Here is a 230,686-nt window from a genome sequence, read left to right as displayed (position 1 = left end):
GCTTCCGCCGCTGCGGTCTTTTTTATCTCAGCAACAGCGACGAGGAACTCTCCGGCTGGGCCCGCTGGGGCGAATTCGCCCGGTCGGTCGGCGTCACGACCCATATGCTGAGCAGCGCGGAGGCAACCGACCGCGGGCGCGCGACCGGTGCCGTGTGGAAAGGCGGGGTGTTTTCACCGACGGACGGCACCGCCGATCCGGCAAGTGCCGCGCCGGCCGTCGCGCGCGCGATCCTGAAGCTCGGCGGCACGGTGCATCAGTCCTGTGCGGCCCGCGGCATCGACATCGAAGGCGGCAGGCTTGCGGGCGTCGTCACCGAGCATGGCACGATCCGGACCAAAATCGCGATCCTGGCCGGCGGCGCCTGGGCCTCATCCTTCTGCCGCCAGCTCGGCATTCGATTTCCGCAAGCCTCGATCCGCTCGTCGATCCTTTCGGTTTCACCGGGCGCGAGCGGCCTGCCGGATGCACTGCATACCTCCGCGGTTTCCGTGACGCGTCGCGGCGATGGCGGTTACACGCTGGCGATCAGCGGCCGCGGCCGGGTCGATCCGACTGCACAGCAGCTCCGTTTCGCGCCGCAGTTCCTGCCGATGTTCGCCCGGCGCTGGCGCAGCCTCGCGCCCGGCGGATTGGAGGGAATTCGTTCCGGCCATGAATCCCTGGCACGCTGGCGCCTCGACAGCCAGACGCCGATGGAGCGCATGCGCATCCTCGACCCGGCGGTCGACGCGGCCACCATTGCCCTTACGCATGCGCGGGCGCTTAAACTTCTGCCTGCGTTGAAGGACACCGGCATCTGCGCAGCCTGGGCGGGCTATATCGACAGCACGCCGGACGGCGTGCCCGGGATCGGTGAGATCGCCACCCTCCCCGGCTTCATCCTCGCTGCCGGCTTCAGCGGTCATGGCTTCGGCATCGGACCCGGCGCCGGTCATCTAATTGCCGACATCGTCACCGGCGATGAGCCGATCGTCGATCCGCGGCCCTACCATCCCAGCCGCTTTGCGGCGTCCGCCTGGGGCAAAGTCGCCGATTTCTAAACAGGCGCGCGCCCCAAGCGAAAGACATAAACGCCGCTCAGGAGGCCACGGCCATCCGATGGCTCTGGACAGCCGAAGCCCTGCGGCTGTCGGCGGTCTGGAAGCGGGAGATGCGTTCGTTCAGCAATTCCACCTGCTGCCGCAGCCTGTGAATCTCGGCGGTGTTTTCCTCGACCATGGCGGCGTTGTGCTGGGTGATATGTTCGATATCGCGAACGGCGTTATTGACCTCGTCGATCCCCTTGTACTGGGTGCTCGTCGCCGTCGAGATGACCTGCACCAGCCCGTTGATCGAGGTGAAATGTTCCATGATCGCCGATAGCGCCTGGCCGGTCTCCTCGACGAGCTTGACGCCGGTGCCGACCTGCGTTGCGCTGTTGGAGATAAGATCCTTGATCTCGCGGGCCGCCTTGGCGCAGCGCTGTGCAAGCTCGCGCACCTCCTGAGCGACGACGGCAAAGCCCCTGCCCGCCTCTCCTGCCCGCGCCGCCTCGACGCCGGCATTAAGGGCGAGAAGATTGGTCTGGAAGGCGATCTCGTCGATCACGCCGATAATGCTGGTGACCTTGTCCGACGATCGGTTGATGGCGTCCATGGCGTCGACCGCCTTGGCGACGACGGCCGCGGAATGCTCCGCCTGCCGGTGCGCCTCTGCGACGGAAACCGATGTCTGGCGCGCATTTTCCGCCGTCGTGCGGACGCTGGCGGTCAGCTCGCCGAGCACGCGTGAACTGTCTTCGAGGGCAGCCGCCTGCTGTTCGGTTCGCCGTGCCAGATCGTCGGCCGCGCCCGAAAGATTGGTGCTGCCCTCGGCGATTTCGTAGGTTGTGTTGCGGACCTCGGCGAGGGTCCGGCGGAGCGCATCGATCGCCTGGTTATAAGTTCTGGCCATCGCGACATAATCGGCGGCCAGTTCCTCGCTCATCACGGCAGCAAGATTGCCGTCGGCGAGTTTGCCGAGCATGTCGGACAGCGCGTCCAGGGCCTCGCTCTGCTCGGCTTCGATGCGTGCCTGCTCGGCTGCGCGGCGGGCCTGTTCCTGTTCGTCCCGCGCTCTGTTCGTTTCAGCGACCTCTTCGAGCCTCGTCTTTTCGAGCGCCTGGTCGCGGAAGACCGTCACGGAGCGGATCATATCGCCGATTTCATCGCCGCGCTTGCCATCGCCGATCGGAACATTGAGATCGCCGGCAGCGAGTCTCGTCATCGTCTGGGTGATCCGCTTCAGCGGTCCGCGCAGCGTTTCGATCAGCATCAGCCCGCCGATGATGGCGAGCACCGTGCCCGCGATCATGGCCGAGAGCGACATCGTGGCCGAGCGCTGGCTGATTTCCTTGCCGCTCTCCTGCGCCGTGCTGACGAACTGCTCGAGCGTGTGGCTTGCGGTCGCCACCAGCTCGGTCGCTGTCTGCTTGTTGCCTTGCCACCGATCCGCGATCGATATCAGGTCCGAGGTACCCTTTTCGATCAAAGCAAGGGAAGGCTCGATCTTCTTGGCAAGATCCTTCAAAGCGGCGTTCTTGCCGCTCAAGGGCTCGAGCTTTGCAGCGCTTTCGCGCAGGGCCTTCAGATCCACCAGAACCGCATCCCGCGACTCGGCATCGACCCGCCTGTTCAGTTCGCTGAGGTGCAGTCGCAGATCGTCGATCGATTTGAAAGCGGCATTGACGATCACGACCATCGAGCGAAGCGTCGCTATGCTCGCATCCATTCCGGCGAAACGCTCGATTGATGTATCCGCATTGCCGGAAGCGAGTTTTGCAAACTGCTCCTCGAAACGCTGCAGATCCTGGTCGACGGGAGCATAGCCATCGAGCGACAGATTGGCGCTGCCCTTCGCCATCGCGGCAAGCTTGTCCAGAACCGGCTTCAGAGGAGCGATCTGGCTTTTCGCCTTATCGGAGCCGAGCGCCTCGCTCTCGCCGACTTCCTTGACAAGCGGCGGCAGAAGGCTGCCGATGGCCTGAGCAAGCTTCTGAGGGTCGGCCGCGGCTGCCGTCGCCTTGCGCAATTTCGCAACGCGTCCCGCGAGATTTTTGTAGGCCGAGGCGTCGAGAAGAAGTGCCCGGACGAAGGCTTCCTTGCCATCGGCCTGGTCCTGAAGAACGTCGAGTTGCTTGCGCGCGGTCTGGCTCTCCTTAAAAAGTTGCGCTACCGCCCCGTCGATCGCCAGTTCGGTATTGGCACGCTCCTGCGCCACCGCCCAGAGCGCGTCGACGCCGCCCTGCATCTTGCCGCCGAGTTCGCGCACGACGGAGATCTGCTGTTTCTGGGCGGGATTGCTCAACATGGCATCGAGCGTCGCCGCACCCTTCTGCTGATCGGCGATGCTGGCGACCAACCGATCGCGCGTGGCCGGTGTCGGAAGGTCGGTAAAGGCGGTCAGCGAGGATCGCAGCTGCTGAAAACTGGAAAGCGTATCGATCGTCTGCCGGGTCAGGGTCATCTGGCCATTGAGCGTCCCAGCCGTGAAATAGCCGAACAGGCCGATGCCCGCGATGAGGATGACGAGAGGCACCACGAAGAAGAGGACCTTCGTCACGATCCGCATACGCTGCAACAGACGATCAATCAACGACATGAAATGGTGGCCCCCGCCCAGGAAATTCGGCTCTTAACTCCGGCGCCCCACCATGCGACAGCACGCCTGCGCGCAATTGACCATTGCCCTCAATTGGCGGTGGCCGCGCCAGAGACCATCACGATAGGCAGAACTCTTAAAAAAATAGTCAATGGTGTCGAGTTTGTTCGCGAGGATGACTGAAGGCATATCTTTTCTGCCTCTTCCCTCCGATTTGCTGGCAACCTCGCCCTTTCCTCGACGTCATCCTCGGCCTTGTGCCGAGGATCTGCTGCCCTATCGGCGGAAGCAGATGCTCGGGACAAGCCCGAGCATGACGAGAGAGGGCTCTGTCAGCGGCCTTGAGGGCGCACTTTGACGCCCTCGCGCCGGGTTTGCTCAACCGATCGCCATCAGGCTGGCATTGCCGCCGGCAGCGGCGGTATTGATCGAGGTCGAGACCTCTTCCAGCAGCCAGTTCAGGCAATAGGCCTCGGGATCGCCGGCAAGTTCGTCGCTCGTGGCAGCCTGCACCAGGAGAAGCGGACCGGGCAGGGCCGCGATCCTTTTGTTGACCGCGTGGACCCTGTCGCGATCGCCCTCGACGAGCGCGCCCGAGAAAGGTCCATCCTTTTCCCAGTCCGAGGTCCAGGAAACGCGGCTGGCGACCGCAGCCGGAAGATCGGCGAGCACCGATTTCGAGAGGGAACCGGCGTCCACCGCGACGTGATTGCCCGTTGCAAGGGCTGCGGCGATCTGGCGATAGAGCCCACTCTCCGTCTGCGGCACGAGCAGAATGCGGCCGCGCGGATGCAGCGCGTAAAGATTGCGCTCGCCGACCGGGCCGGTGAGCTCGCGTTCGAGCCCGAGTGCCGAGCGGCCGGCATAACCACGCGCCGCCTCCCCTTCACCCGACAGGCCCTTCTTGTCGAGCCAGACGATGTAGTCGCGAAGGGCAAGGTCCGTATGAACCGAATCCTGCTGCGGCGGCACCGGGGCGCGCTGCACCAGGCGGCCGATATAGAGCGGACCGCCTGCCTTGGGACCGGTTCCCGACAAGCCGCGGCCACCGAAAGGCTGGACGCCGACGACGGCGCCGATGATGTTGCGGTTGACGTAGAGGTTGCCGGCCTTAATGCGGCTCGTCACATGCGCGATGGTTTCGTCAAGCCGCGTATGAAGCCCGAAGGTGAGACCGTAGCCCGAGGCATTGATATCTTCGATCAGGCGGTCGAGCCCGTTTCTCTTGAAGCGGTAAACGTGCAGGACCGGTCCGAAGACCTCCTTGGTCAGATCCTTCAGCGCTTTGATCTCGATGATCGTCGGCGGAACGAAGGTACCTGCGGCAGCACTTGCGGGCAGCGGCAACTGTTCAACCTTGCGGCCGGCGCCACGCATCTGCTCGATATGCTGGTCGATCTCTGCCTTGGCGCCGTCGTTGATGACGGGGCCGACATCGATGCTGAGCCGGTCGGTACGACCGATCGTCAACTCGCGGAAGGCACCCTTCAGCATGTTGAGCGTCCGGTCAGCCACATCGTCCTGCAGGCAGAGGACCCGGAGCGCCGAGCAGCGCTGGCCGGCGCTGTCGAAAGCCGAGGCAATGACATCGGCCACCACCTGCTCGGCCAGAGCCGAGGAATCAACGATCATGCCGTTCTGGCCGCCGGTTTCGGCGATCAGCGGGATCGGCTTTCCGGTTGCAGACAGCCGTTCGGCCAGCTGCGCCTGGATCATCCGGGCGACTTCGGTCGAACCGGTGAACATGACGCCGGCCGTCTGCTCGGCACCGACCATGCCGGCCCCAAGACGGCCGCTGCCGGGCACGAACTGCAGAGCGCCGACGGGCACACCGGCCTCATGAAGGATCTTCACGCTCTCCGAGGCGATGATCGGCGTGACGCCGGCCGGCTTGGCAAGCACGGGATTACCGGCCACCAGCGCCGCAGCCACCTGACCGGTGAAGATCGCCAGCGGGAAATTCCATGGGCTGATGCAGACGATGGGCCCAAGCGGCGCGTGGGACGGCCCGAGGGTCTTGCGCGCCTGTTCGGCGTAATAGCGCAGGAAGTCGATTGCCTCACGGACTTCGCCGACGGCGTTGGCCGCCGATTTGCCGGCCTCGCGCATGACGATGCCCATCAGGGTCTTGATACGGGCCTGCATGATGTCGGCAGCCCGCTCCAGGCAGGCGGCGCGCTCGGCCGGCGGCACGGCCGCCCATTGCGGCGCATAGTCGGCCGACATCGCAACGATACGGGCAGCCTCCTCGACCTTCAGTTCGGTGACCGTGCCGACGACATCGCTGTGATCGGCGGGATTGAGGACGTCGCGCGTTACCCCATCCGTGGAACCGTCGGCGAGGATCGGCAGCGCATGCCAGGGGCTCTCGGCCGTTGAGGCGAGCGCCTGCGCCAGATCGGTGAGTGTGTCCTCGTTCGAGAGATCGAGCCCGTCTGAATTGGCGCGGGCATTGCCGTAAAGCGCCTTCGGCGCGGCGATCTGCACATGAGGCGCACCGACGACCGGCATGGCGGCGACGCTCTCGGCGGGATCGGCGACCAGCGCCTCGACCGAAACGTTCGGATCGGAGATGCGGTGCACGAAGGAGGAGTTGGCGCCGTTTTCGAGCAGGCGCCGCACGAGATAGGCGAGCAGCGTCTCATGGGTTCCGACTGGCGCATAGATGCGGCAGGGCCGGTCGAGCTTTTCCTTGCCGACGACCTCGTCATAAAGGGGCTCGCCCATGCCGTGCAGGCACTGGAATTCGTATTTGCCGACCGCGAAATCGGGGCCGGCGAGATGATAGATCGTCGCCAGCGTTTGCGCATTGTGGGTGGCGAACTGCGGGAAAACCGCGTCCGGCGCACCGAGCAGCTTGCGCGCGCAGGCGATATAGGCGACGTCGGTGTAGATCTTGCGGGTATAGACCGGATAATCGTCGAGACCGTCGAGCTGGGCGCGCTTGATCTCCGCATCCCAATAGGCGCCCTTGACCAGACGGACCATCATCCGGCGCCCGGACCGTCGGGCGAGGTCGATGACATAGTCGAGCACGAAGGGGCAGCGCTTGCCATAGGCCTGGACGACGAATCCAAGTCCGTTCCAGCCTGCGAGATCAGTGGCGAAGCAAAGCTCCTCGAGCAGATCGAGCGACAGCTCCAGCCGGTCGGCCTCCTCCGCATCGATATTGAGACCGATATCGTAGGACTTGGCGAGAACGGCGAGCGTCTTGACCTTCGGCAGCAGCTCACCCATCACCCGGCCGGCCTGCGCCCTGACATAACGCGGATGCAGCGCCGAAAGCTTGATCGAGATGCCGGGGCCGTCATAGATACCGCGTCCGTTCGAGGCCTTGCCGATTGCGTGGATCGCCTTTTCATAGTCCTTGAAATAGCGCTCGGCGTCGGCCGCCGTGGTCGCTGCCTCGCCCAACATATCGTAGGAATAGCGGAAGCCGCGCGCTTCGAGCGGCCGGGCGCGCTTCAGCGCCTCCTCGATGGTTTCGCCGGTGACGAACTGTTCGCCCATCATGCGCATCGCCATATCGACGCCGCGGCGGATGACCGGCTCGCCGGCGCGCGCAATCAGCCGCGTCAGCGCTGCCGACAGGCTGCGGTCGTTGACCGTCGAGGTCAGCTTGCCGGTGACGACGAGGCCCCAGGTGGCGGCGTTGACGAACATCGATTTGCCGCCGCCGATATGCGAGGTCCAGTTGCCCTCGGCGATCTTGTCGCGGATCAGCGCGTCGCGGGTGTCGGTATCGGGAATACGCAGCAGCGCTTCGGCAAGGCACATCAGCGCCACGCCTTCCTGGCTGGAAAGCGAATATTCCTGCACCAAGCCCTCGACGCCGGTGCCCTTGTGCTTGGCGCGCAGCGCCTCGATCAGGCTGCGGGCCGTGCTGCGGATATCATAACGCTTCGCTTCGGAAACGCGTGCGGCCGCAACCAGCGGCGGCAGGCATTCGGTTTCCGGACGGCGATAGGCTGCCGTGATCGCCCGGCGGAGTTCCGATTGCGGCCGGATCGGCGGCGCGAATGCGGCGAAGGGCGTGCCGCCGGCGGGTTCTTGAGAGGAAGCGGGGTCGATCGCTGCGTTCAACATGGGAGTTCCTGATCGGTGAATGTTTCGTCTAACGGATAAATGGAACACCGGGCTCATCGTCCCAGGTGTCATTATCCGTAAAAATCGGGCCGGAATATTCCGTCTCGTGAAGCGGACGTGCATGAGGCTTGTCGCGCTTGAGGGTGAATGCGGCTGCGACCGCTCTTATCGCCACCGGCCGGTAGTGAGTGAGCAGATCCGGTTTTTGATCGCCATCCGCTTTTCTCTCATGCATCCATGATCTCCCTTTTCAAGCGTCGCAGCCACCGATTCCGCCAATGCGCCGAGCGGCTGCACCCTTCCTCCCATTGCCGACGATCAATCTACCACAGTCGCGAATCGCGATCTCACTTGATTCCAATGGTTTTCAAGCTGTATGAACTTATAAACCGATTATCGAGAGTTCAAATGGCCGCGGAAACCGATAACTTTAGTGAATTGGACCAATTCGACAGAAAGATCCTCGCCGCACTCGCCGAGGATGGCAGGCTGTCGATCACCGATCTCGCCGCGCGCGTCGGGCTTTCTAAGACACCATGCCAGATTCGCTTCAAGCGTCTGATCAGCGACGGCTACATCGAAGGCTTCAAGGCCGTCCTCAATCCATCGAAGATGCAGCTCGACCACATCGCCTTCGTCGAGGTAAAGCTCTCCGACACCCGCGAGGATGCACTGAGAAGCTTCAACGAAGCCATCAAAAAGATCCGGGAAGTTGAAGAGTGTCATATGATCGCCGGCCGATTCGACTATCTCCTGAAGATCCGCACCCGCGACATCGGCCGCTACCGCCGCGTGCTCGGCGAGCGCATCTCGACGCTGCCCCATGTTGCCAACACCTCGACGAATGTGGCGATGGAGACGATCAAGGAAGGCTGGGACAAGTTCGGCTCGAGTCTTTCGTGAAGGAAGACGGCCGCCGGCAGTCCTGCTAAACCGATATTCGGCGGCTGAAGCTGAATGCGAGGATCAAGATGGGCCAAGCCAATAGCGTCCCATTATCGGCAGACGAACAGCGCGAAGCGCACAGGCTTCAATTTCTTCCCTGGGAGCGCGTCGCGAAGGATCTCGATCATCCCGCTCACCTTGCCCGCAAGGCGGAGCTTCGGCGAGCATGCGGCGCCGAATTGGCCGAGACGTCCTATATTGCCGAGAATGCTGCGATCTTCACCGAGAGCCTGACGATGGGCGAACGGTCCTGGATTGCCGGGCATGCGCTCGTGCGGGGCGATGTGATCCTCGGCGACGATTGCTCGATCAATCCCTATGCCTGTATCTCCGGCAAGGTGACCTGCGGCAATGGGGTCAGGATCGCTTCGCATGCGTCGATCGTCGGCTTCAACCATGGTTTCGACGATCCCGATCGGCCGATCCATCGCCAAGGCGTCGTCAGCATTGGCATCGTCATCGGCGACGATGTCTGGATCGGCGCCAACTGCGTGATCCTCGATGGCGTCACGATCGGCAACGGCGCGGTGATTGCCGCAGGAGCGGTCGTCACGCAAGATGTTCCTGCGCTTGCGATTGCCGGCGGAGTTCCGGCAAAGATGTTGCGGAGCCGGGGCGCACCGGCCAGGAAATCCGGCATTGGAGAGATCGAAGACCGACTGGTCAGGCTCGGGCAGAAGGCGAAGGAGCAATGGCCCGATATCCTTGCGCGCTGGAAAACACCCGAGGGCTATGAGTCGCTGGAAGCGGACGGAATCAGGCGGCCGGCGATCCGGCATCTCTGCGATGCCATTGAGATCGCAGCCGGCTTCGATCAGCTGCCGCCCGGACTCGATACGGGGCAAACCGTCGAGCGTCTCCAGGGTGTTCAGGAGCGGGAGACCGGCCTCTTTCCGGAGGCGCATTCGCGTGGGCAGGACCGGGCATTGAGAGAAGACCCGAAGGCGCTCTACAACGTGCTTTCGGTCGGCTATGCGCTCGAACTGCTCGGCTCCAGGCCACGGCACCCGATCCAGGCGGTTCAGATCGATGCGCAGGAACTGGAGCAATGGCTGAGCGCCCTGCCCTGGTCGCGCCGAGCGTGGCACGCCGGCAGCGTCGTCGATGCCATCGGAACCGCGATGTATTTCAACGCCAGGTATTTCGGCACCAAGGGGCCGCGACCGGCGCTCTTCGAGTGGCTGAGCCGCGCTGCCAATAGTGTCTCCGGCCTCTGGGGCGAGCCGACGGTGGCGGAAGGATGGCTCCAGCCGGTGAACGGCTTCTATCGCCTGACGCGTGGAACCTATGCCCAGTTCGGCATGCCGCTTCCGCATCCGCATGCAGCGATCGAGACGGTTCACATGAATTACCGCAACCACAAAGGCTTCGTTGCCGAGAAATACAATGCCTGCAACCTGCTTGATACGATCCATCCGCTGCTGCTGATCGGGCGGCAGACCGATTATCGCCGGACCGACGGCGAGGCGATCGCGCGCCGCCTAATCTCCAGGGCGCTCGACAGATGGCGGGATGGCGAAGGTTTCCCGTTCGCCGACGGCGGCGAGCCGAGCTTGCAGGGAACGGAAATGTGGCTTTCGGTCATGCATCTGGCGGCCGATTTCCTCAGCCTGGCGGATCAGTTCGCCTTCGTGCCGAAGGGCGTGCATCGAACGGCGACTCCCGGGCTCGGCCTCTGATCACCCGTGCAGCGAGGCCGTCAGCCAGGCGGCGGCGAGATCGCGCGCATGGCTGCGCTTGGCCTTGATCGGCACGATCACGTTGTAGCGGCCTTCGGCGGCAAGCTCGGTTCCCGAGGCCGGCACCAGCGTTCCGTCCTCCAGGAAGGTGCCGATCAGCATGCGCCAACCAAGGGCAATCCCCTGCCCCGCGCGCGCAGCCGCGATGCTTTCGGTGTAATGGTTGAAGCGCAGCGACGGCTTGATCTCGATATTGCCGCCGGTCAGCGACACCCATTGCGCCCAGCCATACCAGGACCGATCGACCACCTCCGTTTCGATGAATTCGTCGGCGGAGCCGAGCGGGCCATTTCCGCGACGCCTGAGGTGGTCGGGAGAGCAGACGGGGCAGACGATGTCGCCGCGTGAGGCAATGACCGTTCCATCGCTGAACGGCGGCACGCCGTATCGGATCGCCACGTCGATCTCCCCATCGTCAAGTGTAATCGGGTTATCCTGGGAGATCACCCGCACCAGAATGCCGGGATTGGTCCGGCGGAATTCGGCAAGCCGCGGCAGCAGCCAGAAGGAGGAGAAGGCGACGGTCGAGCCGATCGTCACCACGTCCTGGCTGCGCGACTGGATCGCCTCCACGCTCTCGGCGATATCGGCGAAACTCTTCGCCAGCGTCGCGCCGAGGCTGACGCAGGCCGAGGTCGGCTCGATCGCCCGGTGCTTGCGCAGGAACAGCGGCTGGCCGAGTTCCTCCTCCAGGGCGGCGATTTGCCGGCTGACGGCCGCCTGAGTGACGCCGAGCTCCGTCGCTGCCAGCGTGAAACTTTTCCTGCGCAGCACCGCTTCCAGCGTCACCAGCGCCGTCAGCGACGGAAGCCGTCTTCGAAATTGCATCACGAGACTCCTATTCGCATGATAAAAACTTATGCGAAGCTAATTTTTTATGCCGTTGAAAGCCCAGCGCTGCAAGCGCAATCTAGGGAAACTCTCACATAAGAGGTTCTCATGCTAAACAGGCTTCCTTCTTCCATTTCGGCACTTCTGGACTCCCGCGCGGAAGGCCATTCGCTGCCGGCCGGCCTCTACATCCGCGAGGACGTGTTCGAAGCGGATATCGATGTGTTCTTCCACAAGCACTGGATCTGTGTCGGCCTCGACTGCGATGTTCCGGAGCCCGGCGACGCCACCGTTGTCGACATCGGCAAGACGAGCCTGATCCTGCTGCGCGACGACGACGGCGAAATCCGCGTGCTGCACAATGTCTGCCGCCATCGCGGCTCCCGTCTTCTCAATCCGGGCAAGACGATCGTTTCGAAGCTCGTCTGTCCCTATCACACCTGGACCTATGAATTGACGGGCGAGCTCAGCTACGCCCCGCACATGGGCAAAGAATTCGACAAGGACTGTCACGGTCTGAAGCCCGTTACCTTCAAATCGATCGGCGGCCTGATTTACGTCTGCCTGTCCGACAATCCGCCTGAGGATATTGCCGGCCTCGAACAGGCGATGATCGAGCGTCTCGCGCCCTACGACATTCGCAATGCCAAGATCGCCCACCAGACCGACGTCATCGAAGACGGCAACTGGAAGCTGACGATGGAGAACAATCGCGAGTGCTATCACTGCTCCGCGAACCATCCGGAGCTCTGCGTCTCCTTCGTCGATCTCGACTTCGGCTTCGATCCCGAGACGCTGAGCCCGGAGGATCGTGAACAGGCCGAGGAGCATTTCCGGCTGTACGAGGCGCGTACGCAGGCATGGGAGGCCGACGGCTTCCCCTCGGCTGCCATCGAGCAGCTCACCGACTGCGCCACGAACTTCCGCACGCAGCGGCTGATCATATCAGGCGCCGGCGAATCCCAGACGCATGACGCCACTGCCGCCTCGTCCAAGCTGCTCGGGCAGATGACCCGCAAGGATCTCGGCGACACCCATCTCTGGGGCCATAACAGCTGGAACCATTTCATGGGCGACCATGCGGTCGTGGCAACCGTCATTCCGCTTTCGGCGGGCAAGACGCTGGTCCGCACCAAATGGCTGGTCCACAAGGATGCCGTCGAAGGCGTCGATTACGACCTCGACAAGCTGACAGATGTGTGGATCGCGACGACCGACCAGGACGCCGACCTCGTCGCCCGTTCCCATGCCGGCGCTCTCGATCCCGCTTATCAGCCGGGTCCCTATTCCCGCTTCTCCGAGACGAACCTCGACAAGTTCGCCACCTGGTACATCGACCGGATGCGCGCTCATGGATACTAGGAACCCGCAAGTGCTGCTCGCAAAGGCCGCCCGTCACGACGTCTGGAATCCCGAGGAAGACGATACACTCGTCTGCCTCGACGTCCAGCAGGAGACCCATGACGTCAGGACCTTCACCTTCGCCTCCCCTGATGGGAAGCGGTTCGCCTTCAAGGCCGGCCAGTATTTCCTGTTCGACCTGGAGCACAATGGCGAGCCCGAAAGCCGCTGCTACAGCATCTCCTCGTCGCCGCATCGCACGAACGCCTTCTCGGTGACGGTGAAGCGCGTTCCGGGCGGCAAGATCTCCAACTGGCTTCACGACACGCTGGTGCCGGGGGCGTCGGTCAAGGCGAACGGCCCGCTCGGTCATTTCGTCCGGTCAGAGGCTTCGAAGCCGAAGCTTCTGCTGCTCTCCGGCGGCTCCGGCATCACGCCCGTCATGTCCATCCTGCGTGAACTCGCCGACAGCTGCGCGCCGGCCGACGTCGTCTTCCTACATGCCGCACGCACGCCGTTGGATCTGATCTTCCGCGACGAACTCGCCTGCATCGCCCGCAGGCTGAAGGGGCTGCGGCTGCATTTTCTGCCGGAAACGGTTGCGGGCGAGCCCTCCTGGTCCGGCCTTACCGGCCGCATTTCGGCGGATTATTTCAGGCTGGCGGTTCCCGATATCGCCGACCGCACGGTGATGTGCTGCGGCCCCGCTCCGTTCATGGCGGCGGCGCGCGGCATCGCCGCCGAACTCGGCGTTCCCGCCGCGCATTATCTGGAGGAAAGCTTCGACGCCGCCGTCATCGACGAACCGGAGATCCCCGCGATTCAGGAAGCGGCCGCCAAGGTCTTTCAGGTCACCTTCTCCAAACAGGCCCGCAGCATCGAGGTCACAGGCGATCAGAGCGTGCTCTCCTGCGCGAAGAAAGCGAGCGTCAGGATCCCGTCCTCCTGCGCCAACGGCGTCTGCGGCACCTGCAAGTCGAAGCTCACCTCAGGCACGGTCGACATGAACCATAATGGCGGCATCCGCCAGCGGGAGATCGACGCCGGCTTCTTCCTGCCCTGCTGCTCGAAGCCGCTCAGCGATCTCGTCATCGAACGCTGAGCAACACCGCATCAATCATCGACAACAGGGGATCACCCGGATGCTGCGAGACGACAACGCCTCCGTCGAGCTGACCGGCTCGACCGTCTTCAAGGACGAGCGGAAACAGGCCTACCTCAATCCCGATGGCGCCGACCGACCGCTCATCAGTCCGGTGCCGGCCGCGACACTCGACCGGGCGCGCCGCTACCGGCTGGAGCGGCTGCGCATGAAGATGCGCGAATGGGATTGCGGCGCCCTGCTGCTCTACGATCCCGTCAATATCCGCTATGCCTTCGACTCGTCGAATATGAGCATCTGGACGATGCACAATCCGTCGCGCTACGCGCTGATCCTGGCCGACGGCCCGGCGATCATTTTCGAATTCGAAGGCGCCGAACACGTCAATGACGGGCTGCCCGGCATCGACGAGATCCGGCCGTCGAAATCCTGGATCTTCTTCACCGCAGGCAACCTCATCGAACCCCGGCTGAAGGCCTGGGCGGACGAGATCGCCGACATCGTCAAGGGCAATGGCGGCAACAGGCGCATCGCGGTGGACCGGCTCGAACCGGCCGGCGCCTTCGAACTGACCGAACGCGGCTTTACGCTGCTCGACGGCCAGGAACTCGCCGAACGGGCGCGATCGATCAAGAGCGCCGACGAAATCGAACTGATGCGCTGGACGATCCGCGTCTGCGAAGCGGGCATGGCGCGGATGTACGAGGTGTCAGAACCCGGCCGCACCGAGCGGGAAATCTGGGCCGAGCTTCACTTCGAAAATGCCCGCAGCGGAGGCGAGTGGCTGGAGACCAAGCTCCTGACCTCCGGCCCGCGAACCAATCCCTGGTATCAGGAATGTTCCGATTACGTCGTCAAGCGCGGCGAGATGATCTCCTTCGACACCGATATGATCGGCCCCTACGGCTATTGCGCCGACCTCTCGCGTTCATGGACCTGCGGCCATGTCGCGATGAACACCAAGCAGAGGGAAATTTATGCCGCGGCCAGGGATCAGATCGAGCACAACCTTTCCATCATCAGGCCCGGCATGACGTTCCGGGAGTTCAACGAGCGGTCATGGCGGATCCCGGAAAAATACCAGCCCTATCGATACACGCTCGCCCTGCACGGCACCGGCATGGCCGATGAATGGCCGGGTGTGCTGCTGCATCCGGATTTCGATCCCGATTTCAGCGGCGTCATCGAAGAGAACATGGTGCTCAACGTCGAAAGCCTGATTGCCGAGGCCGGCTCGGAAAGCATCAAACTGGAAACCCAGGCCCTGATCACCTCAAGGGGAGCCGAGCGGCTGGACAGCTTTCCCTGGGAGGAGGTCTGAGACGCCGGTAAGAAAACGCTTCAGTGCGCTCTCAAGGTCGCCGCGCGATGCTGCGAGGGCGTCTGCCCGAATGTGCGCTTGAACGTTCTGGTGAACTGCGAGGCGTTTTCAAAGCCGACATCAAGTGCGATCTCGATGAGCGGCGCCTTCGACTGGGCCAGGATCGATTTTGCCCGCTCCATGCGAACGCGGTTATAGGCCTTGGCAGGCGACATGCCCGTCTTTTCGATGAAGATCCGCTCCAGCTGCCGCCTTGAGAGCCCGACCATGGCGGCGAGCTTCTCGATCGGCATGCTGCCGTCGACGAACTGCTCCATGGTGATCATCGCCGCCTTGACGCGGGCGTCATCATAATCGTCATAGAGCGGCCGCCGCGGCTGAACATCCGATGGCGTTCGGGCCTTCTCGATCTGAAGCACTTCAAGCGCGTTTCGTTCGGCATCGCGGCTGATGTATTTTCTCACCAGCAATGCCGCCATGTCGGCAGCGCTGCTGCCCCCTGCGCAAGATCCGCGCTGCCGGTCGAGATTGAAGAGCCGGTCGGAGCGAACGGCAAGCTCCGGGAAGCGCTCCCGGAACTCCTTGTAATGCAACCAGCTGACGCAGGATTCGTGCCGTTTCATCAGGCCCGCCGCCGCAAGGATGAACGAACCGGTGCACACGCCGATCAGCGGCACTTTCTTCGCGTCTGCCTGCCGCAGGAAGGTGATCGTCTGCTGGTCGACGGGGTTTTCGACCGTCAGCAGACCGCCGACGACGACGATATAATCGAACCTTGACGGATCGACGAAATCCGAGGTCGGCGCCACCTGGACGCCGCAGCTGGAGGTGATCAGATGGCGCGTGCTGCCGATCACCTGCCAGTCGGCAAGCACCCTTCCGGACCGATCCTGCTCGTCGCTGGCGAGCCTCAGCGTATCCACGAACAAGGCGAAGGCCGACAGCGTGAAGGACCGCGACAGAACGAACCCCACCTTCAGTCGGGCCGGCTGTTTTGCGCTATCGTCTACCAATCGATGCTGTTCAGGTCGCATGTTCATCTCCTGCCCCTTCGAACGCCCCTCATCGAATTTGAAAACCGTGCGCCAGCGGATCGCGATCGTCGACGAAAATCGTATTGTGCCCGATCACCCGCGCCCAGCCTCCGATACTCGGAAGAATGCCGGCATAAGGTCCGATTTTCGCCTCGGCTTCGACCCTGCCCTCGAAAATGGTTCCGATCAGGCTTTCATGGCGGTATCTCGAACCGACGGCAAGCCGGCCCTTTCCGTGAAGCTGCGCCATGCGCGCGGACGTGCCGGTGCCGCCGGGCGACCGGTCGATCGCCTTTTCTCCGTAGAAGACGGCGCAGCGCCCGTCCGAGACGTCATTGACCGGGCGGTCGCACCAGATCGCGTGATGGACGCCGCAAATCCTCGGATCATCGGGATGAATGGGATCGACGACATGGGCAAGCGCTGCCCGAAGCTTTTGGCTGTATCCGACGATGTCGGAGGCGCTCATGCGGTCGAGCCCGCTCCAGTTCTCCTGCGGCTCGACGACCGCATAATAGTTGCCGCCGTAGGAGATATCGACACGCAGCCGGCCCATATCAGGTACATCGACCTCGACATCCGCCTGGTGGAGATAGCTCGCCACATTGTGGAGACGAACGGAATCGACATAGCCGCCCTTCTCCTCATAGGTGACGTCGACCCTGCCGGCCGGCGTTTCGATGGCGACCCTTCCGGCTTCACGCGGCTTGACCAGGCCCTCTTCGATCGCGGCGGTGACGGTGCCGATCGTGCCGGCGCCGCACATCGGCAGACAGCCGCTTACCTCGATGAAAAGAACGGCGAAATCACAATCATCCCGATAGGCCGGATAGATGATCGAGCCCGACATGATGTCATGCCCCCTCGGCTCGAACATCAGCGCCTTGCGGACCCAGTCATGGTCGCGAACAAAGATTTCCCGGCGCTCGCCCATCGGCAGATGCGGAAGCAGCGGACCGCCGCCGGCGACGAGACGGACCGGATTGCCGCAGGTATGGGCATCGATGCAGAAGAAGCTGTTTCTCATTTTTTCATATCCCCGCTCACCGCGCCTTCGCCAGCCGGCCGCGATCGAACAGGCCGCGGGTCAACCGGTCGAGCAGAAGAGCGACGGCAACGATCGCCAGACCTGCTCTGAGGCCGAGCCCCATTTCCATGCGTGTGAGGCCGCGCGTCACTTCCGCGCCGAGACCACCTGCGCCGACGAGGCCGGCGAGCACGACCATCGCAAGCGACAGCAGGATGCACTGGTTGAGCCCGACCAGCAGCGTCTGCTTGGCAAGCGGCATCTCGATCTTCCACAGGATCGAGCGCGGCGGCGCGCCGATGGCGCTGCCGAGCTCGATGAACACCTTCGGCACCTGGTTGAAGGCAAGCGTCGTCAGACGCAGCATCGGCGGAATGCCATAGACGATGGTGGCGATGATCGCCGGCACGCGTCCGAGGCTGAAGATCATCACCGCCGGAATGAGATAGACCCATGGCGGCACGGTCTGCATCACGTCGAGGACTGGGCGAACCGCCGCCTCCAAGGTCTTATAGCGCGAGCAGAGCACGCCGATCGGAAAGGCGATGAGAACGGAGATCACGACGGCGACGGTGACCAGAGAAAGCGTCTGCATCGACGCCGTCCACAGGCCGACAAGCAGGCAGAAGCCGAGGCAGAGGCCGGCGAGGATGGCGGCGCGCAGGCTGACGACAAAGAATGCCGCCACGACGACGATCGCGATCAGCGCAAAGGGCGGCACGAAGAGAAGTGCGGCCTCGATGGCGGACAGCACCGTTTCGACCACATAGCTGATGGCAGCAAACAGCGGATGAAGGTTGGTGTTGAGCCAATCGACGGCCGGGGCCAGGAAAGCGCCGGGCGAAAACTGCAAATCCGAAAGATTCATGACTTCCTCCCCGTTCCCAAGCGAGCGGCGCTCTGCGTTATTCGGTCAATCACCATGGTCAATACCACGATGGCGATCGCCGCATTGATAGAAGTCGCGATATCGAGCGTCCTGATCGCGCCGTAGATCGTCTCTCCGAGCCCGCCCGAACCGACGATGCCGGCGATGACGACCATGCCGAAGGCCATCATCAGGCTCTGGTTGATGCCCGCCATGATGCTGGGCAGAGCAAAGGGAAGACGGATCTTGAAAAACATCTTTGCCGGTGTCATCCCCAGCGCCTCCCCAAGTTCGATGAACTCCTTGGGGGTCATGCGGATACCGAGCGAGGTCAGGCGGACCGCCGGCGGCACGGCGACGATCACGGTCGCGATCAACGCCGTCGCCGGTCCGTAGCCGAGCAGGGCGATCGCCGGCAGCAGGTAGATGTATGGCGGAAGCGTCTGGATGAGATCGAGACCCGGCTCCATGAAGCGATCAAGAGCGGTGAAAAAGCCCGCCGCGATACCGATCGGAATGCCGATCGCCAGGGCGATCACGGTGGCAGTAAGGACCAGTGCCAGGGTGCTCATCGTCTCCGGCCAGAGCCCCATCGAAAAACAAAGCGCCAGCGCGACGCCGCTGAGCGCCGCGAACCAGACATTGACCAGCCGCCAGCCGATCAGCGCCACGGCGATCGCAATCACATAGAACGGCGGAAGCTCGAGGAGCCAGAGGATCCCGTCATAGAGGCCCTCGAGCACCTGCCTGATATAGTCGAAGAGAAATTCGCCGTTGTCGCTCACCCATTCGAGCGCGGAGTCCGTCCATTCGTCGAACAGATCGGTGAAGACTGAAGTATCCATGTCGATCAGCTCCGGTTGGGGTCACGCCGCCGTCAGATCGTGGGCGGAAGTTCCCTTGACGCCCATCAGCAGGCTGCGCGGCGTGACGACGCCGACGACCTGATCCTTGTCGACGACGGCGATGGCGTCGCGGTCCGACTGCATCGTCAAGGAGATAAGCTCGTCGATATCGGCGTCCGGCGTCGTCCGCGCCAGCGAAGCGATGTCGGAATTCGGCGCATTCTGCTGGAATTCGGCGACGCTGCGCATGACTGAATGCGCCTTGATCAGATGCAGACGGGATATGCCGGCGACGAATTCGGCGACATAGGCATCGGCCGGGTTGAGGATAATCTCCTCGGCCGTACCGGTCTGAATGATGACGCCGTCCTTCATGATCGCAATGCGGTCGCCGATGCGGATCGCCTCGTCGAGATCATGGGTGATGAAAACGGCGGACTTGCCAAGCGCCTTGGTCAGTTGGCGGAACTCGTCCTGAAGCTGGCGGCGGATCAGCGGGTCGAGCGCACTGAACGGCTCGTCCATGAGAATGATTTCGGGGTCGGAAGCGAGCGCGCGCGCAAGTCCGACGCGTTGCTGCATGCCTCCGGAAAGCTCGCTGGGATACCGGCTCAGCCAGTCGGCGAGGCCGACCTTCTCCAGCGCGGCAGCGGCGGCCTTGTTGCGCTCCAGCTTGGCGATTCCCTGAACCTCGAGGCCGAAGGCCGCATTTTCCAGAACCGTCCGGTGCGGCAACAAAGCGACGCTTTGAAACACCATGCCGATATTCTTGGCGCGCATCTGTCTCAGATCGACCGGCGACAGGCTGGCGAGATCACGCCCCTTGACCATGACCTTGCCGGAACTCGGCGTGATCAGCTTGTTGAGAAGGCGGATGAGCGTCGATTTTCCGCTTCCCGACAATCCCATGATGCAGAAGATTTCGCCGCGCCGCACCTGGATGCTCGCATCGGAGACGCCCACGACGCAGTTGAATTCCTTCAGAACCTCTGTCTTGCCGAGGCCGCGCTCCTTGATCGACTTCATCGCCGCAGCGGACTTGCCCCCAAAGACTTTCCAGAGGGATTGGCAGTCGATCAGGACATCATTGGCATCGATATTGGCGGTTTTCATAGCGATCCCCTTTGAGCCAATGGCGCTGGCTTGTTTCTTAGGTTTCAGGGTGGCCGCCCGAGGGTTCGAACGGCCACGCGGCATTCACTTCTTCTTGATGTTTTCCCAGCGCTTGATCAGGTCGGCATGGGCGCCGATCCAGTCCTGCACGGCCTGGTCCATCGTCTTGCCGTCCTTGACTGCACCGTTGATGGTGGTGATGTCGGCGATCGGCACGTAGACGCTGGCCATGACTTCGCGAGCATGCGGGTACTCTTCGGAGAAGCCCTTATGGCCGATCCAGTAGTAGCTCTGCGGCGGCGGGAAGACGCCCTTCGGATCCTTGAGGTACTTGATCTCGTACTTCTGGACCATCCATGACGGCTCCCAGATCGTCACCGCAATCCACTCCTGGCGGTCGTAGGCGGACTTCAGCGCTGCCGTCATCGCAGCCGTGCTGCCTTCGACGAGCTGGAGCTTGAGGCCGTATTCCTTGACCGCATTCGACGTGTCGCGCATCAGGCCGGCGCCCGGCTCGATACCGATGATCTTGCCGCCGAACTTGTCGGCGTTTTCATTGAGCTGTTCGAGCGAGTCGATCGGAACATATTTCGGAACGGCCACGCCCTGATAGAGACCGTGCGAAACCGGAGAAATCTTCTCGAGGCGGTTCTTGTTCTTGTCCCAATAGTCCTGAGCGACGTAGTCGGTCTGCGAGGTCAGGGCCTGGATGTCGCCCTTGGCGAGAGCGGCATAGGCAATGCCCCATTCGGAAAATTCGGTGACCTTCACGGTATAGCCGGCGTCTTCCAGAACTTTCTTGGTGATGCCGGTGATCGGCGTCAGGTCTTCCCACGCCATCGTGCCCAGAGTGATCGTCTTTTCCTCCGCGCGGGCAGGCAGGATGCTCATCCCGATCACCGCAGCGGCGCAGAGAGCCTTCCACAAAGTCTTCATTGTTGTTACTCCTGGTTTTAGTTCCCATTCTCATCGAAGCCTGCGGGCGGCAGTCTTCCTATTGCGTGAGCCGAGGGTTCATCCCTCGCGGCCCGCACGCAATTCCTGAAAGCGGATCACCGAGTTGATGCCGAGCCATGCTATGGGCTCGGGAGGCAATCTCGTCGGTTCCGGCTGATTTTTGAATTTGTCGAGCTCCGGGCTGGCCACTCCTGTCGCAAGATCTGCCGCCATCATCCCGGCAAGCGTGCTCTTGACGGTGCCGAGACCGTTTTCGCAGCAGGCGGAAAAAAGTCCTTCCTCGACCTCGCCGAACGCCGGCACATGGTTTCGGCTGAGGCAGAGTGCACCCGCCCAGCTGTATTCCATCGGAACGCGCTCCAGCCCGGGGAAACGGGCATCGAACGACCGACGCTGTTCGGCGGCGATGCCGGCGACCCGCTTCTCCGACACTTTGAGGCTCGGGTCGTAGGTGAATCGCGTCCGGACGACGATCCTGGAAAGCCCGTCCTTGGTGATCTTGCGCACCGTGGCGCCCATCGGGTCGGCCGGCAGCAGTGCCCAGCGATCGACGCCGGTGACGTCACCGCCGAACTCGTTCTGCGAAAAGGCCGACGTCATCGACGCATAGGTGAAGATATGCATCAGCCGGCCCCGGAAGTGGCCGAAACTCTGAATATGGCCGTTTACCCCCAGAATGACCTTGGACGCAGACACCGAACCGCGGGCCGTCTTTGCCCTCCAGGTCCGGCCCTCACGGGCAAGCTCCAGGACTGGCGAGTGCTCGTGGATGATCACCTTGGAGGAAATCCCGCGCGCCAGGCCGCGAATATAGTCGGCCGGCTGGATCATCACCGCGCCCGGCGTATAGAGACCGCCGAGATAGTAACGCGAGCCGGTCATGTCTAGCATCTGAGCGGCATCGAGAACACGATGATCCTCGCCGATCTTTTCGAGCGACTTCCGGTAATTGTCGTTCAGTCCCATCCCCCGCTCGGAGGCCGCGGCATTCACCTTGCCCGCCGGATCGAAGGTCTCGCGCGACATGCCATATTCGGCTGCAGCATCGGCCGCAAAGGAAATCGCCAGACGGTTCTGACGGATCTCGTCCTTCGTCGCCGCCTCGTCCGCGACCGAATACTCGCCCGAGGACAGGTTGTGCGGCACGTCGATCATGAAGCCGGAATTGCGCCCGGCCGGCCCCTTGGCAAGTTCACGCGCATCCAGGACGACGATCTTGTCTTCAGGGAGCGATTGCGAGAGACGACGTGCTGCCGACAGGCCGGCAAACCCGCCGCCGATGATCAGCCAGTCGGCCGTAATGTCGTGCTCAAGCGCCGTGACGGGAAAGGTGCGTTCGCTGGTCGCCTCCCATCCCGAAACGCCGGTGTCGGTCGGCAGGTGCTTGATCACATGGCGGCTCATCGGATCGTCTCGTCGACCGACCGTTCGGATATGTCGATCCAGATGGTCTTGAGTTCGCAATAGTTGTCGTGAGCGAAGACCGACTTGTCGCGGCCGCCGAAGCCGGACTCCTTGTAGCCGCCGAACGGCGTGGTGGCGTCGCCTTCGCCGAAGCAGTTGACCGTGATCAGGCCGGCGCGGATATCGCGGGTCAGCCGGATCGCATTGCGCAGGCTGCCGGTATAGACGGATGCCGTCAGGCCGTAATTGGTGTCGTTGGCCAGAGCGGTCGCCTCGGCGAGCGTGTTGAACGTCGTGACCGACAGGATCGGCCCGAAGATCTCTTCCTGGAACAGGCGGCTCGCCGGCGTCACGCCCTCGACCAGCGTCGGCTCGATGAAGATGCCGTTATAGGTTTCGCCGCCCTGGGTGACCGAGAGCTTTTCCGTCTTGGCATCGTCGAGGAAGGATTTCACCTTCTCGAAGTGGGACTTGCTGACCAGCGCGCCGATGCGGTTTTCCGGATCGAGCGGATCGCCCGTCTTCCATTCGCGCATATAGGCGCCGATGCGCTTCATCAGCTCGTCCTTGACCTTGGCATGGACGATGAGGCGCGACGTGGCCGAGCAATTCTCGCCCATGTTCCAGAAGGCGCCGTTGACGACCTGCTCGGCGACGAGATCCAGGTCCTCGGCATCGTCGAGAACGACGGCGGGGTTCTTGCCGCCGCATTCGAGCACGACCTTCTTGAGGTTGGAATCCGCCGCGTAACGCAGGAAGCGTCGGCCGGTCGGCGTCGAGCCGGTGAAGGCGACCATATCGACATCCATATGCAGGCCGATCGGCTCGCCGACTTCGCGGCCGGAACCGGTGACGACGTTGAAGACGCCGGCCGGAATGCCTGCCTCAAGGGCGAGCTCGGCGACGCGCAGCGTGGTGAAGGTGGTTTCCTGTGCCGGCTTGACGATGACCGAGCAGCCGGCGGCAAGCGCCGGGCCGATCTTCCAGGCGAGCATCAGCAGCGGGAAATTCCACGGCAGCACGCATCCGACAACGCCGATCGGCTCGCGCACGATCATCGTCAGCGCGTTGGCGCCGACAGGCGCGGTGTTGTCGTAGAGCTTGTCGATCAGCTCGGCATGCCAGCGCAGCGTATGAATGGTATCGGGAACGTCGACGGTCTGGCATTCGCGGATCGGCTTGCCGCTATCGAGGCTTTCCATGACGGCGAGTTCATGCCGGTTGCGCTCCAGGAGCTTGGCAAGCTTCAGCAGCACTTCCTTGCGTTCGCCCGGCGAGCGGAGCCGCCAGCGCCCGTCTTCGAACGCCTGCCTCGCCTTCTCGACGGCAAAATCGACGTCGCTGGAATCGCAAGCGGCGATTTCGGCCAGGGCCTCGCCGGTGGCGGGGTTGGTCGAGGTGAAGGTCTTGCCGGAATTTGCCGGACGGAATGCACCATCGATGAAGGCATTCGTCGGAAGTTGAAGACCGGCGGCAATCGCCTTGTATTCGGCGGCGGTCAAAGGTTCATGCATGGTTGGCTCCCGACGTGATCTGGCCGATCGTGCGCTTCAACGTGGAAACGACGGTCTCAAGGGTTCTTTTCTCTTCGGAGTTCAGTCCGCGCAGCGGCGCCCGCACCGGACCGGCTTTGAGGCCGATGATCTCGCATCCGTGCTTGATCGACTGGACGAATTTCCCGCACTCGAGGAAGTCCATCAGCGGCAGCATCGCGCTCATGATCGCCCGGCCCTTGTCGAAATTCTTCTCGAGGACGCAGGCCTCATAGAGGGCGACATGCTCGCGCGGCAGGAAATTGGAGCCGGCGCAGACCCAGCTCTTCGCACCCCAGGCGAAGAATTCGAGCGCCTGGTCGTCCCAGCCGCAGGACAGCGCAATGTGCGGAAATTTCCGGGCGAGCCGGTGAAGATTGCCCATGTCGCCGGAGCTTTCCTTGATGGCGACGACGTTCTTCGACTTGCCGACGCGGGAGAAATACTCCTCGCCCATCACCACACCCATACGGGCGGGATAGTTGTAGAGCATGATCGGCAGGTTGGCGGCGCGATCGACCGTCAGGGCATGGACCGCGTTCTCGCGTTCGGTCGGCAGCGCATAGGGCGGTGACGACACCAGGATCGCATCCGCGCCGATTTCCTTTGCAGCCTTGGCATATTCGACCGAATCCTCGGTGCGCGTGGCGCCGGTGCCGATGATGAGCGGCAGCCGCGTGCCGATGACCTCCTTGGCATAGGCCCCGAGCTCGAAACGCTCCTGGCTGCTCTGAGCGTAGTATTCGCCGGTCGAGCCGCCGACGATGATGCCGTGGACGCCCGCTTCGATCAGCGACTCGAGCACGGCTGCAAATCCGGCCCGGTCGATCTGACCATCTCGATCGAGCGGCGTTACCGCCGGCGTGTAGATCCCCTCAAACTTCACGATGACTTCTCCAATATTTGCGTGGCTGGACCGCCGACGAAGGCGTCCGCCTTGAGGCCTTGCGGTGCGATGAACATCTCCATGTTCTCGCGAGACAATTCCCAGTGTTCAAAAACGAGATCGACGACGGCATCCTCGTCGTGAGCGCCGAGCGCTGCGATAAAGCCGTCATGATGGTCGACGGCCAGTTGGAGCCGCCGCCTCATGTCCTCGTTTTTCGGCCGGAAAAACGTGTGACCGATGCGCGCGTGGTCGATGAGCAGCCGGCCGAGGCTCGGCTGCATGTAGACGTTGCCCGACATCTCGCCGAAGATTTCGTGAAAGCGGTTGTTCTCCAGCACCATCGCCAGAGCGTCCGTCTTCTCGCTGGCGGCGCGAAACCGCTCCTGCGTCTGCTTCAGCTCGACAAGCTGTGCGGGCTTGAAGTTCTGCACGGCGAGACGGCCGACCGCCGCATAGATCATCGGCGCGACGAGAAAGAAATTGCGAAGCGTCGAGTGGTTCATCGGGATGACCCGCGCACCCCTGTTTTCGCGGATATCGATATAACCCTCGCCGGCAAGACGGCGGAATATGTCCCGCACCGGCGTCCGGGAGAGCCCATACCGCTCGCTCAAACTGGCCTCGTCCAGATCGGCGTCCGGATCGAGTTCCATCGTCAGAATCTGGCGTTTCAGATCTTCGTAGAGATTGCTCTTGGGTGTCTTCGCCATCGTCGATCTCCGGCCATTCGTTGCTCTACTGCCAGGAAGATGGCACGCCTTTCGGCAGGTGTCAACAATTGTGTACTCTGCGTACACAATTCGTATTCGAGAAAAACACAATTTTTTCGGCGCCGCGACAGTCGCGACGATCGAACACGAAGCCATGCGCGAACGGGCCCGCGGCGCTCGACGCATCGCGCAGTCATTTTCAAGCTGATTGTCGGTGGCAAAGTTCGGGAAAGTCGACGTCGAGGCGGGTATCGGAAGCCTGCGGACAAAGCTGCGCAGGGGCATCAGAAACGTCTAACGGCTGATGCCCGGCTTGATCGGGGAGCGCCGGCGTCAGCGCTCCCCGAAAAATTCAGGCGGCGAGCACGCCGCTCTTCTTGGCAGTCCAGGTGGCGATGTAGTCCATCAGGCCGGGGTTGAGGCAATCATAGGGCTCGAGACCCGATGCCTTCAGCTGCGCCCGGACGGCGTCCATTTTGGCGGGATCGAAGCCGCTTTCGATAATTGACGACACGAACGCCGCGAAAGTGGGCTTTGCCCAGCCGCTTTCCTGGAAGCGCTCCGGATGGATGAAGGACAGCCCCTGGAAGGGATGTTCGCGCTCGACCGGCCCATACATATGCACGCCGCATTCCTTGCAGGCGTGCCGCTGGATCAAGGCCGCCGAGTCAACGACGGCGAGTTTGTCGCCGTTCTCCAGGACTTCGACGCTCTCGGTCGGAGCGACCGCCACCACCGAAAAGACTGCTCCCTCGGGCTTCCAGCACTTGGTACAGCCGCAGGCGTGATTGTGAGCGATATCGCCCTTGATCCTGACCTTGACGGGATTGCTCGTGCATTTGCACACCAGCGTCCCGCCTGCGAAAGCAGCGTCAGTCGCTCGAAAGCCTGAATCCACTGCCGGATGAATGGCTATGCTGCTCATTGCTTCTCTCCTTCCCTCCCTGGCCGTTTGCGTTATGCCCGGCCGAGCTCTGCAATCATTTCCCAAGCCTCTGCGCGTGCCAGCGCAGATGGTCTTCCATGAATGTCGAAATGAAAAAGTAGGAGTGGCCGTAGCCTTCCTGCATGCGAAGCTTGAGGGGAATGCCCGCCGCCTCGCAGGCCTGCCGAAGCTCGTCGGGACGCAACCCGTCCTCCAGAAAACTGTCCGCCGTTCCCTGGTCGACGAAGAACTCCGAGAACCGATGCCCATCTTCGATCAGCGAGCAGGCGTCATAGGCCCGCCAGGTCTTTTCGTCGGCGCCGAGATATTTCCGCAAGGCCGGTTTCGACCAGCCGGACACCGAGGGGTGGCTGATCGGCGCGAAGGCCGAGCAGCTCCGGAAGCCGTCGGGGTTCTTGAGCGCAATGGTGATCGCCCCATGTCCGCCCATCGAATGACCGAAGATTCCCTGGCGATCCATATCGGCGGGAAATTCGGCGGCAAGCAGGCGCGGCAGCTCGTCGGTGACGTAGCTGTACATGCGATAATTGGCCGAAAACGGCGGCTCGGTGGCATCGACGTAAAACCCGGCGCCCTTGCCGAATTGCCAATTGTCGGGCTCGTCAGGAACGTGATCGCCGCGGGGGCTGGTATCCGGGCAAACGATGATCAGTCCGAGCTCGGCGGCAAGCCGCCGATACTCGCCCTTGTCCATGACATTGGCATGCGTGCAGGTCAGGCCGGACAGGTACCAGAGGACCGGGCAATTGCCCTTGGCCGCCTGCGGCGGTACATACACGGCAAAGGTCATGTCGCAGTCGCAGGCTTCGGAGCGGCTGACGTAGACGCCCTGAGTGCCGCCGTAAGACTTGTCGATCGAGATGGTTTTCATGGCTCAGTAGACCACCACGCCACGGATGCTCTCACCCTTGTGCATCATGTCGAAGCCCTTGTTGATGTCGTCGAGCGGCATCGTGTGGGTGATCATCGGGTCGATCTGGATCTTGCCCTGCATGTACCAGTCGACGATCTTCGGAACATCGGTGCGGCCGCGCGCGCCGCCGAAGGCGGTGCCCATCCAGTTGCGGCCGGTCACCAGCTGGAACGGCCGGGTGGAGATCTCCTGGCCGGCGCCGGCCACGCCGATGATGACTGACTTGCCCCAGCCGCGGTGGGAGGCTTCCAGCGCCTGGCGCATCACCTTGGTGTTGCCGGTGCAGTCGAAGGTGTAGTCGGCGCCGCCGATCAGGTCGCCATTGCGCTTGGTCATGTTGACGAGATAGGGCACGATGTCGTCGCCGACCTCCTTCGGATTGACGAAATGCGTCATGCCGAATTTCTCGCCCCATTCCTTGCGGTCAGGATTGATGTCGACGCCGATGATCATGTCGGCGCCGGCAAGCCGCAGGCCCTGCAGCACGTTGAGGCCGATGCCGCCGAGACCGAAGACGATCGCCGTCGAACCGATCTCGACCTTGGCGGTGTTGATCACAGCGCCGATGCCGGTCGTGACACCGCAGCCGATGTAGCAGATCTTGTCGAAGGGAGCGTCGGGATTGACCTTGGCGAGCGCAATCTCCGGCAGCACGGTGTAATTGGCGAAGGTCGAGCAGCCCATATAGTGATGGATCTTGTCCTTGCCGATCGAAAAGCGCGAGGTCCCGTCAGGCATCACGCCCTGGCCCTGGGTCGAACGGATGGCGGTGCAGAGATTGGTCTTGCGGGAAAGGCAGGAATAACATTCGCGGCATTCCGGCGTGTAGAGCGGGATGACGTGGTCGCCCTTCTTGACCGAGGTCACACCCGGGCCGACGTCGACGACGATGCCGGCACCCTCATGGCCGAGAATGGCAGGAAACAGGCCTTCCGGATCGGCGCCGGAGAGCGTGAAATCGTCGGTATGGCAGATGCCGGTCGCCTTGACCTCGACCAGCACCTCGCCGGCCTTCGGTCCCTCCAGCTGCACGGTCATCACTTCGAGCGGTTTTCCGGCCTGAACGGCTACGGCGGCGCGAACGTCCATTTGATAATCCCTCCTGTTAATTCAATTTCGATTGTTAGATATGAAGAGATACGACCGGGAGATCGAAACGATCTGCCTCGGCCTCACCGCAATGTCATCCCGGCTCGACCTGGCACCACACCGCGAGAAGCGGCTGCGCCGTGCATCTTATCGCGAAGGATTGCCCGGCATCATTGGCGAAGACCGTTCCGGTCGCGGCAGAAAACCACTGGGAATCACCAAGGCAGATTTCTCCCGGCGAAAGCAGAATGAACGCGCGTGGTTGCGTCTGAACATGATCGGGGAAGCGGGTATAGCGATCCATATAGATCACGCCGACCCGGAGATCGGCGCGCTCCTCCATGCCGCCAGGACCGACCAGAACGGCGTGGGAGTGCGTATTGCCGAAGTTCAGGCTGGCAAACGGGCCAGTGCGGCCGCGTCTCCAGAGCAGTCTGTCGGCGAGGCTCTTGAACTGGCTGGCGATCGCCTCGTATTTCCGTCCGGATCTTGCCAAATGACTGATGGCGTCATTCAATCCGTCGGGCACACCGGGAAGAGGGCCTCCTTCCGGGTGCACCTTGCCGGTCTTGAGCAGCCTCTGAAGGACTTTGCCGGCAACGAAACTGGCAACGGCGGGAGCGTCGGCCGACAGCATCAGCCCACCGATATCGTTGAGGAACTCCTGCAGCGGCCGGGGACGCCTTTCCCGGCCGATGTCATGCAGTCTTATGTAGGCCGGCTTTTCCTCATCGTTCAGGAGAAGGTCGGCACCGGGCCTGATGGGACGTCCCGCCATGCGCGCCACGTTCGGTCTCCCCCTTACAGCGCCTTTTGCAATTCCGGCAGGGCGTCGAAGAGATCGGCGACGAGGCCGTAGTCGGCGACCTGGAAGATCGGCGCCTCCTCGTCCTTGTTGATGGCGACGATCACCTTCGAATCCTTCATGCCGGCCAGATGCTGGATGGCGCCGGAGATGCCGGCGGCGATATAGAGATCGGGCGCCACCACCTTGCCGGTCTGGCCGACCTGCCAGTCGTTCGGGGCATAACCGGCATCGACGGCCGCCCGGCTGGCGCCGACGGCAGCCCCAAGCTTGTCGGCAACCGGCAGGATGACCTCCTTGAACTTTTCCGCCGAACCGAGCGCCCGGCCGCCGGAGATGATGATCTTGGCCGAGGTCAGTTCCGGACGGTCGGAGGCCGACAGCGCATCGGCGACGAAGCGCGACAGACCCGGATCGGAGACCGCTGCGATCGCCTCGACCGTTGCCGAGCCGCCTGTCGGTGCCGAAGCAAACGAGGCGGTGCGCACGGTGATCACCTTTTTCGCATCGCTTGCCTGCACCGTCTGGATGGCATTGCCGGCATAGATCGGCCGCCTGAAGGTGTCGGCGCTGACGACCTCGATGATCTCCGAGATCTGGGCGACATCGAGCAGGGCGGCGACGCGCGGCAGCACGGTCTTGCCGACGGAGGTGGCGGCCGAGACGATCGTGTCGTAGGAACCGGCGAGCGAGACGATCAGGTCGGCGAGCGGCTCGGCCAGATTGTTGGCAAGTGCATCGCTTTCGGCGAGCAGCACCTTGGCCACACCGGCAAGCTTGGCGGCCTGATCGGCCGCCGCCCTGGCGGCCTTGCCGGCGACGAGGATGTGCACGTCGGCGCCGATCTGCGAGGCTGCCGTCAGCGCCTTGGCGGTCTGGTCGGAGAGGTGATGGCCGTCATGGTCGGCCAGAAGAAGAATGGTCATGATAATTGCTCCTGTTCTTGCCCGATTACAGCACGCCGGCTTCGTTCTTCAGCCTGTCGACCAGTTCGGCGACCGACTTGACCTTGACGCCGGCCTTGCGGCCGGACGGCTCCTCGGTCTTCAACACCTTCAGCCGCGGCGTCGTCGAGACGCCGAAATCGGCGGGGCTCTTCTTGTCGAGCGGCTTCTTCTTCGCCTTCATGATATTCGGCAGCGAGGCATAACGCGGCTCGTTCAGACGAAGATCGGTGGTGACGACCGCCGGCAGCTTGATCTCGATCGTCTGCAGACCGCCGTCGACCTCGCGGGTGACGGTCGCGCTTCCCTCACCGATCTCGATCTTCGAGGCGAAGGTCGCCTGGGCGCTGCCCAGCAGCGCCGCCAGCATCTGGCCGGTCTGATTGGAATCGTCGTCGATCGCCTGCTTGCCGACGATGATCAGCCCCGGCTGTTCGGCATCGGCGACCGCCTTGAGGATCTTGGCGACAGCGAGCGGCTCGACTTGATCGTCGGTCTCGACCAGGATCGCCCGGTCGGCACCCATGGCGAGCGCCGTGCGCAGCGTCTCCTCGGCCTTGGCCGGACCGATCGACACCACCACCACTTCCTCGGCCTTGCCGGCTTCCTTCAGCCGCAGCGCCTCTTCCACCGAGATCTCGTCGAACGGGTTCATCGACATCTTCACATTGGCAAGCTCGACACCCGTGCCATCCGGCTTCACCCGGATCTTCACGTTGTAGTCGACAACCCGTTTGACAGGCACGAGAATCTTCATTTGCAATCCCCTTTGTTCTTCCGAATGCTGATCCCTACAGCGCCGGACGTCCTTTCAGACGCGCACAGGACGCTGCAAGGTTTAAACCTGCTCATCGCGCTACTCGTGCGGTCGATCGGCAAGCAACGCCCAGAAGGCGAAGAGCGGCGTATCGACCGACCTCATGGCATGTTTGATCCCTGGGACATTATAGAACGATCCGCCGATGCCGGGCGAAAACCAGTTCCCCTCCCCCTGCTTGAACTCCCCCTCGGAAAGCACGAGATAGACCTCCTCCGGCGCATGATCATGATCGGGATAGCGCACATGCGGCGCCATCAGCGTCACACCGAGCCACAGGTCGCTCCGCTCCTCCAGTCCGCCGGGGCCTATGATCATCGCATTGGCATGCCCATCGGCAAAATTGTCGCTCGCCGAGTGGTCATACTTGGTACGCCGACGCCATTCAAGCATTGGCTCGATGCCTTTGAACGCCTCGACCAATCGCCCCAGCGAGGGATCATAGGAGGTATCAATCGCGAGCGCCACATCAAGGTAATCGCAGACCGGCAACCGGCTTCCGTCGCCGGCACGTGCGGTTCCCGGCTGCGCCAGCTTTGCGACAAACTGCCGTACCGAGTGTCGGGCCTCCGGGGCTGTCGCAAATGCCTGGAAAGCCTGAGACGCTGTGTCCAAGAAAATCTGCAGGCTCCCCCCGCGTAAACTCATGCCATCCCCTCCCTAGAACAGGACGATTTTAGGCCTGCCAGCCGGTGGCCTCTGCTGCAATCATATATCCTTCGCGATGCGCAGGCCGTCATAGACGGCGGCATGCGTGTTGCGCGCAGCGACAGCGTCGCCGATCCGGAACAGCTGGAATTTGCCCTCGGGATTGCGAACGACCGACTGCGGTGCACCAGCCAGAAGCTGGTCATGCGACATCTCGCCGAGGTTGCTCGAATTGGGCTTCAGCTCGAAATAGAGCTCATCGAGCGGAATGGTCCCGTGATTGACGACGATCTGGTCGTAGCTGCTCTGCTTGGCAATCCCGCCGTAATCGCTGCCGACATGGGCAACAAGCTGATTGCCGCTCTTCTCGACCGCTTCCAGGCGATAGGTGACGGTGAAGGTCACGTCATGCTTCTGAAGGGAGCGCATATAGGGCACAAGGTTCATCGCCATGACCTCAGGCGCGAAGGACCGGTCGGGCGTCATGATCTCGACCTTGGCGCCCGCCTTGGCGAGAAATTCCGCCGCCTGAAGGCCGGCATGGTCGCCGGCATCATCGAAAATCAGCACGTTGCTGCCAGGCTTCACGTCGCCGGAGATGATGTCCCATGAGGAGACCACCAGCTCGTTGCCCGTCGAAAGCACCTCGGTATGCGGCAGGCCGCCGGTCGCGATAATGACGACATCGGGTTTTTCGGCTTCGATCGTGTCGGCTTCCGCCCAGCTGTTGAAGTGGAAGGTCACGTCGTATTTTTCGCACTGGCTCATACGCCAGTCGATGATGCTGATCATCTCCCTGCGGCGTTCGCTCTGGGCGGTGAGGCGGATCTGGCCGCCGGGATTGTTCGCCGCTTCGAAAACGACCACCTTGTGGCCGCGTTCCCCGGCAACCCGCGCCGCCTCGAGACCGGCCGGACCGGCGCCGACGATAACGACCTTCTTCTTCACATCGGCCTTATCAAGGATATGCGGCATGGTCAGTTCGCGGCCGGTGGCGGCATTGTGGATGCAATAGGCGGCGCCGCCCTGATAGATGCGGTCTAGACAGTAGTTGGCGCCGACGCAGGGGCGGATATCCTCTTCCCGTTTCTCGATGATCTTGCGGACAATATGCGGGTCGGTCATGTGGGCGCGGGTCATGCCGACCATATCGACCTTGCCGGCCGCAATCGCGTGGCGCGCGGTTGCGACGTCGGGGATCTTCGCCGCATGGAAGGTCGGAAATTGGGTGGCGGCGCGGATTTCGCCGGCGAAATCGAGATGCGGCGAATTCGCCATGCCCTGGATTGGGATTACATCGGTCAGGCCCGCGTCGGTGTCGATATGGCCGCGGATCACATTCAGGTAATCGATGAGGCCGCTTTCCTTCAGGCGCTTGGAGAATTCGAGGCCTTCGGCCTTGCCCGTGCCGCCGGGAAGACATTCGTCGGCCGTATAGCGCAGGCCGAGAATGAACTCGTCGCCTACCCTTTTCCGGATCGCCTTGAACACGTCGAAACAGAAGCGCAGACGATTGTCGAGCGAACCGCCATAGGGGCCATCGAGCTCATTGGTGAGCGGAGACACGAACTGGTCGATCAGGTGGCCGTAGGCCTCGAGCTCGACACCGTCCATGCCGCCCGCCTTCATGCGCTCGGCCGCATCGGCGAAATCCTTGATGATGCGCTCGATATCCCAGTCTTCCATCTTCTTCGGGAAGGCGCGGTGCGAAGCCTCGCGATGATGCGACGGCGCCACAACCGGCAGCCAGTCGCCCTTGTCCCAGCGCGTGCGCCGGCCGAGATGGGTGAGCTGGATCATGATCGCCGCCCCCTCCCCGTGCACCGCATCGGTCATTTCCCTGATCCACGGGACGATCTCGTCCTTATAGGCGAGCAGGTTGTTGAAGACCGGCGGGCTGTCCTTGGAGACGGCCGCCGAACCCGCCGTCATCGTCAGGGCCACGCCGCCCTTTGCCCGCTCCACCGTATAGGCGCGATACTTTCCCTTCGGCATACCGTCCTCCGGATAGGCCGGTTCGTGCGAGGTCACGATGATACGGTTGCGCAGCTTCAGATGCTTGAGCTGGTAAGGCTGAAGGAGAGGATCATTCGACATGGACCGTGGTTCCGGATTAAAAACGACAAAGGAACGCTATGCGCAATGTACATATGTGTCAACGAAGAAAACAGACGGGTCGTTATTTTCGACACATATGTACATTTTTCTTGTGCGCCGTGTCGTAATTTGATAGGAGTTAATTCATGGATCAGGCTTTGAACGACACTGGCTGGCGCGGATCGCAGGAGGGATGGCTCGAAGCAGCCTACCATTCCCTGCTCGAGTCGGGCGTTGACTCGGTGAAAATTCTGCCCTTGGCGAAGAAGCTCAACCTCTCCAGGACGAGCTTCTACTGGTTCTTCAAGGATCGAGAGGAACTGTTGAGCGCATTGGTGGCGCGGTGGCGCGACAAAAACACTGGCAACATCATCAAGCAGTCCGAGGCTTACGCGGAATCGCTGGCCGAGGCGATGCTCAACGTATTCGATTGCTGGCTCAACACCGATCTCTTCGACGCGAAATTCGAGTTCGCCATCCGCAGCTGGGCGCTGCAGTCGGACGAGCTTTTGGCCGAAGTTCAGCACGCCGACCAGATCCGACTGGAGGCGCTGAAGCGCATGTTCATGCGGTTCGGGTTACCAGAAACGACATCGGATGTCAGAGCGCGAACAACATACCTCGTGCAGATCGGCTACATCTCCATGCAGTCGAGGGAGGATATCGCCGTCCGCATGAAACGGATTCCGGAGTATATTGCGATCTACACGGGCGAAGTGCCGCAGCAGAGAGAGCTTGATCGCTTCTTCTCTCGGCACGGCTATAGGCCCAGTTAGAGGAAGGCCGGCGATGAGCGTTTCCTTGAGAATCGGCATAATCGGTGGTGGCGGCTGGCTGGGCGGGGCAATCGCCGGCTCGCTCATTGATGCCGGCGTGGTCGATTCTCGAAATCTTTGCCTCTCCTATCGCAGCACACAGCCGCGCCGCTTCCCGAACTCCTCCTGGACGTCTGACAACCAGGCGCTTGCCGATCGCTCTGACGTGATCATTCTCTCGGTGCGCCCCGGTGACTGGCATGGCCTGACGGTCGACGCCGACGGCAAGCTCGTCATCTCGGTCATGGCGGGCGTCCGACTGAATGCCCTCTCAGAACGCCACAACACCGGTCGCGTCGTCCGCGCGCTGCCGAATGCTGCCGCCGAAGTGGCCAGATCCTATACGCCCTGGATCGGCGCGAGCGGTGTCACCGCAGACGACCGGGCCATTGTCGGCGCCATTTTCGAGGCTTGCGGATCACAGGACGAAGTCGCAAGCGAAGGCGATATCGACTACCTCACCGGCCTTTCCGGGTCCGGCCCGGCATTTCCGGCACTGCTCGCTGCCGCCATGATGAGCGACGCCGTCGCCCATGGCCTTCCGGCCGAGATTGCCCGCCGCGCCGTCAATACGGTGCTGGTCGGCGCCGGCCGCCTGCTGGAACGTCGCGACGGATCTGCCGCCGATACCGTTGCGGCCTTTCTCGACTATCGCGGCACAACGGCGGCAGCCATCCAAGGCATGCGCGCCGCCGGGTTCGACGCTGCGGTGGCAGACGGACTATCGGCAGCATTCAAGAAATCGGTGAGTATGGGAGACGCTTCCTGACAACCGTTGAGGGCGGGTACTGCGGCACCCCGCCCGGCTAGATCAGCCGCTAAATAGAGGGAACGAGAATGAAGAAACTACTCGCATCGACATGTTTGACGTTCGGCCTGCTCGGCGGTGCGTCTTTCGCCAGCGCCGCCGAATGCGGCAGCGTCACCATCGCCAGCATGAACTGGCAGAGCGCCGAAGTTCTCTCCAACCTGGACAAGTTCATCCTGAACGAAGGTTATGGCTGCAGCGCCGACATCACCGTCGGCGACACCGTCCCGACGATCACGTCCATGGCGGAAAAGGGTCAGCCTGATATCGCCCCGGAAGCCTGGATCGACCTGCTGCCTGATGTCGTCAAGAAGGGCACGGAAGAAGGCCGTATCGTGCAGGTCGGCTCACCGCTGCCGGACGGCGGCGTACAGGGCTGGTGGATTCCGAAATATCTCGCCGACGCCCATCCCGACATCAAGACCATCGGCGACGTGCTGAAGCATCCGGAACTCTTCCCTGATCCAGAGGATCCCAAGAAGGGAGCCATCGTCAACGGCCCGCAGGGCTGGGGCGGCACGGTCGTCACCTCGCAGCTCTACAAGGCCTTCGGCGCCGAGAAGGCGGGCTTCACCCTCGTCGACACCGGTTCTGCTGCCGGTCTCGACGGTTCGATCGCCAAGGCCTACGAACGCAAGGAAGGCTGGGTCGGTTACTACTGGGCGCCGACCGCGCTTCTCGGCAAGTATCAGATGGTCAAGCTCGAAGCCGGCGTGCCGGAGGATGCCGCCGAATGGAAGCGCTGCATCACCGTCGCCGACTGCCCCGATCCGAAGCCCGCTTCGTGGCCGGTTGATCACGTCGTGACCCTCGTTGCCAAACCCTTTTCTGAAAAGGTCGGCCCCGAGGTCATGGATTATCTGAAGAAACGCTCCTGGAGCAACGACACGGTCAACAAGCTGATGTCATGGATGACCGACAACCAGGCGACCGGCGAAGACGGTGCCAAGCACTTCCTGGAAGAGAACAAGGACATCTGGACCAAGTGGGTCTCGCCGGAGGCAGCCGCGAAGATCGAAGCTGCTCTCTAAAACAAAAATAGCGGTGCGCGAAAGGCGCACCGCTTCTCACGCGCCGACAAAATCTAAAAGACTGCCACGGCTGTTTGACGAAAGGGGAACCGAGATGGAATGGTTTTACAAATTCCCGCACATGAACGATGACGCGCTTCGCAATCTGAAGAAGGCGATCGATGACGGCTTTCGCGGATTTACCCGCAGCTACGGCGACGGCATCGAAAGCCTGTTCGTGCCGCTGCAGCATTTCCTCATCGCGGCCGAACGTTTCATGACTCAGACGCCATGGCCGATCATCACCGCGATCATCCTGGCCATCGCCTGGTTTGGGAGCCGCAGCCTGAAGGTCGTCGCCGGCTGTCTGGTGACGCTGATGCTGATCGGCTATTTCGACATGTGGGATGACACGATGCGGACGGTCTCGATGATCTTCGTCTGCACGGTTCTTTCCATCGCCATCGGCATCCCGATCGGCATCCTGATGGCCCGCTCCGACCGGCTGCAGCGCATCGTCAACCCCATCCTAGACGTCATGCAGACCATGCCGAGCTTCGTCTACCTCATTCCGGTCGTCATGCTGCTCGGCATCGGCAAGGTGCCCGGCCTGATCGCCGTCGTCATCTACGCCATCCCGCCGATGATCCGCCTGACCGATCTCGGCATCCGCCTCGTCGACAAGGACGTGCTCGAAGCCGCCGACGCCTTCGGCACCTCGCGATCGCAGAAACTGTTCAAGGTGCAGCTGCCGCTGGCGCTGCCCACCATCATGGCCGGCATCAACCAGACGATCATGATGGCGCTCGCCATGGTGGTCATCGCCTCCATGATCGGCGTCCAGGGCCTCGGCCAGCCGGTGCTGAAAGCGATTGCCAACCAGTACTTCACGCTGGGCATTTTCAACGGCCTTGCCATCGTCGGCATTGCCATCATCTTCGACCGGGTCAGCCAGGCATATGGCAAAAGGCTCCAGAAGCATCGGGAGACCGTTCATGGCTGAGCATCATTTCGGCGGCATCAAGATCCGCCACCTCTACAAGATCTTCGGCCCCAACCCGGCCGCCCATGTCGAGGCGGTGCAGAAAGGCCTGACAAAGACCGAGCTCAACCAGAAATACGGCCACGTGCTCGGCCTCAGGGATATCAATATCGAGATCCCCTCCGGCTGCATCCAGGTCGTCATGGGCCTGTCCGGATCGGGCAAGTCGACGCTGATCCGCCACATCAACCGGCTGATCGACCCGACATCCGGCGAAGTGCTGGTCGACGGCGTCGACGTCGTGAAGATGAACGAGACCGAATTGCGGACGTTCCGCCGCCAGCAGACGGCGATGGTGTTCCAGAAGTTTGCGCTGCTGCCGCACCGCAACGTCCTCGACAACACCATCTTCGGCCTCGAAGTGCAGGGTATGGAGCGGGCCAAAGCCAGCGACATCGCCATGCGCTGGCTGGAGCGGGTCGGCCTCAAGGGCTTCGAGCAGCGCTATCCCAACCAGCTTTCCGGCGGCATGCAGCAGCGTGTCGGCCTGGCGCGGGCGCTTGCCAACGATGCGCCGGTGCTTCTGATGGACGAGGCCTATTCGGCGCTCGACCCGTTGATCCGCACCGACATGCAGACGGTGCTTCTCGACATCCAGAAGGAAATCAAGAAGACCATCGTCTTCATCACCCACGATCTCGACGAGGCGCTGCGCCTCGGCGACCAGATCGCCATCCTGCGTGACGGCGAAGTCATCCAGCAGGGCACCAGCCAGGACATCGTGCTGCGCCCGGCCGACGAATACATCGCCAATTTCGTCAAGGAAGTGAACCGGGGACGGGTCGTCCATGTCGAAGCCGTCATGACCCCGCTGCACGCCGGTGCGGCACCGGTCGGACTGGCGATTGCGGCCGGAACGACGGTCGAAGAGGCCGTCCGGATGCTGGCCTCGACGCCGGCCGACGATGCCAGGGTGGTTACACCATCGGGAGAAACCCTGGGGCTCGTCACCTTCCGCCAGCTCGCCGGCGCGATGGTGAATTCGCATGAGGTGGCCGACCGGCGCGACAACACTCTTTCAGTCGCACTCTGAACCTCCGCGCGGCGTCTCTCGGTTTGGTCGGCGACACCGATATCCGGTGCGTAGCCATGCGATGCAACCGGATCGTCTTCGGGGCGCATTTGGGAAACATGGCCAGAGGCGGCGTGCCTGGTGACCAGCACGTCGCCTAGTATGCCGATCGCCTCACCGGGTGCGCCGGGACGATCGTGGTCGAGCCGATGCCGGTTCATCCCGCCGTTGTTCTCACACGCGGAAACTACCGTCCCGGCGACAACAGCGTTAAGGCGACGACCGAATCAAGCAGGTGCGTCGCGATCCAGCAGCTCTACCACGTCGGCGCGCATGGCGATTCCGCAACCAGGCACCTCTGCTTTCTACGAGGCCGGTGAGTCGCATTGGAGCTCTGATGCCTAGTGGCAAAGTCGCCAGAGCAAAGCGCTAGCCTGTACATATTGCGCAGGACCAGTCCAGACTGCGTCGCGAAAAGGCGCTCGACCGACAATATCGACGCGGGACAATTGCTCCATGGCTGCGGAACACTAAAGTAACCGTGACCGGGGCCATGATGGTCTACGGTCTGAAGCCAAACCCCTCCATCGATGACCCCAAATGATGGGAGGGGCTCCATTCATACGCACTCCATCCCGTGCGTATGCAACTGCCTGTCAGCCTGCCGAAGGCTATCTCGAGCGGTCCACTTTAGAACCTTCGGCAGGCGACTTTTGCGCGGGGCATTAGAGCGCGCCGACTGCGCAGGCTGGCTAATCGTTTTATCATCGGATTACCACTAAAAGCAGCAGCGCCAAGGCTTGCCAAGTGCTGCCGGTTCTGTCAGTTCCTGCCGAGCGGCCAGGAAAATCCGACCGATGGGCGTTGTCGATAAACTGTTCAAAAAGCTTCCCTTTTTCCAACACCTGCCAGGGTCGTCCTCGTCGTGAATTCGTTCAGTCGAACTGCTTTCGATGCCTGAAAGCTCGTCCGCCACGCCGCCACTTGGTGCGCTGCCCCCCCATTTTCGCTAATATGCGGCGAGGTCTCGCCCTTCGATCCGTCCATCAGGTCCTGACGAAAGCGCGGAGGAAAAGGCGATGTCAGCAGGTGTGGCCACAAAGAGGGACGTACGTCATCATCATGCAACCAACACCTCCCGCCGTATTCGGTCGGAAGAAATAACGGGAACAGCATGACGGAAAACAGCGCAAAGCCATTCTCCTTCCGATTCCATGGTTCGTCCTTCGACAACATGGTGGAAACCCTCGGTGGTGCATTTGGCGCATTTGATGCCGAGCCCGTCGGTCGCGCCAAGGACTTCCACTGGGGACTGGATTTTTCGGTGGCGGACAGCGCGGTCCTGCTGACCGGCTATCATGAGGCGGAGTTCCAGTTCAACATCGAGCCGACCGGCACCACGGCCGAATATCTGTCGCTGGTCGTCCCCCGCCGCGGCGGCATGGGAGTGACCTATGGAGCGCGCAAGGCCGAGGCCGGGCACGGGAAGTTGCTTCTCTACAACAATTTCGAACCCGACAGCGTTCTCATGCATGGGCAAGGCAACGTCATCGACGAACTGCTGATCAACTGGCCCGTCATCCTCCAGACGATCGGCCAGACTTTCGAAATGCCGTTTAGTGGATCGCTGGACCTGCTGCCGGAGCTGGATCTGTCGACGCCGGTTGGCCGGACGATCGGCAATCTCACCGAAACGATCATATCGGGGATGCGCGACGACGGCCCGTTGCTGGAGTCGCCGATCGCCATGGCGCACATGACACAGGCGCTGGCCGATCTGGTCGTGCGCATGGTGCCGCACCGGTTGTCGCATTTCCTCGAAAAGGGACCGGCCCTGATCGCTCCGCGGCATGTGCGCAGGGCAATCGAGTTCATGCAGGCCAATATCGATCAGCCGATCACCATGCCGAAGGTGGCCGAAGCAGCCGGCGTCTCGAGCAGGGCGCTCGAAACCGGTTTCCGCGCCTTCAAGGGAACGTCTCCCGCCGCCTATCTGCTGATGCTTCGTCTGCGCGCGGCGCGCCAGGACCTGCTCAATCCCGAAAGCAAAGAGACGATGAAGGCCATCTGCCTCAAATGGGGCTTCTTCCATTTCGGCCGCTTTTCCGCGGTCTATAAAACGACCTATGGGGAATACCCCTCAGACACGCGGAAACGCGTGAGCCGCCGATAAGCCGGGCCGCATCGCCGTCATCGCGAAATCACTGCACAATTTTGTGCGACAAGCCTCAGGGCCTGGCCAATCTGTAAAACACTCGCATCGTCCTCGGATCCCGCTTGACGATCTCAAGCTTATCTTCATGCTCTGCGAGCGCGTCGAGTTCCCGCAGGACAAGCGCATGCGCGATTCCCAGCCTGCGTGCAAAGGAGCGGCTGTCACATGCGATGTTGAGGTCCGCGGCGACGAGCAGACCGGCCTGGATCGCGGTCAGCCTGGCATCCCTATCTTGTGCCGTAGCGACAAGGGCGAGAAATCGGTCGGCGTCGGACGTCTCTTCGCTCACGCGGCATTTCGCCGACGGAAGGAAACCATGATTGATTTCGAGGTCGGCGTGTCGCTTTCCTCGCCGGCGCTGCCAAGCGGCACGAGCACGTTCAGCTCGGGATAATAGCCGGCGATGCTGCCCCGCGGAATGTCATAGGGGACAAATCGGAAATCCCGCGCGACGCGCTCGATGCCGTCATCGTGCTCGCCAACGACATCGACGCGGTCGCCGGCCTTGGCGTTGATCGCCTTCAGATCTTCCGGATGAATGAAGATGACCTGCCGCTCTCCGTAGACGCCGCGGTAGCGGTCATCGAGGCCGTAGACCGTGGTATTGTACTGATCGTGCGAGCGGAATGTCTGCAGGGCGAAGCGGCCCTCGCCTTTTCGCGCACGCTGGTGCACCGTCTGCTCGGGAAGCGCCTGGCAGGAGAATGACGCTTTGCCGGTGGGCGTCTGCCACTTGCGATGGGCGGCGGCATTGCGCAGATGGAAACCGCGCGGCTTGCGCAGGCGCTTATTATAATCCTCGAAGCCGGGAATGGTCGCCTCGATATGATCGCGGATGCGATCGTAATCCTCGGCAAGTTCCGCCCAGTCGACCACGGCAGAGCCGACCGTCGCTTGTGCAATGCCGGCAATGATGGCGACTTCCGAAAGGAGAAGCGGTGAGGCCGGACGATTGATGCCGGCGGAACCATGCACCATGCTCATCGAATCCTCGACGCTCACGAGCTGGGAATTGCCGGTCGCGTTGAGGTCCATCTCGGTCCGTCCGAGACACGGCAGGATAAAGGCCGTTTCGCCCGGCATCAGATGCGAATGGTTCGGCTTGGTCGCGATATGCACCGTCAGTTTCAGCCGCCGAAGCGCTTTTTCGACGAGGGCACTGTCGGGTGTGGCGCGGGCGAAGTTGCCGCCAAGCCCGATGAAGGCCGCCGCCGAGCCGTCGAGCATCGCGCCGATCGCGGCAAGCACATTATGGCCGTGCTGGCGGGGGACCGTGAAGCGGAAATGCGTCTCCAGCGCATCGAGGAAATCCTCCGAGGGCTTTTCGTCGATACCGACAGTTCGGTCGCCCTGCACATTGGAATGGCCGCGCACCGGGCAGAGGCCAGCACCCGGCCTGCCGATATTGCCGCGTAGGAACATGAAATTGGCGATCTCGCGGATCGTCGCCACGGAATGCAGATGCTGGGTCACACCCATCGCCCAGGTGCAGATCACCCTTTCGGCCTTGATATAGACATCGGCCGCCCGTTCAATCTCCTCTCGGCTAAGCCCCGACTGGTCCTCGATCTCGGCCCAGCTCGTCGCCTCGACCGACGCTTTGTATTCGGCAAAACCGGCGCAGTGCTCGGCGAGAAAGGAATGATCGAGGACAGACGGCAGGCCGGCTGCGGCCGCCACCTCTTCCGCGGCCAGCACAGCCTTCGCCATGCCCCTGATCGCGGCCATATCGCCGCCAAGCTGCGGCTGCAGATAATGGCTGGCAATATCGGTCGAGCCGCGGCGCAGCATTTCGATCTTGTCCTGCGGATCGGAAAAGCGCTCCAGGCCGCGCTCGCGGATCGGATTGAAGACAACGATGCGCGCGCCGCGAAGCGCTGCCCGCCGCAGGTCGCCGAGCATTCGCGGATGATTGGTGCCCGGATTCTGGCCGATCACGAAAATCGCGTCGGCCTCTTCGAAATCCTCCAGCAGCACCGTGCCCTTGCCGACGCCGACCGCCTGGCGCATGGCGATGCCGCTCGCCTCGTGGCACATGTTGGAGCAATCGGGAAAGTTATTGGTGCCGTAGACGCGCACGAACAACTGGTAGAGGAAGGCAGCCTCGTTGCTGGCCCGGCCGGACGTATAGAATTCCGCGCGATCAGGATTAGCGAGGCCCTTGAGGATGCTGCCGATTTCGGCAAAGGCAACCTCCCAGGCCACCGGCAGGTAGCGGTCGCTTGTTGCATCATAGCGCATGGGATGGGTAAGGCGCCCGTTGAGCTCAAGCTCGTAATCCGAAAGCTGGCGAAGCTCCGAAACCGTTCTTTTCGCGAAAAACGCCGGCGTTGCCCGTTTTTCCGTCGCTTCCCACGCGACGGCTTTAACCCCGTTCTCACAGAACTCGAACGACGATCCGTGTTCCGGATCGCCCCATGCGCAGCCCGGGCAATCGAACCCATCCGGCTGGTTCGCCTTCAGCATCGTTCGCGCCCCGGAGATCGGCATTCCACTTTGCAGCAATTGCTTGCCGCAACTCTTCAAAGCGCCCCAGCCTCCGGCTGCCGCCGATTTCTTCCCAATGAATTTTGTGCCCATGCGCCCGTGTATTGTCGAAGCCGGGCAAACATCAAGGCCATTCAAGCGATGGTCTGATAAAAAAATCCTATTAAAGGCCGCAGTCTCGGGAAGGGACCCAGGTGTCGCTTAGCCGGCGTCCTTCAGCGCATGGCCATTCTCGCGCAAATGCGCGAGAATGCGGTTGCGGCCTTGCGTCTTGGCCTCGTAGAGCGCGGTATCGGCCTCAGCGAGCAACCGGTTCGGACTGGCCCGCAACATTGCCCCTGTCGCGCAAGATATGCCGATACTGGCGGTCACACGTCCGAATTCGCTGCCGGAATGAACGATATTCTCCTGGGCGAGGCGTCGTGCGAATTGCTCGGCGACGATCATTGCACCCTTGGCGCTGGTGTCGGGAAGGAACACCACGAATTCCTCTCCGCCATAGCGCGCCACGATGTCCGCCGGTCGGCTGACGGATTGGCGCAGACATTTGCTGACGACGCGCAGGCATTGGTCGCCGGCGGGATGCCCGTAGGTATCGTTGTAGGCCTTGAAACGGTCGATATCGACCATCAGGAGACTGAAAGGCGTGTTTCTCCGAGCGTTGCCCGCGGTTTCGCGCGCGAAGACTTCGTCGAAGGCGCGGCGATTGACGATGCCGGTAAGTCCGTCGGTCTCGGCCAGATTCTTCAGTTGTTCCGCCGACAGCCTGAGCGCGATTTCCGCCTGCTTCGTCGCCGTGATGTCCGAGACGACGGCCATTGCCGTGCCGTCATCTGCAAGTCGCGTCCGGATGCTGCGCCAGTCGCCATTGTGAAGCTGAACCTCTTCATCCTTGTTGCTATGCAGGGAAGCTGTGGCGGCCTTGATCCATTCTTCCACATTTCCTTCCGGTATACCCTGCCGTTCGCCGGTTTCGACGACGCGGCGCAGGATGTCACTGATATGGGCGCCGACCACGCGAGCCTCTCCGGAAAGCGGGAACGCATCGCGATACTGATCGTTGCAAAAGAGGATAAAACCTTTGCTGTCGTACATGGCGATGCCATCGGACATGCTGGCCATCGCATGCGACAGCAGATTCTTGCTTTCGCGCAATTCCCGCTCCAGGGCGGTGCGCTCCGTCACATCCCGTGTTACGCCGGCCAGACCGATCACCCGCCCCTGCTTGTCGCGCAACGGAACCTTGGAGGCGAGCAGGAATCTGCCTTCTATATGCTCTGTGGAGTCGATCAGCGGCACGCCGGTGTCTATGACCTGCTGCTCGAGATAATAGAGTTCCTCGGCGAGCGGCCGCGACATCAGATTGAAATCCGACAATCCAATCATTTCCGCCGTCGTTCTGAAACGGAAGAGGCGGGTCATGTTTTCATTGACGGTGATGAACCGGCTGTTTCGGTCCTTCACATAGAGATAGTCGGGCGATTGCGAAAATGCCGTGACCAGAATGCTGCGTTCCAGCTCCCATTGCTGCGTTTTCAAAAGGACGAAGCCGCCCAGCACGGTGGCCAGACAATTCAAAGCGGTCAGCGGAAAACCGGCCCCGGCAAGTACATGAGCGGTCACGAGAGTGGGAAGCAGGGCCATGGATGCAACCAGAGCGCCGCCGAGGGCGAGGCTCAGCACAACAACGTCCGTGAAACCTGGAGATCTCTTGCGCGTCAAGAGATGACCGGCCACCCCGATCCCAGCGGTGATAGCGATCGTGACTATCCCGTCGACCATCGCCGTTCCGCCGACGGCAAAGCGAAAGGCGATAGCCAGTGAAGCGGCAAAAGCCGCAGCGATCGGCCCCCCGAACATGCCGGCCAATGCGAGCGGCGAAAATCGCAGATCGATATAGATGCCGGGGTGAAATTCGATGGCGAGCAACATGGATCCGACAGAGGCGCCGCCGGCTATGATTCCGAAGGCGATCCTCTCCTGTGTGATGGATCGGCGCTGGAACTGAATCGAAAAGAGCGCCCAGAGCGACATTGCCAGGGATACGAAGGAAAGGTTGCCACCAAATTGTGTCCAGATGCCATTCACTGCTTTGGATCCACTTCCAAACCACGTAAGAGTGTCATACGACGATACTGGTTTGAGCTTCGTTAAACCGCAGGGCGGACGTCTCGATCGCTGCTGGTGCACCGGATATGCAGGCTTTCGACGCATGCGGAAGGCACGATCGGAATGAGTTGCGTGAGGTTTAACACCGCGCAACGTCGGTCGCGTCGCGACTGAAATTTCCAACCTGCGCTTCGATTCCACTTCAGATGCGTTATTGTCTAGAATTCAGCCGCGCGCGTGGCGGCGGAGGCGAAGATTGGCACCCGCAATCTGGCAAAGGAGTTCTCAATAATCTTCTTGCGGGACATGATGCCGACATCCGGCGCTCGAGCGTGACCGACATCATAGCTGCGCGCGCGAGGCGATCAAACCAACCCCGTTGAGGCACAGCGCATCTGTTCGAGCGGGGAACGGCAAGACGAACATAGGACGCGGACGACATGCAGATGCGACATTGGGATCGCAGAGGGGACGGCGGCCTCACCTTTACGGAACTCGGATTTGGCACCGCGCCGCTCGGCAATCTCTATCGAGCCATAAGCGATGAAGAAGCAACAGCCGTATTGGATGCAGCTTGGCAATATGGCATTCGTTACTTCGACACCGCACCGCTCTATGGGCTTGGCCTTGCGGAAAGGCGAGTCGGTCGTTTCCTCGCGAGGAAAAAGCGGGAAGACTGCGTGGTGTCGACAAAAGTAGGCCGGATAATGAAGGTCTGCCGACCCGATGAGCGGACCGGCATCGGCAAATTCTTTGATACGCCCAGTCGCAGGGAGATTTTCGACTACAGCTACGATGGAGTCATGCGATCGCTGGAAGCATCCTTCGAACGCACGGGTCTCGACAGCTTCGATATTTTGTTCGTTCACGATCTCGACGTGTTCAACCACGGCACGCCGGAAGCCTGCGCCCATTACTTCGAGCAATTCATGACCGGTGGATATCACGCACTGATCTCGTTGCGCGACCAGGGCGTCGTGAAGGCCATCGGCGGCGGGATCAACGAGTGGGAGATGTGCCAGACGCTAGCCGAACGAGGAGATTTCGATCTGTTCCTGCTTGCCGGACGCTACACGTTGCTTGAGCAGGACGCGTTGGAATCCTTCCTCCCAATGTGCGAAGCCCGCAATATCGGCATAGTGCTCGGCGGTCCGTATAATTCCGGCATCCTCGCCACAGGGCCGATTTTCGGCGCACAGTACAATTATTCCGATGCCCCGCCAGGGATCCTCGACAAGGTTCGGCGAATAGAGCAGGTCTGCCGAGAACACAATGTCGCTCTGGCAGACGCCGCTCTCAACTTTCCGCTCTATCATCCAGCTGTCGTTTCCGTCATCCCGGGTGGCCAGTCGGTTGATCAGGTAACATCTAACCAGCGCGCGCGGAACACAGCCATTCCCCGCGAACTGTGGGAGGAACTGAAAGCGCTTGGTTTGATACGGGTTGACGCGCCCGTCCACGAAGTCTCTGGTCGTTGACTCCTCACAGGCCAGGCAGTCGCTGGGATGACAGGCAGTCCGATCGCAACCCCTGCTCTCTCCGCGCGGCGAAGACCGTGCGTCGCATCATCCGACCTAGGTCCTATCTCCGGAACAATGCGTGCCGCGCCGCTTTTCTGGTTCACCTGTGAAAAAGGAGAACAGCATGAAAAGCATTATTCTCGCAGCGGCAATCACCTGCATAGCCGGCTCGGCCTTTGCGGATGGCGCCGTCACCGGCATGGTCGGAGGCGCGGCCACCGGCGCCATCGTCGGCGGCCCGATCGGCGCTGGTGTCGGCGCAGTGGTGGGTGGCGTGACGGGCAGCGTGATCGATCCTCCGCCTGCCCAGGTGATAACCTACGTCGAGCAGGCCCCGGCCCCGGCGGAACGGGTGATCGTCCAGGAACCGGTGAAGGTGGGCGTCGCGCTGCCTCCTGATGTCGTGATCAGTGAAGTCCCCGACAATCCGAAATATGGCTACGTCGTGATGGGACAGCAGCGCGTCATCGTCGAGCCGCAGACCCGCAGGGTCGTGCAGATCATCGAGTAGTGGCATCCGGCGGTTTAAGAGTGACAACTCCCCCGGGTGATTGCGGGCGTCGGCTTAGCCGACGCCCGCTTATTTTGACGAATGGGAGGTTAGCGCGACGTCCATCCGGGGCTCGGCGGTTTAATAAGCCTCAACTAATTTACGCTTAAGTTTTGGTTAAAATGCGATTCACTTTGTTTGCAGGTGAGTTGAGACGTTTCGGCGCTTGAGGCGTTAAGTCGCCATGCAGCAACAGACCTACCGCCAATGGCAGATCTCCGCCCAAAACGCGACAAGTTACCGCGCCAAATTCAATCTGGCGGCGGAGATAGTGAAATCTGAACTATCGTCTCGCGAGATCCGGCGAGCCGCCCGGCGTGTCGTTCGCACGCTTGAGACCGTGATCGATCTCCCGATCGCCAGCGCCGAACTCCTGAGAAAGGCGCATGAGCGCTTCGGAGCTTTGACGGAACTCCTGCTCTCAGCCACCGATCTTACGGCCAGCAACGAAAAGAACTACCCGGAGCTTCTCACTCCCTGCATTGGCCGCGGCAGCGAACCCGTCTAACTTAACCGTAATAACCGGCAGACTCAGCCCGAGCCCTTCGACCGGCGTAACTTTCTCGGCATCCACCGTGTAGTGTCGGCTGCAGATGCCGCCAGGAAACTCATGGCGACACCCGCGACAAGCCGCCGCCAGTTACCGGCTTGGGCGCTGAAGAAGCCCAGCTTAGGAAGGGACAGACCTCTGGAAGACTCTCGCCAGCCGCTCCGCGAATTTTCGGGGATCTTCCGGCCGGTCGCCGTCCAGAATGCGCGCTTGGTCGAGCAGCAAGAATGTTGCGTCCTCCTGATAGGAGGCATCGTTCTCGACCGCTGCGATAGCTCTGACCAAAGGATGGGCCAGGTTGATTTCCAGAATTGGCTTGGCGGCGCCTTGGAGACGACCTGCATTCTGCAGAATCTTTTCCATCTGCCTGTCATAACCATCCTCCGGCGCAACGAGGCAGACTGCGCTCTCCGTCAGCCGGTCGGATGCACGGACATCGGAGACTTGACCGGCCAGTTTCTCCTTGGCGAAGCCGATGAAGATCGCCAGGCCGGCGCCATCCAGTTCCTGCGGTGTTTGACCATCGGTGGTTGGAAAGCCTGCAAGATCCGCAGCTCCTTGCGTGATGGACTTGAATGCCTTGCCTTCGAACTCCGGTGCATTCACCGGCCAGAAGCTGTCGACCGAGTCGGTCAACAGCAGCACTTCGATGCCGCGCGCCCGAAAGCCTTCCAGCTGTGGCGATGCCTTCAACTGGTCGAGGCTGCTACCCGCAAGATAGTAGATGGCATTTTGGCCTTCTTTCGCGTCTTTGACGTATTCAGCCAAGGAACGGTAGCCTTCGGCCAAGGTCGAGGTACGAAAGCGCGCAAGCGCCATCAGTTGCGTGCGCCGCTCGTAGTCTTCGTAAATGCCTTCCTTCAAGACAGCTCCGAAGTTCTCCCAGAACTTGAGGTAGGTGTCCGGCTCGCTATCAGCCATTTTCTCGATCGCGGTGATGACCCGGTTTGTGACGCCTTTGCGGATCGCCGCCAGGATCGAGCTTTCCTGGATCATTTCGCGAGAAACATTGAGCGGCAGATCAGCCGTATCGACCAAGCCCCTGACAAAGCGCAGATATCTCGGCATCAGTTCCGCGTCGTCGGTGATGAAGACGCGCTTGACGTAAAGCTTCATCCTCCCCTTGCGATCCGGGTCAAACATGTCGAACGGCTGTGTTCCAGGCACAAAGGCGAGAGCCGTGTATTCATGCCGGCCTTCGGCACGGAAGTGCACGGTAAGGACCGGTTCATCGTATTGACCGGACACGCCGCGGTAGAAGTCGGTATATTCTTCCTTGCTGACTTCGCTCTTCGATTTTGTCCAGAGCGCGGTGCCGTCGGTAATCTCAACCGGTTCGCTGCCCGGCTTTTCGATAAGCCGGATTGCGACGGGAACATGGCCGGATTGTTCTTTGACGATCCGCTCGACAGTCCACCTGGAAGTGTATTTCTTCGCATCCTCCATCAGATGCAGGACAATGCGCGTGCCGCGCTCTGGCGCCTCGGCAAGATTTACCGCAGCGACGCTGTAACTCCCCTTGCCGTCCGAGGACCATTTCGAGGCCTCCTCCGAGCCGGCGCGGCGGGAGATCACGTCGACCCGATCCGCGACCATGAAGCAGGAATAGAAGCCGACGCCGAATTGGCCGATCAGTTGAGCGCCTTCACCGGCTTTGCGCGCTGCTATGCGATCCATGAAAGCCCGGGTCCCCGACCTCGCAATCGTCCCGAGGGCCTCGATCATTTCGTCGCGCTGCATCCCGATGCCGTTGTCCTCCACGACGAGCTGTCGGCTCTCGTCGTCCAGCGACAGCGTGATACGGCTCTCGGCATCTGATCCCAGCAGCGCCGGTGCCTCGATCGCCTCATAGCGAAGCTTCTCGCAGGCATCGGCTGCATTCGAGATCAATTCGCGCAGAAAGACGTCCTTGTCCGAGTAGACGGAGTGGACCATCATATGCAGAAGGCGGGCGACATCGGCCTCGAAGACGTGGCTTTCGACATTCTGTTCGACACTTGTCGTCATGCTTGGTTTCCCCAAAAGATACGGATTTTTCCGCCGATCAATTGGCGAAACCGGGCGCAAAATTCAAGGGCTGAAAGCAGATGCGAGCGCGAAGCACGCTGCGCCGCTGCATCGCCGACCCTTTGCCAGACGCCCTCGATCTCAATTGCGTATGTCGCTCTTCGGACCGCGCCAATTGGCCTTGGCTGCGCCGGGAACTTACTCGGCGTTGTGCGGTTGGTAGGCAAGTCGAAGCTCTCTTCGCCAAGGAGCATGCCATGGCTATCTTTTCCGCCAGAAGTCGCGACGCGACCGCCTATCCCATACAGTCGCTCTTTATCCCATTTCCCTTCGTCTGCTTTACGCTCGCGCTGGCGACCGATATCGTCTTCTGGCAAAGCGGCAATCTGCTATGGCAAAACTTCTCAGCTTGGCTGCTGTTTGCCGGCCTGGTTTTCGGAGGGCTTGCAATTCTAGTGGGAGTCTTCGATCTGCTGCGTCCGCGGACTCAGCCTTTGCGGCCGACCTTCCTATCCGCCCTCCTATACCTATTGATATTGGTGCTTGCGGTCGCAAACAGCCTTGTGCATGCCGGCGATGGCTGGACCGCAGTGGTCCCCTACGGGCTGGCGCTATCGGCTGTCACGTTCGTCTTGTGCCTGGTGACTGCGGCCGTGTCTGCCCGCAAGTATGCCCGACTGGCCTGGAGAGTGTGATGATCAAGACCCAAATCCTCCGCGCGTCGATCCTGTCGCTAGCGAGTAGCATCGGCCTCACGGCTTATGCGCAGAGCGACAATTTCGATATTTCCACGCAGATCGGACCTAATCCGGTGCTGCCCGAGCCGGCCATGTCTCTGCTCGCTGATCTGAAGGTGGCGGAGGTCGTTGGTTGGAAAGGAGGCGAGACGCCGGCGGTTGCGGACGGCCTGAAGATTACTGCGTTTGCCAAGGACCTCGCCAATCCGCGCACCGTGCACACCCTGCCGAATGGTGACGTGCTGGTCATTCAATCCCGCGGTCCATCCGGCGAGCAAAAATCACGGCCAAAGGATTTCATACGGGGCTGGATCATGTCGATCGCTCATGGCGATAGTGGCGGCCAGCAGAAGGAAAGCAATCTGATCACGCTGCTGCGCGACACGAACCGTGACGGCATTGTAGACGAGAGGCACGATCTCCTGAGAAAATTGGAGTCGCCCTTTGGCGTGGCGTGGATCGACAATACGCTTTATGTCGCCTCGACGAGCGCCATTCTCGCCTATCCCTATTCGCTTGGGCAGAATGAGATAACCGCTCCGCCGAGACTGTTGACGCCTCTGCCAGGCGGCCCGATCAACCATCACTGGACAAAGGATCTTGCGCTCAGCCCGGACGGAAAGGTGCTGTACGTTTCGGTTGGCTCGAATTCGAACATCGTTGAAAACGGCCTCGAAGCGGAAAAGGGGCGCGCCGCGATCTGGCAGGTGGACCGAAACACCGGCGCCGCGCGCGTTTTCGCCTCGGGCCTGCGCAATCCAAACGGCCTCACCTTCAATCCCGATACCGGCGTCCTCTGGACTGTCGTCAATGAACGTGATGAGCTGGGTCCGAACCTGGTTCCCGATTACATGACGTCGGTCAAGGAAGGCGGCTTCTACGGTTGGCCCTGGAGCTATTATGGCAAGCACGTCGATGCGCGCGTACACCCGTCGCGCCCTGAGATGGTCGACAGGGCGATCCCGCCGGATTTTGCCCTGTCCAGCCACGTCGCGGCCCTCGGGCTGACCTTCTCCAAGAATTCGGCGCTGCCGGCCGCCTATGCCAACGGCGCCTTCATTGGCGAGCACGGCAGCTGGAACCGGGACAGCTTCAACGGCTACAAGGTGGTCTACGTGCCGTTCGAAAATGGCCAGCCCTCCGGCAAGGCGCAGGATGTGGTGACGGGTTTTATCAAGGGGGATCAGGCGAAGGGACGGCCAGTCGGCGTCGGCATCGACGGCACAGGTGCACTGCTTGTGGCTGATGATAGCGGCAACACCGTATGGCGCGTGGCTTCGGCCGACGGCAAGGTCACCCCTGGACCGATCGCTACCGATCAGGTTTCGATAAATGCTGAGGCCGCCGCACCCCCTGTGGGCAACAATCCCGCGGTCGGAACCGAAACGACAGGATCAACTGCTCATCCCCCGACGCCGTCGGCCGCGCCCGGAGCTCCTGCAACCGATACCGAAGTAGGCCCTGGGAAAGACGACGCGCTCCAGCCCCCGCAGATGCAGATCGCCCCAGCGACAGGCCCGTAACTCTGACGGAGTGCTGGACGGTCATCGCTGCGCCGAGGGCGGGATGAAGCTCGGGCGCGTAGATTTGCCCGAGCTCTAATTCGCCATGTGCACGATGCGCAGCCTGGACCCCGTCCCGGTCAGTCCTCCTAATCGACCCGCTTCAGGTCTTTGGGAACGCCATATCCCGATCCGTCGTACCGCAGCCGGTGTTTGCGGATCGTCGTCTTATCTTCGCTATTGCAGTCATTATCCGTTCCGACCCTATTGACGGATGTCGTCGTTGTCTCGGTGACAACGATGTCGGCAACCGTGTCTTTCGCCGATGGAACCATCGCAAGCGTGCGCGTGGTTTCGCTAAACTCACCGGCGCAGACGGTATCCCATTCTCCGTGACTTTCGCGAACGACAACGTTGTCAAGAATCGGCTTCAGCCCATCACCTTCGATCGCGAAGAGCCATAAGGTCGTTTCACCGAATGGGTTGGCGCGCGAACTGCCTTCCCGCGAAACACGCAGGCCGAAAGCCGTTCTCTTCGGAGCGAGCTGATAGCGTGCGGTGTCGAGGGCGACGCTTCGCACACGAACGGCGTCGTCGGACATGAAGCCGTCAAGACGCAGCCGCTGCCTTACTTGCAGGTTGGTGCTGTCGACGACGAGCAGTTCGATATCGCCTTCATTTTCCGCATCCGACTGCTCTGTCATCAGAGGAACCGCAATCAGCGTCAACTGAGGCTGAGCCGGCCAAACCCGGCAGATCACCGCATGCGGATCGCCATCAACACTGTCGCTCCTGGACAGCGTGATGGTTGCCCCCTCGAACAGAATAGTACCATCTTCGGCTTTTGTTGCGCTCGGATATGCATGCCGAATGATGTCTGCCGCACGGCCGGCGCATTCATTCTGCCCCGCCAATGCCGCCGGTGCGCCAAGCCCGATCAGGACGACCGGCGCGAAGAACAAGGTTCGGACGTTCGAAAACCGCTTCATATCGATCCTCAGCAAACCAGCCATGCAAAGCGTGACTGCAGCATACGGATCGCACCAAAGCCAGGCGCACGTCAATTCTCGACCAGACGGTCGCTTCCGCCCGTGCGAGCAGCTTCGAGATGGCCAAAGGGTCCTCGACCACCCTCTTTCGGATCGATATCGCGTTCGAGCGCAAAGGATCCCATCTGCGAAAGAACGCCCAGATATTCGATGAAGCCGCCGATTGAAAAATGCGTGGCGGGGTCTCACCGACGAGGCGGGAAATGCGAGATCACCAAGAGCGCGAGGACGGGTCATCCGCCGGCAGCAAGACGGCAATCGGCCGGCTACTCGAAGACAATGAGGCTTGCCGGAGTTGGCGGCATCGGTTTGACCATGACACCCGCAAGGCCGGCCAGTCTTGCCATCTCGGTCAGCTCACTTTGCGTATAAGCCTGCCCCGACGGCGTGCCAGCGAGCATCTCCCAGGAAAACGCCGCGGGAAAAGGCGGTGAAACCTGATCTTCGTTCGGCACGAAATCAACCGCGACGATCCGACCATCCTCTGCAAGACTCGCGATGATCTTTCGCAACAGTTGAGCGCATGTCGGCATATCGAAGTGGTGCAGGAAGTTTGGAAGCAGCACGAGGTCATATCCGGTGCCCCAGTCGACATCGAAAGCATTGCCGGCGACCGTCCGATATCGGTCAGCAACGCCGGCTCTTTCCGCATTCTGCCGCGACAACTCCAATACAGCCGCCCAGTCGACGGCGACGATCTCCGCCGACGGAAAGACCTTGGCAATTTCGATCCCGAACAGGCCCGGACCTGAAGCAATATCCAGAACTTTTCTGGGAGGCTTGCCCCAGCCGGAGATTTCGCCGGCCAGTATTTTGGCACTGAGCCCGGTGAAAGAGCCCATACCGCGCGCAAACTTCAACCAGACGGGATTATCTGCAGACAGGTTCGCAAGCCCGGCCGATCCGCCATTTCGAACGACGGCGGCCGGATCACGCAGGAAATTATCCAGGACTTCGGGAGCGGCGACGAACTCGACGGCGGAGCCCATATAGGCCGGTGAATTGCGATCGAGGAACATTCTGGTCGAGGGCGTCATTCGGTACTCGCCGCTCTCCTTTGTCAGGAAGCCATGGACCACGAGGTAGTCGCACAGGATGCGCGTCCCACGCTCCGAAGCGCTCATTGCCGACGCCAGGGATACTGCCGTTTTGCCCTCGCCGATATGCGTAAAGAGATCGAGTTCGATAGCCGCCCTGATCGCCGCCGTCTTCCGGCATGCAAAGAGTGCATCGACCACGAGTTCCGGCGATACGACGCCGGCATGGGTGTCCTCGACATCTGTTTCCATAGCATCCCCCAGAGCACTCGACCAATCTGCCTGGCCGCGCCAGCCGCGGAAATTATGCGTACATTCACATATTCTACAATAAGCACCCAGTTAACCCTATCGGGTGCTGCCCTGCTGACGGGCGGCCCAACCGAACCGCCTCCCGGCTTCATCCTGGCGGTTGCTGAAGCTTCAGATGACGATGCCGCTCTGACATGCGCTGTCGGATCGTTGAGTGGATCGATGGGCTTCACCTCATCGGCTCTGTGGCCCGATTGTTCGGCGCGGCGTGACTGTACCAAAACCGCTTTCTCCTTCAGCGGGCGGTGCATAGTCGTAATAGGTTGGCGGTTCCATGGAAGCCAAAAAGACCAGATGCTCGACCAATGGCATCTTCTGAAGATTCTTCAAAATGTTGCGGCCACCTAGATTAAGTGCAGGCGCAAACCCGTAAATCTGACTCCATGCAAGAGGTCCGAGAGTTTCTAACGCTTGCGGCATCATGTTTTTGCGATTTTCATCCTCCCATGGTGGCGCGGCCGGTGAGAAGCGCCCTGATGAACACAGACCCAGCATAACTTCGTCGGTCCATTCGCGCTGGTTTTCCTCATCATACTCGCGAGGATCAATACGCACCTTGTTCATCAGGAGGTGCAGCCTGATCATGGCGTCGCCATACCAGATATCGATTTCACCGAAGGCAGTATAGCCAAAGGCGTACATCTTTTGCGGATCAAGTTCCGGATCACCCAGAAAGACATAGTCCAGCACGGGCTTCGGCAAGGAAGGATTGCAGAGCCAGTATTGGCCGCCGGACCAACTGCACCAACCATGATCGCTCCAGAAACGCAGAAGAAAATCCGGCAGTTTTCCGCGATAGGCCTCCACATCGGCCGCGCTCGGGCGAATGACATTATCAATCTTGTAAGCAGAGAGAAATTCGTCGAACCACTTGATCTCGAAGATGTTGTAGTTTGATTTTTCAGCCATGTCTTACGCTTTCGAAAAGGGTCTTCTGAGGAAATCAGGCCTGCTTTGGTACATACGCAAATCCCACACAACGCAGAAACAATCGCCCTGAACCGCGTTCCCGCGGAGACGTAGCTAAATCGTATGACACTGCGCCTAAGGCAAAGCACGCATCAATTATCGATCAGACGATCATGTCCGATCGTGCGAACAGCTTCGAGATGCCCAAAAGCACCCCGCCCACCCTCCTTCGGATCGACATAGCGTTCGAACGTAAACGGTTCCATCTGCGATAGAATAACCAGATATTCGATGAAGCCACCGATTGCAAAATCCCTGGCAGTGCCATCGCCGCCGAGGCGGAGATGCGGGACCATTGTATAGACCTGATCGGCGCTGATCGGCCCGAGCCGCCGGCGCACAGCATCGAAAACAGGCTTACCGGTCGTAGAATCCACCCAGCCGTTAATATCGAAAACACTGGCGTCCACGGCGGCAGCTACCGCCATATCGTCATCGAACGGAGGGATACCCTCGATGACGTGGGTGGTGATGTCGGTGGTGGTGAGGGTGCCGAGATTCATCTTGAGCGTGATCAGCTTAAACTTTGGGAGCCAGATGCTGACTTCGCCGAATGCATCACGCATGAAGGGCACCATTCTTGCGGAGTCGAATTCCTGATCGCCGGCAAACAACATATGCAGAACAGGCATGATAGGCTCGGGATCGCAGATCCAATAGAGACCATCACGCCACTGCCCGCGACCATGTTCAATCCAGAAATCGACCATGGCGTCAGGCAGCTTCCCTCGATAGCCCTCAGCTTGCGAAGCAGAAACAGTTGAACCGTCTTTGAGCGGTCCGAATTCATCCAGGACTTCCTGCAGGGGGCGCCGAGGTGTAACAGACATATTAGCTCCAGATGCCCATCAAGCTGTTCGCCTGACGATCTATAAGTCATTCGCTGGTTTCGTTTTGCCAGTTCCCTCTGTGCGCCGGCTCAATGCGTTGGCGTGGTTGCAGTCGGCCACCCCTGCGACAGCCGACCGAGCTGGCCCAATGTATTATCGGCCACGTGCAGCTGAATTTATTCGGATGTGAACCAGCCAAGCCCCTCTACGACACGGCCACCATGGGCCGTCGGGTCACCGATGCGAACAAGCGCCTTGCCGTCGATAAAGACGATCGACGAGTCGGCCCGAAGTCCGGAGAACCATCAAGACCATTGCGCCGCTGCCCGCGACCATGTTCAATCCAGAAATCAACCATGGCGTCAGGCAGCTCTCCCGCGATAGCCCTCAGCCTGTGCGGCGGAAATCGCCGTGCCATATTTGAGAGGCCGAATTCATCCAGTACTTCCAGCAGGGGGCGCCGAGGCGTGACAGGCATATTGACTCCAGATGTTCATTGCGCTCGATAGGGGTCAAGGCGCGACTTGAACGCCACCCTTGAACGGCCTTGCCGAAAGCTCTTTCGGGACGTCGTATTGATGCCAACCCTCATCGTTCAAGATGTAGTAGCGAAGCCCATAATCGAACACCTGAACGAAGATTGCGCTCGGCTGAAGCACTGGTCGATAGCGTCAATCATCGAGGCTTGGCGGCCGGTAGTCCTTTGAAATCGCGCTCCAGCAGTTCATGCGGAATTTCGATTTCTGTCCAGCGTTCACCATCGAAGGTCTGAACGCCATGTTTCGTGTCGAAGTAATACAGCACATCGTCAACAGCCTGGACTTTGAGCGGGTTGGGAATATTGCGATTGATGCTCGGATCAAGGACGGGTTTCAAGGGAGACAGCAGATGTCCATCGAACCAATGCAAAGCATAATCCGATGCGATCACCATCCGATCCTTGAATTTCGTGATCGAGCGCAAATTCTCATCGTTTCCCTTGAAGGAGACGTCCTGAAAACCATATTCGGCGTTGCCGAACAAAATGACGCCATTGCCGCCAACAGCCCAGACCTTGTCTACCGACTCGATGAAAATGTCCGAAAGCGTAGCTGGTTCTGCATAATATTTTCCCGAGCGCGGCTTGGCTATAATCCGCCACTCCTGTCCGTTCCAATGATAGAGGCGGCCCTCCAGAACACGGCTTGGCCCCTCTGAGGCCCGTCGAATGGCTGCCGCCTCTTCATTCCGACCGGCTAGGTAAAGGCGGCCCATCTCCTCCTCCTCTTCCTCCGTCAATTCCCTGTTAGTGCTTGCCGGCGAATAGGTCACATTCATATAGAGATCGCCCTCGGCGGAGCCACTCAAATCTCCGAAGACGAGGTAATCGTAAGTTGCTGGTGCTTGCGGCAGCTTTTCCTTGTGAAACCAGCCTGTGTCGGAATCAGTCAGGCGGTAAAGCTGCGAATGATAACCAGTGACGAACAACGCATCCCCAATCAGTACGATGGAGTTGACGTATCCGAGATCAGTCGCATCGTCGGAATAGACGCCAGCCCCTTCAATTTTCCGATGCGAGGAGCTCTGCCCCATCGGCAGTGTATAAACATCGCCTTCATCGCTGAGGGCGTAGATGATCGGTCGTCCATCCTCTCCGATTTTGCCGGTAAGACTATCGATCTTGCGCGGGACGTCGGAGCGGGACCATGGCTGTTCCATTCGCCCTTCGTAAACGAGGATATAGGAGTCCATTTCCTCGTAATCCTTGCCGCTGAACACGACGCAGAATGTGTCTTTCGCCAGGGCAATGGCGCAGTCAAGTCGGAGTGGATCGAATGGCTTCATGTTCGTAGCTTCAATAAGTGCCTTGCTTCAGGGCATCACGCGTGCCCGCAATCAGGGCGGCGAAACAAAATTACCGGACGCTACCAGCGGCGATCGTTTGAGACACAATTTGCTGCTGTCCTCCGACTTCAACTGCGAACGAATAGTGAATCTCGTCAGGCACGCGCGAGACGGCCTCGGATATTTTCAGCTTCTGATAATGATCAGCCGTATTTCGTGCCGCATTCCTGTCTCGGAAATAGATCTCGTTCTGCGAAAGCTCACCCAGGCTCCGACGGAGCTGCGGTGTGAGGGCTTTACCGCTGTCGTCATAAATCGCCTTGTATGAATCCGCGCTCGTTGCCCCCAGCAATATGTTCCAGATGTCCTCCGGCATAGACCTTGCCTCCAGAAACAGCTCGACCGCGTTGTGGGGCATCTCCACACCGGCGGCGCGATAGATCTCGTCCAGATCATGGGGCGGGGGATCGGTTCGGGTTCTGCTCGTCAAATCCATCAGCAGCGCGACATCGAGCGAGAAAGTGAAATGTCGTCCTGCTCTATGCCAAAGATTGACGGTTCCGAGGCTCGAATATCCGAAGGCGGAGAGTTCATCAGCATTCAATCCCGGCACATTGGCGAGCATCTGGCGGAAGAAGCCATCAAAAAGTGCGGGCGTGCACAGCCAATAATTCCTGTTTGCATAGTACCCCACGCCATGTTGGATCCAGAACTCTCGCAAATCCTCCGGAACCCGCCCAACGGCACTGTCCGCTTCGGCCTCGGAAACTCTTCTTGCTTCCCGGGGCGTGCCTCGTACCTTCAAAAATCCTGCTGCGCTCATGTTTCGTGCACTAACCCTGGGTTATCTCGGCGATCCGATCTCGCGCACACGTTCGAGCCGCCCGTAAGGATTATTCGGATCGTTTGCATCCAGGATGTAACGCTCGACCCCTATACGGACAAATTGATTGAGCATCAAAAGATGCTCGATGATTGGTGTCTTCACGAGCGTTTCAGGAGTTCCTTGTCCGCCGAGGGCGAAGGCGGGAGAATAGCCGTAGATTTCTCCGGACTTCAGAGGTCCGAGAGCACTCAATGCCCGTTCGAAATCGTTCAGGTCCTGCTCAGCAAAATATGTTCTTTCCCCTTTTGCAAGACTGATCGAGTTGGCGACATAGCGATCATCGGTCCAACGTTCACCGGTAACGGGTCTTTCTTCACCCTGTTGGGAGCTGAAGACGGGATTGTAGGCGGCGATATCGAGCGTGATGATCTTTGTGTCATTACGCCAGCCATACAGTTTTCCAAAAGCGTCGTACTTGAAGATGACGAAGTCGGCCTGTGCGTATTCGGGATCATTCTGGAAGACGTCCCTTAGTAACCCGTCGAAGGCCTGCGGATCCGCGGCCCAGAAATATCCGTCCTGGAAAGAGCACCACCCGACCTCGGTCCAGAACTCCAGAAGTCCGTCAGGCACACGCCCGCGATAGGCTTCGATGACATCATGTGGCACTGGCCTAACGTTAGAAGGCTGGCCTGCTTTCGATATGATCTCGGCGAAGTCCTTTTGCATGTGCTCTCCCCATGCGGTCGCTAACTTGTCGCGCGACCGGTACTATCAGCTTTCCAGGTAGAATTGAGGCTCACCAAATCTCTTGAAGGCATTTGACAGGTGAAGAAGAGGTAGGACATCGTTTCTGATCTTCTTGTCGGGCGCACAACACGCTTTCATCAATAGGAGTGTTAGATCATCAGCTCTCACTGATGATCTCCGCCTCCGATTATCAAAGCTCAGTGAAGTTGCTCCAATGCTCCGCCATTTACCGGCTTGCAGTACTCGAACTGCCCACCCTCCCCGGAGACTGCAGCTGGCCACTCGGTTATCCGATGGAACGGACCGCAGTGTATTGTCCTCGCTCAAACCTCATCAGATGGAACGTGGCCAACTGGGCCAGAATGGCAAAATGCTCCAGAGCCGCCACGCGCTTGATGTTCTCGGCGCGTCGCGTTGGACTGTTCAGACCCACTGTGGCAATTGCGGGGAAATAGCCGTAGCACTCTGCCCGTTCCAGATCACCATGCATGGCGCAACAACGATCGAACATGGGCTGATCTAGCACGTCGAACTCCTCGTAATCCTTGCTCTCATAAGGCAAGAGAGAGCGGGCTAGAACATTCGGATCCGTGCTCCGTTCCCGATTTGCGAGATGTGCCGGGAGCACTAGTTGCGTCGGCGCGAGCTTGCTGGATGTCAGACGCATGTCGACAAGATCAATCTCGAAATGGTCGTGGCGCTCCGACCAGCATACAAGCCGACCAAACGCAGAGTGCCCAATGACGAAACAATCCTTATGGCTGAAATCAGGATCTGCCCCGAAAACCAATGCCAGAACGGGCGAGAATTCAGCAGGATCACAATATTGAAGTTTGCGATTGAAATAATCGCCAAATCCGAAAGTACGCAAGAACTCCATGAAGCTATCAGGCAGACGGCGCGAAAGACGGGCATCTTGCTCGGCAGTTAGCGGAATGCATCGCTGTGGAGAACCGATGCGTGCAACTCTGTCCGAAAAATTCTTGTCCATTGCTGTTCAGCCTACGCCGCATCTTGAAATCGGTTGGCACCGTCCGGCGCGTCGGAATAGCGGGAGTCCCTCGGTGATATGGATGCGGTCGGACGAGCCCTACGCCCGCCGCACTCGGCCACCCTCCCCCTTCGCCGACTGCGACGGACCGACCAGCCCGGCGTACTGTCGGCTACGCGCAACTAAATTTAGTCAGATGTGAACCAGCCGAGACCCTCGACGACACGGCCGCCATGGGCCGTCGGGTCACCGATGCGGACAAGCGCCTTGCCTTCGATAAACACGATCGACGAGCCGCCGCTGATCGTGTCGGGCCCGCCGACTACGCAGGTGCATTTGTCGCCGACAACCGCAACAGGAACCCCTTCCACCGTCACCAGCGCCTGCGTTTCCGAGATCGGGCCGCCCACATGCGGCTTCGGTCCGGGTTCGACCATCGGACAAACATGGTTGTGGCCCTTGAGCGAAACGTTCGTCACCGGCTCACCTCCTTTCGTAAAGACTGCAATGACTAGGATTGCTCGGCACGCAGCCTCGGTAGATCTGCCGTCGAGGGCGTGTCTGGAAATTCCTCACGGAACTTTCTGTCCACTGCATCGAGAAGGGCATCGGCAGGCCATGCGACGGGCTTCGGGAGCTCCTTGAAGGCCCCCATCTGGAAAAGGTCGTGATTGAGGTAGCCAGGGTTCTGCAAGCCCTCCCATTCGCGTATGCGCAGGATCATCAGCAGCAGAACGGGAAACGCCCAATAGGCATCCGGCTCGATTTCGTAATGTTTCTCGCGCTTGTTGCGCTTGTCGCCGGTGGTCGTCATGTCGCTGCTCTGTGCGACGTGGTAGTCGGCCGCCTTGACGAGGATGCGGTGGAAGGCGACCGCGTCCGGCTCCCGCCAGTGCTCGACAAGCTCGCTCCAGCCACCATAGCCGCCGGCATATTCGTCGTAAACCTTCTCGCGCCACTCGGTGATGGTCGCGGCCTCGTCCGCCTTCAACCAGTCCGCGACGATATCCATCATCGCATAGGGGAAACCGAAGCTGGTGACGCCCTGCCCCAGGGCTCCGCCATAAAACTTGCCGCGCTGGATCGTATCCTTCTCCAGTTCCTGCAAGGCAAGCCGGCCAAGCAACTCGCTCCAGTCCTTCCAGCCGACGGTCATCGTCAGCGCCAGCCCGTTGACGACGTCCGGAAAGGATGCCGCGCTGTTGGTGTTCAGATGTTGGATGCCAATCGCGTAGGGAAGTCGCGGAACGGACAGGCGTGCTGCCATCGTCAGCCGATCGACTGCTGGGTGACCCTCGACGGCGCTCAAGACAAAGGCCTTCAACTCCAGAAGGCTGAGTTGGCTCAGGTACCGGCCGACGGATTTGCCGTGCGAGTCATCCCCGCCGAGCCATTCCTGCAGGTCGCTCCGCACCAAGTTGGCCAGCGTTTTCTCGTACTTTGCCAGCCACTCCGGAAATTCCGCCGTAACGTATCTTCTGATTTCTGACAGATTCATGTCTTCCCTAAACCCTGCTTTTGGCTACACCTTGAACACATCTATTTTTTCGGAGGACCGCGACTGCGGCTTCCCCGACCTATCGGCTTGCCCTTGCTCGTGACCTGCCCGCCGCTGCCGTCATACCACTTTACGCGGGTCTCGCGCTCGCCCGGAGCGTAGTTCCAGTCTCTTTCACGATAATTCGTGACTGCACCGGTGTCGGCATCGACGTCATATTTGATTTCCTTGAAATCTGGGCTTTCGTCCAACCATCTCAAGGCCTTTTGCGCGTCTGCAACCTGGGCCGGGGTAGCATTCTTCCACTCGCCACTTTGAGACGCAACACGCTCCAGGCGATCCCTCACATAAGCCGGCCCCCCCATGTAGGATTGATCGTCGCTCAATATAGCACCGTTAGACTTGACCTCGCCAAAAATCACCTTGTTGGTCGTTGGGTCACGTCCAATGAGATCGACGCCGTTGCCCTGCGGGTTCTGGATAACCAGCTGCTGGCTATAGCCCTCGTCAGAGAATTTCTTACGCGCCTGCTCTTCGGCCTTGTCGGACATCTCCTTATAGCTGAATTTCTTTTTGTCAGCAGTCTCCGGCCCACCCGGGTCCTTCACGTTTTCATGCGTCGACTTGGGCAGCCCCGCTTGGTCGTCGCCAAAACCCTTATGTGCCTTGGCATGTTCCACAACTTTTGCTTCGGAGAGCTCGATGCGAGCAGTCTTGCCGACATTGCCAGCGGCGCGCTTCAGCACGATGACGATCTTGCGTGCCGCACCGCCGACTTTCTTGCCGACAGACACCGCCACCTTGAGGGCGACGGCACCCGCACCGGCCGTCAGAGCACCGGCCGCCGCCGAAATCGCCAATTCAAGCGCGAGGAAGGCGCCGTCGATGCCAAGGGTCCCAAAGGCGTAACTCGGGCCGCCCTTCTCCCAGTCGGAAAGGAACTGCTTGTAGCGCGCCAGAGCGGTCTCTTTCAACGCATTCCACACCTTGGAAAGCGCTGCGGTGACCTGTGCCTGGCGCGCGCTGACTGTACCTTGCGTGGCCGCGATGACCTTGTCCTCGGCGGTCGTGTCCGCCTTGTAGTCATAAAGCCCGGTACTTTTGCCGAGCCATTCGACCGTCGCCTTGCCGCCCTTCATGACCTGCGAGGTCTGATTGACGTCGACGGCGACGCTGTCGCGTATGCTGCGGTCGAGATTTTCGATATCGTCCTTAAAGCCCGGATCATAGCCGAAGAATGTGCCGACTTTCTGCGCTGCCCATAGGCCGCCGCGCTGCATGCCGAGATGGGCGGCGCCTAAACCGGGCGGCGTGTAGTCGTCGATCGCAACCCCGGCGGCTTCGACGAACCCCATGGCCTCCTTGACCGCGCCCTCCAGGGCGGCAAGCACCGCCTCTCGTGCCGCCTTCTGCTCCTCCGCGGTGCCCAGGACGCCGCCCAGCAGGCCAAGCGTATAGACCATGCTCCAGTATTCGAGCAGCCGGTCGTAGGTGTATTTCTGCAGGTCGGTTTCTGGATTTGGATGAAAGCCCTGTGGACGCGTATCCGGATATCCGGCTCCAGTCGCGCTACCCATCGACATCTTCCTCAAGAAAATGCCACTTATGAAGCTCTTGTGGCACGAGATCGTTGAATTTGAGCGACGTCGCTCCAACCGCCGCCATCAGGCCGCCGGCACCTAGACCAACACTTCCAAGGGCCGCGGACAACGCCCAGAGACCGCGAGCGATGTCTGCCGAGTTCTGCGGATTCGCCTTGAACATCAATTCCTGGACAACGGAAACCTGCTGCTCTGGACTAAAGGACAATTCCGCCATGGAGCTAAATGGTTGGACCCCCACGCGCCCCTGAAAGCGGCTTCGAACTTCGTCGCGAACGCCGCGCCGTTCGTTTGCCTCGGGGATCCAGCCGCCGGAGGTTACGAGGGTCATAGCGTCAGTTCCTCCGGATATCGACTTTCGAAGCCTTCAGGACCAATTCCTGTCCCGCTTCGATCGTCACGTTTTCACCCTTTACGTGAACGGTCCCATCTGCCTCCATTCTTACACTGGTCTTGCCAACCACGATCTCATACGTTTTGCCCACGACCGTGGACTTGGCCATGCCCACTTCCTGATAATGGCCGATTGCAGTCGAATCGTTGCGAATGCCCCCGACCGTCGTCTGCAATCCTCCGCCGATCGTCATCGACTTCGCGGCACCGACGATCTCCGTGGAAGATATCATCACAGTCTCGGCCTTGTTCTTTGCCACTCCGATAACGAGATTGCCCTCGCCCATGGTCGTGTCGGACAGAAAGCCGAGCTTGTCTGTGAACGCACCGAGCTTATCAGTGAGCAAGTCACCGACTTTGCTGCGCAGAATGCCCATGGCGGCCGTCACTCCCTTCTGAAGGATGTTCGGGCCGACCATCAGCGTCATGTTGCCGCCGATCACTTCGTGGTGGTTGTTTCCAACCTCGATCGTCTTATTGTGGCCGACCGATTCCGATTGGTTGTTATCGACGCGCTTCGAACGAGAATTTTCGATATGAATGCGGTGATCCCGCTGTGCATGCACGTAGATTTCTTCTCGGCCGTTCTCGTCCTCGAAGCTCATCTCGTTAAAGCCGGTGCCTTTATGGGTTTGAGTTCGAAATGTGCTCTTGGTCTTATTCGCCGGCAGTGTGTAAGGCACCGCATTGGCCGGGTTCGGCACCACGCCTGTCACCAGCGGCCGGTCAGGGTCGCCGTCGACGAAGGCGACCATCACCTCCATGCCGATGCGCGGGATGATCTGGCCGCCCCAGGTGGAACCCGCCCAATTCTGCGCCACCCGCACCCAGCAAGTGTCGGAACCGTCCTTCTTGGCCTTGCGGTCCCATGGGAACCATAGCTTGATGCGGCCGTACTGGTCGGGATGAATCTCCTCGCCGGAAGGGCCGGCGACGATTGCCACCTGGGTGCCCTCGATGCGCGGCCGCTTGGTCTCGCGGTGCGGCGTCATCGGCACCCGCGACGGCACCGCCTCGAAGGTGTTGGTATATTCCGGCTCGTTGCTGTTGGTCTCGTAGGAGCGGTCGACGACGGTATGGGTCGTCTTCACCACCACATGCTCCTCATAGGCATGGTCGGGGTGGGCGACCTCGTAGGGGGTGAAGCGGCGTCCCGCCTCCAGGATGCGCGACGTTGAGCCGCCGAAGACGCGGTCATGATCGGCTTCCGACGCCTGCATCCTCAGTTTTTCCGCCCGCTCCGCCTCGGCGACGGAGGAAATGCGCGCCGGATATTCGTAAAGCTCGCGCTTGCTCGCTTCCGGCATCTGCACGAGCGACGGCGTCATCGTGCCCGGCACCATGCGCGGCGTTTCGAAGTTCCAGTCGGCGCCGGCCCGCTGGCCCGGCACATAGGAATAGCGCCGGCTCCACTCGGTGATATGGTTGCGGTCGGCCGAGCCCTGCGCCAGGCGGACACGCCCCTCGCCCTGCGCCGAGGGCGACGGGCCGAGCCAGGATTGGGCGCTGTCGGCCACATGCAGCTTGTGTTTGCCGTCCTCGTGCGAGAACCAGTAGAACAGGCCGTCCTCTTCGAAACGGCGGGTGAGATAGGCGAGATCGGTTTCGTTCCACTGCACCGAATAATGCTGCGGCGGCGGTGGCGTGATCACGCCGGAGGTATCGGGTGCCGGGATGCCATGCTCGGAAAACAGCGTCTCGACGATATCGACCGCGGTCTTGTCCATCCAGATACGGCAGTCGGAGCGGCGCGACAGCAGCCACATCTGCGGCCGCAGCACCATCGAATAGGACCTGAGGCCGCGGGTGATCGGCGGCCCCTCGTTGAGTTCGGTCACCAGACCGTTGAACGGCCGGCGCACGGCGCCTTCGCCATCGCCCTGTTGCACTTCCACGGAGACATCCATCAGCCGGCCGATCAGTTCCTCCGGCTTAACCGACGGCTTCTTGGCACGCGCCGAAATCTTGATTTCGAAGAGCGAAGAAATGCCTTCCTCGATCGTCACCCGCTCCGGCAGAAGCTGGTCCTCGCCAAGCGGCGAGACGATCTTCAGAATACGGTTCGCCTGGATGAAGTCGGCGGCAAGGGATTGCAAATCGTCCATAAGGTCACGTTCCGTATTGGAAAGCCGAATTACTGCTGCTGTTGCGGCCGGGGATGGGTCTTGAAATACTCCGCCAGCGCCTGGAAATATTGCCCCAGCATTTGCTTATTGGCCTGGTCGGATACGCGTCTGTAACTTTCGACGAGCGCGTCGCGCTTGGCCTTTCCGCCCGAGCTCGCATAGAATTCCGTCAGTACCGACAGGTCTTCGGGCGGCATGGTGGCCAGCACGAAGGTCAGCCGCGCCTTTTCGTCCGCCCGCGCCATGTCCTTGGGAAGCGGCTTTTCGTTTTCGCTTCTCGCACGCAGCGACGCGATGACGCCATTCATCTCGGATTGCAGCTTGTCTTGCGAAACCGACGCCAGCTTCTCGGCGTCGGCGCTGGAAAGGGCCTCCAGCGACAGATACATGGTTTGCCAGGTGACGGCACTTTCCACGGCAAGGTCCGGGCCGGCCATCAGATCGGCAAGGGCTTTGATACCCGGGCCTTTGTCAGGGTCGGCAAGGCGTGTTTCGATCTCCTTCGCTGCCACCTGGTCCTGCGCCTGGTACATGCGTGCGACCTTTGCCTGCCCCTCGTGCCATGCCGCGGCCGCTTTGGCGAAAGCCCTGGGATCCACGGCATCGCTGCCAGCTTCAGCGACGGCTTTCGAGATTTCGGCAAACATGCCGTCGGCGTCGAAGGAAGACCGCGCAGCGGTCTCGAGCAGCAGCTGCGCATCGGACGCGGGGACACTCCGGTCGGCGGCCGGCTTGGCGACGCTTCCGACGGCGCCCGGTGTGGCGGAAAGGCGCGACGACACCGCTTCGATCTCAAGCAGGGATTGATCGGTGGAACCGGACGCGCCGACCATGGCGGCGGCGCTCGCGACCATGGCACCCGTGAAAGCGGCCGCAACCAGCGACCATCGCATGCGCCCCATCAATCCCCGCTTGAGAAAATCAGTCAACAGCATCGACACCGCCTTAGATCATCCTGACATCGGTGAGCTGCTTCGGCCGCGCATCGGCGGAAAGCCGGTTGATGATCTGCTCCGCCTTCGCCATCTGGGCGCCGCTCGTGGGGTCGATGAACAGCTTCTCGAGGGAATTCTGCTCCGGATAGAAGGAGGAGTTGCCGGTGAGACGGCTGAGCGTGTTGATGCGTTCGCGCACCACCGATCCGATATTGTCGTATTCGATACGCTGACCGGGGTCGTAGGGCTGAAAGGGCCGGCCCGTCAGGCGCGGCGAAATGGATTTCGGATAGTCGGTTGCCGAGGGCAGCTGCGGAATGGCCTTCTTGCCGTATTCGATGTCGCGGCCGATGCCGCCGACAGTGCCGCCGGTGGAAGGCGCATAGGTCACGAGCTTGTCGGAATCCAGAACCGCGCTCATGTAGAACAGCAGCTCCATCTTCTGGGACAGCCGGTTTTCGTCCACGCGCCTGCTTTCGGGCGGATTGCAGAACGGCGTCTGAGCGACCAGATCGGCAAGCCTGGATTTGCCAGCTTCGCTGATCGTGTTGTCATGCTGCACGCCCCTGACGAAATCGTGCACGCAGACGTGGTTGATGGCGATGAAATCGTCGATCCGCGTCTTGAAGTTGAGGGCAGTCGGCGCAGCGGCGACCGGCGCGCTGCTCGTCAGTTTTTCCGCGGCGCTCGTCACCTGCTTGTTGGCGAGCTTCTTGGCTTCGTCAAGCACGCCGCCGAGCGCAAACATCACCACCTTATTGCTGGCAGCGGCATGCATGACGTTGAAGGTACGGTTGAGATTGTTGTTGCAGATCACGCTCAACGCGGCGCGGCCGGCCAGCACGCGCACCGAGGTCGTCGCGAAGGCCGCCATCATGATGCTGCCGGTCAGGATCGACGCGGAAAACACGAAGAGCTCGGCCAGCATCCGGTCGCGGGCTTCCTGGGCTTTCGTGGTTTTCTGAAAATTGTCGATGGCGAGATCGTAGGCCCTGACATAGGGACTGGAGACGTTCGCCTCCCATTGGGACTTGTACTTGGGGAGTTCTACCAGAATATCGTTCAAACGCTCAGTTGCAGCCGACACGATCATCTCCATTGTCAAAGCGCGAGGACGTCTCTCAACTCATCTGCGGAAACAGCATGTTTCAGCGCCCTCCCCAAGGCAGGGGGAAGATAGCCGGAAACATGGAGTTGCAGTGCCAGCCGCAAGGCCGGCACTGCCGATGTCGAGAGGCTTAAGCGGCCTTGGTGGTGGCCAGATCGTAGGAAGCGATCATCGGCGACTGCGGCGAGTGCTTGTCGTCGTAAGGCGTGTACTTCACTTCCATCTTGGTGAAGTTCAGCTTGATCGTCTCTACCGGGCGGTCGCCGTTGGAATCGATCGAGTAGCTGGCGATCAGCGTGTTCTCGAGTGAATACTCGATATAGGTGTCGCCGGGATTGCCCGTGGTGACGAGATGGATGACGGAGCGCTTGCCGGTGCGGCCCGAGCAGGCCTCCTGGAAGAGCTTGGTCGACGAGGAGTCGCTGACCTTGGTGAGGATCACTTCCGAAACGGTCGGCTCGGAAGCTTCACGGTTGGCCGCCGAACCGGCGGAGGTGTTCATGTTGCGGGAAACGTTCCAGTGAATGGCTTCGATGTCCATCCACTTGCGATGCTGCTCGTGAGTCGCATCACCCTGGATACCGTCGATCTGAAGATAAATCGGCATGCTGTCAGCTCTCCTATTGGCGGTTAAGTGCCTAGTTGCGTCTAAGGCGTAGTTGCCTTTCTTTTCGCTGCTCCCCGAGTACGTTTGCGGCTCGGGGTTACTTCATCCGACAACCGGCTTTCCCCCGGCGTGCCGAATTCCTGTGGGGCGGCCTCTTCGGCATCGAGGCCGAATTGATGGCCGTCGTAACCGATGGTGATCCCCGTAATCTTCTTCTGCTGCGCGACCGCTTCGAGGAAAAACGTCGAAAGAACGGGCAGCAGGTCGCGCGCGATCATCACCTCGATGGCGCGGGCGCCCATCTCGCTGGTGCGGGCGCGTGAAATCAGCGCCTCGCGCGCCTGCGGCGAGAGCGAAAGCGTCGTCCCGTAGGTCGTCCCGACTCGCTCGCGAATGCGGCCGATCTGGATATCGACGATGCCGGACAGCGTCTCGGACCCAAGCGGCATGAAGGGCAGCACGGTGGTGCGGCCGAGGAAGGCCGGTTTGAAATGCTTCTGCAGTTCCGGCAACAATATCGCTTCGAGCGCTTCCGCCTCCGGCATCGTCTCGGGATCGGCGGCAAGTGCGGCGATCATCTCCGAGCCGGTATTGGCAGTCATGACGATGGTGGTGTTCTTGAAATCGATATCGCGGCCTTCACCGTCACGCAGCGTTCCCTTGTCGAACACCTGGTAGAAAATTTCCTGAACGCCGGGATGGGCCTTGTCGATCTCGTCGAGCAGCAGCACCCCATAGGGCCTGCGCCTGACCGCCTCGGTCAGCACGCCGCCTTCGCCATAACCGACATAACCGGGCGGCGAGCCGAGGAGCATGGAAATCTTATGCTCCTCCTTGAACTCGGACATGTTGATGGTCGTCAGATAGCGGCTGCCGCCATAGAGCATGTCGGCAAGCGACAGCGCCGTCTCGGTCTTGCCGGTGCCGGACATGCCGACGAGCAGGAAGACTGCCGGCGGCCGGCGCGGATCGGAAAGTCCGGCGCGCGAGGCCCGCATGGCCGAAGCGATGCGTTCGATCGCAGCGTCCTGGCCGAGCACCCTCTCCTTCAGGCGGGCATTCAGTGTCTTGACGGTTTCGATCTGGTCCGCCAACAGCTTGCCGACAGGAATTCCGGTCCAGCGGGCAACGATTGATGCAACGACGTCCTTGTCGACGACGCGCGGCAATAGGGCCGTTTGATCCGCCACCGCCGCGAGTGTCCGTTCGGTCACGGCAAAGGCGGCGCGCGCGGCTTCCGCGGTCATGGCCTGCGACGGGAAAGGCGCGACATTCGTGCCGTCGCCACTGTCCGCCGGCGCCAACGGGACGATGGCATCGTCCGGCGAAAAGAATTCCTCCAGCCGGTCGGCCTCCCGGACCAGCCGGTTTTCTTCCTCGAATTGCGCGCCGAGCGCTTCGATTTGCGCAACGATCTCCTGCTGCTTGCCGGCGATTTCGCCAAGCCGGGCCGCCTTTTCCGGTGTCTCGGGTTCTCGCGCAAGCCAGTTCGCCTCGGTTTCCAGGAGATCGCGCTCGTCGGTAAGCTGTTTCAAAGCCTCCGGCCTCGTCTGGCGGGCCAGCGCCACGGCGGCGGCAGCCGTGTCGATCAGGCTGATCGCCTTATCGGGAAGCTGCCGGTCCGGCAGGTACCGCGCCGAAAGGCGGACGGCAGCGACGATCGCCTCGTCGCGGATACGCACCTTGTGATGGGCTTTCAGGCTGTGCGCCACGCCGCGCAGCATCCGGATTGCGGCCTCTTCGTCCGGCTCACGGACATGTACGGTCTGGAAGCGACGGGTCAGGGCCGCATCCTTCTCGATGAAGCGCTTATATTCGCTCCAGGTCGTTGCCGCGATCGTCCTGAGTTCTCCCCGCGCCAAAGCCGGTTTCAGAATATTTGCGGCATCGCCTTGCCCTGCCTGTCCGCCGGCGCCGATCAGCCCGTGGGCCTCGTCAATGAACAGAATGATCGGCTCCGGCGACGTCTTCACCGCGTCGACCACGCCATGCAGGCGCCGTTCGAACTCGCCTTTGACGCCGGCGCCGGCCTGCAGAAGGCTCAGATCCAGCAGCAGCAGCTTCACATCCTTCAGCCGGGCCGGAACATTGCCGGCGGCGATCTCCAATGCGAGCGCTTCGGCCACCGCCGTCTTGCCGACACCCGCCTCGCCGACGAGGATCGGATTGTTCTGCCGACGGCGCGTCAGGATATCGATCAGCTGCCGCAACTCAGCGTCGCGGCCGATAACAGGATCGATGCGGCCGGCGCGGGCGTCGGCCGTCATGTCGTGCGTGTAGAGCCGCAAAAATTCATTGCCTGCCGATGTTGCCGCGGGCACGGAAAGCTGGTCCGACGGGCCAGAGGCGGCCTTCTCCAGCAATTTGTCGAGCATTGCCCGGTCGAGATTGCGTATCGAGGGGGCAATGCCGCGCACAACCACCCGCAATGCCGAATCGCCGGTCAGGGCGGCGAGCAGGTCGGCCAGCAGCACGACATTACGGCCGCACTGCAGCGATGCAACCAGGAAGGATTCCCGGCCAAGGGCCAGCAGGTTGGCGGAGAGCGCCAGCGCGGCGCCGGCCTCCCGCGGAATGTCGGCGATGGCCGCGTCCAGCTCCGTTCTCAGCATTTCCGAGGAGAGATTGAGCTCTTCGAAAACGGCGGAAAACGCCGCAATATCAAGAAGGGAGCGAAGCCAATGCGCGACATCCACGACGGCGTGCTGATGGCGCACGGCGAGCGACGCCGCTGTCTCAAGTCCGACACGTAAATTGGGCTCAAACGTTCTTATCAGACGATTGAGATCGATATTCGACATCCGCAAGTCCCGTTCATTCGACGAATTCAGTGCGCCCTCGTGATGCGAAGCAACAACTAGGGCGATCATAAACCCTTGTCCAGAAGAAAAATGACTCTATTTTTTAAAATGAGCATATCCGGAAGACGTCATAAATCCGTCATCGTCTGGAGATGGTTGACAAGTCAATACAAGCCGCACAAAATGCTGGGCCGCCGCAGTATGATTTGATTTTTGAGGTATTTAGCAGCGTGAATGTCCGAGAAATCCTAGATCCACTTGACCAAAATTACCCGTGCGGAGAAAACGTTCGGAATAATACTTCGTCACGCGAACTATACTATAGAATTAAGGACGCCAGAAACGCCGCACGTACAGCCGAACGTAGTATTTCACCCGGCGACGTTATTACACTTGCACCCGCTTGGCATGATGTTAACAATCTTGGATTGCAAATTCTTTCTTCCAGGAGCAAGGACATAGAAGTATTGGCCTGGCTTGCCGAAGCGCAGCTGCGGCTGCGCGGCTTCTCAGGATTGCGCGACGTCTATGTTGCAACCGCGTCGCTTTTAGACAAGCATTTCGACGCTTTGCACTCGATCGGAGACAGCGATTTCGAGGAACGGTTCGCTCCATTTGCAGGTCTTAACGGCGTGGGCGGCGAAGGAACGCTTATCCAGGCTATTCGTTTGACATCGTTGATCCCGGACGGAAAATTCGCACAGTTTTCGCTCTGGGATTTCCAGCTTTCGCAGCGGCCGAACGAAGCCGAGCGGCGCAAGGAATTGCAGCAGGCGGCGGCAGAAGCTGGTGTCGCACAGATGTCGGCCCATCTCGGCGTGGTGACAGAGTGCATCGCCGCCTTCGACCGCATGATCGAAATACTTGACAAACACTGTGGGGATCAGGCGCCACCGAGTTCGAATACACGCAATGCTTTGCAGGAAGCGGCCTCTGCAATCCGGATGCTCGCCGGCATCGAGGCTCCCTCGGACATGTCCGAAACCCCAGCTTCGCAAGGCTCGGAGCCGCTGCCGGCAACCGATATCGGTGGGTCCGAGGCCGTCCGCATGCGGCCCGTCGGCGCCGAGATGATTCGGTCACGCGAAGAGGCCTTCGAACTGCTCGCTGCCGTTGGGCGCTATTTCCGCCGCACCGAACCCCATTCACCGATTTCCATGTCGATCGAGACCCTGGTGCGCCGCGGGCGCATGGATTTTTCCGAGCTTCTTGCCGAGCTCCTGCCTGAGCAGCACGCGCGCAATGCGGTGCTGACGGCGGCCGGCATACAGCCCGTAACCGACAAGGGAGGCTAGCGGTCTGAGGTCGGGCCCGTCCCGGCCGCAATCTGGAGCATCCGCAATTCGCAATCCGCCGATGAGACGAAGGAGAGCCTCGATGGCAAGTGTACATGAAAAACTGGAACGGGTTCGCAAGCCGCGGGTCCATATCAAATATGAAGTCGAAACCGAAGGCGCGATGGTGGTGAAGGAGCTGCCTTTCGTCGTCGGCGTGCTCGGCGACTTCTCCGGCAATCCGACACAGCCTCTCAAGGCTTTCGGCGAGCGCAAGTTCGTGCAGATCGACCGCGACAATTTCGACGACGTCATGCGCCGGATGACGCCGGGCCTCACGCTTTCGGTCGAGAACACTCTCGAGAAAGACGGAACGGAGCTTCCGGTTTCGCTGAAATTCGAAAGCATGGCCGACTTCGAACCGGGCGCGATCGTCGATCAGGTGCCGGCGCTGAAGGCTCTGCTCTGTGCGCGCAACCAGCTGCGCGACCTGATGAGCAAGGCGGACCGCTCCGAGGAGCTCGAGCGGCTGCTCGAAGACATTCTGCAGAACAAGGCCGACCTCTCGCAGCTGATCGCCCAGCTCGGCGGCGGCAAGGCCGACGAGCCGAAGGACGTGGTGAACTGAATGCCCGGGATCGCGGGCCTGTCGCCGCCCGCATGCCGAATGCCTGAAGAGTCGTTGTCCGGCAGCGGCCCCTTCGAAGGGAAAACTCATCCCTCAAGGGCCGCCGCTTTCGCAAAAAGGATCGTATAGATGACCGCTGAAACGCAACTGCAGAGCAGGGAAGAAGCAGGGTTCGCGCCTGATCAGGACCTGCTCTCGAAGGTCGTGGCCGCAACCCGCCAGACCGAGCCCGACCGTGCCCAGGACCTCCTGCGCACCCTTACCGACCAGGCCCTCAAGGGCACCGTCACCTATGATCGCAACCTGACGATCACCTTGAACAACGCCATCGCCGAGATCGACAAGGCGATCTCGACCCAGCTCGCGGCAATCATGCAGTCGCCTGAATTCACCAAGCTCGAAGGCGCCTGGCGCGGCCTGCATTATCTCGTCAAGAATACCGAGACCAGCGCCAATCTGAAGATCCGCGTGCTCAACGCCTCCAAGCGCGACGTTGCCAAGGATCTCGCCAAGGCCGTCGAGTTCGACCAGTCCAGGCTCTTCAAGTCGGTCTACGAAGACGAGTTCGGCACGCCCGGCGGCGAACCGATGGGTGCGCTGATCGGCGACTATGAATTCGACAATTCCTTCGACGACGTCCAGCTTCTGCAAGGCGTCTCGATGATCGCTGCCGCCGCCTTTGCCCCGTTCATCTCGGCGGCCAGCCCGCGCATGTTCGGCTTCGAGGATTTCCGCGAGCTGGCAAAACCGCGCGATCTCGAAAAGATCTTCGAGACGGTGGAATATGCCAAGTGGCGCAGCTTGCGCGAGAGCGACGATTCGCGCTTCGTGACCCTCGCCATGCCGCGCGTGCTCGCCCGCATGCCCTACGGCCCGAAAACCAGCCCGATCGAGGAATTCAACTTCGACGAAACCGGCGGCTCCAAGACCGGCGAACTGCCGCACGGCTCCTATTGCTGGATGAATGCGGCCTATGTGATGGGCACGCGCCTGACCGAAGCCTTCGCCAAGAACGGCTGGTGCACCGCCATTCGCGGCGCCGAAAACGGCGGCAAGGTCGAAGGCCTGCCGATGCATATCTTCTCGAGCGACGACGGCGATCTCGACCTGAAATGCCCGACGGAAGTCGGCATCACCGACCGCCGCGACGCCGAACTCGGCAAGCTCGGCTTCCTGCCGCTCTGCCACTACAAGAATACCGACTATGCGGTGTTCTTCGGGGCGCAGACGGCGCACAAGCCGAAGCTCTACGACCGGCCCGAGGCGACCGCCAATGCCGCCGTTTCCGCCCGCCTGCCCTACATGATGGCGACCTCGCGCTTTGCCCATTACCTCAAGGTCATGGGCCGCGATAAGATCGGCTCCTTCATGGAGGCGGAGGATTGCGAGGCCTGGCTCAATCGCTGGATCTCCAACTACGTCAACGCCAACGACGACGCCGGCGAGGAGTCGCGGGCGAAATATCCGCTGCGCGAGGCAAAGGTCACCGTCCAGGAAATCCCCGGCAGGCCGGGCGCCTACAACGCCGTGGCCTGGATGCGTCCTTGGCTGCAGATGGAGGAATTGACCACCTCGCTGCGCATGGTCGCCCGGATTCCTTCGAAGAACTGATGAAATCAGAGTCCGGCGCGGCGGTTTTCCGCCGCGCGAAGCTCTTGCGAAACATTTGGTCAGGTCGACGATGGGTTCCAGCACTGAATGGCGGCGCCGGGCGGATCAGCTGATTACGCTGATCGACGAAGCGCTGAACAGGCAAGTCAACGCCATCCTCCACCATCCCGATTTTCAGGCGATGGAGGCGAGATGGCGCGGCCTTGCCATGCTCGTGCGCGAGGCAAGCCGCAGCGGCGAAGTCAAGGTCAAGCTGCTCAGCGTCAGCTGGCGCGAGCTCGCGCGCAGCATGGAGCGCGCCAGCGATTTCGACCAGAGCCATCTCTTCGAACTGATCTACAGCCGCGAGTTCGGCATGCCGGGCGGCGAGCCCTTCGGCCTCTTGGTCGGCGACTATCATCTTTCTCCGGCCGATCCCGCCGACGGCGATCCCGTCAGCACGCTGTCGCAGATCGGCATGGTGGCTGCCGCCGCCTTCTGCCCCTTCGTCGCGGGCGCTGCGCCGGCTGCGATCGGCCTGGAAGATTTCCACGAGCTCAATCGGGTCAACGATTTTTCCTGGCTTGCCAACGAGACCGCCCGCATCCGCTGGAACGGCCTTCGCGCCCGCGAGGATTCGCGTTTTCTCGGGCTCGCCGCGCCGCGCGTCCTGATGCGCTCGCCGCTGACGCCGCATGCGCGTAACCGCAATGACGGCTTTCCCTTCCGCGAAAGCATTGCCGGCGACGGCAGCTCGCTGCTCTGGGGCAACGCCGCCTTCGCCTTCGCGACGGTTGTCATCCGCAATTTCATCAATTCCGGCTGGTTCGCCGATATCCGCGGCGTCACGCAGGATGCCGTCGACGGCGGCCTGCTGAGCGGGGCCGAATTGCCGCCCTATGACTTCGGCACCGAAAGCAACGGGCTCTCCGCACAAGCCCCTGTCGAAATCCACCTGACCAGCAGCCAGGAGCAGCAGCTCTGCGAGCTCGGCATCATCCCGGCCGCGACCACCTATCTCTCCTCTTCGGCGATCTTCAATTCCAACCAGTCGCTGCACGCGCCGCCGCATTATTCCAACGAGCATGCGCGCCAGAACGCGCGCCTTGCCGCCATGCTGCAATATGTGCTCTGCGCCTCGCGCTTCTCGCATTATCTCAAGGTCATCATGCGCGACGAGATCGGCCAGCTTTCCGATGCGATCTCGATCGAGCGCAAGCTCATGGACTGGCTGACCGCCTATACGCTCGGCAACGACGACGCCGATATCGCGCTGCGCACCCGCTTTCCGTTGCGCTCCGCAGGCATCAGCGTCGCCGAAATTCCGGGCAAGCCCGGCAGCTTCTCCTGCACCGTCCGCCTGCAGCCGCATTTCCAGCTCGATGACGTCGCCACGAGCTTCCACCTGATCGCCGAGACCGCGACCACGGGCCAGATCCTGAGCCGCCCCGTCACTATCCCCGAGAGGATGTCCGCATGACGCTTTCCGCCAATATCGCCCAGTCGCTCAGTAATGACGCTCTCGACGCGGCGCTCGAAGAGGTCAAGGCGCATCTGAAGGCCAGGCCTTCGGATCAGGAAGCGCGGCATCTCTATATCGATCTTCTCGTCCTTGCCGGAGAATATGAACGGGCGGACAATCAGTGCAGCCTTGCCGCGACCCTCTCCCCCGACGCGACAATGGGCTTTGCCCTGCTGCGCAACGAACTTCGGGCGATGGCGGCACGCGATGCCTGGTTTGCAAGCGGCGCCGTGCCGGAATTTCCGCAGGGGCCGAGCGAACTCGACAAGCTGGCGCTGCGCCTCGGCATCGCCCATCGTGAAGGCAATGCGCGTGAGGCAAGGGCCACGCTCGAGGCGCTCGAAACCTTGAGGGGCGAACGTCCGTTGATCTGGAATGGCAAGGCGATCTCGGATTTCCGCGACCTCGATGACCGCATCCCGCACGCCCTCGAGGTCATCATGACCGGCGGCGCCTATCTCTGGATCGACTTCGCCAAGATCGCTGCCGTCTCGATCGAGCCGATCGCCCGGCCGCGCGATCTCGCCTTCCGCCGCGCCGAACTGTCGCTGATCGATGGCGCCGCGGCATCGGTGCTTCTGCCGGCGGTCTATCACGGCACTGGCAAGGATGCGACGCTCAGGCTCGGCCGCGAGACCGAGTGGGTCGAGGAAGCGAGCGGCATCACCACCGGCCGCGGCCAGCGTTGTTTCCTCGCCGGCGACGAACTCGTCTCCTTCCACGACACCCAAAGTCTGGAGATCGTGCCGGCGAGCTCTGCCGGCAGGCAGGTCGCGCATGGCTGATCCGCTCGAACGCTACCGGCAACGCGATCGCGTGCTTGCCCGCTCGATCCTCGACAGGCTGATCGACGAGGCTCCGGATCGCGCAGTCGATCCGCCGGTGAGCTTCGTCGATCAGGTTCGCGAGATGCGCGAGGCGATCCGCCGCGATCTCGAAGCGCTGCTCAACACGCGCCGCTGCCCGGCCACACCGCCGGCCGCACTTGCCGAGCTGAAGGATGCGCTGGTGAGCTACGGCGTCGATGGCGTCGTCTCGGCCAATCTGATGACCGACGAGGCGAAGCTGAGGCTGGCCACTGCAATCGAGCGGCGGATCGCGCTGTTCGAAACGCGGCTTTCCGATGTCAGGGTGACGATCCTGAAAAGCCGGACGATGACCGAGCGGGCGCTGCGCCTGCGCATCCAGGCGACTTTCCGGCTGCATGAAGGCATGCCGCCGATCAGCTTCGAATCGACCATCGACCCTTCCACCCAGCGTTTCCTCGTGGAGGCCGCGCATGGCTGAAGGCTTCCTTCACCGTTACAATGAGGAATTGCTGGCGCTGCGCCGCCGGGCCGCGCGCTTTGCCGATGCCTTTCCGAAGATCGCCGGACGCCTGCGCATGACCGGCGACGTCGCCGACGATCCGCATGTGGAGCGTCTGATCCAGAGCTTTGCCTATTCGGCCGCGCGTGTTCGCCAGAAGCTCGACGACGAATTTCCCGAACTGACCGACAGCTTGCTCGAAACGCTCTATCCGCATTACCTCGCGCCCTTACCGTCGATGAGCATCGTCAAGTTCCGCCCAGGCGATACGCTGGCCTCGGTCCAGACCGTGCCGCGCCACACCGAAATCCTGGCCGAGCCAGTGCGCGGCGAAGCCTGCCGCTTCCGCACCACGCAGGACGTGGAGATGGCGCCGATCGAAATTACAGGCGCCACCCTTTCCGGCCAACCGATCAACGCGCCGCTGTCGCCCTATGCCGGCGTTGCCGGTTGCCTCAGGCTTTCCATCCGCCCGCTCGACGCCCGCAAACCCCTAGGCAGCCTCGGCGTGAACCGGCTGCGCCTGCACATTCCGTCCGCCTGGCAGCAGGCGGTGGCGATCTACGAGCTGCTGGCCAATCACACGCTCGGCATCGCGCTTGCCAAACATGCAGATGATCGTTCGCCTGTCTTCCTGCCCGCGAAAAACCTCAAGCCTGTCGGCTTCGAGCCCGAAGAGGCGATGCTGCCCTATCCGGCGCCGAGCTTTACCGGCTATCGGCTGCTGACCGAGTTCTTCGCCCTGCCCCGCAAGTTCCTCTTTCTCGACATCGAAGGGCTCGATGCCTGGTCGGGCGAGACGCTGGAGCTCTTCATCTATCTCAGGGAGAGTGACGCAAAGCTGGAACGCGCTGTGTCCGTCCGAGACTTCGCGCTCAATGCGACGCCCGTCGTCAACCTCTTCCGCCAGGTCTGCGAGCCGATCGCCATCGACGGCACCCGCACGGAATACCGTCTCCTGCCCGATGCGCGGCGCCAGAAGACCCGTGAGATCTATTCGATCGACCGCGTGCTGCTGACCGGATCGCGCGGCCAGGAGGAATTCTGCCAGCCTTTCTTCGGGCGGTCGCAGCGGGCGGGCGCGAGCGCCACCTACTGGCAGGCCTATCGGCGTTTCGACGAGGACGACAGGACCAGCGACATGGACATCGCCTTCGTCGACCGGCAGCGCCGCGCCGTCGGTCCCGTCGATGCGGTGGCGAGCGTCGATACGCTCTGCCTCAACCGCGACCTGCCGGAACAGCTTCCCTTCGGCGGCGGCCATCCCTTCCTGCAGCTTGCCTCCGGCCATGAGGCGGTGGCCGGCGTCGAAGCGCTGATCCCGCCGACGCCTTCGGTGCGAATGAACGATCAGGAGGGCCGGAACTGGCGGCTGATCTCGCATCTCGTGCTCAACCATCTCTCGCTCTTCGACAATGGCGGCGCGGCGCTGAAAGATATCCTGTCGCTCTACGCCTTCCGCGACAGCCCCGAGACCAAGCAGTTGGTCGACGCGCTGGTGCGGATCAAGGCCACCAATTCGACGGCCCGTCTCGGCAGCGGCGGCATGGTGCCGGGCACCGAGATCACGCTGGAATTCGATCCGGCCGCCATCGACCGGCCCTCGGCCTTCCTGTTCGGCAGCCTACTCGACCGCTTCTTCAGCCTCTACACCTCGGTCAACAGCTTCACCCGGCTCACCATCGGCATGAAGGGGCAGTCGAGGCCGATCGCCCGGTGGCCGGCGCGCGCCGCCGAACGCCCGCTTCTCTGAGAAAGGACCACCAGTCAAGTCATGGACATGCAAACCGCCAGCAAGCCAGACACGCTTACCGACCTGCTCGAACGCGACCCCGGCCGCTTCGAGCCGGTGACGGCATTTCGCGTCGCGCAGGCGTCGGTTGGCGAAGGACGGCTTGACGTCGCCTCTCATGTCGGCGTCTCGCCGGCGCCGCTTGCGGTCAGCGGATACAAGCGCAAGGGAGGCCGCGCTACCGTGCGCAGCGCGCTTGCCGGCCTCGTCGGCGCCCTCGGTTCGATGCCTTCAGTCTATAACGAACTCATCATGCGCGAAGAGCGCAACCGGTCGCGGGCGCTTGCCGGCTTCTTCGATCTCTTCGGGGCACGCATGGCGGAACTCTTCGCTGATGCCTGCGAGAAATACCGCATCGCCCGGCGGCTGCGCTGGGGCGGGACCTGGGCGAGCAATGCCTTCGTCACCACGCTGCTGTCGCTGACCGGCTTCGGCACCAAGCGGCTCGTCGAACAGAGCGGCGTCGACGAGGAGTTGATCCTGCGCTTTTCCGGGTTCTTCGCGGCGCGCAATCGCAACACCGTCAATCTCCGCGCCATGCTTGCGGAATTCAGCGGCCTGCCGGTGGAGATCGAATTGTTCCGCGGCCGCTGGCTGAGCATTCCGCCGGAAGAGCGCAGTCGGATGAGCCAACTGCAGGGCGTGCAGCTCGGGGTCAATGCCACAGCCGGTGCCGCCGTTCACGATTTCAGCGGCGGCTTTCGCGTCGTCATCGGCCCGCTGGGTTATGCCGATTATCTCACGCTTGCGCCGGGCGGAAAGGCCATCACCGAACTCTTCGCCCTGACCCGGCTCTATGTCGGCTCGGCGCTCGATTTCGACATACAGGTCGTGCTGAGGAAGGAGGATGTTCCCTTCTGCCGGCTCGGCCAGGCAGGCGATCCGCCTCGTCTCGGCTGGAATAGCTGGGCGAGGGTCGCACCGGCGGCAAAGGACAGCGGCGATGCGGTCGTCGTCGAACGCCTGTCGACCGAGATGCGGTGAGGAGGCGAGGATGCGGCTCGAACTGAGAGAGATCACCAGCGACGTGGCCATGCCGGCCGGCCGATCGAAATGGTTCTTCGAACGCGGCCGGCGCACGCTCGGCCGGGCGCCCGATTGCGACTGGCGGCTGCCGGAGGACCGACGTTCGATTTCGAAACTGCATTGCATCATCGAGCGCGACCGCGACGGCTTCCTGTTGCGCGACCAGAGCGCCAACGGCTCCCGGGTCGATGGCGTCATCGTGCATGAAGGCGAGATCGCGAGACTCTTCGACCGGTCGCGGCTGGAGATGGGCGGGCTTGCATTCTCAGTTCACATCTCAGGCAGTAGCGACCAGGAAATCGAAGATCCCGATGCCGGTCTCATGCTCAGCGACGAACCACTGACCATTTCCGCGATCCTCGCCGACATCGCTCCGGGCGGCCGGACTGCCAGCGGCATTCTCGGCGAACGCATTGCCGATGACTGGACCTTGCCCGAACAGGGCGGCAGGAAAGGCGTAGCCTCCTCCCGCAATGTCGAGATCGGCTGGAGCGGCCCGCCGGAAACCCGCTCGCTCACCCAGCTTCTACCGGAGGACTGGAATTCCGACGAGACCGAATATGGCAGCCACCTCGAGCATGGCGCCGCCACTCATGTCTCGGTGCCGATCGCGCAGCGCCGGTCGGCCGCGATCGAGATCGTCAACGACAACGATCCGCAGCCCGAAGCCGAGGACTTTCCAACCCTAACAATCGGCCGGCCGGAGGCCTTTGCTGATCGTCTGGAGCTGCTGCTTACCCGGCTCGAAGAGGCAGCCGAGAGTGCCTATGCCGTCTTCGACATGAACGCGCCGACCTCCGGCCCGGAGCCGGATTTCCTGGCCGGCCGGGAGGAGGCCCTCCTCGCGCGCATCGAGGCCTTGCTCGGCCAACAGCTCAAGCTCAATTCCGCGCTCGAGGCCCTGGTCCAGGCGGCGAACCGGCTGGAACCGCGCTTTGTCGAGGCGCAGGTCGAGACCGGCCCCTGGGACCTGCCCTGGCGGCGGGACCGGAACTATTGGCAGGCCTACCGGGCGGAATTCGAAAAGGACGGCAAGAGCCGGTCGATCCAGGATGTTTTCCGCGACGCGATATCAGGCGCGGTGAACGGCGGAAAGGCAGGGCCTCGTCCGCAAGACAGGCAGGAAGGAAAAGACGCGCATCATGAGGAATGAGAACCGGGTAGCCTGGAGCGAAGGCATGTTCCTTCGCGTGCAGCATTTTCAGCAGTCGGACCGCTGGACCGAGCGGCTCGTGCGCACCGCCACGCACAGCCTGTCGCCCTATCCCTGGGGCATAACCGAAATCGGCATCGACCGCGGCGCGCTGGCGATCGGCCAGTTCGCCCTGTCGAACCTGCGCGGCGTGCTGCCCGATGGCACGCCGTTCGAAGCCCCGGTCGATGCGGACCTGCCGCCACCACTCGATCTCGACGAGAACACCAAGAATGCGATTGTCTATCTCGCGCTGCCCGCCCGCCAGCCCGGCAAGGCGGATGTTGCGCTGAACGGCGGCGCTCAGCGCAACAGCGTCCGGCTCGTCGCTTCGCCCTATGAGGCGCCCGACGCCAATATCGAGACCGACTTCATGGCGCCGATCGATGTCGGCCGCCTCAGCCTGCGTTATCTCAGGACCGGCGACGAGCTTGCCGGCTACGAACTGATCGGGCTCGCGCGCATCATCGAGGTGCGCTCCGACAGGGCTGTCATTCTCGATCCCGATTACATCCTGCCGAGCCTCAACTGCACGGCCGCCGGCCGGCTGAACGAGCTGATCACCGAGCTTCTCGGTATCGTGCGCCACCGCGCCGAAGCGATCGCCGAACGGATCGGCGATCCCACAATCCGCGGGACGGCCGAGGTCGGCGACTACCTGCTCCTGCAGATCCTCAACCGCGCCGATCCGATGCTGAAGCATATTTCAGCCAATGCCACACGTATCCACCCGATCGTCTTTTACGAGCACTGCATTCAGCTTGCCGGCGAACTCGCCACGTTCACGACCGAGCGCAAGCGCGCCAGCGACTTCCCGCCTTACCGGCACGACGACCTGAAGGCGACTTTCGCCGCCGTCTTCGACGATTTGCGCGCTTCGCTTTCCTCGGTGCTCGAACAAGCGGCGGTCGCAATCGAGCTTACCGAACGCCGGCATGGTGTCAGGATCGGCACGATCAACGACCGCACCCTGCTTCGGGATGCCGGCTTCGTGCTGGCGGTCCGGGCCGAAATGCCTGCCGAAGACGTGCGCCGCAAGCTGCCGGCGCAGATCAAGGTCGGCCCGGTCGAGCGCATCGCCGACCTCGTCAACGTCGCGCTGCCGGGCATTCCCGTGCGGCCGCTGCCAGTGCTGCCGCGCCAGCTGCCCTATCGCTCCGGCACCATCTATTTCGAACTCGACACCAAGAATCCGCTCTGGAAACAACTCGACACTTCGGGCGCCATCGCCGTGCATCTCGCCGGCGATTTCCCCGGGCTCGAAATACGACTGTGGGCCCTTAGAGAATGAAGAACGACTCCGCTTCCACCTGGCAGAATCTCCCGACCATCGTCGAACTCACCGAGGATGGCGTGAAGAAGAAGCAATCCGCCCGCAAGATGGCGGAGATGCTGGACGACGTTCTGGATTTCCCCGAAAGCGGGAAGAGAATGGGAGCGGCGGCAGCGCCTGCAAACGGCGGAGCCTCCGTCGAAACACTCGTCAAGGATTTCCGCTTCGGGGCCGAGGACGTGCCGACCCTGGTGCGCTCCGCAGCGCCCCTCCTCAACCTTGCCCATGGCCTGCGCTACACCGAAGAGCAGCCCGACATCGATGAGCTGAGAGCGGTGGCGATTGCAGCCGTCGGCCGCTACGAGCGGGATCTGGCAAGCGCGCGCATCAGTCCCGAACGCGCACGTGCCGCCCACTATGTCGTCTGCGCCACGGTTGATGACGTCGTGCTCAGCAAAGCCTGGGGTGTGCGCGCCGGCTGGGCTCGCTCGGGCCTCGTCTCCACCTTCCATATGGACGTGACCGGCGGCGAACGGGTATTCGACCTACTCGACCATTTCCATCAGAGCCCCGGCGCCAACAAGGACCTGCTGCTCCTCATCTATCTCTGCCTGTCGCTCGCTTTCGAGGGCCGTACCCGCGTCTCCGCGCGCGGCGGGCTGGAGCTCGCCCGTATCCGCGACAGCCTCTACAAGACGCTGCTGGGGCAATACGGCGTCTTCGAACGCGAGCTTTCCCCGCATTGGAAGGGCGTTTCGGCGCGGCACCAACCGCTGCGCACCGCCGCCGCGCTCTGGACGCTTCTTTCCGTCCTGACGCTGATCCTGGCGCTCGGCTATCTCTTCTTCACGCTCTCGCTCAACCGTGCCTCCGACGGCACTTTCGAGCGCCTGGCCAAGCTGCCGCCACGTGACACGCCAAGCGTGCTCATCGAGATTCCCGAGCCTCCACACGAACCTCCGCCTGTCGTGGTCGCCGAAACTCCGCCGCCACCTCCACCGCCGCAGGTGAAGCCGCCGAGCCGGCTCGACAACCTGCTCGCCTTCCTCCAGCCGGAGGTCGAGAGGAAGCTGGTCACGCTCTCAGATTCGAACGGCAGGCTCTTGGTGCGCATCAGCAATTCCGGCCTGTTTGCCACCGGCAGCGCCGAGGTCAGCGAGAAATTCCACGATCTCCTGCAGCGGATCGGCGGCGCCCTCGCCGCAGAGAAATTCCGCGCCGTCGTGGTGGGCTATACCGACAATGTGCCGATCCGCACCATCCAGTTCCCCTCCAACTGGCATCTGTCGGAAGCGCGCGCCAAGGCGGTCGGCGACATATTGAGCGCCTTCACCGGGCCGGGCGCGATCCTGACCGAGGGACGCGCCGACAGCGATCCGATCGCCGGCAACGACACGCAGGAGGGCCGGGAGATGAACCGCCGCACCGAGATCCTGGTGCTGACCGATCCGAGCGAACGGCTGAGCGACGTCGGCTTCAAGACGCCGCCGATCGAGGCCGAAAACCCCAATGAAACGGCGCCCGCAGCAGGAGGCGCTTCGCGATGAACCCCTTAAGCTATTTCTATACGCTGCGTTCCTATGTGGAGGCCTATGCCGGCCTCCTCGGCCGCCGCTTCATCTCGATCATCTGGGTGGCGGCAATCTGCATCGTCATCTGGTTCTACGGCTACCTCGCCGCCTATGGCGATTTCAAGCCGCTGGCGAGTACGTCGGCACGGCTGACGCTGATCGGTATCATCATCGCCGCCTGGCTCGCCTATCTCCTCTTCACTGTGATCCGCGACCGGCGACGCGACAAGCAGCTCGTCGAAGGGATCGAGCGCGACGCCGAGGCCGAAGCGGCAGCCAGCCAGCAGACTGAGGTCGGCGAGATCCACAGCCGGCTGAAGGAGGCCCTGCAGCTCCTGCGCCGCATTACCAAGCGACGCTTCGGCTATATTTACGAGCTGCCCTGGTATGTGATCTTCGGCGCGCCGGGCTCCGGCAAGACGACGGCGCTCACCAATTCCGGCCTGAAATTGCCGCTCGGCGATGCGCTCGGCAGCAATTCGGTGCAGGGCATCGGCGGCACGCGCAATTGCAATTGGTGGTTCACCGACGAGGCGATCCTCATCGATACCGCCGGCCGCTACACCACGCAGGACGATCTGAACGGCACCGCCAAGGCCGGCTGGGAAGGCTTTCTCGGCCTCTTGCGCAAATACCGCCGGTCGCAGCCGATCAACGGCGCGCTGGTGACGCTGTCGATCGGCGATCTCTTGACGCGCGACCCCGAAGCGCAGCGCGAGGAAATCCGGGCGATCCGCCAGCGACTGTCCGAACTCGACGAACTCCTGCATGCGCGCGTGCCGGTCTATCTGCTTCTGACCAAGGCCGATCTCCTGACCGGCTTCGTCGAGTTCTTCGACGGCTTTAACAAGAGCGATCGCGAGCAGGTGTGGGGCACGACCTTCGGGCTCGACGAGAGCTACAAGGCGGCAAACCTGCCGGAACGCTTCATGGAGGAGTTCACCCTGCTCCAGCAGCGCGTCGACGCCATGCTGATCGAACGCCTGCAGCAGGAGCCCAATCCCGAACTGCGCGGCCGCATCTTCCGTTTCCCAGCCGAGCTCGCTTCGCTGAAGGAGCGCCTGCATGAGGTGACGACGGAGCTTTGCTCGGGCTCGAAACTGGTCGAGGCGCCGCTCCTGCGCGGCATCTATTTCGCCTCCGGCACGCAGAGAGACGAGACGGTTGCCATCCCCCGGGCGCGGCGCAGCTATTTTCTCTCGCGCCTCTTCAAGGAGGTGATCTTCGGCGAAGCTTCGCTGGTCGCGCGCGACAAGCGGCTTTCCGGCCGGCAGCTGCTGTTCCGCCGGGCTGCCTACGCCGCTGCTGTGCTGCTGCTTGCCGTTGTGCTGACGAGCTGGACAGCCACCTACGTCCAGAACACCACGGCGCTCGCCGCCGCCGAAAGACGCATCGATGCCTATGAGCAGCTGGTGCGCGGCGTGCCGGTGCGCGATGTTTCGGATGCGGACTTCCTGCGTATTTTGCCGGCGCTCGACAATCTCGCCGCCGTCAGCGCCGATTTTTCCAAGACCCGCGTCTGGCCGGTGAGCCTCGGCCTCGATCAGGAAGGCAAGGTCGCGAGCCGCCAGCGCGAAGCCTATCAGCGGGCGCTGAACACGCTGCTCCTGCCCCGCATGCTGGTGCAGCTCCAGAAGGAGATGACCGTGACCACCGACGTCACTCGGACCTTCGACGCGCTGAAACTCTACGGCATGCTCGGCGGGCTCGGCCCGATGAATGTGGATTTCGCATCCCTGGAAGCGGAAGACATGTTCACCAGGCTCTATCCCGACGAAGGCCGTACCGCGGCGCGCAAGGCGCTGATCGCCCATGCCGAGGCCATGGCGAGTGGCGCGCTGCCGCCGATCGAACTCGACAAGGCGCTGATCGCCAAGGCGCGCGAGATCATCCGCTCGCAGAACATCGCCAGCCGCGCCTATGAGATCCTGGCGGAATACCGCGCCTCCCGCGCCCTTCCCGGCTGGAGCCCGGCCGGGGCGCTCGGTCCGCTCGGCGAACAGGCATTCGAGCGGACCTCCAGGGCGCCGCTGAGCGAGAGCATCCCCGGCCTGTTTTCCGCCACCGGCTACCGGACCGTCGTTCTGCCCGAGATCAGCGAGGCCGCGCGCGAGGCACTCGACGAGCAGTGGGTTCGCGGCGTCCCCAATCCCGCCGGTGTCACGGTGGACACCGTCGCCCAGGCCACACTTCAGCTTTACTTCGACAAGTTCGATCAACGCTGGTCGACCCTCTTGACCGATATCAGGGTCAAACCTTCTCAGACGATCAGCGACGCCTCTGAGACCACCCGGATCCTCGCCGGCAAACCCGGCCCCGTTGAGACGATCGCGAATTCGATCGCCGCGGCCACCGATCTGCGCGGCCCCGGCGCCGAGATCGCCTCGGCTGCCGGCGGCAGCTTGAGCGACTCAACAATGGCTCTGAGCAGTGCCGCCAATGCGCCCGATCCCTTCGGCCGTCTTCGAGAGGCGCTGAAGGCGCCGGCCGGCCAATCGCGGCTTCCCGATCAATCGAAGGAGGCGCCGCGCTCGGAGATCGGGCAGCTGGAACCGATCCTGCAGAAAGTGCAGGAGCAGCTTTCGCGGGCGACGACCTCTACGGCCGAAGTGGCGAAAGTCTTCGACGTCGATAGCCAGCTGACCGACGCCAATCAGGACTTGCTGCAGCAGGCCCGGAAGTTGCCGGCGCCAATTGATACATGGATGGCGGGGCTCGCCGCCGATGTCGGATCGCTGGCGGTCAAATCCGCTCGTTCGCGCATCAGCGACGCCTGGGCCGCGGAGGGTGCCGGTTTCTGCTCGAATGTCGTGGCCGGCCGTTATCCCTTCGATCGAAAATCCGCGCGCGACGTAGCGATGAGCGACTTCGTGAGGCTTTTCGGGCCGGAAGGCCTGTTCAAGAGCTTCTTCAAGGAGAAGCTCGAAGCCTTCGTCGATACCAGCGCTTCGCCATGGGGCTGGAAGGGCACCTTCGGGGCGGCGAGCATTCCGAGCGCAGCGATCGCCCAGTTCGAGAATGCCGACAAGATCAACCGCGCCTTCTTCCCGGCCGGCAGCAAGGACCCGTCGATCACGATCAACATCAAGCCGGTATCGCTGACCGATGCCGCCAGCGCCGTGATGCTGGAGATCGAGGGCGAACGCGTCGTTTATTTCCACGGCCCGATCCAGTCGAAATCGATCACCTGGCCATCGGCGGAAGCCAGCAACGCCTCGCGGATCGCCTTCCAGCCGGGCGGCTGGCAGCAGGCCCTGACCGAGAACGGCGACTGGTCGCCCTTCCGGCTCTTCGACGATGCCAATGTCACGATCCAGGGCGACGATCTTTTCCGGGCGAAATTCGAGCAGGATGGCCGGGCGGCGGAGTTCGACGTGCAGTTCGGTTCGGTGCTCAATCCATTCCGGCTGGAGGCGCTCGGCGCCTTCTCCTGCCCGGCGCAATTCTGATCGCGACGTCATGAACGAGCGCGCCACCCTCGAGCGAACTCCGGCTGAAGCCGACAGGATCGGCTTCTACGGCAAGCTGCCGAGCCATGGCGATTTTGTTTCGATGGGCCTCGGCCACAGCTTGCAATCCGCACTCGACGCCTGGATGCAGGCCGGGCTGCAGGCGGCGCAGCAGGAACTCGGCGAGGATTGGGAACGTCGCTTCCGCTCGATGCCGGCATGGCGTTTCATCATCGAGCGTGGCCTCTGGGGGCCGGCAACCGTTGCCGGCGTGCTGCTTCCAAGCGTCGACCGCGTCGGGCGCAGTTTTCCCCTGGTCATCGCGGCGCAGCTTCACGGCTTTGTCGAGCATCCACGCCAGCTCTATCTCGACAACACGTGGTTCACAGCGGCCGAAGCGATCGCCGAAAGCTCGGCCAGGCGGGATTTCGACATCAACCATTTCACCGCAAGCCTGAAGCGTTTGCGGACCCTACGCCCGGCCGACCTCGCGGAAAACGAGATATTGCAGAACAACGCCTCCAGCCGCGGTACGCTCTGGTGGCGGATCGACCCCGAAGAGCGACGCGCCAAAGGCTTTCGTGTCAGCGGCGCCCCGGAGCCCGGACATTTTTCGAAACTGCTGCACGACAATTCCCCCGCCGCTTCGGCAGGCCCGCGACCCGAAACGACTGAGGCACCGCGTCCCGTCGGCATCGAACCACATCATCCTCTCATATTGCGGCACAGCCACGCCACGCATGCCGGCACGCGGCTCTCAGTCAATGCCGACGCGCTGCTCATTTCTGAAACGCCCTCGCTCTTCGCCGTTGCCGATGGCGTCGGCGACAGCAACGCTGCCGCAAATGTCGGCAAGATCACCGTTCACGTGCTGGCCGAAACCGCCAAACAGCAGACGATCGAAGCTCTGGTGCAGGAGATCAAGGGCAAGCTCGGCCGTGCCCACGGCCTGCTTCAGTCGGCCTATCTTTCGGAGACCCGCGAGCCGTCGGCCGCCAGCATCGTCGTCCTGACCACGCTGCAGGAGAGCTGCGCTCTGCTCTGGGCCGGCGATGCCCGCTGCTATCTTCTGCGGGACGGCATGATGCGCTGCCTCACCCGCGACCATGTGGAGATCGGCCTGCGGCGCACACTGTCGCGCGCCATTGGGCTGCGCGGGCATCTCGTTCCCGAAGTTCTCTCCGGCGGCTTGCAGCCCGGCGACCGGTTGCTGCTCTGCAGCGCGCCACTGCCGAGCGCCGTGCCCGAGCGCAGCATCGCCGAAATTCTCCTTTCCGCGGAAATCGACAAGGCAGCCGACATCCTCGTCCAGGAGGGGCTGATCGCCAATTGCCGTGATAATCTCAGCGCCATCGTAATCGACGTGAAGACCGATGAGCCATGACCCTCCGGCAGCGGATTTCGAGGAGATCGCGCGGCGCTTTGCACATCTCTGGCAAGCGTTGAATCAGGGTTCACCCGAGACCAGGAAAATCCTGATAGACAGGGTCCGGGACGCGCTCGATCGAGGCGAGGCCCGCCTCAGTGATACGGACACCACGATCATTGCCAACAGTTTTGTGCTGGAGAGGCTGGTTCATGATGGCGCAGTCATCCAGGTCTACCGCGCCCGCCATCGCGATCTCGGAACGTTTCATGCGATCAAAATGCCGCGGCTCGAACATGCCGACGATCCCGTGCTGAGGAAACTCATGCTGCGCGAGGCGGAAATCGGCATGGCGCTGCGCCATCCCAACATTGTCGCGACGCAAACCATTCTGCGTCTTGCCGACGGACGCCCTGCCCTCGTCATGGAATGGATCGGAAGCCGGCTTGCAGAGCTCTTGCAGCAAAGACCACTGTCTCCCGCTGACGTGGCCTCGCTCATGACATCGGTGCTCTCCGGCCTCGGCGCGATCCATGCCGCCGGTTTCGTGCATTGCGACCTGTCGCCGCTCAACCTTCTGTCTGACGGAAATTTCTCTCGTTTGAAGATCGCCGATTTCGGCGTCGCGCTCGAGGCCGGATGCCGGCATCGCCAATTCGACCTCGCTTTTGCCGGCCGGCCGGATTTCGCCTCTCCAGAACAGATGGCAGGTGAACCGCTCGACGGACGGTCCGATCTCTACGCAGCCGGGCTTCTGTTGACCCTGCTGCTCAGCCATTGCACGGAACGCGAGGAAGGCTTGGAGGCTTTGGCGATCCGTCTGTCGCAGCGTGATCCGCAAGACAGGCCGGAAAATGCAAAGGCCGCCTTGCATCTGCTCGGCGGCCCCTGGAAATCTCCGGTCGATTTTTAATTGCCGCTCGAACCGGGGATTGGTGCAGCGGCCGTCGGCACGCTCTTCTGGTAGACATTGAAGAGCTTGGCGAAGTCCACCAGGCCGGCATTGCTGGCGTAGATGATATCGCCGTCCATCATCTGGAAACGCTGCATCAGCGCCAGGTTGGAAACGTCCTTCATATTGACGCGGTAGATCACCGGCTTGCTGCTCACCACGACGGGCGCTGCCGTCTTGGCGTTCGCCGCCGCCACCTGCGTATAGACCGGCTGGTTGCGCAGCACATAGAAATTGCTCGCATCGGCCCGGTCGTCGAGCAGGCCGCCGGCCCGGCCGAGCGCCTGCGCCAGCGTCAGCCGACCCGGCTCGAATTCGAACTCGCCGACACTCTTGAAGGCGCCGAAGGCCGTGAAGGTCGGCGAATCCTTGTCGACGTAGATCTGATCATCCGGCAGCAGGTAGACATTCTGCTTGCTGTCGTCGATGACGCGCTGCAGCGGCACCGTGGCGCGCTGTTTGCCGCGCATCAGCGTGACGGTGGCCGAGCCCGGCGCAGAGGATGCGCCACCGGCAAGCGCGACGGCATCGAGCACACGCTCCTTGCGCGCGGTGAGCGGAAAGCGGCCGGCGGAGCGCACGTCGCCATTAACGGTGACGCCGCTGGAGGGCCTGTCGACCACCGTGACGACGGCCTGCGGATTGACGGCCGAGCCCTTCAGGCCGGTGACGATGCGCGTCTGCAGCGCCTCGATCGAGGAATCCACCACGCGCTGCTTGCCGATGAAGGGAAGCGTCACATTGCCTGTCGAATCGACGGTGAAGCGGCCGAGATTAAGGGTCTTGCTCTCCGTCGAGGAGAAAAGCCCATCTTCGCCGGGATCGAGGATCGTCACCTCGATGACGTCGCCGCGCCTGAGTTTCGTATCGGCAAATCCGCTTGAGCGCATGGCGCTGAGGCCGGGATCGGAGGCGGCATAGGCAAGCGGAACGGCCGAAACCGGCCCCATCGGCGCTTCCGAAAGCCGGACGACAGGGATCCGCTCGTTGGTTCCAGGTGCCGTGGCGTTGTAAAAACCACCGGCGGTTGGGCCGTCGGCTGGCCGAGCGCAGGCACTGAGAACTGCAACCAGAACGAACGGCGCCAGCTTTCGCATCACTTATCCTTTTGGCAATATTGGGAGAATCGGAAAATATCAGCGGTAGATGACCGAGCAATACCAGTTACACGCGAAAAATCAATTGTGACAGCTTAGGGGCAGTCAGCTGTGACTAATTGGCAACCATATCTCTTAAGGTGGAACCGAGTCCTTCGCTCATCTCTTCGGTCGAAAAGGATTCTGAACCGATGCGGGTGAGCAAATGACGTTGCACATCAAACGAATCTACGAACCGAAGCAAGACAAGGACGGCATCCGCATTCTCGTCGACAGGCTCTGGCCGCGCGGGTTGAGCAAGCAGGATGCGGCAGTCGATCTCTGGCTGAAGGAGATCGCGCCGAGCCCGGCGCTGCGCCGCTGGTTCGGCCACGACCCCGCCAGATGGACAGAGTTCCAGCGCCGCTACCAGGGCGAACTCGAAATGAACGCATCGGCCGTCGAAGAACTCGAACACCAGATCGGAAAATCGGACGCAACGCTTCTCTATGCGGCGAAGGACCTGCAGCACAATCACGCGATCGTGCTGCAGCGGTTCCTCGGCAGAAACTGAAACATCGGCGCCCGACGCCGATGAGAGGCTGCCCCTGCGTAAAAATTTCCGGGAACCTTTTCGACGGATCTGCGTCCAATGCCTGCTTCCAAAGACGCGCCGGCGCCGCGGAAGGCATTCACACGACACAGGGAGACAGATCATGTTGAAACAGATTTTCGGTGCAGCGCTGATAGCGGCCTCGCTCGGCACGGTTTCACTCGCCGCCGATGCCAAGCCGACCGACCCTCAGATCGCCCATATCGCCTACACGGCGGGGCAGATCGACGTCACCGCCGCTGAACAGGCATTGAAGAAAAGCAAGAATGCCGAAGTCATCGAATTCGCCAAGACCATGGAACGCGACCATAAGGCCGTCAACGACCAGGCGCTCGCCCTCGTCAAGAAGCTGAAGGTGACGCCCGAAGACAACAAGATCAGCCAGTCGCTCTCGGCTCAAGCAAGCAAGGAGTTGAAGACGCTTGAGGCTCTCGACGGCGCGGCCTTCGACAAGGCCTATGTCGAAAATGAAGTCGCCTATCACAAGTCGGTCAATTCAGCGCTGTCCACGGTGCTGATCCCCTCGGCTCAGAACAAGGAGCTGAAGTCGCTCCTGGAAACAGGCCTGACCCTGTTCAAGCAGCACCAGATGCATGCCGAGCATCTTGCCTCGATGATGAAGTAGGTTTGCGATGAACCTGCTGATGAAATCGCTGCCGCTGCTGTTTGTACTTTGGGCCGGGGCAGCATCGGCGGCGGAATATCAGGTCACCATCACGGGCATGAAATTCAGTGCGCCGCCTGCCGAACTGCATGTCGGCGATGTGATCGTCTGGCGAAATGATGATATATTCCGGCATACGACAACGGCGCGTGACAAAAGCTTCGACATCGATCTGCCGCCGAAATCGGAAGGTCGCCTGACGATCAGCCGAGCGGGAGCGGTCGATTTTTACTGCCGCTTTCATCCCGCCATGACGGGCACACTGGACGTCCGGCCATAGGCCGGACTCTTGGAAACACGGAGCAGCGAAGATTTCCATGACAGCCATTCCGGTTCCGGTCACACGACATCGACCGCTTCTATCGGCACTTGCCGACGCCGACCTCCTGCCGCTGGCAAAAATCGGCGACGAGGTCGCCATCCGCGCCATCATCCAGCGTCACAATCAGCGACTGTTCCGCACCGCGCGCGCCGTCATCCGCAACGATGCGGAGGCCGAAGATGTCGTCCAGGCGTCTTACATCAAGGCCTTCGCCAGCCTGTCGGCATTCCGCGGTGAGGCCGAGCTTTCGACATGGCTGACCCGAATTGCGCTCAACGAGGCTTTGGGCCGGGTCCGCGCGCAAAAGAACACCACCGGACTGGAGGAGATCGACATGCAAGCGACGTCGGCGGGTGGCCAGGTCGTGCAGTTTCCGTCCTCGCTATCGGCGACAGATCCGGAAACCGAGCTGTCGCGAAGCCAGGCGCGGCAACTGCTGGAACAGGCGGTCGACGAACTGCCGGATGACTTTCGGGCCATCTTCGTGCTGCGGGATGTCGAGGGCATGAGCACCGACGAGGCCGCATCCTATCTCGGCATAAGACCCGAAACCGCAAAGACGCGGCTGCACCGAGCGCGGAAGATGATGCGCCAGTCGATTGAAAAACGGCTGTCCGGCGCCTTCTCGGCGCTGTTTCCCTTCGATGGCGCCCGCTGCGCTTTCATGGCCGACCGCGTCGTCGCGGCGCTTCGCTAGACGTCATGATACCGAAGAATGCCGCCAGATCGACGATGCGCCCATGCGGCTGCGCTACCGGCAAGCGCGTCTCCCACATTTGGTGCTGAGACAGCCGACGTCCTCGGCGTTCAAAGGCGACGTCACCGCCCAGTCCCACGCCATGGCGCCCCACATGTTGAAAGGCTCGATCGCCGTGGTCGATGACTTCTTTAACAACAGAAATCTGTTGACGCAGCGCTGAAGCCCGCGAAACGGCCATTCGGTCTCCCACGACCGGCACCGCAGCATGGCACGAATATCCATAATTCGCAGAGATGTACGATAAGCGCAGCAAACGGCGTGCCGCAACTCCGCTGGCGGCCGGAACTCGCAAGATTTAACAAAGGCTCAAGCTTCGTTGAAACATCTTGCTATCACGATTTTCTTCAGGACGTTGGTGTTTTTTTGAAGGCAGTTTTTTTATTTTCGTTCGGTCGGTGCTTGCACACGCTTCGCAGTCTCGGCAGGGACAGGACGGGCAACGTCGCGATCGTCGTTGCGCTCAGCCTGGTGCCGATGCTTGTCGCGGTCGGCGCGAGCTTCGACTACATCCGCAGCTACAATGTCCGGCAGAGGATGCAGAGCGACCTCGATGCAGCCCTGATCGCCGCGGTCAAACAGATTAACAATAGCGAAGACACCGACGCGCTGAAGCAGAAGGTTTCCGACTGGTTCCATGCGCAGGTGGAAAACAGCTACGCGCTTGGTGAGATCGAGATCGATACCACCAACCACAACATAACGGCGACGGCGAGCGGCACCGTTCCGACTACCTTCATGAAGATCGCCAATATCGATACCGTGCCTGTCAGCGTCGCTAGCGCCGTCAAGGGGCCGGCCACCTCCTATCTCAATGTCTATATCGTCATCGACACCTCTCCATCGATGCTTCTGGCGGCAACGACTGCAGGACAGTCGACCATGTATTCCGGCATCAAATGCCAATTCGCCTGCCACACAGGCGATAGTCACACGATCGGCAAGAAGACATACGCCAACAACTACGACTACAGCACGGAAAAGGGCATAAAGCTGCGCGCGGATGTCGCCGGCGACGCCGTCCGCGAAGTGCTCGACATGATCGACGAGTCCGACAGCAATCATGAACGGATCAAGGTCGGACTATACGGTCTCGGGGATACGCTGACGGAAGTTCTGGCTCCGACGCTCAGCACCGACACCGCGCGCACCCGCCTCGCGGACGCGAGTTACGGCCTCACCAGCGCGACCTCGAAGGCCGCCACTTATTTCGACGTCTCGTTGGCAACCCTCAAGCAGAAGGTCGGCGCCGGAGGAGACGGAACCACCTCGGGCACGCCGCTCAAGCTGGTTCTGTTGTTGACGGATGGCGTCCAGTCGCAACGCGAATGGGTAACCGATAAAGTGAACAAGAATAGGACGTCCGGGGCATATTGGAACAAGGTGGCGCCGCTCAACCCTGATTGGTGCGGCTATCTGAAAGATCAATCCAACACGATGGCCGTGCTTTACACTGAATACCTGCCAATCACCTCGGACTGGGGCTACAACGCAACCGTCGGCTCGACCATGGCCAGCGCCAACTGGAAGAGCACCTGGGGCGGCACCATGGACAACGATGTGTCGAGCAGCATCACCAGGCGAGACTACATCCCCTATGCGCTTGCCGACTGCGCCTCGTCCAAGAGCCTGTTCATATCGGCATCGTCATCCACTGAGATCACGGAAGGCCTGTCTGCGCTCTTTACCCAATATCTCTCTTCCGTCCGGCTGACCCAATGAAGCGCGAAAAAAAGCTCGCTCCGGCTCGCCGTCTGCTCGGCGATCGCCAAGGGGTGGCTGCGATCGAATTCGCGATCCTCGCCCTGCCGCTCTTCATCATGTTGTTCGGCATCATCGAAGTGTCGCTCATGTTCTTCGTCAACTCTGCGCTGGACGCTTCGGTTCACAAAATCTCCCGGATGATCCGCACTGGCGAAGTTGCGTCGTCGAAGATCACCCTCGCCGGGTTCAAGGCGAAAATTTGCGACGATATGCTTTTGTCGTTCAACTGCTCCAGCGATCTGGTGGTCAAGGTGAACGTGCTTTCTGACCTGTCATCGGCAACCAGCACCGACCCGATCGACAACAGCGGCAATCTTGCTGTCACCCAGACCTTCGATGTCGGCAAGGGCAGCGATTATATTCTGGTTCAGACCTTCCTGCCCTGGGACACCGTCGTCAACTTCCTCACCCTGTCGAGCGCCCAGCTTTCCGACGGCCGTTATCTCCTTGGCTCGTCCGCTTTGTTCCGCAACGAGCCCTTCTGATATGATTAAGAAACGAAGCCTTTCCCTGTTCCGCTTCGCCCGATCCCGCCTGCTTGACTTTGCGCGCGATGGGGTGGCTGCTTCCGGCGTCGAATTCGCGTTGGTGCTGCCGATCCTGGTGATGCTTCTGTTCGGCACCGTCGATCTCGGACATGCGCTGACGGTCAGCCGTAAGATCGACGAAATCGCCTCGACGACGGGCGATCTGATCGGACAGCAGAGCGCCTGGACAAGTTCCGATGTCACCAAGCTTCTTTCCGGCGCCAGCTTCATTCTGCAGCCCTATGACACGAGCGGGCTTAAGATCACGCTCACGGTGAACGATATCAGCAAGAACGGCAACGCGACCGTCAACTGGTCCGCCGCATTCAACGCCACGTCGCCGAATTCCGGCGCGGCGAGCGCAATCGATATCCCCTCGCAGATCCAGGATGCCGGCGTCCAGGTCGTGCTCACCCGCGTGGAATACACATTGACGACACCGGTCTCGGCTTTTTTCTCAAATTTCACCGGCCAGAACGGCTACAGCTTCGACCATCATTTCTTCAATCGCCCGCGCGTAAGCGACACGATCAGTTACAAATAGGCCCCTGCGTGTGCGAGCGGCAACCTGTAGCAACCAGACCGGTTGTCGCCGGAGCGACAATAGTGCATTGCATCGCCTCAATGGCGGCTTGCTCCCACGACAACGCAACGGATGCTCGTGAACGCGGAAGGGTATGAGATGGCGGCGGAAAAAATTTTCGGCGGCGTGCATCGGTTGTTTTTTGCCGCGCCGATCGCCGCAGCGATGATGTTCCATTCACAGGGCTTTGCGCAGGCAGCCGCGGAATTGCAATGGTCGCAGGATCCGGGCAGCCACTGCAAATTCGTGGCGCCGGCATCCCTGACCGGCGGCCCCACCTTTTGGATCGGAGCCTGCCTCGAGGGCAAGGCCTCGGGCCAAGGGATGTTGCGGCGTTGGGACGGCGAACGCGCCGGAGCGGCCTTCTTCGGTCGGTTGAGGGACGGGGTTCCGGAGATCGGCGTCATCGATCTCGGAGACGGTTTCAAAGCCGGCCGCTTCAGCAGCGGCGATATCGGCGATGAAGCCGCAGCCGAGCCCCAGGACAGGATCGATGCTTTCCGAATTGCGGCCGAGGCCGCGCGGCTGGTGGGCGCCAAGTATGCCGCCGAGAAAAATGCCGGGTCTGCGCGTCACTATGAAGAGCTTGCCAAAACACTTGAGCTGCAGATCGATTGAGCGACCTGCCGGCCATGCTCGGCCAAGGTTCGGGTCGGCCGGTTTCGCCGACGCCCTCCGGCTCGACCGGCTCCCCGGAGAACCTGAGGCGCTCTTGCGGCCGCTCATCCGGAAAGCCGGACGATGCCGTAGGGATTGAACTTGAATTCGTCCACCTCATAGGTGGAACTGAAGGAAAGGCTGGCGTGGCGCTTCTGCAGCGTCGGATCCAGGCCCTGCCCGGCGATCTCATCGGCGACCTGGTCGATGATGGCAACGATCTGCCTTTCGCTGCCCATCGCCTCCGACACATAAACTTCCGGCAGCCCGACGAGATGGAAGCCGACGCTCTCCAGATATCCCCGCGCCGATAGCGGCCGTTTGGCGAAAGCGAGCCGGCCGATGCGCTGCTGGGCGAGCGGATCTGCCGCTTTCACCGCCTCCGCGCCTTGGCCGATCAACGCTCTCCATCGATCGAGGCCGTGGGCGATGCCGGCGCTTTCACCTTTGACGGCCACCGCTCCCGCGGCGATCAGCCGCTCGACGAGACGCAGCGCCGTCATTGACACCTTCACCGTCTCCGCCTGCGCCATGCTCGGCCCGAGCACATAAAGGACGGATTGATGATCGGCGACGGCTTTCTCGTCCGCTTCGGTCCACACATCGGCTTCGACCCGATCCCAGCAGACATCGAACGATTGGCTCATGCGATCATCCGGCTCTGCCTGCGAATAATCCTCGTCGACGCTGAATCCATCGGCGAAGTCCCGAATCGCTTGGGCTGCCGCCGCGGACAAGTGGCTGAGGTCGCGATCCTTCCCGAGGAAACACAGAACATGCCGGGGCGTCACCGATGACGCCTCCTCCCGGATCGCCGTTTCGGGGCTCGCTTCCCTTGAGAAAGACGGTTTCCAGCCGATCACGGCCCACAAGGACCCCAGCAGCGCGCGACGCAGGATATGCAAGATCGATGCCTCCGTTCGGTCGAATGTTTACAGCTTCCGCTTGTAAACATATGGCGTCCAGAACGAAAGCGGGATCATCGCCGCGGGTGATGCGTCGCGCGCCTTTCCTTAAGCCCAGATGTCACCGAGGGTGAAACCTTCGGTGAAGGGGTCGTCATGTCGAGAACGAGGGTATTCAGGCCCGAGATCCAGCTGGTGCCGCTCAGCGTCGGGACAACGGCGGATTGGTCGCCGATCCTTGCTTCCTCGACCAGCCTGCCGGTGTAGATATTGCCGAGAATCCCTTGGTGCCGGAAGTCCTGATGGAGCGGCAATTCGCCCTTCGCATGCAGAACGGCCATCTTCGCGCAGGTGCCGGTGCCGCAGAGGCAGCGATCGAGCGCACCCGTCCAGGTGGCTGGGTCGTCCCAGGAAAGATCGCTGTCGCCATCGTCACCGTGTTCTTCCGATCGGCGTTCGGATCGTCCGTCGGTCCCGACAGCTGTGAGATTGTAATACCGACGCCGGGATAATGCGGATGGGCAACCGGGAATTTTTCGATGGCGGCCTGGTGGATCATCGCGGACGCGCGCGATCTCCCGCCCGTCCCCGCCAATGACCAAAGTCACGTTTATTGACACCCATGTACATTTTTCCTTTCGTCGCCTCACCGCTGTTGCTAAATTCCATGGGCGGGAACAGCTACCGGCCGAAAAGCGGCCGCTCCGGATGCTTTCAAAGCACCGGGACTCAAGGAAACACGGGAACGGAGATTTCAGATGTCGGATGAGGTTGTGCTCGATCAGCCGGAAGCGGAGGCCCTCGCAATGCGGGCTTGCCTGGCAGCCGGCGCAACGGAAGCCACCGCCCGATCCCTCGTGGACGCCACCTTGTCCGCCGCACTCTACGGACCTGCGACACTCGGGTTTCCGCATATGGTGGATTATCTCGACAGCTTTCGCGAGGGGCGTATCAACTGCAATCCCTCGCCGAGGTGTGAGCGTCCCTATCCCGCTTTCTTCGTCGCCGACGCCGATCGGGGCATCGCGCAGCTCGGTTTCGATCTTGCGTTCGACGATCTCGTGGCAGCGGTGCGCAATTTCGGGCTCGCGATCTTCACGCAGACGAACAGCTACACGGCAGGAGAACTGGGATACTATGTCCGCAGGCTTGCCGGCGAAGGGATCGTCGGCATCGCCGCCACCAACGCCAATGCCATGGTGGTTGCCAAAGCGGGCCGCCCTGCCGTCTATAGCACCAACCCGATAGCCTTCGGCTTTCCGCTCGGAGAAGGGTCGCTGCCTCTCATCATCGACCAGGCGTCGAGCGCGACCGCCTATGTCAATATCGTCGCAGCCGCAGCTGAGGGGCGCAGCATCCCGGCGGGATGGGCCGTCGACGAAGCCGGTAACGACACCCAGGATGCGGCAAAAGCGCTTGGCGGAGCTCTGCTTCCTTTCGGCGGGCGCAAAGGTGCCAATGTGGCGCTGATGGTGGAAATGTTGTCGGCCGGGCTCTCCGGCGGTCCCTGGTCATTGGACACGCCATCTTTCCGAGAGGGAAGCGACAGCCCTGCCGTCGGATTGACCGTCGTGGCGATGATGCCGGGGCGCCGCGATGATAGTCTTGTCGAACGCGCACGTCGGCAGGTTGATCGCCTTCAGCAACACGGCGTGTTCGTGCCCGGTGTCGACGGTATCGAATATCCCCGATCGGCGTCGCAAGGACTGAAACTGCCGCGCGCGGTCTTTGAGGCCATCGTGAAGATCACGGGCGCCTGACGGTCCGGCATCGATTGGAGAATGCCGCTCATTCCAGGCTTTCTTGCTGGAAGATGTTCGAGGAGCGATCGGCAGGCGCTCATGATGTGAGCATTAACGAGGCTTGCCGCTTGTTCCTCATCCCGCCTCCGGCACGCCGCGATGGGCGCCAGCGACAGATCCCATTTACTGCCTGCAGACCGGCGGCGATATTGTCCCACGTCGTATCGACGGATCCGGGCTTCACCTTCAGGACATCGGCGAATTCCTTGCAGAGATCGGCAAAGAAGCCGGAATATTCGCCGTCGCCGGATCGCGCGTGACCTGCCGATATCACTCGGCGGTCTGGGCCCGTGCGGCGGTTGCGAAAAGACCTCCCATCAGAGCGAGCGCGGGCAGCGCCCGCAAGGCGGACGTGATCAACTTCGAAAGCATCGGGCATTGCTCCTTTGCTGTGCGCGAAGCGCGCGGTTCCGCTTGCCGACACGCTGTTTTTCTGGCCCAATGGACCGGCGCCTGGAGAAGGGGCCTTAAGTGTCTGAAGATCAGAACCGAAGCCGACCTGAAGAGCATCGCCAAGCGGCTGAAGACGTCCGAAGCGGCGGTCAGGACGGACAATCATCTCGCCATGTCTGAAGCCAACAAGGAATTCCACATGGCGATCGCCCATGCCGGAAAAAACCAGTATCTCGCCTCGTTCTACGAGAAGCTTTTGTCGCAGGGCCAGCGCTTGCTGCACCTGCATTTCGAATATCTGGAGCGGACCCATGAGGGCTATCTGCTGACGGACGAACACACGCTGATGCTCGACGCCATCAGGGACAAGAACGTCGATCTGGCCGACGAGCTCGCCCACGCCCATACGCGCCAGTTCCAGGACAATTTCATCAACTTCATGCGCGAGAACTACACGACGGATGTCGCGCTGGGACCGCTGCGGGCTGCGGAGTAACAGTGATGATCAACAGCATTGGATTCGTCGGCACCGGAGCGATCACCGAAGCGATGGTTCGCGGGCTTCTGGCAGCACCGGCTTACGCCTCCGAGATTCACGTTTCGCCGCGGAGCGCGCACATTGCCGCCACGCTGGCAGAGGAGTTCGCCTCCGTCAGGATTGCCGGGGATAACCAGAGTGTCGTCGATCGCAGCAACATGGTGTTCCTGGCAATCCGGCCGCAGATCGCCGAGGAGGTGGTACGGGCGCTTTCGTTCCGGAAGGGCCAGCTGGTTGTCAGCCTCGTTGCAGCGACGGAGCGTCAGGCGCTTCTCGGTTGGATCGGTGCCGACGTGCACCTCGTCCAGGCCATCCCCCTGCCCTTCGTTGCACAGCGGCAAGGCGTCACTGCCATTCTCCCGCCCGATGCCGTCGTCGCGGCGTTGTTCGATACGCTCGGGACCGCCGTCGAGTGCCAGTCGAAAAAGGAATACGATCTTCTCGCAGCGGCGAGCTCTATGATGTCGACCTATTTCGGCATTATGGAAACCTTGGCCGGCTGGCTGGAAAAAAGCGGCCTCGAAAGGCCGACGGCAAATGCCTACATCGCGTCGCTTTTCGCCAGTCTGGCGCAGAAGGCCAACAGCCCCGGCACCGAGCCATTCAGCGCGCTGAGCCGCGAATTCGCCACCAAGGGCGGATTGAACGAGCAGGTTCTTTCCGACGTCGACAAGCAGGGCGGCCTCGCTGCGCTGACCGCAGCGCTCGACGGCGTGCTCGCCCGAATTGAGGGCCGCAGCAGCTGAAGTGCATGCGCCCCAAGCGAAAATCCCCGACCGTCCTTTCGGCAGTCGCCGCGATTTTGGGCCAGACGACTTGGGCACGCGCCGAAGCGGTGGAGCGACCGACCATTTCCGCCATCATTCTCTCCATCTCACCACGGACCGTTCGTTGGGCCACCGTCCACGAGCTTCCCGATCCCGGGGAAGACGATCCCTATTACCACGTCGAGGTGATCGAAAAGGAGCGACACACACCGCCGTGGCAATTCAAACGGCTTGCCACCCATGTCGTGGTCACGGCCGATGCGTTGAACAGGAGCCGCTCGCGACAAAAAGCCAGGACCTATTTTTACAAGGATATCGAATTCCGGATCGCCTACCAGAACTGGCGCGCGCAGCCTCTCCCGCAGAGGGAGGCGGGCGTTTGCCGCACGACGATCCTCGAATGCGTCGGCATTGCCGGCAAGCCCGACTAATTCCGCTCCGCCATCGAAAATTCGCGGTTGCAAATATCGACGAAATGCAATTTAGCTCTGGCGATGAGTCACAAAACTACCTCGGCTAGAGAAAATATCCTCACCCGCCCACCGGCGGCGGGGTGGCCGTTTTCCGGCCCGCCGGTTCCGGCCGATCCCGATCGCATCACCCCAAATTAGCTGATCTGGCGAACGTGACGTCCCGCCCCTCTGCCAGCAGAGCCCGGCAGGGCATATTCCATAAATTTCACCGCATCACCTTTCTACATAAGGACATCCCCATGAAGCATTTGCGCAATTTCCACCTGATGATGGCAAGCACGGCGTTCCTGACGCTGGCCGGCCCGGCGCTGGCCCTCGACGGCGCGGATATGATGAAGAAGCTCAGCGCCGCGGCCAATGCCGGCGGCACGGTCATCACCTTCGAGAAGGCCGAAGTCGACGGCGACACGGTGACGGCAACGGGCGTCCAGGTGGGATTTGCGAACCTGCCCGGCGATGCGCTGAAGATCGGCGACCTCACCTTCGAGGGCGTGGAAGAAAAAGAAGGCGGCGGCTATTACGCCAAGACACTTTCCTTCCCGGATGTCGATCTCAGACAGGAGGGAGGACGCTTTTCCGCCAAGGCGATTCTGTTCACCGGACTGACGATTCCCGCCAATGCGACCGGCGAGACGTTGGACGACATCCTCCTCTATGAAACCGCCAGCACCGGGCCAATCGCTCTCAACATCAAGGGCAAGGACGTGTTTACTATCGAAGGCGTCGAGGCAAACATGGGGCGCCAGGACGGCGGCTTTGCCTATGACGCCAATGTCGCCGGCTTCAAGGCCGACCTGTCTGAGGTCGAGGACGCATCCGCGAAAGAGGCCATCGAGAAGCTCGGACTGACGACGCTCGACGGCACCATGACGATGAAGGGAAGCTGGGAAGTCGAAAGCGGCAAGGTTGTCCTCGACGAATATGCTTTCGATTTCAAAAATGTCGGCCGGCTGAACTTCGCCATCGACTTCTCCGGTTACACGCTCGGCTTCATCAAATCGCTGCAGGAGGCGGTCAGGACAGCCGAAGCCAATCCAAATAAGGAAGAGGCCAACCAGGCCGCCGGACTTGCGATGATGGGGCTGATGCAGCAGCTGACGTTCAACAGCGCCTCGATCCGCTTCGACGACGCCTCGATCACCAAAAAGGCGCTCGACTATGCCGGCGCCAAGCAAGGCGTCACGGGCGACGAGCTGGCGCAATCGCTGAAGGCGCTGGTTCCGATGATGATGGCGCAACTCAACATGCCGGAACTGCAAAACCAGATATCGGCAGCCCTTAACACCTATCTCGACGGGCCGAAGAGCCTGACGGTCCGCGCCGCCCCGGAAAAGCCGGTTCCCGTACCAATGATCGTGGGAGCAGCCATGGGCGCGCCGAACACCATTCCCACGGTGCTCGGTGTCAAGGTATCAGCGAACGACTAGGTCGAAATCAACCGCCGGAGGCGGACCGTTTATCGGTCCGCCTTCGGGATCATCTTTCCGCAATCACCGCGCGCTTTTGCGAAATCGAACTAAAAGGTCGGCGGCGTGCAGGCGCTGATAACCTCGCAGGGCACCGGTCCGACGCAGCGGAACCGATGCGGGCGCCGGCTTTCGAAATAATAAGCATCCCCCGGCCCGAGGATACGCCGCTCGTCGTCGACAGTGACCTCGAGCCTTCCCGAGAGCACGACCCCACCCTCCTCCCCTTCGTGAACAAGGGGAATTTTTCCGGTGTCGCCCCCCGGCTGGTAGCATTCCTTCAGGATCTGCAGGCTGCGCCCGAACAGGGTTTCGCCGACCTGCTTGTAGGAAATGGCGCCCTTGCCGATCTCCACCAGCTCCTCGGCGGCGTAGAAGGCCTTTTTCGGACGCTCCGGTTCGAAGGCGAAGAATTCCGCCAGCCCGATCGGAATGCCATCGAGGATCCGTTTCAGAGCGCCGACCGAAGGGTTGGAGGCGTTCGATTCGATCAGTGAGATCGTCGAGTTCGGCACGCCAGTGCGTTTGGCGAGCTCCCGCTGGGAAAGCTTATGGGCGATGCGCAGGTGGCGAAGGCGGCTGCCGATGTCGACTGACATGATGGATCCGTTTGCGTTGTCCAGAATATCACAAAACCTATCTTCTTCGTTGTTCAATTTCAATAACTTGCATCGGCAAAGAAAAGGACTTGTTTGAAGGATGGAAATTGCCATTCTCCGGGCGATTTCAAAGGAGGCCAGGATGGACCAGATCAGCAAGACGAATGCGCCCGTACTCGAAAATTTCTGGATGCCGTTCACCGCCAACCGGCAATTCAAGGCCGCGCCGCGCCTGCTGGCCGCTGCCGAAGGGATGTATTACACCGACGTCGATGGAAACCGGGTGCTGGACGGCACGGCCGGGCTCTGGTGCTGCAACGCCGGCCACGGCCGCAGGAAGATCGCCCAGGCGGTCGAGCGGCAGCTCGCCACGCTCGACTATGCGCCGACCTTCCAGATGGGGCATCCGATCGCCTTCGACTTCGCCGCCAAGCTCGCTGCGAACGCGCCGGGCGGGGCTGACGCCAAGCTCGACCGGGTCTTCTTCACCGGCTCCGGCTCGGAATCGGTCGACACGGCGTTGAAGATGGCCATCGCCTATCAGCGCGCGATCGGCCAGGGCACGCGCACCCGGATCATCGGCCGGGAAAAAGGCTATCACGGCGTCGGCTTCGGCGGCATTTCCGTCGGCGGCCTCGTCAACAATCGGCGGGTCTTCCCGCAGATCCCGGCCGATCACATGCGCCATACGCTTGATATCGGGCGCAATGCCTTTTCGAAGGGGCTTCCCGCGCATGGCGTCGAACTCGCGGACGATCTCGAGCGCTTGGTGCAGTTGCACGGCGCCGAAACCATCGCAGCCGTCATCGTCGAGCCGATGTCGGGATCGGCCGGTGTTGTCCTGCCGCCGAAGGGTTATCTGGAAAAGCTGCGCGCCACCGCGGACAAGTACGGCATCCTGCTGATTTTTGATGAGGTGATCACCGGCTTCGGCCGCCTCGGCACACCTTTCGCGGTGGATTACTTCGGCGTCGTACCCGATCTCGTCACCACGGCGAAGGGCCTGACCAACGGCGCTGTTCCCATGGGCGCGGTCTTTGCCAGCCGCAAGGTCTATGACGGGCTGATGGTCGGCCCGGAAAATGCGATCGAGCTCTTCCACGGCTATACCTATTCCGGCCATCCGGTCGCCTGCGCCGCCGGTCTCGCCACGCTCGAAATTTACGAGGAGGAAGGGCTGCTGACGCGTGCAGCAGACCTGGCCGTCTACTGGCAGGACGCCCTCCATTCACTAGTGGGCCTGCCTGCTGTCGTCGACATCCGCAACCTCGGCCTGGTCGGCGCGATCGAACTGGCGCCGCGTGATGGCGCTCCCGGAACACGCGCCTACGACGTCTTCGTCGACTGCTTCAACAGGGGACTGCTGATCCGCGTGACCGGCGACATCATCGCCCTCTCTCCACCGCTGATCATCGAGAAGGGCCAGATCGACACGCTCGTCTCGACGCTTGGGGACGCCTTGAAGCGCGCAGCCTAGGCTGCCCGACATCGAAGTATCTCGCCATAAAACGGGGAATGGCCGACGTACCCTTGGTCTGCCAGACCGGCGAGACCATGGCAGCGGCGCCATTACAAGCAGCGAGTGGGAAGAATTCTGACGCCGCCCGCCGCTCTCGGACCGCCCGCACGTTGACGATCATCGCAGCCGGCTGACGCGAAGCCCGGATCACGCCCATGACCAACCGCAGAATATGCGGCCGGTCATGGGCAGGCTTGCCTAGATCAGACCTTCAAGGTCTGCGACGGCAGCTGGCCGAACCGCTTCTTATGTTCGGCGGCAAAACGTCCGAGATGCGTAAAGCCCCATCTGAGCGCGATATCGGCGACGGCCTGCTTCGAGCCGGCTTCGAGCAGATCGCGATGAGCGGCGACCATCCGGATTTCGTGCAGGTAGGCGATCGGGGTGGTGTTCCTGAACTGCCGGAAGCCTTGCTGTAAAGTCCGGGTGCTCACCTTGGCCGCCGCCGCAATCTCGCTGAGCGAGATCGGTTCGGCGATATGTTCGTGCATGAAATCGATGGCCCATTTCACGTGCCGAGGAGCCGGCATCGGCGCGCTCGCCCCGAGCTCATCCGAATAGCGATTGGGACAACTCTCCAGAAGCAGATAGATCGCCGCGTCGCTAAGCGAACTGACGGCGAGCGGCGAGCGGCGCAACGGCCCGTTGCCGGTAAGACCGCCGTGAAGGTTGGCGACGATTTTCTGCAAGGCGAGTCCCGCACCGGCCGTCAGATCGATATCGGGATGAATATCGAGATCGGCGCTGATCGTCCGTTCCAGCATATCCGTGAGGCGCCTGGAGATGCTCGCCTGATCGATGAACAGGCAGAGATGACGGCGTGTGCCGAAAATGGCGGTGCCCCTGGCACGGCCGGGCTCCAGGATTGTACCGCGGCCGGGGACCGAATAGATCGGCCCCTGCCTTCCCCCGAAAGACATATTCCCTTCCGTCGGCAGAAATATAGCCATCTTTTCGCTGATCCCTTCCCGCTTGGAGAAGATCGTGCCCTCATAAGCGCAATCGCCAACGCTCACATCTCCCAGCGAGATGAAATTGCAGCTGTATGCGATCGGCATATTGCCATCGGCAGTAATCTTGATCGAAGCTTTCGGCGTCGACAATGCTTCCGAAAGTTCGTCCGGATCCGTCCCGCTTTCGGCCGTTTCCCGAAACGGGAAGCTCTGCGTTGCAGAGTGGCGGGCGGAACTGGTATCGGCAGGCTTATGCGAATAAAGGGTCATATAGGATATCGAAAATTCCCTTGGATAATAACCAATTCCTACAGATAACCACCTTTCTGTTTCACGTCACCTCGTGAGATTTCAGGTGTAACGGCTGATGGCAAGGTCCTTTGCATTGATTTCCGGCTTGGCGCCGCTGACAAGATCAGCAATGAGCCGGGCCGAGCCGGTGCTCATCGTCCAGCCAAGGGTGCCATGCCCGGTATTGAGGAAAAGGCCGGCGATCTTGGTCGGGCCGATGACCGGCGTACCGTCGGGCGTCATCGGACGCAGGCCTGACCAGAAAGAGGCCTTCGACACATCGCCGCCGGGGAAGAGATCGGTGACCGAATGCTCCAGCGTGCTGCGGCGGGCGAGGCCGAGATCGTTGGTGTAGCCTGAGATTTCGGCCATGCCGCCGACGCGGATGCGGTCGCCGAGCCGGGTGATGGCGATCTTGTAGGTTTCGTCCATGACGGTCGATTCCGGCGCGCGGGATGCATCGGTGATCGGGATGGTCAGCGAATAGCCCTTGACCGGATAGACCGGCAGGCGGATCCCGAACGGTTTGAGCAGCAGCGGCGAATAGCTGCCGAGCGCAACCACCACCGCGTCCGCGCTCATCCGCTCGCGCTCGCGATCGGGATCGCCATCAGTGACGACCCCGCGCACGCGGCCGGCTTCGACGTCCAGCGCCTTGATCGTCGTGCCATAGGCGAAGCGGACGCCGAGCGCTTCGGCTTGGGCGGCGAGCGCATTGGTGAATTTGAAACAGTCGCCGGTTTCGTCCTTGGGCGTCAGCAGGCCACCGACGATCTTGTCGCGCACGTGCCTCAGCGCCGGTTCGACGCGGATGCAGCCGTCCTGGTCCAGCACCTCATAGGGAATGCCGTCCGCCGCCAGCGCCTTGACATCTTTCGCCGAGGCATCGAGCTGCTGCTGCGTTCGGAACAGCTGCAGCGTTCCCTGCATGCGTTCGTCATAGGCAATCCCGGTTTCGGCGCGAAGCTCGGCGAGCGCGATGCGACTGTAATCGGCAAGGCGCAGCATGCGGCTCTTGTTGATCGCGTAACGCTCCGAGGTGCAATTCGACAGCATCCTTGTCATCCAGGCAAGCATGGCCATGTCGAATTTCGGGCGCAGGATGAGCGGCGCATGTTTCATGAACAGCCATTTCATGGCCTTGGCAGGAATGCCGGGGGCTGCCCAGGGCGAGCAATAACCGAAGGAGACCTCGCCGGCATTGGCAAAGCTCGTCTCCAGCGCCGGCCCCGATTGCCGGTCGACGACGGTAACCTCATGACCTGATTTGGCCAGCTGATAGGCGGATGTGACGCCGACGATGCCGGCCCCCAGAACGATGACTTTCATGATTTCCTCAAGAACAATGCCGGCCGGCTCTCAGCAATATTGCCTGTCGTAACGATCGCCCAGACCAGTTAGGATTTCGTAAGATATCGTTCCGGCAGCGCCAGCCACGTCTTCCAGCGTCTGGTTCGGGCCAAGCACTTCGACAAGGCTTCCAAGCCTCAGTGCCCCCTCGGGCAAAGCCGTGATATCGACAGTCGCGCTGTCCATCGACACGCGCCCGACGATCGGCAGACGGGTACCCTTGTGATAAACGGCGCCGCAATCGCCGAGACTGCGCGGCAGGCCGTCGGCATAGCCGGCGGCGATGGTGGCAAGGCGGGTTTCTCTGCGCGTCACATGCGCGCCGCCATAACCGATCCTGGCGCCCGAAGGTACGGTGCGCGTCTGCACGACGGCGACGTCCAGCCTGACGACCGGTTCCATCGGGTTCGTGCCGCCGGCGTTCGGTGCGCCGCCATAAAGGGCGATGCCCGGGCGGGCGAGCACGCCATGATAGGCATCGCCGAGAAAGACGCCGCCGGAATTGGCGAAGGAGATGTCGAAGCCCGGAAATTCATCGGCAATGCGCGCCATCTCGGCAAGCTGGTCGCCGTTCTGGCCGCTATCCAGCTCGTCGGCACAGGCCAGGTGGCTCATGATGAACAGGATCTCGACATTGGCGCCGTCGCCGATGACTGCCGCCAATTCGGCTCGCTCTTCCCAGGGAAAGCCGAGCCGCGACATGCCGGTGTCAAACTGCAGAACGGCCGGCAGGCTGCGCGTCAGCAAGCGCGCGGTCGCCGACCATTGCCGCCACTGCGCGAGCGAATTGAGAACCGGAATGATACCGCCTTCGGCGCAGGCGACCTCGTTGCCTGGCTGCAAGCCGTTCAGCACGAATATCTGGGCATCCTCGGCAAGGGCTGGCCGCAGCCTCACGGCCTCGACGAACTGGGCGACGAAGAAATGCCTGCAGCCCTGATCATAGAGCGTTTGGGCGACCCGTTCGGCGCCGAGACCATAAGCGTCGGCCTTGACGACGGCTCCCGCGCGGACCGGCGCCAGCATCGACGCGAGCTTCAAATAATTGCGGCCGAGTGCGGCAAGATCGATCGTCAGATAGCCGGTGGCTCCCTGCGTGATCGTAACGGTGCGTTCGCGGGAACCCAAAATGTCGCTATCCATGTCCACCCCATCTGAATGTCAGAAGCTTATGAAATAATGAGCGAAATTGCCGATGATTTTGTCGTCGATTATTGCACGTGCGGTCTATTATTCGCATAATAAATCATGATCTGAAGGAAACGTTCATGCCTGCCCTCGACCTCATCGATCGCAATATTCTCAGACTGCTGCGCCTGGACGCGCGCATGAGCAACGCCAAACTCGCCGCCGAGATCGGCCTTTCACCCTCGGCCTGCCTGAGACGCATCAAGATCATGGAAAAATCAGGGGTCATCCGCGGCTATACGGCGCTGGTGGACACCGGCAATGCGGATGAAATGATCGCCGTTATCATCAACATCACGCTTGAACGGCAGACCGAGGAGCATCTCGACCGCTTCGAGGCGGCGGTCCGCCGGCATCCGGAAATCCGCGAATGTTTTCTGATGACCGGTGGTTCGGATTATTTGCTGCGCGTCGAGGTCGCCAGCGCGGGCGAGTTCGAGCGGATCCACAAGGAAATTCTTTCGACCTTGCCCGGCGTTCTGAGGATTCATTCCAGCTTTTCGATTCGCAACGTTCTGGCGACACGCACCAAGGGCCGGCGATAAACAGGGATCGGCACGCTTATATCAGTTCGAGCGCCGTGGCCCGAGCAACTGCTTCGCTCGTCGTGGCAACGGTCAGCTTCCGGCGCGCCGAGGCGAGATAGAGTTGGACTGCGCTGACCGAAATGGACAAGCGGGCGCAGATCTGCTTGGCCAGCAAGCCATTGGCGGTCATCTCCAGGCATTGCAGTTCGCGGCGTGACAATCGCGGCAAATCCGCAACTTTTCTCATGCCCGACAAGACCATGGCTCGATCGTGGAGATGGTGGGCGAGAAACTGCAGGTCGCGCATGCTGTCCATGCGGAATTGCCGCCAATAGGCGTCGGGGTGGTTGGAGGTCACCGTAAACAGCGATCGCTCCCCCTGCGGTCCGCGCACGGGCAGGGTAACGCCTTGCCGGCCGACACCGAAGGCCATGGCCTCCTTGAAGAAGCCATAGGCTCGGCCTGAATCCCATCCTGATGCGGACCATTCCACGGGCAGGAAGCCACGCCGGCCGAGACGCACGACGGGGTCGATGCTGAAGTAGTCCCGGTCACGATATTGTTTCACCCACTCGGGCGGATAGGTCAGCATCAGCAGGGGATTGCTGTCCGTGGCGCCCGCGAAGCGGGTCACATGGAGAACCATATGCGATATCGCATAGATGTGGCGGACTTCGTCCAGCGTCGTTTCCAGATCCTGCAATGTCGGCGATGCGGAGATCCGGTCCAGACAGTAGAAAAAACGAGAACTGCTCAGCATGAGATGGACTCGTGGTTGCGTATTTTTTGAACTGCTCGCGATGGTAACATTTCACGATTACCGAGAACAGTATATTTTTGGCAACCATGGCGCGATATGAAGAACAAGTTAAAGACCGGTGAGACCTATCCCACTGCTGGGCGTTGGGACACGGCGCCTATCGCATGCCGCCATCGACAAGGACTCTGGCAGGATAGGGAGAGGCTTGCTCCAGAAGTTGGGACAGGTTGGCCCTAAGTGTCCGACAATTGTCCGCCGTCACATCCCATAGACCAACATACAGCTTGCCGATCTCGGGCCGGGATCGGGCAAGCGGCGTCGGCCTCCAGCCGATCCTCCGGTACACCGCGACCATCGCGACGTCATAGACGCCGACAATGTTTTCGATGCCGGTGTCGAGCGCAAGATCGCAAAGCCCTGAGAGCAGCTCCGTGGCGACTGCGCGCGATTGCTTCATATCGCCGGCATGCGGATGAAGGCAAAAGCGGGTACATTCCCAGGTCGTCGGGCTATCAACGTCGATAGGCTGATCGAAGAAATGCCGGAACTCGCTTTTGAGCATCGTCGCGCCGGTGGTCGGCAGCAGGCGCAGCGAACCCGTCAGCGTGCCGGAAGGTTGTTGCGTGACGAGATAGACGGGATCCTCAGCCTCGTCGTATCGGTCCCTCTCCCATTGATCCCGGACATCGACCTGCCATCCCAGACGATCTCGAAAAACGGCGGCGCGAGCCCGAAACATTTCATCGAAAGCCCGTCGATCGGTCTCGAGCATGTCTTTGGTGAGTATCCGCAACATATCCGTCCCTCCTGATGTGCTGACGGTTCAACAGGAGGCCTACCGGGCGCAATCTGGATATTTCACCAGGTTGACCGGTGCTTGGCTTTGCCGTCCCCTTCCATAAGAAATAGCTGATATTCGTCGACCGAAAGCCCTTGGTAATTGCCAATTTTATCGCAACAACGGGAGGATTCTTGATGACCCACGACATGGCACGCGGCAAGCGTATTCGGGAGGCGATATCCCGCGGCAAGTTCCGGAAAGTTCACGCCCTGGCGGCCGAACTGGACGTGTCCGTCGCCGCCGTCTCACGCTGGCAGAATGGCGGTCATACCTCGCTGGAAAGCGCCTGCGCGCTCGCCGACCTGCTGGATGTCTCCCTCGACTGGCTGCTGCTCGGGCGCGGCACAATGGACTGGCATAGGAACAGCGCGATCTCCGCCACCGAATTGCAAATGGTTCTGGCGTTGCGCAACCGGTCTGCGGCCACACGCTCCAATCTCGTCGGACTGGTCGAATCCATCCCGCCGGAACACCCGTAACGCCAAGCGCAATTCTCCAAGATTTTTTGACCTGAGGTCAACACCTTTAGGTTGATAAAAGGCGGATCGTCGACGATCTTTCTAGTTAAAGGTTCAGCAGCGGCGACCGAGGGTAGGGCGGCAGGCAGCCAGCCACCCTGCCCTCCGCAAAGATTTTGTGTTCACTCTGAACGCCCATTCGACCACAATATTTCTCCCGTCCGGGTCTGGAATATTTCTCGATCTGGTCCCCGGCAAGTCTCAACCGATTTTGGAGTCAGTCAATGACAGTTGCGCTTTGGAGTCAGTCAATGACGGGTGCGAACGCGGCCCATATCGGCGCCAATGCGCCGACAGTCAAACCGCGGCCTGCCTTCGCGCAGACCGATCTGGTCGCATTGTCGCGCTATTTTTCTCTTCTGATGATGCGCAACATCACCAGCGATGGCTATGTCATCGAGGATCCGGCATCGCCCGGCGTCTTCTCCGCCCCCGGCTGCGTCATCGCCGCACCTTCCTATCCAGCAAACACGCCGGGTGTCGACCAGGACTATGTTTTCAACTGGGTCCGCGACGGGGCCATTACGGCCATCGAGATCGCGCTTGCCGGCTTGCTGCCCGTTCCGGGCGGGGTTTTGCCGAGCCTCGTCGACTATGTGAACTTCGCCGCGCTCTGTCAGGCGAATGCGAAGAATTCCGATACCGTCACACTTGGCCACGCCTGCTTCACCATCACCGGCGAGGTTCGTCCGTGGTCGGAGCAGAATGATGGGCCGGCCATTCAGTCGATTGCGATCATGACCTTGTTCGATCAGCTGGATGGCGCCACCCAGACGATCGCCAAACAACTGGTCGAGGCCAACCTCTCTTATCTTCTCGAAGTTTACCAGAACAAGACCACAAATCTCTGGGAGGAATACGAGGGCTATTCGTTTTTCGCAAGAGCCGTACAGCTGCGCTTTTTCCGGGAAATTTCCACAAACACGATCGGCATTGCGGTGCCTGCAGGGGTGGCCGATGCCATCTCCTGGTTGGAAAGCCAGCTGGCAACCCACTGGAACGGGCAGCTCTATGTGAGCATTCTAGATGCCGCGGAGCAAGCCGGTTACGACGCGAACATCGATATCGTCTCTTCGGTCTGCTATGGCGGGATCGAGCCGACCGATACCAAGCTTCTGGCAACGGCGGCCATCCTGCGGCGCCAGTGGGCCGATCCTTCGTCTTCGAACTATTACCCGGTCAATGGCGCCGACGCGGCCAAAGGGCTCGGACCACTCTTCGGGCGCTATCCAGGCGATCATTACGATGGCGATGTGGCGGCTCCTGTTGCCGGCGGGCATCCCTGGGCTCTGTGCACCGCCAACTTCGCCGAGTTTCAATATCGGCTTGCCAATACCATCGAGGCCAGCGGCGCCCTCCCCCTCGATCAATTCTCCGAACCCTTCTTCGCAGAACTGGGACTTGGCGCATCCAGCAGCCCCGCCGACGCGTCGGCCGCTTTGCGGGCTTCGTCTGACGCCATGCTGCGCGCCATCGTCTATCACAGCGATCACTATGAACTGAGCGAACAGTTCGATGGAACCGTTGGCTACGAGAAAAGCGTCCGGAATCTGACCTGGAGCTATGCCTCCTTCCTCTCGGCAGTCAGGGCCCGCGCCGCCGCCCCGGCCGCCAAGTCCAAGCCCCGAAACTCTCGCGGCCCGAAATCATGACGATTGAAGGCCGTAGGCCTGATCTCGATTGAGTCCAGAACGGCATGATCCGCAAAGCCCTGATCGGCTTTCCGGGATTAATGGAGGACCAAAGTGCTTTTTCCCCTCGAATCGGCCATAAGAGCTGACGCCAAGACCGTCGCAGAGTCTGGCGACTACGACATCGTGATCGTCGGCAGCGGCATTTCGGGCGCAATCATTGCCAAGCAGGCTGCGGAAGCGGGCAAACGTGTCCTTATCCTTGAAGCCGGAACGGGTTCCAATGTCACTCTGGCAGGCTATGACAATCTGCTGACGACTTTCTATTCGGCAGCCTCCAAGGACAACCAGTCGCCCTTTCCGCTGAATGCGAACGCGGCCATACCCCGCAGCCCGCAGCTTCGCAAGCTGCAGGCGGGAGAAACCGATAGTTCGAACTATATCGTTCAATCCGGCCCTTATGTCAGCGATACGGTATATACCCGTATTTTCGGCGGAACGACCATGCACTGGGAGGCGAAAACGCCGCGCCTGCTTCGCTCGGATTTCAAGACGCGCACGCTTTTCGGCCACGGGCTGGACTGGCCGCTGAGCTTTGAGGAAGTCGAGGAGGATTACCGCCTTGCCGAGCGGGAAATCGGCGTATCGGCGAATGTCGAAGATCAGCAATATCTCGGGCAGACCTTCCCGGATGACTATGTCTTTCCCATGCGAGGACTGCCGCTTTCCTATCTGGATCAGCAGGTCAACAAGGGCATCGAAGGCACCAGTGTCGAACTTTACGACAAGACCTATCCCCTGAAGGTCAGGCCCTATCCGCAGGGTCGCAACGGCATACCGAACCCGGCCTATGACGGTGGGAAGGGCTACCGTCCAATCGGCGCCGTTGATACGCATCAGGTCGAAGAGGGCGGCCGGTGCCAGGGCAATACCAACTGCGTACCGCTCTGTCCCGTGCAAGCGCGCTACCACTCCGGCAAAACACTTGCCAAGGCGTTCGCGGCAAACGGCAAAGGCGGCGAGCGGCTTGTCGAACTGCTGCCGCAGGCGGTCGCTTCGAAGGTCAACATCGATCCGGATAGCGGGAAAGTCCGCTCTCTCGAGGTCAAGATTTACAAGGACCCGGCCTCACCGGCTCACGAGACCATCACCGTCAAGGGCAAGGTGTTCGTGCTTGCGGCAGGCGCCATCGAAACCGCGCGTCTTATGCTGGCCTGCGGCCTGCGCAGCACCAGCGGTCTTGTCGGACGCAATCTGATGGACCACGCCTACCTGCTGAATTGGGCGCTGATGCCTGAGATCTGCGGCACGATGCGCGGAACCAGTTCGACGGGCGGTATTGTCGACCTGCGGGACGGCCCTTTCCGGGAAAAGCAGGCCGCCTTCGCCATCGATATCCATAACGACGGCTGGGGCTGGGCCACGGGTGCGCCGACCTCCGACCTTCTGGAACTGGTGGATGATCGCAACCTCTACGGAGCGGATCTTCGGCGCGGCATGGTCGACCAGGTTTCGCGGCAGTTGCTGCTGGCGTTCATGATCGAGGTCATGCCCGTCGAAAGCAACCGCATCACGGTCGATCCGCAATATACCGATGCTCTGGGCAACATGCGGCCCATCCTGTCCTTCACGGTTCCGGAATATACCATGAAGGGTGCCGCCTATGGCCGCCAGTTTGCGCGCACCGTCTTTACGCGTCTGGGCGCGCAGGACCATACCCGTTACGACCCCAGCGATTACGGCTATGTGGCCTATGAGGGACAAGGCTATGCGATCCGCGGCGGCAATCATCTGGCCGGCACCCATATCATGGGAACGACGAAGACCAATTCCGTCGTGGACAAGAACCAGCGCAGCTGGGACCACGAAAACCTCTATCTCGTGGGCGGCGGCAGCATGCCGACGATCGGCACGGCCAATGTCACCTTGACGCTGGCCGCCATGTGCTTCCGAAGCGGTCGCGAGATTCTGAAGTCTCTGCATTGAACGAAGACCGGCATCCAGCGCGGAACGAACTTGTGGGTTCGATGCAAGTGACAGCCGGCCGGTGCACCCAACTTATCTTTCACGGAGCATGAGCATGGATTCCTATAGTATCAAGACGCTCGATGAGCTGAAAGAGTTTCTCTACCGGGCGATGCAGCTCGAACATGCGACGATTCCGCCGTATCTGACGGCGCTTTACTCGATCAAGCCCGGCGTCAACCAGGACGCAGCCCAGGTTCTGCGCGTAATCGTCGTGGAAGAAATGCTGCATCTGACGATCGCGGCCAATATTCTCAATGCCATCGGCGGCAAGCCGGATCTTGTCAGGCCGGACTTCGTAGCCAGCTATCCCGCCGCCCTGCCGGACGGTGAGACCGATTTCAAGGTCGGCATCCAGGCATTCGGCCATGAGGCGCTGGCGACTTTCCTGAAAATCGAGCGGCCGGCCCAGCGTCCTGAACATCTCGTCGGCAAGGGCCTGATGCACCGCAAAACTCCCGCTGGTATCACCGCGCTCGCCAGCCATCCAAGACATGAGGACCTCCATTTCTACAGTATCGGCGAGTTCTACTCGGCCATCGCGGAAGGCATCAAATACCTGGAAGCCGAAGCGCATGGGGCGGGCACAACCATCTTTACCGGCGACAGGTCGCGCCAGATCACCTCGGAATATTATTACTCCGGCGGCGGCGAGCTGTTTGCGGTGACCGATCTGAAAAGTGCCCAGGAAGCGCTCGAGCTCATCATCGAACAGGGCGAAGGCGACGGCGGCGGCATCTACGACGATGACGACCACGAACTGGCCCATTTCTATCGTTTCGAGGAGCTGGTCAAAGGCCGCTACTACCAGAAGGGCGACCAGCCCGGCCAGCCCACGGGTCCACACCTGCAGGTCGATTGGGAGGGCGCCTATCCTGTAAAACAGAACCTGAAAGTAAAAGATATACTCGAAGGTTCGGAACTGCGTGAGGCGGCGATCGCCTTCAACACGCGCTATGGCGAATTTCTCCAGCTTTTGACGCGTGCCTATAACGGCCAGCCAAACCTGCTGCTGGAAGCCGTTCCGATGATGTTCGAATTCCGCAACATGATCCTCGAACTCATCCGCAATCCGCTGCCGGGGCATCCCGGCAAGAATGGCAGCCCCACCTATGAGATCCCCGGCGGTATCAAACAGCCAGCCGTCACCCGGCAGGCGGAGGTGAACGCATGAGCAGCCGTTTCGAGCCATTTCTTGGTCTATCGGTCGAATTGACGGCCTTCTCCTACTTCGATCTTCTGGGAACCGGCCTGGCAGAACGCTATCTCGCCACGCTCGACACGGTGGTCGGCAGCGAGATCACCGACGCACTGCTGGCCGCTTTCACCGCCCTGCCACCATCGGAAAGCGAGGCCCGTATCCACGCCGTGCGCACGACCATTCTCGGCAATGAATTGCTGGGAGACGTGGCCCGCGCGCTGATCAAGCTCTGGTATTCCGGCACCTGGTTCGAGCTGTCCTCCGCTTGGACGGAGCGCTTTGGCCCCAGGCCTGCGAATACCACCTTCGTCGTGTCCCCCGATGCCTATATCGAGGGTCTGCTCTGGAAGGCAATCGGAGCCCACCCTCCGGGCGCCAAGGGGCAGGGTTTCGGCTCCTGGGCCTTTCCACCGAAAATTCCGGCTCCGGCCCCCGTTCCAAAACCTGACCTGACGCCACTTCCGCTTGTCTTCAAAGAACTGGATCAACGCCATGACGAATTATCTGCATCGACTGACGCCCGCTAAGGTCTGGCTCGGCGTCATCCCCACGCTCTGGTGGAATGACGATTTCATCAACATCGACATCGGCATCCCCTACGAGCAGGCTCTGAGTGAAATGGCGCTCGCCGGCTATGTCGGGTGCGGCGTCGGCCATAAATATCCGACGGATCCGAAAATCCTGCGCCCCGTCCTCGAACTCAGGGGGTTGCGGATTTCCGAGCCTTGGGTGAGCACCTACTTCACCATCAAGGCGATGAATCGTCACACGCTTGAAAGCGTCGATGCTCAGCTCGACTTCCTCGAAGCCATGGAGGGCGGCAGCGACGATCCGCGCAGGGCCGATCTCGTCGTCTCCGAGTTTGGCGGAGCGGTCAATCCGCTTCCGGTCGCCCTGTTTCCCAATTGCCCCGAATTCTCCGAGGACCAATGGAAACAGCTGATCGAAGGCCTGCATGCAGCCGGCGAGAAAGCCAGGGCCCGCAACCGCCGGCTCTGCTATCACCCGCATCTCGGAACAGGGGTGATGAAGACGGAAGCGATCCACCGGCTCATGGACGAGACGGATCCTCGCCTGGTCAACATGCTTCTCGATACCGCGCACCAGGCGGCTGCCGGCGTCGATCCGCTAGCGCTGGCCAGAAAATACGCCCACCGCATCAAGCACGTTCACCTCAAAGACATTCGCGGCGAGGTTGTTACGAACATTCACAAGGGAGAATTGTCCTTCCAGCAAGGGATCGAGGCGGGGATCTTCACCGTGCCGGGTGACGGCTCCATCGAGACCTTTCCGGAAATCCTCGACGCGTTGGCGGAGGCGGATTTCGCCGGGTGGATCTGCATCGAGGCAGAGCAGGACCCCGCCAAGGCGAATCCGCTGCAATACGCGAAAATGGGCCGTGAATATCTGCGCAAGCTGCTTGGATGGTAGCCCGGCGCGGACCGCTTGTTTCGGCCGGATGGCGATGTGAAGGAGGCGGGAAAGGATCTCGCCTCATCACAATGCCCGGCGAGACATCATCCTGAACCACGCATTACCGGATAGCCACAGCTGGAGCGATGAAGATGGAAGAGGCACGCAGGCGAGATATATATTTCAGCTTCTTTATGTTTACAGCGGATTTGAGGCCGAATGACGCCGGCTACACCGAGGTTCTCGTCAGACATCTGAAAGCTCTTACCGAGATCGGCTACACCGGCTTCGACCTGCATATCGCCCCAGGCCCGGCCCATGCCGATCATCACGCTGAGGTCGAAAGCTATATCAGCCTCAGACGAGCGTTCGATCGGGCGGGCTTCCGGGATGTGAAGTTCACAACCAATGTGGGGACCACGCGAAGCTTCGATCCGACCTCGCCTTACGAGGAACAGCGCAAGCAGGCTTTGTCCTATCTCAAATCCCGCGTCGACATTACCTCGGTGCTGGGCGGAGAGAATACGATCATGTCCGGGCCGTTCCTGTACCCCTATGGTGTCTTTCCGCTGACGGATGACGGCGATGGAATCTGGAGCGACGCGCTTCAGGATTGGATGAAGCCACGATATGCGGCGGCAGCCCCCATCTTCCGGGAATTGGCGCAATATTGCGCCGAGAAGAGGGTGAAGCTCGCCATCGAACCCGTGAAGAATTGGGAAACGCCCGGGCCGACCATGGTCTCGGAAGCGCTGGATTTTCTCGAAAGCGCTGACATTCCGGTCTGTGGCGTCACGATCGATACAGCCCAGGTCGTGATGGAAAGCCAGGGGCCGGCAACCTTCCGGAAAAATGTCGCCCGGGCAGTACAGCAGAGCCGGCTGAATTACGTTCATATCTCAGCGCCGGACCGGGGCGCTGTCAGCGACTGCTGGATTCCGTGGGAGACCATGCTGGACGAAATCGAACCGGTCTATTCCGGCCCTTATCTCGTCGAAGTCTTCAACGCGATTCCCCCCTTCGAGAGCTCGATGCGAATGACGCGCAGACGTTTCTGGCGGCCCGGCGAGGACGCGCCCGAGATGGGCGTCGACAGCGCCTACGACGTTGCGCGCGCCGCCCTGAGGACATTGGAGGAAAAGATCGCGTCCCACGGCCGTCGATCTCATTCGTGATGGTGCTCCGGCGCGCAAATGTTCGAAACAGCCCGTGAATGCTGGGGAACCAAGTCTCCGCCATGCCCGGGTGAACGTCAAACCTCAGCAATCAGGGAGATACCTATGGTGGCGCAATTGCCGGATCCCATTAAAATCATCAGGCGAGCAGGCGATGTCCGTATTCACACGTTCATTTCGGCATTCACGGATGACAATATCGCCAATGCAACGCACATCATCGAGAGCAGGAACAAGCTTGTTCTTGTCGATGGGCAATTCCTCGTTCCCTATGCGCTGCAATTCAGGGCCTATGCCGACAGTCTCGGCAAGGAGATCGACCGGATTTACCTATCGCACAGGCACCCGGACCATTGGTTCGGCCTGGGAGCCGCATTCAGCGACATTCCGATTCATGCACTGTCGGAAACGAAGGAGTTCCTGAGGCAGCATGGCCAGGATTCCCTGAATGACCATTGGAAACTGGGCAACCTCGCTCCGAAGAGCTTGGTAGTTCCCGAAAAAACCGTCCGCGCCGGCCACGAGATCATCGACGGAGTCAAGTACGTATTTGATGAAGTCGTTGATACGGAGATCGATTTTCTCCTCACCATAGGTCTTCCTGATGTCGGCGTTTTTATCGCCCAAGACCTGATCTACAGCGGAACCCACCTCTATCTGACGAAATACATGGAGCATTGGATCGGGGTTTTGCAGGGCATGCTGCTGTCGGACTATGAGCTGTTCCTTCCCGGTCACGGCTTTCCGGCGGACAAGAACGAGGTTGCCAAAAATATAGAGTATTTGTCCGTCGCCATGGAGGCCGCCGGCAACGGACTCACCAATGATGCTTTCAAGCGCTTCCTGCTGGAAAGATTTCCCGAACGAAGATGCCCAGGAATATTCGACATATACATACCGCGCTTATTCGATAACGCGAGCGAATTCTAATATGCGTCAATTCTCGTCAACAGGGGAGCCGCTGGAACATGGGCGATACATACACGGTTGGACAATATCTGGTCGACAGACTTCGCGAACTGGGCCTGGGACACCTGTTTTCCGTGGCGGGCGATTATTCGATCGAATGGGTAAACAGCTATGTCGAGAAAAGCGATATTCAGGTCATCGAAGAGGTGAATGAACTGAATGCCGGTTATGCGGCCGACGGCTATGCGAGACTGAAAGGAATTGGCGCGCTGTGCGTCACCTATTCCGCAGGCTCGCTTTGTGCGACAAATGCGATCGCCGGATCCTACGTCGAGAAAGTGCCGGTCGTCCTGATCAACGGTGCGCCAAGCATCCAGAAAACGCTGAGATTCGAACAAACCGGCTATAGTTCGCATCACTTCATCAGCGGACGGGAAACGGATCGTCAGGTGTTCGAATACATCACGGCCGCTACTGTTCGCATCGACAGTCCTCATCTTGCGCCAATGCTCATAGATTATGCGCTGACACAGTGCATCACGGAAAGACGTCCGGTTTATATCGAGTTGCTGGAGGATATGGTCGACCTGGAATGCGCGCGCCCGTCGACTTCATTGAAAGCGGCGCCTGACATATCCGACGAGGACAGTCTCAATCAGTCGATCGCGCAAATCAGCGATAAATTGCAGAATGCCACCAAACCGCTGATCTGGATCGGCGTCGAAATCGACCGGTTCGGTCTTCACGACCAGGCGGAGCGGCTCATTCGGGACCTCAAAATTCCCTACGTGACCGAGCTTCTGAGCAAGGCCATCCTGTCGGAAGACGATGTCCAATTTGCCGGCGTGTTCGATGGGAAATCGTCGTCACCCTATGTCCAGTCTCTGGTCAAAGACTCCGACTTCGTTTTGGCGCTGGGCGTCTGGTTGACTGATATCAACGATTTGGGCTGGCCCATCGACCTCGACAAAACCGCATTCGCCTCCTGGGATACGGTGAAATATGGCACGATCTTCAACTCACAGGTTTCGCTGGCGGATCTCGTCAACGGCTTGATCGACAAAAGGCTGACATGCAAAGCCCAAAGCCTTCCGGCGAAAACGGCCCGACAAGCGCCGATTGTGGATCCGGCGGGCGAAATAACCTATCAGGGCTTCTACGATTTCATTCAGCAGCAGATCGACGGAAATACCATCGTTGGTGCCGACGCCAGCTTGAATTATTTCGGGAGCCTGCTTCTTGAAGTGGGGGCTCGCCGCGGTTTCATCGTCCAATCATCCTATTCGGCGATCGGTTATATCGGCCCGGCCGCGACCGGGGTTTCGCTGGCGAAACAAGCTAAACAGAGGCTGCTGGTCTTTGCCGGAGATGGCGGGTTTCAGATGACCGCTCAATGCCTCTCGACACAAACCCGCTTCAATCTCAACCCGATCATCTTCGTGATGGACAACGGCATCTACGGCGTGGAGCAATGGCTTGCCGATGCATCGGTTTTCCATGGCAACACGCCGTTCTACAATTCCTGCATCCTGCACCGATGGAATTACAGCAAGTTGGCAGAGGTCTTTGGCTGCCGGGGCTGGAAAGTGGACACCTATGGCGAACTGCAGGACGCCATAAACGCCGCAAAAGAAAACCTGAACAGTCCGTCCATCATCCAGGTCGTCGTGCCTCAGCGGTCAATTCCCAATAATGCGAACTGGAAAGCAAGCTAGATGTGGAGCCTCAACAGGTTGTCCTCGATCAGGCCGAGTCTACTGACGGGCGGTTTGGATTGTAGGCTGCCGTGCGGGCGATGCCAATTGTAACGGTGGAGCCAGAGCGGCAGGTCGGCGGCGCGCTGCTGCGAGGTTTCGTAGGCCTTGGCATATGCCCATTCGCGCAGTGCGGTCTGGACGAGGCGTTCGGCCTTACCATTTGTCTTCGGCGTATAGGGTTTGGTGCGGATGTGTTTGATGCTGAGCCGCCGCAGCGCCTTGGCGTATCGATGGGAACGGAAGCTTGTGCCGTTGTCGGTCATGACGCGCTGGACCTTGACGCCATGGGCTTTGAAGAAGCGCAAAGCATTGAAGAGAAAGCGCAGACAGGAGCGTCGCGTCTCGTCGGGTAATATTTCCAAATAGGCCAGGCGTGAATGGTCGTCGATGGCCAGATGGACGTATTCCCAACCGATGCCGCGGCTGTTGCTCTGCCCCGTGCGATCGCCGGTGATGCGGTGGCCGGTTCGGTTGAATTTGCCGAGTTTCTTGATGTCGATATGGATGAGTTCGCCGGGCTGGTCGCGTTCGTAGCGCCGCACCGGCTCAGCCGGGGCCAAGGCCTTGAGCTTGTTCAGGCCAAGGCGCTTGAGGATGCGGCTGACTGTGGCTGGCGAGACACCCGTCTCCTTGGCGATGTGTTGGCCGGTCATGCGCAGGCGGCGTAAGGTCTCGATCCGGGCGGCGGTGACCTGCGAGGTCGGATGATACAGGCGGTGCGGTCGGGAACTGCGATCATTGAGACCGGCCTCGCCCTCCCGTCGATAGCGCCTTACCCATTTATAGACAGTCTTCACGCAGACGCCGAAAGCCGCAGCGACGGCCATCGGTCGCTGTCCTTCCATCAGCACGCGGTGCGCAATTACCGCTCGACTGAGCGGCGTGAGGCGGGCATTCATATGGATGTCCATTCGGTCCCCCGAGAATCACTGAAGCTTCGACAACCTCAGCTTTCCCGGTCCGGATCGAATGGACAACCTATTGGAGGCTCAAAGCTAGAGCGGCTCCGCTTTTAAGCAAAGCGCAGAACCACTCGTTAGCGACTGGCCCCAACAACGTCGGCCCACTGGCAATCGAATGTCTCCTGCTCCAATCGCGCCGACAGGTCGGCAAACGAGTGCGGTCGTCCGAACGCAAAACCCTGGAGGGTGTGGACGCCGAGGGCGGCAAGCACGTTGGCATGCTCGAGCGTTTCGACGCCTTCGGCGATCACTTCCATATCCAGCGCCCGCGCTATGTCGACCAATGAGCCGACCAGCCGGCGGCTGGGCACCGATTGCAGGATCGGCGTCACCAGCTGGCGATCGATCTTGACCCGATCCGGCCGCAGCTCGAGCAAACCCAGCAAGGAAGCATGCCCGGACCCGAGATCGTCGATTTCGATGTCGATACCGAAAGACTTGATCGCCTCGATGTTCTGCCGCACCTGGTCACTCAGGCTGTCCAAGAATATCGTCTCGATCAGCTCGAAGCTCAATCGACCGGACGGGATGTCATAGCCGTCGAGCTTCGCCGCCAGCTCGGGATCGTCGAGACGATCGGCGGACAGATTGACAGACACGCGGATGCCTTCGAGCAGCGCCGATGATTTCATGTCCGACAGGACAGCCTTCAGAACGACGTCGTCAAGCTCTGCAACCAGTCCATTCGACGAGGCGATGGACAGGAAATGCGCCGGGGCGAGAATTCCTCGAGTGGGATGATGCCACCGCGCCAGAGCTTCGACACCGTTCACCCGGAAAGATTTGGCATCGACCTGCACCTGGTAGAATGGGCGGATCTGGCCGAGCGCCAGCCCGGACCGCAGATCCTGGGCCAGCTGCCTTTCGTTCGCCAGCGTCGACGCCATTTCGTCGGAAAAAATCTCGGCCCGATTCCGGCCGTTGCGTTTGGCATGGTACAGCGCCAGATCGGATTGGGAGAGCAGTCTGGCGAAATCGGCGCTCATGGCGCTGGCAACGCCAATCGAGCACCGCACGATGAGCGTCTGATCGCCGACAGGAAGTGGGCTTTCCAGACGTCTCTGAATATGATCGAGCACAGCTATCGTCCTGTCACACTCGTCCTCGGTGATGACGACAGCGAATTCGTCGCCGCCGAGCCGTGCCGCGACGTCACCGGCTGAAATGGCCTCCAGCAGAATATTGCTGACGTGACAGAGAACGAGGTCGCCGACCGCATGTCCGAAGCGGTCGTTGATCTCCTTGAAATGGTCCACGTCTATATGAAGAAGCGCAACCTTGACGCTCTCCCGCCTGGCAAGTTCGGACAGGGCGAAATCGAAGCTGCGCCGGTTCAACAGGCCGGTGAGGTGATCGTGATCGGCCGCGAAGCGCGCCTCTGCCCGGCTCCGCTCCAGCTCCTTGTTGAGAAGCACGTCGTCCGTCACATCCCATTCGGCGCCCACAAAGCATGGATCGCCGGCGGCATCGACGAAATAACGAGCGCGCGAACGCAGGTAGCGGATCGCGCCATCCGGCCGAATAATGCGAAACTCGGATGCATAATCCGATTTGGTTTCGATCGCGCGCAGAAATATATCGTTTGTCGCCACCAGGTCGTCAGGATGGATACTGTCCAGCCAGATGACATCGAGCGGCGCTTTCGGAACGCCATAGATCAATTTGAGCTGTTCATCCCATCGCGTCTGATTTCTTGCGATGTTGTGCTGCCAGATCCCGATCCCGGACGCTTCAAGGGCCAGCCCAAGCTGGCGAAGCAGGTTCTCAAGCTCGACATTCGTCCTGGATCGTTTGTTGCTCAAGGCGATCTCGCTATTTCGTTCGCCCGAATGTCGCATTGAACATCTTAAGGAGTGCTAATCGAGAGTAACCCGCCGGCGATAATCCGACCGCTGCAAAATCCCAAATTCGCCGAATGCCGGGCAATGTCCGGCGTCGGACCAGGGCAGGCTGCGGTCAAAGAGCTTCCTCCGGAACCTCTTTGTCCACAGCAGCACAGCCTGAAGCTGCGGCGCCATTATTCTCATCAGGGAGTCTTCCCTTCAAACTGACAAGACTGCCACGGCGGCAAGTTTACCGTTGCATAGAGGGCCGCAGAGCGACCACCTGCGACGGCATGCGGCTTTCCAACGAGCGAGTATTGGACTGGGCATTCGCTGGACCTCTGTCACCATCCAAGTGGAACTGATTGACCAGTTCGCGCAGGCGGCTTGCTTCCGAGGCTAGTGAAGAGGCGGCGGCCGTGGACTGCTCGACCATCGCCGCATTCTGCTGAGTTGCCTGATCCATGTGATTGATGGCGGTGTTGATTTCGGAAAGCCCGGTCGCCTGCTCGCGCGCCGAGGTGGCGATCGCGTCCATGGCTCGATTAATTTCGGCAACGCGTTCGCCGATCGATTTCAGTGACGTCCCGGTTTCGAGAACAAGTTTGACCCCGTGCTCGACTTCGGTCGACGACTTCTGAATGAGACCTTTGATTTCCTTGGCCGCCTGCGCGGCTCGTTGCGCGAGTTCCCGGACTTCTTGTGCGACCACCGCAAAACCCTTTCCTGCCTCACCTGCGCGCGCTGCCTCGACACCGGCGTTGAGCGCCAGAAGGTTCGTCTGGAAAGCAATTTCGTCGATGACGCCAATGATGTTCGAAATCTGCTGCGAACTGTCCTCGATGCGTCGCATGGCCTGCTCCGCCTCCGACACGATGGTGGCCGAGCGCTGGGCGCTGACATTGGCTTCCACAGAGATATTGCGCGCCTCCTCGGTGCGTTTCGTCGCCATCGCGACATTCGAGGTAATCTCGTCCAACGCGGCGGCGGTCTCCTCGAGGGAAGCGGCCTGTTGTTCCGTGCGCTTCGATAGGTCCTGGGCCCCGGATGCTATTTCACCGGTGCCATTGTCTATGCTGTGCACCGTCTGAAGCACGGCGCCGATCGTCGCGCCCAATTGCCGCAGCGAAGTATTGAAATCGTCGCGCAATGCTTCGTATTCAGCGGCAAATCGCTCCGAGAGCTGGAAGGATATGTCGCCCGCGGCAAGGCGCCGGAGACCTCCGCCCAAGGTAGTCGTTGCAAAGCGCAGCTGCTCGGCTTCGCGTTCGGCACGCTGCTGGGCTGCGGCGCGCGCCGCCTCGCTCTCACTGCGGGATTCGGCAGCTTCCTTCTCAAGCCTGACAACGTTGAGAGCATTCTGGCGAAACACTTCGACTGCGCCGGCCATTTCACCGATTTCGTCGGCACGGCCGGCATAAGGAATATCGCTGTCGAGATCTCCAGCCGACAACCGTTTCATGGCGGACGCCGTATTGCGGATCGGATTGGCAATGCCGGAAATCCCAAAGACGATACCCGCGATAGCCACGAGCAAGGCCAGCGAGGCGATCGCAGCAGTCAGCATGAAAGCGGATTTCGCGGAAGCATCACTTGCCGCCACGAAGCCTTCGGTCTGGCTGAGAATGAATGCCACCAGATCCGCTACCCCATTGTTCACCAACTCGGCCTGCGGCTCCATCTTCTCCTTGAACAGCCGGACTGCCTCAGCTGTCTTGCCGCTATCTTCGAGCGCAATCATTTGCTCCGCCAACGCGCGATATTTGTCGAGTTCCGGCTTTATCTGATTGATCAACTGGCGCCCGCGCTCCGTGCGCACGCCCTTTTCGTATTCGCCGACGACCGTCTCGAGCCCAGCGGCTGCAGCTGCGATCGCCTGCTTTTCGGTTTTGTCGTTCTCCGCGGTGTCTTCGAGCAAGTACCGGGCGTGGGCAAGTTTCAGATCAAGAAAGTTTGCTTTGATCTCACGCGCCGTCACCAGCCGATGCACCCAGAAGGTACCGACCTGTTCGGCATTTGCGCGAAGCGAGGAAATGGTGTCCAGCGAGACGTAGGACAGACCAAGTATGAACATGCTGATGATGGATAGCTTTAGGATGAGTGCTTGCTTGATGCTCGGGCGTTTCATGCGGGTCTCCTCTTGGGACGGTCGCTGCCGGTTAAGGCAAAATCTCCCATCGGATTCGACAATTTAGTGTTAACTAAACGAAGAGATTCATTTGGTTTTGGAAATCTCCGGTCAGGGCAATTACTTGAGCGATTAATTTCAAGCTAGTTCCACTCAAAGTTACTGGAAAACAACAAGAATTACGACTTTTCCGGGCGCGAAACTCAGCGCAATGGGAGGCCTTCAGGCTCCCACTGCGTCGCGATTCGTCAGATTGAGAGCATTGGAACGCAACCGCCCCGTTTGATGCCTTCGGCCGAGGAACTTGAGCGTGCAGCCTCCCATAGGGTCGAGCCACCTATTTAGGTGTGGCCAAGTTATGTGCACTGCACAAATATGGCGCTTAGCACGTGCGCTACGCATTCGCACTCGCACAAATGATGATCATATTCTACAAGTGCCCAATAAATAATCATTGCTCAAATTACCGATTTTCTTGTTTTGCTGCCTGCAGTTACTCGCCTTCCTGCGAATTGGCACGCTGGTTGCAAGTCCCCAAACGCCCAGTCAACGGCGACTGAGCAGAGAGGCGCGGCATAGGCGCCGACTTCGACACCGACGTCGCAAGGTTTCTGCTGTGCGGGATCTCCCATTCCGAACGCAGATGCCGGCGGCGTTTTTTTGCGTCCGAACTCAGCAAGCAGAGGGGAACCTGCAGATGAAAAAGATTTCGACGACTGGCATTTCGACAACCGGCATCACCCGCCGCAGCATGCTCAAGACGACTGCGGCAGCCGCCCTGATCGGCGCCGTCAAGACTGCCTTTCCCTCCGGCGCCTTTGCAGCCGGGACGGGTCCTGAAGTGAAGGGCGTCAAGCTCGGCTTTATTGCCCTGACAGACTCCGCGCCGTTGATCATCGCCAAGGAAAAAGGCCTTTTCGACAAGCATGGCCTGCCGGAAACCGATGTCGCCAAGCAGGCCTCCTGGGGCGCGACGCGCGACAATCTGGTGCTCGGCGGCGCAGCCAACGGCATCGATGGCGCCCACATCCTCTCGCCGCTTCCCTACCTCATGCAGACAGGCAAGGTGACGCAGAACAACAAGCCGGTGCCGATGGCGATCCTTGCCCGGCTCAATCTCGACAGCCAGGGCATCTCGGTGGCCAAGGAATATGCCGAAACCGGCGTGCAGCTCGATGCTTCCAAGCTGAAAGCCGCCTTCGAGAAAAAGAAGGCGGAGGGCAAGGAGGTCAAGGCCGCCATGACCTTCCCGGGCGGCACCCACGACCTCTGGATCCGCTACTGGCTCGCCGCCGGCGGTATCGATCCGAACAAGGATGTGTCCACAATCGTCGTGCCGCCGCCGCAGATGGTCGCCAACATGAAGGTCGGCAACATGGATGTCTTCTGTGTGGGCGAGCCGTGGAACGAGCAGCTCGTCAACCAGGGCATCGGCTTCACCGCGGCGACCACCGGCGAGCTCTGGAAAGGCCACCCCGAAAAGGCGCTCGGCCTGCGCGCCGACTGGATCGAAAAGAACCCGAATGCCGCCAAGGCCCTGCTGATGGCCGTCATGGAGGCGCAGCAATGGTGCGAGAGCATGGATAACAAGGCTGAGATGGCCGAGATCCTCGGCAAGCGCCAGTGGTTCAACGTTCCGACCAAGGACGTGCTCGGCCGCCTGAAGGGCGACGTCAACTATGGCAACGGCCGCGAGGCCAAGGCTACCGACCTCTACATGAAGTTCTGGAAGGACGGCGCCTCCTATCCGTTCAAGAGCCACGACACCTGGTTCATGACGGAAAATATCCGCTGGGGAAATCTGCCTGGTACAACCGACGTCAAGGCGCTGGTCAACCAGGTGAACCGCGAGGACATCTGGCGCGAGGCCGCCAAGGATCTGGGTGTCGCCGCAACCGACATTCCCGCTTCCTCGTCGCGCGGCAAGGAGACCTTCTTCGACGGCAAGGTCTTCGATCCTGAAAATCCCTCCGCCTATCTCGACAGCCTGTCGATCAAGGCCGTCTCCTGATCTCGCCTCCGGCGCGCGCGGCGCGCCGGCCTTCCATTCCCGTGAGGAGCGCGCTGATGTCCGCCCTGGCAAACAAAGAACCCCCCGCGATCGTCGCACCCGCCAAGCCGGCAGCGAAAATTCTGTCATTCTCCGGCAAGCAAGGATCGCGGATCGATTTTCGCCGTGCGGCTCTGACCGCACTTCAAAATGTCGTCCCGCCCGCCGTCGTGCTGGCGCTCATCCTCCTCCTCTGGCAGGCGCTCTGTTCATCGGCGGACGCCTCTCTGCCTTCGCCGCATCAGGTCTGGCAGGATAGCTACGACCTCATCGCCTTCCCGTTCTTCAACTACGGTTCCCAGGATATCGGGCTCGGCTGGCGCGTGCTGGTTTCGCTGCAGCGCGTCGCCTATGGCTTCGGTCTTGCCGCCGTCGCCGGCGTCATCGTCGGGGCGATCATCGGCCAATCGGTCTGGGCGATGCGCGGCCTCGATCCGATCTTCCAGGTGCTGCGCACGGTGCCGCCGCTCGCCTGGCTGCCGCTGTCGCTCGCCGCCTTCCAGGATTCCAATCCTTCGGCGATCTTCGTCATCTTCATCACCTCGATCTGGCCTGTGATCATCAATACCGCCGTCGGCGTCCGCAATATTCCGCAGGATTATCGCAACGTCGCTGAGGTGCTGCGGCTCAACCAGCTCGAATTTTTCTGGAAGATCATGCTGCCGTCGGCAGCCCCTTACATCTTCACCGGCCTCAGGATCGGCGTCGGGCTGTCCTGGCTCGCCATCGTCGCGGCCGAAATGCTGACCGGCGGCGTCGGCATCGGCTTCTTCATCTGGGACGCGTGGAACTCGTCGCGCCTTCCCGACATCATCGTCGCGCTCGCCTATATCGGCATCGTCGGTTTTGCTCTCGACAAGCTGGTGGCCGCGCTCGGCAAACTCGTCACCCGCGGCGCCATGGCCAATTGAGGACCGTACGATGAACGCCTATCTCAAGCTCGATCATATCGACAAGCATTTCGATCGCGGCGGCGTGCGCGCCGAAGTCCTGAAGGATATCAACCTGACGATATCCGAGGGCGAATTCGTCTCGATCATCGGCCATTCCGGCTGCGGCAAGTCCACCCTGCTCAATCTCATCGCCGGCCTGACGCCGGTTTCTTCAGGCGCCGTGCTCCTGGAAAACCGCGAGGTCAACGAGCCGGGTCCGGAACGCGCCGTCGTCTTTCAGAACCATTCGCTGCTGCCCTGGCTGACGGTCTATGAGAACGTGAATCTCGCCGTCTCCAAGGTCTTCAGCCGAACGAAGACCAAGGCCGAGCGGCATGACTGGGTCATGGCCAATCTCGACCTCGTGCAGATGGCGCATGCGAGGGACAAGCGGCCTGCGGAGATCTCGGGCGGCATGAAGCAGCGCGTCGGCATTGCCCGCGCGCTTGCCATGGAGCCGAAGATCCTGCTGCTCGATGAGCCCTTCGGCGCGCTCGACGCGCTGACCCGCGCCCATCTTCAGGATGCGGTGATGGAAATTCATGCCCGGCTTGGCAACACGATGGTGATGATCACCCATGATGTCGATGAAGCGGTGCTGCTCTCCGACCGCATCGTGATGATGACCAACGGCCCGGCGGCCCGCATCGGCGAAGTCCTCGACGTCACTATGCCGCGCCCCCGCAACCGCATCGAACTCGCCTCCGACCGGACATATCTGAAATGCCGTGAAGCCGTGCTGAAGTTCCTCTACGAACGCCATCGCTTCATCGAAGCCGCGGAATAGAACCCGCGGCGATTGCCAATGGGGGCGCGTTACGCATACTGGCCTCATGCAGCAATCAGACAATGAACCGGCCGCCATAAATGTCGTGCTCTGGCAATATGCGAAGAACGGGAGCGATAGTGAGCGCTGGATACGGTCGCTTTCACCGAATGAGCGGGAGCGCGCCGCGACCTATCGCTTCGAACGCGACCGGACCTCGTTCATTGCCGGCCGCTATCTGCTACGGCAAGTGCTGGGCGTGCATACCGAAACGCAGCCTGACAAGGTCCTGTTGCTGGCTGGTGGGTACGGCAAGCTGACGGTCGAGGGCCGCGACAGGCTGCAGTTCAGCCTTTCCAATGCCGACGGGCTGGTGGCGGTCGCGGTCACTTCAGAATGCGAGCGCGTCGGAATCGACTGTGAACGCGCCGACGCCGAGATCGAAGCGGCGGCGTTGGAGAGCTATTGCAGTCTGGACGAACGGCGTTGGCTCGATCAATTGCCTGCGGGCGAACGTCCGCGTGCGGCCGTTGCCCTTTGGACGCTCAAGGAGAGTCAACTCAAGGCGCTCGGGCTGGGCTTGCGCCAGGATCCCCGCAGCGTCGCCTTTTCCTGGCAGGATGGCATTCCTGTCCTGGTTCAGAGCGCCGAACCCGGCCGGCAATGGCATCACCGTCTGCTCGAGAGCGGCAGCCGGCACGTCGTCGCGCTGGCCGTCCGCTGCCAATCCGGCGCTCCCGGCATTCGTCTCCGGATGTTTCAGGACGAGAGCAGGCCGTCCGAATAGCCGGCCCGCAACTGATGCGGCATGGCGGAAGCGGCCTCCGTCGCCCAGACCAGCTGCGCATTGTCGGGCTCGGCATCGAAATGCTGCCGGCCGAGAAGCGTGTTGACGATCTTGGCGCTGCGCCAGGCCATGAGGCTGAGCTGCGAGTCGGCGATGCCGTGCGAGTATCGGCCGGCATTCTGCGCAAACAGCCGGTTGGTCCGCGGACCTGCCCACTGCATCGTGTAGTCGTCGTTCAAGGTGGGATAGCCGTTTCTGTCGAGGCTTATCCTTTCGCTGAGCGAGCCGAGCGCATCCGGCAAACGGAACCTGTAGCCGGTTGCAAGCACCACCGCATCGGCATGCAGCACCTCGATCCCGCCGTCGAAGTGGTTGCGGACGATCAGCCGATAGGCATTGCCGTTCCGCTCCATCTGGATCACGTCGCGGTTCGGCGACAGGGATGCGGTGAGGGTGCTCTGATCGAGGTAGCGCAGCGCGTAGAGGCGGCGGTAGATCGAGTGGATCGTCGAAATCGACAGGCCGTCGCTGGTCAGGATCGAGTTCTTCAGCGCCGCCTGTTTCTGCTCGCCGCTGAGCTTGAGATAGGCCTGCACATATTCCGGCGAGAAGACCTGGTTCGAAAACGGCGTGTCGTTGATCGGCTCGAAATTATGGCGCCGGCTGATCCAGATCAGCTCCTTCATCGCATCAGGATTGCCAAGCAGCGCTTCGACCACCTCGCCGCCGCTCTGGCCGCCGCCGACCACGACGATGCGGGCGGCGCGAAGATCCTTGAGGCGCGACTTGGCCTCGCTGTTGTGGAAGCAATCGGCGCCCAGGAAGGATTTCGCCCAATCGGGCACGAAGGGCGAAGATCCCGTGCCGATCACCAGGTTCTTCGCTTCCTCCTGGCCGTTGTCGAAGCGCAGGACGAAACGGTCGTCGCGGTGCTCCACGTCGTGGATCTCCGTTCCGTAACGCAAACCGTCGACGCCATTGGCGACCCAGGCGAGATAACGCGCGAATTCCTGCCGGGGCACGGCGTCGTAATTGGCGTTCAGGAAGGCGTAGAGCCTCTTATGCGCCACCAGATAGGAGACGAAGGACCAGCGGCTCGTCGGCAGGACCGGGGTGACGAGGTCCTTCAGGAAGGACGACTGCAGCTCGACGCCGGGCATCATCATGCCGGGATGCCAGTCGAAGGCGCCGCGCCGCTCGAAGAAGCGGCTGCGGACCTCGGGCACGGATTCCAGCAGGCAGGCGAGGCTCAGATTGGAGGGACCGATGCCGATCCCGGCAAGATCGAGCGGCTCGTTGAGGGCGTCCCTGCGGGTAAAAGCGACGGTCATGCGTTATCCTTCTCTGTTTCCCTGAGACGCAGGGCAAGCCTTGAATGGAAGGCGGGAGACCCGATCATGTGCAGATGGTTGGTGCCGGTGATGATTTCGGCAGCCCGCGCCCGTGGCGACAGGCGGCGCCAATCGATCAGGTTGAGGCCGCGGTTGAGGCTGTCGTCGGCCGCCCAGGGATAGATCGGCACGTCATGGGGAACGAGCCGATGCTTGCGGAAGATCAGGGCGTTGTCGATCAGCACCCAGAACGTATGCTCGCGGCTGCTGATATCAGGCCCGTCTGTCGGAAGCGGATCCTTCTCGTCGCCGACGAAGCGCAGGAACTGCTCATAGGTATCGGCGTCCATGGTCGACAGCAGCCGGTCCCATTCGGGCCGCATCGCCGTTTTCTGCAGCCATGCCTGCACGTTGCGATGCAGCGCGTCGCGCTCGCCGGGGCGGAAGCGCGGCTTGGCGCCGATCGCGAATTCCGAGCCGAGATCGCAAACGTCGACCATCGCCATCATCCTGACATCGACTTCGTTGCCGAGGGTGCGGGCGGCCTCATAGGCGAGAAGCCCGCCCCAGGACCAGCCGAGGAAAGTGCAGGGCGCGCCTCTGCTATGGGTCCTGATATAATCGACATAGGGCTCGATGATCTCTTCGATCGGCGCGCCGACTTCCTTCTTTTCCGACAGCGAATGGCAAATGAAGCCGGTCGCCGGCTGGTCGGCGCCGAGATAATCGACGAGCTTCACATATTCGCGGGTGCTGACCAGAAGCCCCGGGAAGCAATAGAGTCGCGGCTTGGCGCCGGAGGCGCGCAGCACGATCACCTCGGAGAGATCGCGCTCCTCCCCCTGCTCCATCACGCCGGCAAAGGCGCGGATGGTCGGGTTGTTGAAGATATCGGCGACAGTCAGCGGAACCTTCGGCCGGCGCTGCCTGAGCTGCGAAAGGATGCGGATCGCGCCCAGCGAATTGCCGCCGATGGCGAAGAAATTATCCTCCACGCTGATCGCTTCCAGCTTGAGAACCTGGCGCCAGACATCCAGCACCTCCTCTTCCAGCGCCGTCGCCGGCTCGACGATGGCGCGTTTGACCGGCTGGGGTGCGGGCAGCGCGAAGCGGTCGAGCTTGCTGTTCGGATTGGTCGGCATCTTCTCCAGTTCGACCACGGAGGCCGGCACCATGTAGGATGGCAGGCTGCGTTCGAGGCCGGATCGAACAGTCTCGGCATCAAGCCCCTCGTCCTTCTTCGGCACGACATAGGCGACCAGCGCCTTTTCGCCGCCGGCATCGTCATCGCGCAGCACGACCAGGGCTTCGCCGACGCCGGGCTGCTGGAGCAGCGCGGCCTCGATCTCACCGAGCTCGATGCGGTAACCACGCAGCTTCACCTGATGGTCGACGCGGCCGACGAATTCGACCGTTCCGTCCTCACGCCAGCGCGTGAGATCACCGGAGCGATAAAGCCGGCCGCCCTCCTTCGAGAACGGGTCGGGAATGAAGCGGTCGGCCGTCGTATCTGCTTTGCCGAGATAGCCGCGCGCGATGCCCTCGCCGCCGATATAGAGCTCGCCGGTCACGCCGATCGGGCACAGGTTGAGGTCGGGATCGAGCACATAGACGCGCCTGAGCCCGACAGCGCGGCCGAGCGGCGCATAGGCGCCCTGGAACTTGGTGCCGGCCCTCACCTTCCAGACCATCGGCGTCATGATTGTTTCCGTGGGACCATAGCCGTTGATGAGCCACTCGGATTTCAGCGCCCGCGACAGAAGATCGAAGGTCGATTGCGCCAGCCCCTCGCCGCCGAAGGAATAGAGGCGCATCGGCGGCGCGCCGTCGGTAATGTCAGCCCATTCCGCCAGCTGCTGCAGATAGGTCGTCGGAATGCTCGCATTGTTGGCGCCATGCTTGCGCATCGCCGTCAGCGTCTCCTCCGGCGTCCACAGCGGCTGGTCGGGAAGAATGATGCTGCCGCCTTCCATCAGCGGGTTCATCCACCGCTCATGGCCGCCGTCCGAACTGAAGGGCAGGAAGGGCAGCTCGCGGGATTCCGAGCTCATGCCGTAGACGCGCGAGGTATTCTGCAGATGGTGGGTCAGCGGCCCGTGCTCGACGGCGACACCCTTCGGCAATCCTGTCGACCCCGAGGTGTACATGACATAGGCGAGCTGGTCCTTGTGCGTCGGAACACAGAGCGGCGTATCCGGCTCGCCGTCGAGATCGAGCTTGTCGAGTTCGAGGACGGTCGCGTCGAGCTCTTCCGGCAGGCGGCGGCGCAGCCAGCTATGGGTGAGCACGATCTTGACGCCGCCATCGCGTAGGATGTGGTGGTTGCGCACCGGCGGATGGCCGGGCTCGACCGGAATATAGGCGCCGCCGGCCTTCAGGGTGGCGAGGATGCCGACGATCGCCTCGGGCGAACGCTTGATGAAGATCGCGACCGTCACTTCGGCGCGAACGCCGAGCTGCCGCAGCCGATGCCCGAGGCGGTTGGTGCTCGCCTCCAGCCAGCCATGGCTCCACTCCTCGTCGCCATAGACGATCGCGGTGTTCTCGGGCGTCCGGCGCGAATGGGCGGCGATCAATTCATGCACCGGCCTGTCGTCGTTGACGACGTCATCCTCATAGGGTGCAGACAACCAGTCGAGCTCGTCGCTGCCCACGAGTTCGATATCCTTGATCCTGAGATCGGGCTTCGCGACGATCTGCTCCAGCACCAGGCAAAAATGCCGGGCGACACGGGTGATCAGGGCGCCGTCATAGAGATCCCCGGCATAGTCGATCAGCCCGTATGCGGCGCCATCGGCACGCGCCTCGATCACCAGGGAAAGCTCGCTGTCGGCACGTGCGCCCGAAGGTTCCAGGTTCGTCGCCTGCCTTGGGACCGGATAAGGCTCGCGGAATTCGAACAGAGCCTTGACCACGGCTTCTTGCGCGGCGGCCTCGTCGACGACCAGTTCCTGCGTGATGCGCTCCAGCGGCACGAGGCGGGCAAGCCCCTCCTCCGTCACCGACGAGATCGCCGCGACGACGTCGTCGAGCGAGTGCCTGGAGGTCAGCGAAAGCACGAGGGGAAGAACCTGTTCGGCGCGGCCGCGGCTGGCGAAATGTTTGGTGCGCGGCCGCGCGACGAGGAGGCCGTTCAGCAGGGAATAGTTGCCGCTGTAGCGCGCCAGCAGGGCGCAGAAAGCGGCATGCAGCACGCGCTCGACCTGAACGCCCTTGCGCCCCGCATGCCGTTCGAGTTTGCCCCAGAGCTCGGGCTCGATCGAAAACCGATGCTCGGCGCGCGCCACGCCTGCCAGCCCGCCGCTGTTGAAGCGGGTCGGAAAGGTCGAGGCCGCATAGTCGAGGCCGATCGCATCGCGCCAATAGGCAAGCGCTTGCCGCGCCTCATCCGTCTCCAGCCAATCGGCTTCCCGCGTTCCGGCGGTGATTTCCACCGGCTGCATATCGCCGGCGGGTTCGCCCATCGAGAATGCGCGCCAGCGACCTCGCCAGCACGGATTTTTCGCGGTCGTCGCAGATGATCGGATGCAGCACGATCGTCAGCAGCAATTGCGCCTCGGCAAGCCGGATGATCTGGATGCGCGCACCGGGGCCTTCCAGGAGATCGGAGCGCTTGTCGCGGAAGGCTTTCCGTGCGGCCAAGGCATCCGGCTCGGAAAGAGCCGCGCCGTCATTGCCGAGGATTTCGATCGGCACAGCGTTCGACGCGCCGCGATATTGCTCGATGCGGCCGCCCGCCAGCCGGCGGAAGCGGGAGGCGAGCGACGGGTTTTGCGCCACGAGCGCCCGGCAGGCGCCGGCAATCGTCTCGATGTCGATCGCGGCACTCAGCCGCAGCCCGATGACCTGGTAGGGAAAGACCGTGTAATTGCCGATCTGCTCCAGCGACCAGATGCGCTTCTGCGCGATGGTCAGCGGAAAACTCTCGAAGACGGCGTCCACTGCGTCGGTCGGACGGGCATCGGCGAAATTGGTGATCTGCTTGTTCATCTTGCCATCCAGAGGTTTTCAGAGACGCGCATCGCCGGCCATGGCCGAGCGCAGGGAGAGCGGGCGGGGATCGGTCCAGATCTCGCGGATATGGGCCAGGCATTCCTGGCGCGAACCGGCGAAGCCCGCGGCCTCCCAGCTCACCGGAATCCGCTTGTCCTGCGGCCAGACCGAGTAGTGGCGCTCGGTGTCGATGACGACGATCCAGAGATCGTCGCGGGGCTCAAGATTGTCCATTCGAAGCTCCTGCAGAGATGGATGTCATGCGCAAATGACGGATCCTGATGGCTGCAGTTTAGAAAATTGATGAGAATTTTTTTCTTCACCAAACCCTAAATCCGGCCAGAGATGGATCGTCATTCTACCAAATCGGCAGAGGAGCGGGCTTCATGCTCGCAGCATCAAAAGTCCTGCCGATCAAGGAGAACATCATGGATTTCGACGCCGCCAAACAGAGGCGGACTCTGCAGTCGCGGAGCTACATCAGGCTCGCCCCGAATATCGTCCACCTGAAGACCGCGCACGGGCACCACGAAGCCGCCTATGAGGCCGAGGCCGGCGTCGCAACAATCACCTTCTACCACGGTGATCCCACGCAATCGGCGGAGCTTCTGATGGCGGCGGCCGAAGCGGTGACGGCGGAGGATCGCTCGATCAAGTCGGTCCGTTTCGAGGGGCATCAGGCGAGCTTACCGCCGCATATTTCGGGCGCGGGAAAGCTCGATTCCGCGATCCTGTGGCAATGGCCGTCGCTATGGCTGCCGCAGCTGACCTATCCGCTGCCGCCCGTGCAGGAAATGACCGCCGGCCGCTATCATCCGCGCCGGCCGGCAAAGCCGAAGGGCACCGTCTACCAGCGATTCATTCCCTGGCTGGAGCGGGACATCAGCTTCCGGGTGGCCGATCCCAAGACCGATCTTGCCGCCTTCCACCGCTGGATGAACGACGAGCAGGTCAACACGATCTGGGAGGATGCGGGCTCGCTCGACAAGCACCGCGAGATCCTCGAAGAACGGATCGCCGATCCGCATGTGCTGCCGCTGATCGGCAGTTTCGCTGATATCCCCTTCGGCTATTTCGAGGTCTATTGGGCCAAGGAAAACCGGCTCGGGCCCTTCTACGATGCCGACGATTATGATCGCGGCTGGCATGTGGCGATCGGCGAGCCGGATTATCGCGGCAAGAAATGGATCAGCGCCTGGCTTCCCTCGCTGATGCATTTCATCTTCCTCGACGATCCCCGCACGCAACGCATCGTCGGCGAGCCGCGCGCCAGCCACGAGCAGCAGATCCGCAATCTCGACCGCTCGGGCTTCGCCAAGATCAAGCATGTCGATTTTCCGCATAAGCGGGCGCTGCTCGTCATGTTGAGCCGCGAGCGCTTCTTCGGCGATCGTCTCTGGGTGCCCGCATCATGAACGACATGAGCGAAATGAGCGGCAGTCTGCGGAAACGGCGGCTTGCGCCGGAAGATCTTGCCAGCCCGCACCTGTTCCGGCTGCTGCTGCGGCTCGGGCTGCCCGCCATGTTCGGCCTGTCGATCAATGCCGCGCATCACACGATCAACATGGTCTTTGTCGGCATGATCGGCGAAGACCAGATCGCCGCCATCATGATCGTGCTGCCGGTCCTCATGCTCGTCGCCGCTTTCGGTGAAGGCATCGGCGTCGGTGTCGCGACCGAGGTCGGGCGCGCGCTCGGCGCCGGCGACCGGTCGCGGGCGAGCACCCTTGCCTCGGTCAGCCTTGCCGCCGGAGTCGCCTTCGGCGCGGTAAGCGCGGTTGCGATCGTCGCCTTTCCCTCTGCCCTGCTGTTCGGCGCCACGCCGGCGATCGAGCCGCTGGCGCAGCGTTATCTCCTCATCATCGTGATCTCGATACCGCTGACGATGGCGCAGATCATTCTCGATTTCCTGGCGATCGCCGAGGGCAACGCCCGCTTCAGCATGTGGACGCTCGTCGCCTGCTTCGCGCTGAACATCATCCTCGACCCGATCATGATCTTCGGCTTCGGTCTCGGTCTGCAGGGCGTGGCGATGGCAACCATCCTCTCCCAGCTCGTGGCGCTCTCGATCTACGGCGCCTACCATGCGAGACGTCTCGGGACGATCCGGCCGACGTTCTCCTGGCGGTTCGCCGATATCAGGCATCTCAAGCCGGTGCTTGCTGTGGGCGCACCGACGACGCTGACGAGCCTTGCGACGGCGGGCGCGATTGCCGCGATGCTGTCGGTCGCCGGCACCTATCACGGTGAAGACGGCATCGCCGGCGTCGGCATCGCCTTGCGGCTGCTTGCGGTCGGCGCTTTGCCGGTCATCGGCATTTCGCTCGGGGCGCAGTCCATCCTGAGCTTTGCCTGGGGGCGCGGGGATATATCGCGCGTGCTGGCGGCAGCCCGCATGCTTTCCGTGGTCACGAGCGCGGTCGGCGGCGTCTACGGGCTGGCAGCGATCATTTTTTCCGAGCGCCTTGCCGCGTTCTTCACCGACGAAGCCGCCGTGCTTTCGATCGCCGGCCAGGCGATCGTCGCAACCCATCTTCCCTTCCTGCTGTTCGGCCTCCGGCAAACCGTGCTGATCCTCTTCCAGGCGCAGGGCAGGCCGAAAGCCGCGCTTGCCGTCGGCCTGGCGCAGAACGGATATCTTCTCTTTCCGCTGCTCTCGCTCCTGCCGCCCTGCTTCGGCTTTTCCGGCCTGCTCGCAGCCATGTTCCTGGCCTCGGCGCTCACCGGCCTGCTGTCATGCGTCTGCCTGGCAAGATCGCTCGCCGCGCTCCGGCAGCGGTCGGCCGACGATCCGACCGCTCTCCGCCCCCATCCCAACTTTTGTCCATGAGAGGATTATCATGAACCAGTCGTTCAGCCCCTGCGACCTTGGCGCCCATGCGGCGGCCGACGATCTCTTCACGCCCGTCGACCCGGCCGCCTTCAACGCCGTCTCGCCGCCGATCTTCCAGACCTCGCTCTTCACCTATGACAGCTACGAGGCGATGGAGGATGTCTTCGCCGGCCGGACGCGCAACTTCATCTATTCGCGCGGCGACAATCCGACCGTCCGCGAATTCGAGCTGCTGGTCGCCCGCCTCGAGGGCGCCGAAGACGGACGCGCCTTCTCCAGCGGAACGGCCGCCATCACCGCGACCATTCTCAGCCTGGTGGAAGCGGGCGACCGCGTCGTTGCGGTTCGTCACCTCTACAATGATGTCTACCGCCTTCTGGTGAAGCTGCTCGGCCGGCTCGGCGTCACCGTCGATTTCGTCGATCCCTCCGATCATGAAGAGGTGCGCAAGACGCTGCCGGGCGCCAAGCTGCTCTATCTCGAAAACCCGTCTTCCTTCATCTTCGAGCTTCAGGACATCGTGGCGCTGTCGGCCATGGCGAAAGAGGCCGGCGTGACGACGATCATCGACAATAGCTGGGCGACGCCGCTCTTTCAGAAGCCGATCCAGCATGGCGTCGATATCGTCATCCACGCCGCCTCGAAATATCTCGGCGGCCACAGCGATACGGTCGCCGGCGTCGTCGTCGGGTCGAAGGAGGCGATCGCGAAGATCAACTCGACCTCCTATCCCTATGTGGGCGCCAAGCTCGCGCCCTTCGAGGCCTGGCTGCTGCTGCGCGGTATGCGTACGCTGCGGGTACGCCTCAAGGAGCATGAGCGCAGCGGGCTTCTGCTCGCCAATCGGCTGAAGCAGCATCCCGACATCGCGCGTGTCCGCCACCCGGCCTTTCAGGATCATCCCGGGCGGGCGACGCTCTCGGGTTACGCCGGGCTCTTCGCCTTCGACCTGACGCCCGATATCGATGTCGCGCGCTTCGTCAACGCGCTTCGCGAGATCCGCCTCGGGGTCAGCTGGGGAGGACCGGAAACGCTGGTCGTTCCGGCCAAGGTCGCACTGCAGATCCCCGACCGGATGACCACTTTCATCCGGTTCGGCGTGAGCGAGCAGACGATCCGTTTCGCTGTTGGGCTGGAAGAGCCGGAATTGCTGTGGAACGATTTGCAGCAGGCGCTGCACGCCGCGAAGCGGTGATATCCCGCGGGCGCTCGTGATCGGGGCGAGCAGGCTCGGCCATTGCCAAATGGCAATGCTGCTCTGCCGCCTTGATCATGAAATTGACGAGTGTCCGGGAGACACCGAGTTCGGCTGCGATATCCTTCTGGGGCACGCCGTTCAGGCGATGGCGGATGAAGGCGTCGTTGGTGCGCTTCGGCAGCGCCTCGAGCGAGGCAAGCACATCACGAAGGGTCTCGGCGGCGACCAGCTGATCGAGCACGGTGGGGATGGGCGCCGTCATTTCCTGGACCTGGTCGATCGACCTATAGTTGCTCACCCGCTGGCGCCGTCGGCGGCTCTCGTCGAGGGCGAGATTATAGACCATCCGAAATGCGTAACCGATCGGGCAACGGATGTCGTCGGTTTTGACCCCGTAAGCTTTGATCACGCCGTCCTGAAATATATCTTCAGAATATGACCTTGATTTAACAACGCTTTCGATCGTCTTCAGGAGCTTATCCTTGTTTTCGATCATGGCGTTGACCACGGCATTTCCGTTCACATCACGATGCGATGCTCGCATTGTCCTGTACCCTTTTTACAAATGGAAAATCAGGCTCTGTCGTTGCTGGTCGGTTCGGCCTCGGTGTTCCTTTTTGAACAAAGGTACACGATGTGATTGCAGTGTCTAATTTAAGGTGATAACAGGAGTCAAGTTTAAATCGACCGAGCGGAGGCGAGAAAAAAATGGGACGGACAGTCGAGGTTCTGACCGGCAAGGCGGAGCTCTGCCGATCGATCATGGGGGCTTTGCCCGACTGGTTTTCGGAACCCGGAGTCATCGAGGCAAGCGCCCGGGCAGTCGAGGAACTGCCGGTGTTCGGGTATGTCGAAGCGGATGTCGTCACCGCCATGATCGCCTTGAAGCCGCACCTGCCTGATGCCGTCGAGATCGCGCTGATCGCGACCCGGCCCGACTATCACGGCCGCGGCGCCGGGCGTCATCTCGTCGATGTGGCCGAACGCTTCGCCCATGAATCCGGCGCCCGGCTGCTGACGGTCAAGACGCTTGCGCCGCGCGGCCGCGACGAGCCGCAATTCGAGGCGACGCGGCGCTTTTATGACCGGACGGGCTTCGTCAGGGCGGAGGTGTTTCCGAAACTCTGGCATGAAGATCATCCGTGCCTGTTCATGGTCAAGCCGCTCGCGGGGATGCAGCCAGGCGAGACTACGCTTTGAGACGACGAGATTTTCTTCTTGGCGCCCTGGCAATGACCGGTGCTCCCGCCATCGCACAGGCTCGTGACGGAGGCGTCGTTTCGCTCGACTACGGATTGGCGTCGACAATGCTGGCCCTCGGCAGCGTGCCGCGCGCAATCGCATCCTTGAGAAACTGGCCGGAATGGGTGGTCGAGCCGGCGATGCCATCAGGCGTCGTCGATATCGGCACCACCGCCGAGATCAATCTCGAAGTCCTGACCAGCCTGCGGCCATCGCTCATCCTCAGCACACCCTTTCTTGCAGCCATGGATGAGAAACTGTCGCGGATCGCGCCCGTGGAAACCTTCACCGTCTATGCCGAGAATGGCGAGGCGCTCGGCCGCTCCTACGCCGAAACGCTCCGCCTCGGCGCCATGATCGGGCGACGTCAGGAAGCGGAAGCATTTCTCGCTCGCGCCGACGCCACGTTCGATCGGCTGCGCAACCGGATAAAAAGCCTGTCGGCGCCGCCGGTCGCCGTCATCAATTTCATCGACCAGAGGCATGCGCGCATCTATGGCGGCCCCGGACTTTACGGCGGCGCCATGAACCGCATCGGCCTCGATAATGCCTGGAAGGGCGAGGCGAGCTACTGGGGATTTCAGACGATCGGCCTGGAGCAGCTCGCCGAACTCGGCGAGCAGGCGCACCTCGTCGTCGTGTCGCCGCTGCTGCCGCCCGATGTCCTGACCCGGCTTTCCGAAAGCCCGCTCTGGACCAGCCTTCCCTTCGTCCGGCGGCAGAAGATCTCGGTCGTTCCAGGCGTGCTGATGTTTGGAATGGTCCAGGAAGCGCTGCGCTTTTCGACCCTGATGGTCGATGTTCTGGAGACTGCCGCCCGATGACAGCGCAAATTTCCCGCTTCGGCGCGCCCGCACTCGCGGCGCTGCTGCTGTTTTCGGGCCTCGGCCTGGCTCTCCTCGACGTGCTGCCGGCGCTGCCGCATCTGGAGACATCAGGCGGTTACGATGCCCAGCACCTGCTCCTTCTCTATTCGACGCTCCCGCGCATGGCCACGGCCCTGATCACCGGCGCCGCCCTCGCGCTGTCGGGCACGATCCTGCAGCAGGTGCTGCGCAATCCGCTCGCTTCGCCGACGACGCTCGGCGTTTCGGCCGGGGCCAATCTGGCGCTGGTCTCCGTCATGCTTGCCTTCCCGTCGCTGACGGGATGGGGCCGCGACGCGGTGGCGCTTGCCGGAAGTGCCGCTGCCGCCTTCGCGATCTTCTCGATCAGCGCCCGGCATGGCTTCTCGCCCTTTTCCCTCATCCTGTCCGGCATGATCATCGGTCTCTGGTGCGGGGCCGCGGCCGCCATCCTGATCTTGACGAACGAGCAATATCTTTCCGGGATCTTCATCTGGGGCGCCGGATCGCTTTCGCAGCAAAGCTGGGCGATCCCGATTTCGCTGCTGCCGAAGGTGGCGCTGCTCGCCGCTCTTGCCCTTCTCGCCACGCGGCCGCTGGCGCTGACCCAGCTCGGCGATGCCGGCGCGACGAGCCTCGGCCTGCCGATCAAATGGGCGCGCGGCTTCATCCTGGCGATCGCGATTGCGCTCAGCGCCCTCGTCACCAGCGCCGTCGGCGTCATCGGCTTCATCGGTCTGGTCGCCCCGCAGATCGTCCGGCTGGCAGGTGCACGGCGCGTCGTCAGCCAATTGATCTGGTCGCCCGTTGCCGGCGCCGGTCTGCTCCTTCTGACCGATGAGGCGATCGAGCTGCTTGCTCCCGGCGATTTCGTGCCGACCGGGGCGGTGACCGCATTGCTCGGCGGACCGATCCTCATTGCGCTCCTGCCTCGCCTTGCCACCGCCACCCGCGCCCTGCCCGGCATGGCCTCGCCAAAGATTGCAGTCGGCAGCAGAACCACATCGCTTGTCCTGCTGCTCCTCGCGGTTGCCGCTTTGGCAACGGCGGCGGTCTTCTTCGGCCGTGCGCCGGACGGAAGCTGGGCCTGGCTGCCGGCCGCCGCGTGGGATGAGATCCTTCCCCTTCGCCTGCCGCGCGTCGCCGCTGCGTTCGGCGCCGGAACCGTGCTCGGCGTGACGGGGCTGGTCTTGCAGCGGCTGACCGGAAATGAAATGGCAAGTCCCGAAGTGCTCGGCGTTTCGGCGGGAGCAACGCTCGGCGTCGCCGCCGCCATGTTCGCCTTCGCCGCACCGGGGCTGACCATCCAGCTTGCCTTTGCCGGCGGCGGCGCGCTTGCCGTGCTGCTGCTGATCTTACTCCTGAGCGCTCGTTCGGGCTTCGGCCCGAACCGCGTGCTGCTCGCCGGCATCGCCTTCGGCGCGATCCTCGACGCCGGGATCGGCGTTCTCGCGGCAAGCGGCGATCCGCGCGGCCTGGCGCTGATCCGCTGGATGGCGGGCTCGACCTATTTCGTTGATAACTACGTTGCGGCCAGCGCCATGCTGATTGCGCTCGCCGGTATCATCGCGGCCTTTCTTGCAAGCCGCTGGCTTGCCCTGCTGCAGCTCGGCTCGGAGACGGCGAGCGAACTTGGCCTCAGGATTGCTCCGGCGCGCGGCGTCCTCTTCGGGCTCTCGGCGATCATGACAGCTGCCGCCACGCTCGTCGTCGGCCCTTTGAGCTTCGTCGGACTGATGGCGCCGCACCTTGCCCATGGGCTTGGACTTCGCCGTCCCTCCATCCAGCTCCTCGCCGCCGCGCTGATCGGCGCGACCCTGCTCGTCATCGCCGACTGGGCCGGCCGCATGATCGCCTTCCCCTACCAGGTCCCTGCGGGATTGATCTCGGCCCTGGTCGGGGCGCCGATGCTGCTGTACGTTCTGCGCCGGCGACCTTAAGGGGCCGCCGCCTTCATACCGTCAATGCTTCGGCGTCGACGCCTGCAGGGATGCGCAACGGAGAGGAAGGATCGGTCGCAGCGCGCCATACTGCCTCGACGACGTCGACGGGCTGCGTCAGAGCGGTCGCCGATTGCTGCTCCCAGGACGCGAATACGTCTGCGACGACCGACGAATAAGCCTCCGGGAAGCCGCCCTGTTGTTGAAGCCGTGAGCGCGCGGTATCGCCGAACCGCGTCTCCGGCGCGCGCCCCGGGAGCACGATCCTCACGCGCACATTGAATGGCTCTAGCTCGAGCGCGGCAGACTCGGTGAAGGCGTTCACCGCGGCTTTGCTGGCCGTATAGACCGAGAGGAGCGGGAGCGGCTTGAGCGTCACGCTCGACGTGATGTTGACGATGACCCCCTCCCGCCGCTCCCGCATCTGCGGCAGAACCGCTTGCGTCATCGCGATCGTTCCGAGAGTGTTCGTCTCAAAAACATCGCGAGCGATCTCCATTGGCGTTCCCTCAACGGCGTTGAGCCAGCCGATGCCGGCGTTGTTGACCAGCACATCCACAGGACCAGCGGTCTCAACCGCAGCGCGGATGCTTTCAGGGCTCGTGACATCCAGCGCAACGATCTTGAGATGGTCCGAGATCGGCAGAAGGTCTTGGCGCCGCGTTCGCATGGTGGCGATCACCTTCCAGCCATGCGCGAGAAAGAACCTGGCAATTTCCAGCCCGAACCCCGACGAGCATCCTGTAACGAGAACCGTCTTCATATCTGTCTCCTATCCATGCTGACGGCGATAGATGTAGACGGCGATATCGCTACTGAATATCATGCATCGTCCACGTTTCATTATCAGGCGTATCGATGAGCGACCCTCTGGCTGAAATGGTCACGCTGCTGCAGCCGGCGGCGCGCTATTCGAAGTTCGTCAGCGGCGCAGGGACGTGGCGCGTTGAGCGCCAGGAAACGGGCCAGCCTTTCTACTGCGTCGTCCTGGAGGGTTCTGCGCGGCTGAGCGCGGAGGACAAGCAGCTCACGCTGCGCGAAGGCGACTTCATCCTGATCCCGGCCGCCCATGCCTTCACGATGTCGAGCCTCGACGACGGATTGTCGCCCGGCATCGATCCCCTCACCGTCACCATGCTTCCTGGAGAAACGCGCCACGGCGATCCCGAAGGGGCTCCGAATGCACGATTGCTGGTCGGCCACTTCGCTTTCGGCTCGCCCGATGCGGCTTTGCTGGTTTCCCTGCTGCCGCGGATCATCCATATCCGCGGCGACAGCAGACTGTCCGTGATCGTTCAGCTCGTCACTGACGAAGCCCGCGCCGAGCGGCCGGGAAAGAACATGATCCTGGCGCGACTGCTGGAAGTATTGCTTGTCGAGGCGCTGCGCTCGAATGCTGGGGAGAAGGCGCCGCTTGGAATTCTGCGTGGCCTAGGCGATCCACGCCTTGCTGTGGCTATCCGTCGGCTGCATGAAAATCCCTCCAAGGAATGGACGGTGCAGCAGCTTGCCGGCGAGGCTGCCCTGTCGCGGTCGGCGTTTTTCAATCGCTTTCGTCGCGCTGTGGGCCTCGCGCCGATAGAATATCTCATATCGTGGCGCATGGCGCTCGCCAAAAACCTGCTAAGGCAGGAGGATATCGGCATTCAGGAGATCGCCGAGCGCGTCGGATATGGCTCCGCAAGCGCGTTCAGCACGGCATTTACACGCTTTGCCGGATTACCGCCCTCAAGATATGCCGAGCAGTCAAAAACCATTTCAAACGCCGCCGCATGACTCCGAGCGGCGTCAATGCCGCCCGTCCGGCAGCGGACAGGCTTCACCGCAGCCGCCAACGCCCGGCAGGTTATAGCGCAGGCAGCAGACTTTGCGGCGAGCAAATTCGAAGCCGCATTGCTGGCGCGCCATGCGGATCATGCCGAACATCGGATTGCGCCGGCCGCATGGCCATGCGGCTTCGTCAAGCAGCGCCAGACCGCCTTCGACGAGAGCGGGCTCGTGGCGGTGGGCGATCTCTTTCAGGATCCAGGAAAGATATGCCGCGGCATTGTTCCAGAGCAGCTTCGGCGCCACGCCGGCATTGGCCGCAATCGCCGCGATCACGGGCTCGGCATGGCCGAGCATCAGCCGGTGAAGCTCGGCAGCCGGATCGGTGGCAAGCTCGGGGCTGCCGGACATCACGAATGCTTCCGGCTCGCCTGTCTCACCATCGCAGACCAGCGACAGCCCGTCGATGTCCAATGGCAGCGCAATGCGGTTTACAAACATATGGACGCTCGGAGCGATCGTCAGCATGCTGAAATAATAGAGCGTCCACATGGAGACGATCGCACGGCGGTCGCTGCCCGGAAATTTCTGCGCATAGCGCGCGATGATGCCGTCAAACACCTCCCGGTCGCCAAGGTCCCTGCAGGGAATGACAATCCCGGTCGGCGGCGCAGAAGCAAGCAGCTTGCCGCGGCAATAGGCGAACGGGCCATCGCCCACCAGGCCGTCGAGGTCGACGGCCTGTCGGGCGACAGGATGATCGGCAATCGAAGGGCGTGAGGCCGCCCCGTTCATCTCTGCCGCCATGCCGTCACCACCGATACTTCAGGGTTGCCGTCATGTTGCGGCCCTGGCCGAGGTAGCAGAAGCCCTCGTTGCAGACGGTGTCGCGCTCATCGGCAATGTTGCGGATATTGAAGGCGGCTGTCAGGCCTTCGTATTTCTTGTCGACCGCGCCGAAGTCATAAGCGGCGGACGCGTCGATGTAGAAGCTCGAGGGGTTCTTCGACGTATTGGCCGTATCCGTCCAGTTCTCGCTGACATAACGGACACCCGCGCCGACAGACAGGCCATGGAAGGGGTTGGTTTCCTGGAACGTATAGTTGGCCCAGAGGCTGGCGACATGCGAGGGTGTCAGGGCTGGCGTATTGCCCTCGTTTTCACCGCCTCCCGTCACTTCTGACTGGTTGTAGGTGTAGGCCGCAATAAGATCCCAACCATCGGCTACCGCCGCGCGGGCTTCGAGTTCGATACCCTTCCCGGTCACCTCACCGATCGATCCATAGGCAAACAACAGCGGATCGACCAGCACCGGCTTGTTCTTTTCAACGATGTGATAGGCAACGGCCGACAGCAGGATGTCGGAGCCCGGCGGCTGGTATTTCACGCCGACCTCGTACTGTTCACCCTCTGTCGGCGCCAGGATCTTGCCTGAGGTCGAACGGTTGGTCACCGGATCGAACGAGGTGGCGTAGGAGACGAAGGGAGCAATGCCGTTGTCGAAGAGATAGAGGGCACCGGCTTGCCAGGAGAAGGCGTTCTTATCGACCTCCTCCGAGCTGACCGCGGGCAAAGTCGCATCGCGCGTCTGGTTCACCCAGGTCTGCCGGCCGCCGAGGTTGAACCGCCAATTCCCGACCTCGATCTGGTCCATCGCATAAATGCCGACCTGTCGCATGTCGGCATCGGAAGCCAGGATACTATAGTCCGGCGTGGCGCCCGAGACACCATAGGTCGGATTGGCGATATCGAAGTCGAACGCCGGATCGGACGCGCCGGCGCCGTAGCCAAAGCTTGACTGGAGATTGGTGTAATCGAGCCCGAACAGCATCGTATGGGCCAACGGACCCGTGTCAAACTTCGCCTCGAGCTGATTGTCGACCTGGAAGACATTCATTTCGTCGCGGATCGCATTCGTGCCGCGATGCGCGACGGTCCCGGTCCAGCCGGTCACACCGAGATAGCGGGCCTGCAGGTCGAGATGCGAATAACGCAGGTTCTGCCGGAAGGTCAGGCCGTTGTCGAATTCATGCTCGAACTGATAGCCGACCTGCTGCTGCTTGACCTTCTGGTAGTCGTAGTCGGGATCGCTCTCCCTGAGCTCGTGGATTTTCCCGTCCAAGGTCGTGATCGCGCCGACGTTGGAGTCGGTCTCGTCAGACTGCGCCAGACCGTACACCGTGAACGTCGTGCCCTCGTCGGGCTTCCAGGTGAAGGACGGCGCCAGGAAATAGCGGTCGTCGGCAATATCGAAATTGGTGTCGCCGCGACGGGCGAGACCGACGATCCGATAGAGGAAATCGTCGTTGCCTTCGCTGATCGGCCCGCCGAAATCGAACATCCCCTGCAGCCGGTCCTTGGTGCCGTAGGTAATGCCCACCTCACGGATCGGTTCCTCGGTTGGAAGCTTCGATATCTTGTTGACGAGGCCGCCCGGCGATCCCGCACCGTAGAGAACGGAAACCGGTCCCTTGATCACCTCGACGCGCTGCAGCTGATAGGGATCGGTGCGGAACATGCCGTAATTCATGTAGGGCTGACGCAGGCTGTCACGAAAGTCTCCGACTGTCGTGATGTTGAAGCCGCGAATGTAGATCTGGTCGAAACGCGGATCGAAGCCGTTCGGCCCTGTCGTCACGCCTGAGGTATAACGCACCGCCTCGATGATGCTTTGCGCGCCGCGCTGCTCGATTTCCTTCTCGGTGGTGACCGATATCGAACGCGGCGTCTCGACCAGCGGCGTGCTGATCTTGGTCGCCCCCGCGCTGTTTTTGGCGGTAACCGACGTCCTGTCGGTCTTGCTATCAGAGGATGCACCTTGAATGACGATCGGTTCCAGGGTCGTCGCCGTGTCGCCGTCGGTGGCGCTCTGAGCGGAAGCCGGCGATGCTGAAATACCGATCAGCAGGATCGCTGTCGTAGCCGCGAGGCTATCTCTACAGATTTTTGGTAGATTCTTAGAAACATTCAAAAAAACATGCGGCATTGCTCTGTCCCTGCGTCACGGATGCGGGCGGAACCTATGGAGCGCAATGGGCCTTGTCAACATAAGATGATTTTTTTTGTCATCTTTTAATCGATAATTTATGCACGCCCGGTATTCCCGAACAGGTTGCACGCAGCCTCAAGATCTGAGAGCGCATTACCGCGATGGCCAATGATCCAGCTGCGGCATGTCAGCCGCCGACGCCCTGGTAGCGTCGGATTGCGAAGCGCCAGAAGACGGCGGCTATCAAGGCGGCAACGGCTATCGGCGGCATGATGAAATCCGGTAAATGGGAAGATCCCGCTAAGAGAGTCGCATGAAACCTATGCAACAGGTGCCGCCTGGGATAGACAATTCTTTTGATACAACCGATCTGCCGTCGGAATATCAGGACCTGCAGATGGGCAGAGACAAGCCGTGGGGCCGCCCAAACATCTCGATACGGGAGCGAGCTGCCCCAACCCTCGGCGCCGGAGACTCGTGTGTTTCTGAGTAAATCATCATCCTTCGCCGAGTAACGATCGGGAGATAACGATGCGATCGATCCCCAACGCGTTATCGGCCCCTGAAAAAGCTGAGGAGTTTTCTATTGAGGCAAATGAAAAATCTGATTTACTGACATTTCGCTAATTGGCTTTCAGGGGGGATTTGGCCGATGGTGTGGACTCGCAGGAATATTGTGGTTGGTGGACTGGCATTGCTTGGTGCAGGCGCCGTTCGCAAACCGACGCTCGCCGCCGCATCTTCTTTTTTTGACGGCACGGCAGTCGATAACGGCGTCACGTATCGCAGCACCAATTTCGCCAAAATCGACAAAAAGTGGCACCGCCAGGTCGTCAAATACTTCAGCAGTGAGCCGATCGGCACCGTTGTCGTCGATACAAGGCACCATTTCCTCTACGTGATCATGGAGAACAAGACAGCCATTCGATACGGCGTCGGCGTCGGCCGCGAAGGTTTCAAATGGTTCGGTCGCGCCACGATCGACGCCAAATCGCTCTGGCCGCGCTGGACGCCACCGCCGGAGATGCGCAAGCGCCATCCTGAACTGCCGGAATTCGTCGATGGCGGTTCACCGAAAAATCCGCTCGGGCCTCGCGCCATGTATCTGCATCGTGACGGCGTCGACACCGGCTATCGCTTCCACGGCACGCTGGAGCCCTGGAGCATCGGCAAGGACGCCTCCAGCGGCTGCATCCGCATGTTCAACGAGGACGCCATCGATCTCTATCAGCGCTGCCCGATCGGCACGGCGGTGCAGGTGCTGCCGCACATTGCCGATCAGGCCGAAAGCACCACGCAAGTCAGCCAAACAACTCCGGTCGAATAAGGAACCTTACCCTGATGTCTGCTATAACCGGATATACGAGCCGCCTTCTCGCCGCGGCCATGCTCCTGGCGCTTGCCGCCTGCTCCACCACTGAGATCGCCGCCCTGGAAGAACCGACTGCGGCGCCGATGACCGGCCAGACCAATGATCCGGCGCCGGGGTTCGAAAACGTCGCGGCCGGCAGCGAAGAGGATTTCATCCTCAATGTCGGCCGGCGGATCTACTTCAAACAGGATTCCGCCACCCTCGATTCCGTCGCCATGGCAACTCTGGATAACCAGGCCGCCTGGCTCAACAGAAACCCGACCTGGCTGCTCAAGCTGCAGGGATTTGCCGACGATTCCGGCTCCGCATCGAAAATGCAGACACTGTCGCAGAAGCGCGCCGACGCGGCGATGGCCTATCTTGCCTCGAAGGGGGTGGACCCGAAGCGCATGTGGGCGAAGGGTTATGGAAACGACCGCGAGGTTCGCGACTGCACGGACCGCTCCTGCAAGGTGCAGAACCGGCGCGTCGTCACCAATCTGCGAACTGAACCGGACGCGGCCTGATCGCAGGAACCTGCTGCTTCGACGATTGAGGGCCGGCACGCGGCGCCGGCCCTTTTGATGTTCAATTCCTGTTCAGGATCGTGCTTCAAGAACCGAGGTCGCGGTGCGGAGCTTGCCTAGTTGCTTCAAAAGCAGAGGCTTTCCCGCATCCTTCGCGATGCTTCCGCGACGTTTCTTTATCTGCACGATAAACGGCTTTATCCGGGACTTCATGAAGAAGCTCTCCTTAAGCCACCTGACGTTCGGCATCGATCTGAAGAGGCGCCTGCTGAGAGAAGCCGTCTCCAATGGCGATCTTGCGCGGCTTCATGGCCTCAGGCACTTCACGCTTCAGCGCGATCGAGAGAATACCATTCATCAGCGAGGCATTCTCGACCCTGACGTGATCCGCGAGCTCGAAGCGGCGCTCAAATGTGCGCCCGGCGATGCCGCGATGCAGGTACTCGCCGTCTTTCGCTTCGTTCTTCTGCCCTTTCACCAAAAGGACGTTCCGCTCCTGCGTTATTTCGAGGTCGGCCTCGGCGAAACCGGCAACCGCCATCTGAATGCGATAGTCGTCTTCGCCCGTCTTGACGATGTCATAGGGCGGCCACGCATCGATCGCTTGCAGCCGCTGCGCATTGTTCAGCAGATTGAAGACACGGTCGAAGCCGATGCTGGACCGGTAAAGGGGAGCGAAGTCAAGTTCGTTTCTCATAGCCATATCCTCCGTAAAGCAACATGGGGTGGAGACGCGTCGCAAACCGATGTCTCCACGCGGGCTGCCGGCCCGCTTTTGCGCTGCCGACGAACATGATCTGGTTTGCCTGTTTTTTCGATTCAAGAGATGCGTCGAAAAAATTTCTGCACGTATTTCGGGCGAGCCCACGACGTTTTGAAGTCTGTTTTTGTTCACCTAAATCGTTTGGCACCTGATGATGTTCTTCGAGTGCTGGAAGATTTTTGGAGAAGATCCGATGACAAGCAGAGGCATCACCACGCTAGGCAATCACGCGTACGACGGCGGCAACAGATAGCTGACCGGTGACCGCAGTTCGATCACGGATTTTATATCTGCGGCATTGGCTGCAATAATCAGCTGATAGTCACCCGGTTCTGCCTGGAAGGTACCAGCCTCAGGGTCAAAGTAAGCGAGGTCGCGCGGCACGACCTTCATGACCGCCGTGCCCGTTTCGCCAGGCTGCAGCGAAAGCTTGGCGAAGGCGCGCAGTTCCTTGTCCGGCCGTTCCACTTTGGATTTGGGCGAACGCACATAAAGCTGAACCAGTTCCGATCCAGGCCGATCGCCTATATTGGTCAAGTCGACACTGATGGTCACCCCGTCAGCATCCATTTCGCTGGCCGACACCCGCGGTTCGCTCCAACGGAAGCGCGTATAGCCAAGGCCGAAGCCGAAAGGGAAGAGCGGAGCGACGGCGCGGCTGTCGTGGTGACGGTAACCGACGAAGACGCCTTCGGCATAACGTACATGCCCATCCTGGCCGGGATAGACCGCAGGATCGCCTGTCATGGCGGAATTGTCGGCAAGCGCCTTGGGGAAGGTCTGTGACAGGCGCCCACCGGGCTCGACATCGCCGAACAGCACATCGGCGACGGCGTTGCCGAGTTCCTGCCCCGGATACCACATCTGCAACACGGCGCGAACGTTGCCGAGCCAGGGCATTTCCACCGGGCCGCCGGTCTGCAACACGACTACGGTATTGGCATTGACGGCCGAAACCCGCTCGATCAGTTCCTCCTGCAGGCCGGGCAGCCGCATATCTGGTAGGTCCAGCCCTTCGGTATCCCACTCGCCGTCGCGGCCGACGAAGAGAAGCGCGACGTCGGCATTACGGGCGGTCTCGACGGCCGCCTCGATGTCGGCGTCGCCGAGCGGCTTTTCGACGCCGAAGCGCACAGCGATGAGGTTGATCCCCTCCTCGGTCGCGGTCGACGGCTCAAATTCGACGGCGATCTCGTATGACCGGCCGGCATCAAGCGGTGCGATACCGCGCTGTTCGTCGTTGGCGGTGCCGAAATAGTTCTCGCCGCGCGTCCAGCCGTCATGGCCGTCTACCATCAGCATTCCGTCGACGAACAGCCGCGCCAGGCCGGCATTAGTCATGCCGAACACATGCTCGCCGCTCTCCTCCGGCACGAATCGCATCGTCATCCGGGCCGAGAAGTCTGCTGGGTCGAGTTCGCCCGACGGCAGTTCGAACCAGAAGAATTCGCCCTTGTCGACCGTTTCGACGTGCTGCGGATCGCCCTTGCAGCCGCGCCCCTTGAAATACTCGACCGCGATCTTTCCCTTGAACACATCGATCAGCCGATTATGGCGGCAGCCGACGGCATGGCTGATGCTGTTGGCATTGGAGAGAGCGGCGCGAATGCCTTCGAGCGGGCTCACCGTATAATGCGCCGCGATCTGCGCGCTGCCGCCGCCCATGACGCGGGCGCTGGCCGCATTGGGGCCGATAACAGCGATGCGGTCGAGCGAGGCCTTGGCAATTGGCAGGATGCCGTCGTTCTTCAGAAGCACTGCGCCTTCCGCGCCGAGACGCCGGATCAGCGCCCGGTCTTCCGGAAGGTCGACCGCCCGCTCGGTGAGATCGGGTTTCTCCTTGAACGCGCCGACCCGCTCCAGCAAAACCAATATGCGCCGCGCCGCAGCGCGCACCGTCGCGGCATCGACCTTGCCCTCGAGCACGGCAGCGACCAGTTTGTCGCCGCGATCGCGCGCGGGGCCCGGCATTTCGAGATCGAGGCCGGCATTGATTGTCTCAGCCGTCGAGTGAGAGCCGAACCAGTCTGACATTACGATGCCGTCGAAGCCCCACTCCTCGCGCAGCACCTTGGTCAAGAGCCAGTGATGCTCGCTCGTATAGGTGCCGTTCAGGCGGTTATAGGAGGACATGACGGCCATGACGCCGGCGCGACGGACGGCTTGCTCGAAGGGCGGGAGGTAGATTTCGCGCAGCGTCCGCTCGTCGATATCGGAAGACATGGTCTGCCGCTCGATCTCCGATTCATTGCCGGCGAAATGCTTGACCGTCGCCGCCACCCCCTCGCCCTGCACGCCCTCGATATAAGCGACAGCCAGTTCCGCGGTCAGCATCGGATCTTCGGAATAACATTCGAAATTGCGGCCGTTGAGGCCGGAGCGATGAATATTGACCGTGGGCGCGAGCAGCACGGCGGCACCCTTGCTCTTTGCCTGGCGGGCAAGTGCCGCGCCCATCTGCCTGACGAGCCCGGGATTCCAGCTGGCCCCGAGCGCAATGGCGACGGGAAAGCAGGTCGCCTTGACGCCCGCGACCAGCGAGCCGGCGCCGCGCGCTCCATTCGGACCGTCCGTCACCTTGATCTTGGGCACGCCGAGACGCTCGACTGGAACCGTCGTCCAGAAATCGGCGCCCGACAACAGCGAGACCTGCTCCTCCAGCGTCATCTGGTCGAGAATGGAATCGATCATGCAAACCTCCCAAGCAAGCCCTTAAACCTACCGATTACTCGGTATTTTTAAGATGTCAATCGGGCAAAGCTGATGTATGGAAGGAGAGGATGGGAAAGTACCGGGGAACGAGGGCAGAATTGTCGGAACAGAATGTCGCGGAGGAAAAGCGCCGCCGCCGCTCCCGCAAGGGGGAGACACGCCGCATGGAGATCCTCGCGGCGGCGATGCGGCGCTTTGCCGAAGACGGCTATCAGAACGCGGCGATCGGCGATATTGCCTGCGATGTTGGCCTGTCGCTGCCCGGCCTGCTGCATCACTTCCCGACCAAGGTCGATCTGCTGCTCGCCATTCTTGCCAAGCGCGATCTCGATAGCGCCGATTTCATCGGCCACTATCGCGCCGATCTTCGCGGCCTGCTCAGGGGCATGGTCGAAATCTTCCGCCGCAACGCCGGAATGATCGAGGTCATCAGGGCCTTTGCCATCCTGAATGCCGAGAGCCTGATGAAGGACCACCCCGCCAAGGCGTGGTTTTTCGATCGCACCGCGGAAATGCAGAAGCATATCGCCGCGACCTTCGAGCGGGCTGTCGCCGACGGCTCGATCAATGCCGGCATTGACGGCGAAGCGATGGCGGCCGAACTGATCGCGGTGATGGACGGCCTGCAGATGCTCTGGCTGCGTGACCCCGATCGCTTCGATATGGTCGGCGGCCTGGAAGCCTATATCAGCCGCCTGCAGACGAGCCTCGGTCTGGAGGGTTGAAATGGCTAGCGGTTCGGAGGCGCGGGCGTCATCTTCTCCCGTTGAAGGGCACGGGATCAATTGTTGCACGACGGCGGCGGAGGGACTCAATGAGGGTGCGATATGCCTTTGGAGCGTTCTCGAACATAGCTGGCACAGAGTTTCTTCAACCCTCGGTACGATCCAATTCCGAGAAGGCTGCTCAGTCGCATCACTGTTGTTTGCGAAACGCCGCAGTTTTTTGCGACTGCGGCAGCGCTCTCGAAAGCAATCATGTCCGGCTGCTCAAGCATCCGCCTGGCCACCTGTTCCACCTGGTGCGGGAGGAAGATTCGTCCCTCAGCGATGAACTGTTTCAGTTCCTGAAAATTTTGAGGACGTTGATCTCTCAAAGGACGCATGGCTGACATTGGCGCCTCCGTGGCAGATGCATTTCGCGAAGGATAAGTCGTCGCATTTAGGGGATGGGCGATGCAGCAAGCGGTGTGGACCGGACTGCATCGCCATGACGTCAATTGACGGCAACTGGCCTGCCTGTCTGCCAGCTCACAGTGGCGGCCTCTGCCAATTTCTGAGCCTGAAGGCCATCGAGCCCCCCTGGCCTCGGCGAGGAGTTGCCACTGTCGATCGCTTCGATGAAGGCGTTGATCTCGTTGGCGTAAGCCTGTGCATAGCGTTCGAGAAAGAAATATTGAACAGGATCGCCGCTGACGCCGTTTGCATTGGAAAGCTCGACGCTCGTCGCATGGATATTCTTCGCCGCAAGCATACCGGCAGCTCCATGGACTTCGATACGCTGGTCGTAGCCATAGGTCGCCCGGCGCGAATTGGTGATCACGGCAATGCGGCCTGACGCCGTCTGCATCTGCACGGCGGCGGTATCCACATCGCCCTCGGCCCCGATTGCCTTGTCGACGAGAGATGACCCGAGCGCGTTCACGACCACGAATTCCTCGCCCATGAGAAAGCGAGCCATGTCGAAGTCGTGAATCATCATGTCGCGGAACAGACCACCGGAGGATTTGACGTAGTCGGCAGGCGGCGGCGCTGGATCCCGGCTGGTGATCGTCACGATTTCGATTGGACCGACATCGCCATGGCGCAGGCGCGCTTCCACACTCGCGAAGTTCGGGTCAAAGCGGCGATTGAAGCCAATCATCAAAGTCGATCTGTTTTTCTCGACAACCTCGAGGCAGGCATTGATGCGGTCGACCGACAGGGATACTGGCTTTTCGCAGAGAATGGCCTTGCCGGCGCGCGCCGCCGCCTCGATGAGATCGGCATGACTCGGGGTCGGCGTCGCAATGAGGATCGCATCGACGTGCGGGGACTTAATGACTTCCTCCGCCTCGGCAACCTCGGCGCCCGTCCGCGCGGCAAGCTCTTCAGCTGAAGCCTTGAAGGCATCCGCCACATAAGCAAGTTTCGCATTGGGGTTCGCCGCGATCGTTGTGGCATGCACTTTGCCTATCCGGCCGGCGCCAATCACTCCAAATCTGATCATTGATGTCTCTCCATTAACTGTAAGTCTTGACTATCCAAATCTTCAAACGGTGAAGGCGTCGCGGAAGCGGGCAAGCGCCGTCTCGTCATCACCCGAGGCCCAAGCCTCCATGCCGATCGTGCCGCGATAACCCATGTCCTTGAGCGCGCGGGCGATTGCCTTGTAGTTGATCTCTCCGGTGCCCGGTTCCATGCGACCGGGAACATCCGCCACCTGGATCTCGCCGATAAATGGGAGTGCACGCCGGCACAGCTCGATCAGGTTCCCCTCGCCGATCTGGGCATGATAGAGGTCGAGATTGAGCTTCAGCGCCGGCCGGTTAACGGAGGAGACGAGGGCGAGCGTATCCTCGGCCTTGGCAAAGGGGGTCTTGGGATGATCGACTGCCTGATTGAGGTTTTCGAGCACGAAGGTAACACCCTCCTGCTCGCCGAGGTCGGCGATACGGTTCAGCGTATCGCGCGCCTTGAGCCACATGGAACCCGTCACCTGGTCGGCCTTGACGACCGGCAGCCCGTTGCCGTCGAGACCGGTGCCATGCAGGTTGAGACGCGGGCAATTCAGCTGTCGGGCGACGGGGATCGATAACTTCGCGGTTCGCAGCAATTCATCCGCGCCCTCGTCATCGGCAAGTGTGCCGGACACATAGCCCGTCATTGACGAAAAGATGGCTCCCGATCGCGCAAGCGCGGCGATGTCGTGTTTTGTCCAATCCCAGATTTCGGCCTGAAAGCCGAGTTCACTGATACGCTTCAACCTGTCGACAACAGGAAGCGACTTGAAGACCATTTCGGCGCAGACTGCGAGCGTGAAGGGGGATGATGTATTCGACGGACCGTCGTTCATGACCATTTCCATGTTTGATAATTGAGAATGCGGCAGCCTGACAAAGACCAATCGGGCGCCGCGGGATGTGCAGGGCTAAATCGTGCCGCCGAGCTCGTCGGACAGTTGCTGCAGTTCCTTGCCGCCCGCCATCAGGTTCTGAAGCTCGTCCATCGCGATATCCGCCTTGGCAAAAGTGCCGAGCGTCTGGCCGCGATTGAGGATGGTGAAGCGGTCCGCGACCGCATAGGCGTGCCGAACATTGTGGGTAATGAAGATCACCCCCAGTCCGTTCTGCCGGACCTGGTGGATGTATTTCAACACCATCGAAGTTTGCGCCACGCCGAGCGCCGAGGTGGGCTCATCGAGAATAAGGATCTTGGCACCGAAATAGACCGCGCGCGCGATTGCAACGCATTGGCGTTCACCACCCGACAGAGTGCCCACCGCCTGATTGGGATCGCGGATATCGATGCCGATTTTGCGCATCTCTTCACGCGTGACATCGTTGCAGTGCGCGAGGTCGAAGTGACGGAATGGGAAGATGCCTTTGCGTGGCTCCCGCCCCATGAAAAAATTGCGCGTGATCGACATCAGCGGAATCATTGCGAGGTCCTGGTAGACCGTCGCAATCCCCGCATCGAGGGCATCGCGCGGGCTGCGAAAATTGACCGGCTTGCCGTCGACCAGGAAGACACCCCCGCTGGGACGGACGACACCGGACAGCGTCTTGATCAAGGTGGATTTGCCCGCACCATTGTCTCCGAGAAGACAAAGCACCTCTCCGGCCGACACGTGCATCGACACGCCGTTGAGAGCGATCACCGAGCCGTAGTGCTTGACGATATCGGTTACTTCGATGATCGGCGTTCGGTTATTGACGTCTGGCATGATCAGCGCTCCCCGGTAACCTTGCGGCGGATGAAATTGTTGAAGAGAACAGCCAGCAGCAGCATCGAGCCGAGGAAGACCTGGAACCAGTCGGAGTCGAACCTGGTATAGGTGAGGCCGATGGATACCGAGCCGAAGATGATCGCTCCGAAGAAGGCGCCGATCGCCGAGCCGTATCCGCCTGTGAGCAGGCATCCGCCGATAACGGCGGCGATGATCGCCTCGAACTCCTTCTGAAAACCCCGTCGGGCGTCGGTCGAGCCGGCGTCAAGCACGGTGATGATGGCGACCAGCGCGGCGGCACATGCCGTCAGCGCGAACAGGCCGGTCTTCACCCTATGGACAGGGACACCTGAGTTTCTTGCTGCATTCGGATCGCCACCGGCCGCGAAGATCCAGTTGCCCATGCGGGTGCGCAGCAGGACCCAGGTTGCAGCCAGGGCAAGCACGACGAACCACAAGACCGACACCGGGATGCCCGTGACCTTCGGCAGGCCATTGGGGAACTTGTCGATCAGATCGTGATCTGCAAGCCAGACGAATAGGCCCTTCAGCGCATCGCCGGAAAAGAGCCCGAGCAGCGGACTGTCCTTCACATGATCGCCTATGCCGCGAAGCTGAGTCGAGCCGCCGGTGGCCCATTTCAGACCGACGAGGGTCAAGCCGCGCAGTATGAACAAAAATGCTAGGGTCACGATGAACGACGGCAGGCGGGTGTGGATGACGATCTGACCATTGATCGCGCCCATGAACGCCGCAAACAGCATCGTCATGACGATGGCAACCGAAAGGGGTTGACCGAAATTGGTCAGGATGACGCCGAAGATCAATCCTGCGAAAGCCACCATCGAGCCGATCGAGAGATCGAACTCTCCGCCGATCATGAGCAGTGCCGCCGCTATGGCGAGGATTCCCAGTTGCGATGCCGGCGCCATGATTGTCATCAGGCCGGAAAGGGAGAACATCGTCGAATCTGCAGTAAGAAAGAAAAACACGATGACGAGGACAAGGCCGGCGACCGCACCCAGTTCCGGCCGCCGCATCACATGTGTTAAAAAACTCACTTGTTTGACGCGCTCATCGACCGTCGGCGCAGCCGCCGTGTTCTGCTCAAGCGAAGCCATAACTCCTCCGATGTAATCTTTGTTTTGAGGTAGCGGCGGCGCTGCTCGGCAGCGCTCTTTCAACCGAACCCCCTCCCCTCGAGGGGAGGAGATTCTCGAGAATGCCTTCCGGCAATTCTGGTCAGCGAATGCCCTTGGCGGAGAGATCCACAACCTGGGCAGCCTTTTCCTTGGTGATCAAGTTCGGCCCAGACGGAACGTTGCCGCCTGGGATCAGCCCGTATTTGGCGTAGTTGGCCAGGAATACGACCGGCAGGTAACCCTGCAGGAACTGCTGTTGATCGATCGCGAAGGCTGCCTTGCCGTCGGCCACGGCCTTCAGGAAATCTGCCGAAAGGTCGAAGGTCGCGACATTAATCTTGCCGGTCATTCCAACATCCTCGACAGCCGCCAGAGCCGGCTCACCGGCGGTGCCGGCGCCGAGCGCCATGACGGTATCGACAGCGGCATTTGAACTCAGCGCCGCTTTGACCTTCGACCGGACGTCGGCAGGGTCGTTGCTGACGGGCAGAACCGTGACCTTGCCGCCAAAACCGTCGGCAAAGCCCTTGCAGCGCAGATCGAGCGCGACGTTGCCGACTTCCTGATTGACGCACAAGCCTTCCTTGCCGCCCAGTTCATGCAGCTTCGCACCGGCGGCCTTGCCCGCGGTGTATTCGTCCTGGCCGACATGCAGAAGCGCTCCCAATTCCTTCGAAACATCGGATCCCGAGTTGATCGATATAACCGGAATGCCGGCGGCCACGGCCTTCTTGATCGACGGACCGAGCGCCGAGGCGTCCGGAATGGAGACGACAAGCCCGTCGGGCTTCTGATTGATGGCAGCATCGATGAGCTGCCCCATCGACACCATGTCGAATGTTTCCGGCGCCCGATAGTCGACGCTGATGCCGATATCCTTCGCAGCTGCGTTGACGCCGTTCTTGACCACGGACCAGAACGGGTCATTTGCCTGACCGTGGGTGACGGCCACGATGCGAATGTCCGCTGCGTTGACAATTGCTGAAGAGCACATGAGCGCAACTACAGCGGCGGCGCCTGCGAAAAGCGATTTCAAACCTAATTTCATTTTACCCTCCCAAAAACAGTCCGCCTCATGCGAACCGCATTTGCTACCGGTTGCAACCTCATTGCTACCGGTAGCAAGCGACGCCAAATTACTTTATTGTCGACAGAAATCAAGCATCCATTCCATTTTTATTTTTTTGTGGAATATTCATTCCAATCGTGAGGAGAAAGGCATGCGCAAAAGGGCAACGGCGAAAGAGGTGGCGGAAGCCGCCGGCGTATCGAAATGGACGGTAATCCGTGCGTTTACTCCTGGCGCATCCATCACCGAGGCCAGCCGGCAAAAGGTGCTTCAGGCCGCCGAGGCGCTGAACTACTCGCCGAACCTGCTTGCCCGCAGCCTGGCCACAAACGTCACGCATCAGGTCGCGGTGTTCGTCGATGACTTCGCCAATCCGCACAAGCTTCCGGTTTTGGAGATGCTCACCGAGCGCCTGCAGGCGGAGGGTCTGTTGACGGTATTGATCAACATCAACCGGCACTTCGATCACGTTCACGCGTTGATCAATGCCGACCAACGGCAATTCGACGCCGTGATCCTGTTCGGTACGGCCTTTCGCGAGGAAACGCTGGGAGATCGGCGGCTCGGCCCAGACTTCCCGCCAATGTTCGTTCTCGCAAGAGACAGCCAGATCCCTGGCGTCCCCGCAATCGCCTGCAATGCTGAACTCGCTCTCAGCCAAATGGTCGATTACCTGTTTGACAAAGGCTATCGCCGTCCGGGCTTCATGACGGGAGCAAGAACCCTGTCGACGGCCCTCGGCAGGCGCCATCACTATGCGAATTTCTGGCGGCGGAAGGGTGTCGAGAGCGTCATAGAGCTGAATGCAGACCGTTATAGTGCTGACGCGGGCGCCGAAGCGGCGCGAGCCTATCTGAGCGCTACCCCGCCTCCCTCGCGCGTCGATGTTTTGATGTGTGAAAATGATATTCTGGCGTTAGGAGCCATGGATACGGCCCGCAGCGAATTTGGTTGCCGCGTTCCGCAAGACCTTGCGGTGGTCGGCTTTGACAATATCGAGCTTGGCGCGACGCCAACCTATGGCCTGACGACTTACGAGCAGCCCACTTATGAGATGATTAACACGATAGTGGAGATGATTACCGGAGCCCGTGCCGTCGAAGCTGTCACCTTGCCAGGTCATCTCGTTCCCAGACTATCCGCCTGATTGCCGGGTTTCAGGGGAAGCGCGCCAGCCAGTCCAAGATGCGTCTGACCGCCTCGTGATATCGTTGCCCGACCAGCAAGCCCGTATGCGTCGTGCCGGCAAGACCCAGATATTCGCCGCCGATGTGCCGCGCCGCCGCCCGGCCGCGCCGGTCATCATCTTCATCTCCGACGGCTGAGATGACCAGGCTAGGACAGGTGATCCTTCGGCCGTCGACGGAAATTCCCTGCGCTCCGAAATGAAAGGAGAAGGCGCCGAAAGCCTTGCCGGACTCCATGGACAGGTATTTCCGCTGGAACGCGAGATCTTCGAAGGTCTCATCGGCGCTGAACTGCTCGTCGCGCGCCGGCGCGGGCACGACGAGACCGGGCGCCCGCGGCGCGCGACCTTGATAGGGCACCGCGTCATGCACTTGCCTGCAGATGCTGGAGTCGATCAGCACCAGCCCAGCGATCTCCACGCTTTCCGCCAGTTTCTGGCTGAGGATGCCGCCCATGCTGAAGCCGATCACCACAGGCGGGCTTCCGCTTTCATCGACGACTTCGGCGATCGCCTCTCGAATGTCTTCGAGATAATCCTCGAATTCGACCTGCGTGAAATCGACCGATCTGCTTTTGTAGTGACCGCGCAGATTGATGCAGGAGGAGTCCCATCCTGCGGCCATGAAATGCGGGATGTACTTGCTCCACATCCAGCTGCCGGTGAAGGCCCCATGGACGAACAGCAGCGGCGGCCGGCCGGCTTTTTGCGAGCCACAGTTCCCATGAAATATCTCAAGAAAAAGGTCGTTCTCTCCGATAAATTTTTCCCTGTGCTCGGGCAATTCCTTGGCATAGTCCCGCATGGCATTCGCTCCTCAAGTTGGGCAAGCTATCCGAGACAGAGGATATTTGTTACGCAATGTTGATCAATCACTGCAGATGGACTTACACAAAGGACAAAATATCCTCAATCGGATATGGCCGTGGATAGTCTCGCAAGCATCGTCGCCTTCGTTCATGCCGCCGAACAGCAGAGCTATGTCGCCGCCGCGCGCCTTGCCGGCGTTTCGCCTTCGGCGATCGGCAAAGCGGTGGCGCGTCTGGAAAGCCGCCTCGGCGTGCGGCTCTTCAACCGCACGACGCGCAGCATCAGCCTGACCGAGGAAGGGACAGTCCTCTACGAGCACTATAAACGCGTCCTTGACGACATGCGGGACGCGGAAGCAGCCGTGTCAAAGGGCCGGGACCGGCCGAGGGGGCGCCTGCGCGTCAGCGTTCCGCATATCGTCGGCCACCATCTGCTGATGCCAATCCTGCCGGGCTTCACCGCGCGGTTCCCCGAGATCGAACTGGACATCGATTTCGAAGACAGGGTCATCGACCTCATTACGGAGGGGCTCGATGTGGTCGTGCGCAGCGGCGAACTGGCCGATGCGCGGCTGATTGCCCGTCCGCTCGGCGAGCAGCATTTCGTCGTCTGCGCGAGTCCCGCCTATCTCGACCGCCACGGTCGGCCGGAGACGCCTGACGATCTCTCGCGGCACGCCTGCATTCACTTCAAATACCCATCCACCGGCCGCACCGCGCCCTGGGCGTTCCGCCCGCCCTCCGAGCGGCTGCTTCTGCCGAGAAGCCTGACATTCAACAACACCGATGCCGGGCTGCGGGCGGCGAGAGACGGGCTCGGCCTCGCGCATCTGCCCGTCTATGTCGCCGAGCCGCATATCCGGGCCGGCACGCTGATCCCCGTCCTCACTGCCTTCATGGCGCCCTTCGGTTCGCTCTCCCTCGTCTGGCCGTCGAACCGCCAGCTTTCACCCAAAATCCGGGCTTTCGTGGATTTCGTGGTGGAGAATTTTGGCGGCCGGCTCGGCACTCCATTTTCACGCTTCGGACAATGAGTGGCCTCGCCATGTAGAGCCGCGGAGCGTTTCTGCAACGAAGGACCTCAGGCCCTTTGCAGCTTCCAGGTCCTGATCTCAAACGGCATGATGTCGGCAGGACCTGTCCGCTCCATCGGTTCTTCGAGAATGTTGAGCGGCTGCGATACCGACCATCCGGACGGCAGGGTGACAGAGAGGCGGCCGCGCCGGCCGGCGGGCTCGTAGAGCCGCAGTATCAGGCCATCCCCCTCTTCCGCCGGTTTCAGGCCCGAGAGGGCAACCGGCACACCACTGATCGCGAGCGGCGCGAAAGTGCCGGTGGAGAGGCCTTGAGATTCAAGCGCAAGGAGCGGCTGGTTGAGATCGATCGCCTCTTCGAGGACGCCGCCCTCGTGCCAGGCGCCGTCATGAGGCATCAGTGCATAGGTAAAGCTCTGCTCGCCTTCATCGGCCAGCGGATCCGGATAGACCGGTCCGCGCACCAGGCTCATGCCGATCACATTGCCGCGGGCGCTATGACCGTATTTTGCATTGTTGAGCAGCGCGACGCCGAAGCCCGGCTCGCTGATATCGACAAAGCGATGGGCGACGGCCTCGAACATCGCCTGTTCCCAGGAGGTGTTGGTGTGTGTCGCCCGCTCGACGATGCCGAAGGCGCATTCGAACGTTGCTTTGCGCGATCTGACATCAACAGGATTGAGGGTGCGCAGCAGCGTGCGTCGGTCGTGCCAGTCGATCGTCGTTTCGATATCGAGCCGCTTCGCGTTCGCCGTCAGCACATAAGTCTGGGTGACGCTCGAATTGCGGTAGCGGTGCACGACGCGGATCGCCGCGCGTTGCGGGCCGTTTTCGACGAGGCTGATGCTTTCGGGCGTTTCGAGACGGAAGGCCTTTTCGGCATAATCGGCATCGATATCCCAGGCGTCCCAGTTGCGCGGCTTGTCGGCCGGATAGACCCAGAGCTGGTTGGCGGAGCCGTCGACCGCTTCGCGGCCGCTCGCCTTGTGGACGAGGCTCGCAACCGCGCCGTCCTCGCCGATGACAACGGCGAGATGATCGTTTTCGAGGCGGTCCGATGTTGCATTCAGACCGCCCGCCGGCTGCAGCACCTGCCTGTCGAAGACGGCAACAGACAGGGGCGCGACGATGTCGGCGGCCGAGAGGACCGTGCCGTCGGCAAGCCTCGCGCTGAGGGGCCGCGGCGCAAGCGACGGATTGACGACGACGAGCGCATCGCCGACGCCGCCCTTCGGCAGGTTGGCCGAGAGCGCCTGCAGGGCCTTTGCCTGCTCAGACTTGGCATTGCCGATCACGCCGTCGAGCTCCTGTTCCGCATCCTGATAGACCTCGCGAATGCTCGAACCCGGCAGGATGTCGTGGAATTCGTTCTTCAGTACCACGCGCCAGTCCGCTTCGAGGCTCTTAGGTTTTTCAGCTCCGAGCAGATGGGCGAGCGACGCCAGCGTCTCGGCGGTGATCAGCGCGCGCTCAGCCTGGCGGTGCTTGCGCTTGACGCCGCTTTGCGTCGTCAGCGTCGCGCGGTGCAGTTCGAGATAGATCTCGCCATCCCAGACGGGCAGGTTCTTCTCCGATGCGGTGCGGTGCGCCTCTTCATAGAAGCTTTTGACCGTGCCCCAGCGCGCCTGCGGAATGGCCGGGAAGTCGCGCAGCTGCACTTCGCGCTCCACCATTTCCGGCGTCACGCCGCCGCCGCCGTCGCCATAGCCGACGGCGAGAAGCGATGCGTGATGCTGCACCTTGCCGCGGAAATTCTTCCAGGTCGGCACGTAGCAATCGGCCTGTACGAAGCCGTTATAGCCCTGCATCGGATTGTCGAAGGTGTGGGTCAGAACCTTGCTGCCGTCGAGGCCCTTCCACCAGAAGAGGTCGGAGGGGATATGGTTGGTCTCGCTCCAATTGACCTTGATGGTGAAGAAGCTGTCGATACCACCCTGTTTCAGGATCTGCGGCAGGGCGCCGGAGAAGCCGAAGCAATCCGGCAGCCAGCAGACGGTGTGGCGCGTGCCGAAGGTCTTTTCGAAATAGCGCTGGCCGTAGAGAACTTGGCGAACAAGGCTTTCGCCTGTGGGCATGTTGGTGTCGGGCTCCACCCACATTCCGCCGACAGTTTCCCATTTTCCATCGGCGACCTTTTGCTTGATGCGAACGAGAAGCTCCGGATCCTCCTCTTCCATCTGTGCGTAATAATGCGCCGTCGACTGGTTGAAGCGGAAATCGGCCGAACGCTCCATCAGCGACAGCGCCGTGTTGAAGGTGCGCCGCATCTTCCGCCGCGTCTCGCGGTAGGGCCAGAGCCAGGCGAGATCGATATGCGCATGGCCGGTCAGCACCAACTCGCCATTCGGCGGGAAGCGATTCTGCAATTCCTTCAGCCGCGCCGTCAGCGCTTCGAAGGCGGACGCCGCCGAAGCGCTCTGCTCGTCGGAGAGGCCCGCCGGGTTCTCCGCAAGCTGCGGCAATTCCCAGATCTTCTGCTGCATGACGGCGTCGGCGGTGCGCGAGATGTAGACCGCCGTATGCGAGGGCCAGTCGAGGCTGCGCAGGGCCAGTTCGCCGGCATCGACCAGATGCGGCACGACTTCATGTTCGCCGAGCACGTCGATCGCCTCGGCCACCTGCATCAACAGCAGATGCAGGCGATGTGCCGGACCGTCGAGCCAGATCAGCCGGGCCTTGTTGAGCCGCGGCGCCCGGTTCGGCTCGCCGAAGGGAAAGCGCGCAACGCTCTCCGTCGCAATCGAAAAGCGCCGGCCCTTGACCGGGAATTCTTGATGGTAGGGGTCGAGCCCGAATGTCTCGCTCTGACCATCCGGGTAGCTCAGCGTAATCAGGCTCTCGCCGCCGAGATCGAGCTGCAGGCGGATATCCTCGATCGGCCAGCCCGCAGGCGCTTCCGCAGTTGCGGCAAAATGCACCACGCCCCGGCGATGGGGCCAATCCTGATGCTGGCCGATCGGCTCCCCGTCGAACGTCCAGCCGTCGATCGGGCTGATCTGCCGATTGCGCCAATGCGCGAGCTCCGCAATGCGGATTTTGAAGCGATCAAGGCGTTGGGCAATGGTCAGAGGCATGATCTATTCCTGTTCAGAAATGGGCGGCGGAACATCCGGAGTCTTGGCTTTGGGAGATCGTGCAACAGAGATCGCACCGGCCCCGCCTCCCAACCGGTCCTAACGCTTAGATTAAGTAACTTTGATTTGCCGTCAAGCGTGAAAGAGGTTGTGAACAGCCCCTCACCAACAAGCGCCTGTCTGCCCGTCCCGCCTAGATCGCCCGCCTTGCCGCGCAACAAAGGTAATTCTTGACCAGGTGCGCTGCCGGGTTCAGAAACAGGGCTTGCATAGCATGTTCACTACCGCCGGTCGGCTGGCCTGGCAAATTGATCGCCTTGAACAGATCAGAACCAGCGGCCCCGGTACCTACTTGAGGAGCGTGCTGCCGCGGCGGGGAAAGAGAGCGCATGTGCAGTCATTCCAAAGGCGGAGGCCACCTGCCCATTAAACAATCCATTTATCGAGGGCTGCACAATTTTCGCGCAAATGCATTTGTCGGCGATTTCGAAAGCAAATGGCAATCACCGCCTCATGTAAAATCAACAAGTTACGATCTGGCACATCACTTGCTTTGATTCCTGCGAGTTGGTGGCTAGGGTTCCGGCGCTCTCTTTGGGAGCGTGCTGGTCCGAGAGCCACCACCGGCTGGGCGAGAAATCCCACCGGATGCACGGCGGGACAAAAGCCCGGGAGACCTCGTAAGCCAAGGGATTGGCGGCGCGATGGTCTTTGCCGATCCCTTTTTGAAAAAGCAAAAAGGGGAATTTCTATGCAGACTTTTTCGAAGATTCTTTCCATAGCGGCCCTTTCGGTATCGTTGGCTTTCGGGTTCGGCTCTGCCGCCGGGGCGGCGCCGAAAACCAGCTTCAAGGTCGCCTGGTCGATCTATGTCGGCTGGATGCCCTGGGGCTATGCGAGCGACCACGGCATCGTCAAGAAATGGGCCGATAAATATGGCATCAACATCGAAGTCACCCAGTTCAACGACTACGTCGAGTCGATGAACCAGTATACGGCTGGCGCCTTCGATGCCGTGACGCTCACCAATATGGACGGTCTCTCGATCCCGGCCGCCGGCGGGGTCGACACGACCGCCGTCATCGTCGGCGACTTTTCGAACGGCAACGACGCCGTGATCCTGAAGGACAAGGCGAGCCTTGGCGACATCAAGGGCCAGAACGTCAATCTCGTCGAGTTTTCCGTCTCGCATTATCTGCTTGCCCGTGCGCTTGAAAGCATCAAGCTCAGCGAGCGCGACGTGAAGGTCGTCAATACATCAGACGCCGACATGGTCGCGGCCTACAAGACGCCTGATGTCAGTGCCGTCGTCACCTGGAATCCACTCGTCTCCACCATTCTGGAGGATCCCAGCGCCAAGAAGGTTTTCGACAGTTCGCAGGTCCCGGGCGAGATCATCGACCTGATGGTCGCCAATACCGACGTGCTGAAGGACAATCCAAATTTCGGCAAGGCTCTCGCCGGCATCTGGTACGAGACCGCAGCGCTGCTGCGGGCCGATACCGCCGAGGGCAAAGCCGCCCGCGAAGCCATGGGCGCAGCATCCGGCACCGATCTCGCCGGCTTCGAGGCGCAGCTGGCCGCGACCAAGCTCTTCGACAAACCGGCCGACGCCGTTGCCTTCACCGCCTCGCCCAGCCTGCCGAAGACCATGGATCTCGTCCGCGGCTTCCTCTTCGAGAAGGGCCTGCTCGGCAATGGCGCGCCGTCTGCCGACGTCATCGGCATCGAAATGCCTGACGGCAAGGTGCTGGGCGATGCCGGCAACGTGAAGCTGCGATTCAACGAGACCTACATGAAGGCAGCAGCCGACGCCTCGCTCTGATCACAACAGGGGCGCGGTTCGGCCGCGCCTCCTTTCTCTCCCAGCGGAGCAATTCCCATGCGTTGGATCAACACCAGGCCAAGCCGGGGCGCGCAGCTTGCCTTGACGCTGCTGCCCTTCGTGCTGCTCGCCCTTGCCTATGCTTTCGGCTCGGCCGCGCGATTGGCAGAAAACGCCAATGACAAGCTTCTGCCGAGCCTCGCGGGCTTCGCCGATGCGATCAACCGTCTTGCTTTCGTTGCCGACCAGCGCACGGGCGAATATCTGCTCTGGTCGGATACCGGAGCGAGCCTCATCCGGCTGCTCTCCGGCCTCGGCATCTCGACGGTGATCGCGCTTCTCATCGGCATGCTGATCGGCATGCTGCCTTATCTCCGCGCGCTGCTCGCTCCTTTCATCGCCGTGATCTCCATGGTGCCGCCGCTCGCGCTTTTGCCGATCCTCTTCATTGTCATGGGGCTCGGCGAAACCTCGAAGATCGCCCTCATCGTTATCGGCGTTGCGCCGACGATGATCCGGGACCTGGCATTGAAGGCGCTGGAGCTGCCCCGCGAACAGATCGTCAAGGCTGAAACGCTCGGCGGCTCCTCCTGGCAGATCGGGCTGCGCATCGTGCTGCCGCAGATCCTGCCGCGGCTGATCACCTGCCTTCGGCTGCAGCTCGGTCCCGCCTGGCTGTTCCTGATCGCCGCCGAAGCAATCTCGTCTGATTCCGGCCTCGGCTACCGTATCTTCCTCGTCCGCCGCTATCTCTCGATGGATATCATCTTTCCCTATGTCATCTGGATCACGCTGCTTGCCGTGGTCATGAACGCCCTGCTCGACCGCTTGCGGATCGCCGTCTTCCCCTGGTCGGACCTGGAGAAGCAGGCATGAGCGAACTGAAGATCGAACGGGTCTGGAAGGAATATGGCGACCAAATCGTATTGGAAGACGTGTCGCTTGCCGTCGCTTCGCGCGCATTCGTCGCCCTCGTCGGCCCCTCCGGCTGTGGCAAGACGACGTTCCTGCGCATGCTGCTCGGCCAAGAGCAGCCGACGAAGGGCAAGATCCTGCTCGACGGCGAACCTCTGCCGCCGGAGCCGGGGCCAGATCGCGGTGTCGTCTTCCAGCGTTACTCCGTCTTCCCGCATCTGACCGTGCTCGGCAATGTGCTGCTCGGCAGGGAATTTACCGCCGCGCGCTACAGGGCCAGGCTCTTCGGCGCGGCCCGCCGCAACGCGCTCGAGGAAGCGCGCCGGCTGATCGCTGAGGTCGGCCTTGGCGGTTCCGAAGGCAAATATCCGGCCCAGCTTTCGGGCGGCATGCAGCAGCGCCTTGCGCTCGCCCAGGCTCTGATCATGAAGCCGAAAGTGCTGCTGCTCGACGAACCCTTCGGCGCGCTCGATCCGGGCATTCGGGCCGAGATCCACACGCTGATGAAGCGGCTTTGGCACGAGACGCAGATGACCGTCGTCATGGTCACGCATGACATGCGCGAAGCCTTCACGCTTGCGAGCCGCGTCGTGGCTTTCGAACGCCACCGCAACCGGCCGGAGGAAAGGGAGCGCTACGGCGCCACCATCACCAAGGATATTTCCATCTGGCCGCCGCGCCTTGCCGGTCAGCCATCGATCTTCAGCCCCGACCGGGACGGCCCGGTCGCTTCCCTGGGGCACAGCCGGGACGACCTGGCACCATCAGGAGAGATGCAATGATGCATGTGGGACGCTCACCCGAAGAAATCGCCGCCAACCGCGCGCGATATGAGGAACATCAGAAGAAGGGGCTGAAATTCGCCCCCAAGGCGCTGCCCGGCCCCAGCCCCTTGCCGGCGCCGGCGATCGACGCCGCCGCCGTCATCCACCAGGAAACCGTCCCGGGTGGCTGGTACTGGTCGACGAAAGTCTCGCGCGGCGAGGCGATCCGCATCGATCAGGCGGAGGGCAATTCCACCGTCGCGCTCGTCGCCTGGAGCGCCGCCGATACCAGCGAACGGATCAATCTCGTCGATACCGCAAAGGTCCAGTGGACGACGGCGCTCGGCAAGGGCCGCGTGATCTTCTCCGACATGGGCCGCGTCATGTTCTCGATGATCGAGGACAGTTCCGGCGCTCATGACTGCCTGATGGGCGGCTCGACCGCTGCCTCGAACGCGGCGAAATATCCGGGCGAGAAGACGCGCAATACCCGCGACAACCTGGTCCTCGTCGCCGGCAAGCTCGGTCTTACCCGTCGCGATATTCCCGGCATCCTCAATCTCTTCGCGCCCGTGCGCCTTGCCGAGGCCGGCGGCTTCGGCTGGCAGGGTAAGCGTTCCAACAGTGGCGATTATGTCGAACTGCGTGCCGAGATGGACATGCTGGTCGGCTTTTCCAATTGCCCGCATCCCCTCGATCCGGATCCGAACTACCAGCCGAAACCTGTTGTCATCACGCGCTACAAGGCTGCAGTCCCGGCTGCGGACGATCTTTGCCGCACGGCAACCGCCGAAGCGGTGCGCGGTTTCGAAAACAACGCCTTGATGCGGGCCTGAGGAGAAGACGATGTCCGATTTCATCCAGACCTCCCCTGCCCGCGCCGTGGAAAATGCCGCGCAGCATCACTTCATCGCAGCCGAAGCGCCCTGGTCCGGCATCGTGCGCAAGGGCCAGATCATCCGTATCGAGGATAGCTACGGCCAACAGGCGATCGACACGCTCTTCTATCGCGCCGATGATTTCTCCGAGCGCTATTCCAACCAGGACACGATGCGCATCCAAGGCGCCGCCTATTTCGGCATCGGCACGAAGATCATGTCGAGCGAAGGCAATGTCATGCTGACCATGACGGCCGACAGCTGCGGCCGTCACGATACCTCGGCCGGCGCCTGCTCTTGCGAGAGCAATACGGTGCGCTTCGGCCACGGCACGAAATACCTGCATGCCTGCCGCGACAACTTCCTGCTCGAAGTTTCGAAACACGGCATGGATAAGCGCGATATCGTGCCGAATATCAACTTTTTCATGAACGTGCCGATCCAGCCGACCGGTGAGATGACGATCGTCGACGGTATTTCCACAGCCGGGGACTATGTCGAACTCGTCGCCGAGATGGATGTGCTCTGCGTCATCTCCAATTGCCCGCAGGTCAACAATCCGTGCAACGGCTTCGATCCGACGCCGATCCGGGTGCTGATCTGGGATGGCGAGGCCTGATCATGTTCAAGAAAATCCTGATCGCGAACCGCGGCGAAATCGCCGTGCGGGTCATCAAGACGCTGCAGCGCATGGGCATTGCCTCGGTCGCCGTCTATTCCGATGCCGACCGTTTCGCCAAAGCGGTGATGATGGCCGGCGAAGCCGTTCGTCTCGGTCCGTCGCCGGCCGGCGAAAGTTACCTGAATGTCGATGCCGTCATCGCCGCGTGCAGGGCAACGGGAGCGGAAGCCGTCCATCCCGGCTATGGCTTCCTCTCTGAAAATATCGGTTTTGCCGAGCGGCTTGCCGCCGAAGGCATTGCCTTCATCGGTCCTCGGCCGGAGCATCTATCGGCCTTCGGCTTGAAGCATACCGCACGGGAGCTCGCCAAGGCGAGCGGCGTACCGCTTCTGCCCGGTTCGGGCCTGCTGTCTGGCGCCGATGAAGCGCTTTCCGCAGCCGAAGCGATCGGCTACCCGGTGATGCTGAAAAGTACGGCCGGCGGCGGCGGCATCGGCATGCAGCTCTGCGCCGATCCGGAAAGCCTGAAGGCTTCGTTCGAGAGCGTGCAGCGGACGGCCCGCGCAAGCTTCGGCGACGCACGCGTCTACATAGAGCGTTTCGTGGCGGATGCCCGGCACGTCGAAGTGCAGATCTTCGGCGACGGCAGAGGCAATGTCATCGCGCTCGGCGAGCGGGACTGCTCGTTGCAGCGGCGAAACCAGAAAGTGGTCGAGGAGACCCCTGCCCCCGGTCTTTCAGCTGCAACCCGTGGCCGCCTGCACAAGGCAGCCGTCGATCTCGGCGCTTCGGTTTCCTATGAATCGGCAGGCACGGTCGAATTCATCTACGATCCGCTGCGCGAGGAATTCTATTTCCTTGAGGTCAACACTCGCCTTCAGGTCGAGCATCCCGTCACGGAAGCCGTGTTCGGCATCGACCTCGTCGAATGGATGATCCGCCAGTCCGCGGGCGAAGACGTGCTCTCCGGCGCCAAAACACTGGAGCCGAAAGGCGCAGCGATCGAAGTCCGGATCTATGCCGAGATGCCGCATGCCGACTTCCGCCCGAGCGCCGGGCTGCTGACGGAGGTCGTCTTTCCCCAGGATGCGCGCATTGACTGCTGGATCGAATCCGGCACGGAGGTGACGCCCTTCTACGACCCGATGCTCGCCAAGACGATCGTCTCCGCCGCAGACCGCCCGACGGCAATCGAAAAGCTGAAGAAGGCTCTTGCGGAAACATCGATATCAGGGATCGAGACCAATCTCGATTATCTCAGCGCCATTGCCGGCTCCGAACTCCTCGCCGGCGGCAAGGTGGCGACGACGGCGCTGCGCGATTTTTCCTTCGTGCCTGACGTCATCGAGGTGATCGCGCCCGGCGCCCAATCGAGCATTCAGGAACTGCCGGGCCGGCTTGGCCTCTGGCATGTCGGCGTGCCGCCAAGCGGCCCGATGGACGAGCGCTCCTTCCGCCACGCCAATCGCCTCGTCGGCAACGGCGATATGGTTGCAGCACTGGAGCTGACGGTTTCCGGCCCGGTGCTGAAGTTCCATACCGATACGGTGGTCGCGCTTGCCGGCGCGAGGATGGCGATGAGCGTCGACGGCGAGACAATGCCGCATGACGTAGCCGTGATGATCCGCGCCGGTCAGATCCTCTCAATCGGCACCATCGATGGACCGGGGCAGCGCGCATACCTCGCCGTCGCGGGCGGTTTCGCCGCTCCGGTCGTCCTCGGCTCGCGCGCCACCTTCGGCCTCGGCCAGTTCGGCGGCAACGCCACCGGCACGCTGAAGACCGGCCACGTTCTGCACCTTGCCCGCAAGGCCGCGGTCGAGCCGCCGATGCCGGCGACGGAGCCCGCTGAACTGACGCGGGAATGGGATGTCGGCGTTGTCTACGGTCCGCATGGGTCGCCGGATTTCTTTCAGGACAGCGATATAGAAACGCTGTTCTCGACGAGCTATGAGGTGCATTTCAACAGCGCCCGCACCGGGGTGCGCCTCATCGGCCCCGCGCCGAATTGGGCGCGTAGCGACGGCGGCGAGGCTGGCCTTCATCCCTCCAACCTGCATGACAATGCCTACGCCATCGGCGCAATCGACTTCACCGGCGACATGCCGATTATCCTCGGGCCCGACGGGCCGAGCCTCGGCGGCTTCGTCTGTCCGGCGGTGATTGCCCGTGACGAGCAATGGAAGATGGGTCAGTTCAAGCCTGGCGACCGTATCCGCTTTCACCCCGCCGCGCGGCCCGGAGATCCGGTCGCCGGCCCAGTCGTGCATCGGGCCAGGGAGGAGGCGGGCTCGCCGATCATCGGCAAGCGCGACGACGGCCCGGTCTCCGTCGTCTATCGCCGCCAGGGCGACGACAATCTGCTCGTCGAGTATGGACCGATGATGCTCGACATCGCCCTGCGGCTGAGGGTGCACCTGCTGATGCAGGCCGTATCGCAGGCACGACTATCAGGGATCATCGATCTCACGCCCGGCATCCGTTCGCTGCAGATCCACTATGACGGCACGTCGCTGACCCGCAAGCGCCTGCTCGGCCTCCTGGCAGAGATCGAGGCGGGCCTGCCGGCCGCGCAGGACGTCAAGGTGCCGAGCCGCATCGTCCATCTGCCGCTTTCCTGGAATGACCCGGATGCCGAGCTCGCCATGCGCAAATATCAGGAGCTCGTGCGGCCGAACGCGCCCTGGTGCCCTGACAACATCGAGTTCATCCGCCGCATCAACGGCCTTCCCGATGAACAGGCGGTGCGCGATATCGTCTTCGATGCCAGCTATCTCGTGCTCGGCCTCGGCGACGTCTATCTCGGCGCGCCGGTCGCGACACCGATCGATCCGCGCCATCGGCTGGTGACGACAAAATACAATCCGGCCCGCACCTGGACGCCGGAAAATGCCGTTGGCATCGGCGGGGCCTACATGTGCATCTACGGAATGGAGGGCCCTGGCGGTTACCAGCTTTTCGGTCGTACCATCCAGGTCTGGAACACCTGGAGGCAGACGCCAGTATTTGCCAAGGACAAGCCGTGGCTGCTCGACTTCTTCGATCAGGTCCGCTTCTTCCCCGTCAGCCACGAAGAGCTGACCGAAGCCCGCGCCGCCTTTCCGCACGGAGGATATCCGGTCAGGATAGATCAAAGCGAGTTCTCCTATGCCGCCTATGAGACCGGGCTTGCCCGCGAGGCAGCCGCCATAAGCGCCTTCAAATCAAAGCAGCAGGCTGCCTTCGAAACGGAGCGGCAACGCTGGAAGGAACTCGGCCTGGACAGCTTCACCGTCGATGAAGGCGCCGGCGCCAGCCTTGCTGGCGAGATACCGCTGGGTTGCTTCGGTGTCGAAAGCGCCGTGCCGGGCAACGTCTGGAAGATCCTCGTCGAAGAAGGGCAGCCCGTGGCCGCCGGCGACACATTGGCCATCATCGAATCCATGAAGATGGAAATCAACGTCACCGCACATGCCGGCGGCCGCGTCCGCGATCTGCGCGCCGGCCCTGGTCGCAATGTCAAAGCCGGCGATGTGCTGGTCATTCTGGAGGAAATCTGATGCTCCCCGCCATTCTTGATCTTGCTTCGCTGCGGTCCGCCTATGCGGCGGGCCTTTCCCCGCTCGAGCTGGTGGAAGAGATCATCGCAAGATGCAGTGCGTCCGATGATCCGGCCATCTTCATCACCACGACGCCCGAAGAGGAATTGCGCTCCGCTGCCCGCGAGCTGGTGGCCCGCGCGCCCGAACCGAACAGCCTGCCGCTCTGGGGCATTCCCTTCGCTGTCAAGGACAATATCGACGTCGCCGGCCTGCCGACGACGGCTGCCTGCCCGGCTTTCGCCTATCACCCGCAGGCGGACGCGGCAACGGTCGCGCGGTTGCGGGCGGCCGGCGCCCTCGTGATCGGCAAGACCAACCTCGACCAGTTCGCAACGGGGCTGAACGGCACGCGCTCGCCGCATGGCGCGCCGCGTTCGGTTTTCGATCGCAACTATGTCTCCGGCGGCTCCAGCTCGGGTTCGGCCGTCGCGGTGGCGGTCGGCCTGGCAAGCTTCTCGCTCGGAACCGACACGGCCGGTTCCGGCCGCGTGCCGGCCGCTTTTAACAATCTCGTCGGCATCAAGCCGACGCCGGGGCTGGTGCCCAATGTCGGCGTGGTGCCTGCCTGCCGCAGCGTCGATGTCGTCACCGTCTTCGCCGCGACGGTCGGCGACGGCATTGCCATCCGCCGGATCATGGAAGGCTACGACGCCCGCGATCCGTTTTCACGGCAAGCCACACCCGCGAGCCTGCCCGCGACGCGCCCGCGCATCGGCGTCCTCGATGGTGCGGAACGGGAATTTTACGGCAACAGGCAAGTGGAGGCCCTCTATGACGCGGCAATCGAAAGGGCGCGATCGCTGGGTGCGGTGATCGTGCCTTTCGACTACGCGCCATTCCGGCAGGCGGCCGAACTTCTCTACAACGGCCCCTGGGTCGCCGAGCGGCTGGCGGCGGTCAAGGAATTCCTGGCAACGAATGGCGGCGACTTCGACCCGACGGTGCGAGCCATCATCGAAGGGGCAAAGGCCTACGATGCCGTCGACGCTTTTGAGGGCCGCTACAGGCTGGAAGCATTGCGGCAGAAAACAAAGGCCGAATGGGAGAAGGTGGATTTCCTGATGCTGCCGACATCCCCCACCACCTACAGCGTCGAAGAAATGCAGGCGGACCCGATCGTCAAGAACAGCCATTTCGGCCGCTATACCAATTTTGCGAACTTGCTCGATTGCGCGGCGATCGCCATTCCCGCCGGCTTTGACGCAGACGGTCATCTGCCGGCAGGCGTAATGCTGGTGGGGCCCGCCTTCACCGACGATGCGCTGGCGCCCTTTGCCGACGCCCTGCACCGCGCGGCGGAAGCGGGAATGGGCAAGGACCGCCACATGGCGCTGCCAGAGGAAAGCCGCGTTTCACCGCCGGCCGACGACTTCGTCCCGATCGTCGTCGTCGGTGCCCATCTGACTGACATGCCGCTGAACCATGAGCTGACGCGGACGGGCGGATACAGGTTGAGAACAGGGCGAACGGATGGCAGCTACCGACTCTTCGCCCTTAGCGGCACGATCCCGCCCAAGCCCGGGCTGGTGCGCGATCCGGGCTTTGCCGGCGATGGCGTGGAGATCGAGGTCTGGGCGCTGCCACCGGCCGCGTTCGCCCGTTTTGTCCAGAACATTCCGGCGCCGCTCGGCGTCGGCAAGATCACGCTCGACGACGCGAGTTGCATCACGGGATTCCTGTGCGAGGCGCATGCGGTCACGGGCGGCCGGGAGATCACCGAATTCGGCGGCTGGCGCAACTATGTTCGCTCAACAAGTCCGGCGGCGTGAAGGGGAGAAGATGCGAGGATTTCTGTCGAAGGCAGCACAGCTTCTTCTGCGGGGTCTCATTGCCAGGACCTGCGCGATCTCGGCGAACAAGCCTCAAAAAGGCATCGGTCCGGCCGCAAATTGATGCTTTTCGCGCGCAATAATTTTCCCTACTCACTGCTTGAAAGCAACGAGAGGTGCGGCGATGGCGATGCCATTCTACTGGAACGAACTCAATACCGGCGATTTCGCCGGCCTTTCGCCCGACACGACCATTGCCATCCTTCCGATCGCCTCTACGGAACAGCACGGTCCGCACCTGCCGATCGCGACCGATGTTGCGATTGCCAACGGAATGCTGGCGGAGCTTCGAAAGCAGAAGCCCGCCGATCTCGATTTCCTTGTTCTGCCGACGCAGGAGATCGGCAAGGCGAATGAACATGTTTATGGGCCGGGAACGCTGTCGCTCAGCGCGGAACTCTTGATTCCGGTCTGGACGGCGATCGGCGCCAAGGTGGCCGAAGCCGGCATCCGCAAGATGGTGATCGTCAATTCGCACGGCGGCAACGTCGATATCATGAGCATCGTCGCGCGCGAACTGCGCGTGCTTCACCAGATGGCCGTCGTCTCCACGCAATGGGGCCGGTTTGGACACCCGGAGGGGATGATCGGCGAACACGAGCTGAAATACGGCATCCACGGCGGCGAGGTGGAAACTTCGCTCATGCTCCATTTCCGGCCTGACCTAGTGCGAATGGACAAGGCGGAGAACTTCACCTCGAAGGCGGAGTGGATGCGCGGGCAATCGAAATACATCCAGCCGTTGCCGCCGCATTCGCTCGCCTGGATCGCCCACGATCTCAATCCCAACGGCGTCGTCGGCGACGCGTCGCTCGGGACTGCCGAAAAGGGGGAAGCGATCTGCCGCCACCAGGTCACAGGGTTCATCGAACTGCTCCATGACCTGAAGCGCTACCCGCTGTCCAATCTCTATTCGAGATAGGTCTCCGCCGCGGCACGGCTCATATCGCTGCGGGTTTTTCCGCCGCGATGTGGCCTTTGGCCTGCAATTCCTCCACCAGGCCGGCGAGTTCAGCCAGGAGATATTCGACGAAGAGGCTTGTCGCGGAATCGAGCGGCGCGCGGGCGCGGGCAAAAAGCTTCATCGGCTGGTGGCGGGCATGCGGCTCCGCGATTGGCCGGAAGACCAGCTCGCCCTGGCGGCATTCGGTGATGACGTCGAGCGGATTGAGGATCGTCAGCCCCGCGCCCGACTTGACCAGCTTTTTCAGCATCTCCGAGGCATTGGTTTCGAGCACCGGCTCGACATGCACGTCGAGGCGCGCGAGCGCCAAATTGATCACATCGCGCAGGCTGGTGCCTTGCTGCGCCAGCACCAGGCGCTCCTGGACGATATCCGCGAGGTTGATCGCGCCGGGCCCGATCAAATGATGGCCGGGTGGTAGGACGACGCCAATCGGGATATCGAAATTGCCGAGCGTGCGAATGCCTGGCGTTGCCGGAATATTGAAACCAAGGCCGATATCCACCTCGCCTGAGATCACCGGGTTGACCGTCATCGTGCCGGCGTCGTTGCGCAACTGCATGAAGACACGCGGATGCTCCGACTGGAACCGGGAAATGATGTCGGGCAGCGGACCTGCCGCCAGGCCGACCGTGGTGACGATGCGGACCTTGCCGGCCTGCTGCATCTTCAGGCTGCGGATGCGCCCTTCCAGCCGCTCGTAATTCTTCAGCACCTCGCGAATATGTTCGATGCAGAGTTCGCCGGCGGCCGTCAGCCGCAGACCGCGCGGCAGGCGCTCGAAGAGCGGCGCGCCCATCTCCTCCTCCAGCGCAAGAATTTGCCGGTTGATCGCCGACGACGCCACGTTCAGTCGCGCCGCCGCCTTGCGGATTGAGCCCGTGCGGGCGATCTCATTGATGTAGATAAGCTTTCTGGAATGCAGCATCGCAACCTCGTTGCACAAAAACAAAGCAGACGCACAAATTAGACACAGGCTTTCCCTGAGATGCCGAAAAGGCATCGTTGCGCACGAAATTTGATGCTTTTCAAAGAGCAACGCAACCGCTCCTATGAAGAAAATGGAACGTCGCGATGGGCGTTCCGCGCTCAGAAGGGGAACGCTGATCATGGCCGATGCACTGAAGAACTGGGGCCTCTCCGCACTTGCCGGTCTTGGCGGCACGCTTGCCGCCATGGCCTCCGCCCATGCGGCCGACAAGGTGAGTTACGGCACGAACTGGCTGGCCCAGGCCGAACACGGTGGATTTTACCAGGCTGTCGCCGATGGGACCTATGCGAAACACGGCCTCGACGTCACCATCGTCCAGGGCGGCCCGAACGCGGCAAACAGCGCGCTTTTGATCTCGGGCAAGATCGACTTCTACATGGGCGGTCCGCAGGGCGAAATCTCAGCCGTCGAACAAGGCATTCCGCTCGTCGATGTCGCGGCGATCTTCCAAAAGGATCCGCAGGTGCTGATCGCCCACCCGGACGCCGGCATCGAGAAATTCGAAGATCTCGCCAAGCTGAAGACGCTGTTTCTCGGCAAGGACGGCTACCTCACCTATTTCGAATGGATGAAGGCGAACTTCAAAGGCTTCAAGGACGAGCAATACAAGCCCTACAATTTCAGCCCGGCTCCGTTCCTCGCGGATAAGGAGTCCGCGCAGCAAGGCTACCTCACCTCGGAGCCCTATGAGATTGAAAAGCAGGCGGGCTTCGAACCGAAGGTCTTCCTGCTCGCCGACAACGGCTACTCTCCCTATTCGACGATGATCACCACGACGCAGGCGATGATCGACAGTAAGCCGGATGTGGTTCAGCGCTTCGTCGATGCCTCCATCGAAGGCTGGTACAACTATCTCTACGGCGACAACAGCAAGGCGAATGAGCTGATCAAGAAGGACAATCCTGAAATGACGGATGGTCAGATCGCCTATTCGATCGCCAAGATGAAGGAATACGGCATCATCGAGTCCGGCGACAGCCTGGACAAGGGCATCGGCTGCATCACCGATGCCCATTACAAGGCGTTCTTCGGCGAGATGGTCGCCATTAAGGTCTTCAAGCCGGAGACGGATTACACGAAGGCGTTCACGACGAAATTCGTCTGCAAGAGCATCGGCATGGCGATGAAGAAGTAAGTCGGCCGCAACCCCCATAATCCGCCGCGGCTGCGGCGGATTGCATCTCCCCGCATGAACGAGACAGGCAATGCCGCTAGCAGAAGCCCAGGCCGTATCCCCGCAAGAGACGCGCAAGCGGCCATTGGTCGTCATGCGCTCGGTTTCGAAGGTCTTTTCCAGCGGAACCGTCGCACTTTCGGACATGTCTCTCACCGTCGAAAGCGGCGAATTCGTCAGCCTCCTCGGCCCGTCCGGCTGCGGCAAGTCGACGGCGTTGCGCATCATCGCAGGCCTGGGGGACGTGACATCGGGAGTGATCGACTGGCCGAGTTCCCGCATCAATTCGAAAGGCCAGCCCGAGGGTGATATCGGCTTCGTCTTCCAGGAGCCGACGCTGATGCCCTGGAAGAACGTATTCGACAATGTCCACCTGCCGCTGAGGCTGAGGGGTGTTTCGAAAGCCGCGGCCGCCGACCGGATCATGGATGTACTGACCACGGTCGGTCTGCAGGATTTCGCCAAGGCCTATCCGCGCGAACTCTCCGGCGGCATGAGGATGCGGGTCTCGATCGCCCGCGCGCTGGTGACGAAACCGAAGCTTCTGCTGATGGACGAGCCCTTCGCCGCACTCGACGAAATCACCCGTCAGAAGCTCAACGACGACGTGCTGCGGCTCTGGAAGACGACCGGCATTACCGTCATCTTCGTCACCCATTCCGTCTTCGAGTCGGCCTATCTCTCCAACCGCATCGTCGTGATGAAGGCAAGGCCCGGCCGCGTGCACGCAGATGTCCCGCTAACGACCAGCCTGGAGCGCGATGCCTATTACCGCAGTTCCGAAGAATACAGGAAGGCCTGCGAGACGGTCTCCCATTCGCTCATCGGCGCAATCAATTCGGCGGGAGATCATTGATGAGTGACGAGACCGGCGCATCGCCCCATACGGATGCCGCCGGCGCCAGGCGCCGCGATCTTGCGTTGCGCATCGCCGTGCCCATGCTCGTCATCGCCCTCCTGGTGCTGAGCTGGTACGCCTATGTGAAACTGTCAGGGGTGCCGCCTTATATCCTGCCGGGTCCGGCGGCTGTGGCGAACGCCTTCGTGACCGACTGGGCCACGCTTGCGCCCGCCTTCTGGGTCACCACCAAAATCACCTTCCTGTCGCTGATGCTGGCACTTGTCGGCGGCGTCGGCTTTGCGATCTTCCTCGTGCAATCGCGCTGGATCGAACTCGCTTTCTATCCGCTCGCGGTCATTCTGCAGGTGACGCCGATCGTCGCGATCTCGCCGCTGATCCTGATCTATGCGCCCTCGACGCAGGTGGCGCTGCTGATCTGCGCCTTCCTCGTCGCCTTCTTTCCGATCCTGTCGAACATGGTCCAGGGGCTGAAGAGCGTCGACCACAATCTCATCAACCTCTTCGAACTCTACGGCGCCTCCCGCTGGCAGACACTGCTCTATCTCAAGCTGCCCGCCGCCCAGCCCTATTTCATGACAGGCCTCCGGATCGGCGGCGGCCTGGCGCTGATTGCTGCCGTCGTCGCGGAATTTGCGGCAGGATCGGCGGGTGCGGGATCCGGGCTCGCCTTCCGGCTTCTCGAAGCTCAGTACCGGCTCAACATCCCCCGCCTCTTCGCCGCGCTGCTGATGCTTTCGCTTCTCGGCGTCGCGATCTTTGCCCTCACCTCGTTCATTTCCTGGCTTGCCCTGCATCGCTGGCATGAGAGCAGCCTGAAACGGGAAAACTGATGACCTATCCCTTCATCTCCCCGCCCAATGCCGGCCGCTTCGCACTGTGCAACGCGACGCTTCCCGCCGCCGCCACCGTCGGATTTGACGCGCCTGCCGTCGAAGGTCTGGTCAACGCCGATATCGTCATCACCAATGGCGTCATCTCCGCACTGCTGCCGGCGGGCGAAACGCCGGCAGAATTCGCGAGATCCGACCTGAAGGAGGGCATGGTCTGGCCGTGTTTTGCCGACATGCACACGCACCTCGACAAGGGGCATATCTGGCCGCGCAACGCCAATGCGGACGGCACTTTCATGGGAGCGCTGGAGGCCGTGCGCACCGACCGCGAAGCGAACTGGTCAGCGGCAGATGTCTGGAAACGCATGGAATTTTCGCTGCGCTCGGCCTATGCGCACGGCACCAGCCTGATCCGCACGCATCTTGATTCGCTCGCGCCGCAGCACCGCATTTCCTTCGAGGTTTTTGCCGAGATGCGCGAGGCATGGAAGGACCGGATCGCGCTGCAGGCAGTCGCGCTCTTCCCGATGGAAAACATGGCGGATACGGCCTTTTTCGCCGACCTGGTTGCTGTCGTACGCGAAAAAGGCGGACTGATCGGCGGCGTCACCCGGATGACCGCCGATCTCGACAGCCAGCTCGATGTGCTTTTCAGGGCTGCCGCCGACAACGGCCTCGATGTTGACCTCCACGTCGACGAGACCGACGATCCCGCTGCCGAGACCTTGAAGGCGATTGCCGAGGCCGTGCTGCGCAACCGGTTCGAAGGCCAAGTAACGGCCGGCCATTGCTGCTCGCTCGCCCGCCAGGACGAGGAGGCCGCAAAGCGCACGGTCGAGCTCGTTGCAAACGTCGGCATTTCCATCGTCTCGCTGCCGATGTGCAACATGTATCTGCAGGACCGCTACCCCGGCCGCACGCCGCGCTGGCGCGGCATTACCCTTTTCAAGGAACTGGCCGCGGCCGGTGTGGCAACGGCGGTCGCCTCCGACAATACCCGCGACCCCTTCTACGCCTACGGCGATCTGGACCCGGTCGAGGTGTTCCGCGAGGCGGTGCGCATCCTGCATCTCGATCACCCATTGGATACGGCCGCGCGCATCGTCACCACTTCTCCCGCCGATATTCTCGGCCGGCCCGATATGGGCCGCATCGCCGTCGGAGCCCCGGCCGATCTCGTGCTCTTCAGCGCCCGGCGTTGGAGCGAATTTCTTTCCCGTCCGCAGTCAGACCGCATCGTCCTTCGCCGCGGCAAGGTGATTGACCGCAGCCTGCCGGACTATCGTGAACTCGACAGCGTGGTTGGAGCCTGACATGCCGGATTATCAGACAGTCAAAAAGGAACTCGAAGGCATCGCCGTCGAGGACAATCCGGCGCTGGTGCGCCAGAAGAGCCGGGACTTCTACTGGTATTCGCCGATCCTGAAGGCGCAGCTCGACAATGTGACGGCCGACCTCGTGGTCACGCCGAAGACCGAGGAAGAGGTCATCCGCACGCTGAAGGTGGCCTTCGCCCATGGCGTGCCGGTAACGCCGCGCGGCGCCGGCACCGGCAATTACGGCCAGGCCATGCCGCTTTCCGGCGGGATCGTCCTGAACCTTGCGGGCATGGACAAGGTCAAGGAAATCCATCCCGGCCGGGTGATCTGCGAACCGGGCATCGTGATTGCGCAATTAGACAGGCAAACCAAGGCGCATTCCGGCCAGGAGCTGCGCTTCCATCCATCGACGGCGCAGACGGCGACTGTCGGCGGTTTCATCGCCGGCGGCTCCGGCGGCGTCGGCTCGATCACCTGGGGCGGCCTGCGCGATCTCGGCAATATTCTGCGCCTGCGCGTCGTCACCATGGAAGCCGAACCGCGCGTGCTCGACCTCACCGGCTGGGACCTGCAGAAGGTCAGCCATGCCTACGGCACCAACGGCATCATCACCGAGATCGAAATGCCGCTGGCGCCCGCCTATGACTGGGTCGATGTGCTCGTCGGTTACGACGACTTCATGGCGGCCGTGCGCTTCTCGGATGCGCTGGCCAAATGCAACGGCATCCTCGTGAAGGAGATCGCGCCGATCGCCGCACCCATTCCGCATGATTATTTCACGCGCCACAAGCCCTATATTCGCAAGGGTCAGTCGGTGGTGGTGCTGATGATCGCGCCGCATTCGATGGACGCGTTCCTGGCCTTCGCCGCCGCGCACAAGGGGGAGGTCATCTTCCGCTCCGATACGGTCAAAAGCATGAAGGGCATTCCGCATGCTTATGAGCTTGCCTGGAACCACACGACGCTGCGTGCCCTGAAGGTTGAACCCAACTTCACCTATCTGCAGGTTCAATATCCGGGGCCGGATCACGTGGCCAAGGTCGCCAAGATGGTCGAGATCTTCGGGGACGAAGTGCCGGGCCATCTCGAATTCATCAGGTTCGACGGGCAGATCCAGTGCTCCGGTCTGCCGCTGGTGCGCTATACCTCGGAGGAACGCCTCGAGGAGATCATCAGGATCCACCAGGACCACGGCTGCCCGATCTTCAATCCGCACCGCTACACGCTCGAGGAAGGCGGCATGAAACGCACCGACAAGGTGCAACTCGCCTTCAAGCACGAGACCGACCCGAGGGGGCTCCTGAACCCCGGCAAGATGATCGCCTGGGAGAACCCGGATTTCGATTTCGATGCCGGCAAGAACTATCTCTTCCCAGGACTTGCGAGCGTCATGGAGGCCTCATGAGAGTTCTCGTCCTTCACTCGCATCCGGTCGAGGAAAGCTATGGCAAGGCGCTTTACAAACAGACGCTGGAAAGCCTTCGCAAAGCCGGTCACGAGGTGGATGCCTGCGATCTCTATGCCGAGGAATTCGATCCCGTTCTCTCACGCCACGACCGGCTCGCCTATCACGACTATCCCGGCAATACCGCGCTGGTGAAGCCCTATGTCGATCGGCTGAAACAGGCCGAAGGGCTGGTGCTGGTGACGCCTGTCTGGAATTTTGGGTTCCCGGCAATCCTCAAAGGCTATTTCGATCGCGTCTGGCTCCCGGGCGTCTCTTTCGAACTCGTCGACGGCAAGGTGGAATCTAGGCTACGCCATATCACCAAGCTCGCCGCCGTGCTGACCTACGGAGCAACCCCATTCCGCGCCTTCGTGGCGGGCAACCCGCCGAAGAGGATCGTCAAGCGCGTGCTGCGAGCGCAGATCAATCCACTGCGGCCGGTCACCTTCCTTGCCCATTACGACATGAACAATTGCACGCCTGAAACGCGGGCCCGGTTTCTGGAAAAGGTACAGACGGCGATGGAACGGTTCTGAAACGCGTCATCACAATATTTTGGCGGCGGTGACCTCGACTTCGACGAGGAATTCCGGCCGGGTGAACCCGCCGACGATGATCAACGTCGAAACCGGCTTCGGATCGAGCGTATAGCGATCGCGCACCGCCATATAGGCCGGAAAATCCTCACGCTTCGTCACGAATCCGGAAATGCGGATGACGTCCGCAAAACTCATCTCCGCATCCGCAAGAATCGCCTTGATCGCTTCGAAACAAAGCTCGGCCTGCGCGCTGATATCTTCCGGCACCCCCTCGTCGAGACCGATGCCGAGCTGGCCCGAGACGACGAGCAGCGAAGCGCCCGGCGGCACGAGGAGCCCGTGATTGTAATTTCCAAATGGACGGCGGACGGACGGCGGATTGAAAATCTTCTTCATCGGGACTTCCTGCTGAAGCGGAACACGACACATCGTTCCATCTGATTGAATAACAAGGACAGGAAAGGATGCATAGCGCGGTTTCCCCCAGCTCCTGGGCAACCCCTGTCCGACTTCAGGCGCCGTGCTCTTTCCGCTCGGCGGCCGCAAAGACGGCGCTGGCGTCGCTGACGATTTCCACATGCGCATAGGCCGCGCGCGCGGCCGCCGCGCCATCCGCCCGCATGATCGCCGTCACGATCACGTCATGCTCATCATAGGATTTCGCCAGCCGGCCGGACAGCCGGAACTGCGCGCGGCGAAAAGGTGCAAGCCGAGCCCTGCTCTGCGTTACCAGCTCATAGATGTGTTCGTTGTGCGCACCGCGATAGAGCCGGCTGTGAAATTCGGTGTTATAGGCAGCATATTCTTCGTCGGCGCCCTGACGCACGAGCCGGGCCGAGGCGCGATGCTCGATTTCCAACAGGCGCCGTTCCTCGATCGTCATCCGCTCGGCGGAAAGCCGCGCGCAAATGCCCTCGAGCTCCGCCATCGCCTCGAACATCGAATGCAGATAGGTTTCCGTCACATTGGTGACGACAGCGCTGCGGTTCGGTTCGCGCTCAATAAGCCCCATCGCTCCGAGTTCCCGGAGCGCCTCGCGTACCGGAGTACGGGACACTTCGAAACGGGCAGCCAGCGAAATTTCGTCGAGCTTGTCACCCGGCAGCATCTGCCCGGTCACGATCATGTCGGCGATTGCCCGCACCATCTGCTCGACGGTCGTTCCTGCCCGGATGATCTCCCGGCGCCGGCTCTGCTTCGATGGGTCACTCTGGTCCTTGGTCATGCTGCATACACATGCATTGTCGGCGATTCAAAGTCAAACGTGGAAGCAATTCCTTGTTTTCATTTGAACAATTTAATTCCTTCCCATCTGGAAACAAGATTCCGTTCTTTAGAATGGAGAATCTTCGCCAACTTTATGGGCTTTGCATAAATTTTATACTTTAGACCGTTCAAATTGCATACACTTACGACATCCATCAGAGGGCCTCAAAATTCCTATCGTGAATTCAGATATTTAATATTTGGCACGTCCATTGCATACACTTCCCCGTAACCAATGAACCGGCAGAACCGCCATAAGGGAGCATTCCAATGACCAAACTCCTTTCCATGAACCGCCGCAATTTTCTTCAGGCTTCTGCCGCTGCTGCCCTTGTCGGCGCCGCACCCGGCCTCCTCTCCTCGCGCGCCCTTGCCCAGAGCGCCCTTACCGTCGGCTTCATCTATGTCGGTCCTAAGGACGACTATGGCTACAACCAGGCGCATGCCGAGGGTGCAGCCGCCGTCAAGGCGCTGCCCGGCGTCACCGTCGTCGAGGAAGAGAACGTGCCGGAGACGGTGGACGTCCAGAAGACGATGGAATCGATGATCAACCTCGATGGCGCGGCTCTGCTTTTCCCGACCTCCTTCGGCTATTTCGATCCGCACATGCTGGCGATGGCCGCCAAATATCCCGATACCCAGTTCCGCCATTGCGGCGGCCTCTGGCAGGAGGGCAAGCACCCGGCCAATACCGGCTCTTATTTCGGTTACATCTTTCAGGGCCAGTATCTGAACGGCATCGCCGCCGGCCACGCGACGAAAAGCAGGAAGATCGGCTTCGTCGCCGCCAAGCCGATCCCGCAGGTGCTGCAGAACATCAATGCCTTCCTGCTCGGTGCACGCACCGTCGATCCGACGATTACCTGCCAGGTGATCTTCACCGGCGAATGGTCGCTGGCCGTCAAGGAAGCCGAAGCCACCAACGCATTGGTCGATCAAGGCGCCGATGTCATCACCTGCCATGTCGACAGCCCGAAGGTCGTCGTCGAGACGGCAGCCGGCCGCGGCGCCTTCGTCTGCGGCTATCACGCCAACCAGAGCCCGCTTGCCCCCGAGAAGTACCTGACCGGCGCCGAATGGGCCTGGGGCAATGTCTACAGCGACTTCGTCAAAAAGGCCCAGGCCGGCGAAAAGCTCGGCAACTTCGTGCGCGGCGGCCTAAAGGACGGCTTCGTCAAGATGAGCGCACTCGGCCCCGGCGTTTCCGAAGCCGGGCGCAAGGCTTTTGAGGCCACCCATGCCGAGATGATGAAAGGCGGCTTCTCGGTCTTCAAGGGACCAATCAAGGACAATAAGGGCAGCACGGTCGTGACCGCCGACAAGAGCTACGCCGAAGACGCGATCGAACTAGAAAGCATGAACTACCTGGTCGAGGGTGTTGTCGGGTCGACGGCGTAAACCGCGAAGGGAGAAGCGCCATGACCGGCCAGGCCAACGATCCCGCAATATCCATCGCCGAAACCCCGGCTTCGCTGCGCCACATCCTCGAATGGATCGCGCGAAAAGCCGAACCTCTTCTCATCGGCCTTGCCGCCATCCTGATCGGTCTTGCGCTCTTCTCCCTGTTCATCCTGGCGATCGGCAAATCGCCGGCAGTGCTTTTAGGACTCATGTATACCGGCGGCTTCGGCAGCTGGTTTTCGGTGCAGAACAGCTTAAGCCGTGCCGCACCCCTGCTCCTGACGGCACTCTGCGTCGCCCTGCCCGCCCGCCTCGGCCTCGTCATCATCGGCGGGGAAGGAGCGGTCGTGCTGGGCGGCGTTGCCGCCGCGGCCATGGCCATGCCGCTCGCGGGTTCGGCGCCGGTCTTGCTGACGCTCATTCTCATGGGAATTGCCGCGATGGCGGTCGGCGGCATCTGGATCGGCCTTGCCGGTTTCCTGCGCCATTACCGCGGCGTCAACGAGACCATCTCGTCGCTGCTGCTCTCCTATATCGCCATCGCCTTGATGAACCAGTTCGTCGAAGGGCCGCTGCGCGATCCTGCAAGCCTCAACAAGCCGTCAACCAAACCGCTGCCGGCCGACTACATGCTCGGCAACATCCCCGGCATGGACGTGCATTGGGGCCTTGTCATCGGCGTTGTCGCCTGCATTCTCTCCTGGATTCTGATCGAAGTGACGAGCTACGGCTTTGCCGCCCGTATTGCCGGCGGCAATGTGCGCGCGGCACAGATTCAAGGATTGCCCGTGGGTCGGCTGATCGCCGGCTTCACCGCGATCGCCGGCAGCTTCGCCGGACTTGCCGGCATGATCGAGGTCGCAGCCGTCCAGGGCAGCGCTAATGCTTCGCTCGCCGCCGGCTACGGCTATACCGGCATCCTCGTCGCCTTCCTTGCACGCCACAATCCGCTGGCGATCATTCCGGTCGCGATCCTGCTCGGCGGCATCGACGCCTCGGGCGGCCTGATCCAGCGCCGCATGGGCCTGCCCGATGCCACGGTGCTGGTGCTGCAAGGCATGCTCTTCCTCGTCATCCTCTTCTGCGAGACCTTCTACGGCCGCTTCAAGATCTTCAATCCCGACCTCTGGAAAAGGAGCCTCTGATGGAAGAGACCGGCATCGGCGCCTGGGGCGTGCCCCTCGCCATCCTTGCAGGCGCCATCCGCGTGTCCACCCCCTTCATCTTCGTCAGCCTGGGAGAGACGATCACCGAGCGCTCCGGCCGTATCAATCTCGGCCTCGAAGGCACGCTCGTCTTCGGCGCGATGACGGCCTATGCCGTCGCCGTCATGAGCAACTCCCCCTGGCTCGGCGTGCTTGCGGCCATGGCGACAGGCGCGATCTTCGGCCTCGTCCATGGCTGGATCTGCAAATGGCCGAAGGTCAACGATATCGCGATCGGCATCGCCATGATGCAGTTCGGCCTGGGGCTCGCCTTCTTTTTCGGCAAGCCGTTCATTCAGCCGGCAGCGCCGCATCTGCCGGCAATTCCACTCGGCTTCTGGTCCAGCCTGCCGCAAATCCAGGCGGCGTTGAACATCAACGTGCTGTTCCTCCTCGGAGCCGCCCTCGCCTTCGTTCTCTGGTGGGCGTTCAGGAATACCCGCGTCGGTCTCGTCCTGCGCGTCGTCGGCGACAGTACGGATGCAGCGCGGGCAATGGGCATCGATCCGGATCACGTGCGACTGCTCGCCACCGCCGTTGGCGGTTCGCTGGCGGCGATCGGCGGCGCCTATCTGTCGCTCTATTATCCCGGCTCCTGGAACGAGGGCATTTCCTCCGGTCAAGGCCTGATGGCCGTGGCCCTCGTCATCTTCGCCAGATGGAATCCGATCGGCTGCTTCCTTGCCGCCCTGCTCTTCGGCGGCGCCGGCGCGCTCGGACCGGCGTTGCAATCGGTCGGGGTGAGCGAGGGTTATTATCTCTTCTATGCCGCCCCTTACGTGCTCACCCTCGTCATCATGATCGCCACCTCCTCGCCGACACGTTCGCTCGCCGGTGCGCCCGGTGCGCTTTCCCTGACAAAGTAGCATGAAAGGACCCAAGCGATGAACGGTCTCGGCGGGTTGAACAAATCGGAACATGGCGTCGGCGTCGGTCTCGTCCAATTGCAGCTTCCCGTCACCGTCACTCGGGAAGACCTTGCCCGCCAGACACAGGTGATCGTCGATCTCGTCGGTAAAGCGCGACGCAACCAGCTTGGCATGGACCTGGTTGTTTTCCCTGAATATGCCCTTCACGGCCTGTCGATGGATATCAATCCCGAGATCATGTGCACGCTCGACGGGGCGGAGGTCGCAGCCTTCAAGAAGGCTTGCAAAGAGAACGCGATATGGGGCTGCTTCTCGATCATGGAGCTGAACCCTGAAGGCATGCCCTATAACTCCGGCATCGTTATCGATGATAAGGGCGAGCTGAAGCTCTATTATCGCAAGATGCACCCATGGGTGCCAGTCGAACCATGGGAGCCAGGCAATGCCGGCATCCCGGTCATCGACGGGCCAAAAGGCGCAAAGCTATCGCTCATCATCTGCCATGACGGTATGTTCCCGGAGATGGCACGCGAATGCGCCTACAAGGGTGCGGAAATAATGATCCGCACGGCCGGCTACACCGCGCCGATTCGCGAAAGCTGGAAATTCACCAATCAGTCGAATGCCTTCTGCAATCTCATGGTTACGGCGAGCGTCTGCATGTGCGGCTCGGACGGCACCTTCGATTCCATGGGCGAAGGCATGATCTGCAATTTCGACGGCTCGATCATTGCTCACGGCACATCGGGCCGTGTCAACGAAATCATCACCGCCGAAGTTCGTCCCGATCTCGTGCGCGAAGCGCGGCTCGGCTGGGGTGTCGAAAACAATATCTACCAATTCGGCCATCGCGGCTATGTCGCTGTCTCCGGCGGCGCGGGTGACGCGCCCTATACCTACATGCACGACCTCGTCGCCGGCAAATACCACCTTCCTTGGGAGGATCGGGTGAAGGTCACGGACGGTACGTCCTGCGGCTTCGAGAAGCCGACGCGGCGCTACGGCGAAACATTCAAGCTCGCGGGCGAATAGGAGAAGAAGACGATGGACGCCATGGTCGAAACCAAAGGACATTATATCGATGCGGACCCCTATGCCTGGCCGTATAACGGCGATCTGAGACCGGAGAACACGGCCCTCATCATCATCGACATGCAGACGGATTTCTGCGGCAAGGGCGGCTATGTCGATCACATGGGTTATGACCTGTCGCTCGTCCAGGCGCCGATCGAGCCGATCAAACGCGTGCTGGCCGCCATGCGCGCCAAGGGCTATCACATCATCCACACGCGCGAGGGCCATCGGCCCGACCTTGCCGACCTGCCGGCCAACAAACGCTGGCGCTCGCAGCGGATCGGCGCCGGCATCGGCGATCCGGGTCCTTGCGGGCGTATCCTGACCCGCGGCGAACCCGGATGGGACATCATCTCCGAACTCTATCCGATCGAAGGCGAAACGATCATCGACAAGCCCGGCAAGGGTTCCTTCTGCGCCACCGACCTTGAATTGATCCTCAACCAGAAGCGCATCGCAAACATCATCCTGACCGGCATCACCACCGATGTCTGCGTCTCCACCACGATGCGCGAGGCCAATGACCGCGGTTTCGAATGCCTGCTGCTGGAAGATTGCTGCGGCGCGACCGATTACGGCAACCATCTTGCCGCCATCAAGATGGTGAAGATGCAGGGCGGCGTCTTCGGCTCTGTCTCCAATTCGCAAACGCTTGTGAGCCAGCTGCCATGAGCACCGTCCGCGACACACCTCTCCCGCACGCCGGTAAAGCCGTCGGCATCGATACGCTCGACATGACGATGCGCTTCGGCAGCTTCACGGCCCTCGACCGCGTCTCGATCAAGGTGCCCGCCGGCAGCTTCCATGCGCTTCTCGGCGAAAACGGCGCCGGCAAATCGACCCTCGTCAAATGCATCATGGGCTTCTACCACGCCACGGCGGGCGCGCTTTCCGTCGACAGCCGCGAAGTGGCCATCGCCTCACCCAAGGACGCCGCGATCTATGGCCTCGGCATGGTCTATCAGCACTTCACACTCGTCCCGTCGCTGACCGGCGCCGAAAACCTTGTCATCAGCCGCGCCGAAGTGCCCGCCATCATCAACTGGGCGAAGGAGCGGACGGACCTTGCCGCCTTCATGGAGCGCATGCCGTTCAGGATCCCGCTGGACCGCCCCGTGAGCGAGCTTGCCGCCGGCGAGAAGCAGAAGCTGGAGATCGTCAAGCAGCTCTATCTCGGCCGCTCTTTTCTCGTTCTCGACGAACCGACCTCGGTGCTGACGCCTGCCGAAGCCGACGAGATGCTCGGCCTCATCAGGGGAATGACCGAGCGCGGCGAACTGACCGTGCTGATGATTTCGCACAAGTTCCACGAGGTGACGAAGTTCGCCGATGCCGTCTCGATCCTGCGGCGCGGCAGGCTGGTCGGCACCGGCAAGGTCGGCGATCTCTCGACATCGGATATGGCCGCGATGATGATCGGCGACGTGAAGCTTGCCGAGCTCGACAGCCGTGTTCCCATCTCCGAAAACGCCAGGCCCGTCCTTGCGGTGGAACAGGTCAAGGCGCCGGACCGCTCCGGTCTCAAGACCATCGCGATCGATAATCTCATGGTCCGATCCGGCGAGATCGTCGGCATTGCCGGCATTTCAGGCAACGGTCAGAAAGAGCTGACGGAAATTCTCGCCGGCCAGCGGCCGACCGACACCGGCCGCGTGAGCGTCAATGGCGAGGTCTATGGTGCGACGCGCTCCGAGACCCGCAGAAACAACGTCCGTTTCATCCCCGAGGAACCGCTGCAGAACGCCTGCGCCCCGCGCATGACGGTCAGCGAAAATCTCGCCTTCCGGACCTTCGACCTGAAGGCGGATGGCAAGGATGCGATCTGGCTGAACAAGGGCAAGATGAAAAAGCGGGCGGCGGCGCTGATTTCGGATTTCAAGGTGAAGACCGCCTCCTCATCCTCGCCGATCGCCGCACTTTCAGGCGGCAACGTGCAGCGCGCCGTGCTCGCCCGCGAACTGACCGGCGAAGTGGACCTGCTGATCGTCTCCAATCCCTGTTTCGGCCTCGACTTCTCGGCTGTCGCCGAAATCCGGGCCCGCATCATGAAGGCCCGCAATTCCGGCACGGCAGTGCTGCTGCTGTCGGAAGATCTCGACGAACTGCTCGAGATGTCCGACCGCATCATGGTCATTTCCGAAGGCAGGCTGGTCTACGAGACACCGGCGCGTGCGGCCGATATCGCCGTGATCGGCGCCCACATGGCGGGGCATCATTGATGGCCGAGATCAAGGCAGAACCCTTCGCTTTCCCGGTAAAGCACGACCAGCTCGCCCTTATCGTCATCGATATGCAGCGCGATTTTGCCGAGCCCGGCGGCTTCGGCGCAAGCCTCGGCAACGACGTGAGCCGCATCGGCAGGATCGTCCCGGATGTCAAACGCCTGATCCAGGGCTTCCGCTATGCCGGGCTGCCGGTCATCCATACGATGGAATGCCACAGACCCGACCTTTCGGATCTGCCGCCGTCAAAACGCGACCGCGGCAATCCCATGCTCAGGATCGGCGACGAAGGCCCCATGGGCCGCATCCTCATAGCTGGCGAGCCGGGAACGGCGATCCTACCGGAGCTTGCTCCGATCGATGGCGAAGTGGTCATCGAAAAGCCCGGCAAAGGCGCCTTCTATGCCACCGGACTCGCGGAGGCGCTGCAGCGAAAGGGCATCAGACAACTGGTCTTTGCTGGCGTGACCACCGAGGTCTGCGTTCAGACGACCATGCGCGAGGCGAACGACCGCGGCTATGAGTGCTTGCTCGCCGAGGAGGCGACGGAAAGCTACTTTCCCGAGTTCAAGGCCGCCGCCATCGCCATGATCCGCGCCCAGGGCGCGATCGTCGGCTGGACCGCCCGTGTCGACGACATTCTGGAAAGCATTGCCCATGCCTGAAACCACCCGCGAACTTCTGACATCCGGCGGCTGGAAGGAATTGGCATTCGGCCCCTTTCGCGACGACGTGACCATCCATTGGATCCGTTCCTTCGAGGACGATCAGCCGGGTGTGGCGCTGCTGAAATACGAGGCCGGCGCCAGCGTTCCGCGCCATCGGCACGAGGGACTGGAAACAATTCTCGTTCTTGATGGCGTACAATCCGACGAGGCGGGCGATTATGGTCGCGGCAGTTATATCGTCAACGCTCCCGGTACCGAACATTCGGTCTGGAGCGAAACCGGCTGCGTCGTGCTCATCCAATGGGATCGGCCGGTGAAAATACTGGAATAGGACGTCGCATAAAACCGGCGATTCCGGCCTTCGACATTGCCCCGTTGCGCCAGTCTGTCGCAATGACGTCAGCACGCCGCGATCGTTGCATTATTCCTGGCCGCGTGACCGATCCCGGCATGAAGCGGTAAGATCCACGTAGGTTTTTCAAATCGGTTGCCTTGATGAGATTCAAACCTACAACCTCCCACCGACAGTATAAAGCTTTTGTATTACAACGTCTCCAGCATGAAGCGGCGCTACACGGGCGGCGGCTAGTGCTAGCAAGAGCCTGATGAGCCGATGGGAATTATCATTCTCTTTGTTGATGCTGCGCGGTCGCATCCGCGAAGGGTAGATGAGCCTTAAATCTGGTAATGCATTATCGTTTCCGGCCCATCGCCCAAGCAACAGGCAGCCGCAGCCGCCCTGCGCCTTTATGAATCCGTTAGGCCACACTTGGCCGATCGATCGTCAGGAAGTGACGGACGACAGGCTTGTCCGCTCCGGCATGATAGGCGAGAACCTTGCCTTGGAGATCGGCGTCGGCGTTCGACACCCGCTTGTGCTGGCGAAGATGCTCGGCCCACGATTCCACCATGAACCACTCGACGATCTTCTCCGGATCGGCCGAGTCTTCGGTGACGCCCCAGCCATAGGCGCCGTCGCGGCGACGTTCCTGGGATAGCCGGTCGAGGGCGTTCAGGAAGGCAGTGCGGTGATGCTTCTCGACCTTGTATTCGATCAGGATCAGAACCGGTCCGCGGTCATGGGCGACGGGTTGGGCGACCAGCGGCTCCGGCCAGTGGTTCGAAGGGACGAGGTCGGCTTCGCCTGCCGGTAGCTTCACCCGGTGCATGATGAAGCCCGCGACAAGCAGACCTCCCGCGCCAATGAGCAAGGTGGACTGGACGCCAACGGCCTCGCCGACCGCGCCCCAGCCGAGGCTGCCGGCCGTCATAGCGCCGTTGAACACGGTCAGATAGACGGCGAGACCGCGGCCGCGCACCCAGTTCGGCAGAACGGACTGCGCCGTGCCGTTCAGCGTCGTCAGGGCGGTGATCCACGCGGCGCCGAGGAACAGGAGGACGACGATGGCGACGATCTTCGGAGGCGCGAGCGCAAGGATTCCCATGACGACCGCGGCGACGATTGCCGCGCCGAGAAGCAGACCGTCGGAGCTCAGGCGTTCGCGCAGCTTCGGCATAACCAGGGCACCGCCGATGGCGCCGGCGCCGACTGCGCCAAGCAAGATGCCATAGAAGCTGGCGTCGCCGCCGAGCAGTTGCCGGGCCACGAGAGGCAGGAGCGACCAGACTGCGCTGGCGAAGGCGAAGAAGATCGTGGCGCGCAGAAGCACGACGTGGAGGGGTCTACTGGAGCGGGTGTATCGAAGTCCTGCACGGAAGGCGCCGAAGAAGTTCTCCTGAAGGGCATCGCTGGCGTTCCTTTCCCGCGGCCACCAGAGCAGCGCGGCGATGACCACGATGTAGCTGGCGACGTCCGCCCCGTAGGTGACCCCTGCTCCAAAAGCGGCGAGAAGCAGGCCGCCGGCGGCCGGGCCTATGGATCGGGCGATGTTGATGCCGAGCGAGTTCAGGGCGACCGCGCTCTTCACGTCTTCCCGCTTTACCAGTTCCGGAACGATCGCCTGCCACGTCGGGCCCATCAGGGCGGCCCCGATGCCACCCAGGAAGGTCAAGCCGACAAGTGCGCTGACCGAAAGCATGCCAGTCTGCGAAAGGACCATCAGGGAGATGCTCACCGATGCCAGCAGGAGCTGCACGGCGATCAGGAACTTGCGGCGGTCGAGGATGTCGGTGAGGACGCCCGCCGGAATCGCGAGCAGGAAGATCGGCAAAGTCCCTGCCGCCTGAACCATGGCAACCGCGGCCGGCGACGCCGAGAGATCCGTCATCAGCCAGGAGCTTGCGACGTCGCGCATGAAGCTTCCGGTATTGCCGAGGACGGTGGCCGCCCAAAGGACGGCAAAGACGGGCTGTGCAAGAGGCGCGAAGGTGCCTCCGGACGACTTGGTGGTGCTCATTTGCCTGCTCCTCTCGTGAGATCGTATGCGGCGACGAAGACGAATGCGCCGGCGAGGCCAAGGTGTTCGAAGAAGGCGTTGGTCGCCATTATGCGCTCCAAACCAGGAGCCATCTCCCAGAAGCGCAGCGCGATGAACGTCGCAAGGATGGTAAAGCCCGCAAGCGCAAGAGCTCCTGCCCAGCGCAGGAAGCCGGAGACGACCATCGTGGACGCCGTCAGTTCGAAGATGATGACGGCCACCGCAAAGAAGGCTGCGGGGTGCAGACCAAAACGATCCATCTCGGCGAGCGCACCGTCGAAGTCGGCGATCTTCGTGAGAGGTCCCTGGATATAGGCGGCGCAGAGCGCAAGAAGTGCGGCCGTCCGCAGGGCAGGTGCCGATGCGATGTCGGCGAGAAGCCCGCGAGTTGTCGGATGTGAGTTGCTGGTCATTGTTGCTCCTGCAGTCTTGCCGGTCCGTTCGAGCGGCTTTGGTGTTCGTCTGATGGAGCGATTTTTACGGGAACGACTTGCTCTAACAATTGCATCAATAGTTTTGAGTTAATTGCGAATTCCGCAATTGTCACCGCTGGCGGAAACGGAAACGGGCAGCGGTCGCCACCGCTGCCCGTTCGGTCATTTATGATGAGATCGCCTCAGACTGCCCAGCAGGAGCATCCAAGAGCGCCGAAGAATCCCTTGAGGTCCGATATCGGCAGCTTCGACGTCCAGGCGCCGGCATGGTCGTGACCATGCACGCCACAATCGCTGGCGCAGCCACATGTGGAGATCGCCGTGCGCTGCAAGGATCGCGCGCCTGCACCATCCGGCTCGCCCCACGCGGCATATCCGCCAAACCTGCGAACCGGCGACCAGTCCGGCATGGCAGGCGGGATATCGTTCTCATCAAGGGCCTTGAACTCGCCCGCTGCGTAGACGATCTTGCCGCCGACCATGGTCAGATCGGAGACGAGGAAGGAGATCTCGTCTTCAGGGCAGGAGAAGAAGTCCTTGTCCGGCACGATGAGGTCGGCGAACTGTCCCTTCTCGATGCGACCCTTCTTGCCTTCCTCGTTGGAGAACCATGTGACCTTCTCGGTCCACATGCGAAGCGCTGTCTCTCGGTCGAGGCAGTTGGCGCGCGGATAAAGCTGCATGCCGCCCACCGTCTTGCCTGTCACCATCCAGGACAGCGAGACCCATGGATTGTAGGAAGCAACACGCGTCGCATCGGTGCCGGCAGAGACATGCACGCCCTTGTCGAGCATCTTCCTGATCGGTGGCGTCGCCTCAGCCACGCCAGGGCCGTAGCGCTCCACGAAGTACTCGCCCTGGTAGGCCATGCGATGCTGCGTGGCGATGCCGCCACCAAGCGCTGCGATCCGGTCGATGGAGCGGTCGGAGATCGTCTCGGCGTGGTCGAAGAACCAATTCAGTTCTTCGAGCGGAATGTCCTTGTTGACCTTCTCAAAGACATCAAGCGCGCGGCTGATGGTCTCGTCATAGGTGGCGTGCATGCGCCAAGGCCATCGGTTTTCCGCTAGGACTCGAACAACCTCCTCCAGTTCGCCTTCCATCTCCGGAGCCATCTCCGGACGCGGCTGGCGGAAATCCTCGAAGTCAGCGGCCGAGAAGACCAGCATCTCGCCGGCACCGTTATGACGGAAGTAGTCGTTGCCCTGCTTGTATTTGACCGAGGACGTCCATTTGAGAAAGTCTTGCTTCTCTCCCTTCGGCTTCTGGGTGAACAGGTTGTAGGCCAGACGAACCGTCATCTGGTTTTCGTCGGAGAGCTTCTGGATCACCTCGTAGTCGTCGGGGTAGTTCTGGTAGCCGCCGCCCGCGTCGATCACGCCCGTAACGCCTAGGCGATTGAGTTCGCGCATGAAGTGGCGGGTCGAATTAACCTGATAGTCGAGGGGCAGCTTGGGCCCCTTGGCGAGCGTCGAATAAAGAATGCCGGCATTCGGCTTGGCAAGCAGCAGGCCAGTGGGATTGCCGTTCGCATCACGGGTGATCTCGCCGCCCGGCGGGTTGGGCGTATCGCGCGTGTAGCCGACCGCCCGCAGCGCCGCCCCATTGAGGAGGGCGCGGTCATAGAGATGCAGAAGGAACACGGGCGTGTCGGGTGCGACCGCATTGATCTCCTCAATCGTCGGCAGGCGCTTCTCGGCGAACTGGTGTTCGGTGAAGCCGCCAACGACACGCACCCATTGAGGCGCCGGGGTGATCGCCACCTGGCGCTTCAGCATGTCCATCGCGTCGGCCAGCGAGCGGACGCCATCCCAGCGTAGTTCCATGTTGTAGTTCAGCCCGCCGCGCACGACGTGGGTGTGGTTGTCGATCAAGCCCGGCAGAACGCGCTTGCCCTTAAGGTCGACGATCTTCGTATTCGATCCAGCGAGAGCCATGATCTCGGCATCTGTGCCGACTTCCAGAAACAGGCCGTCCTTGATGGCGATCGCGGTGGCGTTCGGATTGGTGCGGTCGAGCGTGGTCACGCGCCCGTTGTGGAGGATCAGGTCGGGATACATGGTGTCTACTCCGGTCTGCTTGGGATCGGCGGCTTTCGCCGGGGAGAAGAGATTCGAGAACGCCAGACTAGACGCTCCGCCCAGAAAGGATCGACGCGTCGTCATCAGCTCCGCCCCTCTATATCCGCCGCTGCCCGACGGGCAACCTCGGCTTGCTCGCTGCCCTTGGGGAGGTGACCGAACATATGCGGCTTGATCTGGTTGATCCACGACACCGCCGCGGGCTCCTGCGCCAGCAGCGTCTTTGCGAACGGGATGAGCTGCTCTCCGACCAGAATGCCGAGCAGACCGACGAGCGCGATGACGGGTGGCGCCGGCGAGCGGACGTTCAGAAGGCTGTAGACGATGCCGACAATCAAGCCCGCGCCGAGCGACATGAGATACATTTTCATGGGACACCTTTCGGATCTGAAGCCGCTCCGGCGGGTTGCCGGAGCGGCGGGGAGAACATTACTTCGCCGGGTTCGGGCCGATGCGCTTGCCATGTTTGACGCGTTCTTCCGCGCCATGAACCATCGTGTAGGCATAGTCGATGCCCATGCCGTAGGCGCCCGAATGCTCCTTCACCAGCGTGGTGACCGCGTCGTAGGTCTCCTTGCGTGCCCAGTCGCGCTGCCATTCGAGCAGGACCTGCTGCCAGGTGACCGGGATCACGCCTGCCTGCACCATGCGGTCCATGGCGCGGTTGTGGGCCTCCAGCGAGGTGCCGCCGGAAGCGTCGGCCACCATGTAGATCTCGTAGTCCGAAACGTCGTTGAGAGCGGAGAGAGCAAACGTGGTGTTGCAGACTTCCGTCCAGAGGCCAGAGACGACGATCTTCTTGCGGCCGGCGGCGGCATTCTTCGCCAGCGCGTCGCGGACGTTCTGGTCGTCCCAGGAATTCATCGAGGTCCGTTCGAGGATGTCGTTCTCAGGGAAGACTGCGAGCAGCTCGGGATATGTGTTGCCGGAGAAGGACAGCGTCTCGACCGTGGTGATGGTGGTCGGAATATCGAAGATCTTTGCTGCCTTGGCGAGGCCGACGACGTTGTTCTTCAGTGTCTGCCGGTCGATCGACTGGACGCCGAACGCCATCTGCGGCTGCTGGTCGATGAAGATGAGCTGGCTGTTTGCAGGGGTCAGGACTTCGAGCTTGGACATGGTTCTCTTCCTCTTGGTTGCGGCCCGCGAACGGTGCCAGAAATCGCTAGCGGCTGTCGGGAGCTTCCGGGCCTGCTTGCCGGTTTCGCTTGCCCTCTTGGCTGCTGAAATCAAACCTATCGCCACACGCGTCTACGAGGAATTGCAATAAATATGTCGAATGAATTACGGAAAACGAAATAGTTCAGGCGGCCAAGCGAGTCCTCCCCGGATGGAAAGAAGGGCCGCAACCCTTTCGGATCGCGGCCCTTCTTCTGCAGTAGGTCTGGAGGCGCGGCTACGCAGCCAGCGGGACAAGGTTGGACTCGATCTCAGCGCGGAATTCCTCATACCGGCTCGGCAGCTTGAGCGCCTCTCCGAGGTGGGCGGTGTCCTCGTCGCGATCGAAGCCCGGCTCGTTGGTGGCGATCTCAAACAGCACACCGCCCGGCGTGCGGAAGTAGATGGCCCAGAAGTAGTCCCGGTCGATCACGGGCGTGACCTGGTAGCCGGTATCTATCAGCGCCTTGCGGACTTCGAGCTGCGTCTCGCGGTTGTCGACCGCGAAGGCAATATGGTGAACCGAACCCGCGCCCTGCCGGGCGAAGGGCCTGTTGGGCAAGAGCTGCAGATCGATCGTGTCGGCGCCGTTTCCGTTCGGAATGACGAAGCGCGTCACGTCGCCCTCCTTCTCGGCGCGCTGATAGCCCATGAAGCCGAGCAGTTCCTCGGTCGCGGCCGTTTCATGCAGACTGAAGCGGGCTCCTGCGAAACCGCGGATTGCCGCGTCGTCCGGGATGCCGCCGGCGAGCCAGGGAGACGAGCGGCGATCGTCGGCCGACTCGATCAGGGCGAGGCTGTCGCCGTCCGGCCCCATGAACCGAAGCCGGCCGGCGCCGAAGACGGTGTCGCCGTCCAGTCCGTCGACGCCTTGCGACGAGAGGTGGTCCTGCCAGAACTTGAGCGAACCCTCGGGCACGGAGAACTGCGTCTCGCCGACCTCGCCGACGCCCGGACGTCCGAGCATCATGTTCTGAAAGGGGAAGTAGGTCATCACCGTCCCCGCAGATCCCGTCTCGTCGCCGTAGTAGAGGTGATAGACGCTGGGATCGTCGAAGTTCACGGTCTGCTTGACGCGGCGCAGGCCGAGCGTCTCGGTGAAGAAGCGGTTGTTCTGCCGCGCGTCCGACGCCATCGACGTCACGTGGTGCAGTCCCTTGATGTCCTTGATCATGTCGATGCCTTTCAGTCAGCACTGGTCTTTGTTGTGTGAACTGAATGTAGACCGGTTGCTCACCGCGCTGAATTGCAATACTTCTTTCGACAGAATTGCAAGAAGTGAAATAATAGCATGAACGACTATAAAGCCCTCCGCACCTTCCTCCTCGCCGCTGAGAAGCGGAACTTCGCGCAAGTCGCGCGCGAACTCGACATGACGCCTGCGGCCGTAACGCGAGCCATCGCTGCCCTTGAGGCGGAGCTCGGCGTCCAGCTCTTCGTGCGCACCACGAGGCAGGTGTCCCTGACGACGGACGGCGCGATCTTCGCGGCGCAGGTCCAGCCCGCGGTGAAGACGCTCGAGGACGCGCGGCGCGAGATGATGAACGCGCACAAGGCTGAGGAGGGGCGCCTCAGGATCAGCGCGCCAACCTGGTTTGGAAAGGTCGTGCTGCCGCCGATCCTGTCCGGCTTCAAGGAGAAGTATCCGAAGATGAGCTTCGAGATCTCCCTCTCTGATGGGCTGGTGAACATCGTTGACGACGACTACGACCTGGCGATCCGCATCTCCTCCCAGCCGTCCGATAAGTTCACCATCTGGAGAAAGATCCGCGTCGTGCCGCGCATCCTCGTGGCAGCGCCCGGCAGCCGCTTCGTCGACATGTCGCATCCTCACGAGCTGACGCCGGATGACTGCCTTGCCTATAGCGGGGAAAGCCGGCGGGAGAACTGGATCCTGTCGGATGGCGGATCGAGCATTGCGATCTCTGCCGGACGGGCGTTCAGTGCGAACAGTGGCGAGGTTCTGGCCGACATGGCCGCAGATGGAGCGGGCGTCGCCTTGTTGCCGGGGTTCAATATTGCCGAGCACATCCGTAGCGGTCGCCTTGTTCACGTCTTTCGTGGATGGGCGCCGCCGGATCTATGGCTGACGCTCTATTATCCACCATACCAAGCGCTACCGCCGCGGATCGCCTCGTTCTCCAAGTTCTTCGAGGAGCAGGTGGCAGCGCACATGGTCATGCTTGATTGACAGGCAGTGGACGGTCAACGTCGGCGCTTGATCGACTGTTTACAGTCATTGCTTGCAGCCTTGCGGCGACAAGCTTTTGCAACTGCCACAGGTTCCGATCGTAGATGTTTCGATCCGCCAGATCCGAGACCGTGCGATGCAGATATTCGGCACAGGACCCCGCAGGACCGCACGCCTGTGCGATCAGCAGTGCGGCTTCATCCAGAGGCACCTTCTCCGTGAGTGGAGATTGCTTCGGGCTTGCCCAAAAGGTCAGGGCACGGCGTGGCCCTGATGGCGTCTTTACCGAAACCCATCTGACCATGTCACAAACTTCGACATAGCGGATTTCTCGGGCGAGAAGCGTGCGAAGGTCTTGTTTCTTCGTCACGCAAGGAAGCTTCAGGACCAGACCGGAACAGCTGCCGCCAGGTTGAAGAGCAAGCATTAGCCCTGGCGCATCGGATGTCGCCCTAAGTCGTTCTATCCTAAGTGAGAATGCACGGTGCCACCCGTAGGCGACAGCATCTTCACTGGCCGTATAATCAAACCCCGGATTCCACATCAGGGAGCCATAGGCGAATATCCAGATCTCCCCGTCGCCCGCTTCCTCCTCGACATGGCTGACGAGTTGATCAAGCTGTGTGGTTGAGATCGGTGTCCAGTTCGGTTCCGGACCCTGCTCTTCGACAACCCTGAGGGATTTGGTCACGAGTTCGGCGGTCAGCTGCAACGAAGCCGGAAGGCGCGTCCTGATTTTTGAACGTCTTGGCATCTTCTGGTCCATTCAAAAGTTTGGCCGCCGGCGCCTTGTCGCATCCGATGGCCCTTGGCATGGCTGTTGCCGTATCAGGCAGCGTTGCGGTCGATGACGGCGCGGAACGCGATCTCGACGATCTGCTCCGGAAAGGCCAACGCGTTGACGCCAATCAGATTACTGGCGACCGGCGGCATGTCCGTGCCGTACATTTCCTTGCGGACCCTGGATCCCGCCGCAAAGGCGCTTGGAATGTCGAGAACAAAGAGTGTCTCTTCTACGACATCGTCAAGCGTGGCCCCAAATTCGGCGAGAAGCTTCTTGGCGTTGACGTAAGTCTGACGGATCTGTGCTTCCATCTGTGTGAAGTCGGCAGGCCGGCCTTTGCCGTCGAGTGTTGCGGGAGCAATAAGCTTACCTTCTTCATCATGGCTCAACTGGCCCGAGATATAGATGGTATCTTTCACCTGCAAGGCCTGCACGTATCCGAATGCGCCTTCCCAGGCGACGCCGTAGTTTGCAATCTTTTTGCTGTAGTTGGTGTTGGTCATGGTGATTTCCTGAATTCGAGACGCCCTATCGGCGCTGAGGACTGTTGCAACTAGCGAGGCGACGGAGGCCACACCCGCCGCCAATGCCGATCAAGCCTGGACGAAAGCCAAGAGGTCGGCGTTGAGGACATCGGCATTGATGGTCAGCATGCCGTGTGAGAAGCCCAGATAGGTCTTCAGCGTCCCGTTCTTCAGGAGCTTAACCGACTTGTGAGCCGAGTCGGCGATCGGAACGATCTGGTCGTCTTCACCGTGCAGAACAAGCGTCGGAACGCTGATGGCCTTGAGGTCCTCGGTCTGATCCGTTTCGGAGAAAGCCTTGATGCCATCGTAATGCGCCTTCGCGCCGCCCATCATGCCCTGCCGCCACCAGTTCTGGATAACGCCTTCATGCACTGTCGCACCATCGCGGTTGAAACCGTAGAACGGGCCGGCGGGCACATCGCGGAAGAACTGGGCGCGGTTTGCGGCAAGCGCGGAGCGGAAGCCGTCAAAAACCTCCATCGGCAGCCCTTCGGGATTGGCCTCGGTCTTGAGCATGAGCGGCGGTACGGCAGAAACGAGAACGGCCTTGGCAACACGCCCGTCCTTCTGGCCAAACTTCGCGACATAACGGGCAACTTCACCGCCGCCGGTGGAGTGGCCGATGTGAACGGCATTCTTCAGGTCGAGCGCTCCGACGACGGCAAAGGCGTCGGCGGCATAGTGGTCCATATCGTGACCATCGGCCACCTGGCTCGATCGGCCATGGCCACGGCGGTCATGGGCAATGACGCGATAACCCTTGGAGAGAAAAAACAACATCTGTGCATCCCAGTCGTCCGACGACAGCGGCCACCCATGGTGGAATACGATCGGCTGGGCATCCTTCGGACCCCAGTCCTTATAAAAGATTTCGACTGCATCCTGGGTGGTTACGTATGCCATGGTCTTGTTTCCTTCGGTTGGGTTGGCGGCGGGAGCGGCATTGCCTGCGACGCTGAAAGGAGGTGAAATCGCGACAACCGCTGCGGCGGCGCCTGCGGACAGCAGCGCAACTCTGCGTGTCATGGAAGAAAGGTTCAGGGTCATCTCGCATCCTGCGATTTCGTGAATGAAAACTTCAGGCGACGCTGTGTTCGTCTGACAGGGCGATATTGCAGTCAGATGCATCCACTCACAATTGCGAGAATAATTTCGACTTTATTGCGAATTCTGAAATACTGGGCGTCGTAGAGCTGACGGCCTTGCCCGCATCAGCGGACTCGCAGGAACCCCGCAGATATCTGAGATGAGTTCGGCTCGGTGAGCGCTTTCGCCTTGAAAAGAATCGAACCGGCGACAGGTCTGTCAGATAGGTTAAGTGCCTGAAAAGCTATAACGACTTATCTGGCGAACTCTGACGAAAAATTCGGTCCAGCCCCGCACGACATAGCCACCGGGCATCTGGCCGCCTTCAGGAAAACCGATGAGCTAGCCAGCTATAGCGACATCTCGGCGCGCAGGGGCAGGTTCAACCTCATCATCCCTCGGGGTCAGCCGACGGGCCGGCGAAACACTATCCTATGGGCTGATTGCCGATACCTTACTTGAGGTCGCCGACTGCTCCTTCATTCGTGTCGAAACGGAGCGATCTCTCATCGGCCTCGGTCGAGCTGCCTTGCAAGATCTGCAACCATAGCGACCTGCCCCTTGAGAAGCTTGATCTCAGCCTCGGCGGTGGGAAACCACTTTGCGCGGTCGACTTCGGGAAAATTCTGGAAACGGCCCGATCGCGGCGGCCATTCGAGCTGAAACTCTGAACTGCGCACCGTCTCGACATCAAGCTCCGCCTCCACCGACCAGACGACCACCGTTTTTCCTCCGGGTTGGCGATATTCGCCGAGCGGGGCGAAGGCGCCCCCAATTTCTACGCCGAGTTCCTCCCGCGCCTCCCGGATTGCTGCGGACAGTTCGTCTTCACCGGCTTCGATCAATCCCTTCGGGATCGACCAGGCGCCCTCGTCCTTCTTCGCCCAGAATGGCCCACCGGGATGGACGAGCAGGACCTCAGGACCCGTCTCGAAAAGGCGATAGATGAGAAGTCCGGCGCTACGGACCGGCATCGGCAACTCCCGGCATGAGCTTGGCCTTGTCCTCGACGACAACTTTCCGCGGGATGGCGCGTTAGGGGTGACATCCACATCGATGCGCGGAGTATACCATGCCCAAAGGATTTCGTTTCGACCTGCTTGCCAAGAGCGGCTATGTCGCGCGCGGCGTCGTCTTCCTGCTTGTGGCAGGCTTGGCCCTGTTCTCCGGTGTAGCCGGCGGAAGGCCGGAAACGAAGTCGGCGCTTTCGACGCTGCTCGCACAGCCTTTCGGCCGCATCTGGGTGGGGCTGATCGGCATCGGCCTTCTCGGCTTCGTCGCCTGGCGGCTGGCCCAATCCCTGGCCGACTCCGACGGGCATGGCACCGGCGCCAAGGCAGTCGCCATCCGCACGGTTCTCTTCGGGAGCGCCGTCGTCTACCTCGGGCTTGCCGGATACGCGCTGGCCCACGCGTTGTTCAGCGGCGGTGGCAGCCAAGGCTCGGGTGAGAAGGGATTGGCTCAATGGATCATGTCGCAGCCGTTCGGCGCCTATATCGCCGTTGCCGTCGGCCTCGGCTTCATCATCGGCGGTGTCGGGACCGCAGCCAAGGGCATCACCAAGAAATTCGAGCGCTATCTCAGGCTCGCCGACGCCAGCGGCGTGGTCGCCACGGTCTGCGTCTACGGCCTCGTCGCCCGCGGCGTCGTCTTCGTGATCACGGGAATCTTCTTTGCCTATGCGGGTTTTCGCGTCGACCCGCAGCAGGCAGGCAGCATGGCGGACGCGCTTGAATGGGTGAGGCAGCTTCCTTTCGGCTCGATCCTTTATATCGCCGTCGCGGCCGGACTGGCGGCCTTCGGGATCTATAACCTCGTCGAGGCACGCTATCGCATCGTGCGCAGCCCGTCCCTTGCCGATGTCAAACATTCGATCCCGACAGCTGGCCATTAGCAAAAACACCGGCTTTCCAACCAAGCGAGCTGCGCCATCTCTGTCAGATGATTTACTTCACCGGCGATACCCATTTTGCAGATCCGCGCGTCCTTCGCATCGACAGACGCCCCTTCCCCGACATGGCCGCGCATGACGTGACGCTGGTCCGGAACTGGAACGAGATCGTTGGTCCGCGGGACGACATCTGGCACCTCGGCGACGTCATGTCTTTCCGGGGCGGGGATTGTGATCAGCTGCTTTCCATGCTGAACGGGCGCAAGCACCTGATCATAGGAAATAATGATCCGCCGACGACGACGGAGGCGAAAGGCTGGACAAGCGTTCAGCACTACCAGGAGATGACGCTGGACGAACATCTGCTGGTCCTGTGCCACTACCCGTTCCGCACCTGGAACAAGATGGGCAAGAAGTCAATCAATCTGCATGGACATTCCCATGGCCGTCTGAAGCCCCTGCCCCGCCAGTACGATGTCGGCGTCGATGCGCAGGGTCTTAGGCCGGTGTCGCTGGACGCCTTGCTGTCAACGAAGCGCAGACTGTGATCCGCCGCATCGAGCACATTCGACGTCTGGGGCTCTTCTTGCGGCGGCGGCGCCATTGGTATTATTGCGGGCGAGAAGCTCGCTCGCGTGACTGGAAACGGATGGACGGCATGGATCGGCAGGAGGAGATGAAGGCCTGGTTCTCTTCGCTGAAGCCTGTCCGGCCGGTCGAGATGATCGGCTTGTGGAGGGGCTTGGGCATTCCGTCGGATCACCCGCTCGACGGCGTTCTCGAGAACCTTGGCTGGTTCGGCAAGCGGTTTCACGCGGACATGCGCGCGGACGCCCTCCTCTTTCAGTGGCGCGCGGATCGGCTGGTGGCCATAGAACCCGGCTTTTTGCCAATCAGACTGGCGATCAAAGCCGCGCCGTTCGGGCGCACAAGGGTTGCCCGGACATGCTTCTCCTATCTGCAGAAGGTATTACGCGCGAGGGGCACGACCGCGTCGCTTGCGCTTCAGCCTTCGGGAGATGGCGCCACCGCGGCAATGCGTTACGACAGGCAGCCGATCGTCGATTACTTTCGCTGGATGAATGCGCAGGAGCTGGCTGGCATGATGTGTATTGCAGGCGATGCCCGTCATTACTTCTTCCAGCTGCGAACAATCGACGCCGTCGCCGCGACGCAAGGATAGTCAGGAAGCGGGCCGCCGTTCAGGCGCGACAAAAACGATCTGAGGGGGGAACAATCTGCCATGCTGACCTGTTGTTCGGACACGCAAACCCGGGGGGCTGCCATGCGTACGGTCCTGATCGCAACTTTGCTTTTGCTGCCTTGTCTCCCTGCCGGGGCAACGGCGTCGGAGGTCGGCTTTTTGCAGTCTTTGTCCGGCGACTGGAGTGGGACCGGAAAGGTGCTCACGCGGATTGGCGGCACGAACCTGAATGTCTCCTGCACCCTCCGATCTGATGCGAGCGCATCCACCGTTTCGATGAACGGGAAATGTCGCGGCCTTGCGGTTTTCACCAGATCCTTCTCGGCGACCGTCAAGGCCGCCGGAGAGCGTTATACCGGCAATTATGTCGGGCCGTCAGGGCTGCCGTCGAAGCTTGCGGGCAGCAGGAAAGGGACTGCCCTTAACCTGCGTGTGACCTGGGCGCGACTGGTCAACGGTGATCGAGACGCAGTTTTGATGATCGAGAAAGTCGGGCAGGACCGCCTTAGACTGCAGACCGTCGACCAGGATCCTGCTTCCGGCCAGTCGGTCGTGACCAGTCGCATCGATTTGCAGCGGCCCTCGACGGCAGAAAGATAGCAGGCCGCACGCTGTTCTAGAGCATGATGCCGAAAACCGCTCGCACTTTTCGGCATCATGCTCCAGCGGCGCAACATCCCGATCGCTGCCTTGGTTTCAGTGCTTTTTGGCGTGATGGTCGCCGCGATCGCCTTCTCCGGGCTTCGCGTCATTCTTCGCCTTGCGCCGTTTGTCGGCCGAGAGCGAGCGGCCGACATCCGCCGACTCGCTGAAGCGGCCCTGATCGTCGCGGCGGACGTAGCGCTTGTCGGTGCCTGTATCGATGAGCTCACGTTTGGACATGATATTCTCCTGCTGTGGAGCAGGGAAAACGCACGAGATTCCAAAAGGATGCATTGGCCGCAGCATTTCAGGCGGCCATTCTGATGAGCGCGTCGCAGAGCTGCCGGCTATCGTAAGGTTTGGGAAAGAAGATTCCACGTTCGGGCAATTCATCTTTGTCCGGCTGCTTCATGCCGGAGACGATGATGATTTCGACAGGCGGCCAGCGATTGCGGACGGCCTTTGCGAGTTTCAAACCGTCCATGCTTCCCGGCATGTCGATGTCTGTGAACAGGATCCGAATGCCGGGAACGCTTTCTAGGAGCATGAGCGCCTCATCAGCATTGTGTGCTTCGAGCGCCTCCAAGCCTGCATCCTCGACAATGCCGACCGCCATCATCAGCAGCAGAGCTTCGTCTTCGACCACGACTACCTTGGTTTTCATGTTCCGCTCGCATGCATGTCATCCTTACCCAGAGGGTCAACTTCGCCTTTCGCAACCGGTTCCCCGATCAAAAATATAACTTCGAAGACGAGGCCCGCGGGCCTGTAGTCCGACCTGGAGCGCGCCTGCGCTTTCGACGGAAAGGCCCGTTCTATCAGCACCGACCCAAAGCCCTTCTTCGTCGGCGTCGAAACCGGCGGTCCACCCGCTTCCGTCCAGACGAGAAGGACACGTCCGCCGTCGCGCTTCCACTCGATGGAAACCGTTCCGTTTTCGCTTCCGAGACTTCCATACTTGGTTGCGTTGGTCGCCAGCTCGTGCACCACGAGCGAAAGCGGCAGGGCGATGTCGGCGGGAAGAACGACTTCCGGGCCATCCAGGCGAATGCGCTCGGCCTGCGAGGCGACGTGGGCACGCAAGGCTGCGGAGACGATCTCCCTGACAGGCGAGGCCGATCCCTCGCGTGACAGGATGAGATCATAGGTGCCGGCGAGTGCCGCGAGCCTCTCGGCGAAGGAATTGTATCTTTCCGGATCGGAGCGCGAGAAGGTCTGCCGGGCGATCGCCTGAACGAGGGTAAAGCCATTCTTGACCCTGTGCGCCAGTTCGCGGACAAGCAGGCTGCGCTCCTCCTCCGCCTCCTGGCTCTGGCGTCGTCGTTCTTCGAGTTCGTCAAGCAGCCGGTCGAAGGTCGCGCCGACGACACTGAGCTCGTCCGCTCCTTTCATGCCGGTCCGCGCCGTCGTTTGACCGCTGCGCCACTTTTCCATCACATCCGCGATCCTGGAGATCGGCAGGAGGATGAAGCGGTTGCCGATGAAGATCGCGGCGAGGAAAGCGAAAAGCGCGCCGCCAATAATGGCGAACGTATTCATCACCGTCGCCCGGTTGATCGGCGCGAAGGCTTCCTCCCTGGAGAAGCCGGCGCTGACATAGAGGGGGCTGGAGGGCTGCGCGATCGGGCGATAGCCGAGAATGCGGTCGGTTCCATCCTGGCCCATCACATCGATCACGTCGGGCTGGTCGGCATGAATCAGGGGCTGAAGGGCCTCGGGTATGACCGTGCCGACGAAGCGCTCGGGCGAGGGAACGTGTGCAACGATCGTGCCCTTGTCGTCGGCGATCGTCACCTCGTTACCCGGCGCGACGCCGCGCTCGGTAATGCGGTTCTGCAGCCAATCCACCCGGATCCCGCTGACGATGACGGCCCTGACGGCTTCGCCTTCCGTCAGGGGCATGGCGAGCGGCAGCACGGGTTTGTCGACAAGGCGGCTCTGCGTATAGGTGCCGACAGCGAAACTCTTGGTCTTGAGCACCTGCTGGAAATAGTCCCGATCGGAGAAGATCACGCCTTCGGGAAAAGCCATGCTGCCGCAGACCGGCTGTCCGTCGAGCCCGACGACGAAGATGGTGCGGATATTCGGAATGTTTTCGGCGACCGATTTGAGAGCTTCATTGCAGCCCTGGACGTCGAGGTGTCGCACGGAAGGCATGGCGGTGACGGAGACGAGAAGAGCATGCAGGCCCTCGATGATCCGTTCGACTTCGGACGAGGCTTGCCTGGCAGCTTGTGCCGCGGATGCGCGCACCTCGTCGTTGCGCTGATGGCGGAGTGCGATTTCGTTGTAAACGAGCATCGCCACCACCGGCGCCAGCGCCGCGACCGCAACTGCGACCAGCTTAAGTCTCATCCTGCTCCCTTTCGGAATAAGCTAGTTAGCATGTTCGAAAGGGTCTGGCCCAGATCACGCGGCCAAACTTGTTTACAAAATATCAACGCAGGAATCCGGACGTCCGCGCGGCAGCCTTGTCGAGTTTCCGATCGCGGCTAGATAGAGCAAAGATGAATGATGCCAAAAGCACGTCTTTCGACCGCCCTGCCGCCGGGTCCTTCTCGCCGCAGCCGCTGACCGGCGCGATGGCCGATGAAGTCGAACGCCTTTTATCCGGCCGAACCCGCGATATTCGCCTGACGGGCGACCTGCGGCGCCGCTTCGATGAAAGGCTATGGCGCCAGAGGGCGAAAGTCATCCGTTCCTGGATGACATGGGTCGCTTTCGTCGACGTTCTGACATTGGCGCTGAATGCCATGCTGCTTCCCCGCGAGGTCGCGCTGTTGATGGTCGCCCCGGCCTGCCTGCTGCCACCGGCAGCGATCCTGACGGCGCTCGTCTGGACCAAACCGCGCCCGGCGGCGGTTGAACGCGCATCGCTCCTCGGCGGAATGTGCCTCATTCTGCTGTCGGTCGCGCTCGTCGGCGTCTTTGCGGGAGGCGAATTCTACGAGCGCCATCTGACCATCATGCTGTTCGTCGCCACGAGCGCAATCACCATCTTCAGCGTGCCGCTCGCCTGGACGATCTCAATCGCCTGTTATGCCCTCTGCCTCTATTTCACCCTTCAATGGTACAACCCGCTCGTGGAAGCGGGCAGCGTCGTGGCCGGGACCCTGTTCTTTTCCTGCGGGATCATCGCGACCGTGGTCGCCAGGCGGACGATGAACATCCTGGCGCAGAAGACTTTTCTCCTCGACTGCAGGGATCAGCGCCGCGTCGCGGAATTGGCCGATGCGAATGCCCGCCTGGAACGGTTGGCCAGAACCGATCCGCTGACGGGGATCGCCAACCGCCGTTGGATGATGGAAACGCTCGAGAGCCTCTGGCGCCACGGCCGTGAAACCGGCATCGTCGCCATGCTCATGTGCGACATCGACCACTTCAAGGCGCTGAACGACAAGCTCGGGCATGGCGAAGGCGACCGCTGCCTCGTCAAGGTCGCCGGTATCATCCAGAGCTGCGTGCGCGCCGATCGCGACCTCGTCTCACGACATGGCGGCGAGGAATTTCTCATTGTGCTTCCTGACGTCGAAGAAGAAGAGGCCGTCGCGGTGGCGAAGCGGATACGTGAAAGCGTGGAAGCCGCCGCCCTTCCGAACCCGTCTTCCAGCGTCGGCCCGTCGGTGACGCTGAGCGTCGGGGTGGCCTTCAAATCGGCGGCCGACACCGGCGTAACGCTTGCCAATCTCCAGCACGAAGCCGACGTGGCACTTTATCGCGCCAAGGAAGCAGGCCGCAACCAAGTCTGCGTCTTCCACCGTCCGCCACCCGCTGCCGAGCAGTTGGCCGCCCGCCGTTGAGGCGCAGCTGGGCCGGAGGTTTCGATCGACGCGCATCGGCGCGATCAGCGTCAGCGGATCACCAGAACCGCCGCCAGGGCGACTGCCGAGATGAAGCCGGCGGCGCTGAGCCCGAAGGTCAGATACTCTGTCGCTCTTTGTCGGTGGCCGGGCTCGACCTTTCCAAGAACGGCCGTAAGGCCGCCCGCTATCCAGCTCGCCAACGTCAGTGCGCCGAAGAATAGCGCCCACTGCGTTGCTGTATCCATGATTTTGCTCCCGTTGCAGCTGCCTGCCCGGCAGGAACACGCCTGCACGGGTCCACGAGTAACAAAGCTCAGCCCACTTTGTTTCCACACAGCGTTGTACTTTTCCCGACCACTCCGACGCCGCTGCCCGCAAATCGCAGCTTGTCAGGCTGTTGGCGCTGTGAAACGGCGGACCTGGCTTGACGCCTCCATATTGTCTACCTAATGTCTTTCAAAAGAATTATATGGAGCTGCGACGAGATGAATGCCGAGACTGCCAATCCTGATCGCAAAGCCAGCCTCGAACTCGCGCTACGCCGGCGCATCCTCACAATGGAGCTGCCGCCGGGTTCTGTGCTTGATGAAGTGGCGTTGAGCGAAGAGTTCGGGCTCTCCCGTCCGCCGGTGCGCGAGCTGATGCGGCAGATGGCCGGCGAGGGCTACATCGAACTCGAGACCAACCGCGCCGCCCGCGTGAGCTCGATGAGTTATCAGTCGTTGCGCGACTTCTTCCTGCTCGCGCCGATGATCTATATCACCGCCAACAAGCTCGCGGCCGAGAACCGGACCAAAACCGAACTCGCGGTCCTCAAAAAGATCCAGCACTGCTTCCGCAAGGCGGTCGAGGATTGCGATGTCGAAAGCAGGGTCTTCTATAACGACCAGTTCCACCGCCAGATCGGCGAGATGGCCCACAATGTCTACGTCGTCCCGAGCCTGCGTCGCCTTCAGATCGACCACGCCCGCATCGGCAAGATCTTCTACCAGCATCCGAATACGCCGCGCATGCAGGAAGAGCTCGAGCTGGCCTCGGATCAGCACGAGCAGATGATCGAGGCGATCGAGCGGCGCGACGCAGAAGCCTCCGGTGAGCTGGCGCGTCTCCATATCGAGCTCTCTCGGCGGAACATGGCCATGTATGCAGCCCCGGAAGGCTTGGAGACGCCCACCCTTTAAGCGCCCGAGATCAATAAACGCAACTCAAGTCAATCCGGCTCGACCTTTCGGCCTAAGACAACGAGATTTCAATCGATGACCAACTTTCCCTTTCCAGGACTCAATCTTGCCATCACCACGCCGTTCGACGATGCCGGCCGCATCGATTACGGGCGGCTCGAAGTCAATATCGAACGCTATCTCGCGGCCGGCGTCCGCAGTTTCCTGCTGAGCTCCGGCACCGGCATGCATGTCTATCTCTCAAAAGCCGAATCCGAGGAGCTGGTCCGCCGTGGCGCGAAGATCGTCAACGGCCGCGCCAAGGTGATCGCCCAGACTTCGGCGCTGCTGGTGGAAGATGTCGTGGAGCGGACCGCGCGCGCCCGTGACGCCGGCGCCGAGGGCATCATGGTGCTGCCACCCTTCTTCGAAGGGCCGACCGACGACGAGGGCATTGTCGATTTTTACGCCGAGGTCGCCAAATCAGGCCTGCCGGTCATCGGCTATAACGTGCCCCAGGCGGTCGGCGTCGCCATCACGCCGGAGCTTCTCGACAAGCTCAACGCAATCCCGGGCTTTTCAGCCGTCAAGGACAGCAGCGGGGATTTGGGAAAACAAGCGGCCCTCATCCGCACCGGCCGTTTCGTCATGAACGGCGCCGATCCGCTCGTTCCCTATGCGCTTTATGCCGGATGCGATGGACTGATCTGGGGTGGCGCGAACTTCGCTCCCCGCACCTCAGTCGCGCTCGTCGAGGCGGCCTCCCAGCGCAAATGGGATGAGGTGCGCGATCTCTGGAAAATTCTCGAGCCGGCGATGGGGCTGATCTGGGAAGGCGATTATGTGCAGTCGGTCTATGCCGCTGCCGATATGGTCGGCTATGGCGCCGGCGTGCCGCGAAAGCCGTTGCGCGCGCTTGCTGCCGAAAAGCTGCCGGCGCTGCGGCACTGCCTCGATACGCTCACGGAGCGGGAGGCGATTTGACCTTGAGCCGGGGCGCAAAGAACGTCTTCGTCGCATCCAGGCTTCCCAAACGCGCCGGCGTTTCGGGTTGGGTGGCGACACTCCCCCCGCGCCGACCGCGGCCGGCGCTGAGCGAAGCGATCTTGGCCGATGTGGCGATCATCGGCGGCGGCTTTGCCGGCCTGTCGGCGGCCCACCGCCTCTCGCAACTCGACCCGACGCTGCGGGTCGCGCTTTTCGAAGCGGGCATTGTTGGCGAGGGGCCGGCCGGCGCCAATTCCGGCTTTATCATCGACTTGCCCCATGAAGTTTCCTCCGACGATTTCAGCGGCGAGTCGGAGGGCAAGTTCCGTGACTCCGTGCTGCTGCAGCGTTCGGCAATCGCGCTCGCCAGCCAACTTGCATCCGAGAACGGCTGGGGCGAGGCGCTGTTCGATCCCTGTGGCCGCTATAGCATCGCAATGAGCGAGGAAGGCGACAGGCACCTCGAAGCCTATTCGCAGCAGCTGTCGAAGATGGGCGAAGCGCATCGCCTGCTGAAGGGGAAAGAGATCGAGGCCGTGACCGGATCGAAGGCCTTCACCTCCGGCCTATTCTCACCCGGCACGGTCATCATCCAGCCGGCCGCCTATGTAAGGAGCGCGGCCGAGTGCCTGAAGGCGCCGGTGCGGCTTTACGAGCGGACGCCCGTTCTCTCCTTCGAGCGCTCCGGCGACGGTTGGCTGCTGAAGACGCCGCATGGATCGGTGCAGGCGGCAAAGATCATTCTCGCCAATAACGGCCACGCGGAAAGCTTCGGTTTCTTCCGCAGACGCCTCCTTCATGTCTTCACCTATGCGTCCATGACGGAAGAATTCGATCCGGCTAGGCTCGGCGGCGACAGGAAATGGGCGGCGACCCCGGCCCTGCCGATGGGAACGACGGTGCGGCGCATCAATACCGGCGGCGGTGACCGCATCCTCATACGTTCGCGCTACAGCTACAATCCCGGCATCGAGATCACCGATGCCGCCATCCGCAGCGCCGGCGGCCTGCATGACCGCAAATTCGCGCATCGCTTCCCCGCGCTTGCCGGCGTCGGCATGCAGTATCGCTGGGGCGGCGCGATGGCGCTGACGCACAACCATGTGCCGGCCTTCGGGGAGATCGAACGTGGCGTCTTCGCCGCTTGCGGCTGTAACGGATTGGGTGCGTCGAACTCCACCGCCGCCGGCATGGCGGCGGCCGAACGGGTGCTGGGGCACCAGTCCGAACTTGTCGGCGTTTACAGCCGCCTGGCGGCGCCGGTTTTGCTGCCGCCGCAGCCGCTGACGACGATCGGCGCGAAGATCCATCTCGCCTGGCGCGAATGGCGTGCCGGTACGGAGTAGCCCCGCACCGGCGTCAGGCATAGAAGACGTAAGCCGCATCTTACGGTCGGTCGGCCTCTTTTGCCGGACAGGCTGCACCCAAAAGCGGGCCATGCCTCGACGCCGCCGGCTGACGAATTCTCGAAGAACATTACTTGCGTCCGGCGACCTGCGATTACCGTTTCCTCGGCCAGATATTAGGCGCATGATCTGCCGCGGGAGGGAAAGGAGTTCGACATGGACCGGGCAATGGTGGAGAAGCATTTGCAGCAGGCGCGCGAGCATGTCGCATCGGGAGAACTGCACCTCGCTCGGCAGCGTGAAATCGTAGCTGAGCTGATCAGTCGTGGCGCGGACGTCATGGAAGCGAAGCGACTTCTGACGAATTTTGAAGAGTCTCAGGTCATGCATGTTGCTCACGTTGAACGGCTCAAGGCAGAGCTGCTGGCGCTGACACAAGGGCATGAAGCGAGTGGATAAGCGGTCGGGCCGCTACGGCGCTTATCGGCCAACCGGCGGCTTGCCCGGTCGATTGCTGCTAAGAGACCTATGCGCGTGCTACGGCCTCGATTGCCGTTTGCAGCGTTAGCATGAGCTGCGGCATGTCGACAGGTTTCGAATAGCAGCTCGTCGATCTGAAGCGTTCCGGCAACGTTGAGGCGTCATAGCCGGTTGTGAACACGAAAGGAACATGGCGCTCCAGTAGCATGTCGGCAACCGCATAGACCGATTTTCCGTGCAGGTTGACGTCGAGGACTGCGGCATCGAGAACATCAGGCATCGCCATCAGTTCGAATGCACGCTCAAGAGATTGCGCGGGTCCGATCACGACCGCACCCGCATCGACCAGCTGCTGGGACATATCTTCCGCCAGCATGAACTCGTCCTCCACCACGAGCACGTGGCGTCCCTGCAAGACTCCGTCAGTCATCGCCTTCGTCCTCAATGACATTGCTGAGCGAAACGGGAATCGCAATCGTGCAACGAACCCCGTCCTCACCGAGAACATAGGACGTCTTCGCATCCAGCTGATAGGGCAGCGCGCGCTCGATAAGCTCTCGTCCTTGTCCACCCCCTTGCGGCCCGGATTCGGCGGGAGGCATTTTAACCCGGCTTTCAAGCCAGTCGACATGCAGCCACGGCTTGCCTCCCTCGCCCGGTTGCTCGACGCGCCACGAAATGCTCAGATGCGCCTGCGGCTGACCGAGCGCTCCATATTTGGCCGCGTTTGTGCCGAGCTCGTGCATGGCCAGCGCCATTGTCTGCACCGTTGTTGAGCGCAGCCTGACGCCCTCTGGGCCCTGCAGGCTTATCTTGCCGTTTGCGCCATCCGGCATGCCATGCGCCTCCAATTCGGAGCGGATGAGCTGATCGAAAGTGATGCGATCTCCTTCCTGCAGTCGCGACAACAAGCCCTGCACCCGCGCCAGCACGTCCAGCCGATCCCGGAACCTTTCGTGGAAGTCTTCCAGGCTGGTGCTGGTCCGCATGGTCTTGTCGGCCATCGACCGGACCACGGCCATCAGGTTGCGCGTGCGGTGCTGAAGTTCGGCGACGAGGACTTTCATGCGCTCGGCCGAGGCTTTTTCCTCAGTGATATCACGGCCGATGCCGCCGATCTGCTTGACGTTTCCTTCCTCGCCGAACAGCGGGAAATCGGCATTTCTGAGCCAGCGAATTTCGTGATCGGAGGCCCGCCGGATACGGTACTCGAATTCCACGCGCTCGCCGTTTCGCACGCGCCCAATCTCCGAGAGCGCCTGCTCCCGATCTTCGGGAATGATCAGCTCCGCCCAGCTGCGGAAATTGTTGCCCGTCATCGCTTGCTCGCGATCGACGCCGTAGATGGTCTCGAAGGCCGGCGTCAGATAGACCCATTGCAGCGTCTCCGCATCGCGGATCCACAATACGTCGGAGGAGGCTTCGCCGAAGAGGCGAAACTGCTCCTCGCCCTGCCGCAGAGCTGCCTGCGCCTGTTTACGGGCCGAGATATCGATGCAGAACTCGGCGATCGTGCCGTCGCCGAGGTCGCGCCCGGCAAACAGCATCCAGCGACGCGACCCGTCGGCGAGGAAATATTCCTTCTCATAGGGTCCGATCTTGCCGGTCTCTTTGAGAGCTTCCATCTGCGCCGCGCTTTCGGCAAGGTGCTCCGGCGGGGTCAGGCGGCGCCAGTGCAACTCCGCCCGCTCCATTTGTGAGCGGGTGTAACCGGACATCTTCAGAAAGACTTCGTTGGCATCGAAGATAACGCCGTCCTGGTTCAGAAAAATCACTCCGACCGCATCCGTCTCCAGAACGCGCTGCAGGCGCTCTTCGCTGCGTCGAAGCGCAACTTCAGCCTCGTAGGTGGCCGTTAGATCGGTGAAGGTGACGACGGCGCCGCTGATGTAGTTGTCGACGCTGCGGTAGGGGAGTGCACGTGCGGCGTAATGCCGTTTATCGGTGAAGTCGCTGACCTTTCGGTCGACAGGCACCAGAGTTCGAAGGACCAGGCGAACATCGTCCAGCAGTTCCGGATAGGCGACGCGCGAGACGACATGATCGAGTGGCCGACCGACGTCCGTGTCGAGCAGGTGGAATATTTCCGTTGCCGCCGGCGTGAAGCTCCTGACGCGCAGATCGTTGTCGAGGAAAACGGTGGCGATCTGGGTTGCCTCCAGGAGGTTCTTCAAGTCGGAATTGGTGCGGTCGAGTTCGGTAACGCGATGAGCAAGCTCGCCGTTGACCGTCTGCAGTTCCTCATTCACCGACTGCAGTTCTTCCTTCGAGGTTTCCATCTCCTCATTGGCAGACTGCAGCTCTTCGTTGATCGACTGATATTCTTCGTTGGAAGATTTCAGCTCCTCATTTGTCGATTCCAGTTCCTCGATGGTCGCCTGCAGCCGATCACGCGTCACGCGCAGATCCGTCTCGAGCCGTTGGACATGCTCTTCGCTTGTCAGCCTCCCACCATCGGGCGCCACTCCCTCGGCAACCTGGCCCGCGTCCTGAAACAGCACGATCAGCGAGGTGACGTCACCGCTGCCAAGCGGTTCGACGATTATGTTGACCGCGTAGGTGCGATCGTCTTGGCGTAGCAGCACCCTCGGCACCTCGACCTTGATCGCTTCCGTCGTTGCCCGCTGGAGGGCGGAACGCATATCGAGTCTGAGATCGCGATGGGCAAGGCTCAAGAGGTTGAGTGTCGCCGTACCCGACGCGGGTTCGAGATAACGGCCGGTGCGTCCGGAGAAGTGCAGCACGTCATAATGTGAGTCGACGACGACATAGGCCGGCGCGAAACGCTCGGCGACGACCTCCGCCTGCCGGCTGATCGTTGCCGAAAGCCGCCCCGTCTGCAGCGTGGGAGCAGGTGCTGCAAGCGGATTGTCGGGATTGCGGGGGCGCGGACTGAGCGGGAAATCCGGAATGATGCGGGTTGCCGTTTCCAGCCGTCGAAACAGGCGGTTCTTGCGATCGACCGGTGCAAAGAGCTTGCCGTGGCGGGTGACGTTTTCGGATGAACCAAGGAAGAGTATTCCACTTGGCCTGAGGGCGAAGTGGAAGATCGGTATCACCCGGTTTTGCAGTTCACTATCGAGGTAGATCAGCAGGTTCCGACAAGACAGGATGTCGATGCGGGAAAATGGCGCATCCTTGACGATGTTGTGCGGCGAGAAGATGCACATCTCCCGCAGTTCCTTGACGACGCAATAGGTGTCGCCTTCCCGCACGAACCAGCGGGCCAGCCGTTCGGGCTGGACCTGAGAAGTGATTGCCGCGGAATAACGACCGGCGCGGGCGATGCCGAGGGCGCGGGCATCGAGATCCGTCGCGAATATCTGTACGTCGGGCGGATAGTCCATGGTTGCCATATGTTCGCGCAGCAGCATGGCGATCGAGTAGGCTTCCTCGCCGGTGGCGCAGCCAAGCACCCAGACACGCAGTTGATCACCCGGCTCCTTGCCCTCGAACAGCCTTGGAATCTCGCGTTCAAGGGCCTCGAACTCGCCGGGATCCCTGAAGAACTGCGTCACCCCGATCAACAGGTCCTGAAACAGGTTTTGAACCTCATCCCGGCTGGCGCGCAGGCGCTCGATATATGTTTCGATACTGCCGATCTGCAGCACCTGCATGCGCCGCTGCACGCGCCGCGTGAACGTGCCGCGCTTGTATCCGTGAAAGTCATGGCTGGTGACATTGCGAAGAACCGTCGCGATCTGCGTGATCTGCGCCTCGAGGCCGCTCGGCGGCTCGTCCTCCAAGCCGATGTCTTCTTCCTCGGTAACATTGCCGGCATAAAGAGCGATATGGGTTGCAATGCCTTGCGCCGGCAGACGCAGGTCGGCGATGGCCGATGCCCCTCCCCCGTCCTCGGCAGATCCCTCTTCGTTTTCACCGATTTCGGCAATCGAGAGGCCACCGAACTTCTTGGTTGCCGCCACGCCGGCGGTGCCGTCGTTCTCCAGTCCTCTCAGGATCACGGCAATGGCGCGCTCCTGGGCGTGTTCCGCGAGAGAGATCAGCATGGTGTCGACGGTGCCACGATGGCCAACCGGTTCCGAGGCCGCCCGGATGCGGATATGCCCGTCCTCCAAGGTCATCATATCGTCGGAGCCGCCGATATAGATATGATTGGGAAGGATCCGCTCGCCATCGGCTGCGACTGTCACCGCCAGGCGCCCCTGCCGCCGCAGCATTTCATGGACGGCAGCGGCATCGAGTCCCTCCTGCTGGCGCACCGCCACGAGGTAGGATGCACCGAGCCCGACGCCGACCTCGGAAAAGATCCGCTCCAGCGAACTCAGCGATAGCGCGCACACAGCTATGCCGACAATCACCACGGGCTGTTCGTGTTGCTCCGGTTCAGGCGCACTTGCCTGTTGCTCGATATTCTCTTCGTAAGCCATTGTCGATCCAGCCTCTGTTGCGCCGACTCTAAACGTTCAGCACGGCAGAAGGATACAACTTTATCAAACGTCCTGGAAACGCGATGAGCGACCGAAATGCAAAGACGTCAGGGCTGCCTCACGCAGGGTGGCAGCGTATCGGCGATATTCCAAAGCCCTGGCCTCATAGAGTTCAGCGACGGCGGGCCGGCCGGTGTCGCGTGCGTCTCGTGCCATCCGCTCGACAAGCGTCACCCGCTCCTCCATCACCCGCATGGCGATCCTGATCGCCTCATCAAGCTCGCCGCCATGCGCCGCCAGCGTCTCGGCAGTATAAGCGTGTCCGATCTGACAGCGGAATCGCAATGGCCGGGATCCGCGCACCTCGGAAAGCACTCCGTGGCAGTCGGGGCAGGTTATTGCGGTCGGGGAAGCGATCTTGCGAAGTTCGGCGCTGCCGAGACGGGCGCCGGCGGCTATCTCCACCTCCAGCCGCAGGTCGTCGGATGGCTGGTCGCGACGCGGCCCTGCATCACTTGCCGCGAGATTGGTCAGAAGCCTGCCGAGATCGGCTGCGGAAGCGACGTGATCAACTTCGACGGCCTCAAGCGCTGCCAGCGGCATCTGGTCGACCTCTGCGTCGATCGGGTGCTGCACCACGGTCGTCCCGCCATTCGATTTGATTGCATGCAGCCCCGCCGCTCCGTCGTTGAGCATCCCCGTGAGCACGAGACCCACCACCCGCGGCCCGAATGACAGGGCCGCCGAGCGAAACATCGGATCGATGGAGGGCCTGACCATGTTTTCCCGTGGACCGGCGCCGAACTGGATCGTTTCGCCCATAATCAACAGGTGTCGGTCGGGTGCAGCGATATAGATATGGCCGCGCTCGATCGGCTGCCCGTCAACCGCCTGCGTCACCGGGAGCCTTGATTTGGCCGCGAGAAATTCCGGCAAAATTCCGGGAGAGTGCGCAGGAATATGGGTACTGACGAAGATGCTTGCCGGAAGATCGGCGGGAAGATCGGCGACGAGCGTTCTGAGCACGGCGCCACTGCCTGCCGATCCGCCGATCGCAATAATATCCTTGGTCGCGCTTGAAGACATCGGCTTTGACCTTCCTGATCAGGCTCAACAGTCGGTGACCCCTAAGGTTCCCTTTTGAGCAGGATCCATGCCGAACGCAGCAGATAGGCCCAGCAACCTCCGGCCGAGATATCGCCGCAATCATTTGATGGCACGAGGCTTTTCAACAAGGAATGATCAGTTGAGCGGTTTCAAATCCGCTGATCGGCCGAATAGGGCGACGGCAATATGTGCGAGTTCAGTCGGTTTCTCGCAGAGCGCAAATCCTTTGTACTTCACGGGAATGTCAGCCGGGTCATAGCCGGTGGCAAAGACGAAGTTGATGTCTCGCGCCTCCAGCTTGTCGGCGACAGGAAACACCAATTCGTCGCCGAGATGGACGTCGAGGATTGCCGCATCGATGTGCTCCCGGTCGATGAGGTCGAGCGCGCGGCGAACGTTTGCGGTCGGCCCCACGACGATCGCGCCGAAGTCTTCCAGCCTGCGGCGGGTCTCGTCGGCCAGGAAATATTCGTCCTCCACGATCAGGACGCGCTTCCCCGAGAAGAGTTTCGTGTGATTGCTTTTTTCCACCGGGCACCTTCTTCAACGCCGAACTGTCGCTGAAGGCAAAAGTTGCGCCGGCGAACAGAATAAAACGCTGGCACGAGATCCAGCCGTTTAGCACGGGTTATTTGGAACCTGCGAAGGTCGGGGCAACATAGGCTGTGTTCTTTGCAGCAGCGTCGACGTCCCTGAGCGGAAAACCCATCAAACGCTCATATTCCGCCTCCGGAATGCCGTAGGAGCCATGGGCCTTGAGGATGAGGCCATCGCGATCGACGACAATGACTTTCCCGCGCACGGACCGGATCAGCCGTTCGCCTTCCAGCACATGAAGTGCGGCCGTCACCCCGGATCGCCGCACGCCAAGCATGGCAGACATGTATTCGTGGGTAAGGTGCAGCACTTGGCTGTCCACTCGATCGTTCAACATGAGCAGCCAGCGTGCCAGCCTCTGCTCTATCGAATATCGGCCATTGGCCAAAGCCGTGTAGCTGATCTGGATTCCGAGCGATCTCGAAAACGACGATGAAAGCGATCGCAGCTGCGGCGCCCGGTGAGTCAGTCGAAGGAAGCTGTCGACGTCGATACGCTGAGCCGTTCCTTCGATCTGCACCATCAGATTGTAGGGCGTCCGCCAATCCCCTTCCAGCAGGCCTGTGCCGGTCAAGCCTTCGCGGCCAATCAGCCCGGCCTCCACCTGTGAGCCATCGAGAGACAAGGCGACCAGCGAAACGACGCCGGTTTCGATGAAGGAGACCGCGCTTATCTCTCCGAATTGCTGTTCGATGACTTCGCCTTGTGCCAGCCGGACCGGTTTCAGATGTGGCCGGATCACCTCACTTTCCCGATGGGAAAGTGCCGAGAGAATGTGATTCTTCTGACGATCCGGTTTGTTTTCCGCCGGACCTCGGCAGTCGGAAAGCGCGCTATAAACCGCGTTCTTGTCCAGCGGCTTTTCCACGAAGATCCGGTCCGCAAAGCGGGGAGGAACAACGTCTCGGCTATAGCCGGTTGCGAAGAAGAAGGGGATTTTCCGTCTTGATAGCTCGTCGGCGACGGGAAATACCATCGTCCCCGCAAGGTTGATGTCCAAGATTGCAACGTCAATCCGGGGACTTTCCTCGATACATCTCAAGGCCTGCTCGACGTTGGGTGCGGGCCCGGCGACCGTGACGCCGATGTCGCCCAGCTTCGAGGCGAGATCGCTCGCCAGGACGTAGTCGTCCTCGACGACCAAGACAACCCGTCCCGCAGGTTTGTCAAAAGCCGTGTTCATGCCGGTCAGTCTCCAGGTCATGTCTATTTACGGTGGAAACGCTCTAGTAGCCCACCTGTTCCGCAAAGCTGCGACGACCGGCGTCGGGAATGGGAACACCGACCGTTTCCATAATAGACCAGAATGGCGGAGGGGGCTTCGGCTTTCGTGCTGGCGGAAACTGCCGCCCGGAAGCTCTTCCTGCGCTCTAAAAGGTCAGTTGCACCTTGCAGGCGGCCATGCGGTTGCCGGCAAGGATAAAGGCGGTTGCGGCTTCCTCAAGCGGCAGGCTGTGACTGATGATCGGTCTTACGTCGATCCTGCGGCTTGAGATCAGCTCGGCGGCGGCGGCGAATTCCTCGTGGAAACGCTGGGTGCCGTGGATATGGAGCTCCTTGCCGACGATGGCGTTGAGCGGGACCGGGATCTCTCCCGTCACACCGACCTGCACGATCGTGCCGCGCGGCTTGATGGCGGCAATGGCGCTGCGGATTGCGGGGGCAGCGGCCGAGCATTCGAAGACGAGGTCGAAATAGCCCTTCCCCGTCTCGAATTCGGCAAGCGCTGCAGCCTCTCGAGACACATTGATCGTCCGGCTCGCGCCCATCGCCTCGGCTCTCTCCAGCGCCGCATCGGCCAGATCGGTCGCGATGATCTCGGCCGCGTCATGATAGCGGGCGGCGGCAACCATCAGGCAGCCGATCGGGCCGGCGCCTGTGATGAGGACGCGCTTGCCCGAGATCTCTGCGGCACGCGATGCCGCGTGCAGGCAAACGGCCAAGGGCTCGCTGCAGGCCGCTTCCGCGGCCGTCGTCGCCGCTCCCATTTCGACGCACTGCCTGGCCGGCACGACCAGCCATTCCCGGAACATGCCCTGCTCATGCGGCAGGCGCATCGCGCTGCCCATGAAGCGCATGTCGAGGCAGTGGATCGGCAGTCCCTTCCCGCAATATTCGCATTGGCCGCAGGGCTGGCTCGGATTGACTGCAACCAGCGTCCCGGGTTTCAGCTCGACCCCTTCCCCTGCCCTCTGCACGGTTCCTGATGCCTCGTGACCCGGTATGATCGGCTCTCGCACCCTGACAGGGCCGAATCCACCATCCTGGTAATAATGCAGATCGGAGCCGCAAATGCCTGCGGCCGCCATTTTCAGAAGCACCTCGCCCGGACCGGGCGACGGAACGCTGTCGGTCTCGACCCTCAGATCGCCTTTCTGGTAGAGCCGTGCCAGACGCGTCTGCATCGCCCCCTCCTATCTCAACAGCCCGAGCTGCTGCGGCAGCCAGAGCGATACGGCTGGGATGAAGGTGATCAGGATCAATGCGAGGAAGAGCGGGACCAACCAGGGCAGGATTGCCATAGTGGTGCGTTCGACCGAGAGTTTCGCGACTCTGGACAGGACGAACAGCACCATGCCGAGCGGTGGATGCAACAGGCCGATCATGAGGTTCAGCGTCATGATCAGGCCGAACTGAACCGGATCGATCCCGAACTTCGCGACAATCGGCAGCAGGATCGGCACGAGGATGGTAATTGCGGCGATCGTATCGAGGAAGCAGCCGACGAAAAGCATCAGCAGGTTGACGAGGATCAGGAACACCCATTTGTTGTCGGTGATCGACAGGATCGCATCAGAAAGCAGCTGGGCGGCCTGGCTGACTGTCAAGAGCCATGCGAAGACCGAAGCCGCGGTAACAATGAAGAGAACGGACGCCGTCGTCTCGATCGTATCGAAGCTGGCCTTTGCGAGCGTCGAGAACGTCATGGTGCGGTAGCGCACCAGGCCGAGGAACAAGGACCAGAGCACGGCGGCGACGGCGGCTTCGGTCGGCGTGAACCAGCCCATGGTCATGCCGCCGATCAGGATGACCGGGGTCATCAGCGCCATGACGGCGGAAAAGCCAAAATACCAGTCGAGCGCCAGAAGCACGAGAAGGGCGATGCCGGCGGCGGCATTCATCGACAGGCCGGCCCGCATCATCAGATAGATCGCGACCGGTACCATCAGCACGACGACGATCTCCAATCCGGCCGACAGCAGCTGCCTGACGTCGAAGGGCGCGTCCGAGCCCCAGCGCTTGTAATAGGCAAAGGCGGCGACGGTGATCATCATCAGCAGCGTCATGACGATGCCGGGCAGGATGCCGGCCATGAACAGAGCGCCGATCGAGACGTTCGCCATCATGCCGTAGATGACGAAAGGCAGTGACGGCGGAAAGATCGGCCCGAGCGTGGCAGACGCCGCCGTCACCCCGACCGCCGCTTCGACCGGATAGCCGTGATCCTTCATCGCCTTGATCTCGATCGTGCCGATGCCGGCCGCATCGGCGAGCGCCGTACCTGACATGCCGGAGAAGATGACCGAGCCAATGATGTTGACCTGGGCCAGCCCGCCCTTCATCCAGCCGACCAGCGCGACTGCGAAGGAATAGATACGGCCGGTCACACCCGCCGAGTTCATCAGATTGCCGGCCAGGATGAAGAAGGGCACGGCAAGTAGCGGGAAGCTTTCGACGCCGGCGATCATGCGCTGGGCGACAATGATGTCCGGCGCGATGCCGTAGAGGACGATGTAAAGCACCGAGGCGACGGCCATCGAGATGGCGACAGGCACGCCGATCAACATCATCACCAAAAAGGAGCCAAGAAGCAGCAGCATTGGATCACCCCTCGACAGTCTGGAATTCTTCCGGACGCTCCAGAACGGAGTAGCCGCGGCGCATGTTGGCGATGAAGACGATCACGGCGCGGATCAGCATCAGCACGAAAGCGATCAGCACCGAGTAGAAGACGATGTTGCGCGGCAGTTCGATGGTGACCATCTGCTCGTCGGCGACGATGTCGACATAACGCCACATCAGATAACAGCCGTAGGCGAAGAAGCCGATGCGGACGATATCGACAAAGGTAGCAAGCACGCGCGCCAGTCCCGCCGGCATATAGTGATAGAACACGTCGACCTGGATATGCCGCGAGGTGCGCACGCACATGACGGCGCCCAGAAAGACGACGCCGATGAGGCAGTTGATCGCGATTTCCTCGGTCCATGCGTAACTGTCGTTCAGCACATAACGCGTGAAGAATTGCAGGAAGACGCAGCCTGCCATCAGCCAGAAGACGATCAGCGTGATCCAGTCCTCGACGGCGTAATCCGAGACATTTGCGGTCGGCGCGTGATCTTCGAACTCGTGGCCGATTTCCTCGGCCGTGATAGGCGTGTGAATTTCTTGCGACATGATCGGCCTTGTTCCTGTTGGGGAAGGAGGGCGCGGCGCGGGCGGCGCGACCTTTGGTCTGTTGACGAGTCCTGTTCCTTACTGGGCGGCGCGGCCCCACGTTGCTGCTGCCTGTCTCCGGGGCTGCCCTCACCCTAGCCCTCTCCCCGTTCTGACGGGGAGAGGGGACGTGCCCTGCGAGAGGTAGGCGGGGGACGGAGAGGTTGCCGCTTGTCCCTTCTCCCCGTGGGCGGGGAGAAGGTGGCGGCAGCCGGATGAGGGGCCGGCAATGCCTCCGGCGGCTCTTACTGGATCGCCCGGATCGCTTCCCAATCGGCCTTCTCGTAGCCGAAATCCTCGAACTTGACCTTTTCCATCACCGTCTTTTCGAAGTCGGCCTTGTCGACCTCGGTGACGTTGATGCCCTTTTCCTTGAAGGTCGCCACCAGGTTGTTCTCCTTGCCGGCGATCGTCTTGGTGGTCCGCTCGGCCGCCTGCTGCATCACTTCACCGAAGATCTTCTTGTCCTCGTCGGAAAGTTTCGCCCACAGCTGCTTGGAGATCACCGTATTGAGGTGATCGACGATATGGCCGGTGAGGATGATGTTCTTCTGGACCTCGTAGAATTTCTTCGCCTCGATCGTCGTCAGCGGGTTTTCCTGCGCCTCGACCGTGCCGTTCTGCAGAGCGAGATAGACTTCGGCGAAGGCGATCGGCGTCGTGTTGGCGCCGCAGGCGCGCGGCATCGCGAGATAGGCCGGGACGTCGGGAACGCGGATCTTCAGGCCCTGCATATCGGCGCATTTGGCGATCGGCTTGTTCGAGGTCGTTTGGCGCGTGCCGTAATAGCTGACGGCGGCGATGTGGTTGCCGGTCTTGTCCTCATAACCCTTGGCGAGCCGCTTGAAGATATCGCTCTTGGTATAGGCGATCAGGTGGTCGGGGCTGCGGAATATATAGGGGAAGTAGGTGACGCCGATCGGCTTGTAGTCGCGGGCCGCAAAACTCGATCCTGATATGATGATGTCGACCGTGCCGAGCTTGAGACCCTGGTTGATGTCGGCTTCCTTGCCGAGCTGCGACGCCGGATAGACCTCGATCTTGTAACGTCCGTCAGTGCGCTTGGCGATCTCTTCTGCGGCCCAGACGGAATCGGTATGGAAGGGCTCGGACGTTTCATAGACATGCGCCCATTTCAGTACGGTCTCAGCGTGGGCGATCGCGGTCGTCGCCATGATCGCGGCTGCGGTGCAAAGTATCGTTGCCAGTCTGCTCTTCATCGCTCTCTCCTCCGAGCTCGGTTAGGTCTTGTCCGTTTCGCGCGCGCCTTGTGGTCGCGCTTCTCCTCTCCCGAAAACTCCTCCCCGAAGCTCTCGGAAAACCTCTTCTGTGACATGGTAAGATGAGCCCGCATGGCGGCCTTCGAGCCGGCGGCATCGCCGGCGGCGATCGCATCGCGAATGGCCCGGTGCTCATCGAGAGCGCTGCGCCACGTCGTCGGTCCCTCGAAATGGCTGGCGAGCTTCGCGAAATACGGGGTCATGCGCATGTCGAACATTTCGCCCGTCACGCGGATCAAGGTCGCGTTGCCGACGATGGCGGCAATGCCGGTATGGAAGGCGCGGTCGGCAGCCAGCACCGTGCTCGCATCATTGACGCCGCCGCTCATGCGCATCAGCGCCTCGTCGAGGAGCGCGATGCCGTCAGGCCTGGCGCAGCCCGCGGCTTCCTCGGCAATGGCGCATTCGATGATGGCGCGCGCCTGCAGCAGTTCGAAAGGTCCCTCCACTGGCTCGCGGTCGCTTGCCGCGGCATTGGCGGCATGCTGGCGCACCACATAGATGCCCGATCCCATGCGGATGTTGACGAGGCCCTCGACCTCCAGGACGATCAGCGCCTCGCGAACCGTCGGGCGTGATACCGACAATTGCTCCGCCAGGTCGCGCTCGGCCGGCAGCCGCTGGCCGACGGCCAACTCGCCGCTCGCGATCATCAACCGAATCTGATCCGCCACCTGGCGATAAAGACGGCGGGATTCAACGGGCGAAAACATGCTGGCCTCCCTGGCGGCCTCTCCTCGTTGCTGGTCAACTGGCCTGACCAATTTCCTTAGAGGTACCACCCTGGCGGTTGTGCGTCAATCCGCCGCATAAACGCTTAACACGAGCGCCGGCGGCACCCGTGCGCGCCCAGGATCAGTCCGGGTGACTGCGGGAACCTTTGGCTTTCATCCAGGGTTGGGTTGGCCTGATATGGGACGACGATGATGAATTATATCTGGCTTTTCGCAGTGTCGGGAGGAGCAACACTTTTGGGTGTTGCTCTGGCCTTTGGAATGATCAAGCAGGACGGCCGGCGTTCGATTGCTGCCATTGCCGGTGCCTTTATCGTTGCGGTCGGGGCTTTGGGCCTTGGCCTCTATGTGGCCACTGCGCCGACCGCACCCTTGCGCGCGTCGGACAGGGAGGGATCGCAGAACAGGCTTCCTGCGGCTGCAACGACGCCAAAGGATCTGCCCGGAAAGTGAAGGTGGCAGCTGCCGTGCCCGCAAATCGGCAGGAGGTACATATCATGACAGGCTTTGCAATCGTTCAGGAGCGCGCCTTCGCCGCAGCTCTCGAGGAGATGACGGATGACGAGCTTTTTAATCTGATGAGGGACCTGGAAATGCGTGGGGAGGCTCTGGACCGCCCCTCGCCGGCAGACGAAATCTTTGCAAAGCTCGTGCTCACCGAAAGCGCTATCGAAAGACGCTTCCCCGGCCAGATGCTGCGGCCCTACAACGACTGGCTTCGCCGGCCGGAGCGATCAAAGCGGCGCGCCGTTGCAAGGCAGCCTGCCGGTCACGCGAGCGCTGGCGGCCTTCACTAGGCGGAATCCCTCTTCGAGCGGGACGACTATAGGGATGCCCCTGCCGCTGCCTGAATAGATGGGATGCCCCCGGATTTGTAAGCCATTGGTGACGCTATACGAGCGATGGAGAAATTTCGACCCAGCGGGACTTTTGTACGCAAACGCACGCGAAAGGAAATCGCTGCAATAGGTGTTAATATGCGTAGCATTAAGGCTGGGAGTGCGCTGGCAT

Annotated in this window: 203 protein-coding genes, 6 pseudogenes and 1 riboswitch (2 of these 210 cut by a window edge); of the genes and pseudogenes, 108 read left to right on the top strand and 101 right to left on the bottom strand. The window is 61.4% G+C overall.

Going from position 1 to position 230,686, the window contains the following annotated elements; all coding sequences use genetic code 11:
- On the top strand, positions 1-1,043 hold the 3' portion of the coding sequence (locus AMC88_RS28530; protein WP_037145632.1) for an NAD(P)/FAD-dependent oxidoreductase. It extends 283 nt beyond the left edge of the window; only the last 1,043 of its 1,326 coding nucleotides appear in the window; its start codon lies beyond the left edge, outside the window; the stop codon is at positions 1,041-1,043.
- A 37-nt stretch (positions 1,044-1,080) separates the two neighbouring features.
- On the opposite strand, the gene AMC88_RS28525 is transcribed toward AMC88_RS28530, so the two are convergent.
- The 3 genes from AMC88_RS28525 to AMC88_RS28515 all read right to left on the bottom strand — a co-directional run bounded on the left by AMC88_RS28525 (position 1,081) and on the right by AMC88_RS28515 (position 7,942).
- The gene (locus AMC88_RS28525; RefSeq protein WP_037145630.1) at positions 1,081-3,621 is read right to left on the bottom strand and encodes a methyl-accepting chemotaxis protein; all 2,541 of its coding nucleotides are present in this window, start codon (positions 3,619-3,621) and stop codon (positions 1,081-1,083) included.
- Positions 3,622-3,999: 378 nt separating this feature from the next.
- Positions 4,000-7,707, bottom strand: coding sequence for a trifunctional transcriptional regulator/proline dehydrogenase/L-glutamate gamma-semialdehyde dehydrogenase (gene putA / locus AMC88_RS28520; protein ID WP_037145628.1), 3,708 nt, complete (start codon positions 7,705-7,707; stop codon positions 4,000-4,002).
- 28 nt (positions 7,708-7,735) lie between these two features.
- Positions 7,736-7,942 carry a hypothetical protein gene (locus AMC88_RS28515; protein WP_037145626.1) on the bottom strand — a complete coding sequence of 69 codons (207 nt, stop codon included), beginning with the start codon at positions 7,940-7,942 and terminating at the stop codon, positions 7,736-7,738.
- A gap of 173 nt (positions 7,943-8,115) precedes the next feature.
- On the opposite strand from AMC88_RS28515, the gene AMC88_RS28510 reads away from it, so the two are divergent.
- Positions 8,116-8,610, top strand: coding sequence for an Lrp/AsnC family transcriptional regulator (locus AMC88_RS28510; RefSeq protein ID WP_012490059.1), 495 nt, complete (start codon positions 8,116-8,118; stop codon positions 8,608-8,610).
- Positions 8,611-8,678: 68 nt separating this feature from the next.
- Complete coding sequence (locus AMC88_RS28505; RefSeq protein ID WP_064830155.1) at positions 8,679-10,331, top strand: acyltransferase; 1,653 nt, start codon at positions 8,679-8,681, stop codon at positions 10,329-10,331.
- On the opposite strand, the gene AMC88_RS28500 is transcribed toward AMC88_RS28505, so the two are convergent.
- Positions 10,332-11,219, bottom strand: a complete 888-nt coding sequence (locus AMC88_RS28500) for a LysR substrate-binding domain-containing protein (RefSeq protein ID WP_037145622.1) — start codon at positions 11,217-11,219, stop codon at positions 10,332-10,334. It abuts the gene before it with no gap.
- Between the two features lie 111 nt (positions 11,220-11,330).
- Here AMC88_RS28500 and AMC88_RS28495 point away from each other — a divergent pair, with 111 nt between their 5' ends.
- Genes AMC88_RS28495 through AMC88_RS28485 form a run of 3 tightly spaced genes read left to right on the top strand, consistent with a single transcriptional unit; the run spans position 11,331 to position 14,986 of the window.
- Positions 11,331-12,584 (top strand): aromatic ring-hydroxylating oxygenase subunit alpha, encoded by a 1,254-nt coding sequence (locus tag AMC88_RS28495; RefSeq protein WP_037145620.1) that lies wholly within the window; start codon positions 11,331-11,333, stop codon positions 12,582-12,584.
- Positions 12,574-13,665: an FAD-binding oxidoreductase gene (locus tag AMC88_RS28490; protein WP_037145618.1), complete on the top strand. Its 1,092-nt coding sequence runs from the start codon at positions 12,574-12,576 to the stop codon at positions 13,663-13,665. The genes AMC88_RS28495 and AMC88_RS28490 overlap by 11 nt, the downstream gene beginning before the upstream one ends.
- 40 nt (positions 13,666-13,705) lie before the next feature.
- Complete coding sequence (locus tag AMC88_RS28485; protein ID WP_064826437.1) at positions 13,706-14,986, top strand: M24 family metallopeptidase; 1,281 nt, start codon at positions 13,706-13,708, stop codon at positions 14,984-14,986.
- A gap of 20 nt (positions 14,987-15,006) precedes the next feature.
- Here the strand turns inward: AMC88_RS28485 and AMC88_RS28480 are convergent, their stop codons facing one another.
- From AMC88_RS28480 to AMC88_RS28395, 18 genes are all read right to left on the bottom strand, one after another.
- Entirely contained in the window at positions 15,007-16,020 is a 1,014-nt protein-coding gene (locus AMC88_RS28480) for a GlxA family transcriptional regulator (protein ID WP_012490065.1), read from the bottom strand.
- A gap of 28 nt (positions 16,021-16,048) precedes the next feature.
- Entirely contained in the window at positions 16,049-17,047 is a 999-nt protein-coding gene (locus AMC88_RS28475; RefSeq protein ID WP_064830154.1) for a 4-hydroxyproline epimerase, read from the bottom strand.
- A gap of 16 nt (positions 17,048-17,063) precedes the next feature.
- The gene (locus AMC88_RS28470) at positions 17,064-17,915 is read right to left on the bottom strand and encodes an ABC transporter permease (protein ID WP_037145610.1); all 852 of its coding nucleotides are present in this window, start codon (positions 17,913-17,915) and stop codon (positions 17,064-17,066) included.
- Positions 17,912-18,760 (bottom strand): ABC transporter permease, encoded by an 849-nt coding sequence (locus tag AMC88_RS28465; RefSeq protein WP_064830153.1) that lies wholly within the window; start codon positions 18,758-18,760, stop codon positions 17,912-17,914. The genes AMC88_RS28470 and AMC88_RS28465 overlap by 4 nt, the downstream gene beginning before the upstream one ends.
- A 21-nt stretch (positions 18,761-18,781) precedes the next feature.
- Entirely contained in the window at positions 18,782-19,873 is a 1,092-nt protein-coding gene (locus AMC88_RS28460; RefSeq protein WP_037146254.1) for a quaternary amine ABC transporter ATP-binding protein, read from the bottom strand.
- Between the two features lie 84 nt (positions 19,874-19,957).
- Positions 19,958-20,809 carry a glycine betaine ABC transporter substrate-binding protein gene (locus AMC88_RS28455; protein WP_064830152.1) on the bottom strand — a complete coding sequence of 284 codons (852 nt, stop codon included), beginning with the start codon at positions 20,807-20,809 and terminating at the stop codon, positions 19,958-19,960.
- Between the two features lie 78 nt (positions 20,810-20,887).
- Positions 20,888-22,234, bottom strand: a complete 1,347-nt coding sequence (locus tag AMC88_RS28450) for an NAD(P)/FAD-dependent oxidoreductase (RefSeq protein ID WP_064830151.1) — start codon at positions 22,232-22,234, stop codon at positions 20,888-20,890.
- Positions 22,231-23,748, bottom strand: coding sequence for an aldehyde dehydrogenase (locus tag AMC88_RS28445; RefSeq protein ID WP_064830150.1), 1,518 nt, complete (start codon positions 23,746-23,748; stop codon positions 22,231-22,233). Before AMC88_RS28445 ends, AMC88_RS28450 begins: the two co-directional genes overlap by 4 nt.
- Positions 23,741-24,652 carry a dihydrodipicolinate synthase family protein gene (locus tag AMC88_RS28440; protein ID WP_012490069.1) on the bottom strand — a complete coding sequence of 304 codons (912 nt, stop codon included), beginning with the start codon at positions 24,650-24,652 and terminating at the stop codon, positions 23,741-23,743. Before AMC88_RS28440 ends, AMC88_RS28445 begins: the two co-directional genes overlap by 8 nt.
- Positions 24,649-25,365 carry a GntR family transcriptional regulator gene (locus tag AMC88_RS28435; RefSeq protein WP_016735914.1) on the bottom strand — a complete coding sequence of 239 codons (717 nt, stop codon included), beginning with the start codon at positions 25,363-25,365 and terminating at the stop codon, positions 24,649-24,651. The genes AMC88_RS28440 and AMC88_RS28435 overlap by 4 nt, the downstream gene beginning before the upstream one ends.
- 352 nt (positions 25,366-25,717) lie before the next feature.
- On the bottom strand, positions 25,718-26,290 hold the full coding sequence (gene gfa, locus AMC88_RS28430) for an S-(hydroxymethyl)glutathione synthase (RefSeq protein WP_016735915.1): 573 nt from the start codon (positions 26,288-26,290) through the stop codon (positions 25,718-25,720).
- 55 nt (positions 26,291-26,345) lie between these two features.
- Entirely contained in the window at positions 26,346-27,182 is an 837-nt protein-coding gene (gene fghA / locus AMC88_RS28425; RefSeq protein ID WP_064830149.1) for an S-formylglutathione hydrolase, read from the bottom strand.
- Positions 27,183-27,185: 3 nt separating this feature from the next.
- On the bottom strand, positions 27,186-28,313 hold the full coding sequence (locus AMC88_RS28420) for an S-(hydroxymethyl)glutathione dehydrogenase/class III alcohol dehydrogenase (protein WP_046977150.1): 1,128 nt from the start codon (positions 28,311-28,313) through the stop codon (positions 27,186-27,188).
- Positions 28,314-28,407: 94 nt separating this feature from the next.
- Entirely contained in the window at positions 28,408-29,100 is a 693-nt protein-coding gene (locus AMC88_RS28415) for a dimethylsulfonioproprionate lyase family protein (protein WP_064824029.1), read from the bottom strand.
- A gap of 14 nt (positions 29,101-29,114) precedes the next feature.
- Positions 29,115-30,044 carry an electron transfer flavoprotein subunit alpha/FixB family protein gene (locus AMC88_RS28410; protein WP_064830148.1) on the bottom strand — a complete coding sequence of 310 codons (930 nt, stop codon included), beginning with the start codon at positions 30,042-30,044 and terminating at the stop codon, positions 29,115-29,117.
- 25 nt (positions 30,045-30,069) lie between these two features.
- On the bottom strand, positions 30,070-30,819 hold the full coding sequence (locus AMC88_RS28405; RefSeq protein WP_064824031.1) for an electron transfer flavoprotein subunit beta/FixA family protein: 750 nt from the start codon (positions 30,817-30,819) through the stop codon (positions 30,070-30,072).
- Between the two features lie 99 nt (positions 30,820-30,918).
- Positions 30,919-31,527, bottom strand: coding sequence for a dimethylsulfoniopropionate lyase (locus tag AMC88_RS28400; RefSeq protein ID WP_064830147.1), 609 nt, complete (start codon positions 31,525-31,527; stop codon positions 30,919-30,921).
- Positions 31,528-31,587: 60 nt separating this feature from the next.
- Positions 31,588-33,624 (bottom strand): NADH:flavin oxidoreductase, encoded by a 2,037-nt coding sequence (locus AMC88_RS28395; RefSeq protein ID WP_064824033.1) that lies wholly within the window; start codon positions 33,622-33,624, stop codon positions 31,588-31,590.
- Between the two features lie 146 nt (positions 33,625-33,770).
- On the opposite strand from AMC88_RS28395, the gene AMC88_RS28390 reads away from it, so the two are divergent.
- From AMC88_RS28390 to AMC88_RS28365, 7 genes and pseudogenes are all read left to right on the top strand, one after another.
- Positions 33,771-34,400: a TetR/AcrR family transcriptional regulator gene (locus AMC88_RS28390; RefSeq protein ID WP_004671993.1), complete on the top strand. Its 630-nt coding sequence runs from the start codon at positions 33,771-33,773 to the stop codon at positions 34,398-34,400.
- 13 nt (positions 34,401-34,413) lie between these two features.
- On the top strand, positions 34,414-35,208 hold the full coding sequence (locus AMC88_RS28385) for a pyrroline-5-carboxylate reductase family protein (RefSeq protein ID WP_037114205.1): 795 nt from the start codon (positions 34,414-34,416) through the stop codon (positions 35,206-35,208).
- 68 nt (positions 35,209-35,276) lie between these two features.
- A complete protein-coding gene (locus tag AMC88_RS28380; protein ID WP_004671995.1) occupies positions 35,277-36,278 on the top strand; it encodes an ABC transporter substrate-binding protein in 1,002 nt (333 codons plus the stop codon).
- Positions 36,279-36,372: 94 nt separating this feature from the next.
- Positions 36,373-37,260, top strand: coding sequence for an ABC transporter permease (locus AMC88_RS28375; protein WP_012490081.1), 888 nt, complete (start codon positions 36,373-36,375; stop codon positions 37,258-37,260).
- Positions 37,253-38,332: a quaternary amine ABC transporter ATP-binding protein gene (locus AMC88_RS28370; protein ID WP_064824034.1), complete on the top strand. Its 1,080-nt coding sequence runs from the start codon at positions 37,253-37,255 to the stop codon at positions 38,330-38,332. The genes AMC88_RS28375 and AMC88_RS28370 overlap by 8 nt, the downstream gene beginning before the upstream one ends.
- A 56-nt stretch (positions 38,333-38,388) precedes the next feature.
- A pseudogene (locus tag AMC88_RS34345) lies at positions 38,389-38,655 on the top strand (hypothetical protein); the annotation flags it as partial.
- A gap of 830 nt (positions 38,656-39,485) precedes the next feature.
- The gene (locus AMC88_RS28365) at positions 39,486-40,484 is read left to right on the top strand and encodes an AraC family transcriptional regulator (protein ID WP_012490085.1); all 999 of its coding nucleotides are present in this window, start codon (positions 39,486-39,488) and stop codon (positions 40,482-40,484) included.
- 55 nt (positions 40,485-40,539) lie between these two features.
- On the opposite strand, the gene AMC88_RS28360 is transcribed toward AMC88_RS28365, so the two are convergent.
- From AMC88_RS28360 to AMC88_RS28350, 3 genes are all read right to left on the bottom strand, one after another.
- On the bottom strand, positions 40,540-40,815 hold the full coding sequence (locus AMC88_RS28360; RefSeq protein ID WP_064830146.1) for a hypothetical protein: 276 nt from the start codon (positions 40,813-40,815) through the stop codon (positions 40,540-40,542).
- A complete protein-coding gene (locus tag AMC88_RS28355) occupies positions 40,812-43,106 on the bottom strand; it encodes an FdhF/YdeP family oxidoreductase (RefSeq protein WP_037114213.1) in 2,295 nt (764 codons plus the stop codon). Before AMC88_RS28355 ends, AMC88_RS28360 begins: the two co-directional genes overlap by 4 nt.
- Positions 43,107-43,214: 108 nt before the next feature.
- On the bottom strand, positions 43,215-45,101 hold the full coding sequence (locus tag AMC88_RS28350) for a diguanylate cyclase (protein WP_064830145.1): 1,887 nt from the start codon (positions 45,099-45,101) through the stop codon (positions 43,215-43,217).
- A gap of 461 nt (positions 45,102-45,562) precedes the next feature.
- On the opposite strand from AMC88_RS28350, the gene AMC88_RS28345 reads away from it, so the two are divergent.
- The 3 genes from AMC88_RS28345 to AMC88_RS28335 all read left to right on the top strand — a co-directional run bounded on the left by AMC88_RS28345 (position 45,563) and on the right by AMC88_RS28335 (position 47,700).
- Complete coding sequence (locus AMC88_RS28345) at positions 45,563-46,600, top strand: aldo/keto reductase (protein ID WP_004672006.1); 1,038 nt, start codon at positions 45,563-45,565, stop codon at positions 46,598-46,600.
- A 166-nt stretch (positions 46,601-46,766) separates the two neighbouring features.
- Complete coding sequence (locus AMC88_RS28340; protein WP_029531801.1) at positions 46,767-47,153, top strand: DUF1236 domain-containing protein; 387 nt, start codon at positions 46,767-46,769, stop codon at positions 47,151-47,153.
- 223 nt (positions 47,154-47,376) lie between these two features.
- Positions 47,377-47,700, top strand: a complete 324-nt coding sequence (locus AMC88_RS28335; RefSeq protein ID WP_064824040.1) for a hypothetical protein — start codon at positions 47,377-47,379, stop codon at positions 47,698-47,700.
- 162 nt (positions 47,701-47,862) lie between these two features.
- On the opposite strand, the gene htpG is transcribed toward AMC88_RS28335, so the two are convergent.
- Positions 47,863-49,749, bottom strand: a complete 1,887-nt coding sequence (gene htpG / locus AMC88_RS28330; protein ID WP_064824041.1) for a molecular chaperone HtpG — start codon at positions 49,747-49,749, stop codon at positions 47,863-47,865.
- Positions 49,750-50,006: 257 nt separating this feature from the next.
- On the opposite strand from htpG, the gene AMC88_RS28320 reads away from it, so the two are divergent.
- Together AMC88_RS28320 and AMC88_RS28315 are read left to right on the top strand one after the other, a co-directional pair.
- Positions 50,007-50,444, top strand: coding sequence for a DUF2231 domain-containing protein (locus tag AMC88_RS28320; protein WP_064824043.1), 438 nt, complete (start codon positions 50,007-50,009; stop codon positions 50,442-50,444).
- Complete coding sequence (locus tag AMC88_RS28315) at positions 50,444-52,009, top strand: PQQ-dependent sugar dehydrogenase (RefSeq protein ID WP_064824044.1); 1,566 nt, start codon at positions 50,444-50,446, stop codon at positions 52,007-52,009. The genes AMC88_RS28320 and AMC88_RS28315 overlap by 1 nt, the downstream gene beginning before the upstream one ends.
- Before the next feature lie 128 nt (positions 52,010-52,137).
- Here AMC88_RS28315 and AMC88_RS28310 read toward each other — a convergent pair whose 3' ends face one another.
- The 17 genes from AMC88_RS28310 to tssH all read right to left on the bottom strand — a co-directional run bounded on the left by AMC88_RS28310 (position 52,138) and on the right by tssH (position 71,645).
- Positions 52,138-52,977 (bottom strand): PA3715 family protein, encoded by an 840-nt coding sequence (locus AMC88_RS28310; protein WP_064830144.1) that lies wholly within the window; start codon positions 52,975-52,977, stop codon positions 52,138-52,140.
- Between the two features lie 326 nt (positions 52,978-53,303).
- Complete coding sequence (locus AMC88_RS28305) at positions 53,304-54,326, bottom strand: class I SAM-dependent methyltransferase (protein WP_064830143.1); 1,023 nt, start codon at positions 54,324-54,326, stop codon at positions 53,304-53,306.
- Positions 54,327-54,560: 234 nt separating this feature from the next.
- The gene (locus AMC88_RS28300; protein WP_064830142.1) at positions 54,561-55,295 is read right to left on the bottom strand and encodes a GAD-like domain-containing protein; all 735 of its coding nucleotides are present in this window, start codon (positions 55,293-55,295) and stop codon (positions 54,561-54,563) included.
- Between the two features lie 152 nt (positions 55,296-55,447).
- Positions 55,448-56,185: a GAD-like domain-containing protein gene (locus AMC88_RS28295; RefSeq protein WP_064830141.1), complete on the bottom strand. Its 738-nt coding sequence runs from the start codon at positions 56,183-56,185 to the stop codon at positions 55,448-55,450.
- A 675-nt stretch (positions 56,186-56,860) separates the two neighbouring features.
- Positions 56,861-58,009, bottom strand: coding sequence for a hypothetical protein (locus tag AMC88_RS34340; protein ID WP_150128090.1), 1,149 nt, complete (start codon positions 58,007-58,009; stop codon positions 56,861-56,863).
- 70 nt (positions 58,010-58,079) lie between these two features.
- Entirely contained in the window at positions 58,080-58,832 is a 753-nt protein-coding gene (locus AMC88_RS28285; protein WP_064824049.1) for a GAD-like domain-containing protein, read from the bottom strand.
- Positions 58,833-58,853: 21 nt separating this feature from the next.
- A complete protein-coding gene (locus AMC88_RS28280; protein WP_064830139.1) occupies positions 58,854-59,564 on the bottom strand; it encodes a GAD-like domain-containing protein in 711 nt (236 codons plus the stop codon).
- Positions 59,565-59,871: 307 nt separating this feature from the next.
- Entirely contained in the window at positions 59,872-60,576 is a 705-nt protein-coding gene (locus AMC88_RS32770) for a GAD-like domain-containing protein (protein ID WP_081279303.1), read from the bottom strand.
- A gap of 188 nt (positions 60,577-60,764) precedes the next feature.
- On the bottom strand, positions 60,765-61,013 hold the full coding sequence (locus AMC88_RS28265) for a PAAR domain-containing protein (RefSeq protein ID WP_064824302.1): 249 nt from the start codon (positions 61,011-61,013) through the stop codon (positions 60,765-60,767).
- Positions 61,014-61,087: 74 nt separating this feature from the next.
- Positions 61,088-62,074: a hypothetical protein gene (locus tag AMC88_RS28260; RefSeq protein WP_064824052.1), complete on the bottom strand. Its 987-nt coding sequence runs from the start codon at positions 62,072-62,074 to the stop codon at positions 61,088-61,090.
- Between the two features lie 41 nt (positions 62,075-62,115).
- On the bottom strand, positions 62,116-63,651 hold the full coding sequence (locus AMC88_RS28255; RefSeq protein ID WP_064824053.1) for a hypothetical protein: 1,536 nt from the start codon (positions 63,649-63,651) through the stop codon (positions 62,116-62,118).
- The gene (locus AMC88_RS28250) at positions 63,644-64,006 is read right to left on the bottom strand and encodes a hypothetical protein (RefSeq protein ID WP_064824054.1); all 363 of its coding nucleotides are present in this window, start codon (positions 64,004-64,006) and stop codon (positions 63,644-63,646) included. The genes AMC88_RS28255 and AMC88_RS28250 overlap by 8 nt, the downstream gene beginning before the upstream one ends.
- A 4-nt stretch (positions 64,007-64,010) precedes the next feature.
- Complete coding sequence (gene tssI, locus AMC88_RS28245; RefSeq protein ID WP_064824055.1) at positions 64,011-66,173, bottom strand: type VI secretion system tip protein TssI/VgrG; 2,163 nt, start codon at positions 66,171-66,173, stop codon at positions 64,011-64,013.
- A 29-nt stretch (positions 66,174-66,202) separates the two neighbouring features.
- Positions 66,203-67,129 (bottom strand): hypothetical protein, encoded by a 927-nt coding sequence (locus AMC88_RS28240; protein ID WP_237353204.1) that lies wholly within the window; start codon positions 67,127-67,129, stop codon positions 66,203-66,205.
- Between the two features lie 10 nt (positions 67,130-67,139).
- Positions 67,140-68,222: a hypothetical protein gene (locus AMC88_RS28235; protein WP_237353207.1), complete on the bottom strand. Its 1,083-nt coding sequence runs from the start codon at positions 68,220-68,222 to the stop codon at positions 67,140-67,142.
- 145 nt (positions 68,223-68,367) lie between these two features.
- The gene (locus AMC88_RS28230; protein WP_009990920.1) at positions 68,368-68,844 is read right to left on the bottom strand and encodes an Hcp family type VI secretion system effector; all 477 of its coding nucleotides are present in this window, start codon (positions 68,842-68,844) and stop codon (positions 68,368-68,370) included.
- 41 nt (positions 68,845-68,885) lie between these two features.
- Positions 68,886-71,645 carry a type VI secretion system ATPase TssH gene (gene tssH, locus AMC88_RS28225; RefSeq protein WP_064824056.1) on the bottom strand — a complete coding sequence of 920 codons (2,760 nt, stop codon included), beginning with the start codon at positions 71,643-71,645 and terminating at the stop codon, positions 68,886-68,888.
- Between the two features lie 230 nt (positions 71,646-71,875).
- On the opposite strand from tssH, the gene tssA reads away from it, so the two are divergent.
- The 14 genes from tssA to AMC88_RS28155 all read left to right on the top strand — a co-directional run bounded on the left by tssA (position 71,876) and on the right by AMC88_RS28155 (position 90,549).
- Positions 71,876-72,940 (top strand): type VI secretion system protein TssA, encoded by a 1,065-nt coding sequence (gene tssA, locus AMC88_RS28220; protein WP_237353206.1) that lies wholly within the window; start codon positions 71,876-71,878, stop codon positions 72,938-72,940.
- 82 nt (positions 72,941-73,022) lie between these two features.
- Positions 73,023-73,547, top strand: coding sequence for a type VI secretion system contractile sheath small subunit (gene tssB / locus AMC88_RS28215; RefSeq protein WP_064824058.1), 525 nt, complete (start codon positions 73,023-73,025; stop codon positions 73,545-73,547).
- A 129-nt stretch (positions 73,548-73,676) separates the two neighbouring features.
- Positions 73,677-75,158, top strand: coding sequence for a type VI secretion system contractile sheath large subunit (gene tssC / locus AMC88_RS28210; RefSeq protein ID WP_064824059.1), 1,482 nt, complete (start codon positions 73,677-73,679; stop codon positions 75,156-75,158).
- Positions 75,159-75,228: 70 nt separating this feature from the next.
- Complete coding sequence (gene tssC, locus AMC88_RS28205; protein ID WP_064824060.1) at positions 75,229-76,617, top strand: type VI secretion system contractile sheath large subunit; 1,389 nt, start codon at positions 75,229-75,231, stop codon at positions 76,615-76,617.
- The gene (locus AMC88_RS28200; protein ID WP_064830136.1) at positions 76,614-77,444 is read left to right on the top strand and encodes a type VI secretion system accessory protein TagJ; all 831 of its coding nucleotides are present in this window, start codon (positions 76,614-76,616) and stop codon (positions 77,442-77,444) included. Before tssC (AMC88_RS28205) ends, AMC88_RS28200 begins: the two co-directional genes overlap by 4 nt.
- Positions 77,437-77,946 carry a type VI secretion system baseplate subunit TssE gene (gene tssE / locus AMC88_RS28195; protein ID WP_064830135.1) on the top strand — a complete coding sequence of 170 codons (510 nt, stop codon included), beginning with the start codon at positions 77,437-77,439 and terminating at the stop codon, positions 77,944-77,946. The genes AMC88_RS28200 and tssE overlap by 8 nt, the downstream gene beginning before the upstream one ends.
- Positions 77,939-79,720, top strand: a complete 1,782-nt coding sequence (gene tssF, locus AMC88_RS28190) for a type VI secretion system baseplate subunit TssF (protein WP_064830134.1) — start codon at positions 77,939-77,941, stop codon at positions 79,718-79,720. The genes tssE and tssF overlap by 8 nt, the downstream gene beginning before the upstream one ends.
- Before the next feature lie 21 nt (positions 79,721-79,741).
- Positions 79,742-80,743 carry a type VI secretion system baseplate subunit TssG gene (gene tssG / locus AMC88_RS28185; protein ID WP_064824064.1) on the top strand — a complete coding sequence of 334 codons (1,002 nt, stop codon included), beginning with the start codon at positions 79,742-79,744 and terminating at the stop codon, positions 80,741-80,743.
- 10 nt (positions 80,744-80,753) lie between these two features.
- A complete protein-coding gene (locus AMC88_RS28180) occupies positions 80,754-81,938 on the top strand; it encodes an FHA domain-containing protein (RefSeq protein ID WP_064824065.1) in 1,185 nt (394 codons plus the stop codon).
- On the top strand, positions 81,928-83,268 hold the full coding sequence (tssK, locus tag AMC88_RS28175; RefSeq protein WP_064824066.1) for a type VI secretion system baseplate subunit TssK: 1,341 nt from the start codon (positions 81,928-81,930) through the stop codon (positions 83,266-83,268). The genes AMC88_RS28180 and tssK overlap by 11 nt, the downstream gene beginning before the upstream one ends.
- The gene (gene tssL / locus AMC88_RS28170) at positions 83,265-84,797 is read left to right on the top strand and encodes a type VI secretion system protein TssL, long form (protein WP_064824067.1); all 1,533 of its coding nucleotides are present in this window, start codon (positions 83,265-83,267) and stop codon (positions 84,795-84,797) included. Before tssK ends, tssL begins: the two co-directional genes overlap by 4 nt.
- Entirely contained in the window at positions 84,794-88,270 is a 3,477-nt protein-coding gene (tssM, locus tag AMC88_RS28165) for a type VI secretion system membrane subunit TssM (RefSeq protein WP_064830133.1), read from the top strand. Before tssL ends, tssM begins: the two co-directional genes overlap by 4 nt.
- A 10-nt stretch (positions 88,271-88,280) precedes the next feature.
- Positions 88,281-89,654, top strand: a complete 1,374-nt coding sequence (gene tagF / locus AMC88_RS28160) for a type VI secretion system-associated protein TagF (RefSeq protein ID WP_064830132.1) — start codon at positions 88,281-88,283, stop codon at positions 89,652-89,654.
- Positions 89,644-90,549 carry a serine/threonine-protein kinase gene (locus AMC88_RS28155; protein ID WP_064824070.1) on the top strand — a complete coding sequence of 302 codons (906 nt, stop codon included), beginning with the start codon at positions 89,644-89,646 and terminating at the stop codon, positions 90,547-90,549. Before tagF ends, AMC88_RS28155 begins: the two co-directional genes overlap by 11 nt.
- On the opposite strand, the gene AMC88_RS28150 is transcribed toward AMC88_RS28155, so the two are convergent.
- Positions 90,546-91,685, bottom strand: coding sequence for a polysaccharide biosynthesis/export family protein (locus AMC88_RS28150; protein ID WP_064830131.1), 1,140 nt, complete (start codon positions 91,683-91,685; stop codon positions 90,546-90,548). The genes AMC88_RS28155 and AMC88_RS28150 overlap by 4 nt on opposite strands.
- A gap of 205 nt (positions 91,686-91,890) precedes the next feature.
- Here AMC88_RS28150 and AMC88_RS28145 point away from each other — a divergent pair, with 205 nt between their 5' ends.
- The 9 genes from AMC88_RS28145 (at position 91,891) to AMC88_RS28105 (ending at position 97,512) form a co-directional block, all read left to right on the top strand.
- A complete protein-coding gene (locus AMC88_RS28145; protein ID WP_064830130.1) occupies positions 91,891-92,238 on the top strand; it encodes a DUF488 domain-containing protein in 348 nt (115 codons plus the stop codon).
- A 142-nt stretch (positions 92,239-92,380) separates the two neighbouring features.
- On the top strand, positions 92,381-92,902 hold the full coding sequence (locus AMC88_RS28140; RefSeq protein ID WP_064830129.1) for a DUF4142 domain-containing protein: 522 nt from the start codon (positions 92,381-92,383) through the stop codon (positions 92,900-92,902).
- 7 nt (positions 92,903-92,909) lie between these two features.
- The gene (locus AMC88_RS28135; protein ID WP_064824074.1) at positions 92,910-93,221 is read left to right on the top strand and encodes a cupredoxin domain-containing protein; all 312 of its coding nucleotides are present in this window, start codon (positions 92,910-92,912) and stop codon (positions 93,219-93,221) included.
- Positions 93,222-93,258: 37 nt separating this feature from the next.
- Positions 93,259-93,960 (top strand): RNA polymerase sigma factor, encoded by a 702-nt coding sequence (locus tag AMC88_RS28130; RefSeq protein ID WP_064824075.1) that lies wholly within the window; start codon positions 93,259-93,261, stop codon positions 93,958-93,960.
- A gap of 43 nt (positions 93,961-94,003) precedes the next feature.
- Positions 94,004-94,183: a hypothetical protein gene (locus AMC88_RS28125; protein WP_064824076.1), complete on the top strand. Its 180-nt coding sequence runs from the start codon at positions 94,004-94,006 to the stop codon at positions 94,181-94,183.
- Between the two features lie 203 nt (positions 94,184-94,386).
- Positions 94,387-95,742, top strand: a complete 1,356-nt coding sequence (locus AMC88_RS28120) for a TadE/TadG family type IV pilus assembly protein (RefSeq protein WP_064824305.1) — start codon at positions 94,387-94,389, stop codon at positions 95,740-95,742.
- Positions 95,739-96,269, top strand: coding sequence for a TadE/TadG family type IV pilus assembly protein (locus AMC88_RS28115; RefSeq protein WP_064824077.1), 531 nt, complete (start codon positions 95,739-95,741; stop codon positions 96,267-96,269). Before AMC88_RS28120 ends, AMC88_RS28115 begins: the two co-directional genes overlap by 4 nt.
- 1 nt (position 96,270) lies before the next feature.
- Positions 96,271-96,855 (top strand): TadE/TadG family type IV pilus assembly protein, encoded by a 585-nt coding sequence (locus AMC88_RS28110; protein WP_064820359.1) that lies wholly within the window; start codon positions 96,271-96,273, stop codon positions 96,853-96,855.
- Positions 96,856-96,993: 138 nt separating this feature from the next.
- On the top strand, positions 96,994-97,512 hold the full coding sequence (locus AMC88_RS28105) for a hypothetical protein (RefSeq protein ID WP_064824078.1): 519 nt from the start codon (positions 96,994-96,996) through the stop codon (positions 97,510-97,512).
- 104 nt (positions 97,513-97,616) lie between these two features.
- Here the strand turns inward: AMC88_RS28105 and AMC88_RS28100 are convergent, their stop codons facing one another.
- Together AMC88_RS28100 and AMC88_RS28095 are read right to left on the bottom strand one after the other, a co-directional pair.
- Positions 97,617-98,456, bottom strand: a complete 840-nt coding sequence (locus AMC88_RS28100) for a hypothetical protein (protein WP_064820360.1) — start codon at positions 98,454-98,456, stop codon at positions 97,617-97,619.
- A 108-nt stretch (positions 98,457-98,564) separates the two neighbouring features.
- Positions 98,565-99,030, bottom strand: a pseudogene (locus AMC88_RS28095) (proline racemase family protein); the annotation flags it as partial.
- 184 nt (positions 99,031-99,214) lie between these two features.
- On the opposite strand from AMC88_RS28095, the gene AMC88_RS28090 reads away from it, so the two are divergent.
- The gene (locus AMC88_RS28090; protein ID WP_064820361.1) at positions 99,215-100,216 is read left to right on the top strand and encodes an Ldh family oxidoreductase; all 1,002 of its coding nucleotides are present in this window, start codon (positions 99,215-99,217) and stop codon (positions 100,214-100,216) included.
- Between the two features lie 146 nt (positions 100,217-100,362).
- Here AMC88_RS28090 and AMC88_RS34330 read toward each other — a convergent pair.
- Positions 100,363-100,630: pseudogene (locus AMC88_RS34330) on the bottom strand (transporter substrate-binding domain-containing protein); the annotation flags it as partial.
- Between the two features lie 109 nt (positions 100,631-100,739).
- On the opposite strand from AMC88_RS34330, the pseudogene AMC88_RS28085 reads away from it, so the two are divergent.
- The 4 genes and pseudogenes from AMC88_RS28085 to AMC88_RS28070 all read left to right on the top strand — a co-directional run.
- A pseudogene (locus AMC88_RS28085) lies at positions 100,740-101,147 on the top strand (FCD domain-containing protein); the annotation flags it as partial.
- Between the two features lie 2 nt (positions 101,148-101,149).
- Complete coding sequence (locus AMC88_RS28080) at positions 101,150-101,935, top strand: pyrroline-5-carboxylate reductase (RefSeq protein WP_150124933.1); 786 nt, start codon at positions 101,150-101,152, stop codon at positions 101,933-101,935.
- A gap of 5 nt (positions 101,936-101,940) precedes the next feature.
- On the top strand, positions 101,941-102,387 hold the full coding sequence (locus tag AMC88_RS28075) for a DUF5086 family protein (protein WP_064820363.1): 447 nt from the start codon (positions 101,941-101,943) through the stop codon (positions 102,385-102,387).
- A gap of 281 nt (positions 102,388-102,668) precedes the next feature.
- Complete coding sequence (locus AMC88_RS28070; RefSeq protein ID WP_064830128.1) at positions 102,669-103,856, top strand: hypothetical protein; 1,188 nt, start codon at positions 102,669-102,671, stop codon at positions 103,854-103,856.
- 89 nt (positions 103,857-103,945) lie between these two features.
- Here AMC88_RS28070 and AMC88_RS28065 read toward each other — a convergent pair whose 3' ends face one another.
- Positions 103,946-104,494, bottom strand: a complete 549-nt coding sequence (locus AMC88_RS28065; RefSeq protein WP_037114264.1) for a cupin domain-containing protein — start codon at positions 104,492-104,494, stop codon at positions 103,946-103,948.
- A 142-nt stretch (positions 104,495-104,636) separates the two neighbouring features.
- On the opposite strand from AMC88_RS28065, the gene aptA reads away from it, so the two are divergent.
- Positions 104,637-105,971, top strand: a complete 1,335-nt coding sequence (gene aptA, locus AMC88_RS28060; protein ID WP_037114266.1) for an omega-aminotransferase AptA — start codon at positions 104,637-104,639, stop codon at positions 105,969-105,971.
- 245 nt (positions 105,972-106,216) lie between these two features.
- Here aptA and AMC88_RS28055 read toward each other — a convergent pair whose 3' ends face one another.
- The 3 genes from AMC88_RS28055 to alr all read right to left on the bottom strand — a co-directional run bounded on the left by AMC88_RS28055 (position 106,217) and on the right by alr (position 109,750).
- Positions 106,217-107,236: a helix-turn-helix transcriptional regulator gene (locus AMC88_RS28055; RefSeq protein WP_064820365.1), complete on the bottom strand. Its 1,020-nt coding sequence runs from the start codon at positions 107,234-107,236 to the stop codon at positions 106,217-106,219.
- A gap of 81 nt (positions 107,237-107,317) precedes the next feature.
- Entirely contained in the window at positions 107,318-108,586 is a 1,269-nt protein-coding gene (locus AMC88_RS28050) for a D-amino acid dehydrogenase (RefSeq protein WP_064830127.1), read from the bottom strand.
- Positions 108,587-108,616: 30 nt separating this feature from the next.
- The gene (gene alr, locus AMC88_RS28045; RefSeq protein WP_064824080.1) at positions 108,617-109,750 is read right to left on the bottom strand and encodes an alanine racemase; all 1,134 of its coding nucleotides are present in this window, start codon (positions 109,748-109,750) and stop codon (positions 108,617-108,619) included.
- A 125-nt stretch (positions 109,751-109,875) separates the two neighbouring features.
- On the opposite strand from alr, the gene AMC88_RS28040 reads away from it, so the two are divergent.
- Complete coding sequence (locus tag AMC88_RS28040) at positions 109,876-110,340, top strand: Lrp/AsnC family transcriptional regulator (protein WP_010021586.1); 465 nt, start codon at positions 109,876-109,878, stop codon at positions 110,338-110,340.
- Between the two features lie 16 nt (positions 110,341-110,356).
- On the opposite strand, the gene AMC88_RS28035 is transcribed toward AMC88_RS28040, so the two are convergent.
- Together AMC88_RS28035 and AMC88_RS28030 are read right to left on the bottom strand one after the other, a co-directional pair.
- Positions 110,357-111,082: a helix-turn-helix transcriptional regulator gene (locus AMC88_RS28035; protein ID WP_004672081.1), complete on the bottom strand. Its 726-nt coding sequence runs from the start codon at positions 111,080-111,082 to the stop codon at positions 110,357-110,359.
- Positions 111,083-111,239: 157 nt separating this feature from the next.
- Positions 111,240-111,878, bottom strand: a complete 639-nt coding sequence (locus AMC88_RS28030; protein ID WP_064820368.1) for an acyl-homoserine-lactone synthase — start codon at positions 111,876-111,878, stop codon at positions 111,240-111,242.
- 179 nt (positions 111,879-112,057) lie between these two features.
- On the opposite strand from AMC88_RS28030, the gene AMC88_RS28025 reads away from it, so the two are divergent.
- The 9 genes from AMC88_RS28025 to AMC88_RS27985 all read left to right on the top strand — a co-directional run bounded on the left by AMC88_RS28025 (position 112,058) and on the right by AMC88_RS27985 (position 122,510).
- Complete coding sequence (locus AMC88_RS28025) at positions 112,058-112,402, top strand: helix-turn-helix domain-containing protein (RefSeq protein WP_012490137.1); 345 nt, start codon at positions 112,058-112,060, stop codon at positions 112,400-112,402.
- A 263-nt stretch (positions 112,403-112,665) separates the two neighbouring features.
- Positions 112,666-114,093, top strand: coding sequence for a glycoside hydrolase family 15 protein (locus AMC88_RS28020; protein ID WP_012490138.1), 1,428 nt, complete (start codon positions 112,666-112,668; stop codon positions 114,091-114,093).
- Between the two features lie 93 nt (positions 114,094-114,186).
- On the top strand, positions 114,187-116,058 hold the full coding sequence (locus AMC88_RS28015; protein ID WP_064820369.1) for a GMC oxidoreductase: 1,872 nt from the start codon (positions 114,187-114,189) through the stop codon (positions 116,056-116,058).
- 94 nt (positions 116,059-116,152) lie between these two features.
- Entirely contained in the window at positions 116,153-117,271 is a 1,119-nt protein-coding gene (locus AMC88_RS28010) for a ferritin-like domain-containing protein (protein WP_064820370.1), read from the top strand.
- Complete coding sequence (locus tag AMC88_RS28005; protein WP_064830126.1) at positions 117,268-117,825, top strand: hypothetical protein; 558 nt, start codon at positions 117,268-117,270, stop codon at positions 117,823-117,825. The genes AMC88_RS28010 and AMC88_RS28005 overlap by 4 nt, the downstream gene beginning before the upstream one ends.
- Positions 117,791-118,729: a myo-inosose-2 dehydratase gene (gene iolE, locus AMC88_RS28000; protein ID WP_064812908.1), complete on the top strand. Its 939-nt coding sequence runs from the start codon at positions 117,791-117,793 to the stop codon at positions 118,727-118,729. Before AMC88_RS28005 ends, iolE begins: the two co-directional genes overlap by 35 nt.
- Positions 118,730-118,857: 128 nt before the next feature.
- Positions 118,858-119,886, top strand: a complete 1,029-nt coding sequence (locus tag AMC88_RS27995) for a sugar phosphate isomerase/epimerase family protein (protein ID WP_170965661.1) — start codon at positions 118,858-118,860, stop codon at positions 119,884-119,886.
- A 105-nt stretch (positions 119,887-119,991) separates the two neighbouring features.
- The gene (locus tag AMC88_RS27990; RefSeq protein WP_064820371.1) at positions 119,992-120,816 is read left to right on the top strand and encodes an MBL fold metallo-hydrolase; all 825 of its coding nucleotides are present in this window, start codon (positions 119,992-119,994) and stop codon (positions 120,814-120,816) included.
- A 38-nt stretch (positions 120,817-120,854) separates the two neighbouring features.
- The gene (locus AMC88_RS27985) at positions 120,855-122,510 is read left to right on the top strand and encodes an alpha-keto acid decarboxylase family protein (RefSeq protein WP_064820372.1); all 1,656 of its coding nucleotides are present in this window, start codon (positions 120,855-120,857) and stop codon (positions 122,508-122,510) included.
- Here the strand turns inward: AMC88_RS27985 and AMC88_RS27980 are convergent.
- The 4 genes and pseudogenes from AMC88_RS27980 to AMC88_RS27970 form a co-directional block, all read right to left on the bottom strand.
- The gene (locus AMC88_RS27980) at positions 122,507-123,463 is read right to left on the bottom strand and encodes an IS481 family transposase (RefSeq protein WP_064820261.1); all 957 of its coding nucleotides are present in this window, start codon (positions 123,461-123,463) and stop codon (positions 122,507-122,509) included. The genes AMC88_RS27985 and AMC88_RS27980 overlap by 4 nt on opposite strands.
- Before the next feature lie 125 nt (positions 123,464-123,588).
- Complete coding sequence (locus AMC88_RS34325; protein WP_237353205.1) at positions 123,589-124,401, bottom strand: EAL domain-containing protein; 813 nt, start codon at positions 124,399-124,401, stop codon at positions 123,589-123,591.
- Between the two features lie 72 nt (positions 124,402-124,473).
- Positions 124,474-125,352, bottom strand: a pseudogene (locus AMC88_RS34320) (GGDEF domain-containing protein); the annotation flags it as partial.
- Between the two features lie 235 nt (positions 125,353-125,587).
- The gene (locus AMC88_RS27970; protein ID WP_064820374.1) at positions 125,588-127,465 is read right to left on the bottom strand and encodes a HAMP domain-containing methyl-accepting chemotaxis protein; all 1,878 of its coding nucleotides are present in this window, start codon (positions 127,463-127,465) and stop codon (positions 125,588-125,590) included.
- A gap of 697 nt (positions 127,466-128,162) precedes the next feature.
- On the opposite strand from AMC88_RS27970, the gene AMC88_RS27965 reads away from it, so the two are divergent.
- From AMC88_RS27965 to AMC88_RS27950, 4 genes are read left to right on the top strand one after another with little or no spacing between them, the layout of a single operon-like run.
- Positions 128,163-129,476, top strand: coding sequence for a CmpA/NrtA family ABC transporter substrate-binding protein (locus AMC88_RS27965; protein WP_064820375.1), 1,314 nt, complete (start codon positions 128,163-128,165; stop codon positions 129,474-129,476).
- Between the two features lie 56 nt (positions 129,477-129,532).
- Positions 129,533-130,426 (top strand): nitrate ABC transporter permease, encoded by an 894-nt coding sequence (gene ntrB / locus AMC88_RS27960; RefSeq protein WP_064820376.1) that lies wholly within the window; start codon positions 129,533-129,535, stop codon positions 130,424-130,426.
- Between the two features lie 10 nt (positions 130,427-130,436).
- Positions 130,437-131,234: an ABC transporter ATP-binding protein gene (locus AMC88_RS27955; RefSeq protein ID WP_010021888.1), complete on the top strand. Its 798-nt coding sequence runs from the start codon at positions 130,437-130,439 to the stop codon at positions 131,232-131,234.
- 46 nt (positions 131,235-131,280) lie between these two features.
- Positions 131,281-132,000, top strand: a complete 720-nt coding sequence (locus AMC88_RS27950; RefSeq protein WP_064820377.1) for a 4'-phosphopantetheinyl transferase family protein — start codon at positions 131,281-131,283, stop codon at positions 131,998-132,000.
- Here AMC88_RS27950 and AMC88_RS27945 read toward each other — a convergent pair.
- From AMC88_RS27945 to AMC88_RS27935, 3 genes and pseudogenes are all read right to left on the bottom strand, one after another.
- Positions 131,973-133,331, bottom strand: coding sequence for a lysine N(6)-hydroxylase/L-ornithine N(5)-oxygenase family protein (locus AMC88_RS27945; protein WP_064820378.1), 1,359 nt, complete (start codon positions 133,329-133,331; stop codon positions 131,973-131,975). The two genes, AMC88_RS27950 and AMC88_RS27945, sit on opposite strands and share 28 nt — an antisense overlap.
- Positions 133,328-137,321, bottom strand: a pseudogene (locus tag AMC88_RS27940) (non-ribosomal peptide synthetase). The gene AMC88_RS27945 and the pseudogene AMC88_RS27940 overlap by 4 nt, the downstream one beginning before the upstream one ends.
- An 18-nt stretch (positions 137,322-137,339) precedes the next feature.
- Entirely contained in the window at positions 137,340-137,558 is a 219-nt protein-coding gene (locus AMC88_RS27935) for an MbtH family protein (protein WP_004669143.1), read from the bottom strand.
- Positions 137,559-137,752: 194 nt separating this feature from the next.
- Between AMC88_RS27935 and AMC88_RS27930 the strand changes: the two genes are divergently transcribed.
- From AMC88_RS27930 to AMC88_RS27920, 3 genes are read left to right on the top strand one after another with little or no spacing between them, the layout of a single operon-like run.
- Positions 137,753-138,739 (top strand): GNAT family N-acetyltransferase, encoded by a 987-nt coding sequence (locus tag AMC88_RS27930; RefSeq protein WP_170965664.1) that lies wholly within the window; start codon positions 137,753-137,755, stop codon positions 138,737-138,739.
- Positions 138,736-140,154 (top strand): MATE family efflux transporter, encoded by a 1,419-nt coding sequence (locus AMC88_RS27925; protein ID WP_064830125.1) that lies wholly within the window; start codon positions 138,736-138,738, stop codon positions 140,152-140,154. Before AMC88_RS27930 ends, AMC88_RS27925 begins: the two co-directional genes overlap by 4 nt.
- 10 nt (positions 140,155-140,164) lie before the next feature.
- Positions 140,165-141,352: a PLP-dependent transferase gene (locus tag AMC88_RS27920; RefSeq protein ID WP_064820382.1), complete on the top strand. Its 1,188-nt coding sequence runs from the start codon at positions 140,165-140,167 to the stop codon at positions 141,350-141,352.
- Here AMC88_RS27920 and AMC88_RS32755 read toward each other — a convergent pair.
- Positions 141,243-141,899, bottom strand: coding sequence for a sigma-70 family RNA polymerase sigma factor (locus tag AMC88_RS32755; protein WP_081279304.1), 657 nt, complete (start codon positions 141,897-141,899; stop codon positions 141,243-141,245). The two genes, AMC88_RS27920 and AMC88_RS32755, sit on opposite strands and share 110 nt — an antisense overlap.
- A 164-nt stretch (positions 141,900-142,063) precedes the next feature.
- On the opposite strand from AMC88_RS32755, the gene AMC88_RS27910 reads away from it, so the two are divergent.
- From AMC88_RS27910 to fhuB, 3 genes are read left to right on the top strand one after another with little or no spacing between them, the layout of a single operon-like run.
- Positions 142,064-142,555 carry a GNAT family N-acetyltransferase gene (locus AMC88_RS27910; RefSeq protein ID WP_064820383.1) on the top strand — a complete coding sequence of 164 codons (492 nt, stop codon included), beginning with the start codon at positions 142,064-142,066 and terminating at the stop codon, positions 142,553-142,555.
- 32 nt (positions 142,556-142,587) lie between these two features.
- Positions 142,588-143,421, top strand: a complete 834-nt coding sequence (locus AMC88_RS27905) for an iron-siderophore ABC transporter substrate-binding protein (RefSeq protein ID WP_064820384.1) — start codon at positions 142,588-142,590, stop codon at positions 143,419-143,421.
- Positions 143,418-145,382 carry a Fe(3+)-hydroxamate ABC transporter permease FhuB gene (gene fhuB / locus AMC88_RS27900; protein ID WP_064820385.1) on the top strand — a complete coding sequence of 655 codons (1,965 nt, stop codon included), beginning with the start codon at positions 143,418-143,420 and terminating at the stop codon, positions 145,380-145,382. The genes AMC88_RS27905 and fhuB overlap by 4 nt, the downstream gene beginning before the upstream one ends.
- A 13-nt stretch (positions 145,383-145,395) precedes the next feature.
- Here the strand turns inward: fhuB and AMC88_RS27895 are convergent, their stop codons facing one another.
- Positions 145,396-146,145: an SDR family oxidoreductase gene (locus AMC88_RS27895; protein ID WP_004669160.1), complete on the bottom strand. Its 750-nt coding sequence runs from the start codon at positions 146,143-146,145 to the stop codon at positions 145,396-145,398.
- A 95-nt stretch (positions 146,146-146,240) separates the two neighbouring features.
- On the opposite strand from AMC88_RS27895, the gene AMC88_RS27890 reads away from it, so the two are divergent.
- A complete protein-coding gene (locus AMC88_RS27890; protein ID WP_064820386.1) occupies positions 146,241-147,158 on the top strand; it encodes an AraC family transcriptional regulator in 918 nt (305 codons plus the stop codon).
- Positions 147,159-147,170: 12 nt separating this feature from the next.
- Here the strand turns inward: AMC88_RS27890 and fhuF are convergent, their stop codons facing one another.
- On the bottom strand, positions 147,171-147,956 hold the full coding sequence (gene fhuF, locus AMC88_RS27885; protein WP_004669166.1) for a siderophore-iron reductase FhuF: 786 nt from the start codon (positions 147,954-147,956) through the stop codon (positions 147,171-147,173).
- 4 nt (positions 147,957-147,960) lie between these two features.
- A complete protein-coding gene (locus AMC88_RS27880; protein WP_064820387.1) occupies positions 147,961-150,135 on the bottom strand; it encodes a TonB-dependent siderophore receptor in 2,175 nt (724 codons plus the stop codon).
- 655 nt (positions 150,136-150,790) lie between these two features.
- Between AMC88_RS27880 and AMC88_RS27875 the strand changes: the two genes are divergently transcribed.
- Both AMC88_RS27875 and AMC88_RS27870 read left to right on the top strand, forming a co-directional pair.
- Entirely contained in the window at positions 150,791-151,465 is a 675-nt protein-coding gene (locus AMC88_RS27875; RefSeq protein ID WP_004669178.1) for a L,D-transpeptidase, read from the top strand.
- Between the two features lie 14 nt (positions 151,466-151,479).
- Positions 151,480-152,016 (top strand): OmpA family protein, encoded by a 537-nt coding sequence (locus AMC88_RS27870; protein WP_010009154.1) that lies wholly within the window; start codon positions 151,480-151,482, stop codon positions 152,014-152,016.
- A 226-nt stretch (positions 152,017-152,242) separates the two neighbouring features.
- Here the strand turns inward: AMC88_RS27870 and AMC88_RS27865 are convergent, their stop codons facing one another.
- Entirely contained in the window at positions 152,243-152,713 is a 471-nt protein-coding gene (locus AMC88_RS27865; protein ID WP_010025597.1) for an Hsp20 family protein, read from the bottom strand.
- A 291-nt stretch (positions 152,714-153,004) separates the two neighbouring features.
- Positions 153,005-155,470, bottom strand: coding sequence for a glycoside hydrolase family 3 C-terminal domain-containing protein (locus tag AMC88_RS27860; protein WP_064820388.1), 2,466 nt, complete (start codon positions 155,468-155,470; stop codon positions 153,005-153,007).
- 89 nt (positions 155,471-155,559) lie between these two features.
- Here AMC88_RS27860 and AMC88_RS27855 point away from each other — a divergent pair, with 89 nt between their 5' ends.
- Positions 155,560-156,216: a TetR/AcrR family transcriptional regulator gene (locus tag AMC88_RS27855; protein WP_064820389.1), complete on the top strand. Its 657-nt coding sequence runs from the start codon at positions 155,560-155,562 to the stop codon at positions 156,214-156,216.
- Between the two features lie 86 nt (positions 156,217-156,302).
- On the opposite strand, the gene AMC88_RS27850 is transcribed toward AMC88_RS27855, so the two are convergent.
- The 6 genes from AMC88_RS27850 to AMC88_RS27825 all read right to left on the bottom strand — a co-directional run bounded on the left by AMC88_RS27850 (position 156,303) and on the right by AMC88_RS27825 (position 161,608).
- Positions 156,303-156,605, bottom strand: coding sequence for a MurR/RpiR family transcriptional regulator (locus tag AMC88_RS27850; RefSeq protein ID WP_049772086.1), 303 nt, complete (start codon positions 156,603-156,605; stop codon positions 156,303-156,305).
- Between the two features lie 101 nt (positions 156,606-156,706).
- Entirely contained in the window at positions 156,707-157,699 is a 993-nt protein-coding gene (gene iolG, locus AMC88_RS27845; RefSeq protein ID WP_064820390.1) for an inositol 2-dehydrogenase, read from the bottom strand.
- A gap of 42 nt (positions 157,700-157,741) precedes the next feature.
- The gene (locus tag AMC88_RS27840; RefSeq protein WP_037146436.1) at positions 157,742-158,545 is read right to left on the bottom strand and encodes a TIM barrel protein; all 804 of its coding nucleotides are present in this window, start codon (positions 158,543-158,545) and stop codon (positions 157,742-157,744) included.
- A 75-nt stretch (positions 158,546-158,620) separates the two neighbouring features.
- On the bottom strand, positions 158,621-159,415 hold the full coding sequence (locus AMC88_RS27835; protein ID WP_010009235.1) for an ATP-binding cassette domain-containing protein: 795 nt from the start codon (positions 159,413-159,415) through the stop codon (positions 158,621-158,623).
- 2 nt (positions 159,416-159,417) lie between these two features.
- A complete protein-coding gene (locus AMC88_RS27830) occupies positions 159,418-160,539 on the bottom strand; it encodes an ABC transporter permease (RefSeq protein WP_004669202.1) in 1,122 nt (373 codons plus the stop codon).
- Positions 160,540-160,660: 121 nt separating this feature from the next.
- Entirely contained in the window at positions 160,661-161,608 is a 948-nt protein-coding gene (locus AMC88_RS27825) for a sugar ABC transporter substrate-binding protein (protein WP_004669204.1), read from the bottom strand.
- 172 nt (positions 161,609-161,780) lie between these two features.
- On the opposite strand from AMC88_RS27825, the gene AMC88_RS27820 reads away from it, so the two are divergent.
- Entirely contained in the window at positions 161,781-162,776 is a 996-nt protein-coding gene (locus AMC88_RS27820) for a LacI family DNA-binding transcriptional regulator (RefSeq protein ID WP_016735988.1), read from the top strand.
- A gap of 10 nt (positions 162,777-162,786) precedes the next feature.
- Here the strand turns inward: AMC88_RS27820 and AMC88_RS27815 are convergent, their stop codons facing one another.
- Positions 162,787-163,620 (bottom strand): alpha/beta hydrolase, encoded by an 834-nt coding sequence (locus tag AMC88_RS27815; RefSeq protein ID WP_004669208.1) that lies wholly within the window; start codon positions 163,618-163,620, stop codon positions 162,787-162,789.
- 120 nt (positions 163,621-163,740) lie between these two features.
- On the opposite strand from AMC88_RS27815, the gene AMC88_RS27810 reads away from it, so the two are divergent.
- A complete protein-coding gene (locus tag AMC88_RS27810; protein WP_170965662.1) occupies positions 163,741-164,658 on the top strand; it encodes a LysR family transcriptional regulator in 918 nt (305 codons plus the stop codon).
- A gap of 47 nt (positions 164,659-164,705) precedes the next feature.
- Here the strand turns inward: AMC88_RS27810 and AMC88_RS27805 are convergent, their stop codons facing one another.
- Positions 164,706-167,732 (bottom strand): alpha-mannosidase, encoded by a 3,027-nt coding sequence (locus AMC88_RS27805; RefSeq protein WP_064820392.1) that lies wholly within the window; start codon positions 167,730-167,732, stop codon positions 164,706-164,708.
- Between the two features lie 563 nt (positions 167,733-168,295).
- Positions 168,296-168,409, top strand: a riboswitch (guanidine-I (ykkC/yxkD leader).
- Between the two features lie 74 nt (positions 168,410-168,483).
- Here AMC88_RS27805 and AMC88_RS27800 point away from each other — a divergent pair.
- The 8 genes from AMC88_RS27800 (at position 168,484) to AMC88_RS27765 (ending at position 179,068) form a co-directional block, all read left to right on the top strand.
- Positions 168,484-169,557 carry a putative urea ABC transporter substrate-binding protein gene (locus AMC88_RS27800; RefSeq protein WP_064826338.1) on the top strand — a complete coding sequence of 358 codons (1,074 nt, stop codon included), beginning with the start codon at positions 168,484-168,486 and terminating at the stop codon, positions 169,555-169,557.
- Between the two features lie 57 nt (positions 169,558-169,614).
- Positions 169,615-170,433: an ABC transporter permease gene (locus AMC88_RS27795; RefSeq protein ID WP_064826337.1), complete on the top strand. Its 819-nt coding sequence runs from the start codon at positions 169,615-169,617 to the stop codon at positions 170,431-170,433.
- Positions 170,430-171,254 carry an ABC transporter ATP-binding protein gene (locus tag AMC88_RS27790; RefSeq protein ID WP_064826336.1) on the top strand — a complete coding sequence of 275 codons (825 nt, stop codon included), beginning with the start codon at positions 170,430-170,432 and terminating at the stop codon, positions 171,252-171,254. Before AMC88_RS27795 ends, AMC88_RS27790 begins: the two co-directional genes overlap by 4 nt.
- On the top strand, positions 171,251-172,072 hold the full coding sequence (locus tag AMC88_RS27785; RefSeq protein ID WP_064826335.1) for an urea amidolyase associated protein UAAP1: 822 nt from the start codon (positions 171,251-171,253) through the stop codon (positions 172,070-172,072). The genes AMC88_RS27790 and AMC88_RS27785 overlap by 4 nt, the downstream gene beginning before the upstream one ends.
- A 10-nt stretch (positions 172,073-172,082) precedes the next feature.
- Positions 172,083-172,733, top strand: a complete 651-nt coding sequence (locus AMC88_RS27780) for an urea amidolyase associated protein UAAP2 (protein ID WP_064826334.1) — start codon at positions 172,083-172,085, stop codon at positions 172,731-172,733.
- Between the two features lie 2 nt (positions 172,734-172,735).
- A complete protein-coding gene (gene uca, locus AMC88_RS27775; RefSeq protein ID WP_064826333.1) occupies positions 172,736-176,275 on the top strand; it encodes an urea carboxylase in 3,540 nt (1,179 codons plus the stop codon).
- On the top strand, positions 176,275-178,086 hold the full coding sequence (gene atzF / locus AMC88_RS27770) for an allophanate hydrolase (RefSeq protein ID WP_064826332.1): 1,812 nt from the start codon (positions 176,275-176,277) through the stop codon (positions 178,084-178,086). The genes uca and atzF overlap by 1 nt, the downstream gene beginning before the upstream one ends.
- Positions 178,087-178,270: 184 nt before the next feature.
- Entirely contained in the window at positions 178,271-179,068 is a 798-nt protein-coding gene (locus AMC88_RS27765) for a creatininase family protein (protein WP_012489683.1), read from the top strand.
- Positions 179,069-179,087: 19 nt separating this feature from the next.
- On the opposite strand, the gene AMC88_RS27760 is transcribed toward AMC88_RS27765, so the two are convergent.
- Complete coding sequence (locus tag AMC88_RS27760; protein WP_012489682.1) at positions 179,088-180,038, bottom strand: LysR family transcriptional regulator; 951 nt, start codon at positions 180,036-180,038, stop codon at positions 179,088-179,090.
- Positions 180,039-180,219: 181 nt separating this feature from the next.
- Between AMC88_RS27760 and AMC88_RS27755 the strand changes: the two genes are divergently transcribed.
- From AMC88_RS27755 to AMC88_RS27730, 6 genes are all read left to right on the top strand, one after another.
- Complete coding sequence (locus tag AMC88_RS27755; RefSeq protein WP_037146302.1) at positions 180,220-181,236, top strand: ABC transporter substrate-binding protein; 1,017 nt, start codon at positions 180,220-180,222, stop codon at positions 181,234-181,236.
- Between the two features lie 70 nt (positions 181,237-181,306).
- Positions 181,307-182,131, top strand: a complete 825-nt coding sequence (locus tag AMC88_RS27750) for an ABC transporter ATP-binding protein (protein WP_064820110.1) — start codon at positions 181,307-181,309, stop codon at positions 182,129-182,131.
- A complete protein-coding gene (locus tag AMC88_RS27745; protein ID WP_037146223.1) occupies positions 182,131-182,967 on the top strand; it encodes an ABC transporter permease in 837 nt (278 codons plus the stop codon). The genes AMC88_RS27750 and AMC88_RS27745 overlap by 1 nt, the downstream gene beginning before the upstream one ends.
- Complete coding sequence (locus AMC88_RS27740) at positions 182,967-184,280, top strand: cytosine deaminase (protein WP_064820109.1); 1,314 nt, start codon at positions 182,967-182,969, stop codon at positions 184,278-184,280. Before AMC88_RS27745 ends, AMC88_RS27740 begins: the two co-directional genes overlap by 1 nt.
- Before the next feature lies 1 nt (position 184,281).
- Positions 184,282-185,691: an FAD-binding oxidoreductase gene (locus AMC88_RS27735; protein ID WP_064820108.1), complete on the top strand. Its 1,410-nt coding sequence runs from the start codon at positions 184,282-184,284 to the stop codon at positions 185,689-185,691.
- Positions 185,688-186,269: an NAD(P)H-dependent oxidoreductase gene (locus AMC88_RS27730; RefSeq protein WP_064820107.1), complete on the top strand. Its 582-nt coding sequence runs from the start codon at positions 185,688-185,690 to the stop codon at positions 186,267-186,269. Before AMC88_RS27735 ends, AMC88_RS27730 begins: the two co-directional genes overlap by 4 nt.
- Before the next feature lie 9 nt (positions 186,270-186,278).
- On the opposite strand, the gene AMC88_RS27725 is transcribed toward AMC88_RS27730, so the two are convergent.
- Together AMC88_RS27725 and AMC88_RS27720 are read right to left on the bottom strand one after the other, a co-directional pair.
- Positions 186,279-186,668 (bottom strand): RidA family protein, encoded by a 390-nt coding sequence (locus tag AMC88_RS27725; protein ID WP_064820106.1) that lies wholly within the window; start codon positions 186,666-186,668, stop codon positions 186,279-186,281.
- A gap of 115 nt (positions 186,669-186,783) precedes the next feature.
- The gene (locus AMC88_RS27720; protein WP_064820105.1) at positions 186,784-187,497 is read right to left on the bottom strand and encodes a GntR family transcriptional regulator; all 714 of its coding nucleotides are present in this window, start codon (positions 187,495-187,497) and stop codon (positions 186,784-186,786) included.
- 311 nt (positions 187,498-187,808) lie between these two features.
- Between AMC88_RS27720 and AMC88_RS27715 the strand changes: the two genes are divergently transcribed.
- Genes AMC88_RS27715 through AMC88_RS27680 form a run of 8 tightly spaced genes read left to right on the top strand, consistent with a single transcriptional unit; the run spans position 187,809 to position 195,308 of the window.
- Positions 187,809-188,936 carry a BMP family ABC transporter substrate-binding protein gene (locus tag AMC88_RS27715; protein ID WP_064820104.1) on the top strand — a complete coding sequence of 376 codons (1,128 nt, stop codon included), beginning with the start codon at positions 187,809-187,811 and terminating at the stop codon, positions 188,934-188,936.
- 20 nt (positions 188,937-188,956) lie between these two features.
- Entirely contained in the window at positions 188,957-190,084 is a 1,128-nt protein-coding gene (locus AMC88_RS27710; RefSeq protein WP_064820103.1) for an ABC transporter permease, read from the top strand.
- Positions 190,084-191,010: an ABC transporter permease gene (locus AMC88_RS27705; protein WP_037146232.1), complete on the top strand. Its 927-nt coding sequence runs from the start codon at positions 190,084-190,086 to the stop codon at positions 191,008-191,010. The genes AMC88_RS27710 and AMC88_RS27705 overlap by 1 nt, the downstream gene beginning before the upstream one ends.
- A gap of 18 nt (positions 191,011-191,028) precedes the next feature.
- The gene (locus AMC88_RS27700) at positions 191,029-192,045 is read left to right on the top strand and encodes a formamidase (protein ID WP_037146234.1); all 1,017 of its coding nucleotides are present in this window, start codon (positions 191,029-191,031) and stop codon (positions 192,043-192,045) included.
- Positions 192,046-192,057: 12 nt separating this feature from the next.
- Positions 192,058-192,759, top strand: coding sequence for a biuret amidohydrolase (gene biuH / locus AMC88_RS27695; RefSeq protein ID WP_016735441.1), 702 nt, complete (start codon positions 192,058-192,060; stop codon positions 192,757-192,759).
- The gene (locus tag AMC88_RS27690) at positions 192,756-194,306 is read left to right on the top strand and encodes an ABC transporter ATP-binding protein (protein WP_037146237.1); all 1,551 of its coding nucleotides are present in this window, start codon (positions 192,756-192,758) and stop codon (positions 194,304-194,306) included. The genes biuH and AMC88_RS27690 overlap by 4 nt, the downstream gene beginning before the upstream one ends.
- Positions 194,306-194,974, top strand: coding sequence for a cysteine hydrolase family protein (locus AMC88_RS27685; RefSeq protein ID WP_037146239.1), 669 nt, complete (start codon positions 194,306-194,308; stop codon positions 194,972-194,974). The genes AMC88_RS27690 and AMC88_RS27685 overlap by 1 nt, the downstream gene beginning before the upstream one ends.
- Complete coding sequence (locus AMC88_RS27680; protein ID WP_037146241.1) at positions 194,967-195,308, top strand: cupin domain-containing protein; 342 nt, start codon at positions 194,967-194,969, stop codon at positions 195,306-195,308. The genes AMC88_RS27685 and AMC88_RS27680 overlap by 8 nt, the downstream gene beginning before the upstream one ends.
- 427 nt (positions 195,309-195,735) lie before the next feature.
- On the opposite strand, the gene AMC88_RS27675 is transcribed toward AMC88_RS27680, so the two are convergent.
- From AMC88_RS27675 to AMC88_RS27650, 6 genes are all read right to left on the bottom strand, one after another.
- Complete coding sequence (locus AMC88_RS27675; RefSeq protein WP_037146244.1) at positions 195,736-197,334, bottom strand: MFS transporter; 1,599 nt, start codon at positions 197,332-197,334, stop codon at positions 195,736-195,738.
- Positions 197,331-197,768 (bottom strand): DoxX family protein, encoded by a 438-nt coding sequence (locus AMC88_RS27670; RefSeq protein WP_037146246.1) that lies wholly within the window; start codon positions 197,766-197,768, stop codon positions 197,331-197,333. Before AMC88_RS27670 ends, AMC88_RS27675 begins: the two co-directional genes overlap by 4 nt.
- A 203-nt stretch (positions 197,769-197,971) precedes the next feature.
- Positions 197,972-199,954, bottom strand: a complete 1,983-nt coding sequence (locus AMC88_RS27665; RefSeq protein ID WP_037146248.1) for an amidohydrolase — start codon at positions 199,952-199,954, stop codon at positions 197,972-197,974.
- Entirely contained in the window at positions 199,954-200,241 is a 288-nt protein-coding gene (locus tag AMC88_RS27660) for a XapX domain-containing protein (protein WP_010009505.1), read from the bottom strand. Before AMC88_RS27660 ends, AMC88_RS27665 begins: the two co-directional genes overlap by 1 nt.
- A gap of 58 nt (positions 200,242-200,299) precedes the next feature.
- A complete protein-coding gene (locus AMC88_RS27655) occupies positions 200,300-200,989 on the bottom strand; it encodes a hydrolase (RefSeq protein WP_004674003.1) in 690 nt (229 codons plus the stop codon).
- 277 nt (positions 200,990-201,266) lie between these two features.
- Positions 201,267-202,202: a VOC family protein gene (locus tag AMC88_RS27650; RefSeq protein WP_064826330.1), complete on the bottom strand. Its 936-nt coding sequence runs from the start codon at positions 202,200-202,202 to the stop codon at positions 201,267-201,269.
- Positions 202,203-202,319: 117 nt separating this feature from the next.
- On the opposite strand from AMC88_RS27650, the gene AMC88_RS27645 reads away from it, so the two are divergent.
- Positions 202,320-203,219, top strand: coding sequence for a LysR family transcriptional regulator (locus AMC88_RS27645; RefSeq protein WP_004674004.1), 900 nt, complete (start codon positions 202,320-202,322; stop codon positions 203,217-203,219).
- Here the strand turns inward: AMC88_RS27645 and AMC88_RS27640 are convergent.
- From AMC88_RS27640 to AMC88_RS27625, 4 genes are all read right to left on the bottom strand, one after another.
- The gene (locus AMC88_RS27640; RefSeq protein ID WP_016735433.1) at positions 203,206-203,985 is read right to left on the bottom strand and encodes a gamma-glutamylcyclotransferase; all 780 of its coding nucleotides are present in this window, start codon (positions 203,983-203,985) and stop codon (positions 203,206-203,208) included. The genes AMC88_RS27645 and AMC88_RS27640 overlap by 14 nt on opposite strands.
- A 62-nt stretch (positions 203,986-204,047) precedes the next feature.
- Positions 204,048-204,506, bottom strand: coding sequence for a Rid family hydrolase (locus AMC88_RS27635; protein WP_064826329.1), 459 nt, complete (start codon positions 204,504-204,506; stop codon positions 204,048-204,050).
- 90 nt (positions 204,507-204,596) lie between these two features.
- Complete coding sequence (locus AMC88_RS27630; protein ID WP_335725709.1) at positions 204,597-205,433, bottom strand: alpha/beta fold hydrolase; 837 nt, start codon at positions 205,431-205,433, stop codon at positions 204,597-204,599.
- Positions 205,434-206,122: 689 nt separating this feature from the next.
- Positions 206,123-206,590, bottom strand: a complete 468-nt coding sequence (locus tag AMC88_RS27625; RefSeq protein WP_064826327.1) for an NUDIX hydrolase — start codon at positions 206,588-206,590, stop codon at positions 206,123-206,125.
- A 98-nt stretch (positions 206,591-206,688) separates the two neighbouring features.
- Here AMC88_RS27625 and AMC88_RS27620 point away from each other — a divergent pair, with 98 nt between their 5' ends.
- The 4 genes from AMC88_RS27620 to AMC88_RS27605 all read left to right on the top strand — a co-directional run bounded on the left by AMC88_RS27620 (position 206,689) and on the right by AMC88_RS27605 (position 209,311).
- Positions 206,689-207,510 carry a DUF1206 domain-containing protein gene (locus AMC88_RS27620; protein WP_037139135.1) on the top strand — a complete coding sequence of 274 codons (822 nt, stop codon included), beginning with the start codon at positions 206,689-206,691 and terminating at the stop codon, positions 207,508-207,510.
- Positions 207,511-207,557: 47 nt separating this feature from the next.
- Positions 207,558-208,055, top strand: a complete 498-nt coding sequence (locus AMC88_RS27615) for a metallophosphoesterase family protein (protein WP_037139133.1) — start codon at positions 207,558-207,560, stop codon at positions 208,053-208,055.
- Positions 208,056-208,156: 101 nt separating this feature from the next.
- Positions 208,157-208,690 (top strand): GXWXG domain-containing protein, encoded by a 534-nt coding sequence (locus tag AMC88_RS27610; protein ID WP_037139130.1) that lies wholly within the window; start codon positions 208,157-208,159, stop codon positions 208,688-208,690.
- Positions 208,691-208,792: 102 nt separating this feature from the next.
- Entirely contained in the window at positions 208,793-209,311 is a 519-nt protein-coding gene (locus AMC88_RS27605) for a hypothetical protein (protein WP_010024836.1), read from the top strand.
- A gap of 96 nt (positions 209,312-209,407) precedes the next feature.
- On the opposite strand, the gene AMC88_RS27600 is transcribed toward AMC88_RS27605, so the two are convergent.
- From AMC88_RS27600 to AMC88_RS27590, 3 genes are all read right to left on the bottom strand, one after another.
- Positions 209,408-209,593, bottom strand: coding sequence for a hypothetical protein (locus AMC88_RS27600; protein WP_004674013.1), 186 nt, complete (start codon positions 209,591-209,593; stop codon positions 209,408-209,410).
- Positions 209,594-209,660: 67 nt separating this feature from the next.
- A complete protein-coding gene (locus AMC88_RS27595; protein ID WP_037139127.1) occupies positions 209,661-210,017 on the bottom strand; it encodes a response regulator in 357 nt (118 codons plus the stop codon).
- Positions 210,014-211,708 (bottom strand): sensor histidine kinase, encoded by a 1,695-nt coding sequence (locus tag AMC88_RS27590; RefSeq protein ID WP_037139124.1) that lies wholly within the window; start codon positions 211,706-211,708, stop codon positions 210,014-210,016. The genes AMC88_RS27595 and AMC88_RS27590 overlap by 4 nt, the downstream gene beginning before the upstream one ends.
- Positions 211,709-211,860: 152 nt before the next feature.
- On the opposite strand from AMC88_RS27590, the gene AMC88_RS27585 reads away from it, so the two are divergent.
- Complete coding sequence (locus tag AMC88_RS27585) at positions 211,861-213,153, top strand: GGDEF domain-containing protein (RefSeq protein WP_064826326.1); 1,293 nt, start codon at positions 211,861-211,863, stop codon at positions 213,151-213,153.
- Between the two features lie 50 nt (positions 213,154-213,203).
- On the opposite strand, the gene AMC88_RS27580 is transcribed toward AMC88_RS27585, so the two are convergent.
- Positions 213,204-213,401 carry a hypothetical protein gene (locus tag AMC88_RS27580; protein ID WP_004674016.1) on the bottom strand — a complete coding sequence of 66 codons (198 nt, stop codon included), beginning with the start codon at positions 213,399-213,401 and terminating at the stop codon, positions 213,204-213,206.
- A gap of 240 nt (positions 213,402-213,641) precedes the next feature.
- Here AMC88_RS27580 and AMC88_RS27575 point away from each other — a divergent pair, with 240 nt between their 5' ends.
- From AMC88_RS27575 to AMC88_RS27560, 4 genes are all read left to right on the top strand, one after another.
- The gene (locus tag AMC88_RS27575; RefSeq protein WP_037139118.1) at positions 213,642-214,337 is read left to right on the top strand and encodes a GntR family transcriptional regulator; all 696 of its coding nucleotides are present in this window, start codon (positions 213,642-213,644) and stop codon (positions 214,335-214,337) included.
- Between the two features lie 75 nt (positions 214,338-214,412).
- Positions 214,413-215,300: a dihydrodipicolinate synthase family protein gene (locus AMC88_RS27570; RefSeq protein WP_037139115.1), complete on the top strand. Its 888-nt coding sequence runs from the start codon at positions 214,413-214,415 to the stop codon at positions 215,298-215,300.
- A gap of 2 nt (positions 215,301-215,302) precedes the next feature.
- Positions 215,303-216,649, top strand: coding sequence for an NAD(P)/FAD-dependent oxidoreductase (locus tag AMC88_RS27565; protein ID WP_037139113.1), 1,347 nt, complete (start codon positions 215,303-215,305; stop codon positions 216,647-216,649).
- A 216-nt stretch (positions 216,650-216,865) separates the two neighbouring features.
- Positions 216,866-217,108: a hypothetical protein gene (locus AMC88_RS27560; RefSeq protein WP_037139110.1), complete on the top strand. Its 243-nt coding sequence runs from the start codon at positions 216,866-216,868 to the stop codon at positions 217,106-217,108.
- A gap of 67 nt (positions 217,109-217,175) precedes the next feature.
- Here AMC88_RS27560 and AMC88_RS27555 read toward each other — a convergent pair whose 3' ends face one another.
- From AMC88_RS27555 to AMC88_RS27510, 10 genes are all read right to left on the bottom strand, one after another.
- The gene (locus AMC88_RS27555) at positions 217,176-217,559 is read right to left on the bottom strand and encodes a response regulator (protein WP_016735419.1); all 384 of its coding nucleotides are present in this window, start codon (positions 217,557-217,559) and stop codon (positions 217,176-217,178) included.
- On the bottom strand, positions 217,552-221,520 hold the full coding sequence (locus AMC88_RS27550; RefSeq protein ID WP_037139107.1) for a CheR family methyltransferase: 3,969 nt from the start codon (positions 221,518-221,520) through the stop codon (positions 217,552-217,554). The genes AMC88_RS27555 and AMC88_RS27550 overlap by 8 nt, the downstream gene beginning before the upstream one ends.
- 63 nt (positions 221,521-221,583) lie before the next feature.
- Positions 221,584-222,606 (bottom strand): chemotaxis protein CheB, encoded by a 1,023-nt coding sequence (locus AMC88_RS27545; protein ID WP_037139104.1) that lies wholly within the window; start codon positions 222,604-222,606, stop codon positions 221,584-221,586.
- A 156-nt stretch (positions 222,607-222,762) separates the two neighbouring features.
- Positions 222,763-223,158 carry a response regulator gene (locus tag AMC88_RS27540; RefSeq protein WP_037115376.1) on the bottom strand — a complete coding sequence of 132 codons (396 nt, stop codon included), beginning with the start codon at positions 223,156-223,158 and terminating at the stop codon, positions 222,763-222,765.
- A gap of 97 nt (positions 223,159-223,255) precedes the next feature.
- Positions 223,256-224,407 carry a helix-turn-helix domain-containing protein gene (locus tag AMC88_RS27535; protein WP_064826325.1) on the bottom strand — a complete coding sequence of 384 codons (1,152 nt, stop codon included), beginning with the start codon at positions 224,405-224,407 and terminating at the stop codon, positions 223,256-223,258.
- Between the two features lie 187 nt (positions 224,408-224,594).
- The gene (locus AMC88_RS27530) at positions 224,595-225,629 is read right to left on the bottom strand and encodes an L-idonate 5-dehydrogenase (protein WP_037139099.1); all 1,035 of its coding nucleotides are present in this window, start codon (positions 225,627-225,629) and stop codon (positions 224,595-224,597) included.
- Positions 225,630-225,638: 9 nt separating this feature from the next.
- Positions 225,639-227,045 carry a TRAP transporter large permease gene (locus AMC88_RS27525; RefSeq protein ID WP_004674026.1) on the bottom strand — a complete coding sequence of 469 codons (1,407 nt, stop codon included), beginning with the start codon at positions 227,043-227,045 and terminating at the stop codon, positions 225,639-225,641.
- 4 nt (positions 227,046-227,049) lie between these two features.
- Positions 227,050-227,622, bottom strand: a complete 573-nt coding sequence (locus AMC88_RS27520; protein ID WP_064826324.1) for a TRAP transporter small permease — start codon at positions 227,620-227,622, stop codon at positions 227,050-227,052.
- A 284-nt stretch (positions 227,623-227,906) separates the two neighbouring features.
- The gene (locus AMC88_RS27515) at positions 227,907-228,881 is read right to left on the bottom strand and encodes a sialic acid TRAP transporter substrate-binding protein SiaP (protein WP_064826323.1); all 975 of its coding nucleotides are present in this window, start codon (positions 228,879-228,881) and stop codon (positions 227,907-227,909) included.
- The gene (locus tag AMC88_RS27510) at positions 228,878-229,654 is read right to left on the bottom strand and encodes a FadR/GntR family transcriptional regulator (protein WP_064826322.1); all 777 of its coding nucleotides are present in this window, start codon (positions 229,652-229,654) and stop codon (positions 228,878-228,880) included. The genes AMC88_RS27515 and AMC88_RS27510 overlap by 4 nt, the downstream gene beginning before the upstream one ends.
- A 282-nt stretch (positions 229,655-229,936) precedes the next feature.
- Between AMC88_RS27510 and AMC88_RS27505 the strand changes: the two genes are divergently transcribed.
- The 3 genes from AMC88_RS27505 to AMC88_RS27495 all read left to right on the top strand — a co-directional run.
- Entirely contained in the window at positions 229,937-230,128 is a 192-nt protein-coding gene (locus tag AMC88_RS27505) for a hypothetical protein (RefSeq protein WP_225880672.1), read from the top strand.
- Between the two features lie 44 nt (positions 230,129-230,172).
- Positions 230,173-230,472: a hypothetical protein gene (locus AMC88_RS27500; protein WP_150126767.1), complete on the top strand. Its 300-nt coding sequence runs from the start codon at positions 230,173-230,175 to the stop codon at positions 230,470-230,472.
- 212 nt (positions 230,473-230,684) lie between these two features.
- Positions 230,685-230,686: a 2-nt sliver of a sensor histidine kinase gene (locus tag AMC88_RS27495; RefSeq protein ID WP_064826321.1), read on the top strand. 1,378 nt of this gene lie beyond the right edge of the window; a 2-nt sliver of its 1,380-nt coding sequence is all that appears in the window; its start codon straddles the right edge of the window (only 2 of its three bases are visible, at positions 230,685-230,686); its stop codon lies off the right edge, out of view.

The organism is Rhizobium phaseoli (assembly GCF_001664385.1).
Classification (GTDB): domain Bacteria; phylum Pseudomonadota; class Alphaproteobacteria; order Rhizobiales; family Rhizobiaceae; genus Rhizobium; species Rhizobium phaseoli.
This window is presented reverse-complemented; position numbering and strand designations above follow the sequence as displayed.

Bases quoted from the DNA above. Each gene is read 5' to 3' on its own strand.
- AMC88_RS27985 (WP_064820372.1), top strand. From the start codon at position 120,855: ATGGGCGATACATACACGGTTGGACAATATCTGGTCGACAGACTTCGC.
- AMC88_RS28070 (WP_064830128.1), top strand. From the start codon at position 102,669: ATGAAGCATTTGCGCAATTTCCACCTGATGATGGCAAGCACGGCGTTC.
- AMC88_RS28320 (WP_064824043.1), top strand. From the start codon at position 50,007: ATGGCTATCTTTTCCGCCAGAAGTCGCGACGCGACCGCCTATCCCATA.
- tssK (WP_064824066.1), top strand. From the start codon at position 81,928: ATGAGGAATGAGAACCGGGTAGCCTGGAGCGAAGGCATGTTCCTTCGC.
- AMC88_RS27575 (WP_037139118.1), top strand. From the start codon at position 213,642: ATGAATGCCGAGACTGCCAATCCTGATCGCAAAGCCAGCCTCGAACTC.
- AMC88_RS27660 (WP_010009505.1), bottom strand. From the start codon at position 200,241: ATGAAAATGTATCTCATGTCGCTCGGCGCGGGCTTGATTGTCGGCATC.
- AMC88_RS28380 (WP_004671995.1), top strand. From the start codon at position 35,277: ATGAAGAAACTACTCGCATCGACATGTTTGACGTTCGGCCTGCTCGGC.
- AMC88_RS28075 (WP_064820363.1), top strand. From the start codon at position 101,941: ATGCGCCCCAAGCGAAAATCCCCGACCGTCCTTTCGGCAGTCGCCGCG.
- AMC88_RS28485 (WP_064826437.1), top strand. From the start codon at position 13,706: ATGCTGCGAGACGACAACGCCTCCGTCGAGCTGACCGGCTCGACCGTC.
- biuH (WP_016735441.1), top strand. From the start codon at position 192,058: ATGGACGCCATGGTCGAAACCAAAGGACATTATATCGATGCGGACCCC.
- AMC88_RS27520 (WP_064826324.1), bottom strand. From the start codon at position 227,622: ATGTCGCAAGAAATTCACACGCCTATCACGGCCGAGGAAATCGGCCAC.
- AMC88_RS28130 (WP_064824075.1), top strand. From the start codon at position 93,259: ATGACAGCCATTCCGGTTCCGGTCACACGACATCGACCGCTTCTATCG.
- AMC88_RS27600 (WP_004674013.1), bottom strand. From the start codon at position 209,593: ATGTCCAAACGTGAGCTCATCGATACAGGCACCGACAAGCGCTACGTC.
- AMC88_RS27680 (WP_037146241.1), top strand. From the start codon at position 194,967: ATGCCTGAAACCACCCGCGAACTTCTGACATCCGGCGGCTGGAAGGAA.
- tssG (WP_064824064.1), top strand. From the start codon at position 79,742: ATGGACATGCAAACCGCCAGCAAGCCAGACACGCTTACCGACCTGCTC.
- tssB (WP_064824058.1), top strand. From the start codon at position 73,023: ATGGCAAGTGTACATGAAAAACTGGAACGGGTTCGCAAGCCGCGGGTC.
- AMC88_RS27820 (WP_016735988.1), top strand. From the start codon at position 161,781: ATGCGCAAAAGGGCAACGGCGAAAGAGGTGGCGGAAGCCGCCGGCGTA.
- AMC88_RS28295 (WP_064830141.1), bottom strand. From the start codon at position 56,185: ATGTCTGTTACACCTCGGCGCCCCCTGCAGGAAGTCCTGGATGAATTC.
- AMC88_RS28265 (WP_064824302.1), bottom strand. From the start codon at position 61,013: ATGGTCGAACCCGGACCGAAGCCGCATGTGGGCGGCCCGATCTCGGAA.
- AMC88_RS28125 (WP_064824076.1), top strand. From the start codon at position 94,004: ATGCGGCTGCGCTACCGGCAAGCGCGTCTCCCACATTTGGTGCTGAGA.
- tssE (WP_064830135.1), top strand. From the start codon at position 77,437: ATGGCTGATCCGCTCGAACGCTACCGGCAACGCGATCGCGTGCTTGCC.
- AMC88_RS28475 (WP_064830154.1), bottom strand. From the start codon at position 17,047: ATGAGAAACAGCTTCTTCTGCATCGATGCCCATACCTGCGGCAATCCG.
- putA (WP_037145628.1), bottom strand. From the start codon at position 7,707: ATGTTGAACGCAGCGATCGACCCCGCTTCCTCTCAAGAACCCGCCGGC.
- AMC88_RS27720 (WP_064820105.1), bottom strand. From the start codon at position 187,497: ATGACCAAGGACCAGAGTGACCCATCGAAGCAGAGCCGGCGCCGGGAG.
- AMC88_RS28410 (WP_064830148.1), bottom strand. From the start codon at position 30,044: ATGACCATTCTTCTTCTGGCCGACCATGACGGCCATCACCTCTCCGAC.
- ntrB (WP_064820376.1), top strand. From the start codon at position 129,533: ATGTCCGCCCTGGCAAACAAAGAACCCCCCGCGATCGTCGCACCCGCC.
- AMC88_RS28455 (WP_064830152.1), bottom strand. From the start codon at position 20,809: ATGAAGACTTTGTGGAAGGCTCTCTGCGCCGCTGCGGTGATCGGGATG.
- AMC88_RS27860 (WP_064820388.1), bottom strand. From the start codon at position 155,470: ATGATCGATTCCATTCTCGACCAGATGACGCTGGAGGAGCAGGTCTCG.
- AMC88_RS27955 (WP_010021888.1), top strand. From the start codon at position 130,437: ATGAACGCCTATCTCAAGCTCGATCATATCGACAAGCATTTCGATCGC.
- AMC88_RS27800 (WP_064826338.1), top strand. From the start codon at position 168,484: ATGCAGACTTTTTCGAAGATTCTTTCCATAGCGGCCCTTTCGGTATCG.
- AMC88_RS28145 (WP_064830130.1), top strand. From the start codon at position 91,891: ATGACGTTGCACATCAAACGAATCTACGAACCGAAGCAAGACAAGGAC.
- AMC88_RS27870 (WP_010009154.1), top strand. From the start codon at position 151,480: ATGTCTGCTATAACCGGATATACGAGCCGCCTTCTCGCCGCGGCCATG.
- AMC88_RS28255 (WP_064824053.1), bottom strand. From the start codon at position 63,651: ATGGGTAGCGCGACTGGAGCCGGATATCCGGATACGCGTCCACAGGGC.
- AMC88_RS27705 (WP_037146232.1), top strand. From the start codon at position 190,084: ATGGAAGAGACCGGCATCGGCGCCTGGGGCGTGCCCCTCGCCATCCTT.
- AMC88_RS28230 (WP_009990920.1), bottom strand. From the start codon at position 68,844: ATGCCGATTTATCTTCAGATCGACGGTATCCAGGGTGATGCGACTCAC.
- AMC88_RS28020 (WP_012490138.1), top strand. From the start codon at position 112,666: ATGACAGTTGCGCTTTGGAGTCAGTCAATGACGGGTGCGAACGCGGCC.
- AMC88_RS32755 (WP_081279304.1), bottom strand. From the start codon at position 141,899: ATGCGAGCATCGCATCGTGATGTGAACGGAAATGCCGTGGTCAACGCC.
- AMC88_RS28500 (WP_037145622.1), bottom strand. From the start codon at position 11,219: ATGCAATTTCGAAGACGGCTTCCGTCGCTGACGGCGCTGGTGACGCTG.
- AMC88_RS27685 (WP_037146239.1), top strand. From the start codon at position 194,306: ATGGCCGAGATCAAGGCAGAACCCTTCGCTTTCCCGGTAAAGCACGAC.
- AMC88_RS28390 (WP_004671993.1), top strand. From the start codon at position 33,771: ATGGATCAGGCTTTGAACGACACTGGCTGGCGCGGATCGCAGGAGGGA.
- AMC88_RS34325 (WP_237353205.1), bottom strand. From the start codon at position 124,401: ATGGCGTCGACGCTGGCGAACGAAAGGCAGCTGGCCCAGGATCTGCGG.
- AMC88_RS28050 (WP_064830127.1), bottom strand. From the start codon at position 108,586: ATGAAAGTCATCGTTCTGGGGGCCGGCATCGTCGGCGTCACATCCGCC.
- AMC88_RS27970 (WP_064820374.1), bottom strand. From the start codon at position 127,465: ATGAAACGCCCGAGCATCAAGCAAGCACTCATCCTAAAGCTATCCATC.
- AMC88_RS27795 (WP_064826337.1), top strand. From the start codon at position 169,615: ATGCGTTGGATCAACACCAGGCCAAGCCGGGGCGCGCAGCTTGCCTTG.
- AMC88_RS27550 (WP_037139107.1), bottom strand. From the start codon at position 221,520: ATGGCTTACGAAGAGAATATCGAGCAACAGGCAAGTGCGCCTGAACCG.
- AMC88_RS28465 (WP_064830153.1), bottom strand. From the start codon at position 18,760: ATGGATACTTCAGTCTTCACCGATCTGTTCGACGAATGGACGGACTCC.
- uca (WP_064826333.1), top strand. From the start codon at position 172,736: ATGTTCAAGAAAATCCTGATCGCGAACCGCGGCGAAATCGCCGTGCGG.
- AMC88_RS28375 (WP_012490081.1), top strand. From the start codon at position 36,373: ATGGAATGGTTTTACAAATTCCCGCACATGAACGATGACGCGCTTCGC.
- tagF (WP_064830132.1), top strand. From the start codon at position 88,281: ATGAACGAGCGCGCCACCCTCGAGCGAACTCCGGCTGAAGCCGACAGG.
- AMC88_RS27730 (WP_064820107.1), top strand. From the start codon at position 185,688: ATGAGAGTTCTCGTCCTTCACTCGCATCCGGTCGAGGAAAGCTATGGC.
- AMC88_RS27910 (WP_064820383.1), top strand. From the start codon at position 142,064: ATGGGACGGACAGTCGAGGTTCTGACCGGCAAGGCGGAGCTCTGCCGA.
- AMC88_RS28365 (WP_012490085.1), top strand. From the start codon at position 39,486: ATGACGGAAAACAGCGCAAAGCCATTCTCCTTCCGATTCCATGGTTCG.
- AMC88_RS28090 (WP_064820361.1), top strand. From the start codon at position 99,215: ATGTCGGATGAGGTTGTGCTCGATCAGCCGGAAGCGGAGGCCCTCGCA.
- AMC88_RS27560 (WP_037139110.1), top strand. From the start codon at position 216,866: ATGGACCGGGCAATGGTGGAGAAGCATTTGCAGCAGGCGCGCGAGCAT.
- tssF (WP_064830134.1), top strand. From the start codon at position 77,939: ATGGCTGAAGGCTTCCTTCACCGTTACAATGAGGAATTGCTGGCGCTG.
- AMC88_RS28260 (WP_064824052.1), bottom strand. From the start codon at position 62,074: ATGAATCTGTCAGAAATCAGAAGATACGTTACGGCGGAATTTCCGGAG.
- AMC88_RS28345 (WP_004672006.1), top strand. From the start codon at position 45,563: ATGCAGATGCGACATTGGGATCGCAGAGGGGACGGCGGCCTCACCTTT.
- AMC88_RS27700 (WP_037146234.1), top strand. From the start codon at position 191,029: ATGAACGGTCTCGGCGGGTTGAACAAATCGGAACATGGCGTCGGCGTC.
- AMC88_RS28385 (WP_037114205.1), top strand. From the start codon at position 34,414: ATGAGCGTTTCCTTGAGAATCGGCATAATCGGTGGTGGCGGCTGGCTG.
- AMC88_RS27780 (WP_064826334.1), top strand. From the start codon at position 172,083: ATGTCCGATTTCATCCAGACCTCCCCTGCCCGCGCCGTGGAAAATGCC.
- AMC88_RS27515 (WP_064826323.1), bottom strand. From the start codon at position 228,881: ATGAAGAGCAGACTGGCAACGATACTTTGCACCGCAGCCGCGATCATG.
- tssL (WP_064824067.1), top strand. From the start codon at position 83,265: ATGAAGAACGACTCCGCTTCCACCTGGCAGAATCTCCCGACCATCGTC.
- AMC88_RS28355 (WP_037114213.1), bottom strand. From the start codon at position 43,106: ATGGGCACAAAATTCATTGGGAAGAAATCGGCGGCAGCCGGAGGCTGG.
- AMC88_RS27625 (WP_064826327.1), bottom strand. From the start codon at position 206,590: ATGCCGGTCCGTAGCGCCGGACTTCTCATCTATCGCCTTTTCGAGACG.
- AMC88_RS28040 (WP_010021586.1), top strand. From the start codon at position 109,876: ATGCCTGCCCTCGACCTCATCGATCGCAATATTCTCAGACTGCTGCGC.
- AMC88_RS34340 (WP_150128090.1), bottom strand. From the start codon at position 58,009: ATGAAGCCATTCGATCCACTCCGACTTGACTGCGCCATTGCCCTGGCG.
- AMC88_RS27570 (WP_037139115.1), top strand. From the start codon at position 214,413: ATGACCAACTTTCCCTTTCCAGGACTCAATCTTGCCATCACCACGCCG.
- AMC88_RS28180 (WP_064824065.1), top strand. From the start codon at position 80,754: ATGCGGCTCGAACTGAGAGAGATCACCAGCGACGTGGCCATGCCGGCC.
- AMC88_RS28065 (WP_037114264.1), bottom strand. From the start codon at position 104,494: ATGTCAGTCGACATCGGCAGCCGCCTTCGCCACCTGCGCATCGCCCAT.
- AMC88_RS27865 (WP_010025597.1), bottom strand. From the start codon at position 152,713: ATGAGAAACGAACTTGACTTCGCTCCCCTTTACCGGTCCAGCATCGGC.
- AMC88_RS28155 (WP_064824070.1), top strand. From the start codon at position 89,644: ATGAGCCATGACCCTCCGGCAGCGGATTTCGAGGAGATCGCGCGGCGC.
- AMC88_RS28200 (WP_064830136.1), top strand. From the start codon at position 76,614: ATGACGCTTTCCGCCAATATCGCCCAGTCGCTCAGTAATGACGCTCTC.
- iolG (WP_064820390.1), bottom strand. From the start codon at position 157,699: ATGATCAGATTTGGAGTGATTGGCGCCGGCCGGATAGGCAAAGTGCAT.
- AMC88_RS28505 (WP_064830155.1), top strand. From the start codon at position 8,679: ATGGGCCAAGCCAATAGCGTCCCATTATCGGCAGACGAACAGCGCGAA.
- AMC88_RS27715 (WP_064820104.1), top strand. From the start codon at position 187,809: ATGACCAAACTCCTTTCCATGAACCGCCGCAATTTTCTTCAGGCTTCT.
- AMC88_RS28110 (WP_064820359.1), top strand. From the start codon at position 96,271: ATGATTAAGAAACGAAGCCTTTCCCTGTTCCGCTTCGCCCGATCCCGC.
- AMC88_RS27905 (WP_064820384.1), top strand. From the start codon at position 142,588: ATGACCGGTGCTCCCGCCATCGCACAGGCTCGTGACGGAGGCGTCGTT.
- tssH (WP_064824056.1), bottom strand. From the start codon at position 71,645: ATGTCGAATATCGATCTCAATCGTCTGATAAGAACGTTTGAGCCCAAT.
- AMC88_RS27635 (WP_064826329.1), bottom strand. From the start codon at position 204,506: ATGACCAACACCAACTACAGCAAAAAGATTGCAAACTACGGCGTCGCC.
- AMC88_RS27615 (WP_037139133.1), top strand. From the start codon at position 207,558: ATGATTTACTTCACCGGCGATACCCATTTTGCAGATCCGCGCGTCCTT.
- AMC88_RS27760 (WP_012489682.1), bottom strand. From the start codon at position 180,038: ATGCTGCATTCCAGAAAGCTTATCTACATCAATGAGATCGCCCGCACG.
- AMC88_RS27535 (WP_064826325.1), bottom strand. From the start codon at position 224,407: ATGAACACGGCTTTTGACAAACCTGCGGGACGGGTTGTCTTGGTCGTC.
- AMC88_RS28335 (WP_064824040.1), top strand. From the start codon at position 47,377: ATGCAGCAACAGACCTACCGCCAATGGCAGATCTCCGCCCAAAACGCG.
- tssC (WP_064824060.1), top strand. From the start codon at position 75,229: ATGGGTTCCAGCACTGAATGGCGGCGCCGGGCGGATCAGCTGATTACG.
- AMC88_RS27825 (WP_004669204.1), bottom strand. From the start codon at position 161,608: ATGAAATTAGGTTTGAAATCGCTTTTCGCAGGCGCCGCCGCTGTAGTT.
- AMC88_RS28470 (WP_037145610.1), bottom strand. From the start codon at position 17,915: ATGAATCTTTCGGATTTGCAGTTTTCGCCCGGCGCTTTCCTGGCCCCG.
- AMC88_RS28280 (WP_064830139.1), bottom strand. From the start codon at position 59,564: ATGCAAAAGGACTTCGCCGAGATCATATCGAAAGCAGGCCAGCCTTCT.
- AMC88_RS27555 (WP_016735419.1), bottom strand. From the start codon at position 217,559: ATGACTGACGGAGTCTTGCAGGGACGCCACGTGCTCGTGGTGGAGGAC.
- AMC88_RS27830 (WP_004669202.1), bottom strand. From the start codon at position 160,539: ATGGCTTCGCTTGAGCAGAACACGGCGGCTGCGCCGACGGTCGATGAG.
- AMC88_RS27590 (WP_037139124.1), bottom strand. From the start codon at position 211,708: ATGAGACTTAAGCTGGTCGCAGTTGCGGTCGCGGCGCTGGCGCCGGTG.
- AMC88_RS28515 (WP_037145626.1), bottom strand. From the start codon at position 7,942: ATGCATGAGAGAAAAGCGGATGGCGATCAAAAACCGGATCTGCTCACT.
- AMC88_RS28005 (WP_064830126.1), top strand. From the start codon at position 117,268: ATGAGCAGCCGTTTCGAGCCATTTCTTGGTCTATCGGTCGAATTGACG.
- AMC88_RS32770 (WP_081279303.1), bottom strand. From the start codon at position 60,576: ATGGACAAGAATTTTTCGGACAGAGTTGCACGCATCGGTTCTCCACAG.
- AMC88_RS28420 (WP_046977150.1), bottom strand. From the start codon at position 28,313: ATGGACGTTCGCGCCGCCGTAGCCGTTCAGGCCGGAAAACCGCTCGAA.
- atzF (WP_064826332.1), top strand. From the start codon at position 176,275: ATGCTCCCCGCCATTCTTGATCTTGCTTCGCTGCGGTCCGCCTATGCG.
- AMC88_RS28285 (WP_064824049.1), bottom strand. From the start codon at position 58,832: ATGAGCGCAGCAGGATTTTTGAAGGTACGAGGCACGCCCCGGGAAGCA.
- tssM (WP_064830133.1), top strand. From the start codon at position 84,794: ATGAACCCCTTAAGCTATTTCTATACGCTGCGTTCCTATGTGGAGGCC.
- AMC88_RS27835 (WP_010009235.1), bottom strand. From the start codon at position 159,415: ATGCCAGACGTCAATAACCGAACGCCGATCATCGAAGTAACCGATATC.
- AMC88_RS27530 (WP_037139099.1), bottom strand. From the start codon at position 225,629: ATGCAGACGCGTCTGGCACGGCTCTACCAGAAAGGCGATCTGAGGGTC.
- AMC88_RS28435 (WP_016735914.1), bottom strand. From the start codon at position 25,365: ATGGCGAAGACACCCAAGAGCAATCTCTACGAAGATCTGAAACGCCAG.
- AMC88_RS28235 (WP_237353207.1), bottom strand. From the start codon at position 68,222: ATGATCGTGTCGGCTGCAACTGAGCGTTTGAACGATATTCTGGTAGAA.
- AMC88_RS27875 (WP_004669178.1), top strand. From the start codon at position 150,791: ATGGTGTGGACTCGCAGGAATATTGTGGTTGGTGGACTGGCATTGCTT.
- AMC88_RS27855 (WP_064820389.1), top strand. From the start codon at position 155,560: ATGGGAAAGTACCGGGGAACGAGGGCAGAATTGTCGGAACAGAATGTC.
- AMC88_RS27995 (WP_170965661.1), top strand. From the start codon at position 118,858: ATGAAGATGGAAGAGGCACGCAGGCGAGATATATATTTCAGCTTCTTT.
- alr (WP_064824080.1), bottom strand. From the start codon at position 109,750: ATGGATAGCGACATTTTGGGTTCCCGCGAACGCACCGTTACGATCACG.
- AMC88_RS27675 (WP_037146244.1), bottom strand. From the start codon at position 197,334: ATGAGCACCACCAAGTCGTCCGGAGGCACCTTCGCGCCTCTTGCACAG.
- AMC88_RS28370 (WP_064824034.1), top strand. From the start codon at position 37,253: ATGGCTGAGCATCATTTCGGCGGCATCAAGATCCGCCACCTCTACAAG.
- AMC88_RS27950 (WP_064820377.1), top strand. From the start codon at position 131,281: ATGCAGCAATCAGACAATGAACCGGCCGCCATAAATGTCGTGCTCTGG.
- AMC88_RS27735 (WP_064820108.1), top strand. From the start codon at position 184,282: ATGCCGGATTATCAGACAGTCAAAAAGGAACTCGAAGGCATCGCCGTC.
- AMC88_RS28300 (WP_064830142.1), bottom strand. From the start codon at position 55,295: ATGGCTGAAAAATCAAACTACAACATCTTCGAGATCAAGTGGTTCGAC.
- AMC88_RS27580 (WP_004674016.1), bottom strand. From the start codon at position 213,401: ATGGATACAGCAACGCAGTGGGCGCTATTCTTCGGCGCACTGACGTTG.
- htpG (WP_064824041.1), bottom strand. From the start codon at position 49,749: ATGACGACAAGTGTCGAACAGAATGTCGAAAGCCACGTCTTCGAGGCC.
- tssI (WP_064824055.1), bottom strand. From the start codon at position 66,173: ATGGACGATTTGCAATCCCTTGCCGCCGACTTCATCCAGGCGAACCGT.
- AMC88_RS28305 (WP_064830143.1), bottom strand. From the start codon at position 54,326: ATGGAAACAGATGTCGAGGACACCCATGCCGGCGTCGTATCGCCGGAA.
- AMC88_RS28140 (WP_064830129.1), top strand. From the start codon at position 92,381: ATGTTGAAACAGATTTTCGGTGCAGCGCTGATAGCGGCCTCGCTCGGC.
- AMC88_RS27670 (WP_037146246.1), bottom strand. From the start codon at position 197,768: ATGACCAGCAACTCACATCCGACAACTCGCGGGCTTCTCGCCGACATC.
- AMC88_RS27750 (WP_064820110.1), top strand. From the start codon at position 181,307: ATGCCGCTAGCAGAAGCCCAGGCCGTATCCCCGCAAGAGACGCGCAAG.
- AMC88_RS27725 (WP_064820106.1), bottom strand. From the start codon at position 186,668: ATGAAGAAGATTTTCAATCCGCCGTCCGTCCGCCGTCCATTTGGAAAT.
- AMC88_RS27815 (WP_004669208.1), bottom strand. From the start codon at position 163,620: ATGCGGGACTATGCCAAGGAATTGCCCGAGCACAGGGAAAAATTTATC.
- iolE (WP_064812908.1), top strand. From the start codon at position 117,791: ATGACGAATTATCTGCATCGACTGACGCCCGCTAAGGTCTGGCTCGGC.
- AMC88_RS27610 (WP_037139130.1), top strand. From the start codon at position 208,157: ATGGACGGCATGGATCGGCAGGAGGAGATGAAGGCCTGGTTCTCTTCG.
- AMC88_RS28150 (WP_064830131.1), bottom strand. From the start codon at position 91,685: ATGCGAAAGCTGGCGCCGTTCGTTCTGGTTGCAGTTCTCAGTGCCTGC.
- AMC88_RS27850 (WP_049772086.1), bottom strand. From the start codon at position 156,605: ATGTCAGCCATGCGTCCTTTGAGAGATCAACGTCCTCAAAATTTTCAG.
- AMC88_RS27745 (WP_037146223.1), top strand. From the start codon at position 182,131: ATGAGTGACGAGACCGGCGCATCGCCCCATACGGATGCCGCCGGCGCC.
- AMC88_RS27740 (WP_064820109.1), top strand. From the start codon at position 182,967: ATGACCTATCCCTTCATCTCCCCGCCCAATGCCGGCCGCTTCGCACTG.
- AMC88_RS27785 (WP_064826335.1), top strand. From the start codon at position 171,251: ATGATGCATGTGGGACGCTCACCCGAAGAAATCGCCGCCAACCGCGCG.
- aptA (WP_037114266.1), top strand. From the start codon at position 104,637: ATGGACCAGATCAGCAAGACGAATGCGCCCGTACTCGAAAATTTCTGG.
- AMC88_RS28025 (WP_012490137.1), top strand. From the start codon at position 112,058: ATGACCCACGACATGGCACGCGGCAAGCGTATTCGGGAGGCGATATCC.
- AMC88_RS28480 (WP_012490065.1), bottom strand. From the start codon at position 16,020: ATGCGACCTGAACAGCATCGATTGGTAGACGATAGCGCAAAACAGCCG.
- AMC88_RS27790 (WP_064826336.1), top strand. From the start codon at position 170,430: ATGAGCGAACTGAAGATCGAACGGGTCTGGAAGGAATATGGCGACCAA.
- AMC88_RS28035 (WP_004672081.1), bottom strand. From the start codon at position 111,082: ATGCTGAGCAGTTCTCGTTTTTTCTACTGTCTGGACCGGATCTCCGCA.
- AMC88_RS27755 (WP_037146302.1), top strand. From the start codon at position 180,220: ATGGCCGATGCACTGAAGAACTGGGGCCTCTCCGCACTTGCCGGTCTT.
- AMC88_RS27650 (WP_064826330.1), bottom strand. From the start codon at position 202,202: ATGATCAAGGACATCAAGGGACTGCACCACGTGACGTCGATGGCGTCG.
- AMC88_RS28115 (WP_064824077.1), top strand. From the start codon at position 95,739: ATGAAGCGCGAAAAAAAGCTCGCTCCGGCTCGCCGTCTGCTCGGCGAT.
- AMC88_RS27710 (WP_064820103.1), top strand. From the start codon at position 188,957: ATGACCGGCCAGGCCAACGATCCCGCAATATCCATCGCCGAAACCCCG.
- AMC88_RS28445 (WP_064830150.1), bottom strand. From the start codon at position 23,748: ATGCATGAACCTTTGACCGCCGCCGAATACAAGGCGATTGCCGCCGGT.
- AMC88_RS27805 (WP_064820392.1), bottom strand. From the start codon at position 167,732: ATGCCTCTGACCATTGCCCAACGCCTTGATCGCTTCAAAATCCGCATT.
- AMC88_RS28030 (WP_064820368.1), bottom strand. From the start codon at position 111,878: ATGTTGCGGATACTCACCAAAGACATGCTCGAGACCGATCGACGGGCT.
- AMC88_RS27585 (WP_064826326.1), top strand. From the start codon at position 211,861: ATGAATGATGCCAAAAGCACGTCTTTCGACCGCCCTGCCGCCGGGTCC.
- AMC88_RS27935 (WP_004669143.1), bottom strand. From the start codon at position 137,558: ATGGACAATCTTGAGCCCCGCGACGATCTCTGGATCGTCGTCATCGAC.
- AMC88_RS27990 (WP_064820371.1), top strand. From the start codon at position 119,992: ATGGTGGCGCAATTGCCGGATCCCATTAAAATCATCAGGCGAGCAGGC.
- AMC88_RS28450 (WP_064830151.1), bottom strand. From the start codon at position 22,234: ATGAGCCGCCATGTGATCAAGCACCTGCCGACCGACACCGGCGTTTCG.
- AMC88_RS27545 (WP_037139104.1), bottom strand. From the start codon at position 222,606: ATGTCTTCAAGCGCGACCAAGGATATTATTGCGATCGGCGGATCGGCA.
- AMC88_RS28525 (WP_037145630.1), bottom strand. From the start codon at position 3,621: ATGTCGTTGATTGATCGTCTGTTGCAGCGTATGCGGATCGTGACGAAG.
- AMC88_RS28340 (WP_029531801.1), top strand. From the start codon at position 46,767: ATGAAAAGCATTATTCTCGCAGCGGCAATCACCTGCATAGCCGGCTCG.
- AMC88_RS28105 (WP_064824078.1), top strand. From the start codon at position 96,994: ATGGCGGCGGAAAAAATTTTCGGCGGCGTGCATCGGTTGTTTTTTGCC.
- AMC88_RS27500 (WP_150126767.1), top strand. From the start codon at position 230,173: ATGACAGGCTTTGCAATCGTTCAGGAGCGCGCCTTCGCCGCAGCTCTC.
- AMC88_RS27765 (WP_012489683.1), top strand. From the start codon at position 178,271: ATGGCGATGCCATTCTACTGGAACGAACTCAATACCGGCGATTTCGCC.
- AMC88_RS27505 (WP_225880672.1), top strand. From the start codon at position 229,937: ATGATCAAGCAGGACGGCCGGCGTTCGATTGCTGCCATTGCCGGTGCC.
- AMC88_RS27605 (WP_010024836.1), top strand. From the start codon at position 208,793: ATGCGTACGGTCCTGATCGCAACTTTGCTTTTGCTGCCTTGTCTCCCT.
- AMC88_RS28315 (WP_064824044.1), top strand. From the start codon at position 50,444: ATGATCAAGACCCAAATCCTCCGCGCGTCGATCCTGTCGCTAGCGAGT.
- AMC88_RS28010 (WP_064820370.1), top strand. From the start codon at position 116,153: ATGGATTCCTATAGTATCAAGACGCTCGATGAGCTGAAAGAGTTTCTC.
- AMC88_RS27525 (WP_004674026.1), bottom strand. From the start codon at position 227,045: ATGCTGCTGCTTCTTGGCTCCTTTTTGGTGATGATGTTGATCGGCGTG.
- AMC88_RS27665 (WP_037146248.1), bottom strand. From the start codon at position 199,954: ATGACGACGCGTCGATCCTTTCTGGGCGGAGCGTCTAGTCTGGCGTTC.
- AMC88_RS27965 (WP_064820375.1), top strand. From the start codon at position 128,163: ATGAAAAAGATTTCGACGACTGGCATTTCGACAACCGGCATCACCCGC.
- AMC88_RS27840 (WP_037146436.1), bottom strand. From the start codon at position 158,545: ATGAACGACGGTCCGTCGAATACATCATCCCCCTTCACGCTCGCAGTC.
- AMC88_RS27630 (WP_335725709.1), bottom strand. From the start codon at position 205,433: ATGGCATACGTAACCACCCAGGATGCAGTCGAAATCTTTTATAAGGAC.
- AMC88_RS28400 (WP_064830147.1), bottom strand. From the start codon at position 31,527: ATGAGTTTACGCGGGGGGAGCCTGCAGATTTTCTTGGACACAGCGTCT.
- AMC88_RS27645 (WP_004674004.1), top strand. From the start codon at position 202,320: ATGAACGACTATAAAGCCCTCCGCACCTTCCTCCTCGCCGCTGAGAAG.
- AMC88_RS28510 (WP_012490059.1), top strand. From the start codon at position 8,116: ATGGCCGCGGAAACCGATAACTTTAGTGAATTGGACCAATTCGACAGA.
- AMC88_RS27890 (WP_064820386.1), top strand. From the start codon at position 146,241: ATGAGCGACCCTCTGGCTGAAATGGTCACGCTGCTGCAGCCGGCGGCG.
- AMC88_RS28250 (WP_064824054.1), bottom strand. From the start codon at position 64,006: ATGACCCTCGTAACCTCCGGCGGCTGGATCCCCGAGGCAAACGAACGG.
- AMC88_RS27980 (WP_064820261.1), bottom strand. From the start codon at position 123,463: ATGGACATCCATATGAATGCCCGCCTCACGCCGCTCAGTCGAGCGGTA.
- AMC88_RS27640 (WP_016735433.1), bottom strand. From the start codon at position 203,985: ATGGACCAGAAGATGCCAAGACGTTCAAAAATCAGGACGCGCCTTCCG.
- AMC88_RS27880 (WP_064820387.1), bottom strand. From the start codon at position 150,135: ATGCCGCATGTTTTTTTGAATGTTTCTAAGAATCTACCAAAAATCTGT.
- AMC88_RS27945 (WP_064820378.1), bottom strand. From the start codon at position 133,331: ATGACCGTCGCTTTTACCCGCAGGGACGCCCTCAACGAGCCGCTCGAT.
- AMC88_RS28310 (WP_064830144.1), bottom strand. From the start codon at position 52,977: ATGAAGCGGTTTTCGAACGTCCGAACCTTGTTCTTCGCGCCGGTCGTC.
- AMC88_RS28135 (WP_064824074.1), top strand. From the start codon at position 92,910: ATGAACCTGCTGATGAAATCGCTGCCGCTGCTGTTTGTACTTTGGGCC.
- fhuB (WP_064820385.1), top strand. From the start codon at position 143,418: ATGACAGCGCAAATTTCCCGCTTCGGCGCGCCCGCACTCGCGGCGCTG.
- gfa (WP_016735915.1), bottom strand. From the start codon at position 26,290: ATGAGCAGCATAGCCATTCATCCGGCAGTGGATTCAGGCTTTCGAGCG.
- AMC88_RS28495 (WP_037145620.1), top strand. From the start codon at position 11,331: ATGCTAAACAGGCTTCCTTCTTCCATTTCGGCACTTCTGGACTCCCGC.
- AMC88_RS28405 (WP_064824031.1), bottom strand. From the start codon at position 30,819: ATGAAGATTCTCGTGCCTGTCAAACGGGTTGTCGACTACAACGTGAAG.
- AMC88_RS28460 (WP_037146254.1), bottom strand. From the start codon at position 19,873: ATGAAAACCGCCAATATCGATGCCAATGATGTCCTGATCGACTGCCAA.
- AMC88_RS27895 (WP_004669160.1), bottom strand. From the start codon at position 146,145: ATGAAGACGGTTCTCGTTACAGGATGCTCGTCGGGGTTCGGGCTGGAA.
- AMC88_RS27620 (WP_037139135.1), top strand. From the start codon at position 206,689: ATGCCCAAAGGATTTCGTTTCGACCTGCTTGCCAAGAGCGGCTATGTC.
- AMC88_RS28395 (WP_064824033.1), bottom strand. From the start codon at position 33,624: ATGTCGAATGATCCTCTCCTTCAGCCTTACCAGCTCAAGCATCTGAAG.
- AMC88_RS28055 (WP_064820365.1), bottom strand. From the start codon at position 107,236: ATGACCCTTTATTCGCATAAGCCTGCCGATACCAGTTCCGCCCGCCAC.
- fhuF (WP_004669166.1), bottom strand. From the start codon at position 147,956: ATGGCGGCAGAGATGAACGGGGCGGCCTCACGCCCTTCGATTGCCGAT.
- AMC88_RS28240 (WP_237353204.1), bottom strand. From the start codon at position 67,129: ATGCTGTTGACTGATTTTCTCAAGCGGGGATTGATGGGGCGCATGCGA.
- AMC88_RS27920 (WP_064820382.1), top strand. From the start codon at position 140,165: ATGAACCAGTCGTTCAGCCCCTGCGACCTTGGCGCCCATGCGGCGGCC.
- AMC88_RS27510 (WP_064826322.1), bottom strand. From the start codon at position 229,654: ATGTTTTCGCCCGTTGAATCCCGCCGTCTTTATCGCCAGGTGGCGGAT.
- tssC (WP_064824059.1), top strand. From the start codon at position 73,677: ATGACCGCTGAAACGCAACTGCAGAGCAGGGAAGAAGCAGGGTTCGCG.
- AMC88_RS27655 (WP_004674003.1), bottom strand. From the start codon at position 200,989: ATGTCCAAGCTCGAAGTCCTGACCCCTGCAAACAGCCAGCTCATCTTC.
- fghA (WP_064830149.1), bottom strand. From the start codon at position 27,182: ATGAAAACCATCTCGATCGACAAGTCTTACGGCGGCACTCAGGGCGTC.
- AMC88_RS28490 (WP_037145618.1), top strand. From the start codon at position 12,574: ATGGATACTAGGAACCCGCAAGTGCTGCTCGCAAAGGCCGCCCGTCAC.
- AMC88_RS27690 (WP_037146237.1), top strand. From the start codon at position 192,756: ATGAGCACCGTCCGCGACACACCTCTCCCGCACGCCGGTAAAGCCGTC.
- AMC88_RS27930 (WP_170965664.1), top strand. From the start codon at position 137,753: ATGGATTTCGACGCCGCCAAACAGAGGCGGACTCTGCAGTCGCGGAGC.
- AMC88_RS27925 (WP_064830125.1), top strand. From the start codon at position 138,736: ATGAACGACATGAGCGAAATGAGCGGCAGTCTGCGGAAACGGCGGCTT.
- AMC88_RS27595 (WP_037139127.1), bottom strand. From the start codon at position 210,017: ATGAAAACCAAGGTAGTCGTGGTCGAAGACGAAGCTCTGCTGCTGATG.